The following is a 223,584-nucleotide window of genomic DNA, read 5'->3' on the forward strand; positions in this document are numbered from 1 at the left end:
GACGGAAAAGACCCTTGCGATCAATTGGGATGACGAACTTGTTAAGGCCACCGTGCTGACGCGGGATGGCGCAGTGGTGCATCCTAGCTTCGCTGGTGCTACCCCGGCGACGGCAAGCGCTCCCGCTGCCGTACCCAAACCGGCTGATACGACGCCAGCCGCAGGTTTGGTGGCAAAGGAAGCGCCCGCCAAGGCCGGTGCGGCTCAAGCCACGCCGCGCAAGCGACAGCCGCGCAAGAAGGCCGAACCACCTGCCATGGCCGCTGTCCCCCAGCAGCCTGATCAGCCTGACACGGACGATAAACCCAAACCCACCGCGCGTCGGCGCGCTGCAACCAAAAAGGCGGCCGCCGTCATCGATGCGGCTGCGGAAGCCAAAACCGTCGACAAGACGGATGGCCAGAATGCGAAGCAATCTGTCGACAAGGCTCGACAAAAGGCAGCTCGCAAGCGGGCTCCACGCAAGGGAGACGCATAATGCAAGCCACTGCAGAGCAAAGCGCCGATGTGGTCGCCGTTGCGGTACATACCGTGAGCGGCGGAGTGATCGACCCGTTCACCTTCCGACTGGCCATTTTCGTGCTGGCGATCTTTGTGGGCTACTTCGTGGTCTGGAGCGTCACCCCCGCGCTGCATACGCCGCTCATGAGCGTCACCAACGCCATCTCGTCGGTCATCGTGGTCGGCGCGATCCTGGCTGTTGGTGTGCACCTGACGGCTGACTCGAGCTGGGTCAGCAAGCTCTTTGGGTTTATCGCGCTGGTCTTTGCCAGCGTGAATATCTTCGGTGGCTTCCTGGTCACCCAGCGCATGCTGGCCATGTACAAGAAGAAGGGCTGATGCCGATGATCTCTGCAGATTTTGCGGCGCTGCTCTACCTTCTCTCTGGCGTGCTGTTCATCCTGGCACTTCGTGGCCTTTCCAGCCCCCGCACCGCCCGGCAGGGCAATACTTTCGGCATGGTCGGCATGGGCATTGCCATCGCCACCACGCTCCTCGTGGCGGCGCCAAGCGACTGGGTCAGCTGGCTGTTGATCATTGGCGGCCTGGGGCTGGGCGGCGGCATCGGCGCCTACATGGCGCGCACCGTCAAAATGACGGACATGCCGCAATTGGTGGCGGCCTTCCACTCGCTGGTGGGCCTCGCCGCGGTCTTCGTGGCCGCAGCGGCGCTCTATGCGCCCTCAGCTTTCGGCATCGGCGTGCCGGGCGCGATCCACGCCCAGGCGCTCGTCGAGATGAGCATTGGCGTTGCCATCGGCGCCTTCACCTTCACCGGCTCGGTCATCGCCTTCGCCAAGCTCAACGGCAATATGAGTGGCAAGCCGATCATCTTGCCGGCGCGGCACCTGATCCACATCGCCATTGGCGTGCTCATCATTCTTTTGGTCTGGGCCTTTACGACCACGGCCAATCCCTGGCTGTTCTGGATCATCACGCTCTTGGCTCTCCTGCTCGGCGGCTTAATGATCATCCCTATCGGGGGCGCCGACATGCCTGTCGTGGTCTCGATGCTCAATTCCTATTCCGGTTGGGCTGCGGCGGGCATCGGCTTCACGTTGGGCAATACGGCGCTGATAATCACCGGTGCGCTGGTGGGGTCGTCGGGCGCCATTCTCTCCTACATCATGTGCAAGGCGATGAACCGCAGCTTCGTCTCGGTCATCCTAGGCGGCTTTGGCGGCGACAGCGCTGCTGCTGGAAGTGGCGCGGAGGATGATCGGCCGGTCAAGCAGGGGGCCGCTGACGACGCGGCCTTCCTCATGAAGAACGCTGGCAAGGTCATCATCGTGCCGGGCTACGGCATGGCGGTCGCCCAAGCCCAGCATGCGCTGCGGGAGATGGCTGACATGCTCAAGGCCGAAGGCGTCGAGGTCAAATACGCCATTCACCCAGTTGCCGGCCGCATGCCGGGCCACATGAACGTGCTGCTTGCCGAAGCCAATGTGCCCTACGACGAGGTGTTCGAGCTGGACGACATCAACTCCGAATTCGCTCAGTCCGACGTGGCTTTTGTGATCGGCGCCAATGACGTGACCAATCCATCGGCCAAGACCGACAAGACCTCTCCCATCTACGGCATGCCCGTGCTCAATGTGGAGGATGCCGGGACGGTACTCTTTATCAAGCGAGGCATGGCGGCGGGCTATGCTGGCGTGCAGAACGAGTTGTTCTTCCGTGACAATACCATGATGCTGTTCGGGGACGCCAAGAAGGTGACCGAAGAGATCGTCAAGGCGCTGGGGCACTAAGGTCCCGGTCTCAGTAGTGCGGGGGCGGCGCTTCGGTGCTCGGGTCGGCGATGTAGCTGCCCGAGCGCACCTGCTCTTCCAGTAGCTCCAGCTTGCGCGTCAGCAGGTCGATTTGCCGCCACTGTGCTGTGATTGTGCTGTTCAATTCCTCAATGGTCTGATCCTGGAAGGCGATGCGGGTTTCCAGGGTTTCGAGGCGCTCTGAGAGCTCATTCTGGCTGCTCATTTTACGGTTTCCGTGACTATATCTGTCGGGTGCGGATGCCGCTCACGCGGGGTGTGGTCGATCACAACTTCAGGCGCTGCGTTGACGTTTGCGGAACCCTTACGGTGGTCGCACCATTGGTTCGGCACTGCAAACAAGACAGCAAGGTGCCGACCATGGCCACCGTTAAAGCCATCGCCATCACTCACAAAACCGCCGTTGATACGGGTCGCCATGACCTGCTGACGCTGGTCTTAAGCGCATCGCTCCCGCTTGCGGTTTTTGTTCTAGCGAATGGCGTTGCTGAACTCAATGGTACTTTGCCACTTTTCTTTTCGCCTTTCGGTCTCCCCGGCTGGGTCGGTGCTGCCCTCTATATCGGTAGCTTGCCGCTCTTTGGCATTGCCCGCTGGATGATCGCGCGCGAAGGCCACGCTGGCCGGGTTGCCGCCCGCTGGATCGTCGCCCTAATGGCTGGCGCTATTGTCTTCCCCTTTATTGTGGCTCCGCTCGACTCGCTGATGCTGAGCATCGCGTCCATGGCGCTCGTTATTGTTGGCCTAGCGGCCCTCGCCCGGGTGGCGCAGATTTCCGTTAAAGCAGCGCTGGTCATGGCTCCGGGCCTCTCCTGGTTGGGCCTCAGCGCTCTGGTTGGTCTCAGCTTCATCGCCGGCTGGTCGCCCCCCTTCGGTCTTACCAACGCCAACAACTCGCTCTAGGCGACAGTTACCTCTAGGTGCGTTCTTGCAGCATCGGTTGATCCGCGCCATGTGAGGGCCACCTCCTCACCCAGTCGCTAAAGGGATCATCATGTCGAAAACGCTCAAGATCGATGTCTTCACCGACGTGGTCTGCCCCTGGTGCCTGGTGGGCGTGGCGCGCCTCGACAAGGCAATCGGCGGCCTGTCTGATGACGTCGACGTGGTGATCGAAAGCCACCCGTTCTATCTCGATCCCACTGTGCCGCCTGAAGGCGTCGATGTTGGCGAAATGCTGCGGACCAAATACGGCAAGGACCCGCAGGAGATGTGGGCGCGGGTGGAGAGCGAAGCCAGAAACACCGGTGTTGATCTTGACCTCTCCCGGCAGCCGCGGATGTTCAACACGGCTAAGGCCCATACCATCACCCGCCTCGCCAAGCCCAATGGCAACCAGTATGAACTGGCCAAAGCTATCGCCGAGGCTTATTTCCTGGAGCATCGTCAGATCAACGATGACAATGTGCTTGCCGATATCGCTGTCGAATACGGCTTCGATCGCGGCGACGCCTTGGACGCCATGAGCGATGAAAACGAGCTCGCAATGACCGAGCAGCTGGCCACTGCGGCCGCCGCCCAAGGTATCCGTGGCGTGCCCTTCTTCGTCTTCGGCGAGAAATACGCTCTCTCTGGCGCCCAGCCGCAGGAGGTGTTCGAACAGGCGCTAGCGCGAACGATCTCAGAGCTTTAGATATCGGACACGCGCAAGGCGCGGTGGCTGTCTCCCTGTCTGGGTTTCCTCATGAAGATCGTTCGCGGCGTTTTCCTCGGTATCATCGTCCTCGTGGCCGTCGCCTACTTCGGGGCCGTGGCTTATATGTATTTCAACCAGCGCGCCTTGCAGTATTCCCCGACGGGGGAGTTGACGGCGCTTGACGCAACGAGACTGACCCAAGCCGAGGAAGTGATCGTTCCCTCCGGGGACGAGCAGGTGACGGCCTGGTATCATCCTCCTGCCGCGAACATGCCGGTCATCGTTTACTACAAGGGCAATGCGGGCAGTTTCACGTCCGAATACGAGCGGTTCGAGCAGTGGGTCGCCGACGGCTACGGCTTCGTGGCTTTTGACTATCGCGGCTTTCCGGCATCCCCTGGCGTAATCTCGGAAGTTGCCATTCTCAAGGACGCCATCGCCGTCTACGACTTTGCCGCGGCTAAAGGCTTTCCGCTGGTCATCTGGGGGTGGTCGCTTGGCACGGGCCCGGCCACTTATGTAGCCAGCCAGCGCGAGGCCGAAGCCCTTTTGCTGGAGACTCCGTTCCTTTCAGCCGTTTCGGTGGCCCATGAGCGGTATCCCATCCTGCCGACGCGCTGGGTCATGCAGGACCAGTTCCGGTCCAATGAGTGGATCCAGGAGGTCGAGGAGCCTGTCCTGGTTGCCCATGGCACGGGTGACCGGACCATCGATGTCAGCAATGGCGAGCGCCTCTACGATTTGGCGCCAAATCCCGACGAACTCTGGATCGTGCCGGGCGCTGGGCACAATCAGCTATGGGATAGCGGCATCTGGGCCAAGGCTGACGCATTTTTCCAGCGGTCACTGGCGGCGAACTGATATTCGCCACGCTCTCCCCGGAAACAAACAAAAACGCCGTCCCGAAGGACGGCGTTTGAACAATTCTCTAGGTCGTCTTAGCGCGCAGCGCTTGCACTCGCGCCGGGACGCGGAGCCGCCGTCGGACGCGCCGCCGGAGCGGGCAGACCGCCCTCGCGCTGAGCACGCTTGCGAGCCAGCTTGCGGGCACGACGAACGGCCTCAGCCTTCTGGCGTGCCTTCTTCTCAGAGGGCTTCTCGTAATAATTGCGCAGCTTCATCTCGCGGAAGACGCCTTCGCGCTGCAGCTTTTTCTTCAGCGCGCGCAGCGCCTGGTCAACATTGTTATCGCGAACGACTACTTGCAAAGGTCAACCGCCCTTTCGAAGCTTAGACTATGGGTTTGGATACAAGCGGCGGGGCAATAGAACCCGTCGCCGACCAGCCGAGCCGGTCACCGTGGCGGGGTCTATAGCTCAAGCTGGGGGGCTTGTCCACTGCCGAAGGGCAGAAAAACCGCCGTTTGGCTGGACAGAGTTGCGCTTTGCGGTCACTCAGATGAACAGTAGGTGAACAGTTTTGTGGGCTTGGAGGTGCGCTTTGGCGACTGATCTGGTGCTGCTGCCGGGGCTGGAATGCGATGCGCGGCTCTGGCGAGATGTCATCATAGGGCTTGGCGATGCCGTCCGGCCGATGGTTGCCGACCTGACGCAGGACGATTCGATCACCGCCATGGCCGCGCGGACGCTCGCCAGTGCACCGGTGCGCTTTGCCATGGCAGGGCTCTCCATGGGCGGCTATGTGGCGCTCGAGATCATGCGACAGGCGCCCGAGCGGGTGAGCCATCTGGCGCTGCTCGATACCACTGCGCGCCCGGATGATGAGGCCCGCAAGGAGGTCAGGCGGGCGGGTATGGACGCAGTGCGGCAGGGCAAACATTTGCTGATCGCACGGGCCAAGCTGCCCGGTCTTCTCGCGCCGCAAAATCTCGACACGGCGCTGGCGGAGGAGATTGTCGCGATGGCGCAACGCACCGGCCCCGAATCTTATCTCCGCCAGCAAACTGCCATCATGGCTCGCATCGACAGCCGGCCGTTTCTCGCCGAGATCACTGTGCCCACGCTGGTCGGAGTGGGGGCGCTCGATACTTTAACTTCGCCCGAACTGGCGCAGGAAATGGCCGCCGCGATGCCGGGGAGCAGGCTGGTGGAGTTTCCGGCGGCGGGCCATATGGCCACCATGGAAGCGCCAGAAGCGGTGGTGGCAGCGATGCGGGAGTGGCTAGCGCGGTAGCTCGCTAGGCCGCACGATCCGGTTGATGTGCCCCATCTTGCGGCCCAGTCGGGCCTCGGCCTTTCCATAAAGATGGGCTTGGCTGGTGCCGCCCAATTGCTTGGGGACGCCGAACACCTCCTCGCCAATGAGATTTTCCATCACCACGTCGGCCATCCGTGTCGGGTCGCCGAGCGGCCAGCCGAGCACCGCGCGGATGTGCTGCTCGAATTGATCGGTCAGGCAGACAGCTTCGGTCCAATGACCCGAATTGTGCACGCGAGGCGCGATCTCGTTGACGAGCAGGGTTGACCGGCTGTCGCCGGCTACCACGAAGAATTCAACGCCCAGCACGCCGACATAGTCGAGCGCGATGACAATCGCCTTGGCGATCATGCCGGCGTGCTTTTCGATTGCCGGAGGAAGGGCGGCCGGCACGGTGCTGGTATGAAGGATATGATGCTTGTGGACGTTTTCGGCGGCGTCGAAGGCTCGCACTTCGCCCGCAAGGTTGCGCGCGACAACGACCGAGATTTCCTTTTCGAAAGCGACAAAGGCTTCCAACACCAGGGGCTTGGGTTGGAGTTCCGCGAAGGCTGCCTCTGCCTCGCTGCGCTCTCTGATGATGCGTTGGCCCTTGCCGTCATAGCCGAGCCGCGTCGTCTTGAGCACCGCAGGCAGGCCGAGGTCGTCGAGTGCAGCTTCCAAATCCGACAGCGTCTCTATGGGGCGGTGTGCGGCTACGGGAATATTCTTGGACGCCAGAAAGCTCTTCTCAAGGAGCCGGTCCTGCGAGATCGCCAGGGCCTTGGCGCCGGGGCGGAGTGGCCTGCGAGCGGCGAGGAACTCAGCAGTTGCTGCCGGCACGTTCTCGAACTCGTAGGTGATAACATCCACCGCGCCTGCGAAGCTCGCCAGGGCCGCTTCGTCCTCATATGCCGCAACTGTCTTGTGGGGCGTCACTTCGAAGGCAGGGCTTGCCGGATCGGGGCAGAAGATGTGCGTGCGCATGCCAATCCGGCTCGCGGCTAGGGACAACATGCGGCCTAATTGGCCGCCACCAAGAATGCCGATGGTGCTGCCCTGCGGCAGTGGCGAGAGATCTTGAGCCAAGGGATTACTCGGTGTCGGTGGGAAACTGCGGAACTGCCGCGCTCTGCCGCGCCCGATAGGCGTCGAGGCGATCAGCAAGATCATCATCGGAGAGGGCTAGGACGGCCACAGCCAACAGCGCCGCGTTGATCGCGCCGGGCTCACCAATCGCCAGCGTGCCCACCGGAATGCCGCCGGGCATCTGCACGATCGAGAGCAGGCTGTCCTGGCCGCTCAGCGCCTTGGAGCGGACGGGAACGCCGAAGACGGGCAGCGGTGTCATTGCAGCGATCATGCCCGGCAGGTGTGCGGCCCCACCTGCACCCGCGATGATGATCTTGAAACCCTCGTACCGGGCGTTGGCTGCGAAATCGACCAGCCTGTCGGGGGTGCGATGCGCTGAAACGATGCGCGCCTCATACTCGACTTCCAGCGCCTCCAGCGTTTCAGCGGCAAGCCGCATAGTAGGCCAGTCGGATTGGCTGCCCATAACGATGGCAACAGGCGGTTTGGTCAGCATAGAGCCACTCCCTCAAGCTCCACAAAGCGCGGATTTAGCCCGCTTTGGTTCATGGCACAAGCGCATGCACCCTAGGCGATGATGTCAGGGAGGAGGATGTTTTCGAGCTGGACGATACGATCCTTGAGCGAGAGCTTTCGTTTTTTGAGGCGCTGGATCAGCATGCGGTCGGCTACATGCGAATGCGTCAACGTCTCGATAGCAGCGTCGAGATCGGCATGTTCCTGGCGCTTGGTTGCCAGCTCAAGCCCCAGGCTCGCTTCCTGTTCCTTGCTCAGCGGATACATCGGCAGACCGCCCCTCAACGCCCCGGATCTGCTCCTACAGATAACGCAAAACCGTTGGATTTGCACCTGTTTTCCGATGTGATCGGAAAGGCGTCGACAAATGACGAAAGTTTTGTGACGATCGGTTCGTCCAAATATCTTCTAGGAGTTGTTATGACGACTGAAGGCCACGTTGCGGCGCTCGAACGCCGCCATCAGGAGTTGGACCGGCAGATCCTGTCCGCGACACAGAACTCGCAGACCAACGATCTTCAGGTCAGCGCTCTCAAGCGCAAGAAGCTCGAGGTGAAGGACGAACTCTACCGATTGAGGCAATCTGCACAGTGATTTAGCGGCGTAGTTTCCCTGCTGGGGGAAGAAGGGTCACAGCCAATGCTGCGGCCCTTTTTTGTGCCCTGCTAGATGCCGAATACGCCGCGAGCGCCGTCCCAGACCAGCTTGAGGGCAAGCAGGAAAACCAGCCAGTAGGCGATTCGATAGAACAGCTTCATCGAAACGCGGCGGACCAGCCAGATGCCGGCGAAGACGCCGATCAGCCCCACCGGAGCTAAAGCCGCGGAAAGCTGGAGATTGTGCACGTTCAACTGCCCAAGGAAAAAATAGGGGATCAGCTTGGCGGAGTTGACGATCGCAAAGAAGACCGCGGAGGTGCCAGCGTAGATTGCCGGTGGCAGACGCTGCGGCAAGACATAGATCTGGAATGGGGGGCCGCCGGTATGGCTGATGAAGCTGGTAAAGCCGGCAAACCCACCCCAGAACGTGCCCCACGGCTTGGACGGTGGCAGACCCTCGAGCTTCTTGCGAATCGGCAGGATGGCATCGAGCACAAAGAGCAAGGTGACAACGCCAACAAACAGCAGCACCGCCGCCTCTGAAACCACTGCCCACAAAGCCCAGCCGATCAAGGTGCCGACGGCAGCGCCTGGCAGCATGATCCAGATGATCTGCCAGTTGAACTCCTTGCGATAGGCATAGACCGCCACCGCGTCCATTACCAGAAGCACTGGCAGCATCATGCCCGCAGCATCACGCGGCGGCATCACGAGGCTGAGCAGCGGCACGCCGACCATGCCCAGGCTACCCAAAAGTCCCGCCTTGGAGAGGCCAACAATCAGAACGGCAGTGATAGCGACGGCGACGAAATAGATATCGAAAGGAGGCATGGAGAATCCGGTGAGGCAGGCGCCTCACTCGGTACGCTTCAGATCGTCAGTGTCAATCGGCTTGGCCATTGCATCGGAGCGCATGGCGTCGTCGAGCAGGTTCATGGAGTTGCGGAGCATGCCGATGTAAGCCAACTCGTCGCTGCGCACCTCGAAGCTGTCGACCAGCAATTGATTGTCGTGTCGCTCGAAGGCGCGTGCCAGCCGGTCGGCCTCTTCGGGAGGGCGGCCAAGCTTGACCAGAACCTGCGCGCCAAGGCTGAGCGCGGACAGGAAAGTTTCCCGCTCGAAGACTTCCACGCCCAGCGCCATCAGGTCGTGGGCGTGGCCACGGTCAACGGCGCGAGCGGCAATGGCGACGTGCGGGAAATGCCGCCGCAGATTGCGAGCGATGGCAAGGATACGGTCGCGGCCGGCCACGGCAATCACGACCAGTTCCGCATCGGCGACGCCGGCAGAGTGTAACAGGTCCACCCGCGCACCATCGCCGTAAAACACCTTGACCCCGAACCGCCGCACCAATTCGATCTGGGCCGGATCGTCGTCGATCAGGGTCATGTCGAACCCTTGCGCCCGCAGCATGCGGGTGACGATCTGGCCGAACCGTCCATAGCCGAGGACGACGATCTTGCGATGTTCGTCAAACGTGTCTCCGGTGCGGCGATCGCCGCGCGCGTCGAGGCGCGGCGCCACCAGCCGGTCAAAGAGGAGCAGCAGGACCGGTGTCGTCATCATCGTCAGCGCCACCGCGACCACCAGGAGGTCATAGTCACCCTGAGGGAGAGCGTTGGCGCTCTGGGCGAACTGCAGCACGACAAACGCGAACTCGCCAGCCTGACTAAGCAGAATGGCGACCAAGAGCCGATCACCCAGATGCATGCGGAAGAGCGAGGCCAAAACGAAGAGGATGACAATCTTGATGCTGACGATGGCAAGGACTGTCGCCAGCAGCCGCAGCGGCTCCGCCCAAAGCACCGAGAAGGCAATGGACATGCCCACGGAGATGAAGAATAGGCCAAGCAGCAATCCCTTGAAGGGCTCAATATTGCTTTCGAGTTCGTGGCGGTACTCGCTATCGGCGAGCAACACGCCGCCAATGAAAGCGCCCAGAGCAGGCGACAGACCCGCATATTGCGTGAGGAGGGCTGCACCCACGACGAGCGCCAGGCCAAGCGCGGTGAAAGCTTCGCGCACGCCCGTACGCGCCACCCAACGGAGAAGAGGCCGTACCAGGAAGCGGCCGGCGGTCATGGCGGCGACAAAGGTACCAATGAGGATAAGGGGTGTCACCCAGGCTGCCGGGTTCTCCAGTACGGCGACGGCCGCTCCCACCTCCGCATCAACCGCTGCACTTGTTGAACTGAGCGCCAGGAGCGGGACGGCGGCAAGGATCGGAATGACTGCGACATCCTGGACAAGCAGGATGGCAAGGCTGCCGCGTCCGGCGTCAGTGCGGGTGATATCGCGCTGCTGGGCGGTCTGCATCGCAATAGCGGTGGAGCTCATGGCGAGCGCCAGGCCGATGATGATCGACGTGTTGAGCGCAAAGTCCAATGCGGTGAACACGAAAGCAAGTGCGGCGGCAGTAAGCAGGAGTTGCGTGACGCCGAGACCCATGACCTTGTTGCGCATGCGCCAGATTTCGCTGGGCTGCAGGTCCAGGCCGATCAGGAACAGCATCATGACGATGCCAAATTCGGCTATATGCCGGATGGTATCGCTGTCGGATACGAGCCCCAGGCCGTAGGGGCCAATCAGAACGCCGGCGGCGAGATAGCCTAGAACGGTGCCAAGCCCTAGGGCCTTGGCGAGCGGCACCAGGGCCACCGTGGCCGCAAGCAAGACGAAAATGGCAAGCAGGAGGTTGTTTTCCAAACTGTCCCCCTACTTGCCTGGCGGTTAGTCGTCCGAGTTGTTCTTGAGCGACTTGAGCTTGGAGAACACTGAGTCGGCGTCGAAATCGTCCTGCGCCTCGGCAGGACGGCGGTCATGCTCGCCGAACTCGCCTGCACCCGCTTCGGCGTGAGCGCGTCCACCAGCCCGAGCCAGCGCTTCCTCGGCGGTCATCAGCATGGTGCCTTCGTCAGCTTCGTCCGGTCCCGCCGTGCCCTTGGAGGCGCGCTTGACTTCGAGATCAAGGTCGATCTGGCTGCAGAGACCAAGGGTGACTGGATCCATCGCCGTCAAGTTCGGCGCGTTCCAGTGGGTCGATTCACGCACTGATTCGATCGTAGACTTGGTGGTGCCCACGAGTCGCATGATTTGCGCATCCTTGAGCTCGGGGTGGTTGCGCACCAGCCACTTGATGGCGTTTGGACGCTCATTGCGCCGGGAAATCGGTGTGTAGCGAGGGCCTTTGCGCTTGGCGGCGGCAACGCGAACCTTAGGGTCGCTCAGCTTCATGCGGTAGCTCGGATCGGCTTCGGCCTTCTCGATCTCTTCGCGCGTCAGCTGACCGTTCTGAATGGGGTTCGCACCCATGATACCGCCAGCGACATCACCATCGGCAATGCCCTGGACCTCCAGCGGGTGCAGCGTGCAGAAGGCGGCGATCTGCTCGAACGACAGCGCAGTGTTGTCGACCAACCAGACGGCCGTCGCCTTGGGCATCAACAGGGGCTGGGTCATCATAAATCACTCCACGTGGCGCGGCGGGTCTTCCTCCCGGCCGCTCCGCCTCTTTGCTTCATGCTGAGGGGAACATCGGCAATATAGGCGTTCGGCCGCGAAATCGCAATGATGTTGTCCTAGAACTGGGTGCCAAACTGCGTGGTGAGAACGACTTTCCCCAAATGAGCGCGCGATTCCATCAATTGGTGGGCCGCGGCCGCGTCGGCAAGCGGAAAGCAGGTGATGGCGGGCTTGGGAATGTTGGGCTGTTCGAGTGCCGGCAGCAGATCACGGCGGATGCGGGCGGCGATCTCCGCCTTGGTAGCGCTGCTCTGCGGGCGCAGGGTGGAACCGGAGAGGGTGAGTTGCTTGGCCATGATCGTGCGCAGGGACAGCGTGGCCTTGGCGCCATCAAGGGTTGAGACCTGAACGACATGGGCGCCGCGAGCGCAAGCTGCGAGGTTAACCTCCGCCATGGGGCCGCCAACGACGTCAATGATGCGGTCCACGCCGCGCCCCTCGGTCAGCTCCAGCGCGCGGGCGGCAATATCCTCGCTGGTGTAGTCGATCGTGGCGATGGCACCCAAGGTGCGCGCATAGCGGGCCTTTTGTGGGCTCGACACCACTCCGATAGCGCGCGCCCCTAGAATGGTGGCGATCTGGATGGTGGCTCCCCCGATGCCGCCGGAGGCGCCGTGCGCAAGAACGGTCATCCCGCTCGTGAGGCCGGCCCGCATCACTAGGGATTGGGTGATGGTGAACCAGGTCTCGGGCAAGGCGGCTGCCTCGGCGACGGCCCAGCCATCGGGCGTGGGAAGTACCTGGCCAGCGGGTACTGCAGCATATTCGGCGTAGCCTCCGCCATTGGTGAGCGCCATCACCCGGTCACCCACTCGCCAGGCAGTGACGTTTTTCCCAACAGCGGCGATCTCGCCGGCGATCTCGAGCCCGGGAAGCGGGGAGGCGCCGGGCGGTGGATCATAATGGCCGCGGCGTTGCGCTAGGTCAGGGCCGTTCACACCGGCTGCCGCAACGCGGATCAGCACGTCGTCTGGCCCCGTTGAGGGGAGAGGTTCGCTCCTGGCTTGCAGTGCTTGGGGGCCGCCGGGTTGAACAATTGCAACGGCAGTCATCTGTGAGGGGATGTTCATGGTGCGATGCTGGCCCGAACAGGCTTGCGGGGCAAGTCCCACCCGCTAATCTGAAGGCAGCAATTGAGGAGTTCGTCATGGACGAGGAAATCAGAAAACCGACCAGCCATCAGGTCGGCATGCACATTGAAACAATGTCGGTGGAGGAACTGGCCGAACGCATCAAATTGCTCGAAGCGGAGATCGAGCGGCTGCGCGCCGCGATCGGCGCCCGCAACGCCAGCCGGCGCGCTGCAGATGCCGCCTTCAACCTTTAGGCTCGATCACGTCCAAAGCGTTGTAAAACAAACAGAACCTACGTCACATATGCAACCAGAAAGGTATGTTCATCGTTCTCTCGTCCGACTGTTAGCATTAACGGGACCTTTCGATTGTCCCGCAAAGGCGCTAGCATCGTAGATTGAAGGTCCTTGGAGTAGGAGTGTGGATCATGCTGGAAGGACGAGATGCAATTCTGGAAGGCGTCATGCCAATGGACGTTGACCAGCTTCGGCGCCTGGAGCAGGGCGGTTTAGACGGCCAGTCTGCTGATGGTCTGGCCCGGCTCCAAGCAAAAGGCTGGATCGACAGCATCGGTGGCGTGCATCTGATCACCTTGACGGGACGGACCTTGCTCGAGCGTTCGCCATACGGCCTGAGTTGATCCTGCTACTGGTAGGCTGCGATCAGGGTTAAGAAATCGACTCCTGTTAACGCGCAATTAACTTCTGTGCGGTAACTTGGCATTATTCAGATTGTTCTGGATTTTGCAGAGTGATTTCTCCCTCTGTTTGACGCCTCCCTGTTAACTTTGAGAGCCGTTTTTACGGCTCTTTTTTCTTTTGGCGCTACGCTCTGCCGAAGAGATCTAGCAACCGCCAAAACTTGCCTCCGCCGGGATGACCTTGTGGTCATCTGCGCATAGGATGGGCCAGTGACGAGGAGAGCCAAGTGAGCGAGCCGAACGAAAAGGGCGCCATTGCCATCGGGCCGCGCATCGTAGCCTCTGGCGGGTTTGAACTGCTGTACCGGGAAGGCATGGCACTTATTGAAGAGGTAGCCACCTATCTTGACGGCGAAGGGCGTGCGGACAGCCGTATCCTCAGTCGCGAGGCCTCGTTCCTTTACGCAACAGAGTCCATGCGTCTAACCACTCGCCTCATGCAACTTGCCTCCTGGCTCTTGTTGCAGCGCGCGGTGAACGAGGGCGAGATCAGCAAGGAAAACGCCCGCTCGGAAAAGGAGAAGGTCAAGTTCTCGGCGACGCCCTCAGGGCGTGGTGGCCCGGGTTACGACCAACTGCCACAGGCTCTGCGCGATTACATCGATCAAGGTGACCGGCTGTTTGATCGGGTCATGCAACTGGATACGCTGGAGCGCGGAAAGCTCCCGGAACTGGATCCGGGCGTGGCCAACGGCATCGCCGATCAACTAGCTCGGTTGAAAGCCGCCTTCGGTCGCAGCTAAGCGCCGCAAGAAAAACCCGGCCCTAAGGCCGGGTTTTCGTAATTAAACCGATTTGGCTTAGATGCCGAGGCCCTTGAAGCGCTCCTTGAAGCGCGACACGCGACCACCACGGTCCATCAGCTGGCCCGTGCCGCCTGTCCAGGCGGGATGGGTCTTGGAATCGATGTCGAGCTGCAGCGTGTCGCCTTCCTTGCCGTAGGTCGAACGCGTCTCGTACTTGGTGCCGTCGGTCATTACCACGGTGATGGTGTGGTAGTCCGGATGGATGTCAGCTTTCATCGGTGTCGCCTCAAATCAAACGGGCGCCGTAGCGCCCGGAGAGCCATTGAACAGGTGTTGGCTTGCTCCATACAGAATGGGCGCACAAACCGCAAGGGCAGGGGCGCGGCAATTTGCGAGCCGCGATCGCGGTTGCGGGTGCTGGTAGCAGAGCCTATATCGAGCCGCAGCGCAGCTCCCTGGCTGCATGGCAGTTTTTCAGTGAAGCGGCACCCCTGAGCAATGACAGATCAAACCGTCGCGGTCCGCACCAGTCCTGAGACCATTGTCGACCAAGCTGCCGCTGCTCCACGTAAGTTGCGGCCGCTTAGGCGCATCCTGCCCTTCGTTCTACGCTATCCGGTACGGCTATCCCTAACCGTGCTGTTCCTCCTTATCTCGGCCACCGCTTCACTTTCCATTCCGGCCGCTCTCGGTGGGGCAATCGATCAGGGCTTCGTGGAGCAGAACCTTGAAAATGTCGGGCGCTACGGTTGGCTCATCGTGGGTATAGCGGTGATCATGGGCATCGCTAGTGGCGCGCGCTTCTATTTCATCTCCGTGATCGGCGAGCGCGTCTTGGCCGATCTGCGGCAGGCCGTCTTTACTCATCTTCTGAGCCTTGATGCCCGATACTTTGATACGCACCGCGTCGGTGAGTTGACCAGCCGCCTCAATGGCGACGTGGCAATGATCCGCGGTGCCGTTGGCTCGAGCTTTTCGTTGGCCCTCCGCTCACTGGTGACAATCATCGGTGCGCTCATCATGATGCTGCTGACCAGCCCGGTGCTGACGCTGGCGGTGATCGTCGCGGCGCCCGCAATCCTGCTCCCCATCATCGCCTTCTCGCGACGCTTGCGCCGTATGTCGCGCAAAACGCAGGACGCGCTGGCCGATCTTTCGGCCATGGCGACAGAAGTGCTGGGCTCGATGCGGACGGTAAAGGCCTTTACCCAGGAACCGATCCAGGAGCGCCTTTACGAGCAGGGTAGCGAGGCTAGCTATCTGGCCGAAACGCGTCGGCTGGGTGCGCGCTCGGTGCTGGTGGCCATGGTCATTTTTCTTGGCACCGCCGCCATTGTCTTCCTCGTCTGGTGGGGGGCTCGTTCGGTCTTCGAGGGGACCGTGACAGCCGGCCAACTCGCGCAGTTCCTAGTCTATGCGCTTATGGCATCGGGTGCCCTCACCAATGTCAGCGAAGTGTTGGGAAGCCTGCAGGCAGTAGCTGGCGCTACCGAGAAATTGACCGAAATCCTCGACACCACCCCAGAGATCCGGGACCCCGCCCACCCCAAGGCTATGCCCCAGCCGCCACTTGGCACCATCGCATTTGAGGGTGTGAACTTCTCCTACAGCAGAGACGCCCACGAGATGGTGCTGCAGGACCTGACCTTTACGGTCAACAAGGGCGAAACGGTTGCGCTGGTGGGGCCGTCGGGGTCGGGCAAATCAACGACGCTCTCACTGCTGCAGCGTTTTTACGACATAACCAGCGGCTCCATTCGCGTGGATGGCATCGACCTTCGGGATGTGCGGCTCTCCGATCTTCGGCAGCGCTTTGCCTATGTCGAGCAGGAGCCGACGATCTTCGCAGGGACCATTGCCGAGAACATTCGCTTCGGTAAGCCGGACGCCACCGACGCCGAAGTGGAAGCGGCCGCCCGGGCCGCGCTGGTTCATGAGTTTGTCAGCGATTTGCCGCTCGGCTACCACACTGTCGTTGGCGAGCGGGGGGTGACCTTGTCGGGCGGGCAGAAGCAGCGGTTGGCAATCGCCCGCGCCATTCTCAAGAATGCGCCGATCCTCTTGCTGGATGAAGCGACCAGTGCCCTAGACGCCCAAAGCGAGCGCTTGGTGCAGGTGGCACTGGAGCACTTGATGGAGGGGCGCACGACGCTGGTCATCGCGCACCGGCTGGCCACCATTCGTGATGCCGACAAGATACTGGTGCTCGAAGCGGGGCGCATCATCGACCAAGGCACGCATGACGAGCTGGTCGCAAAGGGCGGGCGCTATGCCGAACTTGCCAAACTCCAGTTCCGCCTGCAAGAGCCGGCCCACTAGCCTTCTGTCAGCTTGAACTCGATGCGGCGGTTGCGGCGGAACGCTTCGTCGCTATCGCCTGGATCAATGGGTGTAAACTCACCAAAGCCGGCGGCCACGAGGCGGTTGGGGGACACGCCCTGGGACACCAGATATTGCGCGACCGAGATGGCGCGTGCAGCCGAGAGTTCCCAGTTTGAAGGGAAGCGTGCATTGGAAATTGGGCGACGGTCCGTGTGACCGTCTATGCGTAGCACCCAGTTTATGTCGCTGGGTATTTCTTCTTCGAGCTGGAGGATGGCGTCGGCCAACGCATCGAGTTCGGGCAGACCGCCGGCGTCCAGATCGGCTTCGCCGGCGTCGAAAAGCACTTCGGACTGAAACACAAAGCGGTCGCCGACGACGCGCACATCGGCCCGGCCCTCCAGGATTTCGCGCAGGCGGCCGAAGAAATCTGAACGATATCTGCTGAGATCCTGAACCCGTTGTGCGAGGGCCAGATTAAGCCGGCGTCCGAGATCGGCGATTTGGGTGCGCGATTGCGCGTCGCGGGCCTCGGATGCCCCAAGGGCGTTCTCGAGTGCCGCGATTTGTGTCCGCAGGGCGGCAAGTTGTTGGTTGAGGAGAGCGACCTGAGCGTTAGCTTCGTCCGAGAGCTCCTGGGCGGCACTGAGTTCGCTCTGGAGCCCGGCAATAGTGTCTTCCTGGTCATCTATACCGGCACCGATGCCCGCCAGCTGATCGGCCAGTTGCGTATTCTCGGCTTCCGCTCCCGCCAGCGTGGCGGTCAATGCCGCAATTTGCGAATCCAGGTCGTCGGCATTGGCTCGTTCGAGCTGCAGGAGCTCGGTCAGCTCGGCGATCTGGCTGTTTAGCCGGGCAAGGGCGGTGTCGCGGCCCTGGATTTCTTGCCCCAGGAAAAACTGAGTCAGCATAAACAGCGAGAGCATAAAGATGATGACGAGCAGCAAGCTCGACAGGGCATCCACGAAGCCGGGCCAATAGTTGGCCTCGGGCCGCCGACGAGAGCGGGCGAACGCCATGCGGCTAGTTCCGCCGCTCGTTGTCGGCTTGAGACAGCACGGCCTCTATCAGTTCGCGCAACCGCTGATTGGTCTCGGCCTGATCGCTGATGTGGCGCCGCAGGTCTTCCTGTTCGGTGCGGATGTGCTTGACCAAGCCATCGATACCACGGGCTAGCTCAGCCATGGCGCGGATGGCGTTCTGCGAAGAGCCCTGGTTCTGCATGGAACTGCCGAGCTTGTCGAACATGGCCTGCATGTCGGGACCACCAGCATTGACCTGCATGGCGGTAACCGGGTGATCCAGCTCAGTCATCGAGGTCATCCAGTCCTCAAGGTCCGTATAGAAGGCGTTCTGCGCCTGACTGGTCTGGAGATCGAGAAAGCCTAGCACAAGCGAGCCAGCAAGACCGAAGAGAGAGGAGGAGAACGCCGTGCCCATGCCGCCCAAGGGTGCCGCCAGACCTTGCTGGAGGTTGGAGAAGAGGGCGCTGGTATCGGCCGAGGTCACGTCCAGGGCGTTGATGACACCGGCCACGCTGGAAACGGTTTCAAGCAGGCCGTAGAACGTGCCCATGAGGCCAAGAAAGACCAGCAGACCGGTTAAATAGCGTGAGGTGTCTTTGGCTTCGTCCAGGCGGTTGCCAACGCTGTCGAGGATGGAGCGCATGGATGCAGGCGTGATGATGGCTTCGCCAATGCGTTCGCGCAGTATGCCCGCCACAGGCGCCAGGAGAATGGGCTGGCGCGTGTTGGAGGCAGTACCATCCTGCAGCGAGTTCACCCACTTCACTTCGGGGAAGAGGCGGATAATCTGGCGGAAGCTGAGGAAAATACCCACCAGCAGCGCCAGGAAGATCATCGCGTTGATGAAAGGGTTGGCCCAAAAGAAGGCTATGATGGTGGGAAAGAGTATTGCCCCCACCAGCGCAACGAGTACCAGGAAGATAATGATCTTGATGAGGTAAACGGTCGGGCTGGCGAGGTGATAGGGATCGTAGCCTTGCGTCATCTCTGCCTTACCTTGCCTCATACGCGCAAATCACACTGCCCCTAAGACTAGACAGTGGCGTCCAGTGGGGCAATCGGAAAGGTTAACGAAACTCGGCACTTTGCCCCTCCGATAGCCCGTCCGGTCTATTGGATGCCCTTGAGCTCTTTGAGCAGCAGGGGTTGCAAATATTCGTTGCCGGCAACGATTTGGCCGTTCCAGACCGACCCGGGGGAGCCGGCGAGATCGCTGACAAAGCCGCCGGCTTCCTTCACCAGCAACAAGCCCGGGGCCACGTCCCAGGGTGCTAGGCCCGCCTCGTAGAGCGCGTCGAACCGACCCGATGCGAGCCAGGCCATGTCCACCGAGATCGAGCCCGAACGACGAATTCCGGCCACTGCCGGATTGATCGAGGCCAATTGCCGAATCTGGAGGGCGTCATTGCTGGTGCCCTGGGTCTTGATCCCGGTGGAAACCACCGCATCGGCCAGATGACGGCGGCTGGCCACTCGCAGGCGTTTACGATCGTTCAGCCAAGTGCCGCCACCCTTTTCGGCTGTATAAAGCTCGTCGAGGACGGGGTTATAGACCACCGAGGCGACAATCTCATTGGCGCGCTCAAGGGCAATGGCGCAGGCAAACAGCGGGATAGAATGGAGGAAGTTGGTGGTGCCATCGAGCGGGTCAATGATCCAGCGGTGCTGGCCATCGGTTCCTTCCACCTCTCCGCCCTCTTCCATCAGGAAGGCGTAGGTGGGGCGGGCCTTGCGCAGTTCGTCGTAGACGATCTGCTCGGCGCGCGTATCGGCCTTGGAGACGAAATCCGCCGGTCCCTTGCGGGAAACCTGCAGGTTTTCGACTTCCGAGAAGTCCTTGGTAAGAGAGCGGCCGGCCTTGATGGCGGCCGAAACCATGACGTTGAGGATAGCTGAACGGGCCATAGGACTACTCCGCGCGGCGCAGATAGGTGGCTTCGGTGGTGTCGACGACTATTCTCTCGCCGACTGCGACAAAGGGGGGCACCATGACCTTGAGGCCATTGGCAACCCGGGCGGACTTGAAGCTGCTGGCAGCCGTTTGTCCCTTGATGACGGGATCGGCTTCGATCACTTCGAGCACGACGTTAGGCGGAAAACGGACGCCGAGCGGGGTCGTTTCGTGCATCTCGAGGGTAATCTTCATGCCGTCCTGGAGGAAGGCCGCGCGCTCGCCAACGAAGTCCTTGTCGAGTTCAACCTGCTCATAGCTTTCCTGGTCCATGAAGACGAGCTGGTCGCCTTGCTCGTAAAGGAAAGTGAAATCCCGGAACTCGAGTTCCACCTGCTCGACCGTCTCAGCGGAGCGGAAGCGTTCGTTGAGCTTTGTGCCGCCTAAAATTGCTCTCAGCTCCACCTGCGCGTAGGCGCCGCCCTTGCCAGGCTTGACGTGGTCGACCTTGACCGCCACCCACAGGCGATCCTGATGGTTGAGAACGAAGCCAGGACGGATTTCATTGCCATTGATCTTGGCCATGCGGGTGCTTTCAAGCAAATCAGCGCTGTGGCCAGGCGCTGAACATGCGCGTGGCCGACAAGGAAGAGGGTTGTGGGCGTGCCGGCTTATTGCCTGAGAACGCGGGGTGGTTCAAGGGTCTTGCGTCGCGTCGGGCTCGTCGGCAGCCGGTGCTGCCTCGCCCGCTGGCTCCTCACCGGCGTCAGTGGGTGCCGGGAGCGCTTGCCCGGTTGACTCGGGCGCAGATGCCGGGGCAGGGGCGGAGGGTTGTGCTGCAGGTGGCGCGGAGGGCCAGAACAGCGCCCGTTCTTCCGCCCGATCCAGGTCAGCCTTGGGGATAGAGACCAGGAGACGGTCGAGTTCAGGGTCGGACAGTCCCTGGCGCCGCGCCAAAGCCCGCCACATGGCCGCTTCCTCTAGGTCGAGCGTTACGCCTTCCCCGACCGCCAAGAGCTTGGCGTAGCGGTTTTGCGCCACCGCATTGCCGGCCTCAGCCGCCCGCTCGTACCACCCCGCGGCCGCTTCGACGTCCCGCTCAATACCCTGGCCAAGATAGAGCAGCGTGGCATAGTCGATCTGGGCGGGAACGAGGCCCTGCTCGGCGGCCATGCCGATATAGCGCACAGCCTCCTCTGGATTGGGGGCAACACCGGCGCCTTCGATCAGCATGGTACCGTAGTCATACTGCGCCTCGGGCAGTTCGGCGTCCGCAGCCTCCTTCATCAGCTCCGCGGCCGTCGAGAGACTGGGCGATGCGTAGATGCCTTCGACGTGGAGGAGCGCCATGTTGTATTTAGCCGGAATATAGCCAGCCTCAGCGGCCTTCTTGAAGAGTTCGGCCGCACGCGTCCGGTTCTTGGGCACGCCGATGCCGTCCTGATAATAGGTCGCCAACTCGAAGGTGGCGAGCATATCGCCATTGTTGGACGCGAGTTGGTACCACCCGGCGGCGCGCTGTCCGTTCTGGGCGATGCCAAGCCCCTTGGCATAGATCTCGGCGATGAGTGTCTGGGCGGCGGCATCGCCTTGCTCCGCACGCGGCAATGCCAATTCCAGCGCAGTGAGAAAATAGCCGCGCTGGAAGGCGCCAAAGGCATAGTCGGTCGGCACGCGAGGGCCAAAGATCTGGTTGGAAATGGCCTCTGCAGGTGTATCGTTTTCCGCTTCCTCCTGCGCAAGCGCTGGGATGGAGAGACCAAGAACGATCGGCAGCAGGAGCAGGCTCTTGTGCATTACGCCGTCTCCTCCAGCGCCTCGATGATCGTCCGCACGGCGTGCTTGGGATCGGGTGCCGACCAGATGCTGGTCGAGAGCGCCAGGAACTCGGCGCCATGTGCAGTTGCGGTCTGGGGAGGGGCCTCGGGGTCGCTCAAGACTGCTGGCACCTCGAAGGTCTCGGACCACCACTGGGCGAGCTCGACCGCCTGGGGATCGATCTTGCCGTCAAGGGAGCCGAAGAATACGTAATCCACGTCGCTTTCGCCTGCAGTCATGGCGTCATGACGGGAGCCGAGATTGCCAGCGCCCACGATCATGGATGGTTTGAGCGCCTTGGCTGCTTCCTGAACCGCCTTGGCGCCACCGCTGACATGAACCCCGTCCGCCCCCAGGCGCTTGGCCAGGGCCGTGTCGTCTTCAACCAGCACAGCACAGCCGGCACCTTGGCCGACATTGATGATCTCGGCGGCGAACCGCGCATAGGCAGCGTCATCCATGCTCCCTCGCCGAACCAAGAGTGCGGAAAAGTCGGCAGCATTGAGCACCGCCATCAGCGTTTTGGGGAAACTCGTCAGATCGGGAGTGCTGGGGGTAATCAGATAGAGCTGGGGGACCATGGATTTCCGGGTAGTTACGCGTGACAGCTCTATGTCGAGCCATTTTGGCGACATGTAGACGGCTTGTTGCAATAGCTGGTGAGAGCCGGCCCCTGCAATGGGCAACAAAAAAGCGCTCCCCGGAGGGAGCGCCAGCGTGACGTTGGGACGTCGGAAGCGTTAAGCGGCCTGGTCGATCTCGCCCGACCACTGCCCGAGGGCTGCAAGCGAGTTCATGCGGGCACGGTGGGTAAAGGCAGCCTGCCCCTGCGGGAAGTTCTCGCGACGTCCCGCCCAGGTGCGCAGCGCCACATTCTGCAGCGCGCGGCCATAGGAGAAGGTCAGCGGCCAGGGCTTGTTGGGGATCTGGTTCATGGCCGAAAGGTGCGCGGTTGCCTCCTCGTCGGTCTGGCCACCCGACAGGAAAGCAATACCGGGTACGGCGGCCGGAACATGCTCGCGCAGCACAGCAACCGTACGCTTGGCGATGTCCTCGACGCTGGGACGATCGCGCGAGTTGATGCCGGGCAGGACCATGTTCGGCTTGAGCAGCATGCCGGCAAGATCGACTCCCGCCAGGCGCAGTTCCTTGAACACGTTTTCGAGCACGTCGCCGGTGATGATTGCGCAGCGCTCCATGGAGTGATTGCCCGGCTCGCCATCGCCGACCACCTCTGGTTCAACGACCGGCACGATGCCGGCTTCCTGGCAAAGAATGGCGTAGCGCGCCAGGGCGTGAGCATTGGCACGGATATTGTTGCGGGTGGGGGCGATGTCATTGATGGTGATGACGGCGCGCCACTTGGCAAAACCGGCGCCCAATTCAGCGTAGTGCTCCAGTCGCTGACGCAATCCGTCCAGGCCTTCGGTGATTTTCTCACCCGCCTCACCGGGCATGGGGAAAGCGCCACGATCGACCTTGATGCCGGGAATGCAATCGGCGTCCGCCAGAATGGAGCGAAACGGGGTGCCGTCTTCGGCCTGCTGCTTGAGCGTCTCCTCGGTGAGGATAACGCCGGAAATGTACTTGTTCATCGCCTCGGTGGAGCGGAACAGCATCTCGCGATAATCGCGGCGCAGATCGAGCGTGTTGGGCAAGTTGATTTTGGCAAACCGCTTGGCAATGGTGCCTTCGGACTCGTCGGCTGCAAGGATACCCTTTCCCGGCTCCATGAGCTTTTGGGCAACAGCGTTGAGCGACTTCGTCATGACGGTCTAACCTCAGAAAACAAGAATGGTCTTGCCGTCAGATTAGACTTTGGTTTGGCCCATTTCGATTAGACGTGTGGTTATGAGACGAAAGGTTGAGGAACCCTACCAATAGCGCAGCACCAGGCATGGGTCGCCGTTGAGTGTCGCCGCGGCGAGGTCGCGCTGGGCGCCAAGGCGGTGCGCCAGACGGAGTGACGATGCGTTCTCGGGGTCGATATAGGACACCAGGGTCGGAGGTCGGGCGGTGTCTCTGGCGTAGCGCAGCGCGGCTTGTGCGGCTTCCGTGGCGAAGCCTAGACCTTCGAAACCGTCAAAGAGCAGCCAGCCGAGTTCAGTTTCGGGGAAACTGACGGGGTGGGTCACGGCGACTTCCCCAATGTTTGCACCGGTCGCGGCAAGATCGATTGCCCAGCCACCGTAATTTCGCACGGCCCAGTGGCCCACCGAATTCATGAAGCCGCGCCAGACATCGGCGGGCGGCAGCGGTCCCCCGATAAAGCGCGACCGCTCTGTAGTGTAGAGGGCGGCCAGCCGGTCGAAATCGTCCAGCCGCTGCCCGCGGAGCACGAGGCGTTCAGTGGTAAGGACCGGCGCCTGCACCTGCTATTTCTTCAGAGCTTGCACGCCGGGCAGTGGCTTGCCTTCCATCCACTCGAGGAACGCACCGCCCGCTGTCGAGACATAGGTGAAATCGTCCTTTACGCCGGCATGAGCAAGGGCCGAGACCGTATCCCCGCCGCCGGCAACCGAGACCAGCTTGCCGTCATGCGTGCGCTTGGCGACGTATTTGGCGACCGCGACCGTGCCGGCGTCGAAGGGGTTCATCTCGAAGGCCCCGAGTGGGCCATTCCAGACGACGGTGTGAGCGTCATCGATGGCGCCCTGAATGCGCTCGATGGAGGAGGGGCCCACATCGAGGATCATGCCATCGGGATCGATGGCATCCACGCCATAGAGGCGGGTCGGGGAATCGGCCTTGAAGTGCCAGGCTACGACAGCGTCGATGGGCAGGATGATGGCGCAGCCGGACTTAGCCGCCTTGTCCATGATACGGCGAGCGGTGTCAGCGAGGTCCTTTTCGGCGAGCGACTTGCCCACGCTACGGCCTTGGGCATGGAGGAAGGTGTTGGCCATGCCCCCGCCGATCACCAGCGCGTCCACCTTGGCCACGAGGTTCTCGAGCAGGTCGATTTTTGAAGAGACCTTGGCTCCGCCCACGACCGCTAGTACGGGCCGCTTCGGTTTGCCGAGGCCGGCTTCCAGCGCCTCGAGTTCTGCCTGCATGGCGAGACCGGCGGCGGCGGGTAGCAAATGCGCGAGGCCCTCCGTCGAGGCGTGGGCACGATGCGCGGCGGAGAAGGCGTCGTTGACGAAGACATCGCCCAGGCTCGCCATGCGCTTGGCGAGCTCAGGATCGTTGCTTTCTTCGCCCGGATGAAAGCGCGTGTTCTCGATCACAAAGATGCCGCCTGCCGGGCCGGTATCGATGCCCTTTTGGGCATTGGTCAAATCGTTCCAGTCGGTTGCGATGAAGCCGACGGGCTTGCCGAGCGCCTCCACGATCGCAGGCACTACCTGTTCGAGCGAGAATTCATGGTCTACCTTGCCCTTTGGGCGACCGAAATGGCTGAGCAGCACAACTTTGGCATCGTGCCGCGCCAGTTCACGAATGGTTGGCACGAGCCGTTCGATGCGGGTGGCATCGGTCACCTTGCCGTCGGCCACGGGCACGTTGAGATCGGCGCGGAGCAGGACGCGCTTTCCCTTGAGATCGAGTTCATCGAGGGTCTTGAAGGTTGCGCTCATGGCTTTGCTCCGGGCTTGAACTGTAGCGGTGGCGTAGCAGACAGCGCCGATGCCGAAAAGGGGCTAGTCGGCCGGGGTGAAGAGGCCGGGATAGTCAGTCACAAGACCGTCCTCATCCACTGTGAGCATGGCCTCGAAGCCATCGGCGCCTTGGAAGCGGAAGTGCGTGTCGTCGCGCTTGGTATAGATCTGCTCATCGCGGCGAACCGTCAGCGCGTCGCCATCAATCCAGGCCATGGCGAGGCGCTGTGGCACGCCCTCCGTCCATTCGCTGCGCCAAAGGGGCAGGGAATTGGTCAGTGGACTGGGCCAAAGGTCGATGTCGATGCAGCCGCGGAGAGCCGAGACCGGTTCGGCGCGGCCGTCCGACCAGGAGCCGGCGCCGTCGGAAAAAAGTTCAAGGACTTTGCCGTCTGTCCGCTCAATGCGGGCCGTGCGCAGATGGGCGGCCTCGTCGAGCTTCAGTCGGTAGAATAGCCCATAGTCGGGAGTGATAATGACGCCCCGGATGCGAATGTCCCGCCCGTTGGCGATCACGTGGCAATGCTCAAGTGTTTGGGGGGCGAGCCCGCGCCAGCGCACCATGCGGTTGAGGATCATTTGAGCCCCCAAACAAGAAAGGCTGCGGTTTCCCGCAGCCCTGTCTCTAAAGCGTCTTGCCCAGCGCGACCGCTGTATCGGCCATGCGGTTGGAGAAGCCCCATTCATTGTCGTACCACGCCAGGACCGACACGAAGTTGCCATCCATCACCTTGGTCTGATCGAGCGCCATGGTGGAGGAGTGCGGATCGTGGTTGAAGTCGATCGAGACGTTGGGGAATTCAGTGTAGTTGAGCACGCCCTTGAGCTCGCCATCGGCATACTTCTTGACCGCAGCATTGATCTCTTCGGAAGTGACATCGCGCTTGGCGATGAACTTGAAGTCTACGCAGGAGACGTTCGGGGTCGGCACACGGATGGAGATACCGTCAAGCTTGCCCTTGAGTTCAGGCAGGACGAGACCGATCGCCTTGGCGGCACCGGTCGAGGTCGGGATCTGCGAGAGGGCTGCGGCGCGGGCGCGATACATGTCCTTATGCATGGTGTCGAGCGTAGGCTGGTCACCGGTATAGGAATGGATAGTGGTCATCATTCCCTTTTCGATACCGAACTCCTTGTGCAGCACATAGGCGAGCGGCGCCAGGCAGTTGGTGGTGCAGGAGGCGTTGGAGATCACGACGTGATCCTTGGTCAACTGCTGGTGGTTGATGCCATAGACCACCGTCAGGTCAGCGCCTTCGGCGGGAGCCGAAACGATGACCTTCTTGGCGCCAGCCTGCAGATGCGCCGAGGCCTTCTCCTTGGAGGTGAAGATGCCGGTGCATTCGAGCGCAATGTCGATGCCCATAGCCGCGTGCGGCAACTCGGCCGGGTTCTTGACGGCGGTAACCTTGATGGGGCCACGGCCCACGTCGATGGTGTCACCCTCGACGGTAACGGTGCCGTTGAAACGGCCATGTACGCTGTCGAACCGGAACAGGTGAGCATTGGTCTCGACCGGGCCGAGGTCATTGATTGCAACGACTTCGATGTCGGTGCGGCCAGACTCGATTATGGCACGCAGGATATTGCGGCCAATGCGGCCAAACCCGTTGATGGCGACGCGAACTGCCATGGAAAGCTCCTGAGGAGAAAGGGAGGAAAGAAGGAGGCGGGCTCTCTTACAACTGTGCGGTTACGGCTTCAACAATACCCTGCGGGGTAATGCCGAAGTGCTCGTAGAGCTTGTCGATCGGACCCGAAGCGCCGAAAGTTGACAGGCCGATGAACTTGCCGCGATTGCCCACCAGGTGCATCCAGGAGAGCGAGATGCCAGCTTCCACCGCCACGCGCGCCTTGGCCGATCCGATGACCTCTTCACGGTAGGCGTCGGACTGCTTGAAGAAGAGCTCAAGGCAAGGAACAGAAACGAGTCGCGCCTTGATGCCCTGCTGCTGCAGAAGCTTCATGCCCTCAAGCGCAATCCACACTTCCGAGCCGGTGGCGAAGATCACTGCATCGGCGTCGGCATCGCCGGCGAGCGTATAGGCGCCCTTGGCCGATAGGTTTTCGGCAGTGTAGGTCTCACGAACGGTCGGCAGGTTCTGGCGAGACAGGGCGAGAAGCGAAGGCGCATCCTTCTTCTCGATGGCCATCTGCCAGCATTCCAGCGTCTCCACGGCATCGGCCGGGCGGTAGACGTTGAGGTTGGGGATGGCACGCAGGGCGGCCAGGTGTTCGATCGGCTGGTGGGTCGGCCCGTCTTCACCCAGGCCAATGGAATCGTGGGTCATGACGTAGATCACGCGCTGCTCCATCAAAGCGGAGAGGCGGATGGCGGGGCGAGCATAGTCGGTGAAGACCATGAAGGTGCCGCCATAGGGGATCAGCCCGCCATGGAGCGCCACACCGTTCATCGCGGCGGCCATGCCGTGCTCGCGAATGCCGTACATCATGTAGCGCCCGGAGCGGTTGTCGGCCTGGAACGGCACCATTTCCTTGGTGTTGGTCAGGTTCGAGTGGGTGAGGTCTGCCGAACCGCCGAGCGTCTCGGGAATGGCGGCATTGATGACCTCAAGCGCCATCTGGCTCGACTTGCGGCTGGCAACCTTCGGCTTGTCTTCGCTGAGCTTCTTTTTGTAGGCGTCGATGGCTTCGGTATAGCCAGCCGGCAGATCGCCAGCCATGCGGCGCTCGAACTCGGCCCGATGCGGGGAGGCTGCCAGACGCGACTGCCACTCGCCACGAATGTTGCCGCAGCGCTGGCCAGCGGCGCGCCAGGCTTCCAGTACATCACCGGGGATTTCGAAAGCGGGGTAGTCTATGCCCAGGTTCTGCTTGGCGCCGGCAAGTTCCTCGGCCCCCAAGGGAGCACCATGGACCTTCTCGGTGCCAGCCTTCTTGGGAGCACCAAAACCAATGGTGGTCTTTGCTGCGATCATCGTGGGGCGGTCGGATTGCTTGGATGCGAGCAGTGCCTTTTCGATGGCGTCCTGGTCGTGACCGTCGATTTCAATCGTGTTCCAGCCCGAGGCCTTGAAGCGGGCGATTTGGTCGGTCGAGTCCGAGTTCGAAACGGCACCATCAATGGTAATGCTGTTGTTGTCCCAGATCAGTGTCAGCTTGTTGAGCTTGAGGTGACCGGCAAGGGCGATTGCCTCCTGGGAGATGCCTTCCATCAGGCAGCCGTCGCCGGCCAGCACCCAGGTATGGTGGTCAACGAGATCGGAGCCGAACTCGGCTGCAAGCTTAGCTTCGGCGATGGCCATGCCGACGCTATTGCCCACGCCCTGGCCAAGCGGGCCGGTGGTGGTCTCGATGCCTTGGGCGAAGTGATATTCGGGATGGCCGGCCGACTTGGAACCGAGCTGGCGGAAATTCTTGATGTCCTCGATGTCCATGTCCGGATAGCCGGTCAGGTAGAGCACTGAATAAAGCAGCATCGAACCGTGTCCTGCCGAGAGCACGAAGCGGTCGCGATCAGGCCATTTGTGATCGGCGGGATCGTACTTCATCACCTTGGTGAACAGGACGGTCGCTATGTCAGCACAGCCCATGGGCAGACCGGGGTGTCCGGAGTTGGCTTTCTCGACCGCGTCCATCGAGAGGGACCGGATCGCATTGGCCAGAGCATTCTGCTGGGCTGTATTGGGCATGGGGTGTGCGCTTTCTTTGGGAACGGATCTGGAGAGAAGAGGCACCTGAAGCCTCCTCCCAAAGGCGGTTTCGAGGCATAACAGGTTCGGATTGCCTGTCAATGACAAGGGGCAAGCCAGCTTGTCTGGTTGCATTGGAATCCCCGGTGAGGCACGGTGTGACAAGACTCGCCTCCCGTTTCTGGAACCGTCCCGGCCATGAGTGACACCAAACGCGAAGACGGATTGCAGGATGCCAATGCGCAATTTGAACGTGCCTTGGCTCGGCTCGACCAGAGCGTGCGCAATCTCTCTTCCCGACTGCGGCAGCAGCAGCGCATCGAAGTGGATACGCAGCGGCTGATTCATGAGCGGGCGCGCCTCGCCACTGAACTCGACAAAGCATCGGCGCGCGCCAAGCGGCTCGATGACAGCGCGCATGAAGTGTCCCGCCGGTTGGTTGAGGCGATGGAGACGGTCCGCGAAGTTCTAGCCAAGGCGGAGTGACCGAGTGCCCGAAGTCAATGTCGAGATTAATGGCCGCAAATACCGCATGGCTTGCGAAGAAGGGCAGCAGCCGCACCTGATCGGCCTTGCACAACGCTTCAATGGCCAAGTGGAAGCACTCAAGGGTGCAGTTGGCGAGATCGGCGACACTCGGTTGACGGTGATGGCAGGAATAGCCGTCCTCGATGAACTGAGCGAGGCCGAGCGGCGGATCAAGGCCTTGGAGGACGAGGTCGCCATGTTGACCGAAGCTGGCCAGGAGGTCGCAGCGGAATATGAGGCGCTCGAGAGCCAATACGCGCAAAAGCTCACCGATGCTGCCCAGGCGCTCGAAGGGGTCGCCACGGTCCTGGACGAAACCGCTCCGCTGCAAACGAGCTAAACAAGTTCTTGCGGATACCCTTTGCACCCGGGGTGCAAAGGCCTATATCTGATGTCGCTGCCCGGTGCGTGCGGATGACAATATCCCCGGGGCCTTAATCGATTCTGAGGGAGCTGTCCCTGACCGGGCTCGTGGGCTCGGACATACGGCGCCCACCTACGTAAGTAGGTTCCCGGGATCGACTATCCCACGGCCAGGGCGGCACCTAGTTTTGTTGACGCGAGCACCGTGCCGTATGGCGGATGACACCATCGAGCAGACCAAGGCCGAGCTTCGTGCCAAGGCGCATGCCATCCGGGCCAGCCTGTCTGCCGATCTTCGCGCGGAAGCCGCAGACGCCGTTGCCCTTCATTTCTTCGCCAGCTTTCCGCCCGCGCCCGACTGCGTAGTGGCCGCCTATTGGAGCATCCGAGACGAAGTCGATACTAATGCGCTGTTGCTAAGACTTATGGATGCCGGCACCACCGTGGTGCTGCCAGCCGTGACGAGCCCCGACGGTCCTCTGGACTTCCGGGTGTGGGAGCCTGGCGAGGCGCTCTACGAAGCGGGCTTTGGAACGCTGGCGCCGGCTCCGAGCGCCCCGCGTGCAGACCCCGATTGTGTTCTGATGCCGCTCCTGGGTTTTGATGCGCAGGGCACGCGGCTGGGATATGGCGGCGGCTACTACGACCGCACCATTGCCGATCTCGATCAAAAGCCGACCTTGGTCGGCATCGCCTTTTCCGCCCAGGAGTTTTCGTCCATTCCCCGCCAAGACCATGATGTGCCGCTCGATGCGGTGATAACCGAAACCGGCGTCCACCAGTTCGGTGGCGCTGCATGAGGCTCTTGTTTCTGGGTGATGTGGTCGGGCGCTCCGGCCGGGAAGCTGTGGCCGAGCGGCTGCCGGGGATTGTCGAGCAGTACGGCTTCGACTTCGTGGTCATCAATGGCGAGAATGCAAGCCATGGACGTGGCCTGACCGAGGCGCATTACCAGAACCTTCGCGATGCCGGGGCCGACGTGGTGACGCTGGGTGATCACGCCTTCGACCAGCGTGACACGCTGAGCTTTATCGAGCGCGAGCCGAACCTGCTGCGGCCGATCAACATGCCGCCCGGCACTCCGGGGCGTGGCGCCATGTTCGTTGAAAGCCGCAAGGGGCACCGCGTTCTCGTGGTCAATGCGTTGGGGAGGGTGTTCATGGGGCCGGTGGACGACCCGTTCCGCGCGGTTGAAGCGGCGATCGCCGCTTGCCCGCTGGGAGAGCAGGCCGATTCGATCATTGTGGATTTCCACACCGAGGCCACCTCAGAAATTCAGGGTATGGGACATTTCCTCGATGGGCGCGCCAGCCTTGTCGTAGGCACGCATACCCATATCCCTACCTCCGACCATCGCATCCTCCGCGGCGGTACGGCATTGATGGCCGATGCCGGCATGTGCGGTGATTTCGACTCCGTCATCGGCGTGGACACCGAAGAGCCGATCAATCGGTTTCTCACCGGTATCGCCAATGGTCGTTTCAGCCCCGCTGAGGGGGAGGCTACCTTGTGCGGGGTTGCTGTTGAAACAGATACTCGCTCGGGCCTCGCCACCAAGGTCCTGCCCGTTCGCATTGGCGGTTCGCTGTCGCAGGCGCTGCCGGAGTTTTAGGCAGCGAACGTATCGGCAAAATCAACACCGAATGCGGACGCGGGATCGCTGAGGGGGCGGGCGCCGCGAGACTTTCCTTTTGGCAGTTCGGCCACTATAAGGCGGCCAATTCATCAGTAGCGACGATCCGAGGTTACCGAATGGCCGGCCATTCACACGCCAAAAACATCATGCACCGCAAGGGCAAGTCCGACGCTGTGCGGTCCAAGGTTTTCTCCAAGCTGGCTCGCGAAATCACCGTAGCCGCCAAGATGGGCATGCCCGACCCCGCCTTTAACGCGCGCCTGCGCCTTGCCGTGGCCAATGCCCGCGCCCAGTCCATGCCCAAGGACAATATCGATCGTGCAATCAAGAAAGCGCAGGGTTCCGATGGCGAGAACTACGACGAAATTCGTTACGAAGGTTATGGTCCTGGTGGCGTCGCCATCATTGTCGAGGCGCTGACGGATAATCGCAATCGCACCGCCTCCAATGTGCGCTCCTATTTTTCCAAGAACGGCGGCGCCATGGGCGAAACCAATTCGGTCGGCTTTATGTTCGACCGCGTTGGCCAGATCACCTATCCGGCCGCGGTCGGCTCGGAAGACAAGGTGATGGAAGCGGCCATCGAGGCGGGCGCCGACGACGTCGAGAGCGACGACGAAAACCACTATATCTATACTAGCTTCGAAAGCATGGCCGAGGTGTCCTCCGCGGTCGAGAGCACGCTAGGGGAAGCCGAATCCGTCAAGGCCATCTGGCGCCCCCAGACCAACACGGCAATCGATGCCGAAAAGGGTGCAACGCTGATGAAGCTCATCAATACGCTTGAAGAAGATGACGACGTCCAGAACGTCTATACTAACTTCGAGATGAGCGACGAGGATGCGGCCAAGCTGGCCAGCTGATTCCCAGCCGCAGAGATTTCGGCACAGGGCGGCTTCGGGCCGCCCCTTTTTATGCCGTCTGGCGCAGTTCAGCGGTGGGCTCGCCCTGGATGTGAATGACCGCAGTGCGGTTGCGGCCGGTCTGCTTGGCATCATAGAGACGCTGGTCGGCAATGCGGAAAAGCTCGGCGAAGCTCGAGCGGCCGCGGAATACCGCGCCACCAATGCTGACTGAAAGCGGCCGTTGCCGCTCATCGGGGGTGAAAACCGCGAGATTGACCGACCGCCGGATGCGTTCAGCAATCGCCTCGGCCTCCCGCTGGTCCACCTTGGGTAGGAACACGCCGAACTCCTCGCCACCCATTCGACCGACAAGGTCGCCGGCCCGCAGCACGGTGCGGATGGAACGCGCGATGATCGTCAGCGCTTCGTCGCCGGCGTCATGGCCGTAGGCATCGTTGATGGTCTTGAAGTTGTCCGCGTCGATCATCAACAGGGCGCCGCCTGCGTCCCTGTCCTGCTGGTCCAGGATCGTGGAGGCCTTTGCGGTGAAGGCACCGCGGTTGAGACAAGCGGTTAGGCTGTCGGTTCGAGCCACCATGCCAAGACGCAGATTGGTGATGGCTAGACCGCGCACCCGCATGCTTAAGTAGAAAAAGAGCGGCAATCCCAACACTGTGGGTAGGATCGTCGCGCTGAGCATGGCGCGTTGGTGCGCGACGGGGCCGAGACCCGCGAATAGCAGGGCGTTAAACCCCACGGCAACGGCAACACAGGCAAGCGTTCCGAGCACGGTCCAGCGGCCCACGCTTGACCAACTCTGAAGGGCAACCAAAGTCTTCGACGATACCATTGGATAGTCTCACTGCAAAAAAGCGGAAAGCGCCATGGCGCGAGTTCGGCAGACTTTTGGGCAGTATCGTCAGGGCGGAGAGTTGCAGGACCATCGTCGCGCTGTGCCACGGTTTCCTGCTGTTGCGGCAGAGCGGTGCTGCCGCTGAACATTGTTGACCGACATTGGTTTGATTTCCTGCGTTCCCGAAGCGGCACGTTAGGCCTCTGGCCATGAATGTACCCTTCTGCAGATCGGTAAAATTTGAAGCGTTGCTGATGCTGCCAAGCTGGCGTTTCTGATTTGTTCACTTGGGGCTTGGTAGGTGTCGGTCAGTTCATTAAGGATGGCGTCATGAGCCTAGCGACACGAATCATTGGCATCGACCCGGGCCTGCGCCGTTGCGGGTGGGGGGTCATCGATAGCCTGGGCAATCGGCTAAGCTTTGTTGGCGCAGGCACCATCAAGCCTCCAGTCGAAGGCTCGCTTGCCGAACGGCTGACAGCACTCTTTTCTTCGCTGGGGGAGGTGCTGGACCGCTTCGAACCGGAAGAGGCGGCCGTCGAAGAGACGTTCGTCAACGCGGGCGCCCGCTCGGCGCTGATCCTTGGCCAGGCGCGCGGCGTGGCGCTCCTATCCCCGGCCGCGCGTGGGCTGCCGGTAGCCGAATATGCTGCCAATCTCGTCAAGAAGTCGGTGGTCGGCACCGGCCATGCGGACAAGGGGCAGATCGATCTGATGGTGCGCACTTTGCTGCCCACCGCGGACTTCAAGGGAGCCGACGCGGCGGATGCCCTGGCGATTGCGATCTGCCACGCCCATCACCGCGTCTCGGCGCAGCGTATGAGAGCACTGGCATGATTGGCAAACTAAAGGGTCTTGTCGACAGCTTCGGCGATGATTGGGTGCTGATCGACTGTGGCGGCGTCGGCTACGAGGCGTTCTGCTCCACGCGGACCCTGCAGAGCCTGCCGCGCGTGGGAGAGGCGACAGTTCTCTTCATCGAGACGATCGTGCGCGAAGATATGATCCGGCTCTATGGCTTTGCCAACGACGTTGAAAAATCCTGGTTCAACCTCCTCATGACCGTTCAGGGCGTAGGGGCTCGGGTGGCCCTCGCCATCCTTTCCGTGTTGACGCCTTCGGACCTTTCCAGCGCCATTGCGCTGCAAGACAAAGCCATGATCGGCCGCGCCAGTGGGGTTGGACCCAAGCTTGCCGTTCGCGTTGTCACCGAACTCAAGGGCAAGGTCCCCGCCTTCGGTGGCATGGATGCAGGCACGCTGGGCCTGCAATCTGCCCTGGGCGAGGGCATAGCTGCCAGCAATGTCGCCGATGCCGTTTCGGCGCTGACTAATCTCGGCTATTCCAGCGCTCAGGCTTCAGCCGCGCTGAGCCGAATCGTTGCGCGGGAAGGCGATGACACACCGACCGAAAAGCTGATCCGCCTTGGCCTCAGGGAGTTGAGCAGTTGAGCGACTTCACCTCTCCCGCAGCCGGCCGCGATGAACCGCTTGATGTCTCCCTCCGGCCCTCCGGCTTTTCCGAGTTCGTCGGCCAGGCCGCCGCGCGGGCAAATCTCGAAGTATTCATTCAAGCCGCTAAGCAGCGCGGCGCAGCGCTTGATCACGTCCTATTCGTTGGTCCGCCGGGACTGGGAAAAACCACCCTGGCGCAGATCATCTCCAAAGAGCTTGGGGTGGGTTTTCGTGCTACGTCCGGCCCGGTGATCGCCAAGGCCGGTGATCTTGCGGCGCTGCTGACCAATCTCGAAGATCGGGACGTCCTCTTTATCGACGAGATCCATCGGCTCAATCCCGCCATCGAAGAAGTGCTCTATCCGGCCATGGAGGATTTCCAGCTCGATCTTATTATCGGGGAGGGTCCGGCAGCCCGCTCGGTGCGGATCGATCTGGCGAAGTTTACGCTGGTTGGCGCCACCACCCGTGCCGGATTGTTGACGACGCCCCTGCGGGATCGTTTTGGTATTCCGGTGCGGCTCAACTTCTACACGCCCGAAGAACTTGTGCAGATCGTAACGCGCGGTGCGCGGCTCCTCGGCATGCCCATGGCCCCCGATGGCGCCATGGAGATTGCACGGCGCTCGCGCGGCACTCCGCGCATCGCCGGTCGGCTGCTCCGCCGCGTGACCGATTTTGCGCTGGTGGATGGCGCGGCAGAAATTACCCGTACGCTAGCGGACAAGGCGCTGCTGCGTCTCGACGTGGACGCGCGCGGGCTCGACCAGTTGGACCGGCGCTACCTTTCTACCATCGCCGACTTCTACAATGGCGGCCCTGTCGGCATCGAAACTATTGCCGCCGCGCTCAGCGAACCGCGCGACGCCATCGAGGAAATCGTCGAGCCGTACCTCATTCAGCAGGGTTTCATCCAGCGCACGCCTCGAGGCCGCATGCTGACAGGAACTGCGTTCCAGCATATGAACCGCGCGGTGCCGCAAGGATTCGTGGGCATGCAGACCATCCTTTTTGACGACGCGGAGAGCGAGGACTGATGGATGGGCAGCGGGGCAGATGGGTGCGTGTCGCGAGTTACGCGCCGCACCTGCCGCAATGGCCGGCTGACTTTCCGCTGCGCATCGTCGCACTGAGCGACTTTCATCTGTGCACCCCTTGGATGAATGCGCGGCGCCTCGCTGCCATCTGCGCTCAAGCGAACGCGCTCAAGCCGGACATCATCCTGCTCCTGGGCGATTATCTCGACGGGCCGCGGTTCAGCCGCCCGGCAGCTAGTGATTGGGCTGAGCCTCTGGCGGCGCTCTCTGCTCCACTCGGCGTGCATGCCATTCTAGGCAATCACGATTACAAGCTGGGAAGCGGCAGTGCGGCTGAAGCTGCGGCTGTCACATCTGCGTTGTACGCGGTGAACCTACCCGTCTACATCAACCAAGCCGCTCGTCTTGAGACACAGGGGCGCGGCTTCTGGTTAGCCGGTCTCGGCGATCAATACGCACTTCTGCCAAAGCGTGAGAAGGTCAGGCTCGGCTTTGGCCTCGACGACCTCCCGGCGACGCTGGCTCAGGTTACCACGGACGAGCCCATCCTCCTCATGGCGCATGAGCCGGACATCTTCCCTGACGTTCCAGAACGCGTGGCGCTGACCCTCAGCGGTCATACCCATGCCGGGCAGGTCACCCTCTTCGGCTACGCGCCCGTTGTGCCCTCCCGCTTCGGGCAGCGCTTTCTCCATGGCCACGTGATTGAAGGCGACCGCCACCTCATCGTTTCGGGTGGCCTTGGCTATTCCGGGCTGCCGATCCGCTTGGGTGCTCCCGCCGAGATGCTGCTGATCGAACTGGGCCAGCAGGCAAAGGAATGATCGGGCTGCGCTGGCCATGGCTGACCCTTGTCGTCGCTGCGATCATGCTGCTTTTTGTCACCGCTCAGACAATCTGGCCGGAGCTGGTTGGCCATCTGCGCTGGGAAGCAGAGCGGGTCCTTGCCGGCGAGCTCTGGCGCATGGCGAGCGGCGCCTTTATCCACACCAACGGCCCGCTTCAGATCATCTTCAACCTTGTCGGGCTGCTGTTCATCGGCTGGTTTGTCGAACAGCACTGGTCCCGTCTCGCCTGGGTTGTGGCATTTGTCGGCGGCGTGCTGGCGGCCGAGCTTTTCGCCGTCCTCTGGTATCCCGTCGGCGGTGGGCTTTCCGTGGGCTTGGGGGGACTGGTCGGATTGACGCTGGCGGGCTGGGCACGCTATCGCGAGGTGCGCTGGATCGTGCGCGTGCCCCTGGTGCTGCTCTATCTCGCCGGAACGGCCTATGTGGTCTATCTCCAGGACATTCATGGGCCCCCAATCATTGCCGGTGCGCTGGTCGGCATCGTCATGGCTCGATCGCGCCGCGCCTTTACGTTATTGCGTGAGCATGGCTGAGCCGCACACTTTCCCCGTCCGCATCTACTACGAAGACACCGATTTCTCCGGCAATGTCTACCACGCCGCCTATCTTAAGTTCTTCGAGCGCGGGCGTACCGAGTTCCTGCGGGTACAGGGCGTGCATCATGTGGAGCTGGCGGAGCAGGGTGTCGCCTTCGCCGTTCGATCGATGCAGATCGAGTTCGATGGAGCTGCCCGCATCGACGATCTGCTGACCGTTTCAACCACCATCGAGAAGGTCACCGGCGCCCGCCTCACCCTCAGCCAGGCAATTTTGCGTGACGAGCAGGTGCTGACGCGGGCCACAGTCGTGGTTGCGGCCATCAAAACCAGCGGCGGTCCGGCGCGGATGCCGCGCCTGCTGCTGGAGCGACTGGCAGCTAGAAGTTAGTCCGGCCCGCTCCGCAGAATCTCTTTCTTAACCTCTCATTGACCATACTTGGCACAAAGGGAAGCTGCGCCCGCGCGCCGGCCGGCAAAGGCCTGCGATGCACAGCATTTCTCTTAATTTTGACAGATTTCGACCTCATCGCCATGCGTCATGGGGCCGGGGTGTGTGGAACCGGGCCGAAAAAGGATCACTGCATGGAAGCCGTGGAGACTGTGGGAGCTGTTGCGCCCCACGCAGACTTGTCCATGTGGGGCTTGTTCTGGGCCGCTGACTGGATCGTGAAATCCGTCATGTTGGGCCTGCTGGCAGCCTCTGTCTGGTGCTGGGCGATCATCATCGACAAGACCATCGCCTACCGCCGCATGCAATCGGATATGAATCGGTTTGAGCGCACCTTCTGGTCGGGCCAGTCGCTGGAAGAGCTCTACCAGAGCGAAGCCGAGAAGCCCTCGGGCGGTCTGGGTTCGGTCTTTGTTGCTGCCATGAAAGAATGGAAGCGCAGCCACGAGCAGAACGCAGCCAGTTTCGTCGGCATGCAGCAGCGCCTCGACAAGGTGCTCGACGTGGCGATCTCCCGCGAAAGCGAGCAGCTCGAAAAACGCCTTGGCTTCCTGGCGACGGTCGGTTCGGCCGGTCCATTTATCGGCCTCTTCGGCACCGTCTGGGGCATCATGAACGCCTTTACCGCCATTGCGGCCTCGTCCAACACCAATCTGGCGGTTGTCGCCGGCCCGATCGCCGAAGCGCTCTTTGCCACCGCCATTGGCCTCGTGGCGGCTATCCCCGCCGTTATTGCCTACAACAAGTTGTCGTCCGACGCCGGCAAGATCATCGGGCGGCTCGAGGGCTTTGCCGACGAGTTCTCCACCATCCTCTCCCGCCAGCTCGAAGCACGGAACCGCTAGCATGGGTATGGGTGCAACCGCAGGCGGCGGCGGAGGTGGGGGTCGCCGCCGTCGTCGCAAGAGCCGGGGCGTGATGAGCGAGATCAACGTCACCCCAATGGTGGACGTGATGCTCGTGTTGCTCATCATCTTCATGGTGGCGGCGCCGATGATGACGGCTGGCGTGCCGCTCGACCTGCCACGTACCGCGGCCAATGCACTCGAAAGCCAGGCGCAGCCCGTAACGGTGTCGGTCAGCCCCGATGGCGCGATCTTTGTAGGGGAAAGCCCGGTAACCGAAGCCAGTCTCGTGGAAACGGTGAGCGGCCTCACCACCAATGGTACCGAGGACCGCATTTTCCTGCGCGGGGACACCACGGCGAATTACGGTTCGGTCATGCGCGTTATGGGTCTGCTCTCGGCTGCCGGTTTCACCAAGATCGGGTTGATCACCCAGCAGGAGCAATAGGCCAGTCCGATGCGCTTCGGCCTCACCGCTTCCGTTGTTGCCCACCTTGCGGTGCTCGGGATTGGCCTTGTCAATCTGGGCCTCGCCGAGCCGTTGGAGACGGTGGAGCAGGCCATCGCGGTGGACCTTGTGCCAATGAGCGACTTCAACAACATTCGTTTAGGTTCGCTGGACAGCGAAGTGGTCGAAACCGATGCCCCTGCGGTGGTCGAAGACGATCAGCCAGCCGAGGTCGCTCAACCCACCGGCAACACCGAGCAAGATCAGCCGACGCCAAGCGAGGCTGATATCCCCACGCCTATGCCGGTCACTAGTTCGGCGCCTGAACCGCAGACCGCGCCCGAGCCAGAGCCTGAGCCCGAGCCGGTACCTCCGCCGCCGCCAGCACCTGAGCCCGAGCCTGAGCCAGAGCCGGTCCCTGAGCCACTTCCCGAGCCCACACCGCCAACACCGGTGACGCGTCCCACGCCGCCGGAGCCTGCGCCCGAGCCGGAACCTGAGCCAGAGCCCCAACCGGAGCCAGAGCCGATTCCAGAACCTGTGCCAGAGCCGGAGCCGATGCCAGAACCCGTGGCGGAGCCCGAGCCTGTGACAGAGCCGCTGCCCGAAGAGCCGACGGTGCAAGCGCCAGCCCCTGCGGCGCGGCCGTCCAACCTTGCCCAATTGCGGGAACGCTTCGCCGAGGCCGAGGCCGAACGTCGTCGTCGCGAAGAAGAAGAACGGGAACGGCAGCGCACCGCCGAGGCTGAAGCCGCCGCCGAGCGGGAGCAGGAGCGCGAACGCGAGCGCGCCGCTGCGGCAGAGCAGGCAGAAGAGACGCGCCAGAGCGAACAACTCGACGCGGCCTTGGCCGACGATATTTCTGCCATCATCAACCGCGATAACTCCACCGGTGCTACGACCGGGCAGGGCGGCAGTCCTACCCTGGGTGATACGACCGGAACATCAGCGACGCTTAGCCAGACCGAGATCGGTGCTTTGGTTGCTCAGATAAAGCAATGCTGGAACTTGCTACCAAACGAGCAGGCGAGTGGCGCGGAAGTGGTGGTGAACATGCGCCTCAACCAGGATGGCTCTCTGCAGGATGTGCCGCGCATTGTGTCGGTCAGCCAGCAAGCTGAGGCCGTTATCATTGCGCAGAAGGCTGTTAGCGCGGTCGCCGGATGCGGCCCTTACAGCATGCTGTCGGCAAATACCTACGACCAATGGTCGAACATCAACGTCACGTTGCGTCCGTGACTTCTTGGCAGGAATGGAGACTGAAATGACCCTTTTCACCCGGCGCAGCGCCTTGATGCTTGGTTTGGCGAGCGGTGTGGCTCTCGCAGCTGCTCCCCAAGCTTTGGCGCAGCTCAACATCACTGTCGAAGGCGCCAATTTCCGGGCACTACCGATCGCCATTCCCGACTTTGCATCATCCGATCCCACGTTCGGCCGTGAGATCGCGAGCATTGTCCGGGCAAACCTGCAGCGCTCCGGCCTGTTCCTGCCGCTCGATCCGGCCGCCTTGCCGGTTCAGGTGGGTGATGTGAACGCCACCCCCGATTTCCCGACTTGGCTAACCGTCAATGTCGACGCGGTGGTCATGGGCACGGTGGAACGCGGTGGCCAGATCTCATCCTCGGTTCGCGTTTGGGACGTTCGGCAGGGCACCCAGGTCGTGGGCCAGAGCTACAACACCGATCCGAACTCATCGCGTCGCATCGCGCACATTATTTCGGACGCGATCTATACCGCCCTGACCGGCGGCAGCGGCTATTTCGATACTCGCGTCATCTATGTCGCTGAAAGTGGCCCCAAGGCCAATCGCGTGCGGCGCTTGGCGATCATGGACCAGGATGGCGCCAACTCGCAGTACCTGACCGATGGTTCGGCCATGGCGCTGACCCCGCGCTTCTCGCCCAATGGCGACATGGTCACCTATATGAATTTTGCCGAGGGGAATCCGCAGGTTTACCTGCTCCAGCTTTCGACAGGGCAGCAGCGGCGCCTGGCTTCGGTCGGTGCCATGACCTTCGCACCCCGCTTTTCGCCGGACGGCAGCACAGTGGCTTTCTCGGTCGAGCAGGGTGGCGCCACCAACATCTACGCGGTGGGCACGGGAGGCGGGCAGCCTCTACAGTTGACCTCGGGCGCCGCGATCGACACCGGTCCGTCCTATTCTCCAGATGGGTCGCGGATTGTTTTTGAAAGCGATCGCGGCGGGTCACCGCAGATTTACATGATGAGTTCGGGCGGCGGCAATCCGCAGCGCGTCAGCTTCGGCCAGGGCAGCTATTCAACACCTGTCTGGTCACCCCAGGGCGATTTGATTGCCTTCACCCGACAATCGGGCGGTCAGTTCAGCATTGGCGTGATGAACCCTGATGGCTCAGGTGAGCGTCTGCTCTATTCGGGCTTCCATGCCGAAGGTCCGACCTGGGCTCCAAATGGTCGCGTCATCATGTTCTTCCAAGATCCGGGTGGCAATGACGGTCCGCGCCTGATGAGCGTCGATATTTGGGGTCGCAGCCCGGTGAACATTCCGACCGAGACCTACGCTTCCGACCCGGCCTGGTCAGGTCTGCGCAGCTAGTCAGACACCTATTCAAAAGCCCTCCCGCAGCACAGCGGGAGGGCTTTTTGCAGCCTTTCCCACCTCCGGCTTAACCTTAACGTGGTCGTGGCTGAGTACTGTGGCCGATCTGCACCGCCACAGAAAAGCCAGGTTTCCGGCCACATTCAGGCCGCGATAGGCAAAGATTAACCAAGCCGGCAAACCCCGCCTTAACACTAAGCGCGGTAAATGCCGTGCTTAAGATTGTTGCCCTTCAGGAGCCCGACCCGTGGTCATCCCCGCCCCCCTTAATACCGCGTTGCGTGCTGTAGCGATGCTCTTCTTCGTCGCCGTCGTGGCGGCCTGTTCCCGTACGCCCAACACCATGCCGACGGGAGTTGGCAATCTAGGCCCGGGCGGCGGCGCTCCCGGCAGCCAGCAGGAATTCCTTGTATCGGTTGGCGATCGCGTGTTCTTCGAAACCGATTCCAGCTCGCTCACCAGTGAAGCCATGGCCACGCTGGACAAGCAGGCAGCCTGGCTTAACCAGTACGGCAACTACCGTGTTCTTATCGAAGGCCATGCCGACGAACGCGGGACCCGTGAATATAATATCGCTCTTGGCGCCCGCCGCTCCTCGGTGGTCGTGAACTACCTGGTCTCGCGTGGCGTCAATGCGCAGCGGATCACCTCCCAGTCCTTCGGCAAGGAACGTCCGGTAGCGATTTGTAACGATATCTCCTGCTGGAGCCAGAATCGTCGCGCCGTGACGGTCGTCCAGTAAGCGTTAGCTGACTCCAAAGCCGCCCCTCATCACAGCGCCCGTGCCAGATTATGGTACGGGCGCTTTGTTTTGACCAAAATTGGCCTTCATTTTCCCGCTCGTGCTCACCATGTTCCCGCAACTGGCGACAGCGAACCGGAGGCCTCTTTGACTTTTCCGAAACTCTCCCTCAAGAGCCGTATGCCCATGGCTGTGGCGGCCCTTTGTACTCTGCTCGGCGCTGGACCAGCGCAAGCCGCCGCTCGCGATCTGCCGGGAGAGCTGGCGGGATTGAGCTACACCAATTCCAGCCCCGCCCGCATTCATGTGGCCCAGGCCGATCCAGCTCAGTTGATGGTGCGCATCCAGCAATTGGAAGAACAGGTTCGCGTGCTCAACGGGCAGGTGGAGGGTTTGACCTTCCAGATGACCCAGATGCAGACGATCATCGAGCGGCTGGAGAGTTCGTCCGGGGCAGGGCAGGCTGTGCCGGACACGGCGCCAGCTGCTGAAGCAGCCCCCGAAGCGGATGTGCCGATGACTGATATACCCGAGCAGGGGGTCCAGCCTCTACCGGGCGAGGTCGAATTCGATCCTACCTTCGATGACGGTACCGGTGCCGAAGGCGAAGTTGGCGCATCGGGTGATCCATTGCTGGGCACGGGTTCAGAGGGCGGCATTGATCTAGCAACCGGCCAGCCGATCGATCTCAACTACGATCCCGCCACCGCAGAGAGCGGCAATGCGGATGCCGACGCGCAGTTTGCCGCTGGATATGAAGCCATGGTGCGCGGGGACTACGTCTTTGCCGAAGAGCAGTTCAGCCAATTCCTCGAACTCTATCCGGATAATCCGCAGGCAACCGAGGCTGCCAACTGGCTGGGCGACGCTATGCTCCAGCGCGGCGCCTATAGCGAGGCGGCGGACGTGCTGCTCACCGCTTTTCAGGAAGCTCCCGATAGCCCGCGCGCGCCTGACCTGCTGCTCAAGTTGGGCATCTCATTGGCCGGTGCGGGCGAGCGGGAAACGGCCTGCCGCACCTTTGGTGAAGTTGAGCGGCGGTTCCCCGATCAGCCTGCGGCGTTCGAGGCCCGTTTAGCCGAGGTCAAGGCCAACGCTGAATGCCCGCCCGCTTGAGCCCTGATCTGGGCGACCCCAAGGAACTGCAACGCCTCTTCGATGGTCTTGATGGCGAGCCCGCGATCGGCCTTGCCGTTTCTGGCGGGGCCGACAGCCTGGCGTTGATGCTCCTAGCGCAACGCTGGGCGGCAGGCCTTAAGGCATCGCCAAGGTTTCACGTCTATTCGGTCGACCATGGGATCCGCCCTGAAGCCGCCGGCGAAGTTGCCATAGTGATGGGAGTGGCCGAGCAGCTGGGCCTACGCGCCACAGGCCTCACCTGGACTGCGCCTAAGCCACGTTCCGGTCTCCAGGAAGCGGCCCGCGTTGCTCGGTATCGTTTGATCGGTGCCGCCATGGCACAGGATGGCGTTTCAGTTCTCCTTACGGCGCACCATCGCACGGACCAAGCGGAGACGGTGTTGATGCGGCTCGCCCATGGCAGCGGCATCGAAGGTCTGCGTGGGATAACGCCGGTGGCGATGGTGGAGGGCGTGCGGGTGCATCGTCCCTTGCTCGACGTCGACCCTGCCTCTCTTCGCGCATTGGTAGCAGAGGCTGGCCTCACGCCCGTCTCGGACCCGTCTAATAACGATCCGCATTACGAGCGGGTGCGCTGGCGCCAGGCCATGCCGCGCTTGTCAGAACTTGGACTTGATCCGGCGACCATCGCGACCTTCGCCTCCCGGATGGCCGAAGCCGACGAAGCCATCGCACAGATGGCCGATGCCTGCTTCAGTGAACTGGTTCGCCTCGATGGCTTCGGTGCTGCCCGCCTCGAGCAGGCTGCCTTTGTTGGCTTGCCAGCTGCCGTTTCGACCCGCCTCTTGGGCCGCGTTCTCAATATAGTTGGGGGTCGGCAAAAGCCACGCGCCCTCGGCCAAGTCGAGCGGTTGCGAGAGGATCTCGTGAACGGCACCATCGTTAAAGGTAGCACGGTTCTCGGTTGCGTTGTCCGGACCAAAGGCGATGCTGTGGTGGTCGCCCGGGAGCCGGGCCGCGCCGTGCCGCCCGACACCATTCTGGTGCCGCGGGGAGAGCTGGTCTGGGACGAGCGCTTTCTCATCACCAATGGATCAGACGAGACAGGCCTTACCGCTAGTGTCACCGACTATCTGCCGCGGCATCGTCTGGAGGATTTTCTGGGCTTCAAGGTAACCGCGCCAGTCGAAGCCATTCGCACTGCTCCGATCGTGCGTGACCCGCAAGGCGACGTACTCTCGCTGGGCGGTTGGTCCTTCGATGAGCGCATTAAGGTGCAACTGCTGATCGACTGAGGAACCTTCGACTCGGCACGGCGTATTAACCCAGTCGCGACATTATGACTGGACGAGACACGAAAAGGGCCGCAGGTCCTGCCCTTGTAACGCCCTAATGCCGGACATACATTCGGCGCAGCGCCAGAGCCCCTTCTGCTGGCATCTCCGGGACAGGATTGATGAACGGAAACTTCCGAAACTTCGCCATCTGGCTGGTCATACTTTTCATGCTGATGGGCCTGTTCCAGGTCTTTCAGTCTTCCACCCGATCGATTTCGGTTTCCGACAAAAGCTACAGCGAATTCGTCTCCGACGTGAACGCCGGCAGCGTCACGAGCGTGACCATCACCGATAATGTGGTGACGGGTACGCTGCGCGACGGCACGCGTTTCGAGACCATCGTTCCGCAAGGCGCTGATGTCATCACGCGCCTTGAAGACGGCGGCGTCAACATCACCGCTCAGGAACCCGAAGCCAGCCCGTTCTGGTCGATCCTGCTGTCGAGCTGGTTGCCCTTCCTTGTCATCATCGGTGTGTGGTTCTTCTTCATTCGGCAGATGCAGGGTGGCGGTCGCGGCGGCGCGATGGGCTTTGGCAAGTCGCGCGCCAAGCTCCTTACCGAAACGCATGGCAAGGTGACGTTTGAAGACGTTGCCGGCGTGGATGAAGCCAAGCAGGATCTCGAAGAGATCGTGGAATTTTTGCGCGATCCCGGCAAGTTCCAGCGCCTGGGCGGCCGCATCCCACGCGGCGTGCTGCTTGTGGGCCCTCCGGGTACCGGTAAGACGCTACTCGCGCGCTCCGTGGCGGGCGAAGCCAATGTGCCCTTCTTCACCATTTCGGGTTCGGACTTCGTTGAAATGTTCGTCGGTGTCGGCGCCAGCCGCGTCCGCGATATGTTTGAGCAGGCCAAGAAGAACGCGCCCTGTATTATCTTCATCGACGAAATCGACGCGGTCGGTCGCCAGCGCGGCGCCGGTCTTGGTGGTGGTAACGATGAGCGTGAGCAGACCCTTAACCAGTTGCTAGTCGAGATGGACGGCTTTGAGGCCAATGAGGGGATTATCCTCATCGCCGCCACCAACCGTCCCGACGTGCTTGATCCGGCTCTCCTGCGGCCCGGCCGCTTTGACCGTCAGGTCGTGGTGCCGAACCCCGATGTGGCTGGTCGCGAAAAGGTGCTGAAAGTTCACGTCCGCAAGGTGCCGCTGGCGCCCGACGTTGATCTCAAGGTTCTGGCCCGTGGTACTCCTGGCTTTTCGGGTGCAGACCTCATGAATCTCGTCAACGAGGCAGCCCTGATGGCGGCCCGACGCAACAAGCGCTTCGTCACCCACCAGGAGTTCGAAGACGCCAAGGACAAGATCATGATGGGCGCCGAGCGCCGCACCATGGCCATGACGGACGACGAGAAAAAGCTGACCGCCTATCACGAAGCCGGTCACGCCATCATCGCCCTCAAGGTTGCCGGCATCGATCCCATCCACAAGGCGACGATCATTCCACGCGGCCGGGCTCTTGGTATGGTCATGACCTTGCCCGAGACCGACAGCTATTCGTTCTCTCGCGAAAAGGCACTGGCCCGCCTCACCATGCTGTTTGGTGGCCGGGAAGCCGAGATCATCAAGTTTGGCGCTGAGAAGGTCACGTCCGGCGCTTCTGGCGATATCCAGATGGCGACCAATCTTGCCCGCTCCATGGTCATGGAATGGGGCATGAGCGAAAAGCTTGGCCGCGTCCGCTATAAGAGCAATGACCAGGAAGTTTTTCTTGGCCACTCGGTCACGCAGTCCAACAATATGTCGGACGAGACCGCCAAGATCATCGACGAAGAAGTCCGTCGCCTGATCGAGGATGGCGAACGCAGTGCCCGCGAGATTCTCGCTACCTATGAGGAGCAGTGGGAAGCCGTTGCTCAGGCGCTGCTGGAGTACGAGACCCTTACGGGCGACGAACTGCGCGACCTGATGGACGGCAAGCAGCCTGTCCGTCCCGATGATACGGGCGGCCCGACTGCTCCCAAGGCCAGCGGCGTCCCCGCTGCCGGAAAGCCCGGCCGGCGCCGCCCAGACGCTCCACCCGAGGGTGGACTGGAGCCGCAGCCCGGTTCCTGATCCGTAGCGAACAGGTCACACTGTTAAGGGTCGCCACAGGCGGCCCTTTTGTTTGTGCTGCTTGTCCGCTATTGCGCTCACAAAAGTGGTATTATGGAATCGAGCCCAGTTCGGGGCTGTAGGGGACTGAGATCATGGCCAGGAAGTATTTTGGTACGGACGGCATTCGCGGGCTCGCCAACGGCACCAAGCTAACACCCGAACTCGCGCTCAAGGTCGGAATGGCCGCTGGCACGAAATTCGTGCGGGGCGACCACCGCAACCGCGTGGTGATCGGCAAGGATACTCGCCGCTCCGGCTACATGCTCGAACAGGCGCTGACCGCCGGCTTCACGGCCGTCGGCATGGATGTTTATCTGCTGGGACCCATGCCCACGCCCGCCGTGGCCATGCTGACGCGCTCGCTCCGCGCTGATCTCGGCGTCATGATCTCCGCTTCGCACAACCCATACGATGACAACGGCATCAAGCTCTTCCGTCCCGATGGCTACAAGCTCAGCGACGAGATCGAGCTCGAGATTGAAAAGCTGATCGACAGCGACATGACGCACTATCTCGCGCATGGGCGCGAGATCGGTCGGGCGCACCGCGATGAGGAAGCCCGCACGCGCTATATCGAATACGCCAAGCGCACCATGCCGCGGAACATTGATCTGTCCGGCCTCCGCGTGGTGCTCGATTGCGCCAATGGTGCCGCCTACAAGGTGGCGCCAATCGCCCTTTGGGAACTTGGGGCCGAGGTCATCACCATCGGCGTGGAGCCTGACGGTTACAACATCAACCACAAGGTGGGCTCGACCGCTCCCGAAGCAGTCGCCGCCAAGGTCAAGGAAGTACGTGCCGATATCGGCATCGCACTCGACGGTGACGCTGACCGCGTTATCATTGTCGATGAAAAGGGCAATGTGATCGACGGCGATCAGCTGATGGCGGTCATTGCTGAAAGCTGGCTCAAGCGCGAAATGCTGATCGGCGGCGGTATTGTTGCCACCATCATGAGCAATCTTGGGCTGGAACGCCACCTGACCTCCCTAGGCCTCACTCTTGAACGCACGCAGGTTGGTGATCGCTACGTCCTCGAAGCGATGCGTGCCAAAGGCTTCAATGTTGGGGGCGAGCAGTCGGGCCACATCATTCTCTCCGATTTTACCACCACCGGTGATGGCCTCGTCGCGGCGCTGCAACTACTCGCTGTCCTCAAGCAGGAAGAGCGCTCGATCTCGGAGATCTGCGCGCGATTTACCAAGGTCCCGCAATTGTTGCGCAGTGTGAAGTTCAAAACCGGCAAGCCGCTCGAGCACAAGCAGGTCATCCAGGCCATTGCCGATGGCCAGGCGATGCTGGGCACCGGCGGCCGCCTTGTCGTGCGCGCTTCGGGTACCGAGCCGGTGATCCGGGTCATGGGGGAGGCGGATGATGCCGCCGTAGTGTCCAAGGTCGTTGCCCAAGTCGAGCAGGCGATCCTCGCGGTAGCGTAAGTCATCGTGCCTCAGCCGAGGCAAAATCGGACCTCGGCAGGGCACCGTTAGGGTTAAGCCTTAGGGTTAAGTCACCTTTAAGACTATTGGCCGATATTGGGCGCATTCGACTGGTGTCGTGGCAACCCAAGGACCAATTTTCCATGCGCAAGCTCATCGCTGCGGCGATGGTGGCAGGAGCCGCCGCAATTGCTGCCCCGGCACTGGCTGCCGATCTGCCCTACTATCCGCCCGTCATCGACATTCCCGATGTCGACTACGGTTATGAAGGCTCTTTCTATCTACGTGGTTCGGTGGCCGGTAACTGGCTCTGGGCTCGTGACTATACCCCTGGCTGCCCCACCACTTGTGTGGGCACTGGTACCGAGCTGGACTTCACCGAGGCGGGCTTCGGCTATTCCTTCGGTGCCGGCGTAGGCTACGAGACTGGCACGGGTTTCCGCGCAGATGTGACGCTTGACCACCTCCGCAACAAGGGGCTCACTGACGACACCTATGAGCTGGAACTCCGCTCCACCATACTGCTCGCCAACGCCTACTACGACTTCCCAATCTCGGGCGGTGGTGCGGCTGGCGGCTTTGGCGCCTATGTCGGTGCCGGTATCGGTGGCGCCTACAACCAGACCTCCATCACTGGCGGTGTACCTACGCCCGATGGCGAGTCCTGGGCTCCCACGGCTGCTGTTATGGCTGGCGTAACCTACGATATGGGTTCAATCGTTGCCGACCTCGGCTATCGCGGTCTCTATATGCCTGAGATCACCAATGCTCAGCGCGGTCCGAGCACTTCGTACTACATCAACGACCCGCTGATCCACGAAGTGCGCGGCTCGCTCCGCTATCGCTTCAACTAATCCTCAGTTACCACCAGATCGAAAGTCGGCGCTCCTCGTGGGCGCCGACTTCTTTTTGCCCGCCCCTCGCGGCACCAAGCTAGGCCTCCTATCGTTGCGTTGAAAAGGAGGAACTAATGGCCGATCTCTCGTTCATACCGCCCATGGAGGCCAAGCTCGTTTCCGAGCTGCCGGATGGCGCGGGCTGGCAGTTCGAGCCCAAATGGGATGGTTTCCGCTGCCTCGCGATCAGACAAGGCACCCAAGTCGATCTCTGGGCCAAGTCCGGCAAGCCGCTCGGCCGTTACTTCCCCGAGATTGTGGATCTTATTGCGGGGTTGCCCCAGCAGCGCTTCATGCTCGACGGCGAACTCGTCGTGCCGATTGGCGGCATGGCGTCCTTTGATGCTCTGCAACAGCGCCTCCACCCGGCCGAAAGTCGCGTACGCAGGCTTTCGGCTGAGACGCCGGCCCTCCTGATAGTCTTTGATCTCTTGGAGGAGGGGAGCCGCGCCTGGCGGGATGCGCCGCTCCAGGAGCGCCGTGCGGCGCTCGAGACCTTCGTTGCTGGAGTGGACGCGCCCGCGCTTCGGCTCTCGCCGAGCACACGGGAACGGAAAACTGCTGCTGCCTGGTTCGGTAATCTCAGCACTGAACTTGACGGCGTTATCGCCAAGCGGCTCGATGGCGCTTATGCCAGTGGCGAGCGCGCCATGCTCAAGGCCAAGCGCATTCGCTCTGCAGACTGCGTCGTTGGTGGGTTCCGCTATGGCACGCACAGCACCGAAGTCGGCTCGCTGCTCCTGGGGCTATATAATGCGCAAGGCATGCTCGACCATGTGGGCTTCACCTCTGGCATAGCCGCTAAGGACAAGCCGGACCTAACGAGAAGGCTGGAAAAGCTCAAGGGCGGCTCCGGCTTCACCGGCAAGGCACCAGGGGGGCCCAGCCGCTGGTCGACCGAACGCTCGGCTGAATGGGTGCCGCTCAAGCCTGAGCTGGTGGTTGAAGTGCTCTACGACCAGATCACCGGAGACCGCTTTCGCCATGGCACCCGCCTGCACCGGTGGCGCCCCGACACGGCGGCCGAGCAATGCACTTTCGACCAACTCGCCCAGCCCGCTGCCCCCGATAGTGTCATCCAGGCGATCGTCGCGGATGCGCCGCGCTAAGGCGGTGAGCGGGACCGTGGCGCCTTCGTACCGTGATGAGTGCTTCTCCGAAGCTCTTACATGGTCGGCGTGGCCTCTTCCCGCTTAGAAGAACTGCGTCTGGTGCCGCTGGGACATCACACAGAGATCGTCTTGGTCATGCGAGGCGTGTCGGATGATCCATGGTAGCCCGCACTTTCATAAAAGCGCCGGGCGGCATTCGTGCTTTCCACGACGCACTCTCGCAGGCCCCAATCGAAAGCCTGTCGCTCCATGCGTGCCAGTAGCGCCTTGCTCACTCCACGCCAGCGGTGGTCGGGAGAGACGTAGTTCAGCATGATTGTGCCGGCGTGATCCAGCATGCCAACTCCAGCAATTTGGTCACTTGCAACGGCCACGAAGAGCTCTGTCTCGTTCTGATCGATCCAGATCTTCCAGTTGCGCGGTGTCTTGTTCGCAGTCCAGGCTGCCAGAACAGTGTCATTGTCGTTGTGATCAGCGCGGCACAGTTCGGCGATCGAGCGCTGCAGGACCTGCGCGCCCGCCTCGGCGTCAGCGTAAGTTGCCGCTCGAATTTTCATGGTCCGTCACCACGAAGCTGTCTCAGACTTGCACTTGACCTTGCTCAACGGCCGCGTTCAAGGCCAGCCTTTTGTGTCGGAGTAAAGCAAAGAGACGTGGAGAGAGGAAGGGAGCTGGTGCCCCCTTCCACATGCTCGGTCTACTGGTTCAAGCTGAAGGTCCAGAAGAAGGTTTCGCCCGAGGAGTCGTCCACCCCGTCATTGTCAGTGATGACATAAGCGGTGCCAACTGTGTCGATCGCCAGGCTTTCGACCTTGTCGACCACATAGCCGTTGTTGGCTTCGAGGTCCGGAATGAGGTCGCGTACGACTTCCTTGCTGACAGTGGGAAGCTCGCTGCCCAGGGCTGCCGGCTGGAGTTCGCTGGTGGCGACGCGTGTCACCTGCTTGAGACTGGCTTTGTCCGCAAGCTGATTGTCCCGCTCGATGAGGTAGACATGGTCACCATTGGCGGTGATTTCGGACAGGCCCACCCAGGCGCCTTCGGCTGGAGCTTGGAGTGGATAGAGCACGGCGCCCCATTCCTCGCTTTCGGGATTGTAGGAGACGAGCTTGACGGTGCCCTTTTCGTCATCCTTCCATTCGCGCTGGATGGCCACCCAGAGGGTACCATCGACCATGGCTACGCCTTCGGCTCCCGAGCGCGTTTCTACTGCGAGCAATTCAGCTGGGAACGCGACTTCCCGCTGGATTTCACCCTCGGCGTCGACATGGAACAGTGCGTGCGGGGTGAGGTCTTGCGTGTCGCCTTCCGAAGCGAGCCAGAAGCCGCCTTCGCCATCAAGGGTGATGCCTTCGAGATCGAGCTTCTGCGCCGGGGCCCCCTGGCGGGTAACTAGCGTCTTGGCAGTGATCCGGGCTGGCTGCTGGGTAGCGTCGATGGTGTAGATCGCCGGAGCAGAATAAAGGGCGCTGTCGGAAACGGCATAGAGAATCCCCGTCTGTTCGGGATCGGCCACGGCACCCGAGATTGCTGCCCAGCCGAACGGCACGCCGTGCTCATCATCTTGGGCGATGAGCTGGGGGTAGCCGGGTTCGCCTTCGGCTCGCTCGAAGATCATGACATGGGAGCCAGCCAGGCCGTCCTCGCGGAGGTCATTTTCATTGGCAGTGATGAAGAGGTTGCGCTTGGGAATGGCAACAGAACCTTCTGGCCCAATACCCGAAGCGATGGTCTGGAGGTATTCAGGCTCAGCGCCGGTGTCCTTGTAGATGGCGACAAGCGAGGAGCGCTCCTGGGAGACGAACATCAAGGTTTCATCGTCAAAGCTGGCGATCTCCAGGCCTTCTGGCTCCACGCCCTTCTTGTCGCGGTCATCGGGGTAATGGCCGAGGCGGGCTGCCTCCAGTTCCATTGCCGAACCGCTTTCAAACAGCACGTTGCCAGTCTTGTCGAAGATGGTGAAGCCGCGGGCTCCGCCCCTCCAGTCGCCTTCGTTGACGGTGACGATGCGCTCGTCGTCGAGCCACTTAATGGCATCAGGCTCACGCAGCACCCCCGATCTGTTCTCGGTGAAGGTGAGGGCGCCATCATCGGCAACGTCGATATTCTCGAGATCGGCCCCACCGGCCGAGAAATGCCCGGTGACGCTGCCGGTCTGGCCGTCGATGATGAAGATCTCGTTGTTTTCCTGCAGGGATACAGCCACTTCGTCGCGGCTGTTGATGGTGACATATTCCGGTTCGGGGTCTTCGCCAGCAGTGGCGGCAAGGCCGGTCAGATCAACCGTCTTGAGCGAAGCGGTGTCGAGTTGGCCATCGGCGATGGTCAGGAGGACGACCGAACCCGCAGGAGCCTGCGGCAGCGCGCCATCGTTGAGATCTTCGTCGCGCTCGTTTTCGATAGCAATGGCCAACAGGGTGCCCTCAGCATTGCGGGCGATCGAGTCTGGCTGGCCACCAAGTTCGACAGTCTCTTCGATCTGCTTGCTCGCAAGGTCTATGACCAACAGCTGGCCCGAGACATTGATGAAATCTTCGCTGGTGTTGACGGCAGCGTAGAGCTTGTCGCCAATAATTGTGACCGAGGTTGGCTCGCCCTCGACTTCGACGTAGCCGGCAGGCGCGGGCTTCTCGAAATCTGTGATGTCGATGAAGCCGATGCCGCCACCGGGGCTATCGGAATAGGCGAGCGTCATCCCGTCTTCGGACGCGGTGATGATCTCGGATGAGGTTTCTTCCGCATCGGGGTGGTTGAGCGCGACCGGGAAGCTGGCAACGCGATTGAAAACGGGTGCGGCCGCGGCGCTTGCCGCAGTGGCAGCTAAAAGCGCGGCGGTCAGGCCGGCGAGAACAGAATGACGCTTCATTGTGTGCCCCAATGGGTGTGACGGATGGCCTGCCCTAGGCCTGCTGGGACACGGTCACATGACAGTTCTGCAAAGATTATGCGACAGGATCATCTCGCCCCCGTGATGCCGCGCCTTGCAAAAGTTAGGGCGCTCCAAAAGACCCATTGACGCGCCCTAGGCGGTAGGCGTATCTCCCGCCTCAGGACACCTTGCCCTAACGCAAGGCGATAGACCTGGGAGGGTCGCTGAGAATGGCTGATACGCCCCAAACCGCACCGGCGGTAAAACCGGCTAATCCGAATTTTTCGTCGGGCCCCTGTGCCAAGCGTCCTGGCTGGACGGTGGATGTGCTGTCCGACGCCTTGGTCGGCCGTTCGCACCGGGCCAAGCCCGCCAAGGCGCGCATCCAGGAAGCCATCGACCTGACGCGCGAGCTGCTCGCCGTCCCTGCCGACTACCGCATCGGCATCGTTCCCGCCTCGGACACGGGCGCGGTGGAGATGGCGCTCTGGTCCATGCTTGGCGCGCGAGGCGTCGACATGCTCGCCTGGGAATCCTTTGGGGAAGGCTGGGTCACCGACGTCCAAAAGCAACTCAAGCTCGATGATGTGCGCGTGCTCAAGGCACCCTATGGCGAGCTGCCCGATTTGGCACAGGTGGATTTCTCCCGCGACGTTGTCTTTACCTGGAACGGCACCACCTCGGGCGCTCGCGTGCCCAATGGCGATTGGATTCCGGCCGATCGGCAGGGCCTCACCATTTGCGACGCCACCTCGGCCGCCTTTGCGCAGGACCTCGACTTTTCCAAGCTCGATGTGGTCACCTTCTCCTGGCAGAAGGCGCTGGGCGGCGAAGCGGCCCATGGCGTCCTCATCCTGTCGCCGCGCGCTGTCGAGCGGCTGGAGACCTTCAAGCCCGAGCGCCCGCTGCCCAAGATCTTCCGCCTCACCAAGGGCGGCAAGCTGATCGAGGGGATCTTCAAGGCCGAGACCATCAATACCGTCTCCATGATCTGCATCGAGGATGCGGTCGACGCCATGAAGTGGGGCAAGCAGATCGGCGGGCTCAAGGCCATGCAGGCCCGCGCCGACGCCAACTACCAGGTGCTCGCCGATTGGGTCGCCCGAACCGATTGGGTCGGCTTCCTCGCCAAGGAAGAAGCCACGCGCTCCAATACCTCCGTCTGTTTCGTCATCACCGATCCTGCGGTCACGGCACTGGACGAGGAGGCGCAGTCCGCCTTTGTTAAGGCCATCGTTGCCCGACTCGACAAGCTCGGCGTGGCCTATGACATCGGCGGCTATCGCGACGCGCCGACGGGGCTGCGCATCTGGGCCGGCTCCACCATCGACGCTGCCAATCTCGAAGCGCTGACGCCTTGGCTCGATTGGGCCTTCGCCGAAGAAAAGGCTGTGCTCCAGGCTGCTGCCTGATTAGCCCTGCGAACAATCCGGTGACGCCCTTCGGCGTCGCCTTTTCCCCGTTCATTTTCATTCATGCACCGTCCATCGGTGTGGCGAAAACAAGGAGGGCGCTATGCCCAAGGTTCTCGTTTCCGACAAGCTCAGCCCCACGGCCGTTCAGATCTTCAAGGACAATGGCGTGGAGGTCGACTATCTGCCCGATCTGGGCAAAGACAAGGACAAGCTCTTCGAAGTTATTGGCCAGTATGATGGTTTGGCCATCCGCTCGGCCACCAAGGTCACCGAAAAGATCCTGTCGGCGGCCACCAATCTCAAGGTGATCGGCCGGGCCGGCATCGGTGTCGACAATGTCGATATTCCCGCTGCCACGAAAAAGGGCATCATCGTGATGAACACGCCCTTCGGCAATTCCATCACCACGGCCGAGCACGCCATCGCCATGATGTTTGCCCTGGCGCGCCAGCTGCCGGAGGCTGATGCCTCCACCCGCGCCGGCAAGTGGGAAAAGAACCGCTTCATGGGCGTCGAGGTCACCAACAAGACCCTCGGGCTCATCGGCGCTGGCAATATCGGCTCGATCGTCGCCGACCGGGCGCTGGGTCTCAAGATGAAGGTTATCGCCTTTGACCCGTTCCTGACGCCCGAACGTGCCCAGACGCTGGGTGTCGAGAAGGTCGAGCTTAACGATCTCCTTGCCCGTGCCGACTTCATCACCCTCCATACGCCATTGATCGATGCCACCCGCAACATCATCAATGCCGAGGCGCTCAACAAGACCAAGAAGGGCGTCCGCATCATCAACTGCGCTCGGGGCGGTCTCATCGACGAAGCCGCGCTCTACGATGCACTGAAGTCCGGCCAGGTCGCCGGGGCCGCGCTCGACGTCTTCCTTGAGGAGCCGGCGACAAGCAATCCCCTCTTCGAGCTTCCCAACGTCATCTGCACGCCGCATCTGGGCGCCTCGACCACCGAAGCGCAGGAGAACGTCGCGTTGCAGGTCGCCGAGCAGATCTCCGCCTATCTGATGACCGGCGAGATCACCAACGCGCTCAACTTCCCCTCGATCTCGGCCGAAGAAGCCCCGATCATCACCCCTTGGGTTAAGCTGGCCGAAACGCTTGGCTCCTTTGCCGGCCAACTGACCGAAACCGCCATCAAGGGCATTCGCATCGAGTTCGAGGGTACGCCCGCCGGGCTCAACACGCGTCCGATGATCGCTGCGGCGATCAATGGCGTGCTCAAGCCGTCGCTGGGTGACATCAACATGGTGTCGGCGCCGCAGATCGCCAAGGATCGCGGCATTACCGTCGAGACCACGACGCGCGACCAGCAGGGCGCCTACGAGGGCTATATCCGCCTGACCGTCACCACCGAGCGGCAGGAGCGGAGCCTTGCCGGCACGCTCTTTGCCAACGGCAAGCCGCGTGTCATCCAGGTCAAGTCCATCAACATGGAAGCCGAGCTCACCGAGTCCATGCTCTACGTCACCAATGAGGATAAGCCGGGCCATATTGGCCGTCTCGGGACAATCCTGGGGACCCTCGGTATCAACATCGCCAACTTCAATCTGGGTCGCCAGGATGTAGGGGGTGACGCCATCGCGCTCATCTCCATCGACGGCACGCTGACCGAGGAGCAGTTGACCGAGATCACCGCGCTCGATGGTGTCAAGCAGGCCAAGGCGCTGCGGTTTTAGCCTTTAAGCGCTGGGAAGACATGAAGGGCTGGCGCCACGGCGCCGGCCCTTTTATGCGCGACGCCGGGCCGACCATTCCGCCAGGACGATGCCGCTGATGATCAGTGCCGCGGCCGCGAGATGGTAGAGTTCGAGGTGCTCGCCCAAGACCAGCAGCGAGCCCAGCGTGCCGAAGACTGGAATGAGATTGTGGCTGGGAGCTGCCCGATTGGGGCCAACCAGTTCAACGCCGCGGGCATAGGCGATCTGGCTGAACATGGACGGAAAGATCATCACGTAGATCAGCACGGCCCAGACCGTGGGTGACTTGTCCACCAGGGTCGCGAACTGCCCGATGCCGCCGCCGAACAGCGCCAGCATGACAAGTCCGGTGATTGCCGCGCCGGTGAAGGCCACAGCCATGAAGCTCATCATGTGCACTTGAGGCCGGAAGCGCAGCGCCAGCGTGTAGACGGTATAGGCGAGGCAGGCGAGCAGCACGAAGGCATCGCCTAAATTGACATCGAGCGTCAGAATACGGCTCAAGTCACCATGGGTCGCGGTCAGGCCCACACCGGTTATAGCGATCAGCACCCCGATGATCTGCGCCAGCCGCGCCCGGACGCGAAACACGATGAAGTTCGCCGCCAGGATCAGCATCGGGAGCGCGCCGGTCTCGATGGAGGAATTGACCGCGGTGGTCATGGTCAGCCCGATATAGAGCAGCACATTGTAGAGCGCATAGCCAATGGCGCCGTAGCTCATCAGCAGCCACCATTGGCGCCGGATCATCGGCCAGTCGTTGACTACGGCGCGCCAGGCAAAGGGCATGATGAAGAGTGTTGCGCCCACGCAGCGGGCCGCGAGCAACAGGAACGGGTCGATCTCGCCCACCACCAGCTTGGCGGCCACGACATTGCCCCCCCAAAATAGGGGCGCCAGCACCAGTAGCAGGTAAGGCTGGTCCAAAAGTCGAGCCGAAATGCCGCGATTTTCAGAACTTAGCGGCTTTCTCATCGTGGCTCGAGTGATGTAAGGACAATCGGACTTAACACTTATTCGGCCACGATCAAGTTCTAACCAAAGCGGCCGGGGGGACAGACGTCCAAGCAGGAGAAGGGGACGGCAAAAGGCGCCGGACCCTTCAGGTCGTGCCTATTTTTGGGAAGAAAACTCTATGGCTAATGTGGTTGTCGTCGGTTCGCAGTGGGGCGACGAGGGCAAGGGCAAGATCGTCGACTGGCTCAGCGAACGCGCCGATGTGGTGGTGCGCTATCATGGCGGTCACAATGCTGGTCATACCTTGGTCATCGATGGGGTGAGCTACAAGCTGGCGCTGCTGCCTTCGGGCCTTGTGCAGGGCAAGCTCAGCGTCATTGGCAACGGCGTCGTCGTGGATCCCCATCACTTCGTTGCCGAGATGGAAAAGCTGCGCGGGCAGGGAGTGACGATCACGCCCGAAATATTGCGCGTCGCCGATAATGCACCTCTGATCCTGTCGCTCCATCGCGAGCTCGACGGCATTCGCGAAGACGCCAATTCAGGTCTCAAGATTGGCACCACCCGCCGCGGCATCGGTCCAGCCTATGAGGACAAGGTCGGTCGCCGCGCCATCCGCCTAGTCGATCTTTCCGAGCCCGATACGCTGATGCCCAAAATCGAGCGGCTCCTCACACACCACAACGCCCTGCGCCGCGGCATGGGACTTGTGGAGGTCGAGGCGAGCACGATCTACCAAGAGCTGACCTCAATCGCCGACCAGATCCTGCCCTTCATGGACCAGGTCTGGCGCGTGCTTGAAGAAAAGCGCCGCGCTGGTGCCCGCATACTTTTCGAAGGGGCGCAGGGTGCGCTGCTCGACAATGATCACGGCACCTATCCCTTTGTTACCTCGTCCAACACGGTGGCGGGTCAGGCGGCTGCCGGTTCGGGTCTCGGTCCCACTGCCATTGGCTATGTGCTTGGCATCACCAAGGCCTACACGACCCGCGTCGGTGAAGGACCGTTCCCCTGCGAGCTCGATGACGAGATAGGTCGTCATCTGGCAACCGTAGGTCGCGAAGTGGGCGTCAACACTGGCCGTCCGCGCCGCTGCGGCTGGTTCGACGCCGTGCTGGTGCGCCAGACGGTCCGGACCTCCGGTATCTCCGGCATTGCCCTGACCAAGCTCGACGTTCTCGACGGCCTCAAGGAGATCAAGGTCTGTGTCGCCTACGAACTCGACGGATCACGCATAGATTATCTTCCTGCCTCAATGGGAGCACAGGCCCGCGTTAAGCCCATCTACGAAACGCTGGAAGGGTGGTCCGAGACCACTGCCGGTGCGCGGAGTTGGGCTGAGCTGCCGGCGCAGGCGGTGAAGTATGTTCGCTATATCGAGGAACTGATCGGCGCACCGGTGGCCATGCTTTCCACAAGTCCGGAGCGCGCAGACACGATCCTCGTCGTTGACCCATTCCAAGATTGAGTGTTTTTGTTACAACACGTCGCTGAAATGTGAGTACCAAGTAACCAATGGCGGACTACAAAGAGCTGTTGCGCCGGGCGATCTCGGCGCTGCCGGAGAATAACGGAGCCGCTCGTCGCGCGGTCTACGAAAAGGCGCGTTCGGCTCTGGTCGGTCAGCTCCGCTCGATCACGCCCCCTTTGCCGGCCCGAGAGATCACGCAGCACCGCTTGCAGCTCGAGGATTGTATCCGCCAAGTCGAGCAGGAAGCCAGCGAAGCCATTATCAGCCTGGGCCGGGAGAACACCGAGCTGACGCGTGCGCTCGAGCCGCAGCGCGCGCCAGAGGCAGCGGCCCCGCCACCGCCCGCGCGCGCAGTCGAACAGCCAGTTGCAGAGCCGGTAATGGCGTCCGAACCGCCTCCGGCCGAAGTATCCGTGCCGGACGAATCCGAGCCGGAGGTGATGCCCGGCGTGCGCGAAGTGCTGCAGCAGCCGCCTAGCTCACCACGGAGGCCCAATCCTCCCGAACGAAAGACTGCGGTTCAGCCGACTGAGCAAGCCGCCGCCGAGCCGCCGGCAGCGGCTTCCGCCATGTCGATCGAGGACATTATCGCTCAGGCGGCCGCGAGCACCGGCACCTCGGTCGAAGCGGTAGAGCCGACCCAACCCACAGAACCTTCTACTGCCGAAACGCGGAAGCCCGAAGTTCGGGCCATGCCCTCGATCGTGACCCGGGCGGATCCCAATCGTTCAGGCCCGAGTTCGTCGATTCCAGTGCCGCTGCGGCCTATCAGCGGCAGCATGAAGCCGGTCAGCATCGAGCCGCGACAGGGTAATGCCCCCATCGGGCCGCGTCCCGGAACAGAAGCGCCACGGACCGCCGCGCGCGCTGAGCCGAGCCTGGGCAACCGGGCGCTGGCACGCCAGGCGGATAGCACTCCGGTAGCCATAGCGCCGGTTGAAACGGCGCTGTCCACCGTGCGCGAGGTCGAGGTCGAGGCGGCCGAACCCGATGCGCACGAAGCGCAGGGCGCGATTGAACGCGCCATCGAGACTCTGGACCGTGAGGCGCGCGGTGAGTATGGCCCCTCGCTCCCCGAACAATCACCTGCCGAATCGGGCTCGTCGATGTTCGCCGTGCCTCCAGAGCAGCCGACCGAAGCGGGCGAGGAGCCTGGTCCCGCAGTCTCGCCTGAGGAAGCTCGTTCCGGCGCCGGCCTCACTATCTTTTTGGTGGTGTTCGCCGTGCTCTTGGCCGGTGCTGGTGGTGCCGGGTTCTGGGCTTGGCGCGAAGGCTATGTCGACCTCGACCAGATGTTTGGACAGGCGCAACCGGTGGTGACCGACACAGCTGCGATTGAGCCGGACCCGCAGACCCCAACCATGGACCCGGCCCCTTCCACGCCGGTCGAGCCGGTGACCGATGTCACAACCGGTCCCGGCAATACTGCAACGACCCCTCTCGCCGAGCCGGCTAACACGATCGAAAACCTCGAAGGCGAGGACCGTCTGGTGCCCGAACCGGTCGTACCCGATGGCACCGAGACAGCCTTGCCCTCAGCCGATGGCGAGACCAAGACCGAAGAGCGCCTCCCCAATAGTGAAACGGCGATTGCTCAGGCCGATGATCCGGCAGCTTCGGCTGATCCGGCGGTACTCGCCGGGAGCCAGTCGCTGCTGTTGGAAGCCAGCGCTAATGGCCAGAGCGGCGCGGTTCCGTTCTCCGGGACGGTGGAATGGAGCCAGGGCACCGACGAACTGGGACTGCCGACACTGGTCGGCAGTGCGAGCATTCCGGCCCGAAATCTCGGCGTCAACATCACCATCCGCAAGAACTCGGACCCGAGCCTTCCCGCCAGCCACCTCATGGAAGTCGATTTCGACGTCAGCGATAGCTTCATCGGCGGCACGATTGCCAATCTGCCGGGGGTCTTGCTCAAGGATCAGGAACTGGTCCCGGGCACGCCGCTCGTGGGCGCTTCGGCGCGCGTCGTAGGGAACTCCTTCCTCTTTGCCCTCAGCGCTTCACCCGACGACGCCGCGACGAACACCCAATTGCTCGAAGATCGACGTTGGCTGGATCTGGCGGTGGTCTATGGGACCGGCCGCAATGCCATCCTCACCCTGGAAAAGGATGAAGATGCGCAGGAGCTGTTCCAAGAAGTGTTTGCTAGCTGGGAGAGCTAAGCCAGCTCCACCAACCGGCCCCCATTGAGGTGATACTGACGATTGGCAATCGCAGCGATGTCATCGCTGTGATGGCTGACGAGAATGGTGTGCCAGCCATGCCTTACCGTGAGGTCGCGCACCAGCTCCCGGATGACGCCTCGGGTATCGTCATCAAGTGCGGAGAAGGGCTCGTCGAGCAGCAGCACCGGTCGTTCGCGCAGCAAGGTCCGCGCCAACGCCACCCGCTGTTTCTGGCCTCCTGAAAGCGTCGCTGCCGGTTGGGCGCCGATCCCCTTTAGCCCCACCTCGCTCAGCGCTGAGGCAATGGCCCTCTGTGCTTCTGCCCTTGGGGTGCTACGCGGCAAGCCCAAAACGACGTTCTTGGCGGCCGAGAGGTGATCGAACAAGCTCTCGGACTGCAGGAGTAGTGAGACGGGTCGCTGCTCCGGCTCAAGGGGAAGCAGGTCACGCCCGTCCAGCGCCAACTCGCCAGATATTGGGCGCTGAAATCCGGCGATTAGATCGAGCAATGTCGACTTGCCCGAACCGCTGGCGCCCGAGACTGCGGTCACCGCGCCAGGTTCGGCAGAGAAGCTGAACTGGTATGGACGTGCCTGCCCTAGATAGGCGAAGGTGAGCGAATTAGCGCGCAGCATTGGCGAGCCTTTCGAAGAGTTTGGGCAGGCCGATGAAGGCTACGATGGTGCCCACGAGGAGAATGGCGGCGATCCCACCCGCGTCATTGCTGCGATAGGCCCCCAAGGCGCGGAACATCATCAGAGGCAAGGTCTGGAAGTCTTGTGTGCCGAAGAGCGCGATCACGCCCAGATCGCCCAGCGAGAAGCAGAAGGCAAGTGCCAGCATGATGCCCAGATCACGGCCGATCAGGGGGTACTCGATGGCCCGGAACTGCTGCCATCCGGTCAGGCCCAGCGAACGGATGAGCTTGCCCCGGGTCCGGTTTATCGCTTCGAGCGGCGGCCCCAGGGTTGCCATGGCGAAGGGCAGGGCAAGCAGGCTGTTGCCCAGGATCACCACTGCAGGCGCCGCATGCGCCGGAGCGATCCCAAAGGCTCGCACCAGGAGGAAGAAGCCAAGCGCCAATACCACCGCGGGAACGGCCAGATAGGCAAAGGCCGGAGTTCCCAGCGCGGTCCGCAGTCCGCCATTGCTGGTGCCTGCGCGGCCCAGAGCCAACGCCAAAGCCAGGGCAAGCGTCAGGAGGGCGGAGGCCGTGCCGATGCCCAAGCTGCTCAACGCGGCCCACCAGAAGGTGGGTCGTGAAAGCAGCGAGATCATGTCAGGTCCGATGCCGTCGACGAGAACAGCGATGAGCGGGAGCAGGAAGGCAAGAAGACAGAGCGTCAGCACAATGGCCTGCAGCAGGCGGGCCAAGCCGGCATCGCGCCAGCGCGGTAGTGTGGAGGAACCAAGACTCGTGGTGATCGGCGCCATGGCCGAGGCCGCCAGAATAACTGCCGAGCAGATGGCGATCTGCGTCGCCGCCAGCCGCACGGCACCGGTCAGATCGAAATCTTGTCGGACGGCGGCATAGATCGCCACTTCCAGCGTCTGGTTGGCGGGACCACCGCCCAGCATCAAGACAATTGGAAAGCTGGTAAAGGCAAGGAGAAAGATGATGGCCGCGAGGCCCGGCACCGTGCCGCGCAACGCCGGCCAGTCAATGATGCGGAAGCGCGCCCAGGCCGATAGCCCCAGCGATTGGCCGGTCTTAAGCCGCGCGTCGGGTATGGCGTCGAGACGCGCGAGCATGATGCGTGCGGTAAAGGCCGCATCGAGAATGACATGGGCAAAGAGAATGCCCGAGAGCCCAAATGCCGGGTTACCGATCGGCGCCCCGAACAAGGCTTCGCTGAGCTGATTGATCCAGCCATTCCGGCCCCAGATGGAGAGGAGCCCGAACGCCACCACCATGCCCGGCGTAACGATGGCCGAGGCAAACAGCGCCACCACCAGCTCGCGGCCAAAAAAGCGCAGTCGGTTCAGCGCCCAGGCCAAGCCCATGCCCACAACCAGCGAGATGATCGTGGTCAGCCCCGCCTGGATGGCGGTCATCCGCACCAGATGGGCGATGTCGAGCCTGGAAGATCCGGAGCCTTGGTCCGTTGCCGCGGCGAGGATCGACCAGAGCAGCAGCCCGATCAGCGCGCCGATGGCAAGCGCCAGCCCGGTGGCCACCGCGACCCGCAGGGGGCGTCGCGGCAGCGTTCCGGCCAGTGGGGAAACGGCCATGGGATGCCTACTGGATGGCGGTCAGCATCTCGTCGATCCAGGCCTGCCGGTTGGATTCGATTTCCGCGTCGGAGAGGTTCAGCGTCTCTTCTGGCTGCGGCAGCTCGGCAAAAGCCTGATCGATTTCTGCATCGCTTTCCACCGGGAACATCCAATTGTTCATGGCGATGATTACCTGCGCGTCAGGCGACACGAGATAGTCAAGGAATTCGCGCGCGAGCTCCTGATTGTCCGACGACTTGAGAATGCCGGCGACTTCCACCTGGGCGAAGTGCCCTTCCTCGAACAGCGCCGCTGCGATGCTCGCATCGTCCTCGGCGATGATGTGGTAGGCCGGCGATGTGGTATAGCTCAGCGCCATGTCCGCTTCCCCGCTGAGGAAGAGGTCATAGCTTTCGCTCCATTCGCGGGTGACAGTGAGGATATGGGGCGCCAGGCCCTCCCAGATCTCCGCCGCGCGATCGCCGTAAGCGGCCTTGATCCAGAGTACGAGCCCGAGGCCCGGCGTCGCCGAACGGGGATCCTGCACGACGATCTTGAAGTCCTCGGGCAGCGCAATCAGTTCCTCGAAGGAGCTGGGTGGATTATCGACGCTGTCGGTGTCGTAGACAAAGGCGAAGTGGGAATAGTCGAACGGCACGAACTGCTCGTCCGACCACGCCTGCGGCAGGTCGAGGCCACTGAGGTCCAGGCCATGATCGGCAAAAAGGCCGGTCGAACGCGCCTCCCCGGCAATGGCGGTATCGAGCCCCACGAGGACGTCGGCTTCGGTGGTCTCGCCTTCCAGCTGCACGCGCCGCAGCGTGCCAATGGAGCTGTCGGCCGCCACCCAGTTCACCGTGCAGCCATCGCACACCGCCTCGAAGCCTTCCTTGAGCTTGGGGCCGGGGCCCCATTCGGCGGCAAAGCCATCATAGGTGTAGACAGTGAGCGTCGGCGCGTCCTGGGCAAGGGCGGGCGCTGCAAGCAGTCCGGAAAGGACCGCAGCAATGAGGTGGGCAGATTTGACCATGGGTCATCCCTTCATCGTTTGCGGCCATGAAGAAGGGGATGCGTCAATGGCGAGGACGAAAACGAGACGCCCTTGCCATCTCGAACTTCCTCCGCCAGCATGACCTGGTTCAGGTTCAATGGGTAACTCTCAGCTCCGGAAAATCCGGAACACCCCAGCGAGACGCCCCAGACTTAATGAGACTTCCGTGACAGCACAAGGGACTATCGTCGAACAGGCCCTCGAGGTCCTTGCCTTCGCGTCGCCGCTGGCGATTGTGGGTGGCGGTGTCGTCGACCCAGCGCTCTTACGCGAATTGGCAGAGCGTGGCATTGCGCTGGTAGGAGCCGATGGTGGCGGCAACGCGATCGGTGCGGCCGGACTTACTCCGGCAGCGATCATCGGGGATCTCGATTCCCTCGTGGACCGGGCAGGGTGGGAACAGCGCACGCGCGTCATCCATATTCCCGAGCAGATCACCACCGACTTTCAAAAGGCGCTCTATTGTACCAAGGCTCCCGTGACCCTGGCGCTGGGCACCACGGGCAAGCGGCTCGATCACACGCTTGCTGCGCTCAGCGCCGTCCTGCAATTCGCCCCCAGCCGCCGCCTGCTCCTCGTCGATGAGGTTGATGTGGCGCTGGCAGTCACGGGCACCATCACCTTCGAGGCCAGGGCCGGCGAACGGGTGTCGGTCCACCCCCTTGTCCCCATCAGCTTCACCCGCTCCACCGGCTTGCTCTATCCGGTGGATGGACTGACGCTCGCAGCAGGCGGCCTTATCGGCACGTCGAACCAGGGGCTGGGCGGGCGCGTCGAGATTGTGCCGGCTTCCGATCTCCCCTGGTTATTGATCCTGGGCAAGGAACGGCTTTGGGATCTTGTCGAGATGCCAGTCGGCGCCTGAAACGAAGCAACAAAAAAGGGGGGCCGGAGCCCGCCTTCGCTAATTGAGATAGTGATCGTTACGCGTCGGCGCGCGCCGCAACCTTGACCGCGTCCTGCACCTTTTCAAAGGCGCGGACCTCGATCTGCCGGATACGCTCCCGGCTCACGTCATATTGCTGCGCCAGCTCCTCGAGCGTGGACGGATTTTCCTGCAGGCGACGCGCCTGGAAGATGGCTCGCTCACGATCGTTCAGCACGTCCATGGCGTTGTTCAGCAGACCCATGCGCTCGCGATATTCCTCGCTCTCGCCCAGCGATGTTTCCTGGTCGGGTGTGTCGTCCACCAGCCAGTCCTGCCACTCCGACGAGCCCTCATCCGCCCGCATGGGCGAATTGAGCGAAGCGTCGCCGGAAAGCCGCGCATTCATCGAGACGACGTCGTCTTCGGTGACCTTGAGCGTCGTGGCGATCTGCTTGATCTGGTCGGGGTGTAGGGCACCGTCTTCGAGCGCAGCGATCTGCCCCTTCACCTTGCGCAGGTTGAAGAACAGGCGCTTCTGCGCGGCAGTGGTGCCGATCTTGACCAGGCTCCATGAGCGCAGCACATATTCCTGGATAGCGGCGCGGATCCACCACATCGCGTAGGTCGCAAGGCGGAAGCCCTTTTCTGGCTCGAAGCGCTTCACCGCATGCATCAGTCCAACATTACCTTCCGAGATCACCTCGGAGATGGGCAGGCCATAGCCGCGATAGCCCATGGCGATCTTAGCGACGAGGCGCAAATGGCTGGTGATCAGCTTCTGGGCGGCGCCGGGGTCGGCGTGCTCCTTGTAGCGCTTGGCCAGCATGTATTCTTCATCCGGCTCCAGCATTGGGAACTTCCGGATTTCCTGAAGATAGCGGCTTAAGCCCCCTTCGGATGAGAGGACGGGAAGATTGGTTTGGGCCATATGAACGCACCCCCTTTTTGATTTCCCCCGCTGACGCGGGCGGAAGACAGTCCTATGATGTCCGTTGTCGGCCCATCGTCAGACTACGATGGATATAAGGACGCACTTGGGCGATTGTAAGAGCGAGAATCGCTACAAATGTATGACGCGGTGATCAGTTCCCGCTAACGGGCGAAAGCCTTGTTGAATGGTTCCAATGCGTCCTCCAGCTTCTGCAGGTCCTCGGGCAAAGGCGCCTCGAAGAACATCTCTTCTCCGGTTGCCGGATGCTCGAAACCGAGCTCGGCGGCATGCAGAGCTTGGCGGCCCAGCGCCTGAATGGGCGTCGCTAGCTCGGCAGGCAGACGATTGATCTTGGTGGCGTATCCAGATGCATAAACGCTGTCGGCGACCAGCGGATGCCCGATATGAGCCATGTGAACGCGGATTTGATGCGTCCGGCCGGTTTCGAGGTGGCACTCGACACGGGTGATGTCCCAGCCGGGGTCGCCAAATCTTGCCTGCACGAAGTAGTGGGTGATCGCTTCGCGTCCATCCTTGCGCACTGACTGCTTCAGGCGATTGTTGGCGTCCCGGCCCAATGGCGCGTCGACACTACCTTTAGCCGTCTCCGTCATACCCCACACAAAGGCGATATAGGCGCGATGCAGCGGTCCGGTCCTGCCATGGTCAGCGAACTGGTCGGAAAGATGCTTGTGTGCCTTTTCGGTCTTGGCGGCCACCATGACACCTGAGGTGTCGCGGTCGAGCCGATGGACGATGCCGGGCCGGCGAACGCCCCCGATCCCCTGCAAGGATGCGCCGCAATGATGGATTAGCGCATTCACCAGCGTCCCTGAGGGTGAACCCGGGGCAGGGTGGACCACCATGCCTACGGGCTTGTTGATGACGATGAGATGGTCGTCCTCGAACAGGATGTCGAGTGGGATGTCTTCGGGTTGCGGCTCGGGATCTTCAGGCGGTGGCGCGACAAGGGTGATTGTCTCGCCGGTCTTTAGCCGGTATTTGGGCTCGCTAACGACCGCGCCGTCGATGGTGACGGCGCCGGTCAGGATCAGATCCTTGATCCGGTTGCGGCTCAGGACGTCGTGCGCCTTGGCCAATACAGCGTCGAGCCGCCCGCCCGCCAGCGCCTCGTCGACGACGAGTTCGACCTCGTCGCCCTCAAACTCTAGATCGGTATTTTCGGCCATGAACGATCCTGAAATTGCCAACGAGCCGCTCTCTCCAGAGGCGGAGGCCGCGCTGCGCAAGGCGCGCCGCGCGTTCCTAATTGCGATTGGCACAATGGTTCTGGGCTTTATGGCGATTGCGTTCGCGCTTGTCTATCGGATCACGCGTGACGCGCCGCCGCCCAGCGTCGCGGAAAGAGTGGTTTTGCCCCCGGCGGCCGAAGTTGCTGCCGCGGTTGTGAGCGATGGGACGATCAATGTCACCTATCGGCTGGACGGCATCACCCATCTCGCCCTGTTCGACCGGGCTACCGGGGAATTGGTCCGCACGATCGTCATAGCCACCGAGTAGCCTAACGACTCTGGATTTCCCGCAGCGCGGTCATGCGATCCGATACGGCACCCGAGCGATCGGGGGCAGGCAGGTCGTCTTGTTTCGCTTCCGTCTGGTTTTCTGGCCCGTCATCGGCAAAGCGCTGGATGCGATCGAAAAGGCTCTCATCGCTCGGTGCGCTGGTGGGCTGGACGTCGGCGGAATAGACGATGCGGGTGACGCCCGCCGCAATGTCCCTTAACTGGTCCCGCAGCTGGTCTTCCGAAATTTTCTCCGTGCCCCAATCCGCCAAGATGCTGGCCTCCACCGTGGCCACCTTTTGGCGCACAGCGTCCAGATCGTCTTCTGCACTCAGCTCATCTGCGAGTAACCCCGGCTGGGTTTCCGTTTCTCCGGCGTCAGAGACGGGCCGGCTTTCGTCCAGCAGGGCATTTAGCCGGCTTTCGGCGCTGGCAATGCGGGCTTCGGCCGCGGCAAGCTCATCGGCATCGATGTCGTTGCCGTCGCTGCGCTTGGCAAGGGCGGCGCGCATCTGGGCAATGGCCGCGGTCGCTTCGGCACTACGCCGGTCGGAGGTTTCCAGCCGCGCGAGGAGACTATTGGCCTGTTCTTCAAGGAAGGCGGCGCGCTTGCGTTCAATCGCCAGCGTCGTTGTCAGCCGGTCGACATCCTCGTCATAGTCTCCCGACAGCACCGTTCCACCAGGCTCGGTGCCTTGCGGCAGGTCACCCCGCAGGGCTTCCCGCAAGGACTGCAACTCCGCAGTCCGCGTTTCCAGGTCGCGTTCGCGCATGCGCAGGCGCTGAGCAAAATCGGTGTTTTCGCGTTCGAGCTCCTGCACCCGGATGCGCAGATCTTCCCCGCGCGCTTCCAGGTCGGCCACGATCGAGACCAGCCGCTGGTTCTCGGCCTTGAACATGCCGGCTTCGGCACGCTTTTGATTGTAGTCGCTCAGTTCTTCGGCGAGCCGCTTGCGCAGCCCGTCAATTGTCATCTCAAGACGGCGCGTGGTCAGCGCGAACTCGGCCCGCAACTGGTCCTTGTCGGCGCGGAATTCGGCCATGGTGATGGGCGTTGCCGCCTCGATGCGACGCTTGGTCAGGCGCACGGCGCGCTTCCACACCGCCGGCATGATGATCAGGGCCATCAGCGCCGCGGCAAACAACCCCAGCGCGAAATACATGATGTTCTCGATGACCATCGCAACTCCGGACCCGCGCGGGTTCGTTACCGCAGGAATATCCCCAATGGCAACTCCGCTGGCCCAGCCACCGTGCCCCGCGCCCACCCTACTGGGTTTGCGCATGGGCGTCACCTTGGCCCTCGAACGGCTGCAGGTCAGAAGGGGTTCCAGGTAGGCTGGTTGGTGAAGTTGAGATAGCCGACATTGACGCCCAGGCGAGCGCCAACGCCAGAGCGGATCGGGATCATCACGACATTGCCGCGCTTCAGCACCGTCATGGCAAAGCCGCCCACGACATAGGCCGAGCCGTTGAGGCCGGCAAAGCGTCCCAGGGCGTCGGGAACCTGAGAGAGGTTGTAGACCAGCACCATGACCTTGGAGCCGTCGCCACCGATGTCGAAGCCGATCGATGGCCCTTGCCAGAAGATCATGTATTCACCCGCATTGCGGGTATAAAGCGTGCCCTCGCCATAGCGGGCGCCGGCAAACAGTGCCCCGCCGGCGTCCTCGCCTAGGATATAGCCATTTGGTAGCCCGAATTCGCTGACGGCGCGCTCCACCAGCGAGGCCAGACCTTGCGCCGCCGACCCGAAAAAGGCGCTGCCCTTGTCGACCAGCTCATTCCCCGAATAGGTGTCGCTGAGCGAACCCTGCGCCAGGACGGCTGGTGCCGGCGCGAGAAACCCAAGAATGGCGAACAGCAGGACGAGGCGCTTGAGCATGGTGATCTCCCAGGCGATCGGCATGGGGTTGGTAAGACCTTAAGGTCTGCTGCTGCAGACTGCCGCTACCAGCACGCCGATCAATTTGGGTCGATGATGAAGCAAACCTCTAAACAAATCTTAACCATGCTTGCCTTTGTTTTGCCGCTATTGGCCGTGCTCACGGCGGGCAGTGCCCCGGTGCGAGCCCAGTCGGTGGTGACCCTTATCGTCACGGACCCGCTCACCGGCATCGCCATTGGTGGCATGGACCCGGTGAGCTACTTCACCGAACCGTCACCGGCGCTGGGCCTCCCGGATTACGAGTTCGTCTGGCAGAACGTCCCTTGGTATTTCTCGACCCCAGCCAATCGCGACGTCTTCAGTCAGGCTCCCGAGATCTACGCGCCGCAGTTCGGTGGTCATGGCGCCATGAGCATGGCGCGCGGCTTTGTGTCGGACAGCGATCCTCGCCTCTACACCGTCTTCAAGCAGCGGCTCTATCTCTTCTACTCGGCCTCGGGCCGCGAGGCGTTCTTGCTGGCGCCGGATGCTGCCGCCATCAAAGCAGAAGAAAACTGGGCGCAGCTCTCCAAAACCCTGTCGATCAACTGATCGCGCCCGGCGCAATTTGGTGTCCCTGTTAACCGCTGAGGCTCTAATGTCGGCAAAAGTGATTCTTGCCGACACGGAGACCTTCTCATGGCCGACATCATCGAGCTCAAGGCGACGGACCTCGCCGCCATGCTGTGCAGCCGCGTCTGCCACGATCTGATCAATCCGATCGGCGCTATTGGCAACGGGCTTGAAGTGCTTGCTGACCCGGCGCAGTCTGAGATGGCCGAAGGCGCCCGCGACCTTATCGCTTCGGCTGCCAAGCAGAGCCGCGGGAAGCTTGAATTTGCCCGCCTTGCTTATGGCGCCTCTTCCACCACCGGCACCGACATCGACACGCGGGAATGCGAGCGCGTGGCGCGCATCCTCTTTGATATCGAAAAGGCCGATCTCGAGTGGAACGCGCCGCTGATCCTTTTGCCCAAGCACAAAGCCAAACTCTTCATGAACATGCTGTTGATTGCAGCCGGTTCGGTGCCGCGTGGTGGCGTGGTAACCGCTAGCATCACCGGCGAAGCCGGGCAGGAGAAATTTGAGTTCACCTCGCGTAGCGATCCGGAAAAGCGACAGAAGACGCTCGTGCCGTCCGGTGCCGCCGGTCTGCTCTCGGGCATGCCCGAAGAGGGATCAGTCGACGCGCGAGGCATTCAGCCGTTCTACACGGGCCTGCTTGCCCGCATGACCGACATGGAGATCGAGATCGGGCTCGAAGATGCGCAGTTCTATTTCCGCGCAACGCCCAAGGCCCCCGCGAGCACCGAAACCGTTCCTGAAAGTGCACCGGCTGCTACGGAATAGCGGTACAGTCCGCTAACCAATCCGTAGCATGTGCCGTTCATAATCGATTGGTGCGTCAGTCTCTGCGGAGCCCGTTTTCCGATGAAGTCCTGCCTGATTGTCGATGACTCGAGTGTGGTGCGCAAAGTGGCGCGCCGCATTCTCGAGGACATGGACTATGTGGTCGACGAGGCGGAAGACGGGCAGGAAGCCTATGATAAATGCCGGCAGCAAATGCCCGACGCCATTCTCCTGGACTGGAGCATGCCGATTATGGGCGGGCTGGAATTCCTCAAGCTACTAAGGGGCTATGTCGGTGGTGAGAAGCCCTATGTGGTGTACTGCACCATCGAAAACGACATCGGCCACATCGCCATGGCCCGCAAGGCCGGCGCCAGCGCCCATATCCTCAAGCCCTTTGACCGGCCCCTGCTCGAAGCCAAGTTCGACATGGATCTGGTGGCCTAGCTCGCCACCGCCGCGCGGCCGAGCAGATAGCGCCGCTCCCGGTCATTCCGCGTGAGGTCGGCTGCCCGGCGAAACTCCAGCATGGCTTCGGTATGCCGGCCCAGCCTACTCAGCAAATCGCCCCTGATGCCGAACAGCAGATGGTATTTTTGCAGTGCCGGGTCGTCCTTTATGCGGTCGACCAGAGCGAGCCCGGCCGCTGGCCCCTCGGCCATGGAAACCGCAACCGCCCGGTTGAGCTCGACCACCGGTGAGGGGGCCCGGGCAGCAAGGCGGCCATAGAGTTCGGCGATCTTCCTCCAGTTCGTATCTTCGTGTTTGCTCGCCTGGGCGTGACAGGCGCCGATCGCGGCTTGCAAGGCGTAGGGCTGGTCTGCGCCACCTAGCGCGGTCGCTCGCTCCAGCGCCGCCAGCCCTTCCTCGATCCTGCCTTTGTCCCAAAGAGAACGGTCCTGGTCGCTCAGGAGGACTGGCTCACCTTGGGTATCCGTACGGGCGGTGGCGCGCGAATGTTGCAGCAACATAAGCGCCAGAAGACTATGAACTTCCGGCTCAGCTGGCATCAGCCGCGTGAGAACCCTGCCAAGTTGAATGGCTGTATCGCAGAGCTGGGGCCGGATCCAATCATCGCCCGTGCTGGACGAATAGCCTTCGTTGAAGATCAGGTAGACCACCCCGAGAACAGAGGCGAGCCGTTCCTGCCGATCGGCACCTCGCGGCACCTCGAAGGGAACTGCAGCTTCCGCGATGGTGCGCTTGGCTCGAACGATGCGCTGCCCAATCGTCGGCTCCGCGGTCAGGAACGCCCGCGCAATTTCCTCGGTTGTCAGCCCGCCCAGCAGCCGCAGTGTCAAGGCGACCCGAGACTCGGCAGACAGGACGGGGTGGCAAGAGGTGAAGATGAGGCGCAGCAGGTCGTCCCCTACATCATCATCCAACGACTCATGAAGTTGCTCAATGTGATCTTGTGCGCCATCGTCGATGCTACGGCCAATTTCCTCCAGTTTGGCCGCAGCCATTTTCTTGTGCCGGAAATAGTCGATCGCCCGGCGTTTGGCAGTTTGAGTGAGCCAGGCTGCTGGATTGCCTGGAATGCCGCTCCGGGGCCAGGCATTTAGCGCCACCACAAGGGCGTCTTGAGCCAGTTCTTCGGCCAACGCCAAATCGCGCGTCATGCGCATCAGCCCGGCAACAAGCCGTGGCCGCTCATTGCGGACCACGGCTTCGATCGCGCGATTAATTGCTGCTGCGTCGCTCATGGCAGAATGACATCATTCCCTCAGGATTGAGGCAAGAGCGGCCGTTGGGCAGGGGTTTCACGAGTGAACTGCATTCCCGACAGAATGCACTCATCGGCAGGTCCGATCACCAAAGTGCCATCCTGCCGTGTTGCGGGGCATGTCATCGGGAAGGATGCGTCGCCGATGTCGCCAGATCCATCCTCGAGAACCAACTGGTCGTCGCTCAGAACGAACGCTCCGCTCACTGTGCGGCCACGGGGATCGGTCAGGAGGAACGTGTCGTCCTCGTTGAGTTCCAGTACGAGACCTTGGACTGCGCTGTCGCCGCCCGAAACATAGTTCCCGTAGCCGCTGTCGGTGGTCTGGTTTCCAGTTGCCTGAGCATCAGGTGCGCGGGCAGCTGCTGTCGCCTCGGCTATGCGTCGCTCGACTGCTGCCAGCTCTTCACTGCGCGAGGCTAGTGTTTGCGCCAAATCGGTCACTTGCGGCTGGAGCTGCTGACGTTGCGTGGCGTAGTTCTCAACCTCCGCGCGCAGTTGCGCGCGTTGCGCCTCCAACTCATCGATGTTGGAGCGCAGCGTCGTCAGTTCAGCTCCCGCAGCCTCGGTCTGTGTGGCAATATCAGCCAATTGCACCTGTGCCGATGCAATCTGCTCGCGGGCCGCCTGCAGCTCCGCTTGGGTGGTCGCCAGTTCCTCGGTCGTTGTGGCTGCTTCTTCGCTGACCTGCGCGACATTGGCGGTGATGGTGGCCTCCTGCCGGCGGGCCTGCTCCAGCCGCGCTCCGACGTCGGTCAGTTGCTGCTCCATCTCGGCCAGTTGCGCTTCGCCAGCTTCCAGCTGCGCCGTCAACTGCTCGGCTTCTTCGCGGAGCGGCGTGACCTGGTCGGTGAGTCCGGCGAGTTCCTGACGGCGTGCTTCGAGTTCAGCGGCCGTGGTGGAGAGGTTCTGCTGCGCCGTTTGCAACTCCGCTTGGGCGGTTTCGAGCGCGGCATTGCTTTGCGCCAATTCCTGCTGAGCGGCGGTGATCTGGGCTTCTATCTCGGCAAGGCTCCCTTCGGCAGCTTCGCGCTCTGCCACAGCTGCGGCGAGCGTATCGCGCTCGGTGGTCAGGAGAACCAGCGCCTCTTGCTGCTCTTGATATTGCGAATTGGAATTGATCCACATGGCCAGAAAGGCCAACCAGCCGGCTACCGCCAGCACGAGGATCACGAGGACGAGTGGGTCGCGAAGGCGTTTGGAGGCGCTTGCCATATCGAGAGGGCTCCGGAGCTGATGCGATGCTAACGTGCCCTCAGGATGGGGGTTCCACCTGCGGCCCGTGCTTGCATGTCAGCACAAGAGCGGCGCAAAGCAAAGGCCCCGCGCATTGCTGCACGGGGCCCTGGAAACACGATGGCGCTGATGCGGTCAGGCCACGTTTTCTGAGTAGCCTTCGCCTTCATCGGGCTCGCGCAGCACATAGCCGCGGCCCCAGACGGTTTCGATGTAGTTCTTGCCGGCCGTTGCGACGGAGAGCTTCTTGCGCAGCTTGCAGATGAACACGTCGATGATCTTGAGTTCGGGCTCGTCCATGCCACCATAGAGGTGGTTGAGGAACATTTCCTTGGTGAGGGTCGTGCCCTTCCGGAGCGAAAGCAGCTCCAGCATCTGGTATTCCTTGCCCGTGAGGTGAACGCGCTGGCCCTGGACTTCGACGGTCTTGGTGTCGAGATTCACGGTGAGCTCGCCGGTCTGGATGACCGACTGGGCGTGGCCTTTGGAGCGACGGACGATGGCGTGGATGCGGGCCACGAGCTCGTCCTTGTGGAACGGCTTGGTCATGTAGTCGTCGGCACCAAAGCCGAGGCCACGGACCTTGTCCTCAATGCCGGCCAGACCCGAAAGGATCAGGATCGGCGTCTGCACCTTGGCGACGCGCAGGGTGCGGAGCACCTCATAGCCGCTCATGTCGGGCAGATTGAGATCCAGCAAAATGATGTCGTAATCATAGAGTTTGCCGAGATCTACGCCTTCCTCGCCGAGGTCGGTGGTGTAGACGTTGAAGCTCTCGGACTTGAGCATCAGTTCGATGCTCTGCGCGGTGGCGCTGTCGTCCTCAATAAGGAGTACCCGCATTATATTCCCCTTGTCATTCGTTCCTGCTGGAACATCATGAGGCCTAGCGAACAGGACGCGCCTCATGTCCGTACTGGATATGACTGAACCCTAAGCCCAAATAGTTAACAAAGTTTAATTCGCTTCGGCAATACGCAAAAGCCGTTAGGGTGAATTAAGTTTAACACATTGAAAAATATGGGTTAATTAGATTCAATTTTCTTAAGAAAATGGTTTAAGTAGCCACGCCAACCGACTCTGTGGACTCAAGCAATTGTGGCGATTTGCGGGGGTTCGGGCAGACGGGCGCCAAGGGCGCAGCCGTGAGGCTCCAGCAGTCTGGATAGCAGTTTTTGCGTTAACGTGTGGTTACTGCTTGATTCGATCCGCAAGGATGCTGGACAAAGACTTGCCACAGTTCCGCCACGCAGATGAACGGACCCTGAACGATGAAACCGCTGATTTCAGCGATCGAAGCAATTGATGATGTGGAAGTCTATGGACGGGTGAAATCCGTCCAGGGCCTGCTCATCGAAATCGTGGGGCCAGTCCGCGAATTGCGGGTCGGGGGGCGTGTGCAGATCGAAGGCGCCGATGGTGGGCAGCTGGCCGCCGAGATCATCGGCTTCAAGGATGGTCATGCGTTGTGTCTCCCCTTCGGACAGTTGAGTGGCGTGCGGCTGGGCTGCAAGGCAGTGTTCCAGCGCCATGACGGCGCGGCGTTCCCTTCCGAAAGCTGGTTGGGCCGGGTGATCAATGCCAATGGCGAACCCATCGACGGCAAGGGCGAGCTGCCGCGCGGCGCACTGGCTTATCCCCTGCAGCAGTCTCCCTTGGCCGCGCATGATCGCGTACGCGTGGGCGAGCCGCTGGATCTCGGGGTACGGTGCCTCAACACCTTCACCACCATCTGCGAAGGGCAGCGGCTGGGCATCTTCGCCGGCTCGGGTGTGGGCAAGTCGGTGCTTATGTCCATGCTGGCGCGCAACACCAATGTGGATGTGGCGGTGATCGGCCTGATCGGCGAGCGCGGCCGCGAGGTGCACGAGTTCATCCAGGAATATCTGGGCGAAGAGGGACTTGCCAACGCGGTGGTCGTCGTCGCCACCTCCGACGAGGCGGCGCTGATGCGCCGGCAGGCCGCCTTTATGAGCCTGGCGCTCAGCGAATTTTTCCGCGACCAGGGCAAGCGCGTGCTCTGCATGATGGACAGTCTCACCCGCTTTGCGATGGCGCAGCGCGAGATCGGGCTGGCCATCGGTGAACCCCCGACTGCCAAGGGTTACCCCCCGACGGTTTTCACCGAATTGCCGCGGCTGCTCGAGCGCGCCGGACCCGGAACGCCTTCTACCGGTTCTGTTACCGGACTTTTTACCGTTTTGGTGGAAGGTGACGATCACAATGAGCCTATTGCGGACGCCGTACGCGGCATTCTGGACGGGCACATCGTAATGGAGCGCGGTATTGCCGAACGGGGTCGCTACCCGGCGGTGAACGTGCTTCGGTCCATCTCGCGCACCATGCCAGGGTGTGTGCCGGCCGATGTTCGGCCGGTCCTGGCCAAGGCGCGGGAACTCATGTCCATCTATTCGGACATGGAGGAACTGATCCGGCTGGGGGCTTACCGGAAAGGGTCAGATCCGAAAGTGGACCGCGCCATAGCCATCTATCCGGCACTTGAGGCTTTTTTGGGCCAGAGCCGGGAAGAAACGACCAGTATTGCCGAGGGCTATGATCAGCTCGCGGCTATCGTGGCCGAGGCCGGCGTGGCAGGCTGACGGGGCGTGGTAACAGGCTCCGGAACTGACTTGGTGTGTAGGGAGTACAGGTCGTGAAATCGCGCAGCGAGAGCCTTATTCGGCTCAAAAAGTTCCAGGTGGACGAGAAGCGTCGTCAGGTCAGCCAGATCGAGATGATGGTTGCCGACTTCGAGCGCATGGCCGCCGAGCTCGACCAGCAGATCGAGATCGAACATACCAAAACCGGCATTTCCGATGTGGCGCACTTTGCCTATTCGACCTTTGCCAAGGCCGCTTCGGTGCGGCGGGACAATCTTCTTGCTTCAGCCAACGACATGAGGGGCAAACTCGAAGCCGCGCAGGATGCGCTCGCCGAAGCGCTTGAAGACCTCAAGAAAGTCGAACTGCTCGACCAGCGCGAACATCAGCGCGAACGTGACGAGCAACTCAAGGTCGAGCAGTCTGAATATGACGAAATGGGCCGGCTGCGCTTCCGCAGCCGCTAGACCCAATCGCACACCAGGAAGGCGCCCGCTTAGGGCGTCGTCCGCATCCGCTGCACATCCCGCTGCTGATTGTAGGTGATGGGATCATAGGCGGGCTGCTGCTCGAGCTGCTCGCTCGTGGCGTTGACGAACACATAGCCATAACCAGCATTGTCGGTCGCAAAGGTCAGGTTCTCGAATCCAACAGCGACGGGCTTGGATCCCAGGCCGAGGAAGCCGCCTACATCCACGATGAGCGCATCGATGCCCTGATCAAGCGAAACTATGACGTCGCTGACGGTGCCGATCAACTCATCATTGACCCCATAGACACCCAACCCACGCAACTGATCGGCCGTTAGCGCGGTGCTGTCGAGCTGTGAGAGGCTGGTGCGATCCAGTCGACTGGCCTGTTCTACCTGAACGGGCTGATCGGTGGTGAGGTCGGGATCGACCGGGACCGCATTCGGGTCGCCCGGTAACATTTGCTGCTGTTCCTGTTCGGGGGTCATCGAGGGACCACGAGCGGCTTCACTGTCTTCCCAAATAAAGGGTGGCGCCGCGGCCAGCGCATCGGCGGTGGTGGCCAAAACGAAAATCTGTGTGCCGTCCGCCTGCGGCACCGGCTGCAACTGCTCGAAATCGACCGCTACGTCTCTCTCGCCGACGCCCAGAAAGCCACCCACGCCGATGATTGCGGCGGTTACTTGCCCACCGGGAGACATCAGGAGATCGCTAATTGTGCCAATAGTCTCCGCGTCCGCCGCGGTGCTGGAGATCACCGGGGCGCCGAGAACCCGCCGGACCAAGGTCTGGTCGGCGGAAACACTCACGCCTTCCGACAGGACCGGTGGCGGCGTCAGACCGACGGCGTCCAACTGACGGCTACCCGGCCGCTCCAGGGTAATTGGCTGGGCAAGGACAGCCGTGCTCATCAGGCCCATGGCCAAAGTGGCAAGAAGTTTGGAGTGCATGGTCGTTCCCCCGTTCTATCCAGGTGTTCAAAAGAAAAGGGGCGGCGCGGATGCGCTGCCCCCCATCGTTCTCAGCCGGCAAGGCTGATTACATGTCGGTGACGAGCATGCTGTTGGGATCCTGGCGGTAGAGCTCTTCGTCGAACTCTGGCTGGGCTTCCAGCTGCTCCTGGGTGAAGTCGGTGTAGACCAGCAGGTCGCCGCCTTCATTGGCTGCAAACTGGAGGTTCTCCATGCCAACGGCGACGCGCTTCTGGCCGATGCCGAGGAAGCCGCCAAAGTCGATCAGCATGGCTTCCACCCGGCCGTCCTGGCTGAGCAGGATGTCGCCGACTTCGGCGATATCTTCGCCTGTCGGGCCAACAACGGTGGCGCCGGTCAGGTTGTCAGCGGTCAGGGCATCAACCTCGACGGCTGCGTATCCTTCACGCTCCATGCCGAGACCCATCTCGGTACCCATGGTCTCGGTTTCGACAAGAGCAGGATCGGTAGCAGGTGCCATCGAGCCGGTGGTGCCGGCAGCGGGGGCAGGAGCCACGACCACAGCATTGGGGTCATTGGCGCCAATGGTCTCGGAGTCGGTCAGCAAGTTCTCATCGGCTGCCGGGTCCATTGCGCCACCGATGCCTTCAGCGCCTATTGCGTTGTCGTCGCGGGTGATGAAGTCAGGTGCCTGCTCAAGTTCTTCAGCAGTGGTCTCGACCACCCAACGCTCGGTATTGTCTTCAGCGACGACGAACTGCAGCTGATCGAACGGAACCGAAACGGATTTCTCGCCGATGCCGAGGAAGCCACCCACACCCACGATCACGGCCTGAATCTGGCCCTGCTCGTTGAAGACCATGTCGGTGATATTGCCGATTTCATCGGCATCATCCATGGCGGACGAATAGACTGGCATATCCATGAGTTCGGTGGCGAGATTGTCGGTGTCCGCCATCGTATAGCCCTGGTTCATTTCCCAGGGTTCCATGGCCATGCCGGTGGTCGCAATGGCGTTGGTATCGGCAGGCTCGGCTTCGACGGTCTCGACTTCAACAGTCTCGACCTCGACAGCCTCAACTTCAGCGCCAGGGGCCATTTCATTGGCCGGAGCCAGTTCGGTTACCACAGCATCCTGTGCGACGGCGCCAGCCGTCATCAACATTGCGACAGCCGTACTAGTCAGCAGAGTGCGGATCATTTAACGCTCCAAGGGTTCATTGTCGTGATGGACGGGCCACGTGGCGGTAAACTTGCCGGTTGAACGCTGCGTGGCCCTTGATGCTTCCGACAACGCCCCATCATCGTTCTTGTTCCCAATTCCGTGAGCATCAACGTCACCTGAATTGAAAAGACCGGCTCTCGTGAAACGAGGCCGGCCTTCTCCGCCTCCCTGGCGGTCTTTGGTTGGGAGCAGCGCCGGTCGCGTAGCGCAGCACTTCCCGCCTCCCAAAGTTATGGGCAAGCATCAGGGCAGGGAAGCACCTGCCTTGCGACAGCGTTAATCCCTTATGAACTGGTTAACACGGCAGCGCCGCGAGATCATAGGTGCGCATCGCCAGATGTGGCATGCCGCCGTCCTGAAACTCTTCGCCAAAGGCCACAAACCCCAGCTTTTCATACATGCCGATCTTGTCAGTCTGGGCGGTGAGATAGAACCGGTTCTGGCCCTGGGCACGACCATGCTCCATTGCTGCCAGCATCATCAGCCGCGCTATGCCGCGGCCGCGGAAGAGTGACCGCACGGCAACCCGGCCGATCTTGAGGTGCTCGGGCTTGTCGATCATGCGCAGCGTGCCCACCACTTCGCCCTCCAGCACAGCGACGAAGTGGGTCGCCGTCATGTCATCGGCATCGTGCTCCTCTTCTTCAGGCACCTTCTGTTCCCAAACAAAGACCTCGCGGCGGAGCGCGAAGGCGGCATTGCAGAGGGTGGAAAAAGGCGGGGCGACGAGGATGGTGGGCTGGGTCATGGCCCGCCTTTTAGCGTGAGGCGCAGCCGGGCTCAATCGCCGCCTAGCGAAGAGCTTGTGCCACGTGTAAGCATCATCCGCACACCCAGGGGAAGACCAAGATGAGCATCGAATTCCTGATCACAACTCTGGTTGTCGTGATCTCCCCCGGCACGGGCGCGCTCTATACCATCGCAGCCGGACTTTCGCGCGGCAGCCGCGCCAGTGTCTGGGCGGCCTTCGGCTGCACCCTGGGTATCGTGCCGCATATGCTCGCGGCAATCACTGGGCTGGCGGCGGTGCTTCATGCCAGCGCACTCGCTTTCGAGATCATCAAATATGCGGGGGTTGCCTACCTGCTCTACATGGCCTGGGCGACGTTGCGCGATACCGGCTCGTTGAGCGTCGAGGCCGATCGGACCCCTAAATCGGCGGGCAAGGTGATCGTCGAGAGCATCCTGATCAACATTCTCAACCCCAAGCTCTCGATCTTCTTTTTTGCTTTCCTGCCGCAATTCGTTCCGGCCGCGACGCCAAACGCCGTTCTCCGCATGCTGGAATTGAGCGGGGTGTTCATGGTGGTGAGCTTCGTGGTCTTTGCGATCTATGGTCTGTTTGCCGCCGCTATTCGCGGACAGGTGATCAGCCGCCCATCCATCATGGCCTGGACGCGCCGAACCTTCGCCGCATCCTTCGTGCTCCTGAGTGTCCGGCTGGCGCTGACTGACCGCTAGATGCTGCCGACAGTCTTGAGGCGGATCCGGGGATGAACCTCGTTCTGGCTCATGACCACGGTCTGGGGACGGAAGCGCTCGATGATGGCGCGGACATGGGGCCGGATCGAGGGCGAGGTGATCAGCACCGGGATCTCGCCGGCCTGAGCGGCGCGCTCAAAGCCCTGCTGGGTGGCCGAGATGAATTGCTGCAGGCGCGACGGCGCCATAGCAAGGTGCCGGTTGTCGCCTTCGCCCACCATGGCTTCGGCGAAGTCGCGCTCCCATTGATGCGAGAGCGTGAGGAGCGGCAGATTGCCGTCACCGTTAAGATTGGCGGCGCAGAGCTGGCGGGCCAGACGCGAGCGCACATGCTCGGCGATCATCTGGGTCGAGCGACCGGGACCGGCAATCTCGGCAATGCCCTCAAGAATGGTCGAGAGATCGCGGATGGAGATGCGCTCGGTGAGGAGCGTCTGCAGCACGCGCTGCACCCCCGAAACCGAGATTAGGCCGGGAACGATATCCTCGACGAGCTTTTGCTGATCCTTGGGCAGGCCCGAAAGGAGCGACTGCACGTTGGCATAGCTAAGGAGGTCAGCGACATTGGCCTTGAGCACTTCGGTGAGGTGGGTTGAGATCACCGTCGAGGGATCGATGATTGAGAGACCGCGCAATTCGGCCTCGTCGCGCAAGGCGGGTTCGATCCAGGTCGCGGGTAGGCCGAACGTGGGCTCGGTGGTGTGGTGGCCCGGCAGGTCGATCTGGTTGCCATAGGGATCCATAACCATGAGCTGGCTGGCGTAGATCTCGCCGGCGCCGGCCTCCACTTCCTTGATGCGGACCTTGTAGACATTTGGCTCGAGCTGCATGTTGTCGAGGATGCGCACGGGCGGCATGACGAAACCCAGCTCAATTGCCAGCTGGCGGCGCAGGGCCTTGATCTGCTCGGTGAGGCGATCCGAGCCGGTCTCGTCTTCCTTGACGAGGCTAAGCAGACCATAGCCCAGTTCGAGCTTGAGTTCGTCGATCTTGAGCGAGTCGGTGATGGGCGGCTCGGCCGATGGCGCGCCGGGGGCACCGGGCTGCTCAGCGGCCTTTTTGAGGTCGGCCATGGCTTCGGTGGCTTCTCGCTGGTCCTTGGTTCCGGCTGCCCGCCAGGCCATATAGCCGACCCCGCCCGCCAGCGCCAGGAAGGGAATAATGGGCATGCCGGGCAGGAATGCCAGGGCCGCCATTACCGCCGAGGACATGCCCAAGGCGCGGGGATAGCCGGTGAACTGGGCCGAAAGCGCCTTGTCGGCCGAGCCGACCACGCCGGACTTAGACACGAGAATACCCGCGGCGGTGGAGACGATCAGCGCGGGGATTTGCGAGACAAGGCCGTCACCAATAGTCAGCAGCGTATAGACATTGCCGGCCTCCTGGATGGAGAGGCCTTCCTGCATCATGCCGATCACCATGCCGGCAATGACGTTGATGAAGGTGATGATGAGGCCGGCGATAGCGTCGCCGCGCACGAATTTGCTGGCACCGTCCATGTTGCCGAAAAAGGCGCTTTCGCCTTCAAGGTCGGCGCGGCGCTTCTTGGCGGTGTCTTCATCGATAAGGCCGGCCGAGAGGTCGGCGTCGATCGCCATCTGCTTGCCCGGCATGGCGTCGAGGCTGAAGCGGGCGGCGACTTCGGCGATACGGCCCGAGCCCTTGGTGATGACGATGAAGTTGACGATGACAAGGATCGCGAACACCACCACGCCGATGATGAAATTGCCGCGCATCACGAAATTGCCGAAGGCTTCGATCACGTGGCCGGCGGCATCGGTTCCGGTGTGGCCCTCCGCGAGGATGAGGCGGGTGGTGGCGAGATTGAGGCCCAGCCGCAGCATGGTCGCGATCAGGAGCACCGTTGGAAAGCTCGAGAATTCCAGCGGCTTCTGGATAAACAGCGAGGTCATGAGGATCATGACCGAAAAGACGATCGATACCGCGAGCAAGCCGTCCAGCAGCAGCGGCGGCAGCGGCACGATGAGGATGACGATGAGCCCCATGACGCCCGTGGCGAGCGCGATGTCGCCCGAGCGCAGCATGTCGACAACGCTGCGCGCAGAGGGGATCTTAAAGCCCGGCCGGGGCGACGTGGGGAGATCGGTCATCGGGTGGCGCCGCCGCTGGAGCTAGCCAATTACGCCACGCTCCGCCGCTCGCCGGGCTCGGGAACATGGGTTCCTTCGTCGGCATATTGGTTGAGCTTGTTGCGCAGCGTGCGGATCGAGATGCCCAGGATGTTGGCGGCGTGCGTGCGGTTGCCCAGCGTGTGGTCGAGGGTGTCGAGGATAAGATCGCGTTCCACATCGGCCACGGTGCGGCCCACGAGGGCACGGCTCATGGTCTCGGCGGTCTGCGCCAGTTGCGCGGAGAGCGAGCTCGCCTGCGCCGCCTCGGCCAGACCCATGCCGTCGGGCAGCACGATCGCGTCGGCGTCGATGATATCGCCCGATGAAAGCAGCACCGCGCGATGGAGCGTGTTTTCCAGTTCGCGGACATTGCCCGGCCATGGCGCTTTCAGCAGGGCGGCGCGCGCATCGGGGGCGAGTTCGCGCGGCGGCAGCCCGTTGGCCTTGGCATATTTGGCAACGAAGTGCTCGGAGAGGGCAACGATGTCGCCCGGCCGGTCGCGCAGGGCGGGGAGCTTGAGGTTCACCACGTTGAGGCGGAACAGCAGGTCCTCCCGGAAGCTGCCCTCGCGCACGGCCTCATTGAGATTGCGGTTGGAAGTGGCGAGGATGCGGATATCAACCGGCACGGGCTTGGTGCCACCGACACGGTCGATCACGCGCTCCTGGATGGCGCGCAAGAGCTTGGCCTGGAGGCGCACATCCATCTCGGAGATTTCATCGAGCAGCAGCGTGCCACCCGAGGCTTCCTCGAACTTGCCGATGCGGCGCGCGACGGCGCCGGTAAAGGCGCCCTTCTCATGCCCGAACAGCTCAGATTCGAGCAGCGCTTCGGGAATGGCCGCGCAGTTGACCGAGATAAACGGTTTGCTCGCCCGCTTGGAGCGCGCATGCACATATTTGGCGATGACTTCCTTGCCCGTACCGCTTTCGCCGGTGATGAGGATCGAGGCATCGGAGCCCGCGATCTGGTCGGCCATCTTGACCACCCGCTCCATTGCAGGGTCGCGGAACAGGAATTCGCTGGAGTCCCGAGCCACGGCCGCGATCACGGCGGCGATCAGCTCGGCGTCGGGGGGTAGGGGAATGTACTCCTTGGCCCCGGCGCGGATGGCGTTGACCGCCGCTGCGGCATTGGCCTCGACGCCACAAGCTACCACCGGAATGGCGATGCGCTCGGCTTCCAGGCCCGCGATCAGCCCGGCAATGTTCATGGCCACGTCGACCAGCAGCAGGTCGGCGCCCTTGCCGGCGCGGAGCGAGGCGAGTGCGATTTCCACCGAAGGGGCGTGGGCAACCTTGGCGCCACCCTCCATGGCCATCTTGGTGGCGGTAGTGAGTTGGCCTTCGAGCGGTCCGACGATGAGGAGACGCATGGTTTCCGAGCTCCTTACTGCGGCTTGATAATTTCGGTCATGGTGACGCCCAGGCGTCCATCGACCAGCACGATTTCGCCACGAGCGACGAGGCGTTCATTGATGAAGATTTCGACGGCTTCGCCGACCTGGCGGTCCAGTTCGATGACGGTGCCAACGTCCATCTTGAGGAGCTCGCTGACGGCCATCTTGGTGCGGCCGAGAACCACCGAGACCCGCACGGGCACGTCGAACACCGCCTCGAGATCGGCGGCGCTGCGCTCCACATGGGCCTCAGGGCCACCGGCCCGGCGGGGCGCGGCCATTTCCTCGAGGTCGAAGTCCTCGCGGGCGGTGGTGTCGCTATCGGAATCGGAAGCGCTCAATGGCCGCTCTCCTCTGTCGTCGGGTTGCCGCTGCGGGCGGCGAGATAGGATGCAATTTTGCGGTCGATCTCCTTGGAGACCGCGCCGATGTCGCGGACCAGCCCGCCATCAACCCATTCGAGCTTACCGTCGCCCAGGCGCTGTTCGGGGTCGCCCATGACGATGAGCCGGCCCGAAAAGCCCGAGGTGTGCATGTGGCCCGTCGCGATTTCGCGAATGCCGTCGGCTAGGTCGGGATGGCAGCGGATGACCAGATGCGGCACCCCGCCCAGGCTCTGCATGCATTCCCCGATCAGAGCATCGAGCTCGACCGTGGGGTAGCGAGCCAGCAGATGAAGGGCCAGCTTGCGGCCGATGCTGGCGGCGAGATCGATGGCTTCGCGCTGCGCCTCCAGCCTGGCATCGTCCAGGGCTGCCGTCATCTCGATGCTACGGGTCGCCAGCGTGCCGGCGGCAGCGGCAAGGGTCTGCGCGGCCTGGGCGCTGGCATTGCGCTCCCCTTGAGCGAGGCCTTCGGCATAGGCGTCCTCGCGGGCCTGCGCGACCAATTGCGCCACCAGTTCCTCGGGCACGGTGGGCACCGGCGGCGGCGCCGGTTTGTTGGTCGGCCGGTTGCCCAGGTCGAGATCGAAGGTGAAGCGTGCCGGTTGTCCCACTTACGCCACCATCTGGTCGTCGGCTTTGGTCTTGAGGATGACGATCTCGCCCTTGGCCGCGAGATCCTTGGCGGTGGAGACCATGCGGCCTTGTGCCTCGTCCACGTCCTTGAGCCGGACCGGGCCCATGGCCTCCATGTCGTCGCGCAGGAGCTTGGCGGCGCGGCCCGACATATTGGCGAAGAAGTACTCCTTGACCGCCTCGTTGGCGCCCTTGAGCGACATCGCCAGCTCCTTCTTGTCAATGCGCGTGAGCAGTGTCTGCACGGCCGAGGCCTCGAGCTTGGCCAAATCTTCGAAGGTAAACATTAGCGACTTGATGCGCTCGGCGTCGTCGCGATTATTCTCTTCAAGCGTGGTGATGAAGCGTGCTTCGGTCTGGCGGTCGAAACTGTTGAAGATCTCCGCCATCTGCTCGTGGCTGTCGCGACGCTTGGAGTGGTTGAGCGTCGACATGAACTCGGTGCGTAGGGTGGTCTCGATTTTTTCGAGGATTTCCTTTTGCACCGGGTCGAGCCCCAGCATGCGCTGCACCACGTCCATGGCCAATTCCTCGGGCAGCACCGCGAGGACCTTGGAGGCGTGGTCGGTGGCGATCTTGGAGAGCACCACAGCGATGGTCTGGGGATATTCGTTCTTGAGATAGGCGGCGAGTACGTCCGCCTGCACGTTGGAGAGCTTCTCCCACATGTTGCGACCAGCCGGGCCACGGATCTCCTCCATGATGGAATCCACCCGGTCCTGCGAGAGGAAGCTCAGCAGGAGGCGCTCGGTGGAGTCGGTATTGCCGGACAGCGAGCCGTTGGAAGAAATGGTGGTGACGAACTCGATCATGAGGTCGTCCAGCATTTCCTGGGTGATCGGGCCCAGACGCACCATGGCGCGCGAGAGCTGCTTGATTTCGAGTTCGTCGAGTTCGCTGAAGATCGGCCGGCCATAGTCGGGCCCTAGGGCCAGCAGCAAGGCCGCGGCCTTCTCGTCGCCCTTGAGCACGCGTTGCGTTGCATCGGACCCAATAGTCAGCTGCTTGCTGGCAGAGGACTGAGCGTCGGGGAGGTCGGTGGATTGGGAAACAAGAGCCATGATGTCTATGCCGCGCTACCCAGCCAGTCGCGCACGATCAGCGCGGCTTGCTTGGGGTTTTCCTCAACCAGCGTGCCGACGGTCTTAAGCGTCTGCAGCTGGGTCTCGCCCATCGACTTGGCATTGGCCACCCAGGCCGGCGTCTTGTCTTTGGGTTCTTCGATCAGTTCAGGTACCACCTGGCCATTTGGCCCCAGGGTCGCGTGATGGCTCAGTTCAGCCGCTTCGGGCAGCGCCAGTGGCTGCGTCTCGGGTGTCAGCACCTTTTTGAGCAGCGGGCGCATCACGAAGAAGACGAGTGCCAAGGCGATGAGGAGGGTAACGGCCATCTCGGCGGCGTTCATCAGGTCGTCGCGGGTGAAGTCGAGCAGACCGCCGGTGCCGTCCGTGCCCGGCACGGCGAGTTCAGGCCGCTCGGCGAACTGCATGTTGACCACTTCGACGCTGTCGCCGCGGGTTTCGGAGAAGCCCACGGCCGAGCGGACCAGGGTCAGGATCTGCGCGATCTCGTCGGCCGTGCGCGGGGTGTAGGTGGTATTGCCCTCGGCATCAGTCGCATAGGTCCCATCTACCACCACGGCAACCGAGAGGCGCTTGACCGAACCAGCTTCGGTGGCGGTGGTCTGGGTGGTCTTGGAAATCTCGTAATTGGTGATTTCTTCGGTGGTGCTGCCCTGCTCGGTGGTGCCTTCGGCGCCATTGTTCTGGGACGCGCCGGGCAACTCGTTGGCAACGGTGACCTGGCCTTCGGTGCCGCCCGACAGGCTTTCGCTCTCGCGCACCTGACTGGAGCGGACGACCTGCGACTCGGGGTCGAAGGTTTCCTGGGTGACCGTGGAGCGATTGAAGTCGATCTCGGCGGCAACTTCGACGCGCGCCCGGCCGGCGCCCACGATATTGGCCAGCATGTCCTCGACGCGGGTGCGGAGGCGGTTTTCAAAGCCTAGCGTCCGCTCGGCAGCTTCGCCGGACATGGCGCCTTCGATTTCCTCGCCGGTGCCCGAGGCCAGGAGGTTGCCGCGGTCATCAACGATGGAGACGCGGCTGGGGGTGAGACCCTCGATGGCGGAAGCGACCATGTGCTGGATGGCGCGAATTTCGCTGGTGCCCAATTCGCCCCGCACCGACAGCACGATCGAGGCGGAAGGGTCCTTGCGCTCGCGACGGAAGAGTTCGCGCTCGGGCAGCACCAGATGAACGCGAGCCGACTTGATGCGGGCAAGTGAGGTGATGGTGCGGGCCAGTTCGCCTTCGAGCGCGCGTACATTATTGATGTTCTGGACGAAGCTGGTGGCTCCCAGGGTCGATTGCTCGTCGAAGATCTCGTAGCCAACCTGGCCACGCTGGGGCAGGCCCGAGCCGGCCAGATTCATGCGCAGCGTCGTGATCTGCTCGCGCGGCACGAGGATGGTGTCGCCTTCGCCGCGCAGCTCATAGGGCACGTTGAGGGTCTGCAACTCGGTCACGATGGCCGAGGAGTCCTCGAGGCTGAGGCCGGTATAGAGCGGGGCGAAGTTCGGCGCCTGCGAACGCAGGATCAGGAAGCCAAAGAAACCCAGCATGAGCACTGCCACGGTTGCCATGGCCGCGATGCGCGGCAGGCCTATCCGGTTGATCAGCTGGGTGAAGTTGTCCACGCGGGTACTCGAATCGAAGGGAATCTCTGCGGCCGCAAAGGGGTATGCGACCGCTGGGCAAAAATTACCTAGTGGATGGTAAACATTGTCTTAACCTCTCGTTTCAGAATGCGAATTAGGGCAGAACTTGCCGGGTTCGGTTAAGGAGGGATGAATGTTGAAGGTGCTCGGACGGGTCACGTCCATCAATGTGCGCAAAGTGCTGTGGGCGCTCGACGAGCTGGGGCTCGAATACGAGCAGGAGGATTGGGGCCTGCCGCTGCGGGACCCCAAGGTCCCCGAGTTCCTCGCGCTCAACCCCAACGGGCAGGTGCCCGTGCTGGTGGAGAACAACTTCGCCCTGTGGGAGAGCAACGCCATCCTGATCTATCTGGCCGAGCGCGAAAGCATCCTCTTGCCCGACCAGCTCGAGGAGCGGGCGGTGGCGCTGCAATGGCTGGGCTGGCAGGCAAGCGAGCTCAACGTGCCATGGGGCTATGCGGTGATGGCACTGATCCGCAAGGCACCCGGCTTTGATGATCCGGCTAAGATCACCGAATCCATGGGCAAGTGGTCGGCTAAGATGGAAATCCTCGAAGCCCAACTCGCCCGGGGGGAAGGCTTCATTGCCGGCAGCGAGTTTACCATTGCCGATATCGTGCTTGGCCTGTCTATCCATCGCTGGATGGAAATTCCGGCCGAGAAACAGGAATTCCCCGCGATCCGCCGTTACTACGAGGTACTTAAAGCTCGCCCGGCGGCAGCCAGGTGGATGACGGCGCAAACGCCATAGGTCGAGCAAACAGAAGGGGCCCGCCAGTGGTAACCGGCGGGCCCTAGATCTTGTGACGCTTAGTGGCCTGGATCAGCCTTCACGATAGTGCTGGATCCAGGTGGTGCGCAAACCGGCGAGGCCATGCTTGTCGATGGCGGCTTGCCAGTTCAGGAATTCGTCGACGCTAAGGGTATAGCGTTCGCAGGCCTCTTCGAGGCTGAGCAGACCACCGCGAACGGCAGCAACGACTTCAGCTTTACGGCGGATGACCCAACGCCTGGTATTAGCGGGCGGGAGGTCTGCGATCGTGAGCGGACTACCGTCCGGTCCGATTACGTACTTAACGCGAGGACGCATTTGTACGGTCATTTTACTCTCTACTCAACCTGACCATATGAGTACAAAGAGTAGGGCAGTGCCCTTAAAATACCCCTAAGGGGAAACTTACAACCGGTTAAGATTAGTGTTGCTTTTCAAGCAATTGAAAAGCCCGGACCGGGGTCGGGCCGAGCTCTGCAATAGGGCTGTGAAAGCGAGTGTTAGACGCTGATCGTCCGTCAGTTCGACGTCGGTGTTCCAGTCCCGCTTTGGGTCGGCACGCGCACGTCGGTGACATCGGTGATGGCAACCTTGGCGTTGCCCACGGTCAGCATGGGAATGTCCGTGGTGAAGTCGACGGCGGTCACGATGCCCACCGATGAGGTGGAAACCGCGATGGCGTTGCCGGACAGATTGGTACCCTTGATGTCGATCGAATAGGTGCCGTTGGGCTGCATATTGCCATTGCTGCCCATGCCATCCCAGCGGAAGGTGCCCGGGCCGGCATTGAGCGATCCGGTCTCCTGGTAAACCACCGTGCCGTTGGCATTCTTGACCGTAACCGTGGCATTGGGCACGGCAGCCTCGGCGTCATAAGCCCAGAACACGGCCTCGCTGTCGGTCAGCGTGCCGGTCTTGCCCGAAGCGGTCACCTGCTTGCCGATATAGGACACGGCCTCGGACTTGGCCGTGTTCTGCGTCGACAGCATCAGCGTTTCGAGGAACTCATTGGTCTTGAGCTGCTGTTCGACGCCGGTGAACTGCACCAATTGCTGGGTGAATTGGTTGGTGTCGAGCGGCTCGAGCGGGTTCTGGTTCTTGAGCTGGGTGGTGAGGATGTTCAGGAAGGTGTCGAAGTTCTCCGCGATCGTGGAGCGGGAGTTCGCCATCTGGCTGGTGCCGGTACCCGAAACGCCGTTTACGGCCATGATCCCTACTCCTTACGCGATGATGTTGACGCCGCTGGCGCTGAGGCTGCCGCGGTAAAGGCTGATAATGGGCGCTGGCTCTTCACTATCGTTGGCGGCAAGCCCGCCAAACCCAGGCTGGCGGCCGTTGCCACCCTGGCCCTGGCCCTGGCCCTGTTCCTGTCCGCTCCCGCTGAACGGGTTCTGCTTAAGCGAGAATTCCAGGTTGGTCTTGGCCCCGTCGAGCCCAGCCTGCTGCAATGCCCGCTCCAGGGCGCGCTGGTCGCGCTGAATGAGGTCGAGCGTTTCGGCCCGCTCGACGGTCAGATGGGCGTTGATCTGGCCGGATTGACCGATATCGAGCTTGACTTCGATCTTGCCCAGTTCGGGCGGATCGAGCCGGATCTGGAAGCGGCTGTTGCCGTCTTGGACCTGGCGCACCAGTTCGAAGGCGATCTGGGGCAGGTTGAGTTGCTGTTGGCTGGTCTGATAGCCGGCCTGGATGACCCGGGGGGCCGCCACTGCATCGACGCGCGCCTGCTGCTGGTTGGGCACCGCGACTGCGCTGGGGTCCTCGGCCTCGGCTTGAGCTGCTGCGGCAACCGCGGCCGGCTTGATCTCAGCGCCTTTATTATCGTGCGGCTTACCTTCGCCACCGGCATTGCCGTCCGGCGTTCCGTTGGCGTTGGCCTCGCCCCCTTCGACGCCCTTGCCGGTCAGCACCGGTTCGGTAAGTTCGAGTTCGGCCTCGCCTAGTTCCACCGCGTTGGCGCTGGCGTCGACCGAGGCAGGCGCACCGGAGAGCTTGGCGAGCGCGGCTTCCAGCGCTGCGTCGGCGGGGCTCGCCGGGTCCAGCCCCAGCTGGGCCAGCTTCTCGGCGTCGAGCTTGTCGCCGATGGATTTCAGCAGGTCCGCCTCGGCCGTTTCGCCTGATCCGGTCGTCAGTTGCTGGGCGAGCGGCGCGAGTGCCGCGGTCAGCTTGGCGCCAAGGCCGGCCTCGTCGGGGAGCACACCCTTGGCGATGGCGGCGAGTTCATCTGGGGAAGGGAGTGCCGAGAGGTCAAGCCCAAGTGCACCGGCGAGGTCGCCCAGCGCAGCATCGAGGGTCTGCAGCAATTCGGGCGAGGGTGCCTCGCCGGCGTCGAGCTGGGCCTTGAGTGCGCCGAGGCCCTCGATCAAGGCGTTGAACGCGTCGCGAGCTTCGGCCTGGAACGGCAGTTGCGCGTCGATCGCGGCTGCCAGCGCCTCGGGGTTCTCCGCCGCCTCCCCCTCGCCGAAGCCCAGCGATAGGTCGACGAGCCCGCCCAGGCTCATGTCGAGATTGCTCTTGGAGGATGAACTGGTGGTCGTGCCCTGGCCGGCGGCGTTCGATCCGCCCAAGAGGGCCGCGAAGACGCCTCGGCCATTGCTGTCGCCGCTGGCGGCCTGCTGACCAAAGCCCCTGGCGGCGCCGGCGCTGGACGATGAGGTAACGGTCAAGTGTGATGCCACGGCAGGCGATCCCGAACGAAAGACTAATCCAGCCCTATCGATGCAAGCGCCTTGCCAATTCGCGCCTCGGGCGAAAACCCTACTGTTTTCAACGTTGTTTTGCCGTCTCAACCAGCGGCAACGACAACGAACCCACCCGATCCCGGCAGATCCGGTCGGCGTGCCCGGCAAATCTTGCCGCCGGTCCGCTCGATTGCCAGCAACCGCGATCCATCGTAGAACCCAGCGACATTCGTCCGCTGGCCCTTGACCCCAACCGGATACCAAAGATGCTGAACTCGCTTGATATCGCCAAGCGCCCCCAAGACACGCGCGTCGTCGTCGCCATGTCGGGTGGCGTGGATTCCTCGGTCGTTGCTGGCCTGCTTGCCCGCGAGGGCTATGAAGTGGTGGGCGTCACCCTCCAGCTTTACGACCATGGCGAGGCCACCCATCGCAAGGGCGCGTGCTGCGCCGGGCAGGACATCCATGATGCCCGCCGGGTCGCGGCCAAGCTGGGCATCCCCCATTACGTGCTCGACTATGAGGAGCGCTTCAAGAAAAGCGTCATCGCGCCCTTCGCCAATGCCTACCAGCAGGGCGAGACGCCGGTGCCCTGCATCGCCTGCAACCAGTCGGTCAAGTTCGTCGACCTCATGACGGTGGCGCAGGATCTGGGCGCCGACGCCCTGGCAACGGGGCATTACGTGCAGAGCCGGCTTGGCGCTAATGGCCGCCGCCAGCTCTTTCGCCCCGTCGATGCCGAGCGCGACCAGAGCTATTTCCTGTTCGCCACCACCCAGGATCAGCTCGATTACCTGCGCTTCCCCTTGGGCGGCATGGGCAAGGCCGAAGTGCGCGAGCTCGCCCGCGACATGGGCCTTGAGATCGCCGACAAGCACGACAGCCAGGACATCTGCTTTGTGCCGCAGGGCAAATATGCCGATATCATCCGCAAGATGCATCCCGAAGCAGTGGCCGAAGGCGAGATCGTCCATCTCGACGGCCGCGTGCTGGGCAAGCATGAGGGCATCGTTCACTATACCATCGGCCAGCGGAAAGGTCTTGGCGTGGCCGCAGGCGAGCCGCTCTACGTGGTCAAGCTCGAGCACAAGACTGGCCGAGTGATCGTGGGCCCGCGCGAGGCGCTCAAGACCCATACCGTGCGCCTGCGCAACGTCAACTGGCTGGGTGCCCGGCCATTAGCCGAAGCCAGCGCCGGCAATGGGGCGCCGGTCGAGGTCAAGGTGCGCTCCACCCGCGGCCCGCAGCCGGCGGTCATCCAGATGCGCGGCGAGGATGTCTATGTGACGCTGGTCAGCGGCGAATACGGCATCTCGCCGGGGCAGGCTTGCGTCTTTTACGCCGATGACACCGGCACTTCGGAAGTGTTGGGCGGTGGTTTCATCGCCGAAGCCGTGCCGCAGGCGCTGGTCGCCTAGGACCTACTGGGCATCCACCGATTCCTGCGCCGCTTCTTCGGCGGCGTCGTTCTGCCGCCAGATGTTGAGATTGCTGTTGAGCGATGCGATGATGAAGATCAGCGCCACCACGCCAAAGGCAATCAGGACGAGCCGGCCCCGGCGCTGGTTCTTTTCGCTCATCGGTGGTCCCCTGTCTGTTTGCCATGGCCTTAGCATGGAACGGACAAGAGGCGTAATACGGTAGCCAGAGAATGCGCCCGGCCGTGCGGCCGAGCGCATGGATCTGCGAAAAGGCGCCTAGTGGGCGAGCATTTCGGCGACCACGTCCTCAGCACTGAGCGCGGTCGGGTAGTAGGTCGGCCAGTTGGTCAGTTCCTCCAGCAGTGCCGCACGGTCGTTCCCCCAATACAGGTGGTAGTGACCTGCATCCTGTGGCGCGATGGCATGGTCGCTGAACTGGATAAAACCAGGGGCAGCTGAGTGGCCATCGACCTTCTTGAAGATGAAGCGGACGCCACGATTGCCGTTTTCGTAGGTCAGAACTTCGTAGCCGTCGCTCTCGTAACGCGCTGCTGCCGGCTCGCCATTCTCGTAGAACGTGACGGTTTCACCTTTGATAGTGATCCGATCCACTTCGGTCTGGTAGCCGACATCGTAATAGGCGCGGTACTCTTCAGCGGTCATCTCCCCGCCCTCGGCCTTGTGCGCCATCACCGGGTCAAGCGTGCCGTCCTGGAGCAGGGGATAGACCGACTGCCAATCGCCCTCCCAGTCGGTCAGCGCGCGGCTGGCGATCTGGTCATCCTCGAAATAGCCCTGGTAAACCTTGCTGTCCTGATCGTGCGCATGACCATGATCATGTGCATCACTGTCATGGCTATGCCCATGCTCTTGGTCCGTGGCGTCGTGATCGACCCCGCTGCCGCCCACAGCAACAAGGTTGAATGGCTTGCCTTCAATTGTGATCGCTTCGTTCTCTTGGAAGGTTTCAGCGTCAACGACGTGGATCTTGCCCGCGAGAGGATCGCTGACGAAGATGTTGTCTCCAGCCACGGCAATCCGCGGGCGCGGGTCGCTCCAATGGCCGTCCATCGAATAGAGATCGGTCAGCTCAAGGGCATCAGTGAGTTCGCCCCGGATGACGTCGAGCTTATGCAATGTACCGTCTTCGGTGAACACGTAGGCGAACCGGGGCCGAACCGGATCGACAGCGAAGTGGACGCGGCGCGTGGGTAGATCGACAAGGCGGTAAGGCGCCTCAGCACCTGGCTCGACCAGCGAGACGGTGTCCGCGTCGAAATTGCCCAGGAAATACTGGAGACCACGTCCACCAACAAGGGTGGAAACTCGACCTTCGCCCCGCCCGTCTTGGAATGCCAGCACCTCGACCTTCGGCTGCCCGCCTGCGGAGCTGATCAGCAGAATACCGTCCTGGCAGCCGCCAATGGCACCAAGATCGCCAGACAGGGCTTCACCGTGTAGACCGACGCATTCAACGACAGCCCCGATCGGCGCGCCGTCGGCTCCGACGACCTGCACCCCCACCACCGAGCCATCACCGGCTGGATCGTAGACCGACACAATCGAATGGTCGCCAAAGGGGACGACAACGCCATGATGCGGCGCGTTGGCCTTGACCTCGCTGATCTCTCCTTCGCCAGCGAGTGCTTCGCTCTCGCTGAACACGCGCGCGACGCCTTCGCCATCGAAAAAGGCAGCGAAATGGCCGCCATGTTCAACGAAGTGCGACGGGCCATCGCCCTCGATCGAGAAACCTGTCAGCCCTGGTTCAGTAACTTCGAGGTCGGCGTGATCGCCGTGATCGTCCAGGGCGATTCCGGTGCCTATCGCTGTCACGGCCCCAGCGGCACCCTGAACAGCAAAGACCGTTTCACCGCTCTGGCTGCGGTGCAGGCTGGCTGGGCCTGCCAGGTCAATCTGGGTGATTTGCTTGCCGGTCAGTGCATCGACAACGCGGACCACCGGCTCCTCATGGTCGGAAACAAACAGGCGCCAAGCCTCGTCTGCCGCCGCAACATGAGCCGAGCCCATCATCAGGGCCAGTGCAAGAAGTGAGAGACGCAAGATCAACCTCCGGAATGTTATAACATGCGTCTTTCTAATGTTATATCATTACGATGGTCAAGCCATCTGGGTCTCCTGAGTGGACACGCGGGACTTCTTTCCAGGAAGACCCCCACTTAGCCTCCCCCTACAAGACCCCCACCTAACCTCCCCCTGCAAGGGGGAGGGACCGACCGAGTGTGTCGTGCCGTTCACCCCTCTTCACCTCCCCCTCTCAGGGGGGGCCGGGTGGGGGTAACTCCCCAGGCGCGGAACTCCTGGCCTCAGCCAACCTCGATCAGCACACTTCATCGGCAGCGCTATTGTGGTATTGTGACGCGCGCTTGCACGCCCGGCGGCGTCGGGGCTCTTCGCCTCGCTCGCACTGTCGCTGAACATTCATCTGCATAGGATAGCCCAGCGAGATGGAATCCTACACGCTCAGCCTTTTGGGTTTGCTCACACTCTGTCTCGTGTCCGTGGGTTTGGCCATCTATTCGGGGGCTTCGAAGGGCCGTGCCGGAGTGCTCTCCGGGCCCGTCATCCCGGCCAGCGACGAAAACCCTCTCTACCGCATCGACCGCGTCCACATGAATTCGGTAGAGGCGCTCGCCCCGTTTGTCGTGCCTGTGATCGTTGCAATTATGGTGGGCGTCGAACCCACCATCTTGGCCATTCTGGTTTGGGCCCACATTGCAATACGGCTGCTCCACCTGACCATCTATTTGCAGGGCGGCAAGGCGGCCAAAGGGGGAAGCCTCAGGACCATCCTCTATGTTTCTGGCGCGCTGGTGACAGTGCTTGTCGTGCTCCTCACGGGCTGGACGATCCTCGCCTGATGCACACCCCCACCTAACCTCCCCCTGGAGGGGGAGGAACCAATCGCGCGTGCTGCCGCCTCTTCACCTCCCCCTCGTGAGGGGTAGGATGGGTAGGGGTTACCCTTGCAAACCCTAAACCAGGGGCTTCAGGTTGGCCTCGATCTGGGCCCGGCGCGGTTCCAGGAAGGGGGGCAGGGCGAGGCTTTCGCCCAGCGTTTCCATCGGTTCGTCGGCGGCAAAGCCCGGCACGTCGGTGGCAAGTTCAAACAGAATGCCATTGGGTTCGCGGAAGTAGAGCGAGGTGAAATAGAACCGCTCGACCTCGCCACTGGAGCGGATGCCAAAGGAGTTCACCCGCTCGATCCACTCACGCAGCGTGTCCTCGTTGGGCGTGCGGAAGGCCACATGGTGCACGCCGCCGGCACCCGGCCGGGCGGGCGGCAGGTTCGGATCAACCGCGACATGCAGTTCGGCACCCGGGCCGCCGGGACCCATTTCATAGACATGGGTTTCGGGCGTATGGCTGGTCATGGGGTATTCGCGCACCTTGCGCATGTTCATGACCTTGAGCAGCACCGGCTCGGTGCGGTCCAGCCGCGGCACCGAGAGGGTGATCGGCCCCAATCCGATGATCTGCCGCTCCGCCGGCACGGGCGACTTGGCCCAGGGCACGACCTTGTTGACGGCGTCGATCACCATGCGGAAGCGCTGGCCCTCGAAATCCTCGAAGTCGAGCGAGAGGTGGCCGTTGCGTTCCTTTATGCCGCTGGTGCCGACATTGTGGGACTGCAAATGCTCCTTCCACCACAGGAGGCTCTCTTCGCTATCGACCCGCAGGCCGGTGCGCCCAACCGTGTGGTTGCCGCGCTGCTCGCGTGCCGCTGGAAAATCAAAAAAGGTCAGGTCGGCGCCAGGCGAGGCAACGCCATCACCGTAAAAAAGGTGGTAGGCGGTGGTGTCGTCCTGGTTCACCGTTTTCTTGATGAGCCGCATGCCCAAGGTCTGGGTGTAGAAATGAAGGTTCTTCTTCGCCTCGGCGGTAACTGCCGTGAGGTGATGGATGCCTCCCAGTTCGAGTGCCATTTGCTGTCTCCTGCTGCGGCGAGATCTGTTCCCGCGTCCTGTTGTGACCAAGATGTAATCCAGAGCGCTCGCCTCTGGCAGATGTCCAATCCCGACAGACTGGTGCGATTTCTTGAACAAGGGCGGTTGCTCGTTCGATCACAACTTAGCGTCTCATGTCTTTTTAGCATGATCTGCGACCGGCATCTGGCGTATCACTTGTGTGAACATAAGAAGAACGCCATGCCCCCCCTTACGCTCCGCCGCAAGCTTGCCATTCTGTCCGATGCTGCCAAATACGATGCCTCCTGTGCCTCCAGCGGAACCGAAAAGCGCAACAGCGCCGGCAAGGGCGGCATCGGCTCAACCGAGGGCAGCGGCATTTGCCACTCCTATGCTCCGGATGGTCGCTGCATCAGTCTGCTCAAAATCCTCCTGACCAATTTCTGCGTCTATGACTGCATCTATTGCGTCAACCGCTCCTCCTCCAATGTGCAGCGCGCGCGCTTCAGCGTCGAGGAAGTTGTCGGGCTGACGCTAGACTTCTACAAGCGCAACTACATTGAGGGGCTGTTCCTGTCCTCGGGCATCATCCGCTCGCCGGACTACACTATGGAAGAACTGGTGCGGGTGGCGCGCTCGCTGCGGGAAGATCACCAGTTCGCCGGCTACATTCATCTCAAGGTTATTCCCAATGCCGCGCCCGAGCTGCTCGCCGAAGCCGGGCGATGGGCGGATCGGCTGTCGACCAATATTGAGATGCCGACCGACATCGCGCTTGAAACCCTCGCACCCGAAAAGCGGCCGAGCGAAATCCGCACCGCCATGGCCCGGGTGCGCGGCAAGCTTGATGAAGCCGCACCAGAAGCCAAAACCAAGACCAGGACCGCCAAGCCAAAGTGGGCGCCCGCCGGGCAGTCGACGCAGATGATCATCGGTGCCGATGGCGCCAATGACGGGGCCATCCTCAATCGGGCGGCAGGGCTCTATTCCGGCTATAAGCTGCGCCGCGTCTACTACTCGGCCTTTTCGCCCATCCCCGACGCCAGTTCGCGCCTGCCGCTCAGGCCGCCGCCGCTGATGCGCGAGCACCGGCTTTACCAGGCCGATTGGCTGATCCGCTTTTATGGCTTCGACGTGCCGGAGATCGTGGCGGGTGGGGAGGATGGACTGCTTGATCTGGCTATCGACCCCAAGCTCGCTTGGGCGCTCAAGCATCGCGAGCGCTTCCCCGTGGACGTCAACCGTGCGGACCGCGACATGCTCCTGCGCGTGCCGGGTCTGGGAACGCGCAGCGTCGACCGTATCATCGCTACGCGCCGTCACCATTCGCTCCGGCTTGACGATGTGGCGCGGATTGCCGGATCGATCGACAAGGTGCGACCCTTTATCGAGGCTCTCGACTGGACGCCGGGCGGGTTGACCGACCATCAGCGCCTGCGGGCAAAGCTCACGCCCGCGCCAGAGCAATTGGCGCTGTTCTAGAATGATCGCGGTACGCCTCCAATCGCTCAACGATTTCGACGAGTGGCGCGGCAAGGCCCGCCAATTGCTCGCGGCTGGTTTATCCCCCGAGAACGTGGCCTGGCGTATACCAGGAGAAGCCAACGGGCTCTTTGAAGGCGGCGACGCCATGCTGCCCGAAGCGGCTGGACCGATCGGTTCGGTGCCGCGCCAGTTCATCGAACTTGCGCAAACTGCCATCAACCACGCCGATCCGGCGCGGTTCGACCTTCTTTATCGAGTGCTCTGGCGGCTACAGGAAGTGCCCCAACTGCTGCTGAATGCTGCTGATAAGGACAACAGTACGCTAACACTAATGGCCTCTGCGGTGCGGCGCGACAGCCATAAGATGAAGGCCTTTGTGCGCTTCAAGGCGATCACCGATGACACTGGCTTCGAGCGCTTCGCCGCCTGGTTCGAGCCCGAACATTACTCGCTCGAGCTCACCGCCCCCTTCTTTGCCCGGCGCTTCGATGGCATGGTTTGGGCCATCGTTACGCCCTATCGCTCGGTCTATTGGGACACCCAAACCCTTGTTTTTGCTGAGGGCGGTCGCCGCACCGACGTACCGGAGGTCGATGCGGTGGAGGAGGACTGGCGGACTTACTTCTCCTCCATCTTCAATCCCGCGCGCCTTAAGATCTCGGCCATGAAATCGGAGATGCCGGTGAAATACTGGCGCAACCTGCCCGAAGCCGAACTCATTGCTCCCTTGGTGCGAGGCGCCAGACAAGCGGAGCAGCAGATGATCGAGCGCGCAGCCAGCCAGCCTCCCTCGCGGCATGTCAAGCAAACGGAAAAGTACGCGCAAGCCGCTGAAGCGCAAAGCGAAATTACTTCGCTTGCCGATGCGCGCGCCGCCGTCCAGGGGTGCCGTCGCTGCCCGCTTTACGAGCACGCCACGCAGGCCGTTTTCGGTGAAGGGCCCGAGCACGCGCAGGTGATGTTCGTCGGCGAACAGCCTGGGGACCAGGAGGACCTCGCCGGTCAGCCCTTCATTGGTCCGGCTGGCAAAGTCCTTGATGCAGCAGTGGAAAAGGTCGGTATCGACCGCAGTCGCGTCTATGTCACCAATGCCGTCAAGCACTTCAAGTTCGAGCCGCGCGGCAAGCGCCGCATCCACAACAAGCCCGATGCCGGCGAGATCCAGGCTTGCAAGTTCTGGCTCAACCTCGAGATCGGATTCGTAAAACCCAAGGTCATCGTCGCCCTTGGCGCCACCGCAGCGCACAGCCTGCTTGGCCGTACCGCCACCATCAGCAAGCTGCGGGGCGCGCCGATTACCATGGAGGACGGCACAGTGCTCTTCGTCACCAATCACCCCTCCTACCTGCTGCGCATCCCCGATCCTGAGCGCAAAGCGCTGGAGCGCGAAAAGTTCGAGCAGGATCTGGTGCTGGTGCGTGATGCCATCGCGGCTTTGGAGGCCTGCCACTAAGCCCCTGCGAAGCGCTTGACAGGAGGAAGCGGCAAACCTAGTAAAGCGCGTCGCCGGGGCAACCCCGCGCGCCCTTTGGGGCGGAGTAGCTCAGTTGGTTAGAGCAGTGGAATCATAATCCATGTGTCGGGGGTTCAAATCCCTCCTCCGCTACCATTTTTCTCTTGTAGATCAGTGCTTTAGCTTTTGGTTGCGAGCCAACTGTGCTGGCATTATGCCTAGCACAGTCCAGCACAGCGGCTGATCCTGCTCCTTGAAAGCATTGACGGATTGCCTGCGCGTGCGTCGCGGGGTAGCACATTTTCAACACAGCTGAGCTACCTCCATAACCGGAGGTGCGCGATGATCGAGGCAGAAACAAAGCCTTACAAATTGTTCCAGCGCCCCGGCACCAGCAAGTGGTGGGTGCGGTTTTCCATCAAGGGCCACGGGCAGGTTCGCAAGTCGCTGGAGACCAGTGATCCTGTGTCGCTGAACGCAAGGCTCATGAAGTCTGGTTCGAAGCATCCTACCGAGCGCGAAACGGTTTGAAGGTGGAGGCTGCCTCGTTCGCGAAAGTTGCTGAAGACTACATCAAGCTTCTCGAGAATGAGGTCGAGCGCGGCGAGCGCGCTGCCTATCACGGCAAGTCCGTGCCAGCCTTCATCCGGCGATACCTGATCGCCTTCTTCGGCGACAAGGACATCGACGCAATCTCAGGGCGGGATATCCAGGCTTACCTCGAGTGGCGCAAGGCATACTGGTTGACGGGGTCCGGTAAAGACATCACCGAAATCCGCTACGAGCGTAACGGCCGTTCGATCCGCCGACCACTGGCAGAAAAGCGCATGCCTACGGTCAGCCGCCAACGTGGTGAACTGGTGGTGCTGCGGCAGATATTCCGCCAAGGAGTTAAGTGGGGCTATTTGAACTGCGGTCAGGTGCCTGAGATTTCTTTGGACCGCGCGAAAGCACCGAACAACCGCCCGAGCTTCTCGCCAGAAGAGTTTCAGCGGTTGGTAAGCGCAAGTCTTCAGCGGCTTTCCGATGCTGATATCCACGAGCACCTCAGATGGGATCGCACCATCTTGCATGCGCAGCTGATGATCGCGGCTTATTCCGGTATGCGACCCACAGAACTCAAGAACCTCAACTGGGGCGATGTGCTCGATTATCGGCTGGGTCGGAACAAGCCGCTCGGACAGCGTGACATCAAGCTGCGAGTACACGGCAAAGCCAAGAGCCGGACGTTTGTGGCTCAAGAAGCTGCACTCACTTGGTTCGACATTTTATGGCAGTTCTGGACGGAACAGATCGGACGGGAATCTGCAGACAGCGATCCGGTCTTTGCGACGCGTTCCGGCCAGCGTCTAGGCTCGACGCGGAATGCCCTCTCACAGCTGCTCAAGTGCTGCGACCTGGTCGCGGACTACCGTGGTGTGCGACGCACTTTGTACTCGTTCCGGCACTTCTACATCAGCCAGCAGCTTGCACATGGGGTCGACGTTTTCGCGCTTGCTCGGAATACCGGCACCAGCTCTTCAATGATCGACAAGTTCTACGGTCAGGTCAGCAATGAACGGATGAAGGATCACCTGCGGCCGGTCTGGAGCGAGCACTGACCATAGCAGGCGGGATGTTGCAACTGGTTGGTGGCAGCTACCGACCCCATTCCTGCCATCAGAAGGAGACGGGCAGGCTCCTGAAAGCTGCCACTTTGGCTTGGTCTGCCCCCACAGGAGTGGTCCTTTTTGAAGTATGGGAATGGTCCCATTTGAAAGGATACGCAGACGCCCAGGAAACGGCCTACGGGATCGTGTCCTTCGGCGTGGTGTAACTGAGGCAGGGCCTCCACGCATATCCGGCTTGGCCGGGTTGGTCAGCGTGCGGGGACTGCCGGCAGGCTGACGAGGGGATCATCGCTCAAATGGGCAACGGATTCCAGCGACATGTATCTGGCGCGCTGCACAGCCCACTCATCGTTTTGCTCGAGCAGGATGGCGCCCACGAGCCGGACGATGGCATCCTCGTTGGGGAAGATGCCCACCACCTCGGTCCGGCGCTTCACCTCGCCATTGACCCGTTCTATCGGGTTGTTCGAGTGAAGCTTGGCCCGATGCTCCTTGGGGAAGCTCATATAGGCGAGGACGTCGTGCTCGGCCTCATCCATGATGGTGGCGAGCTTGGGCACGCGAGTGCGGATCTGGTCGGCAACGGCGCGCCATTGGATACTTGCGGCCTCAGGGGTCTCCTGGGCGAAGGCTGTAGCGATAAAGGCGCTGGCCACCCGGCGACCGCTCTTGCCAGCATGAGCAAGGACGTTGCGCATGAAGTGAACCCGGCAGCGTTGCCAGGTTGCACAAAGGACCTTGGTGACAGCCGCCTTGATGCCTTCATGAGCATCGGAGATGACCAGCTTCACGCCTCGTAGGCCGCGGCGGGTCAGCTTGCGCAGGAACTCGGTCCAGATCGCCTCGGCTTCCGAGGTGCCGATCTCCATGCCCAGCACCTCGCGTCTACCATCGGCGTTGACGCCGATAGCCATGATGGCAGCCACCGAGACAATGCGGCCACCCCGGCGCACCTTGAGGTAGGTGGCGTCGATCCACAGATAGGGCCAATCGCCCTCGATCGGTCGGTCCAGGAACGCTTTAACCTTACCGTCGATCTCCTCGCATAGCCGGCTCACCTGGCTTTTGGAGATGCCGCTCATGCCCATGGCCTTGACCAGGTCATCTACCGAGCGGGTGGAAATGCCTTGGATGTAGGCTTCTTGGATCACTGCCGTCAGCGCCTTCTCCGCCATCCGGCGCGGCTCAAGAAAGCCAGGGAAGTAGCTGCCCTTGCGCAGCTTGGGGATGCGCAGCTCGACTGTGCCGGCTCGTGTCTCCCAGTCCCGTTCGCGGTAGCCATTGCGCTGGACCCGCCGCTCAGTGCTCTTCTCGCCATAAGCGGCGCCGGTGGCAGCGCTAACCTCCAGCTCCATCAACCGTTCAGCAGCAAAGCCAATCATCTCGCGCAGAATATCGGCGTCGGGGGTCTTCTCTACCAGCGTGCGCAGGTTCATCATCGAGTCGGTCATCGGTGGTCCTTCAGGTGCAGGGTTGGGGTAAGCAACCAGACCTTACCGGAAATCCGTCGATGACCACCCAGCCGCTCGCTCGCTACGGCGCTCGTAATGGCGCGCTCGCGAGCGGCTTGACCAGCTCAGTTACACCACGTCCCGGGACACGACCGCCTACGGCTGAAGAGATAGTCGCCAAGCTTCGTCAGATTGACGTGCTAACCGCGCAGGGGAAGACGGTTGCGGAGGCGGTGCGGGCGATAGCTGTGACGGAGGTGACGTACTACCGCTGGCGCAAGGAATATGGTGGGCTCAAGGGCGATCAGGTGAAGCGGCTCAAGGAGCTGGAGGCTGAGAATGCCCGCTTGCGACGAGCCGTATCGGACCTGACGCTGGACAAGATGATATTGGCAGAGGCCGCCCGGGGAAACTACTGAGCCCCGCTCGTCGCCGTGCGTGCGTGGAGCACGTTGTCACCCAGTTCGGCATCTCGCAGCGACGCGCATGCCGGGTTCTGGGACAACATCGATCCACTCAGCGCAAGCTCCCAAAGACCCGCGAGGATGAAGCGGCACTGACTGCCGATATCATTGCTCTCGCTACCGAATATGGCCGCTATGGCTATCGCCGGATCACGGCGATGCTGCATCGGTCCGGCTGGGCGGTGAACCACAAGCGAGTGGAGCGGATCTGGCGACGAGAGGGGCTCAAGGTTCCACAAAAGCAACCCAAGCGCGGGCGACTCTGGCTCAACGACGGATCCTGTATCCGGCTGCGGCCTGAGCATCCCAACCATGTTTGGTCCTACGACTTCGTCGAGGACAGAACCCACAGTGGCAGAAAGTTCCGCATGCTCAACGTGATCGACGAGTTTACCAGGGAGTGCCTGGCCATCCGGGTTAATCGCAGGCTCAAGGCGGTCGACGTCATAGACGTGCTCACGGACCTCTTTATCCTGCGCGGAGCCCCGGCACATGTTCGTTCAGATAACGGCCCCGAGTTCGTCGCCAAGGCCGTGCGGGAATGGATCGCTGCCATAGGCGCCAAGACCGCCTACATCCTGCCAGGTAGCCCTTGGGAGAACGGCTATTGCGAGAGCTTCAACTCCAAGCTCCGTGATGAACTGCTCAATGGCGAAATCTTCTACACCCTCAAGGAAGCCAAGATCGTCATCGAAGCATGGCGGTGCCACTACAACGTGGCCAGACCGCACTCTTCGCTTGGCTACAGACCGCCGGCGCCAGAGGTCATCTCATGGCCGCCAACCCAGAGCGGATCAACTCCGCCTGTGGTGACATCAAGTCCAACTATGCACTAACAATAACCTTGGACCGCTAATGCGGGGCAGACCAACTATGCTCCGACCCACATGGTGTGGCGCAAGACTGATGAGGGTCAGCGGGTGCAGGTGGAAGCGCCCAAACGGTTGCGTGCAGGCTGGTTTATTGACGCCAGCGGCGGTCGTGTCCCGGGACGTGGTGTAACTGAGCTGGTCAAGCCGCTCGCGAGCGCGCCATTACGAGCGCCGTAGCGAGCGAGCGGCTGGGTGGTCATCGACGGATTTCCGGTAAGGTCTGGTTGCTTACCCCAACCCTGCACCTGAAGGACCACCGATGACCGACTCGATGATGAACCTGCGCACGCTGGTAGAGAAGACCCCCGACGCCGATATTCTGCGCGAGATGATTGGCTTTGCTGCTGAACGGTTGATGGAGCTGGAGGTTAGCGCTGCCACCGGCGCCGCTTATGGCGAGAAGAGCACTGAGCGGCGGGTCCAGCGCAATGGCTACCGCGAACGGGACTGGGAGACACGAGCCGGCACAGTCGAGCTGCGCATCCCCAAGCTGCGCAAGGGCAGCTACTTCCCTGGCTTTCTTGAGCCGCGCCGGATGGCGGAGAAGGCGCTGACGGCAGTGATCCAAGAAGCCTACATCCAAGGCATTTCCACCCGCTCGGTAGATGACCTGGTCAAGGCCATGGGCATGAGCGGCATCTCCAAAAGCCAGGTGAGCCGGCTATGCGAGGAGATCGACGGTAAGGTTAAAGCGTTCCTGGACCGACCGATCGAGGGCGATTGGCCCTATCTGTGGATCGACGCCACCTACCTCAAGGTGCGCCGGGGTGGCCGCATTGTCTCGGTGGCTGCCATCATGGCTATCGGCGTCAACGCCGATGGTAGACGCGAGGTGCTGGGCATGGAGATCGGCACCTCGGAAGCCGAGGCGATCTGGACCGAGTTCCTGCGCAAGCTGACCCGCCGCGGCCTACGAGGCGTGAAGCTGGTCATCTCCGATGCTCATGAAGGCATCAAGGCGGCTGTCACCAAGGTCCTTTGTGCAACCTGGCAACGCTGCCGGGTTCACTTCATGCGCAACGTCCTTGCTCATGCTGGCAAGAGCGGTCGCCGGGTGGCCAGCGCCTTTATCGCTACAGCCTTCGCCCAGGAGACCCCTGAGGCCGCAAGTATCCAATGGCGCGCCGTTGCCGACCAGATCCGCACTCGCGTGCCCAAGCTCGCCACCATCATGGATGAGGCCGAGCACGACGTCCTCGCCTATATGAGCTTCCCCAAGGAGCATCGGGCCAAGCTTCACTCGAACAACCCGATAGAACGGGTCAATGGCGAGGTGAAGCGCCGGACCGAGGTGGTGGGCATCTTCCCCAACGAGGATGCCATCGTCCGGCTCGTGGGCGCCATCCTGCTCGAGCAAAACGATGAGTGGGCTGTGCAGCGCGCCAGATACATGTCGCTGGAATCCGTTGCCCATTTGAGCGATGATCCCCTCGTCAGCCTGCCGGCAGTCCCCGCACGCTGACCAACCCGGCCAAGCCGGATATGCGTGGAGGCCCTGCCTCAGTTACACCACGCCGAAGGACACGATCCCAGCGGCCAGACCTTCTTTGGCCTGCGCTACGCGGGCAAGCCAATAGAATTCGCTAAAGACAAGAACGCAATCGCTGTCGGGGAGCTTGCCGCATTGCCGCAAATTCTCGACACCCTGACCGAAGCTGTACGTGCCGGCGAACTCGACACCCAGCTTCCGGCTGCTGCCGCAGAACGCGGCCACATGCTGCGCAAGACCGGTTGATCCCGGTACTCACCAGATACCTCCGGGTGCCGGGGACGGCCATTGTGCTGTTCCTGGCATTTCTGTCTTTGATCGGTCCTGCCCATGCCAATGAACAACAAGGGCAACGCGATTGTGCCAATCTTCGGCTGGCAGTCATGCAGTTCGTGGGTGAGTGGTCCAAGGCCATGCTGTTCGCTAGCCGCGACATGGATCGCAACGGCTGGCTTGATGCAAATGTGGCGAACTCCGCCTTCAAGGATATGCAGATCGCGGTTATGCAGTTCGACTACGCCTATGAGGATGTGCCGAAGGCCCGCCTAGCTTGCCGTGATCTGGCTTTACGGTCCGGCATGGATGTCGCCATCTACATCGACGATGTGACGGCCACCGGTAAGCGCCCAGCGAGGGGCATAACGGGCTGGTAGCCAGCCCCGCCAGTGAGGGCCGTAGGAGCAGCGCGGGTGCAGGCAGAGTGGATCAGCGGGCGCGAATGCGCACCGGTCCACCAGCAGCTTGCTCGACATCGAACTTGTTGGTGCCGCGCACCAAATCGCTGAGCTTTCGAAACCCGAACGTTCGTGGATCAAAGTCCGGTGCCATGATCGCAAGCCGACTGCCGCGAGCGAGGTGAACTGTACCTCGGCGGCACTTAATCGGCGCTTAAGCATGCTTTCGCCTTGCTGCACCCATCAACCGTGGCTATTGAGCACCTAAGCAAGAGGACAAGCCTAAGCGCTGCCGCGCACTTGAACTCTCGAGCGCGGCAATGCCCGCAAGCCACAAAGTACAACGTCTGCTATCCCGAACGGTGATCCGTAAGCTGCCGGTCGGCGGCGCAGCAGTATTCCAACAGCACTCAGCTTGTCGCGCGGGCACGGCTGCATCAGGAGTTCAGCGTTAGCGGGGTGCCCTGGTTACCTGTGTCATGTCCAGCTGCCGCTAAGCTCGGACGGCCGGGTTCTAGATTTCGGCTGCGGACCAGGCTGGTCCGGGCGCACGATCCATTCTGCTCTGCGAATTGCGTGAAGGAGCTGCTCGCGAGAGCACGCCGGCGGTTTTCGGTTCTGTCCTGCACCTGGGTGGCGAGCTGTTTGTAGTCGTCCATCACTTCCAGCAATTCGGCGGCGTGGTCAGCGTATTCGTATGCGAGTTCGCCGATTTTGCGGACGTCGATGTTGAGAAGCCGCACGACTTCGTCGGGATCTTCCGAAAGCTCCGACATCCATTGCCATGCCGATAGGACGCGTCTGAAGCGCTCTATTTCTGCGTCGATTCTAGACCGGGCCATGGCTGTCTCCCTTGGGCGGCTTGACGGCGACCAACGGTGCTGGCGTTCGGCGGTTTCTTTGCAGCTGGAGGTTAGGTGAACGGTGGATTAACGCTCGAAACTGGGGCCCTCAGGCGACACGGGGCACATCCTCCGGGGAAGGCATCACACTTCTCCCATGAGGTGCAACAGGTGCTCTAGGGACGGAAAACGCTCCGCTCCTGAAGGCAACATCTGGCGCCCAACCGAGCGGGAACAAACCCTGTGGGAACCCCTGGTCCACTGCAACATTGGCGAACAGAGCCGCGCATATTGCGGCGGGCAGGGCAGTGAGTGACCACGTCACCATTCTTCTGCAGAACTAGGACTGGACAAAGCTCAATGGAATCGGGACCCGCCGCTAGCTTCTCTTCTGTGCACGCTGTCTCTCGGGCAAGCCTCGCCGACACTATTGCATTCCTCAAGGATGTGTTGGTTCCGACCCTGGCAAAAGGTCCGTTGATCCGACGCAGGAAGGTAGTGGGTTTCGCGGAACGGGAAAACATCGACGATAAGGCGGTCCTGCGGATGCAAGAGCTACGGCGCAAATATGGGCCGGGTCCATTGCTGCTCAAGATCCCGTTTCGCGCGCAGGCGGTGCTGCTGTCGCGCGAGGACGTAACGGCAGTGCTCGAGAGGTCACCGGAGCCCTTCAAAGCCGCGAGCATGGAGAAAGTCGCAGCATTGGGGCACTTCGAGCCTTTCGTGGTGCTGGCCTCGCACGGTCCGGCACGGAGCATCAGGCGTCAGCTCAACGAGCAGACGCTTGAAACCGGATGCCAAATGCACTCGTTGGCCGCGCATTTGTCAGTCGTCATCACCGAGGAGATGGATGCGGTAGCTAACGAGGCCACCAGCAAAGGGACGTTGGACTGGGACACTTTCTTTATCGGCTGGTTCCGCATGGTCCGGCGGATAGTGCTTGGCGACGCGGCGCGGGAGGATGCCGAGCTCACCGACATGCTCCAGGATTTGCGCTATAGAGGGAACTACGCTTTTCTCCGTCCCAAGGATCGCGCCAAGCGGAAAACGGTGCTGAAGCGGCTCCACGGCTATGTCGAACGCGCCCAGCCTGGCAGCCTCGCTGCGCGAATGGCTGCAGCCTGTGCGAACCCCGAGCAGAAGCCGCACCATCAACTCCCGCAGTATCTCTTTGCCTTCGATCCAGGCGCCATGGCCAGCTTCAGGACCTTGGCGTTGCTTTCGGCCCACCCTGACGCTGAAGCCCAGGTGCGCCAGGAGCTGGTAGCGACGAAGGACGAGAGCGCCCCTCGGCTCCCCCTCCTCAAAGCCTGCTACTTTGAAGCACTGCGGCTGTGGCCGACAACGCCCGCCATATTGCGGGAAACAACACAGCGGGTTGACTGGGCCGAGGGCCATCTCGACCCTGCCACCCACGTCATCATCTTCGCGCCATTCTTTCATCGAGATGACGAAATGCTGACCGATGCCCATACCTTCAATCCCAGCCTGTGGGCCGACGGCATCTCTCGTCCGGACCTCGCCTTTTTCCCGTTCAGCCATGGAACGGTCGTTTGCCCCGCTGCGGACTTCGTTCCCATGGTGGCGACTTTGGCCTTGCGCCGGCTCGTCACCCAAATGAGCCTGCGCTTCGAGCAGATCGACCGGTTGAGGCCGGAACGGCTGCCGGGCACACTCGACAATTACACGCTTAGCTTTTCGGCGGCCAAGGGCCAATCAGCACCATGAGCACCGGAAAGCGCTATCCCGCCTTGTACGCCTCACCTTCCCCGTAACACGGCCCTGCTAGATATCGCGTGCCAACTGGTCGGCGGAGCCCAAAGCCAAGGTGAAGCCTAGGGCGCCATGCCCCACATTGAGGCGGAGATTATCGATACCGCATTCGCCAATGATCGGCTGCCCCGTTGGCGTGGCGGGGCGAAGGCCAGCCCAGAGCACAGCATCATCCCAGTTTGCCGCAGCAGGGAAATCGGCTTTGGCGTCCGCTATTAGCTGCCCGGTGCGCCTTGTGTCGATCTTGAGGTCGGTGCCGACTAGGTCAGCGGCGCCTGCCAACCTGAGAGTGGACCCGAGCCGAGCCAGCACGACCTTGCGGGCAATGTCGGTTACGCTCACACTCGGCGCGGCGGCGCTCGACGCGATCGGAACCGAAAGGCTATAGCCCTTTATCGGGTAGATCGGCAGGTTGATCCCGGCGGTTCGGCCCAAGGCGCGGGATTGAACTCCGGCTGCCAGCACATAAAGGTCCGCCTCCATCTTGCCGCGGCTGGTTTCGAGGCCTGCGATCTTGCGCCCTTCGCGGCGGATCCGCTCGACGCGGGTATCGTAGAGCATCGTTGCGGGTTTGTCGGGGCTGGTGATCAGGCGCTCCAGCTCGCGGCAGAGCAGTAGTGCGTCGGCCGTCTCGTCACCGGGCGAGAAGAGGCCGCCCACTAGGCGGTGCGCAATGGATGCGAGTGCCGGCTCTAGGGTGAGGCACTCGTCGGTGGTCAGGGCGCGCTTGTCGGTTCCACTGGCGATCTGGTGGTCGGCCTGTCGGCGGGCAGCGGCCAAACCTGGCTCGGCGCTATAGACGACGAGCTTGCCCGTTTGCGACCAGTTGAACTCTGCCGTTCGCAGGTCCTCGCTCTCATGCAGCAGTTGCCGGCTTCGGCTAGCGAGGTCACCAAGGCGTTCAATCGTCTCGTAGGCCTGGCGCTGGTTGCAAGCGGCAAGAAAGCTGAGGAGCCAACGATACTGAAAGTAGTCGGCGCCCGGCCGAAACTGGACCGGGGACGCAGGATCGGTGAGAAGCTTGGGCAGTTGGCGCCACACCGACGGATCTGCAAGCGGCGCAACATAGGAGTAGCTGAGTTGCGCCCCATTGGCGAAACTCGAGCCTTGCCCGGTCGAGGAGGCGCTATCAAGAACGGTGACCTCGTGACCGTCCTGCAGCAGCCGCCAGGCGGTGCTCATGCCGATGATCCCAGCACCAATGACGATGATCTTCACGATTCACATAGCCTTATCGATTGTGCGTCTCAGAGAAGATCCTACTCTGTTGCAGCGCCAAAAACATCTCCTCCTAATCCAAAAGGGTTGCTTAGGAGATTGATTTTCCTCTTAATGCACTCCGGCTACGGCGTTTGCCGTTACCAAGAACAAGGTCGGCCACTTCCGGGCGACTGCGATGTAAGACGGAAGGAAGACGAAATGAAGTACAAGCTCCTGGGGCTGCTCACCGCTTCGCTGCTCGCCGGTACCGGCGCTGCGCAGGCACAGCAACAGTTTATCACCATTGGTACGGGCGGCGTCACGGGTGTCTACTATGCTGCCGGTGGTGCCATCTGCCGCCTGATGAACCAGACACGTGACGAGCACGGCTTCCGGTGCTCGGTGGAATCAACTGCGGCCTCGGTCTACAACCTCAATGCAATTCGGCAGGGCGAACTTGATTTCGGCGTCACGCAGTCGGACGTGATGTACTACGCGGTTGAGGGTGAGGAAGATTTCGCCGACGCCGGCGCGTGGGGCGACCTGCGCGCTGTGTTCTCGCTTCATCCAGAGCCCTTTACGCTGGTCGCTCGTGCTGACGCTGAGATCGAGGAGTTCGCAGATCTCGCGGGCAAGCGCGTCAATGTCGGTGCACCTGGTTCGGGCACGCAGACTTCCATGGACATCATCCTCGACGCCATGGAAATGTCGCGCGATGATTTCAGCCTGGCTTCGGAACTGCGCCCCGACGAGCATGGTCCCGCACTCTGCGACAACCAGATCGACGCGTTCTTCTATGGCGTTGGTCATCCTTCCGCCAACATCGCCGACCCGACCACGACCTGCGAAGCGCAACTGGTGCCGATCACGGGTGATGCAATCGATCAGCTGATCGAAGACAACCCTTACTACGCCTCGGCGACCATTCCGGGCGGCACCTATGCTAACAACGAAGACGACGTGGAGACCTTCGGTGTGCTGGCCACTCTTGCCGCATCCACCGAAACACCTGAAGACGCCGTTTATGCGCTGGTCAGCGCGGTGTTCGAGAACTTCGACACCTTCAAGAGCTTGCATCCCGCGCTAGCGAATCTCAGTGAAGAAGACATGGTTGTTGACGGGCTATCGGCTCCGTTGCATGCGGGCGCCGAGCGGTATTACCGCGAGCGTGGCTGGCTGTCCGAATAATCGGATAGCATTACCCTGAACTTGATGGCGGCTCCTGAGCCGCCATCGTCTTTTGCGATAGGATTGCCATGAGCAACGAGACTGGCGCTGGTGGACCAACTGCGGTTGAGCCGGGTGCATCGGGCACGGCCAACCGGGAGGAACTCGACCGGCTGGTGGCCGAAACGGACACCGGCGGTCGCGACCCCCAGAGCCGCTGGGCCCGTATCATCCTGTTCGTCGTTCCACTGGCCTGGGCGCTGTTTCAGCTCTGGTACGCATCGCCGCTGCCATTCCAGTTGCGCATTGGCGTGTTCAACGCCACCGAAGCCCGCGCAATCCATCTCGCCTTTGCGCTGATCCTGGTCTTTGCGGCTTTCCCGGCCTTCCGCCGGTCGCCACGCGATCATGTGCCGTGGGTCGATTGGGGGCTCGGCATTGTCGCGGCGGGCTGCTCGCTTTATCTCTTCTTCTTCCAGTCTGAGCTGGCCGCTAGGCCGGGGCTGCCGACTACCACCGACTTAGTTGTGGGCGTGCTCGGCGTCATTCTCTTGCTTGAGGTGGCTCGGCGCTCGCTGGGCATCGCCCTGCCGATCGTCGCCATGCTGTTTCTTGCCTACGCTTTCTTCGGCCCCTACCTCCCTGATCTCTTTGCCCACCGGGGCGCCTCGATCGGCCGTGCAGCAACGCAATATTGGCTGACGACCGAGGGCGTTTTCGGTGTTGCCCTGGGTGTGTCTACGGCATTCGTGTTCCTCTTCGTGCTGTTCGGGTCGTTGCTGGAGCGTGCCGGAGCCGGCAATTACTTCATCAAGGTCGCTTTTGCGCTGCTCGGGCACTTTCGCGGCGGCCCAGCGAAGGCGGCTGTCCTGGGTTCCGGCGCCACCGGCATGATCTCTGGTTCGTCGGTGGCCAATGTGGTCACAACGGGTACCTTCACCATTCCGCTGATGAAGCGGGTTGGCTATTCGCCGGTAAAGGCGGGGGCAATCGAAGTGTCGGCCTCGGTTAACGGGCAGATCATGCCGCCGGTCATGGGAGCGGCGGCCTTCCTGATCGCCGAGTATGTCGGCATCTCTTATGCCGAGGTGGTGCGGCACGCGATTATTCCGGCTCTCCTTACCTATATCTCGCTCTTTTATGTGGTGGATATCGAGGCGCGGAAGGCAAACCTTACGGGACTGCCGCGCCAGCGCCATCGCTCGGCGCTGATGAGCCTGGCGCTGTTCGGCATGACCGTTGCCGGATTTATCCTCTTCTGCGCCTTAGTCTATTATGGCCTGGGTTGGACTCGTGAGCTCTTCGGCGAGACTGCAACCTGGGCCGCCATGATCGGCGCCTTGGTCCTCTATGTAGCTCTCGTCGCGGTACGGGCCCGCTTTCCCGATCTGGAGGTGGATGACCCAAACGCGGACGTGCAGCTGCCCGACACCCTACAGGTGGCGCCCACGGGCATTCACTTCCTGCTGCCGGTCTTCATTCTCGTCTGGTGCCTGATGGTGGAGGAACTGTCACCAGGGCTGTCGGCGTTTTACGGCACCTGTGCGCTGATCTTCCTGCTGCTGACGCAGCGGCCCCTCACTACGCTGTTCCGCGGGCAAAGCGATCTTCTTGCTTCCACGATCGCGGGTGGTCGCGACGTGATCGAAGGGATGGTCACAGGCTCGCGCAACATGATCGGCATTGCCATCGCTACGGCTGCCGCTGGCATCATCGTGGGCACGGTGTCCCTGACCGGCATCGGTCTGGTGCTAACCGAAATAGTCATCAGCCTCTCCGCGGGCAATCTGATCATCATGCTCTTGATGACGGCGCTGATCTGCATGGTGCTTGGTCTGGGCATGCCGACGACTGCCAACTACGTCGTCGTTGCCACGCTGATCGCGCCGGTGATCGTGGAAGTGGCCAGCCTGAACGACTTGGCTGTCGCGCTCGTCGCCGTGCACCTTTACGTCTTCTACTTCGGCCTGATGGCCGACGTGACACCGCCGGTGGGGCTCGCGTCCTTCGCGGCTTCGGCGATATCGAGGGCAGACCCGGTACGCACGGGTGTGCAGGCGTTCCGATATGAGATGCGGACGGCCATCCTGCCGCTGATCTTTATCTACAACCATCAGCTGCTGCTTATTGGCGTCTCCAATTGGATGCACCTCATCCTCATCGTGGTGAGCGCACTGGTGGGCATGCTCGCCTTCGTTTCGGTAACACAGCAGATCTTCATCAGCCGCAGCCGGATCTACGAGACGGGGCTACTGCTGCTTGCCTGTGGCATGCTGTTCCTGCCCGGCTACTTCATGGACCGGATCGTCTCGCCTACGGTGGATGCCCCGGCCGAGAACATCGTTGAACTCGCCGAAGTGGCACCGCCAGGAGCGTTCCTGCGCGTGGAGGTGGCAGGCGTCAATCTGTCGGGCGAGGATTACACCCGAGTCGTCCGGCTGCCGCTGGGAGAGGCGGGACTGGGTGCCGAGCGCCTCTCGAGCGCTGGCCTGCAGGTGACGAGCTTTGCCGGACAAACGCAAGTGGTCAATGTACGCTTCCGGAGCCAAGCCGAACGGCTGGGGCTGCAGGTCGGCGAGAACGTCAACCGCGTGATCCTGCCCAATCCGGATCGTCCTGCGCCCGAGTGGATATATATCGGTGGCTACCTGCTCATCGGTCTGGTCGCTGCATTACAGTGGCGACGGCGCAAATGGGATCAGCCGGGGAGCACCGCGCAGCCAGCCTGAGAGCTGGCTGCGGCCCAATTGGTGCTTAGAGGCGCTGCTGCAGCCACTCCAGCCGAACCATCTCGTGCAGGGCGCCGCCGCCCTCATGATCGTTGAACTCGTAGTCACGAATGGTCTTCTCGCCAGCGTAGGCATTGTAGGCAGCATAAACGGTTGAGGGCGGGCAAACAGTGTCCATGAGGCCTGCAGATAACAGCGCCGGCGCCGTTGCGCGTGCTGCAAAGCACACTCCGTCGAAGTAGGAGAGCGTGGCAAACACCTGCTCCACCTTGTCCCGGTGCATGGCCAGGAAACGAGCGATCTCGCCATAGGGATCGCGCGCGGCGATCCGCACTGCTCGCGGAAAGTCGCAGAGAAATGGCACGTCAGGCGCGGCCAACTGCACCCTCCGGTCGAGACCGGCTACGGCAAGAGCAATGCCACCGCCTTGGCTGCCACCGATCACGGCCAGCCGCTCAGGATCGACCGCCTCGTGCACCAGGAGGGAGTCGATGGCGCGGACGGCATCGGTGAAGACGCGTCGGTAGTAGTAATCGTGCTTGTCGAGGATGCCCTTGGTCATCACGCCGGGAACTTGCGGAGCACTGCCCACCGGGTCGGCGGTGTCGCCAAGGCTCCAGCCGCTTCCTTGCCCACGGGTGTCCATGCGGAAGTAGGCAAAACCAGAAACAGCATAGTGCAGCATTTCATGAGCCATGCCGCGTCCGCCGCCATAGCCGACATATTGTACCACTAGCGGCAGACGACCCTGACGCTGGCGCGGCAGTTGCAGCCAACCCTTTATTGGGTGTCCACCAAACCCGGGGAAGGTTACATCGAAGACTTCTACAAGATGGAGGGGAGAGGGAACGGCCCGGAAGACCGCTGTTCCGCTGTGTGCACGAGCCTCGCTCAGGGTTGCGTCCCAGAACGCGTCGAAGTCTTGCGGCGTCTCGACCGTGCTGCGGTAACTTCCGAGGGCGGGATGGGTAAGGTCGTTGAAGGGCATGAATACAGTCGATCAGGATGAAAACAAAGGCGCTGCCCCAAAAGGAGCAGCGCCCTGACGCTAAGGTTCTTTGCCGCCGAAGTCACGGCTATGTTCGGTGCGTCGGCACGTTCCCGGAGACGCTAGTGCCCGAGACCGACCTCGACGCCCATCGTTGCGTCACTACGCGTCGGACGAGCGGGCGCTTTGGCCTTTTCCCGTAGCGCGGACGCGAAGGAGGGAATGGTTCGCGCGAGGCCTTCAGCCAAGGGGATCTGTGGCTGCCAACCGAGCAGGGCCTTGGCGCGGCTGATGTCGGGACGGCGGCGCTGTGGATCGTCCACTGGAAGTGGCTTGTGAACGATTTCCGAGGAGGTGGTGATCATCGAAAGGACCATCTCGGCCAGTTCATTGATGGTAAACTCACCAGGGTTGCCGATGTTGACCGGGACGCCAGGATTGGGGTCCACATTCATGAGCTTTATAAGGCCGTCCACGAGGTCTGCCACATAGCAGAAGGAGCGTGTCTGGTCGCCCGTGCCATAGATGGTGAGGGCATCGTTGCGGAGTGCTTGCACGATCAAATTGGAGACGATCCGACCGTCATCCGGGCTCATGCGCGGGCCGTAGGTATTGAAGATGCGCACCACCCGGGCATCCACGCGTCCGGCCCGCAGCATATCAAAGCACAAGGCTTCGGCAGCGCGCTTGCCTTCGTCATAACAGGCGCGCGGACCCGTGCAGTTGACGTGTCCCCAATAGTCTTCCTGCTGGGGATGCTGCTCGGGATCGCCATAAACCTCGCTGGTGGAGGCTTGGAGGAACGCCGCCTCGTTGCGCTGCGCCAGCCGCAGCAGATTGGTGGTGCCCAGCACACTCGTCAACATGGTGTGCACCGGATCTGCCTGATATTGCGGCGGTGAGGCGGGGCAGGCGAGATTATAAATCTGATCCAGCGGTTCATCCACGCTCAGCGGCTGGCAGATATCTGCCTCGATCAACTCGAAATTGGGATGGTTGCGCAGGGGCATCACATTACGGATCGATCCGGTCTGGAAGTTGTCCACACAGATCACGCGGTGACCCTGCTCCAAGAGAGTGTCGCAGAGGTGAGAGCCAACGAAGCCTGCGCCTCCCGCCACGAGGATCGTTTTGTTTGGGACTGCGGCGAAGTGTATTGTCATTGTTATCCTCGCTTCTGTTCAAACGGCCGTGCGCAGCCGTTGGCGGTGTTGGTCCAGCGCTAGGAGGAGGTCGCGAGCACGCTCAGTGCCGGTGTGGCCCTCCATCACGCGTTGGTACGCAGCGCCCGCCAGCGCCGCGCGTTTTTCCTTTGAGGTTGAGCACAGCGCTGCGACGACATCGTCGCTGCTCTGGGCAATCGTGATCGCCTCACCCTCTGGGAAAAAGTCGGTGAGCCCGTCCCAGTGATCGCTGATCACCGGAGTGCGGCATGCCGCGGCTTCGAACAGGCGTACGCTGGGTGACCAGCCCGCCGCGATCATGTCGGCGCGGGTGACGTTGAGGGTGAAGCGTTGGCGGCTGTAGAAGGAGGCATGCTCGGCCGGCGGCAGGTGCTCGATGCGTTCTACGTTTTCCGGCCAGTCGATCTCGGCGGGATATTGTGGTCCCGCAACCACGAACCGCATCTGCGGCAGGCGCCGGGCAGGCTCGATCAGGAGCCTTTCCAGAACCGGCTGCCGATCTGGACTATAGGTGCCGAGATAGCCCAGGTCCCAATGCTCCAGCTCCCCAGTGTTCTGGTAACGTTTGGCGTCTACCGAGCAATAGAGCGGCAGGGCGGCACGCGCGCCGTATTGCTGCTCCAGGCGATCAAGCACCGGACCGCCGGAGAAGGAGAAGTAGATGTCAAAAATCGGGATCTGCCGCCGAGCCAGATATTCTTCATCGCCACGTTCGAGCTTGGCCAAGGTGACCGGTGTGTCGATGTCGTAGAAGCAGAGCACTTGGGGCTCCAATGCCGCTACGGCGTCAATCGTCGCCACCCCTTCAGGGACGTAAGAGCCGATCATTACCGCATCGGCAGCCTGCAAAGTCGGGCCGAAGCGCTCCGCCAAATCTTCAAGGCTCGTGAAGTATTCCAGCTCGCAGAAATCGGGATCTGGCAGGTCGCGATTGCTGGCGTACCAAGGCACGTCGCGCTCGAGAAAGAGCACACGGCTACCTTGCGCCTTGAGGCCACGCAGGAGCGCCCGAAAGGTCGTGGCGTGCCCGTTGCCCCAGGATGATGAAAGGCTGAGGCCGATGACGACGAGGTCATAGGACTGGTTCATTCAGCGGCCTCCATCGACGAGCGCACCCGATCGCGGAAGATGCGGTCCGCCTCCTCGGCCCGATGGGTATAGGTGTGTTCCCGTAAGACCCGGTCGAGCGCTGCCTTGCCGATAGTCTGTGCACGCTCTGGCGTGAGTGCAGCGAGATGATCGGCGACGTCCTGACCATCGCGGGCGACAAGCACTTCTGTGTTCGGTTCAAGGAACAGCTCAATGCCTTCCCAGTAGTCGGTGATGAGGCAGGCGCCAGCCCCGGCAGCCTCGAACACACGCGTGGCGGGGGAGAAGCCATTCTCCGCCATGCTCTCGCGCGAAATGTTTAGCACCGCCTTGGGCGTAACATTGAAGGCATTGTGGTCGCCCGTGCCGACATGGCCAACATAGGAGACGTTGGCTGGCATGGATTTATCGCCCCAGCCGGAACCACCCAGCAGAAAACGCTGCAGCGGAGTACGGGTAGCCGGCTCAAGAAAGAAGTGTTCAACGCGCGCTTCGCGATCGGGCAGGCGATTGCCTAGGAAGCCCAAGTCGCCGCGGAACCGAATATTGGGCGCCACGGGATGGTGGGTCTCTGGATCAAGGGCGTTGTAAATAGGAATGCACTCGCTTGCGCCCAGTTCACGATAGGCATGGACGACCGGATCTCCGCCACCATAGGTGAGAACCAGATCGATGCCTTGCAATGCCCGGCGCAGTGGGTGTTCAGGGGCGGCGCGCAGCTCAGCCAGGGTCGCTGGCGCGTCGACGTCCCAGAAAATCTTCAACGCTCCAGGTCGGCAGGCGCGCAGCACCTCTTCGAGCAACAGATCATCCTCGAAGCCGACGCCGCTAGCTTTGACCACAATGTCCGCTTCGACGGCGTGGGCTGCCACTTCCTTGAGCGTCTGGACGGTGCCCTTGTAGACCACCACCTTGCACCAGCCTGGTGGATCGATGTCACGGTTCTTCTGCCGATCATAGACGTCAGGCTCATAGAAGGTGATGTCGTATCCCTTGGCGCTTAGGGCCCGCAGCATGCCGCGATAGTAGGTTGCGGCTCCATTCCAATAGGCGGAGAGCAGGCTCGATCCATAAAAGGCGATCTTCATTTCGCGGCCTCCGCATTTGCGAGTTGATCTGTGACTTGGGTGGTGCCGACCTGCTTAAGAACCGTCAGCAGTTCATCGACCCTGTGCCGGCAGGTGTGCCGGGCCCTGATGGTCTCGAGGCCGGCGGCGATCAGCGCGTCAGCGCGACCATGATCTGAGAGCAACTCCTGGAGAAGCGCCTGCATCTCCAAGCCATTCCTGGCGAAGAGAAAGTCCTGTCCCGGGCGGAAGAGGCTTTCGGCATCATCCCAGGGCGCTGAGATCAACGGAATGCCGCTCGCCAGTGCCTCAAACATTCGAATTGTGGGGATGCCGGGGAGCGACTCCACATAGGGTCGACGAGGGATGTGCATGGTGACGCGATGCTGGGCGAAAGCCTTGGGCGCGTCGGCGTTGGCGATCCAGCCCTGGTAGTCGAGTCCGGCGGTTCCAAGCGCGTCGATTGCGGCGTCTGGATAGCGCACGCCGCGCACCGTGCCGATGAGCTGCAGCGCGGCCGCCGGCTCAATCAGGAACTCGGCAATTTCAGCAGTGCGCTCGTCGTCGCCCCAATTGCCGATCCAGATCAGGTCCTTCTCGCGTGCAATTTCTGGATGAGGCTGGAAGAGGATGTCGTCGGCAGCTTCATGCCAGGTGAATACCTGCTTGCCCCACCCGGCGCGGAGATAGCGCTGCCGCAGCGTTTCGCCGAACGCGAGCACGCCATCATAGTCACTGAGGTCCATCCCGCCGATGTCCTGCTCGGCGGAAACCGCACGATGGTGGGTGTCGTGGAAGAGGAGGGTGAAGCGAGCGCCGTCGCGGCGCATACGCCCGATGCGGGCAATCAGTGCGGGGTCGGTCCACTCGTGCACCAACACCACATCGGCGTCGGCTAGCGCTGCCTCGTGGTCGAAATCGGCCCCATAGCGCTGCGAGCAAAGCTCGGGAAAGTCATTGCGAAAGCGCTCAACGGCGGCGGGACCTTGCGTCTGGAGGAGGTTCTCTCGGCTCCAGGCGTCGATTGGCTCAAGTGCGGTGGCCTTGTACCCGCGTCGCAGCAGGTCGCGCATGACGCCACGCAGGAAATGGGCGTTGCCGTGGTTCCAGTCCGACACGAGAGAATGGGTGTAAAAGACAAATCGCATCGCCAGACCTCAGGCCGTTCGTACTACTGGATTGGGCTGCAGCAGGTGGTCATAGACGTCCTGCATGGCCTGGGACTGGGCGGCGAGAGTGTAGCGGCCAGCGCGATGCTGCGCTTTGGCGGCGAGGTCTGCCCTGAGGGTCGCATCATTGGCCAGCGTGTTGATGGCTGCCGCGAACGCCTCAGGATCATTGCAGGCCGCGAACAATGCGGCACCCTCCCAAAGCTCTCGGTAGGTGGGATTGTCGGCGAGCACCAAGGCCGCGCCGGCGCCCGCTGCCTCCAGGGGCGCCAAGCCGAAGGGCTCATAAAGCGAGGGTGACGCCACAATGGCGGCTTTGCCCATCCACTCCATCACCTCACCATGCGGGAGTTCCCCGAGGAGGTCGGCGTGGTGAAACTCTCGAGATTGCCCGTTTGGCCCCCTGGTGGCGCCAGCCATGGTTATGGGCCAAGTCGCGTGCTCTGCTGCTTGGTCCAGAACGGCGCCATTCTTGCCGTCATCCCACCAGCGGCCTGCAGCGAAGACCACAGGATCTTTGTTTGAAGAGCCTGATGCGAGGGTCGCACCATTGTAGACAACGTTGAGTGCAGGGATTGCGCCGTAGCTCTTCCGCAACATCGCGGCATGGGCATTGCTCGGCGCGATCACGGCATCAGCGGCATCGAAGCCCGCTTGATTGCGGCGTTGCTGCCACTGCCAGTCCGCTGGAACTCCGCTCTGCCGCACCGCAGCAAACCATGTGACCACGCAGGAATGCGACACGACCAGTACGGGAACACTGAGGCTCAGCCCTGCCGCCTGGGACGGCAGGTTAAGATGGACCAGATCGATGTCGCGTTGGTCAACCAGTTGCTCGAGGAGAGCGGGAATGCGGTCGAGTTCGGCTTCGTGCTGCGTCGTCCAATCGAGTGGCGCATCGAACCAGGCAAGTTCTCCCAACCCTTTCGCCTCTGCCTTCTGGGCAGGGGAGGGCGCAGGGCCGAAACCGGCGAACACGAACTCATAGCCATGCGGTCGCATCGCTCCTGCCAAATCCATGGCATAGCGCCACACGCCCCCCACCGCGTCGACTGTCATGAGAATGCGCGGGGTGTGCGTTAGGGCCAATGTCGAAGAGGTATGCGGGCTGGGGAGCGGGACGGACAGTCCAATCATGCGCTTACCCTTTGGGCAGCATCACGCCGGCCGAACCGTTCCGCTGCCAGCCAGTCGGCAAGGTCACGAAGCCCATCGCGCCAGCTGATTTTGGCTTTCCAACCCAAATCGGTTTCAAGGCGCCCGGTGTCGGCGACGAAGTAGAGTTGGTCGCCCTCGCGCCAATCAGCGTGCGTGACTGGCACGGCATGGCCAACAATCTGCTCGATCTCCGCCAGCACCATGTTGAGGCTGACAGCATTGCGTGGTCCGCCTCCGAGATTGAAGGCACGGCCCTTGAGCCAATCGATGTTGTCGAGCACCGCAAGATAAGCCGCGATTGCATCACTGACATGCAGCACATCGCGCACCTGCTTGCCGTCACCATAGAGGGTCACTGGCTGGTTTTGCAGCGCCCGGATCAGGAAATGGGCCACCCAACCCTGGTCCTCTGTCCCGAACTGGCGGGGCCCATAGATGCAGCTCATCCGCAGCACAGCCGTAGGAATGCCATAGGAGTTCGAATAATCGAGCACATACTGATCGGCCACGCCCTTGGAGCAGCCATAGGGGGTGCAGAAGTCGAGCTTGCGTTCCTCGCTCACGCCCCGCGCGCGCATCAAGTCATCGGCGGGCATGTGCCGACCGTCTCGATCGACGAGCCGCATATCGGCCAGGCCGCCATAGACTTTGTTGGTGCTCGAAAAGATCACTGGTGCGTTGGTGCGAGCCTTGCGCACGGCTTCCAGAACATTGAGCGTGCCCCGGCCATTCACCTCGAAATCGTCCAAGGGGTCGACAAGGCTTGTGGTGACGGCGGTCTGGGCGGCGAGGTGAAAGACCGCACTTGCTTGGGCGATCACCGGGTCAATGCTGGCGGCATCGCGAATGTCGGCAGCGACTTCGCGCACCTTGCTCCCATGCTTGGCTTGCAACCACTCAAGGTTCTGCTTCACGCCCGGGCGGCTGAAATTGTCGAGGATGACCACATCATTCCCGGAACTCAGCAGAGCATCCGCGAGATTGGAGCCGATGAACCCGGAGCCACCGGTTATGACGACGGGCCCGCCCCTGGCCGGTCGGGAAGTCGTTGAGGTCATGATACCAGACCCCGCTCCTCCAGCTGGCGCTTCATCTCGGCACCTCGGTCCACCGCCTGGGCTTGGCGAACCCAATCGGCCAGTTCGCCGAGCGAATCCTCGAGGCGGTGCTTGGGCTCAAAGCCCAAAAGATCGCGCGCCTTGGAGATGTCGGCATAGCAGTTACGGATGTCGCCAGAACGGGCCTTGTTCATGATGTCCGGCGATACTTCGGGCATGCCCATGGCCGCGGCCAACATGGTGGCCACTTCGGTGATGGTATAAGCGTTGCCGCTACCCACATTGATGACATGGCCGGCGGCCGATTTCTGTTCCAGTGCAAGGCGGAAAGCCCGGGCGACATCGCGAACATGGACGAAGTCGCGCCGTTGCTGGCCGTCTTCGAAGATCATCGGCGGCTGACCGTTGATCAGGCGCGAGGCGAAATTGGCCAGCACACCGGTATAGGGATTGGAGAGCGCTTGACCCGGACCGAAGACGTTGAAAAGTCGCAGGGCGACCGCATCCACGCCATAGGCATCGCCGTAGATCAGCACCGACTTTTCTTGTGCATATTTGGTCAGAGCGTAGATGGATGCGAGGTCGACAGGCTTCTGCTCGTCGGTGGGAATTGGCGATAATTGCTCTTCGTTGGGGCCGGTCGGGTCCCACTGCCCGGCCTTGATACTCGTCTGCCGCCGGCGAACGGCGCTGAAGCGCTCACCATTATCGCCTTGGTAGAGCCCTTCACCATAGACGCTCATGGAGGAGGCCACCACGATGCGCTTGATCGGTTGACCGATCATGGCTTCTAAGAGAACAGCGGTGCCGAGATCATTGCCTCCCACATAGCGAGCAATCTCGTACATCGACTGGCCAACACCGACTTCAGCTGCCAGGTGGATGACGCCGTCGATGTCCTTAAGGGCATCGGATACGACTGCCTTGTCGCGGACATCAGCGCGGATGAGTTCTACGCCCTCGGCAATGCTGGGGGCTGTATCACCATGGACCTGATCGACAAGGCTATCGAGAACACGAACCTTGTAGCCTTGGGAGAGCAGTTCCTCAGTGACATAGCGGCCGATAAAACCGCAGCCACCCGTGACGAGAACATGTTTCATTCTGCACCTGACGCTAGGATGTAAGTACCTGCATCAGGAAGTCTGGAGTAAACGCACAGTTCCCTGTTCTGTGCTGCTGCCACGAAAGCAGTTGTGATCGAACCTTCCGCGCAAACTACCTTGGGAGCGGCGAAACTCAAGGAATCTGCATGGCTTGCGCTGTTGAGACCGCCTGAACGCTGCAAGGGCATGGGCACAACGGTCTGCCGCAAACTTATCATGAGTTAACCCCATCGCCCCCCTGGTCCCCCACATGAATGAGTCCAAGGTTGAGCGGGTGCCCTAAACTGCCGGCTACCGACGAGACGCTGGGCGCCATGCTCTTCTGGCTCACGGAGGTCTGTCAGCAGGAACCCCGAAGGCGATATGCAAGTTGCAGAGGGAGAAGATGGTTGCCGGTTTCGGCAGATCAGCTGAAGCGTCCAAGCAGGAGATCGTTATGAGCAGTGCGCAAACCACCACCAATCACGAGGAGATCCGGAGTTGGGCGGAGGCGCGCGACGGTCACCCGGCAATGGTTGACACCAAGGGAGACGGCGGCATTCTGCGCATCGACTTCGGTGAACCCGAGGAAAACCTGACCAAAATTTCCTGGGGCCAGTTCTTCGAGATTTTCGACAGTAACAATCTTGCCTTTCTCTATCAGGACAAAACCAGCGATGGTGGGACCAGCCGGTTCAACAAGTTCGTTGAGCGGGAATAGAGAAAGGCTGCCATAATGAATGTTGCCGTTGTCAAACCCGCTGTCATGCAGGCAGCGGTAGTCACCGGGCCTGGGGCAGTGGTGGTGGAAAGCCGTCCACTACCGGAGCCGGGCGCAGGCCAGGTGCGGGTGCGTCTGGAAGGTTGCGGGGTCTGCGCCTCCAACCTTACCCCCTGGGCTGGCCCGGAATGGATGAAGTTTCCCACCGAACCTGGCGGGCTCGGGCACGAAGGCTGGGGCATCATTGATGCAGTAGGGGAGGACGTTGCGGAGTTCGCCATCGGTGACCGCGTCGCGGCACTTTCCTATCACAGCTATGCCACCCACGACATTGCCGAAGCCGATGCCGTGGTGAAGCTGCCAGACGAACTTGCAGGCATGCCTTTTCCCGGTGAGCCGCTCGGCTGCGCCATGAACATATTCAAGCGGGCCGACATCCAAGCTGGCCAGACTGTCGCAATCGTCGGCATCGGCTTCCTGGGCGCATTGCTGACACAACTCGCCGTCAAGGCGGGTGCGCGGGTGATTGCCGTCGCTCGGCGCCCCTTCGCGCTGGAACTCGCAAAGAAAGCGGGCGCCGCCGAGGTGATTGCGATGAACGATCAATGGGAGATCATAGAGCAGGTAAAGCAACTGACCGGTGGCCGCTTCTGTGACCGCGTCATCGAAGCCGTTGGCAAGCAGTGGCCGCTCGACCTGGCCGCGGAACTGACCATGGAGCGCGGCAAATTGATCATTGCTGGGTATCATCAGGACGGACCGCGGCAGATCAACATGCAGATGTGGAACTGGCGTGGCCTTGACGTGATCAACGCCCATGAGCGCGATCCGAAGATTTACATCCAGGGGATCCGGGATGCCATTGAAGCCGTGCAGGAGGGGCGCCTTGATGCCAGTGCACTCTACACGCACACCTACCGGCTCGATCAGCTCGATGAGGCACTCAATGCCACACGCGACCGGCCCGACGGGTTCATGAAGGCGCTGGTCCTCTACCCCTGAGCCTGGCTTGGCGCATTGCAGACCGCGTCAGCCAGCGTCTTCCGCCACATCAGAGGCGGGGCCCCTCTTTCTTCTACGAGTATGCGTTTGTCCAAGATTGGCGTTCTGACCTTCCACCGCTGCATCAACTATGGTTCCTACTGGCAGGCCAGGTGCTTGGTGGAAGGGTTACAGGCGCGCGGGCACGATGCAGTCTTGCTGGATCATCATTCGGCTGCGGTAAACAGGGATGAGTGGCGGGTCGCGCTGTGGCCGGACCGCTTCCAGGCCAATACAGGTGATCAGCGGCAGATCTACGCTATTAAGGCCCGCAAGTTTTTCGCCGCATTTGACGGGCTGCCACTGTCCAAGCCGTTCCCCCTAGATGGCACGCCGGAGGAGCCGTTCGACTATGTGGTCGTCGGTAGCGATGAGGTGTGGAACCTGCAGCACCCCTGGTATGGTGGCGAGCCGCTGTTCTGGGGCGAAGGACTTGCCGCTCGTCGCGTCTCCTATGCCGCCAGTTTCGGTAGCCAGTCCGCGGAAGCGGGGCTGAGTAGCGTCTGGGCAGAGCGGTTGCAGCACTTCGACGCCATCTCCGTGCGCGATGAGAATTCGCGGCGGCTGGTGACGGGGGCCACAGGGGAAGATCCGCCGTTGGTGCTTGATCCGTGTCTAAAATTTCCCGAGCTTATCGTCTCTTCAGCCAATCTGCCGGAGCGGGAAAGCTATGTTGCCGTTTACGGGCACGGCTTTCCAGATTGGTTTACAGATGCAGTTCGGCGCTGGGCCAGCGACGTGGGGCATAGTCTGGTCAGCATCGGTTATCGCAACGACTGGGCAGACGAACAGTGGATCGACGCGGGGCCCGACGAGTTCGCCGCGTTCATGGCGGCGTCGAGCGCCGTCGTGACTAACTTCTTTCATGGCTGCGTGTTCGCGCTGTTGAACGGCAAGCCCTTGGCCACCGCCCCGTCCAACTACCGGTTCAACAAGGTTCGCGATCTGACAACGGCGCTCGGAGCGCAGCGGCACATGGTGTCAGCTGAAACTCCCGACGAGACCTATGCGGCCATTCTGGGCGATGCCCCTGACCCCGCAATTGCGCGTAACATTTCCCGCCTCAGGGCGCAGTCTAACAGTTTCCTTGATGCCGTCCTCTCCTGAAGCGATCAGCCCCAAGCAGGTTATTTCCAGCGGCCTCTGCATCGGCTGCGGCAGTTGCGTAGGGCAGTTGGCTGGCGGCGACGCGAAGATGGCGCTCAACCGCTATGGGCAGTTCGAGCCGAGTGGGTCTGAGGCTTGGCTCAACGGCAAAAGCCAAGCCATGGCGCAAATCTGCCCATTCTCCCCCCGGGCTACCGATGAAGACCACTTGGCTGAGGTTCGCTTTCCAACAGCTCCGTCATTGGACGCCCGGTTAGGGCGCTTTGAAGGGAACTACGTCGGAGCGGTGGCTGAGGAAGACTACCGCGCCAATGGCAGTTCAGGAGGGATGGTCACCTGGGTAGCAGCCGAATTGTTGCGACAGGGGTTGGTCGATGGGGTCGCGCATGTTGGGCCGACCCCCGACAGTGACGGCTTTTTTGGGTACCGGATTTCCCGAACGCTGGACGAGCTGTGCTCGGGTGCCAAGTCGCGCTACTATCCGGTCGAACTCTCGGGCGTGATCGAAACGATCCGCAACGAGCCGGGTCGCTACGCCGTTGTTGGCATTCCCTGCTTCATCAAGGCCATCAGCCTGCTGCGCCAGACCGATCCCGTTCTGCAGGAGCGGATCACCCACACGCTGGGACTCTTTTGCGGACACATGAAGAGCGCCCGGCTGGTGGAGAGTTTTGCCTGGCAGCTAGGCGTCGATATCGATGCGGTTGCCCAGCCTGAATATCGGCTGAAAAACCCAGAGCGACCAGCGAACTGGTATACAGCCCATCTGGCTCTCAAGGACGGCACAACGCGCCAGCAGGATTGGTGGCATCTTTGTGACGGCGACTGGGGAGCGGGATTCTTCATGAGCTCGGCATGCAATTTCTGCGACGACGTCATGGCGGAAACGGCCGATATTGCCTTCGGTGATGCATGGGTGGAGCCCTATTCCTCGGATGGCAGGGGCACCAACGTGGTGATCGTTCGTTCGCCTGAACTCCATGGGCTGGTGGAGAGCGCCATGGCGCATGGCCGGCTCGAGCTCGAGGCGGTGGATGCGGAGTTCATTGCCCACACCCAGGCAGCCGGTTTGCGGCAGCGTCGCGAAGGCCTCGCCTATCGCCTGACATGGTTGCGGGCCGGCTTGCGTCCACGCAAGCGGGTGAAGCCGAGCAACGCGCTTCCGCTGCGACGTAAAGCGATCTATCGCATGCGTTACGGGATCAGCGCCTGGAGCCATCGCGTGTTCTGGGCGGCGCGAAAGCTGCAGAAGCCCAATATCTATATCCGCTGGGGTCATCAGGCGCTCAGCGCCTATCAGGGGCTTACTTATGGTCGCGGCTGGATCGGCAAATTGGTGAGCCGCCTCGGCCTGTCGGGCCGAGACGGCTGAAGGATCAGACTACCAATCGCTGGGGGGAGGCGTTCGCCGCCGACGAATTGGTCGTCGCCGGAGCGTAGCGCTCGATCATCTGGGCGCAGAATGCTGCGAACTCCTCAGGCACCTGAGGCGCACTGGTGTGGTGTGGAGCGATGCCACGATGTTCCGGCGTGAAGCAGAAGGTCACCGTAACGTCGAAATCTTCGAGCGCTTCCATCTGCCGGTCGAACCAGTCCAGCGCGTTCGGACGGAAGCTGTCCGCCCAGGAAAGCCCGGTGCGTAGATAGGTTACTCCCAGGCGTTTCAACCATGCGACGGCATTGTCTAGCCGGTGATCCTCGTAGTGGAACCACTGCACCAGCCCCATGTCGGGCGTATGCTTCCGGAACTCCTCCAGAGCTGGCTTGGGCGAGCCGTCCTCACGCAAGAGGCCCATATAGAAGTGCCGATAATAGCTCGACCCCTCGGCCTCCCGGTGGCGGGTGGTCGCCTCCCAGGAGCTTGGTAGGTCGTAAAGGCTGTACCATTGAATGCGCTCGACCTTGCCCTTGAGCAGTTCGGCGGTGCGCTGCAGACCCCAGAGTTGGACCTCCTCGGCACCAAATGTCGAAACGCCGACTTCGCTGACCCAGATCGGCAGGTCGGTCACCGCACGGATTTCATCGATCTTGTTGGGCCAATCGTGGATTTGCCACAGGTTCCAATCGAGTGGGAAACCGTGCACGGCTACGGCATCGACCCGGTCGAGAACCCCATAGGCCTTCATCTTGTCCATGAAGCCGGCGTCGATCGGCGATATGCCTCCGAGCACCCTTTTGATCTCAGGGTTGGCAGACTTGATCGCATCGGTCGCAAGGCAGGCCATCTCACCAAACCGGACCCATTCAGGGTCGATCTCGGGATCCCAATGTGACTTGTTGTTGGGTTCGTTCCAGATCATGGCCGATTTGATCACGAGGCGGCTCCCTTGCTTGGATAGATGGGGGTGGCATAGTCCGAGCGCTGTGCGGCTCGGCAGATGTAAACTTCGGCTTCAGGGTGCGAGACGATCTCGAAACCCGAACTGCGCAGCATGGCTTCAACGCAGGCTGCATTGGGCACCCACCAATTGGTGGGATCGTCGGCATAGCGGTGCTCTATAAAGTGCATCTTCGGATAGCTGGGTTCGTCGAACAGCTCGACATCGGTGAAGGGGTAGTTTTCGGCTACTGGCTTCACCTCGCTGTTGCCCCGCTGCATGGATTGGAAAACCAGCAGATCTTTGGCCACGTGTTCACGGATGAGGTCTAGCGCAAGGAGGGGATGCCGCAGGTGATAGAGAACCCCCATGAAGATCACCACGTCGAACTGCTCTTGAAGCGAGCCAACGTCGTAAACTGACAGCTTGCGAAACTCGATATCAGCTTGCGCCACCTCTGCCGCAAATTTGGCCTGGTTGAGATAGACGTCGTCGAAATCGACGCCTAGCACCCGGTCGGCGCCGCGCTTCTTCATCTCGATCGAATAGAAACCGGCGTTGCAGCCAATATCGAGCACGGTCTTGCCCGTGAGGTCTGCCGGAATTGCGTCGGCAAACTTCCGCCATTTCATGTGCGGGTAGTCGCCCAGGAAATGGTTGGGTGCGGTGCGGACTCCTCCCAGATCGATATTGTGGAACCATGGGCCGAGAGCATCGACCTGCTTTTGTATCTCAGTGGTGGATAGACCCATTCGGCTGTCCTCTGCCTGTATGCTCATCAGTCGATGACCTCGTTGAGCTTGAGAAGCTTGGCGCCCCAATCGCCAAGTACGAGGGTGGTGATCGAAGCTGGTCCGACATCGAAGCGCGGCCACGCATCGATTGGGAGACCCAGAACGAAGCCTGCCGCCGTTTTGATGACATCGGCATGGCTGACCAGCACCAGGCGGCTATCCGGGTTGCTCCGGGCGAGTTCGAGCATGAAGTCGATCACCCGCTTCTGCACGTCCAGCATAGTCTCGCCGCCGGCTGCACGGGCGAGGCTCCGCGTGCTGTTCCAGGCGAGCCAAGCGGGATCTTTGTTCAGCACGTCAAATGTGTTGCCCGACCAAGGGCCGAAATCGACTTCGTCGAGCGCCTCACTGGTTTGGGCTGACGGGGTGCCGCAGGCCGAGGTGATGGCTGCTGCGGTTTGCTGCGTCCGCTCGCGCGGGCTGGCGTACACTGCGCTGAAACTCTCGCGCTTCATGCGCTGGCCGAGCCGCTCGGCTTGCGCCAGGCCATCCTTGCCCAGAACCACGCCCGGCTTGCGGCCAGCAAGGAAGCCGCCGACATTGTCATGTGCGGCGTGACGGACCAGATAGAACGTCGTGGTCACTCCGCCGCTTCTCCCAGCACTGGTTCGTCCAGCCCGGCGATGAAGTCCTCCGTGCGGCGACGGGCTTCGGCATCAGTGAATTGGCGCGGCGGTGACTTCATAAAGTAGCTGGAGGGGCCCACCAGCGCACCGCCGATACCGCGGTCTAGCGCCAGCTTGGCGCACCGCACCGCATCGATGACAACGCCCGCTGAGTTTGGCGAGTCCCAGACTTCGAGCTTGAGTTCGGCGCTGAGCGGCACGCCGCCGAAAGTGGTGCCCTCCAAACGGATATAGGCCCACTTGCGGTCGGTCAGCCATGGCACATGATCGCTCGGCCCGACATGGATGTTATCGGCTGCGAGAGGAACGTCGATCTGACTGGTCACTGCCTGGGTCTTGCTGATCTTTTTGGATTCCAGCCGATCCCGCTCCAGCATGTTGAGGAAGTCGGTGTTGCCGCCAAAATTGAGCTGATAGGTGCGGTCAATCTTGACCCCACGGTCGCGGAATAGATTGGCCAGCATGCGGTGCACGATGGTGGCGCCCACTTGGCTCTTGATGTCATCGCCAACGATCGGCAGGCCTGCATCGGCGAAACGCTGCTCCCATTCGGGCTTGGAGGCGATGAAGGCGGGAATACAGTTCACAAATCCACAACCGGCCTTGAGGGCCTGTTCGGCATAAAACTGCGTTGCCTCTTCCGACCCTACGGGGAGATAGGAGATCAGCACATCGGTGCCGCTGCGCCGCAATTCCTCGGCGACATCGGCTTCGGGTGCGTCCGACTCTAGCACCGCCTCTTGGAGGTAGCGCCCGATACCGTCCAGCGTTTTGCCGCGTGTTACTTTCACGCCAGTCTCTGCAACGTCCGCGAAGCGATGAGTATTGTTAGGCTGAGCATAGATCGCCTCGGCGACGTCCTTGCCCACCTTGTTGCCAGCAACGTCGAACGCCGAAGCGACCACGATATCGGAGACATGGTAGCCGCCCAAATTAACATGCATTAATCCTGGCACTGGCTCATTGCCGTCGGCATCACGGTAGTACGTCAGTCCTTGCACCAGCGAGGAGGCGCAGTTCCCCACGCCCACGATCCCGATCCGTACCTTCCGCTCTGCCATTGGTGACGCTCCATAGTTTCAATCTTGAGGGAGCAACGGAACCCACCGAGCTTTGTTCCTCCCGGGGCCGGAGCAAAGGGGAGGTGGCGAGTTGCTGGTGTATGGGGATTTGGAGTGCGTCGAAGATCGTGCCGGTGTCGCATCCGATGTCGAATGCCGCCTTGAGCGTATTGCCCACCTAGAGCTCGGCATTGACCGGCATGCCGCACTTGTGGCCGCTTACATCCGCCTAGGCGAGCTCGTGCAAGGTATCGCAGATGCCGAGTTCGAGAAGGCCGGAGCGGATGAGCACACCTCTTTGCAGCAAACAGGGAGCGAGCTGCTGCTGCTCTTGGCTCATGTGCTCAAATCCTCCTGGGAAAGCGGCGTTCGCGAGCAGGTTCTGCCACCGTGCCAGGACCAGTTGAGGATCCTTGCGCAGCCCGGTCAGATCCGGACGAAGCAGGCCGAAGGCTTTGCCTTTTACGCCCTATATCCGGAAAGCTACCTCCTGGCTGCGGCCCAGTCCGGCCTTCCCCCCAGCACTGTCGTTATTGGTATTCGGAGCATCGGCACCAGCCTCGCGGCTATGGTGGCCGCAGGCCTCAATGCCGGTCCAGCACTGACGGTCCGTCCCTCCGGACATCCGTTTGACCGCCAACTTTCGATTGCCCCCGACCTTGAGGAACGGATCCTGCGTGACAGGAACGCTCCATTCGCAATTGTTGATGAAGGCCCGGGCTATTCCGGCAGTTCCTTGAACTGCGTTGCCGACTGGCTTGTGGAGCGCGGCATGGGTGAGCACCAGGTTCACTTTTTCCCTAGCCATGGAGGGGAGCTGGGCGGCGCCGCGCAAGAGGCGCATCTTCGGCGCTGGGCGAATGCCAACCGGCACTTTGTCGGTTTCGACGAAATCGTTTTCAACGATGGGCTGCTGAGTTCCTGGGTCTCTGCTGCGGTCGGAAACCTGACGGCACCGATGGAGAACCTCTCTGGTGGTGCCTGGCGCCGCTTTCAGGATCGTCCCTCTACCATCCCGGTGGACACAGCCCTTGAGAAGCGCAAGTTCCTGGCCCGGACCACCGGTGGTGACTATCTGGTCAAGTTTTCTGGACTGGGCGCCTTCGGTGAGCGCAAGTTGGCCTTGGGCCAACAACTGGGCCAGAAGGGGCTGACCTCAGAGCCCGTGGCGCTTTGTCACGGTTTTCTGGTGGAGCCGTGGGTCGCTGGTGATGAGCTGCAGCTGCCGCTGAAGCCGGATCAGGTGCAGCAAGTTGGCCGCTACCTTGCGGTCCGCGCACGCCAAATGGCGCCCTATGCTGGTGCCTCTCTCCCAACTCTTTTCGGAATGGCCGCATACAATGCGGGTCAATGTCTTGGTGGTGGTGCCGAAGAGCGGGTTCGCAACGCCCTTGGTGATCCTGCACGATTTCACCCGCAGCCCTGCTGCACCGATAATCGACTGCATCGGTGGGAGTGGGTTGTCACCGAGGACAACTCGCTCCTGAAGACGGATGCGCTTGACCATCATGCCGCGCATGACCTGATCGGAAGTCAGGACATCACCTGGGACATCGCCGGCGCGAAGGTGGAGCTGGCGCTGACTCACGGGCACTTGGCTCAGTTGGTGGAGATAGTTCGAGAAAGTGCCACTGCTGATCTCGCGCTGCTGCAGGCGATGGAGATCTGCTACCTCGCCTTCCAGATAGGACTTTGGACACAGGCCGCTGGCCGGTGCGGCGCTGCTGAGCAGGCTGGTATCGCTGCCCTGATTCAATCCTATTCCCACCGGCTCGAAAGCTGTGTTGCCGGGCAGCACGACACAGCCGAGGGCTCCGCGACGGCAGCGGCAGCGTCCTAGTTCTCGACCCGTATTCGTACGGGGAGGAGAGCCCTTCGCTCAACATTTATCTAGCCAGATTGCGGCGGCTTCGCGGCGGCAAAAGTTCATCGGAATGCGCCTCGGGTTGATCTCCGAGGCGGAATAGCCTAGGTTGCATTCAAAGCACGTGAACATTGATGGATGTTGCGCTGGATTCTGTATGGGAATTCGGCGGCCTTCTTGTGTTTGTGCAAATGTAAAAGGAGATATTGCTTAGCTGGCTGTGAATACAGTCGCGGCGATGCAACATCAGCTACATGCCACCTAAGTTAAAAGTTCAAAACATCTTTAAGATCTTTGGAGACCAGCCGCAGATCGCACTGGAGCGGTTGCAGCAAGGACAGAGCAAAGAAGTCATTTTCGAAGCAACGGGCCAGACGGTCGGCGTCCAAGACGCCAGCTTCGACGTCGAAGAGGGGCACATCTTCGTCGTCATGGGGCTGTCCGGTTCGGGGAAATCCACCTTGGTCCGCATGCTCAACGGGCTGATCCGCCCCACCAGCGGCGAAATATTGATCGACGGGGAGGATGTAGCCTCCTGTTCAGCCGAAACACTGCGTCGGATTCGTCGGGAGAAAATCTCGATGGTCTTCCAGCACTTTGCGCTGTTTCCCCATATGAGCGTGCTTGAAAACGCTGCCTACGGGCTGCGGGTGAAGGGCGTTGGCGTGGCCGAGCGCCGCCGCCGTGCGCTTCACGCTCTGGAGCAGGTGGGCCTTGCCGCCTATGCCGAGAGCAAGCCGGGAGATCTCTCGGGTGGTATGCAACAGCGTGTGGGGCTTGCCCGAGGCCTAGCGACTGATCCTCAGGTGCTGCTGATGGACGAGCCGTTTGGTGCACTCGATCCGCTCATCCGCCGGGAAGTGCAGGACGAGCTGCTGCGCCTGCAGAAGACGCTCAAAAAGACCATCGTCTTCATCACGCACGACCTCAACGAGGCGCTGCTGTTGGGAGACCGCATCGCCATCATGAAGGATGGCGAGCTCGTCCAGATCGGCTCTGCCCAGGAGATCGTCGACAGTCCAGCGAACGAGTATGTGGCAGCCTTCGTCGCTGACATCGATCGCGGCAAGGTCTTCACAGCCGATACGATCGCGCAGGAGCCGGTGTCATTGCAGTTGCATACCGACACGGCCGAAACCGCCCTTCAGAACATGGAGGATCTCAATCGCAACGCGCTTTATGTCCTCGATGGCGAAGATATTGCCGGCGTCATCACCTATCAGGATGCGGTCGTCGCCGCCCGTGACGACAACACCACGCTGGCCGAGGCCATGACATCGGGCTTTTCTTCCGTCGAGGCCGGTGCATCCCTGCACGAGCTCTATGGCCCCGCCAGTGCTGGCCTGCCGATTGCAGTTACAGACGAAGACAACAAGCTGGTCGGCGTCGTCGAACCCGAGGCGGTTCTGGCGCAATTGTCAGGCGAAGCCGTGACGCCGCCGTTAGCTGAAGATGAGGCGAAAGGAGCGACACATGCCTAGTCCATCCGATCTCCTGATGATTCCGTTCGACGACTGGGTCAACGTGCTCGTCCGCGAATGGATCGTGCCGAACTTCCGACCCTTCTTCAGGGCAATGCAGGTGCCGGTCAGTTCCGTACTTGCCTGGCTCGATACCTTCTTCAATGCTGTGCCGATGCTGGCCTTCACCGCGGTGCTCGCCTTCATCGCCTGGCGCACCGCTGGTCGTGGCGTAGCAATTTTCACCGTCATTGCCCTCGTTTTCATCGACATGATCGGGCTCTGGCCCGAGACAATGACCACGCTCTCGATGATCATCACTTCGGTGCTGTTCTGCGTGGTGCTCGGCATCCCCTTGGGTATCCTGGCGGCCCGCAGCGACAAGGTTCTCGCGGTGGTCCGGCCGGTGCTCGACATTATGCAGACCATCCCGTCCTTTGTGTATCTTGTGCCCATCGTCATGCTTTTCGGCGTCGGCATGGCTCCGGGGATCATCGCCACCATCATCTTCGCTCTGCCCCCGATTGTGCGCCTCACCAATCTTGGCATCCGCAATGTCCGCGCCGACCTGATTGAGGCCGCGGAAGCATTCGGTTCCACCTCCTGGCAGATGCTCAAGGACGTGCAGTTTCCGCTCGCCCTGCGCACCATCATGGCAGGCCTAAACCAGACCCTAATGCTGGCGCTCTCGATGGTGGTGATCACTTCCATGATTGGTGCCGGAGGCTTGGGCCTCACGGTTTACACCGGTCTCGGGCGCCTCGATGTTGGCGGCGCCACAGCAGGCGGTGTCGGTATCGTTCTGCTCGCCATTATTCTGGATCGCATTACGCAGGCTCTAGGCGAAAACAGCGGATTCCGCACCGTTTCGCTCCGCCATACCCTGCTCACCTTCTTCCGCCGTGGCCGCCCTGTGGTCACCGGGGAAACGCGAAAGGCAAACTAGCCTTTCTCAACGCGGCGCAAGTCTGCGCCACTTCGAGCGGACCCTAAGGTCCGCAACAACAAGAACCAACAAAGGGAGACAAAAACCTATGTTCCGTCTCACGAAGTCCCTCGCCGTCCTCTCCGCTGCAGCCATGCTGTCGGCGGCTCCAGCAGCCGTGCTCGCTCAAGAAGAGCCGGGTGCCGGCACCACGATCAATATGGCACAGGCCACTTGGGATACCGGCTGGTTCCATGCCGAGATCTACAAGCAACTGTTTGAAGAACTGGGTTATGACGTGCAGGGCCCGACCACGCTCGACAACCCGCCCTTCTATCAGGCGGTTGCTCAGGGCGACGTTGACCTCTGGGTCAATGGCTGGTTCCCGCTGCACAACACCTATCAGAGCACTTTCGAAGGTCAGGCCGAGATCATCGGTGCCGTCGCCGAAGGCGGCGCTTTGGAGGGCTATCTCGTCGACAAGGCGTCGGTCGAAGAGTTCGACATCCAGTCTCTTGAGGACTTCAAGCGTCCTGAAGTGAAGGAAGCCTTCGACCGGGACGGTGACGGCCGTGCCGACCTCGTCGCTTGCCCTCCGGGCTGGGGCTGCGAGATCAATATCGAGCATCATCTGGACGCCTATGAACTGCGCGACCACGTGAACCCCATCAAGGCCAGCTATTCGGCTTCGATGGCCGACGCGGTTGCCGCCTATGAAGCAGGCGAGCCGATCTTCTTCTACACCTGGACGCCAAACTGGACCGTCAACGAGCTGGTGCCGGGCGAAGACGTGATGTGGATCGAGGTCCCCGAGGTCAATCTGCCTGAAGATATGGCCGATCTCGCCGATGCGGCTGTGCTCGAGGGCGTCGAAGGCTGCGTCGCCGATCCGTGCAAGCTCGGCTTCCCTGCCAACGACATCGTGCCGGTGGCCAATTCGGCCTTCCTTGAAGACAACCCGGCCGCTGCAAAGCTGCTCGAGGTCACTTCCATCCCGCTGCAGGCCATCTTCGCCCAGAACGCTGAGATGAATGCGGGTGCCGGTAGCTCCGAAGACATCCAGAACCAGGCATCCACCTGGATCGAAGAGAACCGCGACATGGTTGACGGCTGGCTTGAAGAAGCTCGTGCCGCCGCGCAGTCGTAAAAAGACGCCGGCTGCCTAAGCGCAGCCATGGTGGACTGAGGGCTCCCGCGCAATTGCGCGGGAGCCCTTTTTACGCGACATACCAGAGAGTCTTCGGGGTGTTCCGGAACCACTAAGGGGCCGGCTCGTTTTTGACGCAGCGTCAAGCTACCCAATTTCCGGAGATGACAATGGCTAACGAAAAGACTCTCGACGATCTGTTCCTTGAGACACTCAAGGACATCTATTACGCCGAAAAGCAGATCCTGAAGAACTTGCCGAAGATGGCCAAGGCAGCTCAGTCCGACAAGCTCAAAGCCGGCTTCGAGCAGCATGCCGAAGAGACCGAAGGTCAGATCGAGCGCCTCGAGCAGATCTTCGAGATGATCGGCAAGGCCCCGCGCGGCAAGACCTGCGATGCGATCCTCGGCATTCTCGAGGAAGGCAAGGAAATCATGTCCGACTTCAAGGGCGCGCCCGCACTTGACGCTGGCCTGACCGCCGCGGCACAGGCTGTCGAGCACTACGAAATCGCTCGCTACGGCACGCTCAAGACCTGGGCTCAGCAGCTGGGCATGAACGATGCCGTCAAGCTGCTCGACCAGACCCTGTCGGAAGAAATCGCCACCGACAAGAAGCTCACGCAGGTTGCTGAAGCCAGCGTGAACCAGAAGGCCGCTTAAGTCTTCTAAAGGCACGGACCTTGGGTCCGTGCCTTTCTTCTGGCGCCTGGGGTGGGGATGCGCAAGAACACAGATCTGGCCGAAGCTGTTCGGAACACTGCATATTTCTTGTGGGAGCAGGACGGCAGGCCGGAAGATCGGGCATTCCACTACTGGCTCAAGGCCAAGGAGATGCATCAGCGCCAGCTAGCCTATGATAAATGGCTGGCCGAAGGCACACCGCAGGAGCGCGCCGAGGATAATTGGCGGGCTGCGGCCGGTGAAATTGAAGAGAAATGAAAACGGGCCCCGCAGGGCCCGCTTTTGTATTCGCCTCCAGAACAATCAGTCCTTGGCGCGTTCCACGTAGGAATTGTCTTCCGTGAGGATGACGATGCGGGTGCCGGTATCGATGTGCGGCGGCACCATGACGCGCAAGCCATTGTTGAGCACGGCGGGCTTGTAGGACGACGACGCTGTCTGACCCTTAACCACTGGTTCCGTTTCGACGATCTCGAAGGTCAGGCGCTGCGGCAGTTCCATCGAGAGCGCCACACCCTCATGGGTCATCAGGTGCACCTTCATGCCATCGGTGAGATAGGCCTTTTGGTCGCCGATGACGTCGTCGGGAACTGTGATCTGCTCATAGGTCTGGGGCTCCATGAAGTGGTGCCCTTCGCCGTCGGAATAGAGATAGTCATAGACACGATCGTCGACGTCTGCCTTCTCGACCATTTCCACGGTGCGCCAGCGCCCGATCACCTTCACTCCGTCGGAGATGCGACGCATGTTGACGTTGGTGACCGAATTACCCTTGCCGGGGTGGACGTTCTCGGCGGTGAGGATGACATGCAGATTGCCGTCCTGCTCGACGACGTTGCCCTTGCGGAGCGACGAGGCGATGACCTTGACCATATTTCTTCCTTGTTAGAACTCGTGGCGCGGCGTAGAGCCGTTTTGTCCAGCGCGCCGTCAATAAACTCTGTCGGTGCGCCAACTACCCTATCTCTTGGGAAATCTCTAGTCCGAACGGCCAAGAGCGCGTGAGCAATTCTTCTGACATGCCCGAAAGCTCCTGGTGGTCGCCGCATAGGCATGCCGACCGACGACCAATTCTGCTGGCGCGGAACCGGATCGATGCTGCACTGCGGCAGTACCTTGTCGAGCGGGATTTCCTGCTGGTGGACCCGCCTGGGTTGCAGCGTTCGCCCGGCAACGAGACGCATCTGCACGCTTTCGGCACGACGATGATCGGCAATGACGGGGAGGGCAAGGCTATGTATTTGCACACCTCTCCCGAATTCACCATGAAGAAGTTGCTGGCGGCCGGCGAGCGGCGGATTGCCAGCTTCCAGCATGTCTGGCGCAATCGCGAGCGGAGTGCGCTGCATCATCCTGAGTTCACTATGCTCGAGTGGTATCGCGCGGGCGAGGACTATGGCGTTATAATCGAGGACTGCCTTGCCATGCTGCGCCTTGCGGCGGAGACTACAGGGGCGAAAAAGCTGCAGTTTCGCGGGCGAGAGGCCGACCCATTGGCGGAAGCCGAGCGGATCAGCGTTGTTGAAGCCTTCGCAAGATATGCGGGAATCGATCTTCTCGCGACCATCGATGCCGATGGTATTGCCGATGGCGATGCCTTTGCCGAGCAGATGACGGAGCGCGGGCTGAGCGTGCCCGAGGATCGCAGTTGGAGTTATCTCTTCAGTCGCGTCCTGGTCGAGAAGGTCGAGCCAAATCTAGGCCTTGGGCGGATCACAGTGCTTGATCGCTATCCCGCCTGCGAGGCGGCGCTGGCCCGGCGGGCGGCGGATGATCGGCGGGTGAGCGAGCGTTTCGAGCTCTATGCCTGTGGCGTGGAACTGGCCAATGGCTTCGGCGAACTGACCGATCCGGAGGAGCAGCGCCGCAGATTTGCCGCCGAGATGAACGAAAAACACCGACTTTATGGGGAGCAATACCCCATCGATGAGGAGTTTCTGGCAGCTTTGGCGATCATGCCCGAGGCAAGTGGAGTGGCAATGGGCTTTGACCGTCTGGTGATGCTTGCCACGGCGGCGCCGCGGATCGAGATGGTGCTGTGGGCGCCGGTTGCCGAATGAAGCCCGCTCGCGCCATTAAAACCGTAGACGAACTGGTCGGGGCCGGCCTTGCTCGCGATGCCGCCGTCTTAGCGGCAGTGGCGTCGCGCTACGCCATTGCGATCACCCCAAGTGTTGTCGAACTGATGGACAGTTCTGCACCAGATGACCCCATAGCGCGACAATTCGTGCCCTCGGACGCTGAACTGGTGACGACGCCCGAGGAGCGGGCCGATCCGATCGGGGATCTGGCGCATTCTCCGGTCGAGGGTATCGTGCATCGGTATCCCGACCGGGTGCTGCTCAAGGCTGTGCATGTGTGTCCGGTTTATTGCCGCTTCTGCTTTCGCCGGGAGATGGTAGGTCCCTCTGGCTTGGGGACGCTCACGGCTGAAGCGCTGGACCGCGCCATCAACTATATCGCGGCGCATGAGGAGATTTGGGAGGTTATCCTCACCGGCGGCGACCCCCTGGTCCTCTCGCCGCGACGGCTGCGGGAGATCACCGCGCGGCTGGCCGGGATCGAACACGTTAGAATTGTGCGCTTTCACACGCGGGTGCCTGTGGTGGAGCCCGAGCGGGTGGATGGCGCGCTGATCGATGCACTCAAGGCCAGCGGCAAGACCACTTACCTGGCGCTGCATGCCAATCACCCGCGGGAGTTTTCACCGGCTGCGCGTGAGGCTGTCAGGCGGCTGGCGGATGGTGGCGTGGTGCTGGTCAGCCAATCGGTGCTGTTGCGGGGGGTGAATGATGATGTCGAGACGCTCGCAACCCTGATGCGGACCTTCGTCGAAAACCGCATCAAGCCCTATTATTTGCATCACCCCGACCTGGCGCCGGGGACCAGCCATTTTCGTCTGTCGATCGAGGAAGGCCAACGGCTCGTCTCGGCACTGCGGGGGCGAATCTCGGGGCTATGCCAGCCGACCTATATCCTCGACATTCCCGGGGGGTACGGCAAGGCCGATATCGGCACGAGCGCAATCACGGGCACCGATGGTTGCTTCACCGTTCGCGACCATCGCGGGCAGGAGCACCTCTATCCGCCGGCGGAATAGAGCTTGAAGCAAAGCGGGCGCTGCTGCACCTTGCTTCCTGGGAAGCAGATGTGGTGCGCCATCCGGATTTGATGGACACGAAGTATGAGTGACATGGGTCACAATGGCGGGCCGCCGCTCGAGGAGCCGCACGAATGGGGTGCGGGGCCGGTGGGCAAGTATTTCGACTGGAAGCATGCTCATCGCGAGGCCTTCGAGGTGCCCTACGAAATTGCGCTGATGCGGGCACGGCGGGCGGCGGCACTGGGGCTGACTTACGAGGAATATACGCTTGAGCTGATGGAGCGCGGGCGTTTCCTCCAGGCCAGTGACACCGAACGCATCATGCAGATCAAGCTCAAGCGGCCGGTGGAGTGGTGAAGCGGTGGTAGTAGGCACCCTCACCCTTTCTTCCTCTCGAGGGGGAAGGGTGAAGAAAGGGAGCGCTTACGCGGTCTCCAACGCCTTGCCGGCCGGGAAGATGCCGGACATGACCACAAAGCCAGGGATGCGGCGGACGCGGTCTGTCCAGCGCCGGAGGGCAGGGTAGTCCTGCCGGCTGATGCCGCCTTCCTCGGAAAGCATCACATAGGGAAAGCAGGCGATGTCGGCGGTGGTGGGGTGTGCGGGTGAACAGAGCCAGTCGCGGCCGTCGCGCTCGCCGAACCAGAGATGCTCGTCCATGATGCGGAAAATGCGGTGTGCGCCCTTTTGCGTGGCTTCCACGTCGAAATTGTAGTCATAGCCGAGAGCGAGCCGAGCCGCCGAAGAGGTGCTGGTGATGTCATCGGCCACTGCATGCCAGCGCAGGATTTCGGCGGTGACTGACGGGTCATCAGGGAACCACTGCCCTGTGGGATCATACTTTTTCGCGAGATAGGCAAGGATTGCGCCGCTGTCAGACAGGACGAGGTCGCCGTCCGTGAGCACCGGCAATTGGCCGAACGGGTTGAGGCACAGGAACCAATCGGACTTGTGCTCGCGGCCGGGGAAGAAGTCGACCGGCACGATGTCGTAGCTGACGCCCAAAATGCTCATCAACAGGCGGAGCTTGTAGCAATTTCCAGAAAGTTCAAAGTCGTAAAGAGTGATCATGGGCAGTCACGGAGCGATGGGCTGGGGGAGGCGGGAGCGGGGTGCATGATCAGATATCCAGAACTAGCCGGTCGCCCTTGGCGCGGCTGACGCAGGTGAGGATGGCGGTATTGGCCCGCTTCTCGCTCTCGTTGAGGTAGACGTCTTGGTGGTCGACCTCGCCCTCGATCACCCCGCAGAGGCAGGTGCCGCAGGCACCCTGCTCGCAGGAGGAGGGGACCGACAGGCCCGCTTGGCGCATGGCTTCGAGGATGGTCTTGCCGGCCGGTACATGCAGCGTCATCGCCGAGCGCGCCAGTTCCACGTCGAAGGCGGTGGAGTTGTCGATGATCTTGTCGTTCTTGAAGTACTCGAAATGGACGGCCTCGTCGGGCCAGTTCCGGGCCGCCGCCGTGGCGCGCACAGTTTCCAGCATGGACGCTGGCCCGCAGACATAGACGTGCTGGGCAAAGCTGTACTCGCCCAGGATCTCGGCAATGCGAGCACTACTCGCTTCGCGCGGCAGCCCGGTGTGGAACTCGACGCGGCCATGCAGCACTTCGAGTTCGGAGCGGAAGGCGACCTGCTCGCCCAAACGTGTGAAATAATGCAGCTCATAGGGCAGGCCGGACTTGTCGAGAAAGCGAGCCATGGAGAGGAGCGGCGTAATGCCGATGCCGCCGGCGATCAGCACGGTGCGGGTGGCGTCGCGGCGGAGCGGGAAATTGTTGCGGGGCTCGGAAATGGCGAGCACGTCGCCCTCGCGCACACGCTCCACCAACACCTGGGAGCCACCGGTGCTGGTGCTCTCCTGCTTGACGCCGATGACGTAGCTGAGGAGTTCGCCTGGACCATTGGTGATGGAATATTGCCTTGTCATGCCGTTGGGCAGGTGCACGTCGATGTGGGCGCCGGGTTGGAAGGTTGGGAGGTGGCCGTCGCGCGCCGCCAGCTCGAAGCCCATAATGGCGTCAGCCGACTGCCATTTGCGCTTGACCACAACGGGGATCGTGTTGCCGCGCGGCACGGCGATGTCGGGCATGGTCGCAAGATCGACCGAGACCTGCTCGAAGACCGGCTGCAGGGGCGCCGGCTGCGGCTTGCGAGCGGCGGCTCGCTCCAGCCGATCGCGCAGCCGGGTCAGCATCTCGTTGTAATGCCGCAGCACCGTCAACGGAGCTTCCGGACGGCCGGCGTGGAGGCCGCGAATGACAGCGCGGGTGGAATCGACCGGCTGTACGAACCAGGTGACGGGCGCCAACCGCACGACCAGTTCGGAGAGCATCTCGGCCGGCTGGTCGTCGGGTGCGAGCCGCGCCAGGGCTGCGGCGACGTCTTCCGGCGCGGCGTTGACGGGCATGGGCCGGAGCGCAATCCAGTCAGCTGCTTCCGCGCCTGGGAAGGGGGCGAAGGGCAGCTCGGCATTGGCGGCGGACCAGACAAGGCCGAAGGCCTCCCGCACTGGGTACTTGCGGTTTTCGATGCGGCGAGCCGGTGCGTCAGCGGGGTGGGCGGGAATATAGGTGCAGCCAGCGGAGCGATTGGCATAGCGCCAGCCGTGATACTGGCATTTGAGCTCCTGGCCCTCATTGATACCAATGGAGAGGCGCACGCCCCGATGGAGGCATCGGTTTTCCCAGACATTCACATTGCCGTCGTCGGCGCGCCAGACGGCCAATTCCCGGCCCAGTAGCTGCCCCTGATAGACATGGCGGAAGGGCAGATCGTCCGAACTGGCGATGGGGTACCAATGGGGATCGGTGAGGGAAAGGGGCATGGTCGATCAGATCCGAAGTCTGTTGGATCGCGCCACGATCGAAATTCGTGTTTGGCGTGGCCCTGGCGTACGGGGCAACGTCTCTACTCTATGTCATCCCTGCGAGAGCGGGGACCTCTGCTGGGTTGGCAGCATCTTCAACAGGGATTCCCGCTCGCGCGGGAATGACCCTGCGGGTGGGCTGCGCCGGTCACCCCGCCTGCGGGATGACCCCATAGGTGATGCCCTTTTGGCTCAGCCACCGGCGGTAAGCGATGGCGCTTTTGTCGGCGCGGATCGGGGTTTCGGCGCGCGGATCGAGCGGCAGCTTCTTGGGGTATTGGTTTTCGAGAATGGGCTTGTCCTGGCCGAAGATGGTCTGCTGAAATCGGCGCAGCTCGGTGATCGAATTGGTGGAATCGATCATCGACTGGAGCAGATGAGCGCGGCAGCGTTCTTCCGTCATGGGCTGGAGGAAAATGCCGATGACATCGCGGCGCGTTTCGTCCTCGGGGCAGGATTTATAAAGCACCGAGCAGAAAGGATGGGGGACACGATAGACATACTCGACTTCGATGCTGCCGCTGGCCGAGAGAGCCGCTCTGGGCTGCATGAAGCGGCATTTGGTGGCCAGCACCTCGTCCCGCTCCTCGGAGACTTCGACGTCGTATTCCTTGACCTCGGTATGGGGCTCGGATCCCAGGATATCGGTGTGCACATAGGGGAAGTGCCCCATGTCGAGGAAGTTCTCGACGGCACGCGGGGCCGAGACGTGGATGCCGATGGACCCGCAGCTCATGTTGACCCGGTCCGGCTCGGCAAATTCGGGAATGGGAAAGAGCTCGCTCTGCGGAGTGCCCAGGCTGGTCCAGACATAGCCGTAGGCGGTCTTAACCGGCAGGCGCTCGAGGATGGTCTCGGGGTCGATCTCATCGCCCGCTTCTTCATCGCTGCGCAACCAGACGACAGGCGCGCCATCACTGCCGCGCGTCAGTGCGAGGCGCGTGTCGAGCAGCAGGGTGGTTTCCACCATCCCAACGGGCAGTTCGTCAGTGGCGGCAATGACGTGCCAAAGATCGCGCGTGACGGGGTCGAGTGATGAAGGCATGACAGGTCTCAACTTTGCTCTTCAGCATAGCGCGGTCGAACGCCCGTGCCACCCGAAAAGTTCGTCCTGGATCATGCGCCGGATGGTTCGCTTCGATCCGGCGCCGTGGCATAAGGCTGAGGAAAGGGAGAAGCAGATGGCAAGCACGGAACAGGGGGCACGGTTTCCCGAGGCGCTGCTCGAGGAACGCGTGGCCGGTGCGTTGCGGGCGGCAGGCGCCAGCGAGGCTTCGCTCGGCGCCGCCACCACGGCTATGCTGCATGCGAGCCAGGTAGGCGTGGACAGCCATGGCGTGCGGCTGACGGAACATTATTGCCGCATGCTGGGCGGTGGACGGCTCAACAAGAACCCACAACTCCAGGTGGAGCGTCGCGCGGCGGGCAGCGCCATTGTGCATGGCGATGACGGGCTTGGGCACTACGCCATGTACCACGCTGTTGAGGTAGGCATGGAGCTGGCGCGCGAAAGCGGCGTAGCCGGGGTGGGCGTTAGCCACTCCTCCCATCTTGGTGCCGCCGGGGCCTATGCCTTGGCGGGGGCGGAACTGGGCTTTGTCACCTTTGCCACCACCAACACCGATTCCATGGTGGCGCTGTTCGATGGCGCCGAGCGATTCCACGGCACCAACCCGCTCGCCTTTGGCGCGCCGGTGCCGGGGCAGAAGCCGTGGCTGCTCGACATGGCGACCTCGTCGATCCCGATGAACCGGGTGCTGCTGCACCGGTCACTGGGGCTGCCGCTACCCGAGGGTGTCGCAGCTGACGCGGACGGGCAGACGACCACCGATGCAGATGCGGCCGAGATGCTGCTGCCGCTGGGCGGCGCGGATTATGGCCACAAAGGCGCTGGGCTGGCGGGCGTCGCCACGCTGTTCTCGGCGCTGCTCACCGGGACGACACTCGATACCGATTTCATCCCCATGTATGGCGGGGACGATATCGCGACCCCGCGGAACATGGGCCACTTCGTGCTGGTCATCGACCCCGACAAGTTCGTTGGGCGCGAGCTCTTCGGGCTGATGATCACGCGCTATCTCGCGAGCCTGCGGGGGGCGCGGGTGCGGCCCGGCGCTGAGCGCGTCCTGGCGCCGGGCGATCGGGAGTGGGAGGAGGCCGCAAGTCGGGCCGAAAAGGGCATCCCCATCGACCCGGATACGGCGCGGTTCCTCGGGCTCTAGCCTTCGCGGTAGATGTCGAAGGGGCCGAAGGCCTGGGTCGTTGCCATGAGCTGCAGGCGATTGACGTTGACATGGGCGGGCAGCGTGGTGGTCCAGAAAATGGACTCCGCGATATCATCGGCATTCATGGCCTTGGTGCCCGCATACGGCTTGGCGGCCTTGTCCTCATCGCCCTTGAAGCGGACCAACGAGAATTCCGTCTCGGTCAGGCCCGGCTCGATATTGGTGACGCGGATGTTCTTGCCCTGCACGTCGGACCGGAGGTTGAGCGCGAACTGCTTGGCGAAGGCCTTGGTGGCGCCATAGACCGAGCCTCCGGGATAGGGGTAGTCGCCGGCCACCGAGCCCAACGTCACCACATGCCCCCCGCCGCGGTCGATCATGCCCGGCAGGAGGAGCCGCACGGTATAGACGAGGCCGGTGATGTTGGTGGCGATCATGGTCTCCCAATCGCCGAGATCGGTCTCATGCGCCGGCTGGAGACCCAAGGCGAGACCGGCATTGGCGAGGACGATGTTGACGCCGGCAAAGGGCGGCGGCAGGTCGGCGATGGCCTGCTCCATGGCCGCGCGGTCCTGCACGTCGAGCGGGATGATGTGGCAGTTTTTGGCGCCGAGTTCGAGCTGCAGCTCCACCAGGCGCTCCTCGCGCCGGCCGGTGGCGATCACTTTGGCGCCCGCTTCGGCATAGCGGCGGGCGGCGGCGGCGCCGAAGCCGGAGGTGGCGCCAGTGATGAAGACCACGAAGGTGCTGGGATCGAGCAGCTGATACATCGATTGTGTCCGTGAGGCTTGGGTCAGAGGAGGCGAGGACGTTGTACCGGCAGGGCCGCTCCCGTCAACCGCCGCCCCTAGTAGTCGCGCTCGTAATAGACGCCGACGCTCGACTCCCCGTTTTGCGCGGCGGCCCCCTTAACGGTCAGATCATCGGTGACATCGAGATTGATGGTGACCCGCGAGGTTCCGCCCGCGCCGGCCTGCACACCCAGATAGATATTGTCCTGGATATAGGTGCCGGCGGCGACGCCGACATTGCCCGCGTCATCGGTGACGATGTCGAGATCGGCAAGTCCAGCCGCGCCACGGAGGCTGTCGGTAAGGCCGCCACCGCCGCCACCCACAAGGCTCGCGGCTGCGCCGGCCAGACGGGCCAGTTGGAGCGGGGAAAGCTCGCCCATGGAGCGGTTGAAGATGAGGCGCGACAGCACCTCGTCCTGCGGCAAAGCGGGGTCGGAGGTGAAGGTGACATCGATATCGGAGGCGCGACCCGACACGGTGATGAAAACCGTGATGTCGTCGCCCTCGGTGCTGGCCACCAGATTGATGAAGGGATCGAGATCGCCCACCAGTGTCACGGTGCCAGAGTCAAAGACGATGCGCTGGCCCAGGATATCGAGTCGGCCGCGGATCAACGACAAGCCACCAACGGGCTGGATATCGCCGATGGGGCCGATCAGGCGGACCGAGCCGCCGACTTCGGCGTCCAAGCCACGACCACGGATGAACACCTGGTTGGGTGCGTTAAGCCTCACGTCGAGCAGGAGGCCGCGCGGGCGGTCCTGCGGGACGGGTGCTCCCGATTCATCGATGCGGGCGCGCTCAAGCGTCCGTTCGACGGCGGGGGGCGTGTTGACGTGCTCGACATCGATCAGTTCAGCGGCGCCGCCGAAGAGCTCGGGCACGGTAATGTTGCCTTCCTCGACGAAGAGGTCACCCGAAAGCAGTGGCGTGCCGGTGAGGTTGCCAGTGAGGCTTAACCCCCCGGTGACAGTGGCAACGAAGATATTGCCATCGGCATAGCGCGCCGAATTGAGCGCGATCCGGATGTCGGCCGGGAAACCACCGCTGAGGCCAATCGAACCCGAGGCGCTGACCGTGCCGCCGGAGGCGAGGCTGGCGCCCAGATTGTTGATGACGAGCCGGTCGCCACTAAGGCTTGCCGAACCGGTGATCCCCACGAGGCGCAGATTGAGCTCGGGGTCGACATAGCCGGCATTGCTGGTGGCAACGGTGCCGCTGAATTGCGGATTGGCGAGGCTGCCGGTGACATTGGCGTCGAGGGTAACGGTGCCGCTCAGTTGGGCGCCACGCTCCGCCACGAAGCGGTTGGCGAAGGCGAGGGGCGCCGAACCGGTCAGCGAAAGATCAAGGCCGCTGCCATCGAGCGGGACAGTGCCGGAGCCCGACAGGGTCAGCCCGCCCGAACCAGTGGCCGAGAGCGAAGCCAGTCGCACCGTGCCGTCAGCATAGCTGCCGCTTGCCGATGCGGTCAGCGGTGCAATACCGAGATCGCCGATGGCGGCGGCATCGACGCCTGCGGCCTGGGCCTGGAAGCTGACTTCCGGATCGGTGGCGCTGCCGCTGATCTGGGCCGTGCCGGTCAGGGTGCCGGAGAGCCCTAGATCGGGAGCCACCGTGTTGGCGATCGAGAGGGGCAGGGCATTGACGTCGAGGGAGACATCGAGGTTTTCGCCAGCAGTGCCCGTGGCGGTGATGGAGCCTGAACCCACATCAAAGCGGATGCCGTTCAGCCCGACACTGGAGCCGGCTACTTCGAGAACCGTCGGCTGCGCGAGGCGGGCGGAGAGATCTCCCTGGGCCAGTTGGGCGCGATCTATGGCGAGGCGGTAGCCGTCCTCGATCGAGGTCAGCGTCCCCGCCAGATCGACATCGGTGCCGGTGGCAAGGCGTGCCTGGGCATCGAAGCTGGTCGACCCGCCGCTCTGGTTGGCGGTGGCTGTGAGCGTCTCAATGTCGACGCCGGCAGCGGCAATGTCCGACCCGTTTATCGAGCCATCTATCATGGGTACGCCGAAGAGATCGGCAATGCTGGCACTGATGTCAGCCGATCCGATGGTTATACCCTCGGCGCTGAAGTCGCGCAGGGTGCCTTCGACGGTTGCATCCTGCCGCCCACCGGTGGCGCCCAGTTCCACAACGGCATCGACACCGCCACTGGCTTCCTGCAGCGCCAGGGCTGCTGCAAGGGAAATGTCGCTGGCGTCGACGCGCAAGGTGCCATCGATGAGCCCGGTGTCGGCCGCGCGGGTAAAGGCCCCCTCGATATCGGTACCCGCAACGGCGAAGTCGAGATTTTGCAGGCTCTGAGCTTCATCGGTGACGGAAACGTCGGCGGAGAGTTGGGCGAGGTGGCCCTCGAGCATGGCCGAGCCATCGATCGTGCCGCCCAGATTGCTGCCATCAAGGGCGCCATCAAATCCGATCGTCGCGTCGCGCACCGAGCGGCCAGCCAGGGTGCCAGAGGGAACAGTGCCATCAAGGCGCAGAATGAGCGGTTCGCCTTCTTGCGATTGGGCGGTACCGACAACCGACAGCGCGCCAGTCGCCTGATCAGTCAGGAGGGCCAGCTCGGCCAGATCGAGATTGAAGGCGAAGTCGGCCTGCTGGCTTGAGAAGGTGCCGTCCGCCGCAATCTGCACCTGCTGGTTGGCAATGCGGAATTCGTCGGCCATGAACCCGGCTTCGGTGCGAGCGATCTGGCCCGACAGGGTGACTGTGCCTGCGAGAAGATCGTCGGCCACGGCGTCGTCGATCGAGAGATCGGTGCCGGTGCCATCGAGCGTCAGGCTGAACCCGCCGGTCAGCGGCATCAGCGAGCCGGTGGCGGCAAGCGACAGGGAGCCGTCAAGGTCACGGCCCGCAAGGCCGGAGAATGGCGCAATGCTGGATGTCTCGAGCGCGATGTCGCCGTGGAAATCGGTGCCATCAACAATGCCATTGAGGACGGCGGTCAGCGCGTCGCCGACTACCCGGAACTCGGCCAGTTGCACCGGTTCGCCGGCATTCCAGAGCCCGGCAATGCCGATATCGATGGAGTTGCCCAGGGCGGCCTCCACTTCCTCCGATGCGGTGATGCCTGAAATGGTGCCATCACCGTTGAAGGTCAGTCGCCGTGTCTCTGGATCGGAGAGGTTGGCGGCGACGCCACCCAGATTGAGGGCGACGCGATCGGCTGCAAAGCCATCGGTCTGGTAGTCCTCGACCGAGAGAACCGAGGTCCACTCCTCTTCGGTTTCGCCGCCAAAGGCGATGACCAGTTGAGCGGACTCCACCTGCGTTGATGCACCGGGCACCGGCAGGGTGACGGGCCCGCCATTGGGGTCGGCAATGCTGGCGTTGAGCGCCAGCGTGCGTAGGAAATTATCTGCCGTCGTTTCAGCCGCCGCTTCGAGGTTGAGCTGGCCGCCTGAAAGCTGGAGGTTGCTGATGGAGAAGCCACCTTCGTCCCGGACGAGAGCATCCACGGACAAAGCCGTCTCTGGACCGAAGAACGGCCGGTATGGTTCGGCGACCAGGGTCGAAAGGGGGCCGCCCACATCGGCGTCCACCTGAAAGCCCTCAGCGACCTGCGAAATGGTGGCAACGCCGCTCAGCGCTGTCTGCCCGTTGGCCGCGAGGGTGAGCTGGGTCTCAAGATCGGAAACGGGACCACTGCCAGCCAGGGTCAGCGTGACAGCCGGGCGGCCCTCGATATTGAGCAGGTTGGCGATGACGCCGTTTTCGGGCTCCACCAGGGCAAGGCTGAGGTCGAGAACGTTGGTCTCGTTGGTATAGGCGACGTCGAGATCAAGCGTGCCGCCCGGTCCGTCCAGACGCACGATGTCAAGGCTGGTGTCGAGATTGCCGTCCTCCAGTGTCAGGCCTCCGGTCAGGGAGATCTCGGAGCCCAGACCGAAAACGTCCTCGCCAAAGGTGACGCGGGGAACCGTCACTTCCTCGATGTTAACAGCGACAGGAAACTCGGGCACCTGGAAGGTACCTGCTTCGGGTGCTGGCAGGTCGACGGCTTCGCTGGGGTTCGGATTGCGCAGATACTCGATGGAATCGGCTGCAAGCGTCTCGACTTCCAGCCGGCCCAACAGCAGGGCGGCCTGGTTCCAGTCGAGCCGCGCATTGTTGACGCGCAGCCAGACACCCTCGTCGTCGGCGATGGTGATTTCGTCGATCTGCACATTGGAGCCGAGAACGCCGTCGATATTGGAGAGCCTGATCTGACGTTCGGGCGTCGAGAGACGATCCTGCACCAGTGTGGTCAGCCAGTCCTTCTGCTCCTCATTGTCCATTTCCAGCGGGTTGTCCTGAGCGACCGCAATGACGGGCACCGCAACAGGGCTGGAGAGGGCAATGCAGAGCGCCAGGGTGCGCGAAGTGGAGCGGATCATGGTCATCAGAAAGCCTGCCCTATGCCGGCATAGATGGCGTAGTCAGGATCGCCGGACCGCTTGTTGAGCGGGATGGCGATGTCGAGCCGGAGTGGGCCGAGGCCGGTATAGTAGCGCACACCGACACCCGCGCCGAGGCGAAGATCCTCCAGGCCGGGGAAGGTATCGGCAGCCACATAGCCGCCATCGAGGAAGCCGACCACGCCGAAGGTCTCGTTGATCCTGGCGCGCGCTTCCACCGACGCTTCCAAGAGATAGCGGCCGCCGGTGACGTCGCCCGAGCCATCCTCAACGCCGATCGAGCGATAGCCATAGCCGCGGACCGATCCGCCACCGCCGGCGAAAAACAGCTTGTCGGGTGGTATTTGACTGAGGTCGGGGCCAAGCAGGGCACCACCGCGCAGCTTGCCGGCGATCACGAACGGATCCTCATCGCCAAAACCGAAATAGGTGCGGCCCTCCAGGATCACCCGCGCCTGCGGATTGTCGTAGTTGAACTCGTAATAGGGCTCGACATCGGCCTGGACATACCAGCCCGAGGTGGGATCAACCGTATCATCGCGGAAATCGAGCGTGGCACCGGCATAGACGCCGGCAATCGAAAAGTCGCGCGTGCCGAAAACATCCTCGAACCGGCTGCGCTCATATTCGGCGCCGCCCGAAACGGTGATCTGGTCGGACAGGAAGTGGGTGAGGCCCAACCGGGCACTGCCGGAAATTTCGGTATAGCGTGGATAGACGTTGCGCTCAGCGGCGATGGACGCCACCAAATCGGTGTCGGGGTGCAGAAAGCCGGGCTTGGTGAACGTGCCACCAAAGAAATAGTCGAATTCGGCGGTGTCGACGGGATAGCCGATGCCGGCGACCCGGGCATCGAGTCGCAGCCGTTCCGCCTGGCCGAACAGATTGCGCCAGAGGTGGAAAGCCTCGGCACCCAGACCATCCACGGTGGAATAGCTGGCGCCCACGCCGAAGCGGCGGCCCCGACGCTCCTGCACAATCAAATCATAGGGGAGCAGCCCATCGGCGCCCACATCCTCGGCAGCTTCAAACCGCGCCGAGCGGAAGACCTGCAGGCGATCAATTCGGGCTTGAGCCCGGTCGATCTCGTCGGGATCGTATTCCTCCCCGACGACGAGGCCCGTCTGCTGGCGCACGAACGCAGGGTTCATGCGCTCGGTGCCGACGACACTGACCGGACCGAAAGCGGCATAGGGGCCAGGATTGATCTCAAGTGCGACATCGACCGTGCCGGTCGCATGGTCAGCCACCACATCGCGGCCGGCGATGCTGGCCTTGGGATATCCCAATTCACGCCATGCCTCGAGAGCGAGCTGCTCGGCACGAAGAATGGCGCTGGAGCTGGCGATCTCGGCAGCGGCGAGCCCGACGCTCGACGGCGGCTCGACATAGTCATAAGGGTCGGTGGTAGGTGGGGCCGTGTTAGTCAGCACCACGCGGTTGAAGCGGAAGAGCGGACCGGGTTCGACGAACAGCGTCACCGGAACCGGGTCGGGCAGATTGGTGTCAGGGGGCAGGGTGGCAGCCTCCACCCCGTTGACACGGATGCTGACCACGCCACCATAATAGCCCTCGTCATAAAGGGCGGCGATGATGCGGCGATAGTCGCCTCGGGCTGTGGCCAGTAGGCCGGCGGCGCCTGAGGCGGGCTCATCCTGCCCGGCCACGAGTGACGAGGCATTGCGGACGGCATCCACCACGTCGCCCACACCATTTACCGAGACATCGAGCACATAGGGTTGCGGGTCGGCGATAACTGCGTCGACCGCGCTCTCGTCCTCGAAGAATTTGATGCCAAAAAGCTCAAACGCAGTTGCCGGTGCCGCCGTCATCAGTGTGGCGGCAACGCACAGGGCGCTCATACTCGATACCAAACGCGCGATATGCAGTGGACCAGTTCCCGCCCGTTACGCCTCTGCCGCAGCAGACGCTCAGTTTGCCCCTGGGGCCATAAGATAGGGTTAAGTGTCTTCACCCCGGCTGCCGAGTGCGCCAGCCGGCGTCACATCGATGGCGAGTTTAAGGCTGCAGCGGGATGATAGACACCCCTAAAGTTGTGCAGCGCCCTAAGAAGCGGCTGAATCGTGGCGCCGATGGCACAGTCCAAATGAACCAATGGAACAAAGTGCCCGTAAGAGATTTGTCAGGTAACAGTTTGCACTTGGGAAGGTCCTTAGAATGAAAGCTCTAAATCTTATTACGCTTCTGCTGATCATCATCGGCGGTATCAACTGGCTGCTGGTGGGTGCATTCCAGTTCGATCTGGTTGCTGGCCTGTTTGGCGGGGTGGATTCACCGCTCGCTCGCATCGTTTACGTCCTTGTTGGCCTCTCTGCTCTCTACCAGCTGGTGCCGTTCTTCAAGGCAATGTCCAGCGACGAAGTGCACGCCGAGCGCGGCCGCCACTAAAAAACTAAAAGGCTGTCGGTCCGGGTGCGGAGCGACAGCCCTGCCCTGAGAATGGATGCGGACCGCGGCGCTATCGAGCGCCGCCGGTCCGCTCTGCCTTTGCCTCGTCCCACCACCAGATGGTAGGAAAACCGTTGGAGAATTCCGGCAGGTTTTCGGGATGGCTGAAGCGGTCCCACCGGGCGACGCGGGAGGCGCGTAGCGTGTAGCTGGGGACGACGTAGTGGTTGGCGAGCAGCACCCGATCAATCGCCTTGGTGATCGCCTCCTGGCTCTCCCGGTCATCGGCCACCACCAGTTGCTCGATCAGCGCATCGATCGCCGGATTGGCGATGCCGGCATAGTTCTGCGAACCTTCCTCATTGGCTGCCGCTGAGCCGAAAAAGAAGCGCTGCTCATTTCCCGGCGACCAGGATTGCGCCCAGCCGGTATAGATGACGTCGAAGTCGAACGAGCGGGTGCGGTTGATATATTGCGGGCTGTCAACGGTTCGCAGCGAGACGTCCACGCCGATCTGGCGGAGATTGGTCGCTAGGTTCTGGGCGACCGGTTCAATCGTGGGTCCATTGAGCAGGATCTCGAAACCGAACTGCTCCCCGTTTCCATTCACAAGACGGTTGCCTTCCAGCGTGTAACCAGCCTCGTTAAATAATTGCAGCGCCTGCCGGAGGTTTGCTCGCAGCTTGCCGGGATCGCCGCTGACGGGGTTGGTGTAGGGCTCGGTAAAGACGCTCTCTGGCACTTGGTCGCGTACGGTTTCGAGCGCCTCCAGTTCCTCGCCTTCAGGCAAGCCGCTGGATTTGAAGGGCAGGCCGAAGAAATAGCTGTCGATGCGATCATATTGATTGAAGAAGAGCGTGTTGCTCAGTTCCTCGAAATCGAAGGCATAGTTGAGAGCTTCGCGCACTAGCGGATCCTGAAACTTGTCGCGCCGCAGATTGGGAACGAAGCCCATCATCAGGCCAGAATTGGCGTAGTCCTGCGGGAAAACCTCCTTGATGACCCGTCCCTGTTCCACGGCGGGAAAGTCATAGGCGTTGGCCCAACGGGCGGCTTGATTTTCATACCACCAGTCGAACTGATCAGCCTTGAAGGCCTCGAACATAACCGTCATGTCGAGGAAGTATTCGATTTGGTAGGTGCCGAAATTGTTGTGGCCCACCTCGGTCGGCTCATTGATACCCCAGTAGTCCTCCACCCGTTCATAGGTGATGGTGCGGCCCGCATCAAAGCTGTCCAACCGGTAGGGTCCCGAGCCAAGCGGCGGCTCCAGGGTGGACTGGGCAATGTCGCGGGCGTTGCCTTGCGCGTCCGTGCCCTCCCACCAATGCTGCGGCAGAACCATGAGCTGACCCAAGATCAGAGGCAGTTCGCGATTGCCGGTCTGGTTGAAGGTGAACGTGACTTCCCCGGGAGAGGTTACCTCGGCAGATTCGATATTGGCATAGTATTGCTGCCGGTCGGGGTTGACCTCGAGCAGCTTCTCGAAGGTCCAGACCACGTCCTCGGCGGTCACTGGCTCACCATCGTGCCAATATGCGTCGGGATCGATACGGAACGTCACCGAGCCATAATCGGGCGCGATCATCAACGCCTCGGCGAGGTGGCCGTAATAGGTGTTCACCTCGTCCAACGAGGGGGTCATAAGTGTCTCGTAGAGGAGGCCGATACCGCCTGCAGGCTCGCCCTTGGGGAGGATCGGGTTGAAGGTATCGAAGCCGCCCATATCCCCCATCCGGACGGTGCCGCCCTTGGGTGCATCGGGATTGACGTAGTCGAAGTGCTCGAAGTCCGCGGGATATTTGGGTTCACCTTCCAGCGTGAAGGCATGGGTCCAAACGCCGGTAGGCGTCTGGGCTATTGCGGGAGCAGCCAGGCTGGTGAACACCATGCCGGTAGCGAGAAGGGCGGCGGCGAACTTCATGAGCGGGCTCCAGGCGAGATGTCAGTTCTATGACGGCAGACTAGGGGTATTTACTGCGGCGTCAAAGTGGGGGAGCGATCAGTTTCCAGTGTGCTGATGTCGAAGGCTGCGGCCATCAGGGCACGGGTGTAGTCGGACCGGGGAGAGGTGAAGATGTCGTGCGCGGCGCCTGCTTCCACGACCTTGCCGTTGCGCATGACGATCAGCCTGTTGGCGAGGGCGCGCACAACCTTGAGGTCGTGCGAAATGAACAGGTAGGTGAGGCCATGCCGCTCCTGCACGGCGCGGAGGAGATCGACCACCTGCGCCTGGATGGAGACGTCGAGCGCCGAGGTCGGCTCGTCCAGCACGAGGAATTTGGGCTCGAGCACGAGTGCCCGCGCGATGGCAATGCGCTGGCGCTGGCCACCGGAGAACTCATGCGGATAGCGGAAGCGGGCCTCTGCCGGCAGGCCGACTTCTTCGAGCACGCGCACCACACGCTGCTCGCGCTCGGCGGCGCTCAATCGCTTGGCATGCACCTTGAGGCCTTCGCCGATGATCTCGCTGATCGACAGGCGGGGGCTGAGCGAGCCGAACGGGTCCTGGAAAACGATCTGCATGTCGGACCGGAGCGGCCGCATGGCACGCCAGGAGCGGGACTGCACTTGCTTGCCAAGGACAATGATGCGCCCCTCGGACGCAATGAGACGCAAAAGCGCATAGCCCAGTGTCGACTTGCCGGAACCGCTTTCGCCGACCACGCCGAGCGTTTCGCCACGGCGAATGGAAAGGTCCACGCCATCCACGGCACGGATATGTCCCACCGTGCGGCGCAGCAGGCCGCGCTTGATGGGAAACCAGACCTTGAGATCGGCGACGTTGACAATTGTGGGCGCGTCGGGGATCGACACCGGCGGGCTGCCCTTGGGCTCAGCGGCCAGCAGATGACGGGTATAGGCGTGCTGCGGCTGGGTGAAGATGGTCTCGACCGGACCCGCCTCGACTATTTCCCCGTTGGTCATGACGCAGACCCGATCCGCGATACGCCGGACGATCCCCAGGTCGTGGGTGATAAAGAGCATGGCCATGCCGAGCCGCTGCTGCAAATCCTTGAGGAGCATGAGGATCTGCGCCTGCACGGTCACGTCGAGCGCCGTCGTGGGCTCGTCGGCGATCAAGAGGTCCGGCTCATTGGCCAGCGCCATGGCGATCATCACGCGCTGGCGCTGCCCGCCCGAAAGCTGGTGCGGATAGGCGGCGAGGCGGGTGGCCGGGTCGGGGATGCCCACCGCCTCGAGCAGTTCGAGCGTGCGCTCTCGGGCTGCACTGGCGCGCAGCCCACGATGGATGGCCAGCACTTCGCCGATCTGGCGCTCGACCGTATGCACCGGATTGAGCGAACTCATCGGCTCCTGAAAGATCATCGAGATGCGGTCGCCGCGAATGGCGCGCAGCTCGGCATCGGGTGCCGTGACTAGGTCCGTGCCCTTGAAGGCGATCTGCCCTTCGAGCGTCGCTACGCGCGGCTGCAGCTTGAGCACCGAGAGAGCCGTCACCGATTTCCCCGAACCACTTTCGCCGACGAGGGCGAGCGTTTCCCCAGGTGCGATGTCAAAGGACACATTGCGCACGGCCCCATGTGCGCCAAAGCGGATGTTGAGATCGCGGATGGAGAGCAGGGGCGCCGTCATGCCAACGTCTTTCGCGGATCGAAGGCATCGCGCACCGCCTCGCCGATGAAAACCAGCAGCGTCATCATGATGGCGATGGTGAAAAAGCCGGTGAGCCCCAGCCACGGCGCCTGGAGGTTGTTCTTGCCCTGGGCGAGAAGCTCGCCCAGCGACGGTGATCCCGGCGGGAGGCCAAAGCCGAGCAGGTCGAGCGAGGTCAGCGTCACCACCGATCCCGAGAGAATAAACGGCATGAAGGTCAGGGTCGCCACCATCGCATTGGGCAGCAGGTGCCGCCACATAATGGTGCCGTTGGAGACGCCCAGCGCGCGTGCGGCCGTCACATACTCGAAATTGCGGGCGCGCAGGAATTCGGCCCGAACAATCCCCACCAGCGACACCCAAGAGAACAGCAGCAGAATGCCCAGCAGCACCCAGAAGCTGGGCGCGATGACGCTGGAGATGATGAGCAACAGGTAAAGGGCGGGGACGGACGTCCAGATCTCAATGAAGCGCTGGCCCAGCAGGTCCACCCAGCCGCCGAAAAAGCCCTGTGCCGCGCCGGCGGCAACGCCGATGACCGATGAGAGGATGGTGAGCGTCAGGCCGAAGAGTATGGAGATGCGGAAGCCGTAGAGAAGACGCGCCAGCACATCCCGACCACGCTCGTCAGTGCCCAGCCAATGGTAATTGCCCCAGTGGCAGTTCGGGTCAGCGGCGCCTTGCGGATAGCGGACACAGTATTGTTCCTGGGTCATCGTCCAGGTTGGGGCAACTGCGCCCGAATGGGGCAGAAAGCCGTCAACCGTGGCGTAGCTGAAGCGCACGGGCGGCCAGATAGCCCAGCCATTGGCGTCGATCTCGTCGGCGATGAACTCGTCACGATAATTGGTGATGGCGAGAAAGCCGCCAAAGCGGGATTCGGGGTAGTCAACGAAAGCGGGTAATAGCAGCTCGCCCTTGTAGGACACGACAATCGGCTTGTCGTTGGCGATGAATTCGCTGCCCAGTGTCGCCAGGAACAGCGCGAGAAAGATCCAAAGCGACCACCACCCACGGCGGTTGCGGCGGAAATTGTCCCAGCGGCGCTGATTGAGGGGCGAGACAAAGCGGTTGCGGGGCGCTTCCAACACGGCGGCCTGACGGGTCATGACCTCACTCATACTTCGCGGCTTTCGAAGTCGAGGCGCGGATCGACCCACATATAGGCGAGGTCGGAAATCAACGAGATCACGAGGCCCAGAAGGCTGAAGATATAGAGCGTGGCAAACACCACCGGATAGTCGCGGGTCGTCACCGATTGCAGGCCCAGAAGGCCCAGCCCATCGAGCGAGAAGATGGTTTCGATCAGCAGCGAGCCGCTGAAGAAGGCGCCGATAAAGGCGGCCGGAAAGCTCGCGATGATCAGCATCATGGCATTGCGGAACACATGGCCATAGAGCACCTGCCGCTCGGTCAGGCCCTTGGCGCGGGCGGTGGTGACATATTGTTTGCCGATTTCATCGATGAACGAGTTCTTGGTGAGAAGCGTGGTGGTGGCAAAGGCGCCCAGGCCCATCGCTATGATGGGCAGGACCAGGTGCCAGAAATAATCGAGCACCTGCCGCCACCAGGGGAAGCTCTCCCAACCGGGCGAAGTCAGCCCGCGCAGGGGGAAAATCGACCAGAAGCTGCCCCCAGCAAAGAGAACAATCAGCATGATGCCGATCAGAAAGCCGGGAATGGCGTAGCCGATGATGACAATGGTGGAGGTCCAGACATCGAAGCGCGAGCCATCGCTGACCGCCTTCTTGATGCCCAGTGGAATGGAGATGCCATAGGCGATCAGCGTCATCCAGAGCCCGAGCGAAATCGAGACGGGCATCTTTTCGAGGATGAGGTCGATGACGGAGATGTCGCGGTAGTAGCTCTCGCCGAAGTCGAAGCGCAGGTAATTCCAGAGCATGTTGACAAAGCGCTCCAGCGGCGGCTTGTCGAAGCCGAATTGCCGCTCGATCCGCTCCACCAGCTCAGGTGGCAGGCCCTGGCTGCCGCGATAGCCCGACTCGTTGCCTTGCCCCGGCTGACCGGCGAAATCTCCAGCCGAACTGCCGGTGATGCGTTCGGCGATGGAGTTGTTCTGGCCCGAAAGATTGGCGAGCGCCTGTTCGACCGGGCCACCCGGAGCGAATTGGGTGATCAGAAACGAAATCGCCATGATCCCCAACACGGTCGGGATCATCAGCAGCAGGCGGCGGAGGATATAAGCGCCCATCAAGTCTCCGGCAGGTGCATTCTGCCTAAGCTAACCCCGCCAGTAGTTGCGGCAGCAAATCACCATAGGGTGAAACGACTTGTCGGCAAGTGCAACAGTTTGGTGAAGGCAAGAGGCCGCAGCAGCGCCGTTTCCGCTTGCCCTCGGGGCGGGGGGAGGCCACCATCGGCGTCAAAGGAGCCGACCATGTCCTATGAAACCATTGCCCTAGCCGACTCCTTGTCCACCGCCCGCGTTCTGGTCGCCGCCTTGCGGGCGCACGGCTTTCATCCCCTGGAAGGCCCCGAGGGCGGACTGCCCGGTATCAGCGGTCTGTTTGGACCGGACGGCGTGCCTGTGCAGGTGCCCGAGGAGGAGGCGCGCGACGCCGGATTGCTCGCCCGCGATCTGTTGCGGGAGATGAGCGGATCGTAAGCGCCCCCTATGCGTTGCCCCTCAAATCGGCCACAATGGTGAGCCTTACGTGCCGGGCGGGCGGCAGTTGAACGACTTCAGGGCTTTGGCTATAAGCCGGCCACACAGTAACCTTTTGTTAAGCCTTAGGGCAGGAGCAGACCGATGATGGTTTGGATGCGCGGATCGTTTTCCGCGGCAGGACTTGCGGCAATCGCGCTTCTCGTGGCCGGGTGTCAGTCCACTGGCTCGAATACCGCCAATCTCAACACGATCGGCGCGCCGCAGCAGCAGATCGCGCCCGTGCAGCAGTCAAGCGTGCAGCAAAGCACGCTCCCCGTTCTTGGTGGTGCCACCGGTGTTCCGGCCCCAGGCCTTTCGGGTCAGCCGGTGATGGGCGGGGTTCCCGCAATCCCGCCGACCACGACCACGACCATGCCTGGCCCCGGTGGCACCAGCACGCAGGTGGCTTCCAACGGCTCCTTCGTGACACTTGGGCCGACCGGGCAGCCGACCTCGCTTGGCGTCAGCTCGGGCATGGGTGCCGGCGTCGGTACCGGACCTGAAGGCGTGTGGAACGTCACAGCGGGTGCTGCAACCTGCCGGCTGAACCTGCCGATGACCACCAAGACCGGCACGAACCACTATCGTGCCTCGGCCCCAGGCTGCGCGGTTCCGGCGCTGGCCGGCGTCAGTGGTTGGCAGCAGGTCGGCTCGCAGCTGCAGCTTTATGATGAAAACGGCAATATCGCCGCGTTCCTGGCCCCCAATTCCGGCCGCTATATCGGTACGCTCAGCGGTGGCCAGGCTATCTCCATGTCGCGCTAAGCTGGACAGGTATTCGTTCAGCCCGGTTTGAGCTCCCAACAGACATCACCTAGCCATGGTCCCGTCAGCACTGCCTATGCAGAGCTGGCGGGCCGTGGTGTTTTGGTGGCTGACGCGGCGCAGCAGCAGGCGGCGGGTCTGCTCGACCAGGTGCTTGCGGGGCTGGCGGCGGACCAACCGCGCGGTTTTTTCGCCAAGCTGTTCGACAAGCCGGCTGAGCCAGTCGCTGGGCTTTACCTCCATGGCGAGGTGGGGCGCGGCAAGACCATGCTTATGGACCTGTTCTTTGCAGCGGTGCCGATTGCCGAAAAGCGCCGGGTGCACTTTCACGAGTTCATGGACGAGATGCATGCCGGCATGGCCGCCTTTCGCAAGAGCGAGAAAGGGCGGGATGCCGATCCGGTCGAGGCAGTGGTGCGGCCGCTCGTCAAATCCAGGCTGCGCCTCCTGTGCCTGGACGAATTCCATGTGCATGACATCACCAATGCCATGCTGCTCTACCGGCTCTTCGACAAGCTCTTTGCGCATGGAGTGACGCTGGTCGCGACCTCCAATGTGGTGCCCGACGAGCTCTACAAGGATGGGCTCAATCGCCAGCTCTTCCTGCCCTTTATCGACTTGCTCAAGCAGCATGTGCGCGTAGCGAGCCTCGAGGCCGAGCGCGATTATCGGCGCATGAAGTTCGCCGGGCAGGACGTTTATGCGTTCGGAACCGGCCCTGAGGTGAAGGCCGCCATGGACCGGCTCTGGCAGCGGATCACGGGAGGCGCGGAGGCGGGTCCCGCCGTGGTCGAGAGTATCGGGCGCAAGATCCCTGTGCCGGCGGCAGCCATGGGCGCGGCGCGCTTCGACTTCGCCGATCTCTGCGACAGGCCGCTGGGGTCCCGTGATTTCGTGCGGCTCGCGCATCAGTTCGATTCGATCGTCATCGACGGCGTGCCGCAAATGGACCGGACCAAGTCCGATGCAGCCAAGCGGTTCATCCTCCTGATCGACAATCTCTATGACCGCGGCGTCAAATTGGGCGCCAGCTTTGCGGTGCCGTTGGAGCAGCTGGGCAAGGATGAGCGGACGGCTTTCGAGTTCCAGCGCACCGTGTCGCGCCTCATCGAGATGCAGTCGGAAGAGTATCTGGGAAAAGGCCTGCGCGACGCGCCGGCCGGGAGTTCGTAAGCCCCCCACCTAGCCTCCCCCTGGGAGGGGGAGGGACGGACCGCGCTTGTGACTAGATCTTCCCACCGCCACTGCCCGGTTCCTCCCCCTCCCAGGGGGAGGCTAGGTGGGGGTAACTCCCCAAATCCTCACCTTGCCCGTTCGGCATTGCCCCTTCGCCCATCAGCAAGAGCGAAACTGCGGCTTTAGACGAAGGGTTCACTTGCCCCCCATGACCGACAGGGTTAAGACGTGCGCCAATTCAACGCAGTCGGGGAAGTCAGCATGGCGCGCAAGAAGATAGCTCTCATCGGTTCTGGTCAGATCGGGGGCACCTTGGCCCACCTGGCAGCACTGAAAGACCTCGGGGACATCGTCTTGTTCGACATCGTGGATGGGGTACCGCAGGGCAAGGCCCTCGATATCTCCCAGTCCGCTCCGGTTGAAGGCTATGATGCCAAGATCACCGGCACTTCCGAATACAAGGACCTTGCCGGCGCCGATGTGGTGATCGTCACCGCCGGCGTGCCGCGCAAGCCCGGCATGAGCCGCGATGACCTGCTCGAAATCAATCTCAAGGTGATGGAGCAGGTGGGCGCGGGCATTGCAAAATATGCCAAGGATGCGCTGGTCATCTGCATTACCAACCCGCTGGACGCGATGGTGTGGGCGCTGCAGAAGTTCTCCGGCCTGCCCACCAACAAGGTGATCGGCATGGCTGGCGTGCTGGATTCCTCGCGCTTCTGCCACTTTATCGCCGAAGAGCTGAACGTCTCGATCGAAGACGTGAACGCCTTCGTGCTGGGCGGCCATGGCGACACCATGGTGCCGCTGGCGCGCTATTCGACCGTTGCCGGCATTCCGCTCACCGACCTCATCAAGATGGGCTGGATGACCAAGGAGCGTCTTGAAGAGATCATCCAGCGCACCCGCGACGGTGGCGCCGAGATCGTCGGGCTGCTCAAGACCGGTTCGGCCTTCTATGCGCCGGCCACTTCCGCCATTGCCATGGCCGAGAGCTATCTCAAGGACAAAAAGCGCGTTCTGCCTGCTGCCGCCTATCTCAATGGCGAATATGGCGTGAAGGGCACCTATGTCGGCGTGCCGGTGGTGATCGGTGCCGGTGGCGCCGAAAAGATCGTCGAGATCGACCTCAACTCTGCCGAGCAAAAGGCGTTCGACAAATCGGTCGGCGCGGTCGAGGGCCTGATCGAGGCCTGTAAGAAAATCGCTCCCAAGTTGGCCTAACCAGACATTCAGCCGCCGTCCACCAGGGCGGCGGTTCGGCTTTATCGGCGTGTCGCAACGCCGTGACACTATCCCGAGCATCCAAGGGGAAATAAATGAACATTCATGAACACCAGGCCAAGGCGCTGCTGAAGACGTACGGCGCCCCGGTCGCCGAGGGCGTCGCGATATTTTCGGCTGATGAAGCTGAGGCTGCGGCCAAGCAGCTTCCCGGTCCGCTCTATGTCGTCAAGTCGCAGATCCACGCCGGGGGCCGCGGCAAGGGCAAGTTCAAAGAGCTGGGGCCGGACTCCAAGGGCGGCGTGCGTCTCGCCAAGTCAATCGAGGAAGTCGTCACCAACGCCAAGGAAATGCTGGGCAACACGCTGGTCACCAAGCAGACCAGCGACGCCGGCAAGCAGGTCAATCGCCTCTATATCGAAGATGGCGCCGACATCGCGTGCGAGCTCTACTGCTCGCTGCTGGTCGATCGTGAGACCGGCCGGGTTTCCTTTGTCGTCTCCACCGAGGGCGGCATGGACATCGAGGCGGTAGCCGAGCACACGCCCGAAAAGATCATCACCGTTGCGGTTGATCCCACTGCGGGCGTCACTGACGCCGATGTGGCCAAGATCGCCGATGCCCTCCAGCTTGAAGGCGTGGCCCGCACCGATGCGGCCAAGCTCTTCCCGATCCTCTACAAGGCCTTTGTCGAGACTGACATGAGCCTGCTCGAGGTCAACCCGCTGATCGTCATGCAAAACGGCCGCCTCCGCGTGCTCGACGCCAAGGTCAGCTTCGACAACAACGCCGCTTTCCGTCACGAGGAGCTCAAGGAGCTTCGGGACCTCTCCGAAGAGGATGAGAAGGAAATCGAGGCGTCCAAATACGACCTCGCCTATGTGGCGCTCGACGGCAATATCGGCTGCATGGTCAACGGTGCGGGCCTGGCCATGTCCACCATGGACATCATCAAGCTCTACGGTGCCGAGCCGGCCAACTTCCTCGACGTGGGCGGTGGCGCCTCCAAGGAGAAGGTGACCGCGGCGTTCAAGATCATCACGGCCGATCCGGCAGTGAAAGGCATCCTGGTCAACATCTTCGGCGGCATCATGCGCTGCGACGTGATCGCTGAAGGCGTCATTGCCGCAGTCAAGGAAGTTGGCCTCCAGGTGCCGCTGGTGGTCCGCCTCGAAGGCACCAATGTCAAGGAAGGCAAGGCCATTCTCGACCAGTCCGGCCTCAACGTCATTTCGGCCGACGATTTGGACGATGCGGCCCAGAAGATCGTCAAGGCGGTGCAGGGCTAGCGCGATGCGCGCCGCTCTGGCTTCCATGCTTGTGCTTGCCCTGCTCGCGCCCGCCGCGGCCCAGGGCAAGACCAAAACACCCGCAGTGCCTTTTGGCGTGCAGGTGGTGGAAGTCTGCGAGCGGTTCGCCAGTGGCGACAAGCGCGCGCTCGACGATGCTGGCCAGTCCGGCTGGGATGCCGAGGGGCAGGACAGCGACACGCCGTTTGTCGAAGTGTTCGCCGGGTCGCGCACCCTCCAGGGGTTCGGCATTGGGCAGCTCTTTGCCTTTGTCGAGACCTATCCCAACACCCTCCTGGGCTATTGCCGGGTCGAAGTGCCCACGCCCACGGGCGATGGTGCCCAGCAGATCGCGGCCATCGAAGGCCTCGACCGCTACGCGGGGACGTCGCAGACAACGGGTGAGGGGATCTTTGCAAGTCTCGCCAGCACTGAGAGCTCCGCAGAAACCATGCTGCTTACCCATTGGACCGACGAAAGCTTCGTCGTTCAGATGACAACTATCACGCCACAACCTGTGGCAGCCAACTAACCGGGACTGCTGCCGCCCCTAGGGCAGCGACAGACGGCGCCCAGCGCCAAGAGACGAAAGAGAAATAGATGTCGATCCTCGTCAACAAAGACACCAAGGTTCTCGTGCAGGGCCTCACCGGCAAGACCGGCACCTTCCATACCGAGCAGGCCCTGGCCTATTTCGGCACCAAGATGGTCGGGGGCACGCACCCCAAAAAGGGCGGCGAGACTTGGTCCTCGGGTGTCGACGGCACCGAATTGCCGATCTTTACCTCCGTTGCCGAAGGCAAGGAAAAGACCGGCGCGAATGCCTCGGTGATCTATGTGCCGCCCGCTGGCGCTGCCGCCGCCATCGAGGAAGCGATCGACGCTGAAATTCCCTTGATCGTGTGCATCACCGAGGGTGTTCCGGTGCTCGACATGGTGCGGGTGAAGGCCAAGCTCGAAAAGAGCAAGTCGCGCCTGATCGGCCCTAACTGCCCGGGCGTGCTGACGCCCGAAGAATGCAAGATCGGCATCATGCCCGGCTCGATCTTCTCCAAGGGGTCGGTGGGCATTGTCTCGCGCTCGGGAACGCTTACCTATGAAGCAGTGTTCCAGACGACAAATGAAGGCCTGGGCCAAACTACGGCAGTGGGTATCGGCGGCGACCCGGTGAAGGGTACCGAGTTTATCGACGTGCTGGAGATGTTCCTGGCTGACGAGGCGACCAAGTCGATCATCATGATCGGTGAAATCGGCGGCTCGGCTGAGGAAGACGCGGCGCAGTTCCTGATCGACGAAGCCAAGCGCGGCCGCAAGAAGCCGATGGCCGGTTTCATCGCTGGACGCACGGCACCAAAGGGCCGCACCATGGGTCATGCTGGCGCCGTAATTTCAGGCGGTAAGGGCGGTGCCGAAGAAAAGATCGCGGCGATGGAAGCTGCCGGGATTCGCGTCTCGCAGTCGCCAGCCCGCATCGGATCCACCCTTGCTGAAGTGCTCAAGGGCTAACCCTTAAAAAGGGCGGATTGAACTAAGGTCTGTCGCGCTTTCGCCACCCGGTGATGGTACGGCAATCACAATCGGATGAGACGCGGCGCCAACGGGGGCGCCGCAAGTCTTAACAAGATACAAAGGAAAAGCGGTCAATATCCGTGCACTCTGCAGACCGCATGTGAAACCGGCCCTGCTGGCCGGTTCGTTGAGAAGGATGGCGGGGCGTGGGCCTCGCGACAAAAAGCGATGACACGACAGGAAAAGAACGACACGTTCTTGCTGACCTCGTTCCTCTATGGGGGGAACGCCGACTACATCGAACAACTCTATTCCCGCTACAAGAGCGATCCGGCCAGCGTCGATGAGACCTGGCAGAGCTTCTTCGGCCGGCTCGACGATGGCGAGGGCGTGGCGCAGAAGAACGCCGAGGGTCCCAGTTGGGAGCGCAAGGACTGGCCGCAGAGCCCCAATGGGGATCTGGTCAACGCGCTGGACGGCAATTGGGGTGAGATCGCGGTCAAGACCGAGAAGGCTGTCGCCAAAAAGGCCCAGGCCGCCGGCGCACCCCAGGCCAGCACCACCGACGTGCTCCAGGCCACCCGCGATTCCATTCGCGCTATCATGATGATTCGCGCCTATCGCATGCGGGGTCATCTGCATGCCGACCTCGATCCGCTGCAGATGAAGGAAAAGGATCCGGCGCCCGAGCTCGATCCGGCTAATTACGGCTTCACCGAAGCTGACTACGGCCGCAAGATCTTCATCGACAACTATCTGGGCATTGAATACGCGACGATCCCCGAGATGCTGGCTATCTTGCGCCGCACCTATTGCGGCACCGTCGGCATCGAGTTCATGCACATCTCGGATCCTGAGGCCAAGCAGTGGATCCAGGAGCGCATCGAGGGTCCGGACAAGGAAATCACCTTCACCGCCGAAGGCAAGAAGGCGATCCTCAATAAGCTGATCGAGGCCGAAGGCTTCGAGAAGTTCATCGATGTCAAATATACCGGCACCAAGCGTTTTGGTCTTGATGGCGCGGAAGCCACCATTCCCGCTCTCGAGCAGATCATCAAGCGCGGCGGTGCCTTGGGCATCAAGGACATCGTCTTGGGTATGGCCCACCGCGGGCGCCTCAACGTTCTGACCCAGGTCCTGGGCAAGCCGCATCGTGCGCTGTTCCATGAGTTCAAGGGCGGCGCCTTTTATCCCGACGATGTCGAGGGTTCGGGCGACGTGAAGTACCATTTGGGTGCTTCGTCCGACCGTGAGTTCGACGGCAACAAGGTCCACCTGTCGCTGACCGCCAATCCGTCTCACCTTGAGATCGTCGATCCGGTGGTGCTGGGCAAGGCCCGCGCCAAGCAGGACCAGCACATCGCACCCGATGGCAAGCTGGTGAACATCGCGACGGACGGCAAGCCCGACCGCTCCATGGTGCTGCCGCTGCTGATCCATGGCGACGCGGCCTTTGCCGGGCAGGGCGTCGTGGCCGAGTGCCTCGGCCTGTCTGGCCTCAAGGGGCACCGGACCGGTGGCTCGATCCACTTCGTCATCAACAACCAGATCGGCTTCACCACGGCGCCGATGTATTCGCGCTCCTCGCCCTATCCGACCGACGTCGCCAAGATGATCGAGGCGCCGGTCTTGCACGTGAATGGCGATGATCCCGAAGCCGTCGTGTTCGCGGCCAAGGTCGCTGTCGAGTACCGGCAGAAGTTTGGCCGCCCGGTCGTAATCGATATGATCTGCTACCGTCGCTTCGGCCACAACGAAGGCGATGAGCCCAGCTTCACCCAGCCGCTGATGTATTCCAAGATCCGCGCGCACAAGTCGACGCTCGAGCTCTATTCCAGCAAACTCGTCAGCGAAGGCCTCGTGACGAACGACGAGGTGGATCAGCTCAAGGCGGAATGGCGCAGCAAGCTCGAAGGCGAGTTCGACGCTGGGCAGGACTATCGCCCCAACAAGGCCGACTGGCTCGACGGCGTCTGGAAGGATTTCAAGCCCGCCGAGCAGGAAGGTCCACGCCGCGGTGATACCGGCGTCGAGCTTGATCGCCTCAAGTCCATCGGGCAGTCGCTGACACGCGTGCCCGAAGGCTTCAATGTCCACAAGACCGTCAAGCGCTTCCTCGACAATCGCCTTTCCGCGATCGAGAGCGGCGAAGGGATCGACTGGGCCACTGCCGAAGCGCTCGCTTTCGGCTCGCTCGTGACCGAAGGTCACCCGGTCCGGCTTTCAGGCCAGGACGTGGAACGCGGGACGTTCAGCCAGCGCCACTCGGTGCTGAACGACCAGCAGGTGGACAACAAGACCTATACGCCGCTTAACAATCTGGCGGACGACCAGTGCCGCTACGAGGTCATCAACTCGATGCTCTCGGAAGAGGCGGTGCTGGGCTTCGAATATGGCTACTCGCTGGCTGAGCCCAAGGCGCTGACCATCTGGGAAGCCCAGTTCGGCGACTTCGTCAACGGCGCCCAGGTGGTGATCGATCAGTTCATCTCCTCTGGCGAGCGCAAGTGGTTCCGCATGTCGGGCCTCGTGATGCTGTTGCCGCATGGCTACGAGGGCCAGGGGCCGGAGCACTCTTCGGCACGTCCCGAGCGGTTCCTCCAGCTGTGCGCCGAGGACAACATGCAGGTCGCCAACTGCACGACACCGGCAAACTACTTCCACGCTCTGCGCCGCCAGGTGAACCGCGACTTCCGCAAGCCGCTGGTGCTGATGACGCCCAAGAGCCTCTTGCGCCACAAGCGGGCGGTTTCCGGTCTCGATGAGATGGGCCCCGATTCCTGCTTCCATCGCCTGTTGTGGGACGATGCCGAGGCGCCCGGCGTACCCAAGACGACGATCAAGCTCGCCGCCGACGACAAGATCCGCCGCGTGGTCCTGTGCACCGGCAAGGTCTACTACGACCTGTTAGAAGATCGCGAGAAGCGGGGCATCGACGACGTCTATCTCCTGCGCGTCGAACAGCTCTACCCGTTCCCCGCCAAGGCCGTCCTTGATGAGCTCAACCGCTTCAAGAATGCGGATATCATCTGGTGCCAGGAAGAGCCCAAGAACATGGGCGCCTGGGCCTTCATCCAGCCTTATGTGGAGTGGGTGCTCGACCAGATGGGCCGCACCAATGAGCGCGTTCGCTATGTCGGCCGCCCAGCCTCTGCTTCCACAGCCACGGGTCTGATGCGGACCCATCTCGCCCAACTGCAAGCCTTCCTCGACGAAGCCTTCGCTCAATAAAGGACAAAGCCAATGTCGACAGAAATCCGGGTACCCACGCTGGGCGAAAGCGTCACCGAAGCAACCATCGGGCAGTGGTTCAAGAAGGTGGGCGACAGCGTTGCCGCCGATGAGCCAATCGTCGAGCTCGAGACCGATAAGGTCACGATCGAAGTGCCGGCGCCTGCCGCTGGCGTGCTAGAGGCCATTTCCGCCGAAGCCGGTTCCACCGTTGACGTGGGCGCTCTTTTGGGCGCCATCGGCGCGGCTGGTGCCGGGGCGGGGTCGTCCGCACCTGCGGCCGCAGCCAAGAATGGCGGTGGCGATCAGGCTGCGAGCCAGACTTCGGCCGAAGCGGTGCGCGGCACCCAGCCGCCTCCGGGCTCGTATAGCCAGTCCACCGACATCAACGGCGTGCCGGGACAATCGGGTGGCGCCGCAAAGTCGGGCACCGACATGCCGCCAGCGCCATCGGCGCAAAAGCTGATGAACGAAAAGGGCATCGACGGCTCGACTGTCGAAGGTTCGGGCAAGCGTGGCCAGGTGCTCAAGGAAGACGTGCTGGCGGCCCTCGGTCGTCCCGCTGCTGCCAAGGCGCCCGAGCAGTCGGCGCCTGCCGCCAAGCCGGCCGAGGCCAAGGCTCCCGCCGCGCCGCGCGCCCCCGTTGCTGCCGATGACGCTGGCCGTGAAGAGCGCGTGAAGATGACGCGTCTGCGCCAGACCATCGCGCGCCGCCTCAAGGACGCGCAGAACACCGCTGCCATGCTCACCACCTTCAACGAGGTGGACATGAAGCCGGTGATGGACCTGCGCAACTCCTACAAGGAGCTCTTTGAGAAGAAGCACGGCGTCAAGCTGGGCTTTATGGGCTTTTTCACCAAGGCCGTGGTCCATGCGCTCAAGGAAATCCCGGCCGTCAATGCCGAGATCGATGGCGACGACCTGATCTACAAGAAGTATGCCCATATCGGGGTGGCCGTGGGCACCGACAAGGGTCTCGTCGTTCCGGTTGTCCGCAATGCCGACCAGATGAGCATTGCCGAGATCGAAAAGGAAATCGGCAATCTGGGCAAGAAGGCCCGCGACGGCCAGCTCTCCATGGCCGACATGCAGGGCGGCACCTTCACCATCTCCAATGGTGGTGTTTATGGCTCGCTGATGTCGACCCCGATCCTCAACGCCCCGCAGTCGGGTATCTTGGGCATGCACAAGATCCAGGAGCGGCCGGTGGTCGTAGGCGGGCAGGTTGTCGTGCGCCCGATGATGTATCTGGCGCTCAGCTATGACCACCGGATCGTCGACGGCAAGGAAGCGGTGACGTTCCTGGTCCGCGTCAAGGAAAGCCTTGAGGCTCCCGAGCGTCTCGTGCTCGACCTCTAGCGGCAAAGGGGCGCAAGATCGCCCCATTCCAATGGTTCAAGAAGGCCCGCCTCGTGCGGGCCTTCGTGCGTTGGCGCGTTCGTGATGCGCGTTACCGCCGATGCTAACAGTCTGTTAACGCGTCTGCCCCAGATGCGGGGTGTTGTTTTCAGTTCTTTCATGGAGGAGAGCGCGTTTTGCGTCCCTTGGTTTTCGCCGCCCTCGCTTGCCTCACCGCCTCATTTCCTGCCGCTGCCCAGGAGCAGTCCAATCCGCAACTGATCGGCGAACTCATGGCCTTCCATGGCTCGGAAGCAATCGTTTCGGTGATGACCACCCATTGCTACGAAACAACCGGGCTGGACGCGACCTACAAGGATGCCGCAGAAAATTGGCATCTGCGCAATATCGGCTTTCTCGATCTCGCCGACCGCGTCATCGAGCGCCTCGGCGGCGCCGCCGAAGGCCAGCAGAAAGCCGCCGAGACCTATGGTGGCAGCCAGATCATGTCGGCTTACAATCAGGCTGCGGACAAGAACACCTTCTGCCGCGCCTTCCTTGAACGGGTGAACGAAGGCGAGCTCGACATTGACAAGCAACTCCCCGAGCCGCTCGCTCGGGCGCAGGAAGTCGCATCGGAGTAGGGTGCAGTAACCCCCTCCCGGCCTCCCCCTGAGAGGGGGAGGAGCAGAGGGGCTCAGCACCCGCAACAGAGTGGAGCCATCCCTCCCCCTCCCAGGGGGAGGCTAGGTGGGGGTTGCTACCCCAATCTATCACCTTATCCACTTATCCCCCTCCCCAAAACCTCAGCTACACTCCTCCCTATTCCCCCGCAGGAGCGGCGCTGCAGCGACCAGACAGGCGGGTGGAACCACGGGACTTCGGGGAGATCGCCCCCGGAGTGGGTCCGAGCGGTGTTGGTCGGATATACGCCTCTCCCTGCCTGCTTTGGGGAGACGCAACACCAGCTGGTCCGGCAAATCCCGGATAACCTCGAGGCGAAGTCGTCTCACCTACTACCAATCCCAAGAGGCGGTTCGCCTCGGGGTCCGCTCCACTTCGCGCAACCGACGGATCACGCCCGGCGGGCGTAGGCGCATGCGCCGGCTCAGACGAAGGGATGGTGATTTTTGCCGCCTAGCCGGTGGCCTTAACAGTCGAGCGGGGTTACATAGGAAGCAACCGGCGGCGTGTCCGGCACCGACAACTTCTTCAGGGCTCCTCAAAATGGCAGACGTTTTCGACCTCACCATCATCGGCTCGGGTCCGGGCGGCTATGTATGCGCTATCCGCGCCGCACAGCTGGGGATGAAGGTTGCAGTGGTGGAGAAGTGGCCAACGCTTGGCGGCACCTGCCTCAATATTGGCTGCATCCCGTCCAAGGCGCTGCTGCATGCCTCCGAGCTCTTCGAAGAAGCCACCCATAGCTTCAAGGGGCTCGGCATCGACATTCCGCGGCCACAGCTTAACCTGCCGCAAATGATGAACCACAAGTCCGACACCGTTGCGGCCAATGTCGGCGGCGTCGACTATCTCTTCAAGAAGAACAAAATCACCGTGTTCCGCGGCATTGGCTCGATAGCTGCTCCCGGCAAGGTGCTGGTGACCCCCCAGAGCGGCAGCCAGACCGAGATCGAAACCAAGAACATCGTGGTTGCGACCGGTTCGGTTTCGGCCCCGCTCCCCGGCATCGAGATCGACGAAAAGACGATCGTGACCTCGACTGGCGCGCTTAACCTCGAGAAAGTTCCTGGCAAGCTGCTGGTCATCGGCGCCGGCGTGATCGGGCTCGAACTGGGCTCAGTCTGGCAGCGCCTCGGCGCACAGGTGACGGTCGTCGAGTATCTCGATCGCATTCTTCCGGGCATGGATAGCGAAGTTGCTCGCCAGTTCCAGCGCATGCTGCAAAAGCAGGGCATGGAATTCAAGCTGTCGAGCAAGGTTGCGGGCGTTGAGAAGCAGGACGATGGTTCGCTCAAAGCTCGCGTGGAGCCTGCCAAGGGCGGCGACATGGAAATGCTCGACGCCGACGTGGTGCTCGTTGCGATCGGCCGCAAGCCCTACACCGAAGGGCTGGGTCTCGATCTGGTTGGCGTTGCCCTGGACGAGCGCGGCCGCGTTCGCGTCGACGGACACTACAAAAGCTCCGTCGATGGTATCTACGCCATTGGCGACGTGATCGCGGGCCCCATGCTGGCGCACAAGGCCGAGGACGAGGGCATTGCTGTCGCCGAGATCCTGAACGGGCAGGCGGGCCATGTGAACTATGGCGCTATTCCCGCCGTGGTTTACACCAATCCGGAGATCGCCTCGGTCGGCAAGACCGAAGACGAGCTCAAGGCCGAAGGCATCGAGTACAAGATCGGCAAGTTCCCCTTCACCGCCAATGGTCGTGCCAAGGCGATGCAGGCCACCCAAGGCTTCGTGAAGATCCTCAGCGACGTCACCACCGACCGCGTCCTGGGCGCCCACATCGTCGCGAAAAATGCCGGCGAGATGATCCACGAGCTTGTGGTGCTGATGGAATTCTCCGGCTCCTCGGAGGACCTTGCGCGCTCGACCCACGCCCATCCAACGCTTTCTGAAGCCGTCCGCGAGGCTGCGCTCTCACTGGGTGATGGGGCGATCCACATCTAAGCCGGCCACAGGTTCACCGCACCGCTTCTCCCGAAGCGGTGTGCGCTCGCCGGCATTCATCATACAACATCCCCTTGTTTGTATGTTGACATACCAGGGTGTCTTCCATACCAGTTTCAGCTAGCAAGCGGGCTTAAGTCTATTCAAGCTCGGCGTGCATTGTTGGCGAGCAGAACGCGCTCGCTGCAGAGGAGGAGGCCCATCGCGAGGAGCTTTGGGTTTCCGTGAAAACCTTGGGAGGAACCATGTTTCATCTGCCTAAATTGGCAGCGACTTCGCTCGTCGCTGCAACTCTGATGGTGTCGACCGTCAGCGCCCAGACCGTGCTGCGTTCGTCCGATACTCACCCCGATGGGTACCCCACCGTTGAAGCCGTGGAGCGCTTCGGCGAACTGCTCGAGGAAAAGACTGACGGCCGCTATACGGTTGAAGTCTTTCACTCTGCTCAGCTGGGCCAGGAAGCCGATACGATCGAACAGACCCAGTTCGGCGTGATCGATCTCAACCGCATTTCCATCGGCGCATTCGGCACCCAGGTGCCTGAAGCAACTGTGACGCAATTGCCGTTCATCTTCCGCTCGACCGAGCATTTCCACAATGTGCTTGATGGCCCGGTCGGCGAAGAGATCCTGGCTGCTTTCGATGCCGTGGATGTCGTGGCGCTTGCCTTCTACGATGGCGGTGCCCGCTCTTTTTACAACAGCCAGAAGCCTATCGAGACACCGGCCGACATGGAGGGTCTCAAGATCCGCGTCATGCAGTCCGACATCTTCGTGGACATGGTTGGTGCGCTGGGCGGCAATGCCACACCGATGCCTTATGGTGAAGTCTACTCAGGCATCCAGACCGGCGTTATCGATGGCGCGGAAAACAACTATCCGAGCTACGACACTGCCGGGCACGCCGAAGTTGCCAAGTACTACTCGCTCGACGAGCACCTGATGGTGCCCGAAGTTCTGGTGGTCTCCAAGGTGCTCTGGGATGGTCTGAGCCCTGAAGATCAGGCAGCGTTCCGCGAAGCTGCTGAAGAGTCCGTTGCTTACCAGCGTGAGCTCTGGGCCGCACAGGAAGAAGAATCCCGCGCAGCGGTCGAGGCGCTTGGTGCGACGATCAACGAAGTCGACAAGCAGCCGTTCATCGACGCCATGGCGCCGGTCTACGAAAAGTATGTCACCGATCCGGCTCTGCAGGATCTGGTCGCGCGCATCCAGGCCACCGAAGGCTGATGCAAGACACCGGGTCGGCAACCAGCCGGCCCGGGCTTTCTTAGGAGTGTGAGCTGATGAGAAGCGGGTTGCGCGCCGCAAGCCGTGTGCTGGGCGCTGTGTCCACTGTGGCGCTGTGGCTGTCGGGTATCGGTCTGGTCGCCATGACTATGATCGTGGCCTATCAGGTCTATATGCGCTACATCGCGAACGCCTCTCCTCCGTGGACGGAAGCCGGATCGATCCAGATCATGAGCTGGTTCATCTTTCTGGGTGCCGCTGTGGGCGTGCGCGAGCGGTTTCACATGGGGTTCGACGTTCTGCTTTACGTTATGCCCGCTGCAGCCAAGCCGTGGCTGCGCAGCATCAGCGATATTGCCATTTTCGGCTTCGGCTTTGGCATGGTTTGGTATGGCGGCGAACTCGCCCTCCGCGGTTTGAGCGTCCGCATCCCGGTATTAGGGCTGCCGCAGACCTTCACCTATCTTCCAATCGTCGTCTCAGGCGTCCTCATTTGCTTGTTCGTGCTTGAGCGCATGACCTTTCGGTTGGCAGGGGAGCCCGTAGACGCCGATATCATTGAACCGACTGTGACTGAGGCCTGATCGCCATGGAATACTGGATTCTCTTCGGCGTTTTCGGCGTGCTCATGGTGGTTGGTACCCCCATCGCTTTCTCGCTTGGGATCGCCAGCTTCGCCACCATCGTCTATCTCGGTCGCCCACCCATTGTGGTGTTTCAGCAGCTCAATTCGGGCGTCTCCGCATTCACGCTAATGGCGATCCCCTTCTTCATCTTTGCCGGTGACCTGATGATGCGCGGCGGCATCGCTGCCCGGATCATTGCCTTTGCCGGGGCGCTCATCGGGCATGTTCGCGGCGGCCTGGGGCAGGTCAACGTGGTTGCCTCCGTGTTGTTCGGCGGCATTTCTGGTTCGGCAGTCGCCGAGGCTGCAGCCGTTGGCGGCATCATGATCCCGCAAATGAAAGAGCGCGGTTACGGCGCCGATTACGCGGTCAACGTGACCTCCATGTCGGCCCTGATCGCGTTGTTGCTGCCGCCCAGCCACAACATGATCATCTATTCGCTTTCGGGCGGCGGGCGCATTTCCATCGCCGATCTCTTTACGGCCGGCATTATCCCGGGGCTGCTGCTGGCGGTGGCCCTGATGATCACCGCATACGTCGTAGCCCGCCAGCGTGGCTATCCCACGGAGCCGTTCCCAGGCTTTGCCAGAGCGTTCCAGTATTTTCTGGTGTCCATTCCAGGGCTGATGCTGATCGCCATCATCTTTGGCGGCGTGCGTTCGGGTATCTTCACAGCCACCGAGAGCTCGTGCATCGCGGTGCTCTACGCCTTCCTCGTCACGCTTCTGGTTTATCGGACTATGAGCTGGTCCAACTTCGTCCATTGCGTCAACGGGGCCGTGCGGACGACCGCCATGGTGCTGTTCATCATCGGCGCAGCTGCGTCCTTTGGCTGGCTGATGGCTTATCTGCGCGTCGCACCGATGCTGACTGAGGCGGTCGGTCAATTGACTAGCGATCCACTGATGGTCCTGTTGCTGATCAATGTCCTGCTGCTGCTGCTCGGCACCTTCATGGACATGGGGCCGCTGATCATCATCACCACGCCGATCTTCCTGCCAATGGTCTCGTCCTTCGGCGTCGATCCTGTGCATTTCGGCGTCATCATGATCCTCAACCTGGGCATCGGGCTCAATACGCCACCATTGGGACCAGTGCAGTTCGTGGCCGCGGCTGTCGGCAAGATCTCGATCTGGACGGCCATGCGTAGCGTCTGGCCGTTCTATATCGCAGGTCTCATCGTGCTTGGACTGGTGACCTACATTCCTGCGCTCTCCCTATGGCTGCCAGCATTGTTCCGGGGATAGACGATGAGCCTTTCCGACACCGCTACTCTGCCCACGCGCCGGCCTAAGCTCGCCGATATGGTGGTTGGTACGCTACGCAAGCGGATCAGCGCAGGGGAGTATGGTGCCGGAACCAAGCTGCCCACGGAAAACCAGCTCACCACGATCTTTGGCGTAAGCCGGACAGTGATCCGCGAGGCTATCGCCGCCTTGGCGGCGGATGGACTGGTGCAGTCGCGGCAGGGGGCGGGCGTATTCGTCATTGCCAATGCGGCCGCGACATTCACCTCCATTGGCGGAGAAAGCTCCAACAAGATCTCCGTGGCACTCAACGTTCTTGAAGTCCGCATGGGGATCGAGATCGAATCTGCTGGGTTGGCCGCGGTGCGGCGCAGCGCCAGTCAGGAAGCCGCGATCCAGGAGGCTTTTAACGAGTTCGATCGGCTCCTCAAGCTGGGCACGCCGACGGGGCGCACCGATTTTGCCTTCCATCGCGCCATAGCGGCCGCGACCAACAATCCCTTCTACATCGAGGTTCTTGATGCATTGGGGAGCCGGACCATTCCCTGCGACGTGGCGTCCCCCTGGGGCACCGAAAGCGTCCTCACCTACGAGTACCAGGCGGGGTTGCAGCGGGAGCACTTGGCCATCCTCAAGGCCATTTCCGCTCAGGATGCGGGCGGTGCGCGGGAGGCCATGCGGCGGCATCTGTCCTTGAGCCAGGACCGGTATCGGGCTCGCCTGCACGAATAGGCATTTTGCCCCACCCGACTGAACGACAATTACACAACAAGGATTTCAGCATGAGCACCGATTTCGAGATTCGCTTTGCCATCGACCCGGTCACCACGGCAACGATGAACACCGAGGAGCTGCGCGAGCACTTTCTGATCGAATCCTTGTTCGTGCCTGATACCGTGAACTGGACCTATACTCATTACGACCGCATGGCCGTTGGCGCGGCGGTGCCGACCGAGAGTGCGCTGTCGCTCGATGCCATCAAGCCAACCGGAACGGCGAGCTTCCTGGAGCGTCGCGAACTGATTGCTGCCAATGTGGGCGGCCCAGGTACCATCACCGTGGATGGGACTGAGCACAAACTCGAGCAGCGCGACATGCTCTATGTCGGCATGGGCGCAACTGACGTGCAGTTTGCGTCCGATAGTGCCGATAAACCTGCCAAGTTCTATCTCATCAGTGCACCGGCCCACACGACCTACCCGACCACTCTCGTGCGCCAGGGAGATGCGAACCGGTTGGATTTGGGCAGCCAGGAAACAGCCAACGAACGCTCGATCTTCCAGTATGTGCACCCCAAAGGCATCAAGACCTGCCAGCTCGTGATGGGCTTGACGAGCTTTGCTCCGGGTTCGGTCTGGAACACCATGCCAGCGCACTATCATGACCGCCGCATGGAGGCTTACCTCTATTTTGACCTGCAGCCCGATGCCTTTGTGGTGCACCTTATGGGCGAGCCCGACGAAACCCGGCACCTAATCGTGCGCAACGAGGAAGCGGTACTTTCCCCGCCCTGGTCGATTCACTCGGGCGCGGGCACAGGTTCCTACACCTTCATCTGGGCCATGGCCGGCGACAATGTCGACTATACCGATGTCGAGAAGGTGGCCATGGAAGATCTCCGCTGATGGATCTTTCGGCTTTCAGCCTCGAGGGCAAAACCGTGATGGTGACCGGTGCCAATACGGGCATCGGTCAAGGTATTGCGCTATCGATCGGTCGGGCAGGGGGGCGCGTCATCGGGGTCGGTCGGTCCAGCATGGAAGACACGGCCGAAAAGATGAAGGAGGCGGGCGCCACTTTCGTGCCGATCTCTGCCGATCTCGGCTCTGCAGGCGCTGCCCAGGCGATGTTCGACGATGTTTGGGCAGCGCATGGGCCGATCGATGGCCTGGTCAACAATGCCGGTATTATCAAGCGGGTGGATGCGGTCGACTTCACCGAAGCCGACTGGGATAGCGTGATGGACATCAATCTCAAAACGATGTTCTTCCTGTGCCAGTCGCTTGGTCGGAAGACCATGGCGGAGGGCCGGCAGGCGCAAATCGTCAATATCGCGTCGATGTTGAGCTTTCAGGGCGGCATTCGCGTCGCGAGCTACACCGCCTCCAAGAGCGGTGTCCTAGGGATCACCCGCCTCCTGGCCAATGAGTGGTCGGCGAAGGGCGTGAACGTCAACGCCATCGCTCCGGGCTATATCGAAACCAACAATACCGAAGCCCTACGCGCGGACACCGACCGTTCCAGTGCAATCCTGGGACGCATTCCTGCAGGCCGCTGGGGTGTTCCTTCCGACATCGGTGACGCGGCGGTGTTCCTGCTGTCCCGCGCCGCCAACTACATGCATGGCGCTGTCATCCCGGTGGATGGTGGCTGGTTAGCAAGGTGAGGTCATGACCGAACAGAAACTGTTTGCCCAGGCTGAAGAAACGCCGTGGATCGAACTGGGGCCGGGCAATACGCGGCGCGTGCTGATCCACACACCGGAACTCATGCAGGTGGAATTCGGGTTCGAAAAGGGTGCCGTCGGTGCCCTGCACTCCCATCCGCATATCCAGGTGAGCTATGTCGCCGAGGGCAGCTTTGAGGTGACCATCGCTGGCGTCACCCAGGTCGTCGGCAAGGGTGGTAGCTTTATCGTACCTAGTGGCCTCGAACACGGTGTCGTGGCACTGGAGGCGGGCCGTCTGGTGGACGTGTTCACCCCCCATCGGGCGGACTTTCTCTAGGAAGAAGCGGGGCGCGGCTTTGCGGTGATCACGAGATGCGCCAATCTCGGGTGGGAGCGGGACTCAATCCCTCCCATAAGGATCGTGCTATGCTGAACGTGATCTTCTTCGTTGCAATCACTGCAGAAGCGATGACAGCAGCATTGGCGGCGGGTCGGCGCAAGATGGACTGGTTCGGCGTGTGCCTGATTGCCTGCGTAACCGCTCTAGGTGGTGGAACGACGCGAGACATTTTTCTCGACCACTATCCGCTCTACTGGGTGGGTAATCCCTTAATCCTTCTGCTGGTGTGTGGAGCGGCGCTCTTCACCATCGCCATTGCCCGCGTTGCCTATCATCTGCGCTGGCTGTTCCTCCTGCTCGACGCCCTTGGTCTGGTCGTCTTCACGATTATCGGCTGCAATGTGGCCATCGAGATCGGCGCCCATCCACTGATCGTGATTGTTTCAGGCATGGTCACCGGCATCGTGGGGGGTATCTTGCGGGATGTGCTGTGCAACGACATTCCACTGGTGTTCCGTGGGGAACTCTACGCCACGGTGTCAATCGTCACTGCCGTAATCTACTTCTTTGGGCTTACTGCAGGGTTTCATCCTGACCTCGTCATTCCGGTTGCTATTGCCGTGGGTTTCCCCCTGCGCGTGCTAGCACTCGTCAAGAAATGGCAGATGCCCAAGTTCGTCTATGAGAAGGATCTGTGATGCGGCCTCAGCGCATAGTTCTCTCGCGACGTTCCGGTTTTGACCTGCAGGCGATGTCACGGGGCTTGAACGGACTGCCGGCGCAGTCGGTGGCGCGTCCCGGCCCCTGGGGCAACCCCTTCTCGATCGATGCAGTCGCCGCCGAACTGAGCGTCAACAGGGCGGAGGCTCAAGCGCAGGCCGTGGCGCGGCACAGAAGCTGGATCACGGGAACGCTGATGACCGAACTGGCTCCGCCCAGTCGAGAGAAGATAAAGGCGGATCTCGGTGGCAAGAACCTTGCCTGCTGGTGCCCTCAAGGTACGCCTTGCCACGTCGAGACGTTACTCGAACTGGCCAACGACTAACATCATGCGCGGCAACTTTGGCCCGTGCCGAAACAAACGAATGGGAGACTATAGTGCGACAGACTTGGCGGTGGTTCGGCCCACATGACCTGACCAGCATCGATGACATCACGCAAGTTGGGGCACAGGGTGTGGTCAGCGCCCTTCACCACATTGCCAATGGCGTCGTCTGGTCTCCCGAGGAGATCGCCAAACGGCACCAGGAGATCCAGACGCGCAAGGACGGTTCACCCTCCGGTCTTACCTGGGATGTGGTGGAAAGCCTGCCGGTCAGCGAGGACATCAAGAAGCAGAAGAACGACTGGCGCCAGCATATCGAGAACTACAAAGTCTCGATGAAGAACCTCGCCGACAGCGGTATGGAGGTTATCTGCTACAACTTCATGCCGGTGCTGGACTGGACGCGGACGGATCTGCGCTGGACAGTGGGCAACGGCGCCTCCTGCATGCGCTTCGATATTGCGGACTTCGCAGCCTTCGACATCCACGTACTGGAGCGACCTGGCGCTGGCGCCGACTATACCAATGCCATCGCAGATGCCGCTGCCGAGCGGTTTGCAGGTATGGACGATGCTACTAAGAAGCAACTGGCCCGGAACGTAACCATGGGCCTGCCGGGATCGACCGAGTCCATGACCCTTGAAGATGTTCGCGCCCATCTCGCGGAGTATGGCGCAATCAGCCGCGAGCGGCTGCGGGCGAACTTTGTCGATTTTCTCGAGGCGGTGATGCCGACCGCTGAGGATCTCGGCCTGCGGCTTTGCTGCCATCCCGATGATCCGCCGTTCGCTCTTCTGGGATTGCCCCGCGTGATGTCCACGGAGGAGGACTATCGGTATATTCTGGGCGCAGTCGATAGCCCAGCCAACGGCATGACGCTGTGCTCAGGTTCCCTTGGCGCGCGGCCGGACAATGATTTGCCTGGCATGATGGAGCGGCTGGGAGATCGAGTGCATTTCCTACACTTGCGCAATGTGAAGCGCGATACGGCCGACGTAGTGGGCTCCTTCTATGAGAGCGAGCATCTCGGCGGTGATGTGGACATGGTGAAGCTGATCGCCGCCATTGTGCGCGAGGAGCGGCGGCGCCGCGACGCCGGTCGCGCCGACCACACGATCCCTATGCGTCCCGACCACGGGCAAGACATTCTCGATGATCTCAACCGGCGCTCGCAGCCAGGTTATCCAACCATCGGGCGCATGAAGGGCCTCGCCGAATTGCGCGGTGTGATGACAGCTTTTGAGCATGCCGAACTGGGTCTTGCGGCGCTAGCTCGATAGCTGGGGATTGGCTCCACCTTGAAGGCCGTATTTCACGACTTCTAAAAGAGTAGGGGGCAAGGGTGGCCGCTTCGCATACCAGCGCGAGGCGGCACCTTGAGACCTTTGGCGACATTCCGGCATATCGTAGGCCAACTGGTCGACAGCGGTCAAAAACGAGAGCACGCCACCTCGGAAACGACGGTGCAAGGCAATCCCGGTGCAGATTCCGGAGGGACGCGGCCCCGGCTGCTGATCGTGGATGACGACCGGCAGTTTCTGGAAATTGCCGAGCGGCTTTTTTCCGGAGAAGATTACCTGCCAATCTGCACGGATGCACCGCGATCCGCCATGCAGATTGCCCGGACGGTTCAGCCCGTGGCGATATTCCTCGATATCCTGATGCCCGACTTCGACGGGTGGGATGTTTTGGCAGCGCTTAAGGCGGATCCGGTGACAGCCGGCATTCCCGTGTTCATGACGTCCGTCCTTTCCGAACGCCGGAGGGCAATGGCTGCGGGTGCAGAGGGGATTGTCCTCAAACCGCTTGATCCCGCCAAAGTCAAAGCGGCTATGCTGGAGGCTCATGCAGCCCAGTGCTCCAGCATAGCTAGGGCAGTAAACGCCTAGGCGGCGTTGGAGCAGGTATCCGGATTAGTCTTCGAGAAGATAGGCTCCGGCCCTAGAGGGCAGAACTTCAGTTCCCACGATCTTGGCGATCCCAGTGCCGCGCTTCACGAACTTGGCCGTTGCCCGCGACAGGATGAATCCATCGGTTCCGGCAAGGATCGGGTGCCGTTCGATGAATGCTTGCGGACCATCCATGGCAATGAGATCGGCTACGGGTTGCCCCTTGGATACGCGCTCGCCTAGTTCAACGCGATAGGCGAGTAGCCCTGGGCGGTCGACGCGCAAGACTTCAGTAGCTTCAAGTGAGTTTGGCGCCGGAGCGGGTTTCGGCTTTGGTCGGGGGTCGGTAGCGATGAGGCCGCGTCCTACAAAAAAACCCACGAGAGCCGCGGCGTCTTCACGACCGAGCGTGTCGAAACTATCGGCACGCCCACGATATTCCAGCGTTGCGGTTTCGGGGCTCGGCGGCAGCGGACGGTCAGGATGGGCTTGCCTCACCTTGCGGAAAAGACTCGGCAAGACTTCATCGAACGAGCCACCCCCGCTGTCCTCGGCGGTCAGGGTTGCCGCTACGCCCATCCAGTCGGCGAGGTCCTGCAGCCCCGGCATAAGTTCGGGCGAGGTGAAGATGTGCTTGAGGCTCTCGTCGTCGCAATGAAGATCGAGCACGATGTCCGATACTGCTGCGGACCTGAGGACGAACAGCCTCAGTTCCTGCAGCGCAGAATTGGGCTGCTGGGCATCGATCCACTGCCCGATTGCAGCACGAATGGTGGCGAGGTTCGAGGTTACGTCATCTATCAACTGGTCGGCGATGCTCTCCGCCACAGCATCGTAAAGGTCCGGCCAGCGGCGGTTGTAGTTGATGCCGGTTTCGACGTCATAGCGGCCGATGTGGTGGCGCAGCGATCGGTTGGCCAGGCCAAGGGGATTGACTGATGGGAAGACCGTGAAGCGGGCGTTCGACTTCCCAGCCTCTTCGAAGTCGCGCAGCATTGGCAGGAGGTGGTGCAGGGCCATTGTCCCTGGCTGCTCGTCGGCGTGGAGCGCCGCCTGCATATGCACCTTTACCGGCGCGTCCTCTGGGCCGGCTGTGTACCAAAAGAGATCGGTCGAACTGCCTGGCGCATCACCGGCCAGCGTCTTGCTGTGGAGTTGGAAGGTCATTCAGATACTCAGCGAATCCATTTGGGTGCGTAGCGGAGGCGCGCCCGGCCTGGCATGTGCCGCGTCAGACGCTGGTACACCAAGCCAAAGACAAAGAAGACGAGGAGCGAGACGGCCAGGAAGTAGAGCGCGGCTACCGGGAAATGGAGGAAAGCGTTGAAATCGCGCTCGAAGAGCTCCTTGGCGGTCGCCATGAGATCGAGCTGGCGTCCAACCACGGGCAAGGCCAGGTAAACCACGGCCGTCGCGTGGAACAGGAAGACCACCTCATTGGTATAGGCCGGCCATGCAAGGCGGATGAGGTTTGGCCAGACAACGCGCCGGAATTGTTGCGCGCGAGACATGCCGTAAGCCCGCGCTGCCTCCACCTCGCCGCGCGGCACCGCCCGCAGTGCGCCATAGAAGATCTCAGCCGTGTATGCCGCCGTATTGAGAACGAGCACCAGCGGGCCCATGAAGAGGGGATGGAGCACGTAGGCCGAGAGGCCGAGCGGTCGCCACACTGTCAGGTTCAGCGATAGCGCCAGCGAATAGAACATGAAGAACTGAATGAAGAGCGGCGAGCCACGGAAGGCATAGACGTAGATGCGGCTGGGCGCCGAAATCAGCGGGTTCTTGGAGGCTTTGCCGAGCGCGAGGAAGATCGCGAGTACAAAGCCGATCGGGATCGAGGCCGCGGCGAAGTAGATGTTGAACACTACGGCCGGGGCGAAGATCGCCAGCTCCTGAAGAAAGCGCTCCATCACTGCGCCTCGCTCAGAATGCCACGTCCGGCTCGGCGGATGATGGCGTTGAAGGCCTTCTCGGAGAGGAGCGTGACGAGGATGTAGAAGACGAAAAGCACGAGATAATAGCGCCAACGCCAGTCGCCGTGCACGAGGCCAACCGTGGGCAGGAAGTTGGGTGCGCCTAAGCGGTCGGCCCAGAGCACGATGTCGGCAATCTGCAGCAGCGAGAGCAGGGATGTCGCCTTGACGACCAGCATCCACACATTGGAGAGCCCTGGAAGGGCATAGACCCACATCTGTCGGATATGAACGCGCCACAGCACCTGCGCGGCGCTCATGCCGTAAGCGCGTGCCGCCTCGAGTTGCCCGTGCGGTACGGCCCGCATCGCCCCGTGAATGACGTTGGTCGCGAAGGCTCCATAGACAAGGCCAAGCGATACCGAAGCCAGCATTAGATATTCGGTGGTGCCCAGCAGCCAATTCGCTTCCCGGCAAGGTGGCCAATTGGCAGTTTGCGCCGCCAGCGCCTCGGGCGAGCAGATCTGCGTTGCTGCCAGCCATTCGACTGCCTGCTCGAAGGCAAGAGGAAAGAACAGGAAGAACAGCACGTCGGGAACGCCGCGGACAATCGACGAATAGAAGGTGCCGACAAGCCGAAGGGGAAGGAACCGCGAGTTCTTGAGCGTTGCGCCGAGCAAGCCGAACACGACCGCCAGCACCCCGCCGACTACGGCGGCGAAGATGGTGAACTGAAAGCTTGCATACCAGGTAAGATGCTTACCATTGGTGATGTAGCCGAGCCAGAAGGTGAGGTCTTCGATCATTGAGCCGAACCGCAGGGGCGAGACGTCGGAGGAGGTGACACTCTACGGCGGTTCCTAGGTGCCCCGCCGATTGATCGCGAGGGCAATAAGCGCCGGTTGCGCAAAGCAACGCCCCCACCCGGTAAACGGGTGAGGGCAGGGATGGACTTACTCAGTGAAGTAGGGGCCGCGACCTTCGAACCACTTGGCGATGAGTTCATCGACTGTGCCATCGGCCTTGAGTGCGCTCAGCGCCTCATCAACGGTCGCCTTGAGCTCGGCATCTTCCTGGCGGAGGCCGGCACCCACGCCCTCGCCGATCATGACGTCTTCGCCAACGAATTCGAGCGAACCGCTGGACGCAGCAACGACCGGTTCCAGATAGGCACCATCAGCGAGGATGGTGTCCAGATTGCCGGCGGCAAGATCAGCCATCGCCTGGTCAGCAGTGGTGAAAGTCACAACCGTATTGTCGTCCCCCAGGTTCTCTTCCGCGTAAGCTGCCTGGATCGTGCCGCCCTGAACACCCACGCGGGCGCCGGAAAGAGAGGAGGGATCGACATTGGCACCACCCGCAGCGACATAGCGGGAAGGATCGGGCGGGAAGTAGTTCTGGGTGAAGTCGATGGTCTCACGACGCTCATCGGTGATCGACATGCCGGCCATGATCAGGTCGTAGTTGCCAGCCAAAAGGTTCGGAATAATGGAGTCCCAGTCGTTCAGGATCCACTCACATGTCAGGCCGGCGTGCTCGCATACGGCATTACCAAGCTCGATTTCATAGCCAGCGGGATTGCCGCTGTCGTCGAGGAAATTCCACGGCGCATAAGCGCCTTCGGTAGCGATGCGGACGGTCTCCTGCGCCTGTACGGCAGAACCGAGGGCCAGAACAGCCGCGGCGGTGAGTATGAGCTTCTTCATCTGTCGTCTCCTTGTTTGATGGTCTTGTTCTTTTAAGTGTGCGCCGGCCTAATGGTGAGCGCCGGCGTTCAGGAATTGCTTGAGGCGCTCCGATTTGGTGCTGTTGAAGACCGTTTCGGGTGTGCCTTCTTCCTCTACCAGTCCTTGATGGAGAAAGATGACCCGATCCGAGACCGAGCGGGCGAACTCCATGTCGTGCGTGACCAGCACCATGGTACGACCCTCGTCCGCCAATATCTTGATCACGCGGAGAACCTCGACCTCGAGTTCGGGATCCAGAGCCGAGGTTGGTTCATCGAACAACATCAGGCGCGGATTGATGCAAAGTGCACGCGCAATGGCCGCGCGCTGCTGCTGGCCACCCGAGAGCTGGCTGGGATAGCTGTCTGCTTTGTCCCGGATGCCAACCTTGCCCAGCATCTCGAGTGCTTCCTCCTCAACTTCAGCGCGATCACGTTTCTGAACGACAAGCGGCGCTTCCATCACGTTCTGCAGGATCGTCATATGAGCCCATAGATTGAAGCTCTGGAAGACCATGCCTAGCTCGGAGCGGATGCGTCGGATCTGGTTCTCGTCGGCGATTTGCCGGTGCGGCGTTGCCCCCCACAGCTTGATTTCTTCGCCATCGATCAAGACGCTGCCCCCATCGGGTACTTCCAGCATGTTGATACAGCGCAGCAAAGTGGATTTGCCGGAACCGGAGGATCCGATGAGAGAGATGACCTCGCCTTCGAACGCGCAGAAGGAAATGCCTTTTAGCACTTCCAGCGCGCCAAAAGACTTGTGGAGGTTGCGGATCTCCACAACCGGACGTTTCTCCGCAGCAGCGGCCGCTTGCGCCATACCATACTAGTCCGCCGCGGCGGACGCCTTCCTGACCGGTGATTGCCTTTTTATGAGGCTGGCAATCTTGACCGCTGCCTAGAAAAGCAAAAGCGGTCCAGATAGCAAGCGGAAATGCATGCTAGCGAGCCTTTGTGAGGTGCTGTATCGGCTGGTGCCACCTTCATCCCTCGGACCCGCCATGTTCTTTATCGCTTCAAAGATATTCTGGACACTGGTGCAGCCCTTGAGTCTAGTCTTCCTGCTCGGCCTGGCCGCGTGGGTCGCTGGGCTCCTCCGGCGTCAGGTGCTCGGTTTGATGCTCGGCGCTCTGGCTTTGATCGTCCTAGGTCTTAGCGCATTCACAACCCTCGGCTTCAACCTAATTGGTCCTTTGGAGCAGCGGTTCACTCGGCTCATTGAAATGCCCCGCAACGTCGAGACTATCGTCATGCTCGGTGGTGCCACAGCAGGACGGGTCAGTGCTGCTCGCAACGTGGCAGAACTTACCGAGGCCGGTGACCGTCTCGCCGAAACACTCCGGCTGGCACAACTCTTCCCAGAGGCGCAGATTGTGCTGAGTGGTGGTGTTGGCCTGCTTATCGCAGGTGGCGAGCCGGAGGCGGAGACCGCCCGCCGGTTTTTTACCGGCTTGGGGATAGCGGAGGATCGGCTGGTGCTTGAGGGGGCGTCGCGGAATACCGCAGAAAACGCCGCCCTTACTGCTGAACTGCTGGGGAGGGGAGCGGGCGAAACGGTGCTCGTTACTTCCGCATTCCACATGCCGCGATCGGTGGGGTTGTTCCGCAAGCAGGGACTGGATGTGATCGCCTGGCCAGTCGACTATCGCAGCGCCGGAACTGAGGGTGTCGGCTTCGACCTGGCCAATCCTGCGCTGAACATCACAACAACGGGCGTGGCGATCCGGGAATGGATTGGGCTCCTGGCCTATTACTGGACCGGCCGCATCGATGATCTAGTCCCATCTCAGGCGTCCAAATGATCCGCGGGCACCATGAGGCTGTAGGTGATTGCGTCAGCGCTTACGCTATAGCTGGCCTTGCCGCCAACCGACAGCGGCACGATCCGCTCCAACACAAGCGTGCCAAAGTGTGGCGTGGAGACGGTCTTCTCTTTGCCCGAGCTGGTTTCCTGCCAATCGATAACGATGTGGGCCAGCTGGTCGGGAAGACATATTGTTTGCGTTGCAATGCGGATGGTGCCTGCACGTCCTTCCGAAAGTGCCCCATGAAAGGCAGCATTGGCCGCAAGTTCATGAATGGCAAGACCAACGTGCAAGGCAGCGTTGGGTCCGAGTAGCGGATCCTCCCCGACAACTTGAATAGCCGCTTTTGCTGCGCCCACCCGAGAAAGCTGCGACTGGATCAAGGCGCGGAGCTTGGTGCCCCGCCAATCGTTTTCGGTCACCAAGTCCTGGGTGCTCGACAGGGCGTGCAAACGACCACGAAACTTGTCGAGAAAGTCCTGCACGCCACCGCTGTGATGTGCTGTCTGCATGGCGACGGACTGCACGATCGCCAGGAGGTTCTTTGAGCGGTGACTGACTTCGCGCAACAGCGAAGTGACAGCCGCCTCTCCAGCACGAACTTCGGTGACGTCCGAAATTATGATGGTTACGCCATCCTCGTCGGGATGAAAGCATGCGTCATAATGCCGAACACAGTCCTCTTCCATGAGCTTGAAGGAGAGTGACTGCTCGCTGCCGGTGGACAAGCACTTCGTTGCAGTCGCGGTGAACAGTTCGGTGAATTCGGGCGCGAGCCCCTCTTCCGCGGTGAGGCCTACCAGGTGTGAGAGAGCCAGGCCGGGCGGGATACCCTCTGCGAGGTCGAAACGATTGTCATGCCCCTGGTGCAGAACGGAAATGCCACGGCTGGTAAGTCCGGTGCTCAGGACCTTGAGTCTCATCTGCAACTGACGATCTGGAGCACTGGCCGACATTGTTGAATGCTCACACAAAGGCCGGGGCCGGAACAAAAGCGGCTTCGCGGAGGCGAAGCCTTGCGACAAGAGAAGCGGTACGAGGAAGCGCTATCTCGCCCGTCGGAAGAACCCGATAACGAGTGACATGACGAGAAAAGCCAGAAACAGGAAGAACATAAGCTGAGCCGCGCCTGCGGAAGCAAAGGCAACGTCGCCAAACCCGAGAACGCCGGCAATCATGGCAATGACAATGAAGACCAGAGCATAATAAAGCATCAAGCCGCACTCCGCTTACGTGGAATGACAACGGGATGTCAGAGTGGCGGTTCCTACAAGCAGCAAAAAAGGCCGGGGAAACCCCGGCCTTTTTCAAACGACGCCAAAGCGATGGCTATGCTGCCGCGCGTGAGCCTTCATCGAAGAATAGAGCTTGGCTGATAAGAGCCTTCACCATATCGGGGTTGAATGGCTTAGTGACAAGGAATGTGGGTTCGGGACGTTCACCGGTCAGCAGCCGCTCGGGGAATGCGGTGATGAAGATCACCGGCACCGAATGGGTGTTGAGAATGTCGTTGACTGCGTCGATGCCCGAGCTGCCGTCGGCGAGCTGAATGTCGGCGAGAATCATGCGCGGCTGTGTCTTGGCAAAGAGGCTGACTGCCTCCTTGTGGGTCCGAGCGACACTAACCACTTTGTGGCCGAGGCTCTCGACGAGCTGCTCGATATCCATAGCGATTAGGGGTTCATCTTCGATAATCATGATCTCGGTCGCTACCTGACGCGAGATCTCAATCGAAGCTTGATCGAGCAAGGACGCGAACTCCTGATCTGACACAGACAGGATCTCAGCGGCTTGGGCGTGCGTGAACCCCTCCACCGCAACCAGAAGGAAAGCCTGCCGTGGTCGTGCCGGCAAATTGGCGAGATTGCTTGCTGCGCGCTGTTCCCAAGCGAACGTCGAGACTGGTTCAGGTACGCTTACCGCAGACGACGAGAAGAGAGCTGAAAACAGCTTATAAAGCGCGATGCGATCTGTGCTGGCTTCGGGGAACAGCGAGATATCAGCGATGAGAGCTTCCAAGGTAGCGGCAACATAGGCGTCGCCGGAGGTCTGGGACCCGGTAACGGCCCGGGAAAACCGCCGCAGGTACGGCAGGTGCGGAGCGATCCGCGTGGACAATGTCATGTAGAAAACTCCCAGTGACGCTTTAAGCTCATGCTAACACGAAAGCTTGAAACGGACATGAAGCCAGAAAGTTCCTTGAGCTTGGAACTTTTTTGAAACTGGCGCATTGCTGGTCTCAAGTATGGGGCGGTGAAAATCGGCGGTCTAGATAAAAATATGATGAAGGACAAATTGGTGACCCAGCAACGTATGCGTACGCAGACGGGGCGGGCAGATGACGGCCTCGGTCCGAATTCGGACATCGGGGCTCGTCTGCGTGCGCTGTATGGCGCTGTTCAGGACGAAGGCGTACCCGGGCAGTTGCTTGATTTACTCGAGAAGCTCGATAGCGCCGAGAGCGCGCAGCAGAGCAAGAAATCCGCTCGCGATGGGGAGTGACGGCATGCAGGCCGAAACAACTTCGTTTAAGCGCGAAATGCTTGCGACCCTGCCCAGCTTGCGCGCGTTTGCCGTGTCGCTGACCGGTAAACACGACAAGGCGGACGACCTTGTTCAGGATACCGTCATGAAAGCCTGGGCCAAGCAGTCCAGCTTTGAGATGGGCACCAACATCAAGGCTTGGCTTTTCACCATCCTGCGCAATGAGTTCTATAGCCAGATGCGCAAGCGTGGCCGCGAAGTGCAGGACAGCGATGGCGCGTTCACCGAGCGGCTGTCTGTACATCCTGCCCAGTACGGCTCGATGGACATGCAGGACTTCAAAAAGGCCTTGTCGCAATTGCCCGATGATCAGCGCGAAGCTGTCATTCTCATTGGCGCGTCCGGCTTTTCCTATGAAGAGGCAGCTGAGATTTGCGATTGTGCTGTTGGTACGATGAAGAGCCGGGTGAGCCGGGCGCGCACTCGTTTACAAGACATCCTCAAGATTAGCGGAGAGGCGGACTACGGTCCTGATGCCGTTGCCGCGCAGGTGACCACGCACAATCACTCGTTCTGAGCTGCAAGAACCTGTTCTATGGCGGCCGACAGTTCGGCCTCCGATAGCGGCTTGACGAGAACGGGAAGGCCAGGAAGCTCTGGTACACCGTTCTGCAGGGCAATGTCGGCGGTGGTGATCACCACCGCCACTCCGCTGTTCCGTAGGTGTCGGGCGTACGTGCTTGCGCCATCTCGGTTCAGCCCCAGTTCAATGAGCGCAAGTCGAAAGCTGTTGCCATCGGCTGAGACCAATTTTGCCTCGTCGGCATTTCGGGCCAGCAGCGTCTGCTTGACGCCAAGCGACTCCAGCACACGCTGAAGATCAAGAGCAATGAGAAACTCGTCCTCGAGAATGAGGGCGGTATGGCCATGGAGCATGAAGGATTCCGCAGGTTGGGAAACCTTCATCAAGAAGAGTGCGGACCGCGTCATTTAACTTTGTTATAGACCACCGCAGGAAAGTGGCGTGGCGATGCCGATAAGAGTCGGTCAGCTAGATGGTGTGAATTGAACGTTGTGCTTCCCAAGCCGAGCAGTCGGGTGCCCTGTAACCGCTGCCCTCTTCATCTTATGCCGAGCTTCCGAGAATTTACGGGCGAAGAGCTGCGATTTGTCTCGAGCTTCAAGACCGGTGAGCGTGTAGCTCAGCCGGGGGAAACCCTAATGTCCGAGGGCGCGCATAGCGCCCACCTATACACAGTTCTCTCCGGCTGGGCCTTCCGATACAAAACCTTGGCCGACGGCCGACGGCAGATTCTGAACTACCTCCTGCCCGGCGACCTCGTAGGACTGCAGGCGGTTCTTTCTGGCGAGATGCAGCATTCGGTAGAGGCGCTGTCGCCTTTGGTGCTCTGCGTATTTCGGCGGGACCGACTGCCAGAGTTGTTCCAGAACTATCCCGGACTGAGCTTCGACGTGACTTGGTTGGCGGCTAGTGAAGAACGCATGCTCGATGAACACCTTCTAAGCCTCGGACGGCGGAGTGCGCTAACACGCGCAGCCTATCTGCTAGCCTTCCTCTATCACCGGGCTACGGCGGTTGGTTTAGCCGCGGGGCAAAACCTTCACATCCCCCTCACTCAGGTCCATGTTGCCGACACGCTAGGACTCTCGATCGTTCACACCAACAAGACTCTCCGTAAGCTGGCCGAACGCGGCCTAATCCGGTGGTTGGATCGGTCCTGTGAGGTGCGTGACCCGGAAGGCCTTATGCAACTGGCCGAATGGGATGGACCCGAGGAACGCCGCCGACCTTTGATATGATGGGCTGACGTTCGATAGAGGTTAAGCGTTGTGGTGGAAGACTCCAGTTCGGCGCGGCTGAGAAGGAACCGGGAGTTGCCGGGTTTGGTTTATTTGCTCACGCAGCCGGTCGCGACCGAGCCTGGGTGCAAAGGCATCTTTGGCTAGTTGTGAATGGCTAAGGGCACACCCGATCCAGAGCAATAGACCGAGGCAATCAGGAGATTCATGTGTACGTGATCGCCGTACTGAATCGTGACAGCGGAACGTTACGCACAATGGATCTCGAGGCGTTCTGCACCCAAACAAAGCGAGTCTTTAGAAAGCGGGGTCATTCAATCGATTGCCGCATCATTGGCGGGGCAGGCGTTGAGGCCGCACTGCGTGAGGCGGCCGCAACCCAGGGGGTGGATGCGATCATTGCGGCGGGGGGGGATGGTACGATTTCCACCGCAGCGACGATCGCTTTTGAGACCGGCGTTGCCTTGGGCGTTCTGCCCGCCGGCACTATGAATCTCTTCGCGCGCACATTGAAAATGCCCCTGACGTTGGATGAGGCGCTAGAGAGTCTAGCTGACGCATCTTTAGCCAAGGTAGACATCGCTACTGCGAATAACCGTCCCTTCGTTCATCAGTGCAGCGTCGGCATACATGCTCGACTGGTAAGCATACGCAACGGGATGAACTACCGTAGTCGGCTTGGCAAACTCTTCGCGAGCTCTCGCGCGGTGCTTGCAGCGGTGGCGAGCCCGCCGAACTTCGTGGTCGAGATTGTAACGGCTCGTAGGACACAGCCGCGTCGAGTCACCGGAGTATCGGTGTCCAACAATCCCTTGGGAGACGGGCACATCCCGCACGCGGACCGCTTGGACGGGGGAGTACTCGGCCTGTATCTGGCCGACCCGATCTCCTCGGCAGCACTCGCGCGGTTGATTGTGGATGTGTTCAGGGGAACGTGGCGGGGTAGCCCGGCAGTTCAGGAGCGGGAAACACCAGATCTCGTCCTACGTTTTCCCAGAAGCAAGCGAGGGGCTAAGGCCGTCATTGATGGTGAACTGATCCGGCTTGAACCTGAGATCAGGTTTCAAATTCACCCTGGCGCGCTTAACGTGCTGCTGCCCGTTGCCGACATGGAACGAACCTCGTGAATGTCGCAACGTTAGGAACTCAACAGCGTCGGCATGGGTTACCTGCCCTTGAGGATAGCAACAGCAGGATGATCCTGAGCTTTTTCGCGTCGCACCAGGATAGTAAGTGGTAGTTTTGGGGACACACCTTCCAGAGAGTGTTCGGGAGGTCCTGAATGATCCGGTGCGGCTGCGTGCGCTGGCTGCACTGGACGAGTTCGACGGGGCTCCCGACAGCGATTTCGACCGGCTTAGCCGGATGGCTGCGCATATTTTTGGCGCAGAGATCGCGCTTGTTTCCCTGGTTGGCGAACAGCGCCAGTGGGTGCGCTCAAGCTTCGGCACGACAGCTGCGGAGATTGGAGGTGAGTTCTCCTTTGCGGCACAGACCCTGACGGCCTCCAAGGCGCTGGTGGTTCTCGACGCGAGCCTTGACGAGCGCTTCAAGTCTCATCCTCAGGTTATAGGTTCCCCGAACATTCGCTTCTACGCGGGAGCTCCAATTGTGGTTGGCGGTGAGCGGCTCGGCAGCTTCTGTGTCATTAGTGCCCAGCCAAGAGCTGATGTGGATGACCAAGCCATCGAGCAACTTGGGGATATTGCTGCGCTGGCCTCGTCTCTTTTCTCGCTGAAGGATGAAGCCCGGGTGCGGGCCAGAACCGCAGCTGCATTGATGCGCGAAGAGTGGCGCCACGCGCTGACGCTTGAAGCGGGAAAAGTTGGTAGCTGGGTGTGGGACATCGGAACAGGCGAGGTGGCGTGCAACGACACATTTCGTCGGATGTACGATCTTCCCGAAACCGGCACTATTCGTCTCGAGCAGATACTAGACGCCACTCACGCGAGCGAGCGAGCTCGCGTGGAGGAGGCGCTGCAAGAGAGCCTGACGCACGGTACCGACTATAGCAGCGAGGCACGCGTTGCCACCTCTGCGCGGTGGCTCGCCATGCGTGGCCGTGTGTACCAGCGGGACGCTGAGGGGCGTCCCCTGGTGATGATGGGCGCCAGCATCGATACGACCGAAAGCAAGCAGAATGCCGAACAGATGCGCATGCTGCTCCGCGAACTCAACCATCGCGTCAAGAACACTTTGGCGATGATCCAGTCGGTCGCGCGTCAGACTATCAGGCAAAATCCCAATCCACGTGCATTTTTGGAGGCATTCACGGGCCGCCTGCGAACTATTTCGGAGGCTCACGTGCTGCTAGCGGACAGGGATTGGTCTGGTGTACAGCTCTATGAGGTGGTGGCTTCGCAGCTTGGCCCCAACTTCCTCACACGCCCGGACAGAGCGAAGGTGCAGGGAGAAGACGTGATGCTTCCGCCCGATCATGCGCTAGGGTTAGGCCTTATCCTCCACGAACTCACGACAAACGCGCACCGGCACGGTGCGTGGGCCAGTTCGATGGGCGTTGTAGAGATAGATTGGGAGATCGCGGAAACTCCCGAACGTGGGCTTAAACTGCACTGGCGGGAGAAGGGTGGTCCTGCCGTCAGCAAGCCCGAAGAATACGGCCTTGGCGCGCGTCTAATCGAGAGGAGCTTGGCCAAGGTGCTCGACAGCGAGGTGGAACTTAGCTTCGATCCAGACGGCGTGAGTGCCACAATCTGGCTGCCGCTGCCGAGTTAGCAGGAGAGGGCGGTCATGCGATCGCGTCGATAGCTTGGCGCTGGCGCAGCATCTCAAGGAAGATGCGGTAGTCGCGATCGAACTGGGGGCGTGCTGCCGGGTCGGGAGCCTGGGCCTCTCCCCCTTGCTGCATGGCGACGCAGGCCGCTTCGAGGCTCGGGTAAACGCCGGCGGCAGTGGCAGCGACCATCGCCATGCCGAGAAGGGTGGCATCCTCTGCTGCAGGCCGCACCACAGTGCAGCCGGTTGCATCGGCATAAAGCTCCATCAGCAGCGGGTTCTTGGTATGGCCTCCCGTAACGTGGAGTGTGTCGATGGCATAACCGCGGGTGTTAAGCGTTTCGAGAATATGGCGGACGCCCAGTGCGATGGCGACGCAGGTGCGCCAATAGAGCCGGCAGAGCGAGTCGAAGTCACTGTCTAGCGTAAGGCCGGAGATTACGCCTAGGGCAGAGGGATCGCCTAGAGGCGAGCGGTTGCCGTGAAAGTCGGGCAAGACGTGGAGGCGACTGGCGAGTGCAATGCCCTCGAACTGCCGCAACTGCGTGATCCGCTCGGCAACGGCCTGGTGGCGCTCAGACGTCGGCTCGCCACCGGCGCCGTGCCAGCAGATGATATGATCAAGCAGGGCGCCAGTTGCCGACTGGCCGCCTTCATTGAGCCAGACGCCCGGCAGCACGGCGCCGAAATATGGCCCCCAAACACCATTCGTCGGGCGCGCTTCGGCGGAGAGAGCCATCACGCAGCTTGAGGTGCCCGCTATCAGCGCAAGATGGCGGTCGATGGTCGTCACATCTGGCGTAAAGGCCCCCAGAACGCCCAGTGCGCCGGCATGGGCATCGATGAGCCCGACCCCGACGCGGCAGTTTTGGGTGAGGCCTAGTTCGTCTGCCGCCGCAAAGCTAAGGCAGCCTAAATCCTCACCAACCGGGCTGGCACGCTGGGGCAATGCGGCTTTCGCGAGGAGGTCTTCAAGGCCTATCGCCTCTAGAAAATCCTGGCGCCAGGCGGGAGTGGTGTGGGCGAGATAGGTCCATTTGCAAGTGAGCGTCGACTGTGAACGCGCCAGCGATCCGGTAGCCTTCCACGACAGGAAATCTGCCAAGTCAAACATCATGCCAGCGCGAGACCAGCTTTGTGGCAGATGGCGCTTGAGCCACATGAGCTTGGGCGCTTCCATCTCGGGCGACATGACGCCGCCGATGAAGTTCAGCACCTCATGGCCGGTTCTCGTGCACTCTTCGGCTTCGGCGAGGGCCCGATGGTCCAGCCAGACAATGGTATCCCAGCGGTCTTCCCCGCCTACGGAGACCGTGACGGGCTGTCCGCTTGCATCGCGAACCACAAGGGAACATGTCGCGTCGAAAGCAATGCCGACGACGGTGGAGGGTTCGACGCCCGCGGCAGCGAGAGCTGCCCGCACGGCGGTACAGACCGCCTGCCAGATCTGTTCGCTGTCATGCTCGGCGAAATTGGCGCTGGTCCGATTCATGGCGATGGGTGCCTCGGCCCGGCCGAGCAAAGCGCCTGCGGGGGTTAAAACGCCAGCCCGCGCGCTGCCAGTGCCGACATCCACTCCAACCAAGAGGTTTTGCGACAAGTCAGACCGCCCCCTGCTCCCCCAACGGGCGGACCGTAGCGGAAGGCGAGGAGGCGGGCTAGGGGGAGAACTGGGTCAAAGGTGGCCAGTGAGGTAAGTGTTGAGCGTCGCCGTAGTGCCGTTTTTCCAAAGGTGTTCAAGAGCTTGGCTGAAGGCGGTGGTGAAACCGGGATGTTGGGCGAGTTCGCCATAGATGTCGGTCATTTCCAGCCAAGCGGCAGGGTTTTCCTTGGCGCGGCGGGCTTGAGCGGTGAGGCGATCCCAGCTGGGATCGTTGGGTTCTATAGGCTTTCCGCTCTCGGTGGTGCCGTAGCAATAGCGGCACCAAAGTGCCGAAACGAGTGCCAAACCGGTAACGGACTGTTGCCCTTGAACACGGTCAAGTGCGGACGGAATGATGAATTTCGGTTGTCGATTGGAGCCATCGAGAGCGAGGCGCCGCGTGGTGTCGCCGATCTTGGGATTGGCGAACCGGCGCTGGCAGAGCGCAAAGTAGTCGTGGAGATCGGTATCCGGAACTGGAGGGACAACCGGGATGATCTCTTCGCGTTCGACCTTGGCGAGAAAGTCACTCACCATTGGGTCCGCCATCGCATCATGCACGAAATGGATATCAAGAAGTGCCGCCGGATAGGCGATGGTGGCATGGCCGCCATTGAGGATGCGGATCTTCATGTGCTCGTAGGGCGCAACATCGTCGACGAACTGCACGCCCACTTTTTCGAGGGCAGGGCGACCGGCGGGGAAGTTATCCTCGAGAACCCATTGCTTGAAGGCTTCGCAGAAGACCGGCCAATTGTCATCGATGCCGAACTGGTCGAGGAGGAGCTGGCGTTCGCGGTCGGAAGTCGCGGGGGTGATGCGGTCGACCATGCCGTTGGGGAAGGCGATAGCGGTGCGCACCCATTCGGCGAACGCGGGGTCGACAAGATCGGCTAGGCCGGCGACCGCGTTCTGGGTGACGTGGCCGTTGCCAGGAATGTTGTCGCAACTCATTACGGTGAAGGGCTGGACCCCTGCCTTGCGGCGGCGGATAAGGCCGGCGAGGATCAGGCCGAAGGCAGTTTTGGGCGCCTCCATGTGGGCGGCGTCATGAGCGATGTCGGGATGGGTGGGGTCGAAGCGCTGCGAGGCCGGGTCGATATAGTACCCGCCCTCGGTGATGGTCAGCGAAACGATGCGCGTGTCTGGATCGGCAAGATGAGCGATAACAGACGCACTGTCGCCGGGCTCAATATAGTCGATCATGGCGCCGGCGATGCGGGCGCTGGAGTGCTCCGCCTCCTGCTCGACCACGGTGGTCAGCCAATCCTGCTCCTCAAGCTTTTGCCGCATGGCCGCGTCGGCTTCGCGCACGCCCGCGCCGACAATGGCCCAATCATGGTCCACGCCGAGATTAAACAGGGCGTCGAGATAGACCGCCTGGTGAGCGCGATGAAAGTTGCCGACGCCGAAATGGACGATCCCGGGGGAAAGGTCGGTGCGGGTGTAGCGCGGGGCCGCGGCGGTCGCGATGGTGGGAAGGGTGGCGGTGGAAAGCTTGGTCATGGCGTTCTTAGTTCCGGAGCCGTTCCCGAGGGAAACAGGGGGTCCCGCGTACGCGGGAATGACGTGATGGATGGGCTGCAACCCTCATGAACATGGCTAGATCGCCTGGCCCGCTGCGTCGAAGCGATAGATCCGGGTCGGGTCGGGCGTGAGATAGACCGCGTCACCGTGTTTGAAGGTCTGATCGCCATCGGTCCGGATAGTCATCAGGTCATGCCCCTCGACATGGACGTGGAGGAAGGTGTCGGAGCCGAGCTGTTCGGCAACGCCGACCGTGCCCTTCCAAGTGCCGGGAGCGGGATCGCGCGCGAGAGTGAAATGCTCGGGGCGGACGCCGATGGAGTGGGCGTTGTGCTTGGCCGCTTCGGGCCCATCGAGGAAGTTCATCTTGGGCGAGCCAATGAACCCGGCGACGAAGCGGTTAGCGGGGCGCTTGTAGAGTTCGAGCGGCGAGCCGAACTGCTCGACATTGCCGGCATTGAGCACAACGATGCGGTCGGCCATGGTCATGGCCTCGACCTGGTCGTGAGTGACGTAGATCATGGTGGTCTTGAGCTGCTGATGCAGTTCGGTGATCTCAAGACGCATGTTGACGCGCAGAGCGGCGTCGAGATTGGACAGGGGCTCGTCGAAAAGGAAGGCCTTGGGCTCGCGCACGATGGCCCGGCCAATGGCGACGCGCTGGCGCTGACCACCGGACAGCGCTCTGGGACGACGGTCAAGATAGCTGGTGAGATTGAGGGTGCGGGCGGCATACTCAACCTTTTGGTCGATAACCTCCTTGGAGGTCTTGGCCATCTTGAGCGGGAACGCGATGTTGTCGCGCACGCTCATGTGGGGGTAGAGCGCGTAGGACTGAAACACCATGGCAAGGCCGCGCCGGGCGGGCGGGGCTTTGGTCATGTCCTGCCCGTCGAGCAGAATACGGCCCGAGCTCGTGTCCTCTAGGCCGGCGATAAGGCGCAGGAGGGTGGACTTGCCGCAGCCCGATGGCCCGACAAAGACGACGAATTCACCATCCTTGATGTCGAGCGAGATGTCCGGAATGACTTGGACGTCGCCGAAGGACTTGTTGACGTGTTCGAGCGTGATGGAGCCCATTCTAGTGTCCTTCCCTGGACGGCATTTGCGGCAGGAGGGTCTGTACGAACCCCCACCTGACCTCCCCCTGGGAGAGGGAGAGACGTATCGAGGCTGGCATGATGCCGATGAACCACTGCGCTGCGCCTCCCCTTCTGAGGGGGAGGTCGGGTGGGGGTAAGTGGCGCATCATTTCACCGCTCCGAAGGTAAGGCCGCGGACGAGCTGCTTCTGACTGAACCAGCCCAACAGGAGGATGGGCGCGATGGCGAGGAGCGAGGCAGCGGAGAGTTTCGCCAGAAACAGGCCTTGGGGTGACGAGAAGGAAGAGATGAACGCGGTGAGGGTGCCGGCGCGGCCTGAGGTCAACGTTATTGTCCAGAAAGCCTCGTTCCAGGCGAGGATGACGTTGAGCAGGACTGTGGAGGCGATGCCGGGCACGGCCATGGGGACCAGAACGTGGGTGATCTCGTTCCAGAGCTCGGCGCCATCCATGCGGGCCGCTTCGAGGATGTCGACCGGAATTTCCTTGAAATAGGTGTAGAGCATCCAGACGATGATCGGCAGGTTGATCAGCGTCATGATGATCGTCAGCCCGTGCACGGTATCGAGCAAGCGCAAGTCGCGGAAGATCAGGTAGATCGGGATGAGGACACCGACCGCTGGCATCATCTTGGTCGAAAGCATCCACATCAGCACGTCCTTGGTGCGCTTGGTGGGCGCGAACGCCATGGCCCAGGCGGCAGGAATGGCAATGATGAGACCAAGCAAGGTGGAGCCGAGGGACACGATGACCGAATTGGTGGCGTGCTTGACGTAGTCGGAGCGCTGCTGGACCGCGGCGAAGTTTTCGAGCGTGAAGGTCTCGGGAAAGAACGTCGGTCGGGTGGCGATAGCCTCGGCTTCGGTCTTAAACGCCGTGAGAATGGTCCAGAGGATGGGCGAGAACAGCAAGAGCGCGATGGCCCAGGCGAGGGCGGTATAGCCAATCTTGGTTGGGGTGGAGGCGCTGCGGGCCATTAGTGCGTCTCCGATATGTGTGGACGGAGGGATGCCCCGCTCCCGGCCGCCCCCACAAGGGAGGAGGTGCTGCACCGAGTGGGCGACGCCATTGTGCGTCCTACGCTGCGGACCAACTCAAGCATCGAGGTTCTTCCCCACGGCACGCATCAGGAAGATGGCGACGATATTGGCGAGGATGACGGCAACGACCCCGCCAGCGGAGCCGGCACCGATATCGTTGGAGAGAATGCCGGTGCGGAAGACGAGGAACGTCAAATTGGTCGAGGCGTAGCCGGGGCCGCCGCCAGTGGTAACGCGGATTTCGGCAAAGATCCCGAGCAGGAAGATGGTCTGGATCAGGATTACGATGGTGATCGCCCGGGCCATGTGCGGCATGATGATGTACCAGAACCGGTTGATCGCGTTGGCGCCATCCATCTCGGCGGCCTCGCGCTGCTCCTCGGAGAGCGACTGGAGAGCCGTCAGGAGAATCAGGGTTGCGAAGGGTAGCCACTGCCAGGCAACAATGACGATGATGGAAAGGAGCGGGTATTGGTTGAACCAATCAACCGGCTCGAGTCCGAAGAACTCCCAGAGGTGCGCCAGCATGCCGTAGCCGGGATGCATGAAGCCGTTCTTCCAGATCAGGGCGGCCACAGGCGGCATGACGAAGAAAGGCGAGATAACAAGGATGCGGAGGATGCCCTGGCCCCAGATCGGCTGATCGAGCAGCAGGGCGAGCAGGGTGCCCCCAATGATGGTGATGAGGAGCACACCGCCCACAAGGAGCAGCGTATTGATGAGCGCCTGCGTGAAGCTGGGATCGCCGATGACGTAGAGGTAGTTCCCCCAGCCGGCGAAGCCCGTCATCATCGGGTTGAGCAAATTGTAGTTCTGGAAAGAGAACCAGATGGTCATGGTAAGCGGCACAGCCATCCAGACCAGGAGCACCAGCACGGCCGGCGCCATCATGATCCTGGAGAGGGTGCGGGTTTGAGCGGTGGCCAATTGAAAGATCTCCTTTGTGGAGAGAACCCCCACCCAGTCTCCCCCTGGCCGGGGGAGGGGTGGCTCCACTCATGGGCAGCATACTGCCACAGGCAGGATCGGCTCCTCCCCCTCCCAGGGGGAGGATAGGTGGGGGTGCCGAAGCATCCCCACCCTACGGACTAGCTCTACTGGATGTAGCCGGCGCGGGTCATATCGCGGGTGGCGGCGTCCTGGGCCTGGGCCAGAGCGTCGTCAGCTGACATCTGCCCGGCAAGTGCCGCTGAGAAGAGCTGGCCAACATTGGTGGCAAGGCCTGCGAACTCGGGGATGGCCACGAATTGCACCCCGGTATAGGGCACCGGATCAACCGTTGGACTAGCCGGGTCGGCCGCATTGATGGAGTCCAGCGTCATTTGCGCGAATGGGGCTGCCGCCTGGTAGTCAGGGTTCTCGTAGAGCGAGGTGCGGGTGCCCGGAGGCACGTTCGCCCAGCCTTCCTGTTCAGCGACAAGCTCGAGATATTCCTTGCTGGTCGCCCATTTGATGAACTCGGCTGCCGCATCCTGCTGCTGGGAGCTATTGGGAATGGCGAGTGACCAAGCCCAAAGCCAGTTGCCGCGCTTGCCCAAACCGGTATCGGGGGCCAGGGCAAAGCCAACCTGGTCCGCGACGGTGGAGTCGTCGGGATTGGTGACGAAGGAGGCTGCAACCGTGGCGTCGATCCACATGCCGCACTTGCCCTGCTGGAACAGCGTCAGGTTTTCGTTGAAGCCGTTGGATGACGCCCCGGAGGGGCCTGCATCGGCCATCAGGGTGAGATAGGTATCGAGGGTCTCCTTCCACTCGGGACTATCGAACTGGGGCTGCCAGTTTTCGTCGAACCAGCGGGCCCCGAAGCTGTTGGCCATTGCTGTCAGGAACGCCATGTTCTCGCCCCAGCCAGCCTTGCCGCGCAGGCAGATGCCGTTGATGTCGTTGTCGCGGTCCGTCATGGCACGTGCGGCTTCGGCGATGAATTCCCAGGTGGGTGCATCGGGCATTTCCAGGCCCGCTTCCTCCATCAGGTCCTTGCGGTACATGATAAAGGAGCTCTCGCCATAGAAGGGCGCGGCATAGAGCTCGCCTTCATGCGAGAGACCGCTGCGGATGGCGGGCAGCAGATCATCAACGTCGTATTCGGGGTCCTCGGAGAGGGCGGTCAGCGGTGCCAGCCAACCTTGGGCGGCCCAGATCGGGGCCTCGTAGGTGCCGATGGTCATCACGTCGTACTGCCCACCATTGGTGGCAATATCGGTGGTGACATTCTGGCGAAGAGTGTTTTCCTCCAGCACGACCCAGTTGAGATCGATGCCGGTTGCTTCGGTGAACTGATCCGACAGCCCCTGCATGCGGATCATGTCGCCGTTGTTCACCGTGGCAATCGTGAGGGTCTGCGCAGAGGCGGAAGTGGCGAGCGCAAGGGTGAAGGCGCCCATGAGAATGGGTGTGAGTTTCATTGATGTCCTCCCTGGATCGGTGCGGGCATTTGTCCCGTCGATGGGCAAATACTCACTTATTGATCACCGATGTCAAGTGCCCTGAACGCCGTCGGCGGTGAGGTACGTTGCGCAAAAGAAGGAGGGTCAGGTGGCGAGCAAGCCTTCGGCGGTGCGCTCGTCGGTCATAATGCCGTTGACCAGACGCCTGCTGAGTGTGGCGCGAATGCCGGGCAGTTTGCGCTTGCCCATGGCAATTGCCACGACGAGGCCGCGTTCGCGCGATGGCAGAGGAGCCGAGGCGACACGGTCATTGGTCTGGCCTTCGATCAGCCGCCCATCATCGTCGAAGGCCCAACCGCAAATTTCGCCAACCGCGCCTGCCTTTTGCAGGGCCTTGAGCTCGGGAGCGGTGACGAAGCCATCCAGAAAGAGCGGGGCGTCGGGGCCGATATCGCCAACGCCGACAAAGGTGATGTCCGCTTGGGCGGCGAGCGACAGGGTTTCCTGAATCATGGGCTGGGCATGAAGCAGTTCGCGCTCGCGGGCCGAGGAGGCGATGACGGGCAGGGGCATGGGAAAGCTGCGGGCCTTGACCGTGTCGGCCATGTTGAAAATGACGTTGTAGAACGCCGCTGAGCCATCCGGCGCGATATTGCCGGTGAGCGAGACCACACGGTGATGCTGCGCGTCCATCGGCGCCAGCTGTTCGACCGCGGCCTTGAGCGTGCGGCCGGTGCCGATGGCCATGATGATGGGGTCGGGCCGCTTGAGCCAGCGCTCCATTTCTGCGGCAGCGGCTTGAGCGATGCCAATTGTGGTGGATTGGCTCGCAGGGTCGGACGGGACGACCTCCACGAAATCGAGGGCGAAGCGGAATTTGAGCCGCGTCGCCAAATCCATGCAGCGGCCGATGGGGTGGTCCAGCCGCACCTTGATGAGGCCTTCGGTGACCGACAACGAGACAAGGCGCTGCGCCGACTGGCGGGAAATGCCGAGCTGTGCGGCAATCTCTTCCTGGGTGTTGCCGGCGACATAGTAGAGCCAACCGGCGCGTGCGGCATCGTCCAGCCTGGTGCTGGAATTGTCGATTCTAGGCGCCATAGGTGCTTCCGATCATTTCGGAGGCAGATTATTCAAGCATGGGCGGCGAAGCTGCAAGGGGGCGACTGCCTTATCTCACGATTTGCTCGAGCGGGGTGGGCGCACCGAGAGCTGGCTCACGGCCGCGCGGATATCGCGCTCAGTGTCCTTGAGGTGCAGGCGCATGGCATCGGCGGCGGCGCGGCCACTGCCCGCCTTGATGCAGTCGAGGATCTGCTGGTGGGCCGCCAGCACGTCCTGGAGCGTGTGGCCGCGCTGTTCATGGCCACGGCGGCTGATGAAGAAACCCTCGCGGAGAGGCTGGGCCATGGCCTCGAAGAGATAGCCGAGGACGCGGTTGCCGCTGGCCAGCGCAATGGCCTCGTGAAAGCCGACGTCGAAGGTGTGGAACCGGAACTCCTGGTCCTCAGTCAGTTCGCCGTCGGCCTGGTCAAGGATTTCCGTCATGCCGTCGAGGGCGCTCTCGATGGCTGCGACGCCGGCCCGGGTGGCGCGCTTGGCGGCCAGTGTGGCGGACTGGACCTCCAGTGACAGACGTACCTCAACAAGGTCGTAGAGACCTTTGGGGTCGTAGCGCACAATGGAGGTGAGGAAATCGGTAAAGGCGGCGCCGTCGGGTTCGCGCACTAGGGCCTTGCGGCCGCGCGCGAGCTCGACGAGGCCGCGCCCAGCCAGAAGCTTCACTGCTTCCCGGATGGTGAGGCGGCTCACATCGTAACGCTCGGCCAGATGAGCCTCGCTGGGTAGGCTCGATCCGGGTGCCAATTCGTCCAGGATCATCTTGGCGAGATCCTCCGCCACCGCACCGGCAGCGGTAGGCTGCTCGGCGCGCGTTTCGCCATCCGAAATGCTCATCAGTCCTCCCGAGATATCTGATACCTCGTCCAATTGCCCGCGCCGCTTGATGGTCTTTCGGGCATTGCCTCTTCAGGGGCGTAAGTACGATAGCGGGAGCGCTGGAGCTGCGCAATCGCCCGCGACAGGCTGTTATCCTTAATGATGAGAGATGGGAGAAAGTGCCGAGAAGATGCTGCGCCCACTTTACAGCAGGTGTCTGACTATCTTAGGTTCCGCCCCGTGGGCTTGGGAGGGCCCCGGCGGCCGATGCCGTCCCGCAGGAGGATCTCATGCAGCACAGACTGGTCCAGCGCCCACGGGGTGCCGGTTCGGCTGATCCTGATGCCGGTTTCCGGGCGCAGCGCGCCTGTGAGCTCGTTCCAGGCGCTGCACGACACAACCTGCGACACTCTCCCCTGAAGACCAATCAAAGCTTCTGAACACGAAAGACAAAAGGGAGTCGAGACGTGACAATTATGAAGACGCTTGCCACCGTGCTGGCAGTCAGCACCGTTGCTATGACCGCATCGGCAACGGCATTTGCTCAGGACAAGGGCCTGATCGGTATCGCCATGCCGACGCAGTCTTCGCTGCGCTGGATCTCGGACGGCAACGAGCTCAAGGCCGCGCTGGAAGAAAAAGGCTACACCGTCGACCTGCAGTACGCAGAAGACGACATCCCGAACCAGCTTTCGCAGGTCGAGAACATGGTGACCAAGGGTGCTGAAGCCCTGGTGATCGCTTCTATTGACGGCACCACGCTGTCCGCCGTGCTGGACCAGGCTGCTGCCCAGGACATTCCGGTCATTGCCTATGACCGCCTGATCCGGGAAAGCGGGAACGTCAACTACTACACCACTTTCGACAATTTCCAGGTCGGCGTGCTGCAGGCAAACTCACTGGTGAAGGGTCTCGAAGAGCGCTTCCCCGACCAGAAGCCCTGGAATGTCGAGCTGTTCGGTGGTTCGCCGGACGACAACAACGCGTTCTTCTTCTATGACGGCGCCATGTCGGTCCTCCAGCCGCTGATCGACAGCGGCGACATCGTGGTCAAGTCCGGCCAGCAGGGCATGGACACTGTCGGTACCCTGCGTTGGGACGGTGCGGTCGCCCAGGCTCGCATGGACAACATCCTGTCGGCCAACTACTCGGATGGCAGCGTCGTCCACGGCGTGCTGGCCCCCTATGATGGTCTATCCCGCGGCATCATCTCGTCGCTCCGCGGCGTTGGCTACGGCTCGGGCGACCAGCAGTGGCCAGTGATCACCGGCCAGGACGCCGAGGCACCGTCCGTCAAGGCGATCATCGCCGGCGAGCAGTACTCGACCGTTTACAAGGACACTCGCGAACTGGCCCGCGTCACCGCTGACCTGGTCGACACCGTGGTCCAGGGCGGCGAGCCGGAAGGCCTCGACACCACCACCTATGACAATGGTGTCAAGGTCGTGCCGTCAATCCTGCTGACCCCGTACGAGGTCAATGCCGAGAACTACAAGGAACTGGTTATCGACTCCGGCTACCTGACCGAAGCCGAAATCCAGTAAACTGACGATCAAGGGCCCCGCGGCAACGTGGGGCCCATTTCCTGCGGGTGGGAGACGGCGAGATACTCGCAGCAGAGTGGCAAGTCGATGCACGTACCTCAAACCGCTTGCGCAAGTTTTTGCATTCTCTTAGTCTCAAGCCGTTGGCTTGGGAGGGCCAGGGCGCTCAGGCGCCGATTGGAGGAATACAGTAGATCATTGCTCGGCCAGGTATTGGCTCCGCCTCTGGCGTCGCTTAGCGGCGGGTGGCGGGCTCTGCATCTACTTACCCATCCCAGGACCAGCTAACCTCTACGGGAGATGAGTATGACTGTAATGAAATCACTTGCCGCGATCACCGCCGTCAGTGCCGTTGCGCTGATGTCGTCGGGCGTGGCTTTCGCGCAGGATAAGGGTCTGATCGGCGTCGCGATGCCCGAGCAGACCACGCTGCGCTGGAACTCGGATGGTGCCGAGCTGAAGGCTGCGCTGGAAGAGATGGGCTACACCGTCGACCTGCAATATGCGGGTGACGACATTCCCAATCAGCTGGCCCAGATCGAGAACATGGTGACCAAGGGCGCCGATGCTCTGATCATCGCAGCGCTCGACGGCACGACCCTCAGCGCCGTGCTGGAGCAGGCTGGCGCCGCAGGCACCGAAGTGGTCGCCTATGACCGCCTGATCCGTGACACCGAGAACGTCGACTACTACACCACCTTCGACAACTACCAGGTGGGCGTGCTGCAGGCCAATTCGCTGGTGCGTGGCCTCGAAGAGCGCTTCCCCGACCAGAAGCCCTGGAATGTCGAACTGTTCGGCGGTTCGCCGGATGACAACAACGCGTTCTTCTTCTACGATGGCGCCATGAGCGTCCTCCAGCCGCTGATCGACTCGGGCGATGTCGTCGTCAAGTCGGGCCAGCAGGGCATGGAGCAGGTCGGCACGCTGCGTTGGGACGGTGCTGCCGCCCAGTCGCGCATGGATAATCTTCTGTCGGCCAACTACTCCGATGGGACCGTGGTCCATGGCGTGCTGGCACCGAACGACAATCTCGCCCGCGGCGTGATTTCGTCGCTCCGTGGCATCGGCTATGGTTCGGGTGATCTGCAGTGGCCGGTGATTACCGGTCAGGACGCCGAAGTTCCCTCGATCAAGGCGATCATCGATGGCGAGCAGTATTCGACCGTCTACAAGGACACCCGCGAACTCGCGCGTGTAACAGCCGGTCTGGTGGACACAGTGCTGTCGGGTGAAACGCCCGAAGGGCTGGACACGACCACCTATGACAACGGCGTCAAAGTTGTTCCGTCGATCCTTTTGACCCCTTACGAGGTCAATGCCGAAAATTATCAGGAACTTGTTGTAGACTCAGGCTACATCAGCGAATCCGACCTGCAGTAGCAGGGTAAACCAGGGTCCCGCGGCAACGCGGGACCCATTCTAGCTTTGACCGGGCTGCAAGCCCGCCGAACAGTAGAGCCAGTATGACGAAGACGATCCTGGAGATGCGCGGCATCACCAAGACTTTCCCCGGCGTAAAGGCGCTCTCCGATGTCAATCTCGACATTAGAGAGGCCGAGATTCATGCCATCGTGGGTGAGAATGGTGCCGGCAAATCAACGCTGATGAAGGTGTTGAGCGGTGTTTATCCGCACGGCTCCTATGACGGGCAAATCATCTACAAGGGTGAAGAGCAGCACTTCCGCTCGATTGCCGACAGCGAGCACAAAGGCATCGTCATCATCCACCAGGAGCTAGCGCTCGTGCCGATGCTCTCGATCGCCGAGAACATCTTCCTGGGCAATGAGCAGGCCACCGGCGGCGTCATCGACTGGGACGAGACGCGCGAGGGCGCGCGCAAGCTGCTGCGCATGGTCGGGCTGACCGAAGACCCCGATACGCTGGTGACCAATATTGGCGTGGGCAAGCAGCAATTGGTGGAAATCGCCAAGGCGCTCAGCAAATCCGTGCAATTGCTCATTCTGGACGAGCCGACCGCTTCCCTGTCCGAAAAGGACAGCCAGGCGCTGCTGGACCTGCTGTTGGAATTCAAGGCGCAGGGTATCACCTCGATCCTGATCAGCCACAAGCTGAACGAAGTTAGCCGTGTCTCCGACCGGATCACCGTTATCCGCGACGGCCGCGCCATCGAGACGATGAACAAGGAAGAGATCACCGAGGACCGGATCGTCACCTCCATGGTCGGCCGCTCGCTGGACGATCGCTATCCCGCCCGCACGCCGAACGTCGGCGAAGTCGTGTTCGAGGTGAAGAACTGGTCGGTCTACCACCCGCAGCACCGCGAGCGGCAGATCATTCGCAACATCGACATTGCCGTTCGCAAGGGCGAAGTGGTGGGCATTGCCGGGCTGATGGGCTCGGGCCGCACTGAATTCGCCATGAGCGTCTTCGGCAAGTCCTACGGTCAACGCATCTCGGGCGAGGTCTATCTCCGGGGCCAGAAGATCGACACCTCGACCGTGCAGCGGGCAGTCTCGCACGGCATCGCCTATGCGACCGAGGACCGCAAGACCTTCGGCCTCAACCTTATCGACCACATCAAGCACAACACGACGCTAGCCAATCTTAACGGCATCTCGCGCTGGGGCGTGATCGACGACCTGGCTGAGCTCGATGCTGCCAATGACTACCGGCGCAAGACCAATATCCGTTCATCAAGCGTCTATCAGGTCACCGGCAACCTGTCCGGTGGCAACCAGCAAAAGGTCGTGCTCTCCAAGTGGCTTTTCGCCAATCCCGAGGTGCTGATCCTGGACGAGCCGACGCGCGGCATCGACGTTGGCGCCAAGTATGAGATCTACACGATCATCAACCAGCTGGCAGCGCAGGGCAAAGCCGTCATCGTCATCTCTTCGGAAATGCCGGAACTGCTTGGTATTACCGACCGCCTCTATGTAATGAACGAAGGCCGCATCGTAGGCGAAATGCCGACCAACGAAGCGAGCCAGGAGAAGATCATGCGCGCTATCGTTCGCGCTGAAGGAAAAGCATCATGACCACGGAAACCGCACCAACGGGCCTCACCGCCGGAGCTGAAAAGGCCCAGATGAAAGAGCTCACCATGTGGGGGGCGCTCAAGTCCAACATGCGCGATTACGGGCTATTGCTGGCCCTGATCCTGATCATGCTGTTCTTCCAGTATTTCACCAATGGCGTGCTGTTCAAGCCGGTGAACCTGACCAACATCATCCTGCAGAACAGCTACATCATTGTGATGGCGCTGGGCATGCTGCTGGTCATCGTGGCTGGCCATATCGACCTTTCCGTTGGCTCGGTTTCGGGCTTCATCGGGGCTCTCGCGGCCATGCTGATGGTGGGCTGGGACCTGCCGCCGGCGCTGGCTTTCATGGCTAATCCGCTGATCGCGGGCGCACTGTGTCTGCTTGTGGGGGCGGCCATCGGGGCGGGGCAGGGTTATCTCATTGCCTATTACCGGATTCCGGCGTTCATCGTGACGCTAGCGGGTATGCTGATCTTCAAGGGTCTGTCGCTGGCGATCCTGTCGGGACGCTCTGTCGGTCCGTTCCCTACCGAATTCCAGCTTCTCTCGGCAGGCTTCATTCCCGATGTGTTTGGTCCCATCACGCTGATCGAGGCTGGTGAAGGCGTGCAGGCGCTGACGCTGCACACCACCACCATGGTGATTGCCATTGTGGCTATCGTGGCGATGGTGTTCTTCTCCATCCGGGGGCGCAACCGTCGCAAGGCGCGCGGCTATGAAACCGAGCCCTTTAGCCTGTTTGTGGTCAAGAACATCGTGATCGCCGGCCTGGTGCTGTTCTTCAGCTACATGCTGGCCTCCTATCGCGGTCTGCCCAACGTGCTAGTCGTGATGGGTCTGCTGATTGCGCTTTTTGTGTTCGTGACCAAGCGCATGACCTTTGGCCGTCGCATCTACGCACTGGGTGGTAACGTCAAGGCCGCGGCGCTGTCGGGCATCAAGACCGAGCGGATGACCTTCTATGTCTTCGCCATCATGGGCGCGCTGGCAGCGCTTGCTGGCATGATCTATGCCGCGCGTCTCAACTCGGCGACGCCGAAGGCCGGGCAGGGGCTTGAACTCGACGTGATCGCAGCCGTGTTCATCGGTGGTGCCTCGGCGCTGGGCGGGGTCGGCCAGGTGGCTGGCGCGGTGATCGGTGCGTTTATTATGGGCGTGATGAACAACGGTATGTCGATCATGGGCGTCAACATCGATTGGCAGCAGATGATCAAGGGCGTCGTGCTGCTCGCCGCGGTGTTCTTCGACCTCTACAACAAGAACCGCGCCGCCTAAACTGCGGACCCGAAATAAGAAAGGCCGCCGGTGAGAGCCGGCGGCCTTTTTGTGTTCTGTCCCTGGCGTCTTCTCAGGGCTCGATGTCGGTGTCCTTGCGGCCGCCCCATTCCGCCCAGGAGCCGTCATAGACCGCCACTTCTTCGGCGCCTGCCAATTGCAGAGCGAGAGCGAGGGTGGAGGCGGTCACGCCCGAGCCACAAGTGGTGATGATGGGGCGGTCGAGATGCACCTTGCGTTCGGCGAAGAGGGTGCGGAGGTCCTCGACGGAGCGCATCTGGCCTTTCTCGGTAAGGAGGCCAACGGGGATGTTGGTGCTGCCCGGAATGTGACCGCCCCGCAGATGCGGCCGCGGCTCGGGAATCTCGGCATTGAAGCGGGGGGCGGGCCGCGCATCAACGATCTGTGCGTCGCGGGTGCGGCTGGCGCGCTGCACCTCGGCAAACTCGGCCACGGCGTCATCATCGACGTGCACCTCGAAATGGCGGGGCTCGCGCTCAACTTGGCCCGTCTCGAGCGGACGGCCTTCGGCGCGCCATTTGGGACCACCTCCGGCAAGGATGAAAACCCGCTCCGCGCCCATGGTGGTAAAGGACCACCAGGCGCGGGGCGCGCTGAACAGTCCAAGCTCGTCATAGATGACAATGACGTCGGTGTCGGCAATCCCCAGTTCCCCCACCTGCCGCGCAAACTGCGAGGGTGCTGGCAGCATGTGGGGGAGGTCGGTTGTCTCGTCGGAGATGGCGTCGATGTCGAAGAACACAGCGCCAGGAATATGCCCTGCCAGATATTCGGCATGGGCGTTGCGCTCGGCGCCGGGCAGATGCCAGCTGGCGTCGAGCACGACAAGATGCGGATCGTGGAGATGGGCGGCTAGCCAGTCGGTGGAAACAAAGGGATTGTGCATGATGGCCAGTTTAGCAGTTCTGAGGATGAGCGGCGAGGACTAGGCCGCCGAAACGGAGGCCGGAGCAGGCGCAGGTCCGGAACTTTCGCGCAGCACCAGTTCGACCGGCAAGAGCTCGTGGATGTCTTCGGCGCGCTTCCCTGCCAGCAATTGCAGGATGAGTTCGGCGACCCGCACGCCCGCCTGGCGGATGGAGGAGCGCGTGGTGGACATGGTGGGATACATGTTGTCGGCGTTGAGGTAGGGGAAGACATCGTCGTGCGCGATCATCGAAACCTCCTTGCCCAAGGTGAGCCCTGCCTGCCGGATGGCGCGGAAAATGCCTAAAGCCGTCATCATCGAGCCTGCAAGGAAAGCCGTGGGACGCTGAGGCCGTTCCAACATGGCCTGTGCCATCCGGAAGGCGATCTCGTCGGTGAACACCGAATTGCCTATCAAGGTTCGGTCGAACGGCACGCCGCGAGCGGAAAGGGCGGCGAGATAGCCGATCTCGCGGTGTTCAGCAAAGGTCAGGCCCTTGGCGCCGTTCAGCAGTGCGATGCGGCGGTGGCCGAGGTCGACCAAGTGGCTCGTGGCGCGTTCCATCGCTCCCGTATTGTCGATGTCCAGCCATGCTACGGGATGGGCGATGTTGGTGCGGCCATGCAGGACAAAGGGGATGCCGAGCTCGATCAGGAGTTCGGCGCGTTCGTCGAGCAGCTTGGGTGAATGCAGGATAAAAGCATCAACCTTCTGGCTGGCGGCGGCCCGGCGATAGGCGGCGACCTCGTCCTGGTAGCTTTCGACCGTGGTGACGAGAATATCGACTTCCTCGTGTGCGAGCCGACTGCCGAGACCGCCCAGGAACTCGCTGGTGTGCGGACCAAATTCAGCCGACCCGCGCAGCACCATGCCGATTGTGCCGGAGCGACCAGTTGCCAGGCGCAGGGCACTGGCGTTCGGCCGATAGCCGAGGCGCGCAGCGGCTTCTGCCACGCGGCGGCGGGTCGCCTCCTTGACTTCGGGATAGCCATTGAGCGCGCGGCTGACAGTGGTTTGCGACAGGCCGAGATGCTCGGCCAGATCCTTCAGTCTCATCCTCAAACGGCTCGCAAGGCGGGTCCGGCTATGCGCCTGTTGATCGGCGTGTGAAGAACCACTTGCGAGCAGGCGGAGCGCCCCGACGGCATTCCGCACCTCCTCCATCGCGCATTCAAAGCGATATCAAATTGAAGTGCAAGTATGCAAAACGGCTGGTGCTCGTTTGAGGTGCGTACATCAGCTTTGGATGGTCAAAAATTAACGGCGAGGAGAAAGTCCATGAACTAAGCTATTGGTCCAGAACGAGTTTCTTTCTCCATTGCCGGCTTCTTTTTAAGATTCTCGAGGAGTGGCGCTTGACAGACTGGGGCTGCTCTGTTTCCTTTTCAGCCAAAGCGCTTTGGATTGCGGGGCAAAAAGCACCTGCGGCAAAGTGTTTCGAGGGAGGAGCTGTTCTGGTCATCTCAGGCCGGGACTCATTGCGCCTCCCACCATTTTGGTTCATTCGGGAGGATATCTAATGAAAATCAACAAGAAGCTCGTTGGGCTGCTGACCAGCGTCACGCTGGTGTCCGCGGGCGCAGCGCAGGCTGCCGAGTTGTCGATCGTGTCGGGTGACACCGGCAATGGCTTGGCTTTTCTGGAAGAGCAGCTCGACAAGTTTGAGGAGCGTACCGGGCACACTGTGACCGTGGTGCCAATGCCATCGTCCACCACTGACCAGTTCGGCCAGTATCGCCTGTGGCTCGCCGCTGGAAATCAGGACATCGACGTTTATACCACGGACGTGATCTGGGCTCCCCAACTTGCCGATCAGTTCCTCGACCTCAGCGAAGCTGCCGCCGATGTGGTGGACGAACACTTCCCCTCGATTATCGAGTCGCAGACGGTGGACGGCAAGCTCGTCGCCATTCCTGCCTACACGGATGCGCCGGCGCTGTTCTACCGCACCGACCTGCTCGAGAAGTACGACAAGGAAGTGCCGACCACCTGGCCTGAGCTCCGCGAAACCGCCCAGGAAATCATGGACGGTGAGCGGGCTGACGGTAATGCCGACATGTGGGGCTTTGTGTTCCAGGGCAATGCCTATGAAGGCCTGACCTGCAACGCCCTGGAATGGGTGAAGTCCTATGGCGGTGGCCAGATCGTGGAAGCCGATGGCACCATCTCCATCAACAACGAACAGGCTGTAGCAGCGCTCGAGGAAGCCAAGAGCTGGATCGGTACGATCTCGCCAGAGGGCGTGCTGGGCTACATGGAAGAGGAAAGCCGCGGCGTTTGGCAGGTCGGCAATGCCGTCTTCATGCGCAACTGGCCCTATGCCTACGCCCTCGGTGAAAGCGAGGATTCGGCTATTCAGGGGCAGTTCGACGTGGCCCCGCTTCCAGCAGGAGAAGGCCCGGACGCCCGTTCGGCCGCTACGCTGGGTGGCTGGAACTATGCCGTGTCCAGGTACTCGCAGAACCCCGACGCAGCAACCGAGTTGGCCCTCTTCCTAACTTCGGCGGAGATCCAGAAGGAACGCGCGATCAAGCAGACCAATCTGCCAACAATCGAAGCGCTCTATGATGACGAGGAGATTGCCGAAGCCGCTCCGATCATCCCGAACTGGAAGGAAATCTTCCAGAACGCAGTGCCGCGTCCGTCTGCCCCGACGCAGTCCGACTATAACGAGGTTTCCTCGCTGTTCTGGTCGGCAGTTCACAATACGCTCTCGGGCAATGGCTCGGCTGCAGAGAACCTCGAGGTTCTCGAACTCGATCTCGAAGAACTGCTGAACTAAGCCGTTCTCAAGTCAAGCGGAGCGGGCGACAGGTCCACCTGGCGTCCGCTCCGCACCGATAAGTGGGTACTGGGAGGAGACCTACCGCATGGCCACTGAAGCAATGACGTCACCGGTGACGTCGGGCAGGCCAAGGGCCAGATCGGAATTGATGCAGCAGCGGGTGCGTGCTGCGCGACTGTTCCTCCTTCCCATGCTGATCGCCCTGTTCATCGTGGCCGGCTGGCCACTGCTGCGCTCGATCTGGTTCTCCTTCACGGATGCCTCGCTCAACGACCTCTATGGCGCTGAGTGGGTTGGCTTTGCCAATTACCTCAACTGGCGGACGCTCGAGAGTGGGCGGACCATCTATCGCGGCCTCCTGGTGGACGCCAGCTGGTGGAACGCGGTCTGGAACACGGTGCGCTTCGCCTTCTGGTCGGTGCTGTGGGAAACAGTCCTCGGCATGATCGTGGCTTTGGTGCTCAATGCCGAATTCCGCGGACGCGGCTTGGTTCGTGCGGCAATCCTGATCCCTTGGGCCATCCCCACCATCGTTTCGGCCCGCATGTGGGGCTGGATGCTGAACGACCAGTTTGGCATCCTCAATGATATTGGCTTGCGCCTTGGGCTTCTCAGCCAGAAGGTTGCCTGGACTGCATCATCCGACACGGCGATGACCGCAGTGCTGATCGTCGATATCTGGAAGACCACGCCCTTTATGGCGTTGCTTATCCTTGCGGGCCTGCAGATGATCCCCAGGGACATCTACGAGGCTGCCGAGATCGATGGGGTTCATCCGGTCAAGCAGTTCTTCAAGATCACCCTGCCGCTGGTGCGCCCGGCGCTGATGGTGGCGATCATCTTCCGCGTGCTCGATGCGCTGCGCATCTTCGATCTAATCTATGTGCTGACGCCCAATTCAGACACCACCAAGACCATGTCTGTGCTGGCGCGCGAGAACCTCTTTGAGTTCGACAATTTTGCCTATGGATCAGCGCAGTCAACGCTGCTGTTCCTGATCATCGCCCTGTTTACCATCCTCTACATCTGGTTGGGCAAGGTGAACTTTGACGGAGGGCAGCGCTGATGAGTGCCACCATGAATCCGCGGAAGCTCATCAAGACGGTGCTCTTCTACCTCCTGGTCACTGTCATCGTCGTGGTCAGCGTGTTCCCGTTCTACTACGCGATCCTGACCAGCTTTAAATCGGGTACCGATCTGTTCCGCATCACCTATTGGCCGACGTCGTTTAGCCTGCAGAACTATCAGCAGGTTCTCAACACCGGCAGCTTCCCGCGCAATCTGCTGAACTCGGTCTTTATCGCCAGCGTCACGGTTCTGCTGGCGCTATTCCTCGCGATCACGGCGTCGTTTGCCCTTAGCCGGGTGCGATTCCGCGGGCGAAGCTTGTTGCTGATGACAATTCTGGCGGTGTCGATGTTCCCCCAGATTGCCGTGCTGGCGGGCCTGTTCGAGCTGATCCGGTTTCTGGGGATCTACAACACCCCATGGGCCCTGATTTTCTCCTACACGATCTTCACGCTGCCCTTCACTGTCTGGGTGCTGACCACCTTCATGCGTGACCTGCCCATCGAGATCGAGGAGGCGGCAATCGTTGATGGTGCCACCCCCTGGGTCATCATCACCCGCGTGTTCATGCCGCTGATGTGGCCGGCGTTGGTGACCACTGGCCTGCTTGCGTTCATCGGGGCCTGGAACGAGTTCCTATTCGCCTTGACCTTCACCTCTTCGAACATGACCCGCACGGTGCCGGTGGCCATCGCGCTACTCTCGGGCGGTTCGCAGTTTGAAATCCCCTGGGGCGCCATCATGGCCGCCTCGGTCATCGTCACCGTGCCGCTTGTGGCCCTGGTGCTCATCTTCCAGCGCAAGATCGTCAGTGGACTCACCGCCGGCGGCGTCAAGGGCTAAGGAGCTTATCTGAAATGGCAAGTATCGAGCTTCGCAACATCCGCAAAGCCTTCGGCGTGGTCGAGGTGATCAAGGGCGTAGACCTGGAGGTCAAGTCTGGTGAGTTCATGGTCTTCGTTGGTCCCTCTGGCTGCGGCAAGTCCACCTTGCTGCGACTAATCTCGGGGCTGGAGGACATTACCTCGGGCGACATGCTGTTTGACGGCAAGGTGGTCAATGACCTCGCACCGTCCAAGCGCGGCATCGCCATGGTGTTTCAAAGCTATGCGCTTTATCCGCATATGACGGTCTACGATAACATGGCCTTCGGTCTGACGCTCGAGAAGGGGCAGAGCAAGGACGAGATCCGCCGCCGGGTGGAGAAGGCCGCCGACATGCTGCAAATCCGGCAATATCTCGATCGCCTTCCCAAGCAGCTTTCGGGCGGACAGCGGCAGCGCGTCGCCATTGGGCGCGCCATTACTCGCGATCCCAAGGTGTTCCTGTTTGATGAACCGCTCTCCAACCTCGATGCGGCGCTGCGCGTCGCTACCCGCATCGAAATTGCCAAGCTCCACGAGGAGATGGCCAACACCACCATGATCTATGTGACTCATGACCAAGTGGAGGCGATGACCCTCGCCGATCGAATCTGCGTGCTGCGCGACGGGCTGATCGAGCAGGTGGGCACGCCAATGGAGCTTTATGAAAAGCCGAACTCTGTGTTCGTGGCGGGTTTTATCGGTTCGCCGAAGATGAACTTCATCTCCGGAGCACTGGCAGAACCGTTTGGTGCCCATACCGTGGGCATCCGCGGCGAGCACATCATCATCAAGCCGAGCGATGGGCTTTGGAGCGGCAAGGTGATCCACACCGAAAATCTAGGCGCGGACTCCTATGTCTATCTCGAGATGGGCACCGAAGAGCCGGTTGTGGTGCGGCTGGATGGTCCGAACACATACCACTCCGGCGACACGGTCCATATCTCGCCCATGGACGATCGGGTGCACCGTTTCGACGCAGCCGGCAAGCCCATCTCGTAAAGAAATGGCGACGCTATGTCGCGCTTGCCCTCGCCAGCACGGTACTGGCGGGCATGCGGAATGCGGACGTAAGCTCGCCGCCGATAGAACAATCGAGCCGCTCGGGCGTTGGACCCGCGTGTAGCGTCATGATGGCACAGGAAGTTTGGAGCGGCGCAGCCGCACGCCAAGTATCTGGGTAGACGCGGCCTCCCTCCGCCGAGCCCGAAACAACATCGCACAGGAGCACACCGATGCCGATCCGTACCCTCGTCTGGGGCGAAAATGTTCACGAGCAGAAGAACAAAATCGTCGCCGACAATTACCCCGAGGGCATGCACAACCAAATTGCCAAGCTGCTTGCCAGCGACAGCAATCTGGTCGTCAAGACTACAACCCTGCAGGAACCCGAGCATGGCTGCACCGAGGAGGCGCTCGCGGAAACCGACGTGCTGCTCTGGTGGGGTCATGCCGCCCATGGCGCAGTGGAAGACGAGATCGTCGAGCGCATTGCCAAGCGGGTCTGGGAGGGAATGGGCCTGATTGTCCTTCACTCCGGTCACTTCTCCAAGATCTTCAAGCGGTTGATGGGGGCGCCTTGTGGACTCCACTGGCGCGAGGCGGGGGAGCGCGAACGGCTGTGGGTCACCAATCCAGGCCACCCGATTGCCAAGGGGCTGCCCGCCTATTTCGAGCTAGAAATGGAAGAGATGTATGGCGAGCCCTTCGGCGTGCCTGAGCCGCTGGAGACAGTTTTTGTCTCCTGGTTCCAGGGCGGCGAGGTGTTCCGATCGGGCCTGACCTATCGCCGTGGCGCGGGCAATATCTTCTACTTCCGCCCCGGCCACGAGACCTATCCCACCTATCACGACGAGACGGTGGGTCTGGTGCTGCGGAATGCGGTCAATTGGGCCTACAACGCCAATCAGTACCCCGAACTGCTCGAGGCGCCGAACACGCCGGTAGAGAAGGCGATCGAAAAAATCGAGGAGCGCGGGCCCAAGCTGCACCATGGTCGACAGGAAGGCTTCAAGTAAGCCTCTCAGCTTTTTGCTGACCATACACTCTCCCCCGGCACGGCTGGGGATTTTCTCAATCTGAATTGTCGCGCCGCCTCCAGCCGGGTTGAACCCCGCTGGGGGTTGGAGCAATGCGGCGGGGCGCCGCAAGGGAAGAAAACGAATGCGTATCCTCATCCTGGGTACTGGCGGCATGGCCAATCAGCATGCCAAGCACTTTGCTGCCATTGAGGGCGTGACGCTCGCCGGTGGCGTGGACGTCGACCCGGCACGTGTCGAGGCGTTTTGCAGCACGCACGCTATCGAGCGGGGCTTCGGGTCGCTGGATGCAGCATTGGCCTGGGGTGAATTCGACGCGGTGGCCAATGTGACGCCCGACAGCGTGCACCATCCAACCACCATGGCGGCGCTGGCTGCGGGCAAGCATGTGTTCTGCGAGAAGCCCTTGGCGACCGATCATACCAAGGCCATGGAGATGACCCAAGCGGCCGAGACGCTGGGGCTCGTCAACATGGTCAACCTCACCTATCGCAATGTCGCGCAATTGCAGAAGGCGCGGGAACTGGTGCAATCGGGGCGGCTTGGCAGCGTCAAGCATTTCGAGGCGAGCTATCTCCAGAGTTGGCTCGTCTCCAAGGCCTGGGGCGACTGGCGCACCGAAAGCCAGTGGCTTTGGCGGCTTTCGAAAAAGCACGGCTCGAACGGCGTGCTGGGCGACATTGGCGTGCACATCCTGGACTTTGCGGCCTATGGGGCCGGGAGTGATTTTTCCAAGGTGTTCTGCCGCCTCGAGACCTTCGACAAGGCCGAGAACGACCGCATCGGGGAGTATGACCTCGACGCCAATGACAGCTTTGCCATGACGGCACAGCTGGAGAACGGGGCACTGGGCGTGATCCATGCCACGCGCTGGGCCACCGGGCATTTCAACGAGCTGCGCCTGCGCGTTTATGGGGAACTCGGGTCAATCGAAGTGCAGCACCGACATGACTGGAGCAAGCTCTTCACCTGTCTTGGCCCCGATGCCCAGACCGGCACCTGGACGGAGCTTGCGGTGGATCCGGTGCCGACGAACTATCAGCGCTTCGTTGAGGCCGTGCGCAACGGAATAACGCTCGAGCCAAGCTTCCGGCATGCCACCAATATCCAGAAGGTGCTGGACCTAGCCACCACGACCGATCGAGATCGGGCCGAGCACCGGGTCTGACACGGCATCAGCCAAGTAGATGCAACCGCTCGCGTTGTCGTGACTTATTCGAGCAATGCAAACGGAGCGTCACCATGGGAATTATCTGGGCCATCATCGTTGGCTTTTTCGCCGGTCTCATCGCCAAGTTCATTGTGCCGGGAGACAAGGAGCCGAAAGGATTCATCCTCACTACGGTGCTGGGCATTGTCGGCTCGCTGTTAGCCACTTTCCTGGGTCAGGCCTTGGGCTGGTATGGACCCAATGACGGCGCCGGCTTCATCGGCGCCATTGTCGGTGCGATTATCATCTTGCTGATCTGGGGTGCCGTCAGTCGCCGGCGTGCCTGAGGCCTGGCAAAAGCCGGAGCAAAAAAGGGCGCCGCGAGGCGCCCTTCGTGTTTGTGGCTTGGCGAGTCGCTTACTCGGCGACGGTGATGCGGCCGTCGGTGTAGGGCTCGTATTCACCACCCTGCGCTTCGATGTAGTCGGCGAGAACCTGCTCTAGCGGTGGGCCGAAATCATAGGGATTGTCGCCTTCGGCGAAGGTGGCATAGCCGTCGCCGCCGGTGCGCATGTAGTTGTTGGTTGCCACGGTATAGGTGGCTTCCTCATCGATCGGCTGCCAATTATCGCCCGAGCCGACCATCACGTCGCTGATGCGGTCGCCAGCAGGATTGGCCAGGGTGTAGGTGTATTGGAGGCCAGACACCTGCGGGAACCGGCCGGCACCACCTTCGATGTCGCTGACGCCGTTCTCCAGCGCTTCGATGACGTCGGCACCCGTGATGTCCACAGTCGCCAGCGTATTGGAGAAGGGCAGCACGGTCAGCGCCTCGCCCATGGTGATCTCGCCTTCATCAATGGAGGCGCGCAGACCACCACCGTTCTGAATGGCGATGGTTGCACCGCGACCGCTAGCCGCATCGAGCATGGCATCGGCGACGAGGTTGCCCATGGAGCATTCCTCAACACGGCACACTTCGCGCGAACCTTCGATGGGAGCAGTTGCCGTGCCGATGACCTCTTCCATGAGCTGGTTGATTGGCTCCTGGAGTTCGGCCAAGCGCTCGACATAGCCTTCATCGGGGGTGACCGAAGCGTCAAGCAAGATCGGCTCGCCCTCAGCCGAGATCACATTTCCTTCGTCGTCCCAGGTCACCTGGAGGTCGCCCAAATATTTGGCATAGGAATAGGCGGTAACAACGGGTACTTCGTTGCCGCGCGGACCAGTTACCATGGTGGGGTAGGGGCCAGCGGCGTCTTCAGCCGTATTGGAGAGGAGGGTATGGGAGTGACCGCCCACGATCACGTCGATGCCGGGCACATTGGCGGCAATCTGCTGGTCGGTAGTGTAGCCTACATGGGTCAGGGCGACGATCTTGTTGACGCCGGCAGCTTCAAGACCGGCAACTTGGCCGCGGAGGCTGACGAGCACGTCCTCGAACTCCACGCCCTCGCCCGGGGAAGAAGTTTCATCGGTATCTTCCGCAAGAGCCGAGACGAAGCCGACGCGTTCACCGTCAAACTCCATAACGTGGGCGCCAGCCAGATTACCGGCTAGCGAGGCTTCATTTTCAACATTGGTGTTGCCCGAGATGACCGGGAACTCGGCGGCTTCGAGGAACTCTGCCAGCTCAGCGGGACCGTCGTCGAATTCGTGGTTGCCTACGGCCATCAGCTCGATGCCAAGATCGTTGGCGAACTCGGCGATGATGTCGCTGCGGTACTGCGTGTAAAAGAGGGAGCCCTGGAACTGGTCGCCAGCGTCGATCAGAACAACGTTCTCGCCCTCGAGCTCGGCGCGCTGGTTGTCCACAGCAGTCTTGAGGCGGGCGATGCCACCAAAGCACTCGCCGGCTGCGTCCGCTTCTGCTTCGCAGTTGGAGTCCGAACTGGTGATCGGCTGATATCGCGAGTGAAAGTCGTTGATGTGGAGGATGTTGAGCGTGAATTCGGCGTAAGCCGCACTGGAGAAACCAGTGCAGAGGGTGAGCGCGGTAGCGCCGAGAAGAAGTCTTTTCATCCCTGTAGTCCTTTATCTTGCTTTGACAGCAGTTCGGCTCCGCAGCCACTCGACCCAGCTTGCAGGGACGTTCGTCCGGCCGCGGTGCGGAGGGAGTTAAGCAGGCTTTTATGACAGTGGAAAGCAAACGAATGCAGAAACATAGACGTCAGGTGGGAAGTCCGGGTCACACAGCCTCAACCTGCTGCAAAACTCTGCACACCCGGGTGAGCCGCTAAATCGCGTGGCAAGCCTAACGGCTCAGAGTGGCGCGCTTCCACCAATGCGGGAGTCGATCACCTGATGGGGTTTCATTAGAGGCGAACTCAGGTAATCTCCGCGCCGTTTGTTTCTTGCGGGGAGTTGCCGAATGAAGAGCGCGTTGATCGTTTATGGTGGTTGGAGCGGCCACGACCCCGAAGAGTGCGCAGCAATCTATCGCCGCTGGTTGCACGAGGATGGGTTCACAGTTCGCACGGCAACCGACACGAGCGCTTTCGCGGACCCATCAATCCATGACCTCTCGTTGATCATTCCGATCTACACGATGAGCAAGATCGAAAAGGAAGAGGTGCAGAACCTCACCAAGGCGGTCGAGAATGGTGTGGGTCTGGCCGGCCATCATGGCGGCATGAGCGATGCCTTCCGCGAGGCGGTCGATTACCAGTTCATGGTGGGGGGGCAGTGGGTTGCCCATCCCGGCAACATCATCGACTACACGGTCGACGTGACCAAGCCCGACGATCCGATCATGGCCGGGATTAAGTCGTTTCCATATACCTCCGAGCAGTACTACATGCATGTCGATCCCTCGATTGAGGTATTGGCGACCACCACATTCACCGGCGAGCACGCGTCCTGGATCGATGGCGTCGTGATGCCGGTGGTTTGGAAGCACCGCTATGGCAAGGGCCGCGTGTTCCACATGACGCTGGGGCACCAGGCCAAGGAGTTCGACAATGCGAACATGGCCACCATTATGCGGCGCGGGCTCAACTGGGCTGCGCGAGACGAACAGTAGCAAGCGGCATCTCCCGCCAAGGTGAGTTGAAACCAAGCGCGCTTTGGCTTCGTATCTCCAGAACGCATAAGTGGGGAGCGCGCGATGAGTGAACGGGCAGATGAAGGCCTGCCGGCGGCTAAGGGGCCGCTGATCTACCGGCAGTCGATCTGGACGCGGGTGACCCATTGGTTGTGGGCCATCTGCCTGTTCTTCCTCCTGCTCTCGGGTTTGCAGATCTTCAATGCGCACCCGGCGCTCTATATTGGCCAGCAGTCTGGCTTCGAGTTCGACAACGCCGTTCTCGAGATCGGCGCCATAAACACCCCGGAAGGTCCGCGCGGGCAGACCACGATCTTCGGGCAAACCTACGACACCACGGGTTGGCTGGGCATGAGCGGCCCGGCCGCGCAACCGAGCTTCACGGCTTTCCCGGGTGCAGTGACCATTCCCTCCTTCCGTGATCTCGCCACTGGGCGGGTGGTGCACTTCTTCTTTGGCTGGATCTTCGTCGGGACCATGTTGGTGTGGTTCGTGGTCAGCTTCATCAACGGGCATCTGCGGCGGGACATCATCCCCATGGGGCACGACATCAAAGGCCTGCCAGAGGATATCGGCAACCATCTTCGCTTTCAGCTCCGGCACGGGCGGAGTTACAAGCCGCTACAGAAGCTCAGCTACTTCACTGTATTCTTTATTCTCTTTCCTCTCGTGGTGTTGACCGGGCTTACGATGAGCCCCTCTTTGAACGCCGCCTGGCCGTTCCTACTTGATCTGTTCGGCGGACGGCAGACAGCGCGAACCATCCATTTCGGTGCGATGGTCCTGTTGGTGCTGTTCTTCGTGGTCCACGTGGTCATGGTGGTGCTCGCCGGACCGTTCAATGAACTGCGCTCCATGATCACTGGCTGGTACCGCGCCGCCCGGGATACGCCGCGCCTTAAAGGAGACAAGCCATGAGCGGGTTGATCCTCAATCGCCGCCGCTTTCTCGCCGGCTCGGCCGCGGCAGGCTCTAGCGTCATACTAGCCGGTTGCGACCAGTTCGACTTCCTGGGACAGCGCGACAACCCCGTGCGCAACTTCATGGAGCAGGCCAATGTGCTGACCTATGAGGCGCAAAAGCCGCTGATCGGGCAGCAGTCGCTGGCGCGAGAGTTTTCTTCCAGCGAAATCCGGCAGGGCATGAAGCCCAACGGCTCAACTAATCCCACCACGCCCGAGTACATGTTCCTGCAGGCGCAGAACTTCGAGCCTTACCGGTTGACCATCAAGGGCATGGTGGACCGCGAAGTGAGTTTCTCGCTCGATGAGTTGCGCAACATGCCCGCGCGCAGCCAGATCACCCGCCACGACTGCGTCGAGGGATGGAGCTGCATCGCCAAATGGACGGGCACGCAGTTGGGCGCCGTGCTCGACCAAGCCGGCGTGCGGCCGGAGGCGCGCTTTTGCGTCTATCATTGCTACGACAACATTCAGCGGACGCTCGCCGGCGACATCTTCTACTATGAAAGCTCCGACCTGATCGACGCCTACCACCCGCAGACCATCCTCGCCTATGGGCTCAACGACCAGGTCCTGCCAGTCGCTAACGGCGCTCCGGTGCGCCTGCGGATCGAGCGGGCGCTGGGCTACAAACAGCCCAAGTTCCTGCACACCATCGAACTGGTGGATAGCCTTGCCCGGTTCGGGCAGGGCAAGGGCGGCTATTGGGAAGACAATGGCTATGACTGGTATGGCGGCATCTGAGTGATCGCCCCCGCGCATCGCAGCCTTGCGCACCAAAATGCCGAATGTCCTTGCTATTTGCAGCTGGCTCCCCCACATAGGCTGCATCGTCGCGGCTGAAAGAGCCGGCAGACGGACTTCTCTTCTTATCGATATGCGGTGAGCGGCGAAGTCAGCCCGGAAACAATTTGTCCGGGTTTGAGCCAGCACCCGCGCGATAGCTTTATCCTTATCGCCCGATTGCATCCGATCCATTCGTCATCCGCAATGTGCGGTTGGCGCGCGCCCTCTGTTGTGGCGCATTTCGAAAGTCACACATTGACCGATTTTATTTCCCTCGGCTTGCCGACCGTCATCACTGACAGCCTGACCGCTGCCGGCTTTACCGAACCTACCAAGATCCAGTCCCAGGCCATTCCCAAGCTGCTCGACGGCAAGGACATGCTGGGCATCGCCCAGACCGGCTCGGGCAAGACGGCCGCCTTCGGGTTGCCGATCCTAGCGGGCATTCTCAACCTCACCGGCCGTCCGCGGCCGATGACCACCCGCGCGCTTATTTTGGCGCCAACCCGTGAGCTAGCTGTCCAAATCGACGAGAACATCCGCAAGTTTGCTGGCACCAAGATGGGCCTTTCCACCGTGCTCGTCCTTGGTGGCGTCTCGCGCTACCATCAGGTGCAGAAGATCGCCAAGGGCGTGGACGTCGTTGTCGCTACCCCGGGTCGGCTCAAGGACTTGCTGGATGACGGCAAGATCCGCCTAAACGAAACGCGCTGGCTGGTGCTCGACGAAGCCGACCGCATGCTCGACATGGGCTTTATCGCACCGGTCAAGCACATCGCCAAGGCTATCGGCCCGCGGCGCCAGACCATGCTGTTCTCGGCCACCATGGCGCCAGAAATCGCCGATTTGGCCAAGGGTCTCTTGAACGACCCGGTTCGGGTCGAAGCAACGCCGCAGGGCTCCACCGTGGTCAAGATCGACCAGCGGGTGATCCTCTCGGGCGCTAAGGCCAAGAGGGGCGTGCTCAACGAGCTGCTGGGCAGCGAAACCGAAAATATGGAACGCGTGATCATCTTCTCGCGCACCAAGCATGGCGCAGACCGCGTTGCTAAGAATTTGGAACTGGACGGCCACAAGGCCGCGGCCATTCACGGCAACAAGAGCCAGAATGCGCGCCAGGCGGCGCTCAAGGGCTTCTCGTCGGGTGACGTGCGCATCCTCGTGGCGACCGATATCGCGGCGCGCGGCATCGACGTGCCCGGCATCACCCATGTGGTGAACTATGAGCTGCCGGACGATCCCGAGAACTACGTGCACCGCATCGGCCGCACTGGTCGTAACGGCGCATCTGGGATTGCCATCACGCTGTGCGATGGCACTGAACGCGGTAAGCTGCGCGATGTGGAGCGGCTGATCCGCCGCACATTGCCCTATACGGGCGACCTCAGCCTCGCCAACAATACGGGCGTCGTGGAAGCACCGCGTTCCGCCTACAAGCCAGCCGGCAACCGCCCGGGGCCTCGCTCTTCGCGTAATCCCAAGCAGCCTCCGGTGGATCGCCGGGCCCCTGCCGAGCGTCGGCCCTTCGCCGATTTTGCCAAGCAGGTAGGCGAGCGTGGCGCGAGTGCGGAAGCTCCGCGCCGGCCCGATGGTCAGGTGAACCGCGTCCGCCGCGATGTCGAAAGCGGCAAGCCGATCGCCGCCAAGCCGGCAAAGGGTAAGCAGCGCTGGGGCAAGCCTCAGAAGGACGCTGGACGCGTCCGCCGCGCCAACGGCTAAAAGCTAGAAAATACCGAAGACGAATAGGGCGACCCGCGGGTCGCCCTTTTTGCATGTCGGGGTTAGGCTACAGACGCGAGATAAAGAATATCGCGGGTGCTGGTCCGCTGTTGCTCGGCCGGGGAGAGCCGTTCGAGAAAGCTGCGCGACCAATCGTCCACGTTGTGCTTCTGCGCGCTGGCCATCAGCGTTTGCCAGCGATGCTTGCGCTCGTCGAGCGGCATATCGAGCGCCATGCGCAACGCCTCGGCCGTCTCGTCGGTGTCGAACGGATTGACGAGGATAGCGTCTTCGAAAATTTCGGCGGCGCCGGCAAAGCGGGAGAGAACGAGAACGCCGGGGTCATTGGGGTCCTGGGAGCCGACATATTCATGCGCCACCAAATTCATGCCGTCGCGGAGCGGCGTCACCAAGCCGACGCGGCCAAGGCGATAGAGCCCGGCGAGGCTTGGTTGGCCATAAGCGCGCTTCACATAGGTCAGCGGTGACCAATCAGGCTCGGCGAAGCGGCCCATGACACGCCCGCACATGGCATCGAGCGTATCGCTGGTTTCCTGATATTCCTTGATGGTGTCGCGCGAGGGGGGCGCCACCTGCAGCAT

General features: G+C 61.6%; 215 protein-coding genes, 1 tRNA gene, 1 other RNA gene, 2 pseudogenes and 1 riboswitch (2 of these 220 cut by a window edge). Of the genes and pseudogenes, 120 read left to right on the top strand and 99 right to left on the bottom strand.

The features are described from left to right. The 3 genes in view from QOV41_RS04415 to QOV41_RS04425 are tightly spaced (at most 5 nt apart) and all read left to right on the top strand, a layout consistent with a single transcriptional unit that may run on beyond the window. Positions 1-478: the 3' end of a Re/Si-specific NAD(P)(+) transhydrogenase subunit alpha gene (locus tag QOV41_RS04415; RefSeq protein ID WP_284579796.1), read on the top strand. 1,031 nt of this gene lie to the left of the window's left edge; only the last 478 of its 1,509 coding nucleotides appear in the window; its start codon lies off the left edge, out of view; the stop codon is at positions 476-478. Beyond that, the gene (locus QOV41_RS04420) at positions 415-840 is read left to right on the top strand and encodes an NAD(P) transhydrogenase subunit alpha part 2 (RefSeq protein ID WP_415926766.1); all 426 of its coding nucleotides are present in this window, start codon (positions 415-417) and stop codon (positions 838-840) included. The genes QOV41_RS04415 and QOV41_RS04420 overlap by 64 nt, the downstream gene beginning before the upstream one ends. Positions 841-845: 5 nt before the next feature. Further along, positions 846-2,252: an NAD(P)(+) transhydrogenase (Re/Si-specific) subunit beta gene (locus QOV41_RS04425; protein ID WP_415926767.1), complete on the top strand. Its 1,407-nt coding sequence runs from the start codon at positions 846-848 to the stop codon at positions 2,250-2,252. A gap of 10 nt (positions 2,253-2,262) precedes the next feature. On the opposite strand, the gene QOV41_RS04430 is transcribed toward QOV41_RS04425, so the two are convergent. Continuing rightward, positions 2,263-2,478, bottom strand: a complete 216-nt coding sequence (locus QOV41_RS04430; protein WP_284579798.1) for a SlyX family protein — start codon at positions 2,476-2,478, stop codon at positions 2,263-2,265. A 155-nt stretch (positions 2,479-2,633) separates the two neighbouring features. On the opposite strand from QOV41_RS04430, the gene QOV41_RS04435 reads away from it, so the two are divergent. The 3 genes from QOV41_RS04435 to QOV41_RS04445 all read left to right on the top strand — a co-directional run bounded on the left by QOV41_RS04435 (position 2,634) and on the right by QOV41_RS04445 (position 4,770). Next, positions 2,634-3,176 carry a hypothetical protein gene (locus QOV41_RS04435; protein ID WP_284579799.1) on the top strand — a complete coding sequence of 181 codons (543 nt, stop codon included), beginning with the start codon at positions 2,634-2,636 and terminating at the stop codon, positions 3,174-3,176. Between the two features lie 91 nt (positions 3,177-3,267). Further along, positions 3,268-3,906, top strand: coding sequence for a DsbA family oxidoreductase (locus tag QOV41_RS04440; protein ID WP_284579801.1), 639 nt, complete (start codon positions 3,268-3,270; stop codon positions 3,904-3,906). A 51-nt stretch (positions 3,907-3,957) separates the two neighbouring features. Next, positions 3,958-4,770, top strand: coding sequence for an alpha/beta hydrolase (locus QOV41_RS04445; RefSeq protein WP_284579802.1), 813 nt, complete (start codon positions 3,958-3,960; stop codon positions 4,768-4,770). A 77-nt stretch (positions 4,771-4,847) separates the two neighbouring features. Here the strand turns inward: QOV41_RS04445 and rpsU are convergent, their stop codons facing one another. Continuing rightward, positions 4,848-5,117 carry a 30S ribosomal protein S21 gene (rpsU, locus tag QOV41_RS04450; protein WP_284579803.1) on the bottom strand — a complete coding sequence of 90 codons (270 nt, stop codon included), beginning with the start codon at positions 5,115-5,117 and terminating at the stop codon, positions 4,848-4,850. Between the two features lie 232 nt (positions 5,118-5,349). On the opposite strand from rpsU, the gene QOV41_RS04455 reads away from it, so the two are divergent. After that, complete coding sequence (locus QOV41_RS04455) at positions 5,350-6,042, top strand: alpha/beta fold hydrolase (RefSeq protein WP_284579804.1); 693 nt, start codon at positions 5,350-5,352, stop codon at positions 6,040-6,042. Here QOV41_RS04455 and QOV41_RS04460 read toward each other — a convergent pair. From QOV41_RS04460 to QOV41_RS04470, 3 genes are all read right to left on the bottom strand, one after another. Then, entirely contained in the window at positions 6,031-7,134 is a 1,104-nt protein-coding gene (locus QOV41_RS04460) for a 5-(carboxyamino)imidazole ribonucleotide synthase (protein ID WP_284579806.1), read from the bottom strand. The two genes, QOV41_RS04455 and QOV41_RS04460, sit on opposite strands and share 12 nt — an antisense overlap. 4 nt (positions 7,135-7,138) lie before the next feature. Then, entirely contained in the window at positions 7,139-7,633 is a 495-nt protein-coding gene (gene purE, locus QOV41_RS04465) for a 5-(carboxyamino)imidazole ribonucleotide mutase (RefSeq protein WP_284579807.1), read from the bottom strand. A 71-nt stretch (positions 7,634-7,704) separates the two neighbouring features. Next, on the bottom strand, positions 7,705-7,920 hold the full coding sequence (locus QOV41_RS04470) for a YdcH family protein (protein ID WP_284579808.1): 216 nt from the start codon (positions 7,918-7,920) through the stop codon (positions 7,705-7,707). Between the two features lie 153 nt (positions 7,921-8,073). Here QOV41_RS04470 and QOV41_RS04475 point away from each other — a divergent pair, with 153 nt between their 5' ends. Next, the gene (locus QOV41_RS04475) at positions 8,074-8,247 is read left to right on the top strand and encodes a YdcH family protein (protein ID WP_284579809.1); all 174 of its coding nucleotides are present in this window, start codon (positions 8,074-8,076) and stop codon (positions 8,245-8,247) included. A 71-nt stretch (positions 8,248-8,318) separates the two neighbouring features. Here QOV41_RS04475 and QOV41_RS04480 read toward each other — a convergent pair whose 3' ends face one another. The 4 genes from QOV41_RS04480 to QOV41_RS04495 all read right to left on the bottom strand — a co-directional run bounded on the left by QOV41_RS04480 (position 8,319) and on the right by QOV41_RS04495 (position 12,844). Further along, complete coding sequence (locus tag QOV41_RS04480; protein WP_284579811.1) at positions 8,319-9,083, bottom strand: sulfite exporter TauE/SafE family protein; 765 nt, start codon at positions 9,081-9,083, stop codon at positions 8,319-8,321. Between the two features lie 24 nt (positions 9,084-9,107). Continuing rightward, complete coding sequence (locus tag QOV41_RS04485; RefSeq protein ID WP_284579813.1) at positions 9,108-10,958, bottom strand: monovalent cation:proton antiporter-2 (CPA2) family protein; 1,851 nt, start codon at positions 10,956-10,958, stop codon at positions 9,108-9,110. A gap of 24 nt (positions 10,959-10,982) precedes the next feature. Beyond that, the gene (locus tag QOV41_RS04490) at positions 10,983-11,711 is read right to left on the bottom strand and encodes a DUF1013 domain-containing protein (protein WP_284581174.1); all 729 of its coding nucleotides are present in this window, start codon (positions 11,709-11,711) and stop codon (positions 10,983-10,985) included. A gap of 119 nt (positions 11,712-11,830) precedes the next feature. Then, complete coding sequence (locus QOV41_RS04495) at positions 11,831-12,844, bottom strand: NAD(P)H-quinone oxidoreductase (protein WP_284579815.1); 1,014 nt, start codon at positions 12,842-12,844, stop codon at positions 11,831-11,833. 77 nt (positions 12,845-12,921) lie between these two features. On the opposite strand from QOV41_RS04495, the gene QOV41_RS04500 reads away from it, so the two are divergent. The 3 genes from QOV41_RS04500 to rcdA all read left to right on the top strand — a co-directional run bounded on the left by QOV41_RS04500 (position 12,922) and on the right by rcdA (position 14,290). Further along, complete coding sequence (locus QOV41_RS04500; RefSeq protein ID WP_284579817.1) at positions 12,922-13,101, top strand: DUF1192 domain-containing protein; 180 nt, start codon at positions 12,922-12,924, stop codon at positions 13,099-13,101. A gap of 173 nt (positions 13,102-13,274) precedes the next feature. Continuing rightward, complete coding sequence (locus QOV41_RS04505; RefSeq protein ID WP_284579818.1) at positions 13,275-13,487, top strand: hypothetical protein; 213 nt, start codon at positions 13,275-13,277, stop codon at positions 13,485-13,487. 287 nt (positions 13,488-13,774) lie between these two features. Next, positions 13,775-14,290, top strand: coding sequence for a protease adaptor protein RcdA (gene rcdA, locus QOV41_RS04510; RefSeq protein ID WP_284579820.1), 516 nt, complete (start codon positions 13,775-13,777; stop codon positions 14,288-14,290). A 57-nt stretch (positions 14,291-14,347) separates the two neighbouring features. On the opposite strand, the gene rpmE is transcribed toward rcdA, so the two are convergent. Further along, a complete protein-coding gene (rpmE, locus tag QOV41_RS04515; protein WP_284579822.1) occupies positions 14,348-14,569 on the bottom strand; it encodes a 50S ribosomal protein L31 in 222 nt (73 codons plus the stop codon). 222 nt (positions 14,570-14,791) lie between these two features. Here rpmE and QOV41_RS04520 point away from each other — a divergent pair, with 222 nt between their 5' ends. After that, positions 14,792-16,612, top strand: coding sequence for an ABC transporter transmembrane domain-containing protein (locus QOV41_RS04520; protein ID WP_284579823.1), 1,821 nt, complete (start codon positions 14,792-14,794; stop codon positions 16,610-16,612). Here the strand turns inward: QOV41_RS04520 and QOV41_RS04525 are convergent. The 12 genes from QOV41_RS04525 to tkt form a co-directional block, all read right to left on the bottom strand. Then, a complete protein-coding gene (locus QOV41_RS04525; RefSeq protein ID WP_284579824.1) occupies positions 16,609-17,634 on the bottom strand; it encodes a peptidoglycan -binding protein in 1,026 nt (341 codons plus the stop codon). The two genes, QOV41_RS04520 and QOV41_RS04525, sit on opposite strands and share 4 nt — an antisense overlap. Positions 17,635-17,638: 4 nt before the next feature. After that, positions 17,639-18,625 (bottom strand): flagellar motor protein MotA, encoded by a 987-nt coding sequence (locus QOV41_RS04530; RefSeq protein WP_284579826.1) that lies wholly within the window; start codon positions 18,623-18,625, stop codon positions 17,639-17,641. A gap of 125 nt (positions 18,626-18,750) precedes the next feature. Beyond that, positions 18,751-19,545 carry an inositol monophosphatase family protein gene (locus QOV41_RS04535; RefSeq protein ID WP_284579827.1) on the bottom strand — a complete coding sequence of 265 codons (795 nt, stop codon included), beginning with the start codon at positions 19,543-19,545 and terminating at the stop codon, positions 18,751-18,753. Between the two features lie 4 nt (positions 19,546-19,549). Next, positions 19,550-20,116, bottom strand: coding sequence for an elongation factor P (gene efp / locus QOV41_RS04540; RefSeq protein ID WP_284579828.1), 567 nt, complete (start codon positions 20,114-20,116; stop codon positions 19,550-19,552). A gap of 111 nt (positions 20,117-20,227) precedes the next feature. Continuing rightward, on the bottom strand, positions 20,228-21,328 hold the full coding sequence (locus QOV41_RS04545) for a tetratricopeptide repeat protein (RefSeq protein ID WP_284579829.1): 1,101 nt from the start codon (positions 21,326-21,328) through the stop codon (positions 20,228-20,230). Continuing rightward, positions 21,328-21,930, bottom strand: a complete 603-nt coding sequence (locus tag QOV41_RS04550) for a thiamine phosphate synthase (RefSeq protein WP_284579831.1) — start codon at positions 21,928-21,930, stop codon at positions 21,328-21,330. The genes QOV41_RS04545 and QOV41_RS04550 overlap by 1 nt, the downstream gene beginning before the upstream one ends. 159 nt (positions 21,931-22,089) lie before the next feature. Then, complete coding sequence (locus tag QOV41_RS04555) at positions 22,090-23,118, bottom strand: class I fructose-bisphosphate aldolase (protein ID WP_284579832.1); 1,029 nt, start codon at positions 23,116-23,118, stop codon at positions 22,090-22,092. Between the two features lie 105 nt (positions 23,119-23,223). Beyond that, the gene (locus tag QOV41_RS04560; protein ID WP_284579834.1) at positions 23,224-23,721 is read right to left on the bottom strand and encodes a GNAT family N-acetyltransferase; all 498 of its coding nucleotides are present in this window, start codon (positions 23,719-23,721) and stop codon (positions 23,224-23,226) included. Between the two features lie 3 nt (positions 23,722-23,724). Continuing rightward, positions 23,725-24,927, bottom strand: a complete 1,203-nt coding sequence (locus QOV41_RS04565; RefSeq protein ID WP_284579835.1) for a phosphoglycerate kinase — start codon at positions 24,925-24,927, stop codon at positions 23,725-23,727. A 63-nt stretch (positions 24,928-24,990) separates the two neighbouring features. After that, positions 24,991-25,527 (bottom strand): putative glycolipid-binding domain-containing protein, encoded by a 537-nt coding sequence (locus QOV41_RS04570; RefSeq protein ID WP_284579837.1) that lies wholly within the window; start codon positions 25,525-25,527, stop codon positions 24,991-24,993. Between the two features lie 46 nt (positions 25,528-25,573). Next, positions 25,574-26,581 (bottom strand): type I glyceraldehyde-3-phosphate dehydrogenase, encoded by a 1,008-nt coding sequence (gene gap, locus QOV41_RS04575; RefSeq protein ID WP_284579838.1) that lies wholly within the window; start codon positions 26,579-26,581, stop codon positions 25,574-25,576. Positions 26,582-26,627: 46 nt separating this feature from the next. Then, positions 26,628-28,601 carry a transketolase gene (gene tkt / locus QOV41_RS04580; RefSeq protein WP_284579840.1) on the bottom strand — a complete coding sequence of 658 codons (1,974 nt, stop codon included), beginning with the start codon at positions 28,599-28,601 and terminating at the stop codon, positions 26,628-26,630. Positions 28,602-28,799: 198 nt separating this feature from the next. Here tkt and QOV41_RS04585 point away from each other — a divergent pair, with 198 nt between their 5' ends. The 6 genes from QOV41_RS04585 (at position 28,800) to QOV41_RS04610 (ending at position 31,991) form a co-directional block, all read left to right on the top strand. Further along, positions 28,800-29,087 (top strand): DUF4164 family protein, encoded by a 288-nt coding sequence (locus QOV41_RS04585; protein WP_284579842.1) that lies wholly within the window; start codon positions 28,800-28,802, stop codon positions 29,085-29,087. Between the two features lie 4 nt (positions 29,088-29,091). Further along, positions 29,092-29,469, top strand: coding sequence for a cell division protein ZapA (locus QOV41_RS04590; RefSeq protein WP_284579843.1), 378 nt, complete (start codon positions 29,092-29,094; stop codon positions 29,467-29,469). 51 nt (positions 29,470-29,520) lie between these two features. Continuing rightward, positions 29,521-29,678, top strand: a non-coding RNA gene (gene ssrS / locus QOV41_RS04595) — 6S RNA. Positions 29,679-29,704: 26 nt separating this feature from the next. After that, positions 29,705-30,292 (top strand): 5-formyltetrahydrofolate cyclo-ligase, encoded by a 588-nt coding sequence (locus QOV41_RS04600; protein ID WP_284579845.1) that lies wholly within the window; start codon positions 29,705-29,707, stop codon positions 30,290-30,292. Continuing rightward, positions 30,289-31,104, top strand: coding sequence for a TIGR00282 family metallophosphoesterase (locus tag QOV41_RS04605; protein WP_284579846.1), 816 nt, complete (start codon positions 30,289-30,291; stop codon positions 31,102-31,104). The genes QOV41_RS04600 and QOV41_RS04605 overlap by 4 nt, the downstream gene beginning before the upstream one ends. 140 nt (positions 31,105-31,244) lie before the next feature. After that, positions 31,245-31,991 (top strand): YebC/PmpR family DNA-binding transcriptional regulator, encoded by a 747-nt coding sequence (locus tag QOV41_RS04610; RefSeq protein WP_284579847.1) that lies wholly within the window; start codon positions 31,245-31,247, stop codon positions 31,989-31,991. Between the two features lie 49 nt (positions 31,992-32,040). Here QOV41_RS04610 and QOV41_RS04615 read toward each other — a convergent pair whose 3' ends face one another. After that, a complete protein-coding gene (locus QOV41_RS04615; RefSeq protein WP_284579849.1) occupies positions 32,041-32,778 on the bottom strand; it encodes a GGDEF domain-containing protein in 738 nt (245 codons plus the stop codon). A gap of 378 nt (positions 32,779-33,156) precedes the next feature. Here QOV41_RS04615 and ruvC point away from each other — a divergent pair, with 378 nt between their 5' ends. The 17 genes from ruvC (at position 33,157) to QOV41_RS04700 (ending at position 49,719) form a co-directional block, all read left to right on the top strand. Beyond that, a complete protein-coding gene (gene ruvC, locus QOV41_RS04620; RefSeq protein WP_284579850.1) occupies positions 33,157-33,663 on the top strand; it encodes a crossover junction endodeoxyribonuclease RuvC in 507 nt (168 codons plus the stop codon). After that, positions 33,660-34,277, top strand: a complete 618-nt coding sequence (gene ruvA, locus QOV41_RS04625) for a Holliday junction branch migration protein RuvA (RefSeq protein WP_284579851.1) — start codon at positions 33,660-33,662, stop codon at positions 34,275-34,277. The genes ruvC and ruvA overlap by 4 nt, the downstream gene beginning before the upstream one ends. Continuing rightward, a complete protein-coding gene (gene ruvB, locus QOV41_RS04630; protein WP_284579853.1) occupies positions 34,274-35,317 on the top strand; it encodes a Holliday junction branch migration DNA helicase RuvB in 1,044 nt (347 codons plus the stop codon). Before ruvA ends, ruvB begins: the two co-directional genes overlap by 4 nt. Before the next feature lie 23 nt (positions 35,318-35,340). Beyond that, a complete protein-coding gene (locus tag QOV41_RS04635; RefSeq protein ID WP_284579854.1) occupies positions 35,341-36,141 on the top strand; it encodes a metallophosphoesterase in 801 nt (266 codons plus the stop codon). Then, positions 36,138-36,698, top strand: coding sequence for a rhomboid family intramembrane serine protease (locus QOV41_RS04640; RefSeq protein ID WP_284579855.1), 561 nt, complete (start codon positions 36,138-36,140; stop codon positions 36,696-36,698). Before QOV41_RS04635 ends, QOV41_RS04640 begins: the two co-directional genes overlap by 4 nt. Beyond that, complete coding sequence (gene ybgC / locus QOV41_RS04645) at positions 36,691-37,092, top strand: tol-pal system-associated acyl-CoA thioesterase (protein ID WP_284579856.1); 402 nt, start codon at positions 36,691-36,693, stop codon at positions 37,090-37,092. Before QOV41_RS04640 ends, ybgC begins: the two co-directional genes overlap by 8 nt. Positions 37,093-37,286: 194 nt before the next feature. Further along, on the top strand, positions 37,287-37,997 hold the full coding sequence (tolQ, locus tag QOV41_RS04650) for a protein TolQ (RefSeq protein WP_284579857.1): 711 nt from the start codon (positions 37,287-37,289) through the stop codon (positions 37,995-37,997). Position 37,998: 1 nt separating this feature from the next. Next, the gene (gene tolR / locus QOV41_RS04655) at positions 37,999-38,445 is read left to right on the top strand and encodes a protein TolR (protein WP_284579859.1); all 447 of its coding nucleotides are present in this window, start codon (positions 37,999-38,001) and stop codon (positions 38,443-38,445) included. Between the two features lie 9 nt (positions 38,446-38,454). Beyond that, positions 38,455-39,684, top strand: a complete 1,230-nt coding sequence (locus QOV41_RS04660; protein WP_284579860.1) for a hypothetical protein — start codon at positions 38,455-38,457, stop codon at positions 39,682-39,684. A 25-nt stretch (positions 39,685-39,709) separates the two neighbouring features. Next, positions 39,710-41,020: a Tol-Pal system beta propeller repeat protein TolB gene (gene tolB, locus QOV41_RS04665; RefSeq protein ID WP_284579861.1), complete on the top strand. Its 1,311-nt coding sequence runs from the start codon at positions 39,710-39,712 to the stop codon at positions 41,018-41,020. Positions 41,021-41,315: 295 nt separating this feature from the next. Next, on the top strand, positions 41,316-41,765 hold the full coding sequence (gene pal, locus QOV41_RS04670; protein WP_284581175.1) for a peptidoglycan-associated lipoprotein Pal: 450 nt from the start codon (positions 41,316-41,318) through the stop codon (positions 41,763-41,765). Positions 41,766-41,912: 147 nt separating this feature from the next. After that, entirely contained in the window at positions 41,913-42,881 is a 969-nt protein-coding gene (ybgF, locus tag QOV41_RS04675) for a tol-pal system protein YbgF (protein ID WP_284579862.1), read from the top strand. Next, positions 42,866-44,140 carry a tRNA lysidine(34) synthetase TilS gene (tilS, locus tag QOV41_RS04680; RefSeq protein ID WP_284579863.1) on the top strand — a complete coding sequence of 425 codons (1,275 nt, stop codon included), beginning with the start codon at positions 42,866-42,868 and terminating at the stop codon, positions 44,138-44,140. Before ybgF ends, tilS begins: the two co-directional genes overlap by 16 nt. 161 nt (positions 44,141-44,301) lie before the next feature. After that, entirely contained in the window at positions 44,302-46,236 is a 1,935-nt protein-coding gene (gene ftsH, locus QOV41_RS04685) for an ATP-dependent zinc metalloprotease FtsH (RefSeq protein WP_284579865.1), read from the top strand. Between the two features lie 134 nt (positions 46,237-46,370). Next, entirely contained in the window at positions 46,371-47,714 is a 1,344-nt protein-coding gene (gene glmM, locus QOV41_RS04690) for a phosphoglucosamine mutase (protein WP_284579866.1), read from the top strand. Between the two features lie 143 nt (positions 47,715-47,857). After that, positions 47,858-48,568: an outer membrane protein gene (locus tag QOV41_RS04695; RefSeq protein WP_284579867.1), complete on the top strand. Its 711-nt coding sequence runs from the start codon at positions 47,858-47,860 to the stop codon at positions 48,566-48,568. A 116-nt stretch (positions 48,569-48,684) separates the two neighbouring features. Then, a complete protein-coding gene (locus QOV41_RS04700; RefSeq protein ID WP_284579868.1) occupies positions 48,685-49,719 on the top strand; it encodes an ATP-dependent DNA ligase in 1,035 nt (344 codons plus the stop codon). A gap of 116 nt (positions 49,720-49,835) precedes the next feature. Here QOV41_RS04700 and QOV41_RS04705 read toward each other — a convergent pair whose 3' ends face one another. Then, on the bottom strand, positions 49,836-50,279 hold the full coding sequence (locus QOV41_RS04705) for a GNAT family N-acetyltransferase (protein ID WP_284579870.1): 444 nt from the start codon (positions 50,277-50,279) through the stop codon (positions 49,836-49,838). Positions 50,280-50,419: 140 nt separating this feature from the next. Continuing rightward, on the bottom strand, positions 50,420-52,588 hold the full coding sequence (locus QOV41_RS04710) for an esterase-like activity of phytase family protein (protein WP_284579872.1): 2,169 nt from the start codon (positions 52,586-52,588) through the stop codon (positions 50,420-50,422). Positions 52,589-52,821: 233 nt separating this feature from the next. Between QOV41_RS04710 and QOV41_RS04715 the strand changes: the two genes are divergently transcribed. Together QOV41_RS04715 and serA are read left to right on the top strand one after the other, a co-directional pair. After that, positions 52,822-54,003 (top strand): phosphoserine transaminase, encoded by a 1,182-nt coding sequence (locus QOV41_RS04715; RefSeq protein WP_284579873.1) that lies wholly within the window; start codon positions 52,822-52,824, stop codon positions 54,001-54,003. Between the two features lie 103 nt (positions 54,004-54,106). After that, positions 54,107-55,690, top strand: a complete 1,584-nt coding sequence (gene serA / locus QOV41_RS04720; RefSeq protein ID WP_284579874.1) for a phosphoglycerate dehydrogenase — start codon at positions 54,107-54,109, stop codon at positions 55,688-55,690. A 51-nt stretch (positions 55,691-55,741) separates the two neighbouring features. Here the strand turns inward: serA and QOV41_RS04725 are convergent, their stop codons facing one another. After that, positions 55,742-56,686: a DMT family transporter gene (locus QOV41_RS04725; protein ID WP_284579875.1), complete on the bottom strand. Its 945-nt coding sequence runs from the start codon at positions 56,684-56,686 to the stop codon at positions 55,742-55,744. Between the two features lie 160 nt (positions 56,687-56,846). Here QOV41_RS04725 and QOV41_RS04730 point away from each other — a divergent pair, with 160 nt between their 5' ends. Both QOV41_RS04730 and QOV41_RS04735 read left to right on the top strand, forming a co-directional pair. Continuing rightward, positions 56,847-58,136, top strand: coding sequence for an adenylosuccinate synthase (locus tag QOV41_RS04730; protein WP_284579876.1), 1,290 nt, complete (start codon positions 56,847-56,849; stop codon positions 58,134-58,136). Between the two features lie 47 nt (positions 58,137-58,183). Continuing rightward, the gene (locus tag QOV41_RS04735; RefSeq protein WP_284579877.1) at positions 58,184-60,304 is read left to right on the top strand and encodes a hypothetical protein; all 2,121 of its coding nucleotides are present in this window, start codon (positions 58,184-58,186) and stop codon (positions 60,302-60,304) included. Here QOV41_RS04735 and QOV41_RS04740 read toward each other — a convergent pair. Genes QOV41_RS04740 through thiB form a run of 3 tightly spaced genes read right to left on the bottom strand, consistent with a single transcriptional unit; the run spans position 60,301 to position 63,551 of the window. Further along, entirely contained in the window at positions 60,301-60,942 is a 642-nt protein-coding gene (locus QOV41_RS04740; protein WP_284579878.1) for an ATP-binding cassette domain-containing protein, read from the bottom strand. The two genes, QOV41_RS04735 and QOV41_RS04740, sit on opposite strands and share 4 nt — an antisense overlap. Beyond that, entirely contained in the window at positions 60,929-62,539 is a 1,611-nt protein-coding gene (locus tag QOV41_RS04745; RefSeq protein WP_284579879.1) for an ABC transporter permease family protein, read from the bottom strand. Before QOV41_RS04745 ends, QOV41_RS04740 begins: the two co-directional genes overlap by 14 nt. A 7-nt stretch (positions 62,540-62,546) precedes the next feature. Continuing rightward, positions 62,547-63,551 (bottom strand): thiamine ABC transporter substrate binding subunit, encoded by a 1,005-nt coding sequence (gene thiB / locus QOV41_RS04750; RefSeq protein ID WP_284579880.1) that lies wholly within the window; start codon positions 63,549-63,551, stop codon positions 62,547-62,549. A 69-nt stretch (positions 63,552-63,620) separates the two neighbouring features. Next, positions 63,621-63,718: riboswitch (TPP riboswitch) on the bottom strand. Positions 63,719-63,738: 20 nt separating this feature from the next. On the opposite strand from thiB, the gene QOV41_RS04755 reads away from it, so the two are divergent. Then, positions 63,739-64,437: a thiamine diphosphokinase gene (locus tag QOV41_RS04755; protein ID WP_284579882.1), complete on the top strand. Its 699-nt coding sequence runs from the start codon at positions 63,739-63,741 to the stop codon at positions 64,435-64,437. Positions 64,438-64,495: 58 nt separating this feature from the next. Here QOV41_RS04755 and rpoH read toward each other — a convergent pair whose 3' ends face one another. Together rpoH and QOV41_RS04765 are read right to left on the bottom strand one after the other, a co-directional pair. Beyond that, positions 64,496-65,368, bottom strand: a complete 873-nt coding sequence (gene rpoH, locus QOV41_RS04760) for an RNA polymerase sigma factor RpoH (RefSeq protein ID WP_284579884.1) — start codon at positions 65,366-65,368, stop codon at positions 64,496-64,498. A 164-nt stretch (positions 65,369-65,532) separates the two neighbouring features. Then, a complete protein-coding gene (locus QOV41_RS04765) occupies positions 65,533-66,561 on the bottom strand; it encodes an RluA family pseudouridine synthase (protein ID WP_284579886.1) in 1,029 nt (342 codons plus the stop codon). On the opposite strand from QOV41_RS04765, the gene QOV41_RS04770 reads away from it, so the two are divergent. Further along, positions 66,560-66,892, top strand: a complete 333-nt coding sequence (locus QOV41_RS04770; RefSeq protein WP_284579887.1) for a DUF6476 family protein — start codon at positions 66,560-66,562, stop codon at positions 66,890-66,892. The genes QOV41_RS04765 and QOV41_RS04770 overlap by 2 nt on opposite strands. Position 66,893: 1 nt before the next feature. On the opposite strand, the gene QOV41_RS04775 is transcribed toward QOV41_RS04770, so the two are convergent. Then, entirely contained in the window at positions 66,894-68,180 is a 1,287-nt protein-coding gene (locus tag QOV41_RS04775; protein ID WP_284579888.1) for a coiled-coil domain-containing protein, read from the bottom strand. A gap of 32 nt (positions 68,181-68,212) precedes the next feature. After that, positions 68,213-68,779, bottom strand: a complete 567-nt coding sequence (locus QOV41_RS04780) for a DUF1134 domain-containing protein (RefSeq protein ID WP_415926743.1) — start codon at positions 68,777-68,779, stop codon at positions 68,213-68,215. A gap of 126 nt (positions 68,780-68,905) precedes the next feature. Here QOV41_RS04780 and QOV41_RS04785 point away from each other — a divergent pair, with 126 nt between their 5' ends. The 3 genes from QOV41_RS04785 to QOV41_RS04795 all read left to right on the top strand — a co-directional run bounded on the left by QOV41_RS04785 (position 68,906) and on the right by QOV41_RS04795 (position 70,618). Beyond that, a complete protein-coding gene (locus QOV41_RS04785; protein WP_284579889.1) occupies positions 68,906-69,373 on the top strand; it encodes a YHS domain-containing (seleno)protein in 468 nt (155 codons plus the stop codon). Positions 69,374-69,460: 87 nt separating this feature from the next. Then, entirely contained in the window at positions 69,461-70,171 is a 711-nt protein-coding gene (locus QOV41_RS04790; protein ID WP_284579891.1) for a histidine phosphotransferase family protein, read from the top strand. Positions 70,172-70,252: 81 nt separating this feature from the next. Further along, the gene (locus tag QOV41_RS04795) at positions 70,253-70,618 is read left to right on the top strand and encodes a response regulator (RefSeq protein ID WP_284579892.1); all 366 of its coding nucleotides are present in this window, start codon (positions 70,253-70,255) and stop codon (positions 70,616-70,618) included. Here the strand turns inward: QOV41_RS04795 and QOV41_RS04800 are convergent. From QOV41_RS04800 to ctrA, 3 genes are all read right to left on the bottom strand, one after another. Beyond that, positions 70,615-71,877: an RNA polymerase sigma factor gene (locus QOV41_RS04800; RefSeq protein ID WP_284579894.1), complete on the bottom strand. Its 1,263-nt coding sequence runs from the start codon at positions 71,875-71,877 to the stop codon at positions 70,615-70,617. The genes QOV41_RS04795 and QOV41_RS04800 overlap by 4 nt on opposite strands. A 20-nt stretch (positions 71,878-71,897) precedes the next feature. Next, positions 71,898-73,112, bottom strand: coding sequence for a coiled-coil domain-containing protein (locus QOV41_RS04805; RefSeq protein WP_284579896.1), 1,215 nt, complete (start codon positions 73,110-73,112; stop codon positions 71,898-71,900). A 156-nt stretch (positions 73,113-73,268) separates the two neighbouring features. Further along, the gene (gene ctrA / locus QOV41_RS04810) at positions 73,269-73,976 is read right to left on the bottom strand and encodes a response regulator transcription factor CtrA (RefSeq protein WP_284579898.1); all 708 of its coding nucleotides are present in this window, start codon (positions 73,974-73,976) and stop codon (positions 73,269-73,271) included. A 428-nt stretch (positions 73,977-74,404) separates the two neighbouring features. Between ctrA and fliI the strand changes: the two genes are divergently transcribed. Both fliI and fliJ read left to right on the top strand, forming a co-directional pair. Continuing rightward, positions 74,405-75,733, top strand: coding sequence for a flagellar protein export ATPase FliI (gene fliI, locus QOV41_RS04815; protein ID WP_284579900.1), 1,329 nt, complete (start codon positions 74,405-74,407; stop codon positions 75,731-75,733). 53 nt (positions 75,734-75,786) lie between these two features. Beyond that, on the top strand, positions 75,787-76,200 hold the full coding sequence (gene fliJ, locus QOV41_RS04820; protein WP_284579901.1) for a flagellar export protein FliJ: 414 nt from the start codon (positions 75,787-75,789) through the stop codon (positions 76,198-76,200). Positions 76,201-76,229: 29 nt separating this feature from the next. Here the strand turns inward: fliJ and QOV41_RS04825 are convergent, their stop codons facing one another. The 3 genes from QOV41_RS04825 to QOV41_RS04835 form a co-directional block, all read right to left on the bottom strand. Beyond that, positions 76,230-77,153: a PRC-barrel domain-containing protein gene (locus QOV41_RS04825; RefSeq protein WP_284579903.1), complete on the bottom strand. Its 924-nt coding sequence runs from the start codon at positions 77,151-77,153 to the stop codon at positions 76,230-76,232. Between the two features lie 88 nt (positions 77,154-77,241). Then, positions 77,242-78,336: a PRC-barrel domain-containing protein gene (locus QOV41_RS04830; RefSeq protein ID WP_284579904.1), complete on the bottom strand. Its 1,095-nt coding sequence runs from the start codon at positions 78,334-78,336 to the stop codon at positions 77,242-77,244. 319 nt (positions 78,337-78,655) lie between these two features. Continuing rightward, on the bottom strand, positions 78,656-79,108 hold the full coding sequence (locus tag QOV41_RS04835; RefSeq protein WP_284579905.1) for a GNAT family N-acetyltransferase: 453 nt from the start codon (positions 79,106-79,108) through the stop codon (positions 78,656-78,658). A 101-nt stretch (positions 79,109-79,209) separates the two neighbouring features. Here QOV41_RS04835 and QOV41_RS04840 point away from each other — a divergent pair, with 101 nt between their 5' ends. Continuing rightward, positions 79,210-79,821 (top strand): LysE family translocator, encoded by a 612-nt coding sequence (locus tag QOV41_RS04840; protein ID WP_284579907.1) that lies wholly within the window; start codon positions 79,210-79,212, stop codon positions 79,819-79,821. On the opposite strand, the gene flhA is transcribed toward QOV41_RS04840, so the two are convergent. The 6 genes from flhA to fliF are packed head-to-tail and all read right to left on the bottom strand — an operon-like array spanning position 79,818 to position 87,091. After that, positions 79,818-81,953, bottom strand: a complete 2,136-nt coding sequence (gene flhA / locus QOV41_RS04845; protein ID WP_284579908.1) for a flagellar biosynthesis protein FlhA — start codon at positions 81,951-81,953, stop codon at positions 79,818-79,820. The two genes, QOV41_RS04840 and flhA, sit on opposite strands and share 4 nt — an antisense overlap. Positions 81,954-81,982: 29 nt before the next feature. Further along, positions 81,983-83,350: a sigma-54-dependent transcriptional regulator FlbD gene (gene flbD, locus QOV41_RS04850; protein WP_284579909.1), complete on the bottom strand. Its 1,368-nt coding sequence runs from the start codon at positions 83,348-83,350 to the stop codon at positions 81,983-81,985. Positions 83,351-83,364: 14 nt separating this feature from the next. Next, a complete protein-coding gene (gene fliN / locus QOV41_RS04855) occupies positions 83,365-83,655 on the bottom strand; it encodes a flagellar motor switch protein FliN (protein WP_284581179.1) in 291 nt (96 codons plus the stop codon). Positions 83,656-83,711: 56 nt separating this feature from the next. After that, positions 83,712-84,371: a FliH/SctL family protein gene (locus tag QOV41_RS04860; protein ID WP_284579910.1), complete on the bottom strand. Its 660-nt coding sequence runs from the start codon at positions 84,369-84,371 to the stop codon at positions 83,712-83,714. Beyond that, on the bottom strand, positions 84,372-85,454 hold the full coding sequence (gene fliG, locus QOV41_RS04865; RefSeq protein ID WP_284579911.1) for a flagellar motor switch protein FliG: 1,083 nt from the start codon (positions 85,452-85,454) through the stop codon (positions 84,372-84,374). It lies immediately after the preceding gene. A gap of 5 nt (positions 85,455-85,459) precedes the next feature. Continuing rightward, positions 85,460-87,091: a flagellar basal-body MS-ring/collar protein FliF gene (gene fliF, locus QOV41_RS04870; RefSeq protein ID WP_284579912.1), complete on the bottom strand. Its 1,632-nt coding sequence runs from the start codon at positions 87,089-87,091 to the stop codon at positions 85,460-85,462. 154 nt (positions 87,092-87,245) lie between these two features. Between fliF and QOV41_RS04875 the strand changes: the two genes are divergently transcribed. Beyond that, positions 87,246-87,863 carry a glutathione S-transferase family protein gene (locus QOV41_RS04875; protein WP_284579913.1) on the top strand — a complete coding sequence of 206 codons (618 nt, stop codon included), beginning with the start codon at positions 87,246-87,248 and terminating at the stop codon, positions 87,861-87,863. Positions 87,864-87,935: 72 nt separating this feature from the next. Here the strand turns inward: QOV41_RS04875 and sciP are convergent, their stop codons facing one another. The 3 genes from sciP to QOV41_RS04890 all read right to left on the bottom strand — a co-directional run bounded on the left by sciP (position 87,936) and on the right by QOV41_RS04890 (position 90,562). Then, a complete protein-coding gene (gene sciP, locus QOV41_RS04880) occupies positions 87,936-88,214 on the bottom strand; it encodes a CtrA inhibitor SciP (RefSeq protein ID WP_035085775.1) in 279 nt (92 codons plus the stop codon). A gap of 188 nt (positions 88,215-88,402) precedes the next feature. Beyond that, on the bottom strand, positions 88,403-89,092 hold the full coding sequence (locus tag QOV41_RS04885; protein WP_284579919.1) for a flagellar hook assembly protein FlgD: 690 nt from the start codon (positions 89,090-89,092) through the stop codon (positions 88,403-88,405). Between the two features lie 12 nt (positions 89,093-89,104). Continuing rightward, positions 89,105-90,562 (bottom strand): flagellar hook-length control protein FliK, encoded by a 1,458-nt coding sequence (locus QOV41_RS04890; protein WP_284579921.1) that lies wholly within the window; start codon positions 90,560-90,562, stop codon positions 89,105-89,107. Positions 90,563-90,831: 269 nt separating this feature from the next. Here QOV41_RS04890 and mnmA point away from each other — a divergent pair, with 269 nt between their 5' ends. After that, complete coding sequence (gene mnmA, locus QOV41_RS04895; RefSeq protein WP_284579922.1) at positions 90,832-91,983, top strand: tRNA 2-thiouridine(34) synthase MnmA; 1,152 nt, start codon at positions 90,832-90,834, stop codon at positions 91,981-91,983. Between the two features lie 3 nt (positions 91,984-91,986). Here the strand turns inward: mnmA and QOV41_RS04900 are convergent, their stop codons facing one another. Together QOV41_RS04900 and QOV41_RS04905 are read right to left on the bottom strand one after the other, a co-directional pair. After that, on the bottom strand, positions 91,987-92,145 hold the full coding sequence (locus tag QOV41_RS04900) for a hypothetical protein (RefSeq protein ID WP_284579923.1): 159 nt from the start codon (positions 92,143-92,145) through the stop codon (positions 91,987-91,989). 117 nt (positions 92,146-92,262) lie between these two features. Further along, a complete protein-coding gene (locus QOV41_RS04905) occupies positions 92,263-92,895 on the bottom strand; it encodes a ZinT family metal-binding protein (RefSeq protein WP_415926768.1) in 633 nt (210 codons plus the stop codon). A gap of 1,559 nt (positions 92,896-94,454) precedes the next feature. Between QOV41_RS04905 and QOV41_RS04910 the strand changes: the two genes are divergently transcribed. After that, positions 94,455-94,868 (top strand): MAPEG family protein, encoded by a 414-nt coding sequence (locus QOV41_RS04910; RefSeq protein WP_284579924.1) that lies wholly within the window; start codon positions 94,455-94,457, stop codon positions 94,866-94,868. A gap of 114 nt (positions 94,869-94,982) precedes the next feature. Here QOV41_RS04910 and QOV41_RS04915 read toward each other — a convergent pair whose 3' ends face one another. After that, the gene (locus tag QOV41_RS04915) at positions 94,983-95,933 is read right to left on the bottom strand and encodes a ring-cleaving dioxygenase (protein ID WP_284579925.1); all 951 of its coding nucleotides are present in this window, start codon (positions 95,931-95,933) and stop codon (positions 94,983-94,985) included. A 222-nt stretch (positions 95,934-96,155) separates the two neighbouring features. Here QOV41_RS04915 and QOV41_RS04920 point away from each other — a divergent pair, with 222 nt between their 5' ends. From QOV41_RS04920 to QOV41_RS04940, 5 genes are all read left to right on the top strand, one after another. Further along, the gene (locus QOV41_RS04920) at positions 96,156-97,397 is read left to right on the top strand and encodes a putative DNA modification/repair radical SAM protein (RefSeq protein WP_284579926.1); all 1,242 of its coding nucleotides are present in this window, start codon (positions 96,156-96,158) and stop codon (positions 97,395-97,397) included. 1 nt (position 97,398) lies between these two features. After that, positions 97,399-98,853 carry a UdgX family uracil-DNA binding protein gene (locus QOV41_RS04925; RefSeq protein WP_284579927.1) on the top strand — a complete coding sequence of 485 codons (1,455 nt, stop codon included), beginning with the start codon at positions 97,399-97,401 and terminating at the stop codon, positions 98,851-98,853. A gap of 79 nt (positions 98,854-98,932) precedes the next feature. Then, a tRNA-Met gene (locus QOV41_RS04930) sits at positions 98,933-99,009 on the top strand. A gap of 186 nt (positions 99,010-99,195) precedes the next feature. Next, positions 99,196-99,384 carry a hypothetical protein gene (locus QOV41_RS04935; RefSeq protein ID WP_284579928.1) on the top strand — a complete coding sequence of 63 codons (189 nt, stop codon included), beginning with the start codon at positions 99,196-99,198 and terminating at the stop codon, positions 99,382-99,384. Beyond that, positions 99,381-100,454 carry a tyrosine-type recombinase/integrase gene (locus tag QOV41_RS04940; protein WP_284579929.1) on the top strand — a complete coding sequence of 358 codons (1,074 nt, stop codon included), beginning with the start codon at positions 99,381-99,383 and terminating at the stop codon, positions 100,452-100,454. The genes QOV41_RS04935 and QOV41_RS04940 overlap by 4 nt, the downstream gene beginning before the upstream one ends. A gap of 257 nt (positions 100,455-100,711) precedes the next feature. On the opposite strand, the gene QOV41_RS04945 is transcribed toward QOV41_RS04940, so the two are convergent. Then, positions 100,712-101,914: an IS256 family transposase gene (locus QOV41_RS04945; protein ID WP_284577339.1), complete on the bottom strand. Its 1,203-nt coding sequence runs from the start codon at positions 101,912-101,914 to the stop codon at positions 100,712-100,714. Positions 101,915-102,030: 116 nt separating this feature from the next. Here QOV41_RS04945 and QOV41_RS04950 point away from each other — a divergent pair. From QOV41_RS04950 to QOV41_RS04965, 4 genes are all read left to right on the top strand, one after another. Next, positions 102,031-103,214, top strand: a protein-coding gene (locus tag QOV41_RS04950) for an IS3 family transposase (protein WP_284581181.1) whose coding sequence is annotated in 2 segments (ribosomal slippage) — positions 102,031-102,319 and positions 102,319-103,214 — 1,185 coding nt in all. Because the reading frame shifts where the segments join, the coding sequence is not laid out codon by codon here. 295 nt (positions 103,215-103,509) lie between these two features. Next, positions 103,510-104,712 carry an IS256 family transposase gene (locus QOV41_RS04955; RefSeq protein ID WP_284577339.1) on the top strand — a complete coding sequence of 401 codons (1,203 nt, stop codon included), beginning with the start codon at positions 103,510-103,512 and terminating at the stop codon, positions 104,710-104,712. 24 nt (positions 104,713-104,736) lie between these two features. Then, positions 104,737-104,985 (top strand): hypothetical protein, encoded by a 249-nt coding sequence (locus QOV41_RS04960; protein ID WP_284579930.1) that lies wholly within the window; start codon positions 104,737-104,739, stop codon positions 104,983-104,985. Continuing rightward, a complete protein-coding gene (locus QOV41_RS04965; RefSeq protein WP_284579931.1) occupies positions 104,982-105,392 on the top strand; it encodes a hypothetical protein in 411 nt (136 codons plus the stop codon). The genes QOV41_RS04960 and QOV41_RS04965 overlap by 4 nt, the downstream gene beginning before the upstream one ends. Positions 105,393-105,444: 52 nt before the next feature. Here the strand turns inward: QOV41_RS04965 and QOV41_RS04970 are convergent. Together QOV41_RS04970 and QOV41_RS04975 are read right to left on the bottom strand one after the other, a co-directional pair. Next, positions 105,445-105,585 (bottom strand): annotated as a pseudogene (locus QOV41_RS04970) (OST-HTH/LOTUS domain-containing protein); the annotation flags it as partial. Positions 105,586-105,850: 265 nt separating this feature from the next. Then, on the bottom strand, positions 105,851-106,255 hold the full coding sequence (locus tag QOV41_RS04975) for a hypothetical protein (RefSeq protein WP_284579932.1): 405 nt from the start codon (positions 106,253-106,255) through the stop codon (positions 105,851-105,853). A gap of 360 nt (positions 106,256-106,615) precedes the next feature. Between QOV41_RS04975 and QOV41_RS04980 the strand changes: the two genes are divergently transcribed. Next, positions 106,616-107,983 carry a cytochrome P450 gene (locus QOV41_RS04980; RefSeq protein WP_284579934.1) on the top strand — a complete coding sequence of 456 codons (1,368 nt, stop codon included), beginning with the start codon at positions 106,616-106,618 and terminating at the stop codon, positions 107,981-107,983. A 57-nt stretch (positions 107,984-108,040) separates the two neighbouring features. Here the strand turns inward: QOV41_RS04980 and QOV41_RS04985 are convergent, their stop codons facing one another. Further along, positions 108,041-109,246 (bottom strand): D-amino acid dehydrogenase, encoded by a 1,206-nt coding sequence (locus QOV41_RS04985; protein WP_284579935.1) that lies wholly within the window; start codon positions 109,244-109,246, stop codon positions 108,041-108,043. 201 nt (positions 109,247-109,447) lie between these two features. Here QOV41_RS04985 and QOV41_RS04990 point away from each other — a divergent pair, with 201 nt between their 5' ends. Both QOV41_RS04990 and QOV41_RS04995 read left to right on the top strand, forming a co-directional pair. Then, the gene (locus QOV41_RS04990; RefSeq protein ID WP_284579936.1) at positions 109,448-110,416 is read left to right on the top strand and encodes a TAXI family TRAP transporter solute-binding subunit; all 969 of its coding nucleotides are present in this window, start codon (positions 109,448-109,450) and stop codon (positions 110,414-110,416) included. Between the two features lie 68 nt (positions 110,417-110,484). Further along, positions 110,485-113,124 carry a TRAP transporter permease gene (locus QOV41_RS04995; protein WP_284579937.1) on the top strand — a complete coding sequence of 880 codons (2,640 nt, stop codon included), beginning with the start codon at positions 110,485-110,487 and terminating at the stop codon, positions 113,122-113,124. Positions 113,125-113,149: 25 nt separating this feature from the next. On the opposite strand, the gene QOV41_RS05000 is transcribed toward QOV41_RS04995, so the two are convergent. From QOV41_RS05000 to QOV41_RS05035, 8 genes and pseudogenes are all read right to left on the bottom strand, one after another. Beyond that, a complete protein-coding gene (locus QOV41_RS05000) occupies positions 113,150-114,112 on the bottom strand; it encodes an acetylxylan esterase (protein ID WP_284579939.1) in 963 nt (320 codons plus the stop codon). 122 nt (positions 114,113-114,234) lie between these two features. Further along, positions 114,235-115,275, bottom strand: coding sequence for a UDP-glucuronic acid decarboxylase family protein (locus QOV41_RS05005; RefSeq protein ID WP_284579940.1), 1,041 nt, complete (start codon positions 115,273-115,275; stop codon positions 114,235-114,237). A gap of 18 nt (positions 115,276-115,293) precedes the next feature. Then, positions 115,294-116,385, bottom strand: a complete 1,092-nt coding sequence (locus tag QOV41_RS05010; protein ID WP_284579941.1) for a CgeB family protein — start codon at positions 116,383-116,385, stop codon at positions 115,294-115,296. After that, positions 116,382-117,473 carry a CgeB family protein gene (locus QOV41_RS05015; protein ID WP_284579943.1) on the bottom strand — a complete coding sequence of 364 codons (1,092 nt, stop codon included), beginning with the start codon at positions 117,471-117,473 and terminating at the stop codon, positions 116,382-116,384. Before QOV41_RS05015 ends, QOV41_RS05010 begins: the two co-directional genes overlap by 4 nt. After that, positions 117,470-118,600, bottom strand: coding sequence for a CgeB family protein (locus QOV41_RS05020; protein WP_284579945.1), 1,131 nt, complete (start codon positions 118,598-118,600; stop codon positions 117,470-117,472). Before QOV41_RS05020 ends, QOV41_RS05015 begins: the two co-directional genes overlap by 4 nt. A gap of 9 nt (positions 118,601-118,609) precedes the next feature. Beyond that, positions 118,610-119,758 carry a glycosyltransferase family 4 protein gene (locus tag QOV41_RS05025; RefSeq protein WP_350150633.1) on the bottom strand — a complete coding sequence of 383 codons (1,149 nt, stop codon included), beginning with the start codon at positions 119,756-119,758 and terminating at the stop codon, positions 118,610-118,612. Further along, positions 119,755-120,825: pseudogene (locus QOV41_RS05030) on the bottom strand (SDR family NAD(P)-dependent oxidoreductase); the annotation flags it as partial. The gene QOV41_RS05025 and the pseudogene QOV41_RS05030, both read right to left, overlap by 4 nt. 8 nt (positions 120,826-120,833) lie before the next feature. Next, positions 120,834-121,940: an NAD-dependent epimerase/dehydratase family protein gene (locus tag QOV41_RS05035; protein ID WP_284579947.1), complete on the bottom strand. Its 1,107-nt coding sequence runs from the start codon at positions 121,938-121,940 to the stop codon at positions 120,834-120,836. 439 nt (positions 121,941-122,379) lie between these two features. Between QOV41_RS05035 and QOV41_RS05040 the strand changes: the two genes are divergently transcribed. The 4 genes from QOV41_RS05040 to QOV41_RS05055 all read left to right on the top strand — a co-directional run bounded on the left by QOV41_RS05040 (position 122,380) and on the right by QOV41_RS05055 (position 126,163). Continuing rightward, positions 122,380-122,643 carry a hypothetical protein gene (locus tag QOV41_RS05040; RefSeq protein WP_284579948.1) on the top strand — a complete coding sequence of 88 codons (264 nt, stop codon included), beginning with the start codon at positions 122,380-122,382 and terminating at the stop codon, positions 122,641-122,643. Positions 122,644-122,658: 15 nt separating this feature from the next. After that, a complete protein-coding gene (locus QOV41_RS05045; protein WP_284579949.1) occupies positions 122,659-123,645 on the top strand; it encodes an MDR/zinc-dependent alcohol dehydrogenase-like family protein in 987 nt (328 codons plus the stop codon). A gap of 87 nt (positions 123,646-123,732) precedes the next feature. Beyond that, the gene (locus QOV41_RS05050; protein ID WP_284579950.1) at positions 123,733-124,791 is read left to right on the top strand and encodes a polysaccharide pyruvyl transferase family protein; all 1,059 of its coding nucleotides are present in this window, start codon (positions 123,733-123,735) and stop codon (positions 124,789-124,791) included. After that, complete coding sequence (locus QOV41_RS05055) at positions 124,775-126,163, top strand: Coenzyme F420 hydrogenase/dehydrogenase, beta subunit C-terminal domain (protein WP_284579951.1); 1,389 nt, start codon at positions 124,775-124,777, stop codon at positions 126,161-126,163. Before QOV41_RS05050 ends, QOV41_RS05055 begins: the two co-directional genes overlap by 17 nt. A gap of 4 nt (positions 126,164-126,167) precedes the next feature. Here QOV41_RS05055 and QOV41_RS05060 read toward each other — a convergent pair whose 3' ends face one another. The 4 genes from QOV41_RS05060 to QOV41_RS05075 are packed head-to-tail and all read right to left on the bottom strand — an operon-like array spanning position 126,168 to position 129,590. Beyond that, on the bottom strand, positions 126,168-127,106 hold the full coding sequence (locus QOV41_RS05060; protein ID WP_284579952.1) for a glycoside hydrolase 5 family protein: 939 nt from the start codon (positions 127,104-127,106) through the stop codon (positions 126,168-126,170). Beyond that, positions 127,103-127,888 (bottom strand): TIGR04290 family methyltransferase, encoded by a 786-nt coding sequence (locus tag QOV41_RS05065; protein ID WP_284579953.1) that lies wholly within the window; start codon positions 127,886-127,888, stop codon positions 127,103-127,105. The genes QOV41_RS05060 and QOV41_RS05065 overlap by 4 nt, the downstream gene beginning before the upstream one ends. After that, complete coding sequence (locus QOV41_RS05070; RefSeq protein ID WP_284579954.1) at positions 127,888-128,487, bottom strand: histidine phosphatase family protein; 600 nt, start codon at positions 128,485-128,487, stop codon at positions 127,888-127,890. The genes QOV41_RS05065 and QOV41_RS05070 overlap by 1 nt, the downstream gene beginning before the upstream one ends. Continuing rightward, positions 128,484-129,590: an inositol-3-phosphate synthase gene (locus tag QOV41_RS05075; protein ID WP_284579956.1), complete on the bottom strand. Its 1,107-nt coding sequence runs from the start codon at positions 129,588-129,590 to the stop codon at positions 128,484-128,486. Before QOV41_RS05075 ends, QOV41_RS05070 begins: the two co-directional genes overlap by 4 nt. Positions 129,591-129,687: 97 nt before the next feature. On the opposite strand from QOV41_RS05075, the gene QOV41_RS05080 reads away from it, so the two are divergent. The 6 genes from QOV41_RS05080 to QOV41_RS05105 all read left to right on the top strand — a co-directional run bounded on the left by QOV41_RS05080 (position 129,688) and on the right by QOV41_RS05105 (position 135,927). Continuing rightward, positions 129,688-131,430, top strand: a complete 1,743-nt coding sequence (locus tag QOV41_RS05080) for an adenine nucleotide alpha hydrolase family protein (protein ID WP_284579957.1) — start codon at positions 129,688-129,690, stop codon at positions 131,428-131,430. A gap of 278 nt (positions 131,431-131,708) precedes the next feature. Continuing rightward, a complete protein-coding gene (locus QOV41_RS05085; RefSeq protein ID WP_284579958.1) occupies positions 131,709-132,935 on the top strand; it encodes a quaternary amine ABC transporter ATP-binding protein in 1,227 nt (408 codons plus the stop codon). Further along, on the top strand, positions 132,928-133,860 hold the full coding sequence (locus QOV41_RS05090) for an ABC transporter permease (RefSeq protein ID WP_284579959.1): 933 nt from the start codon (positions 132,928-132,930) through the stop codon (positions 133,858-133,860). The genes QOV41_RS05085 and QOV41_RS05090 overlap by 8 nt, the downstream gene beginning before the upstream one ends. An 88-nt stretch (positions 133,861-133,948) precedes the next feature. Then, positions 133,949-134,986 (top strand): glycine betaine/L-proline ABC transporter substrate-binding protein ProX, encoded by a 1,038-nt coding sequence (proX, locus tag QOV41_RS05095; protein WP_284579961.1) that lies wholly within the window; start codon positions 133,949-133,951, stop codon positions 134,984-134,986. A 170-nt stretch (positions 134,987-135,156) separates the two neighbouring features. Continuing rightward, entirely contained in the window at positions 135,157-135,648 is a 492-nt protein-coding gene (locus QOV41_RS05100) for a YciE/YciF ferroxidase family protein (RefSeq protein ID WP_284579962.1), read from the top strand. Positions 135,649-135,705: 57 nt separating this feature from the next. Further along, on the top strand, positions 135,706-135,927 hold the full coding sequence (locus QOV41_RS05105) for a DUF2934 domain-containing protein (protein WP_284579964.1): 222 nt from the start codon (positions 135,706-135,708) through the stop codon (positions 135,925-135,927). Between the two features lie 45 nt (positions 135,928-135,972). On the opposite strand, the gene efp (QOV41_RS05110) is transcribed toward QOV41_RS05105, so the two are convergent. Further along, positions 135,973-136,542 carry an elongation factor P gene (gene efp, locus QOV41_RS05110; protein WP_284579965.1) on the bottom strand — a complete coding sequence of 190 codons (570 nt, stop codon included), beginning with the start codon at positions 136,540-136,542 and terminating at the stop codon, positions 135,973-135,975. Between the two features lie 146 nt (positions 136,543-136,688). Between efp (QOV41_RS05110) and epmA the strand changes: the two genes are divergently transcribed. The 3 genes from epmA (at position 136,689) to QOV41_RS05125 (ending at position 139,129) form a co-directional block, all read left to right on the top strand. Further along, positions 136,689-137,729, top strand: coding sequence for an EF-P lysine aminoacylase EpmA (gene epmA, locus QOV41_RS05115; RefSeq protein WP_284581184.1), 1,041 nt, complete (start codon positions 136,689-136,691; stop codon positions 137,727-137,729). Further along, on the top strand, positions 137,726-138,769 hold the full coding sequence (locus QOV41_RS05120) for a lysine-2,3-aminomutase-like protein (protein ID WP_284579966.1): 1,044 nt from the start codon (positions 137,726-137,728) through the stop codon (positions 138,767-138,769). The genes epmA and QOV41_RS05120 overlap by 4 nt, the downstream gene beginning before the upstream one ends. An 84-nt stretch (positions 138,770-138,853) precedes the next feature. Next, on the top strand, positions 138,854-139,129 hold the full coding sequence (locus tag QOV41_RS05125) for a hypothetical protein (protein ID WP_284579968.1): 276 nt from the start codon (positions 138,854-138,856) through the stop codon (positions 139,127-139,129). Positions 139,130-139,195: 66 nt separating this feature from the next. Here the strand turns inward: QOV41_RS05125 and QOV41_RS05130 are convergent, their stop codons facing one another. The 3 genes from QOV41_RS05130 to QOV41_RS05140 form a co-directional block, all read right to left on the bottom strand. Beyond that, positions 139,196-139,843, bottom strand: coding sequence for a glutathione S-transferase family protein (locus tag QOV41_RS05130; RefSeq protein ID WP_284579969.1), 648 nt, complete (start codon positions 139,841-139,843; stop codon positions 139,196-139,198). Between the two features lie 49 nt (positions 139,844-139,892). Then, positions 139,893-141,599, bottom strand: coding sequence for a Rieske 2Fe-2S domain-containing protein (locus QOV41_RS05135; protein ID WP_284579970.1), 1,707 nt, complete (start codon positions 141,597-141,599; stop codon positions 139,893-139,895). A gap of 190 nt (positions 141,600-141,789) precedes the next feature. Beyond that, a complete protein-coding gene (locus QOV41_RS05140) occupies positions 141,790-142,686 on the bottom strand; it encodes an aromatic ring-hydroxylating oxygenase subunit alpha (RefSeq protein WP_284579971.1) in 897 nt (298 codons plus the stop codon). 136 nt (positions 142,687-142,822) lie between these two features. Between QOV41_RS05140 and QOV41_RS05145 the strand changes: the two genes are divergently transcribed. Beyond that, the gene (locus QOV41_RS05145) at positions 142,823-143,863 is read left to right on the top strand and encodes an Ldh family oxidoreductase (RefSeq protein WP_284579973.1); all 1,041 of its coding nucleotides are present in this window, start codon (positions 142,823-142,825) and stop codon (positions 143,861-143,863) included. Here the strand turns inward: QOV41_RS05145 and QOV41_RS05150 are convergent. The 3 genes from QOV41_RS05150 to QOV41_RS05160 all read right to left on the bottom strand — a co-directional run bounded on the left by QOV41_RS05150 (position 143,860) and on the right by QOV41_RS05160 (position 150,928). Beyond that, the gene (locus tag QOV41_RS05150) at positions 143,860-144,636 is read right to left on the bottom strand and encodes an SDR family NAD(P)-dependent oxidoreductase (RefSeq protein ID WP_284579974.1); all 777 of its coding nucleotides are present in this window, start codon (positions 144,634-144,636) and stop codon (positions 143,860-143,862) included. The genes QOV41_RS05145 and QOV41_RS05150 overlap by 4 nt on opposite strands. Before the next feature lie 77 nt (positions 144,637-144,713). Continuing rightward, the gene (locus tag QOV41_RS05155) at positions 144,714-149,051 is read right to left on the bottom strand and encodes a translocation/assembly module TamB domain-containing protein (protein ID WP_284579976.1); all 4,338 of its coding nucleotides are present in this window, start codon (positions 149,049-149,051) and stop codon (positions 144,714-144,716) included. Then, on the bottom strand, positions 149,051-150,928 hold the full coding sequence (locus QOV41_RS05160; protein ID WP_284579977.1) for an autotransporter assembly complex protein TamA: 1,878 nt from the start codon (positions 150,926-150,928) through the stop codon (positions 149,051-149,053). Before QOV41_RS05160 ends, QOV41_RS05155 begins: the two co-directional genes overlap by 1 nt. Before the next feature lie 316 nt (positions 150,929-151,244). Between QOV41_RS05160 and QOV41_RS05165 the strand changes: the two genes are divergently transcribed. Continuing rightward, a complete protein-coding gene (locus tag QOV41_RS05165; RefSeq protein WP_284579978.1) occupies positions 151,245-151,475 on the top strand; it encodes a DUF378 domain-containing protein in 231 nt (76 codons plus the stop codon). Positions 151,476-151,545: 70 nt separating this feature from the next. On the opposite strand, the gene QOV41_RS05170 is transcribed toward QOV41_RS05165, so the two are convergent. Genes QOV41_RS05170 through QOV41_RS05185 form a run of 4 tightly spaced genes read right to left on the bottom strand, consistent with a single transcriptional unit; the run spans position 151,546 to position 157,305 of the window. After that, positions 151,546-153,399 carry an extracellular solute-binding protein gene (locus QOV41_RS05170; RefSeq protein WP_284579979.1) on the bottom strand — a complete coding sequence of 618 codons (1,854 nt, stop codon included), beginning with the start codon at positions 153,397-153,399 and terminating at the stop codon, positions 151,546-151,548. Between the two features lie 50 nt (positions 153,400-153,449). Beyond that, positions 153,450-155,072, bottom strand: a complete 1,623-nt coding sequence (locus QOV41_RS05175; protein ID WP_284579980.1) for an ABC transporter ATP-binding protein — start codon at positions 155,070-155,072, stop codon at positions 153,450-153,452. After that, the gene (locus tag QOV41_RS05180) at positions 155,069-156,202 is read right to left on the bottom strand and encodes an ABC transporter permease (RefSeq protein ID WP_415926744.1); all 1,134 of its coding nucleotides are present in this window, start codon (positions 156,200-156,202) and stop codon (positions 155,069-155,071) included. The genes QOV41_RS05175 and QOV41_RS05180 overlap by 4 nt, the downstream gene beginning before the upstream one ends. A gap of 8 nt (positions 156,203-156,210) precedes the next feature. Beyond that, a complete protein-coding gene (locus QOV41_RS05185; protein ID WP_284579983.1) occupies positions 156,211-157,305 on the bottom strand; it encodes a microcin C ABC transporter permease YejB in 1,095 nt (364 codons plus the stop codon). Between the two features lie 186 nt (positions 157,306-157,491). Here QOV41_RS05185 and QOV41_RS05190 point away from each other — a divergent pair, with 186 nt between their 5' ends. The 22 genes from QOV41_RS05190 to QOV41_RS05295 all read left to right on the top strand — a co-directional run bounded on the left by QOV41_RS05190 (position 157,492) and on the right by QOV41_RS05295 (position 179,692). Then, positions 157,492-157,719 carry a hypothetical protein gene (locus QOV41_RS05190; protein WP_284579984.1) on the top strand — a complete coding sequence of 76 codons (228 nt, stop codon included), beginning with the start codon at positions 157,492-157,494 and terminating at the stop codon, positions 157,717-157,719. Between the two features lie 144 nt (positions 157,720-157,863). Next, positions 157,864-158,526: an AprI/Inh family metalloprotease inhibitor gene (locus QOV41_RS05195; protein WP_284579985.1), complete on the top strand. Its 663-nt coding sequence runs from the start codon at positions 157,864-157,866 to the stop codon at positions 158,524-158,526. A gap of 27 nt (positions 158,527-158,553) precedes the next feature. Beyond that, positions 158,554-159,699 carry a cell division protein ZapE gene (gene zapE / locus QOV41_RS05200; RefSeq protein ID WP_284579986.1) on the top strand — a complete coding sequence of 382 codons (1,146 nt, stop codon included), beginning with the start codon at positions 158,554-158,556 and terminating at the stop codon, positions 159,697-159,699. Between the two features lie 264 nt (positions 159,700-159,963). Continuing rightward, complete coding sequence (gene mdh / locus QOV41_RS05205; protein ID WP_284579987.1) at positions 159,964-160,926, top strand: malate dehydrogenase; 963 nt, start codon at positions 159,964-159,966, stop codon at positions 160,924-160,926. A 95-nt stretch (positions 160,927-161,021) separates the two neighbouring features. Beyond that, positions 161,022-162,215, top strand: coding sequence for an ADP-forming succinate--CoA ligase subunit beta (sucC, locus tag QOV41_RS05210; protein ID WP_284579988.1), 1,194 nt, complete (start codon positions 161,022-161,024; stop codon positions 162,213-162,215). A gap of 4 nt (positions 162,216-162,219) precedes the next feature. After that, a complete protein-coding gene (locus QOV41_RS05215; RefSeq protein ID WP_284579989.1) occupies positions 162,220-162,747 on the top strand; it encodes a hypothetical protein in 528 nt (175 codons plus the stop codon). Between the two features lie 68 nt (positions 162,748-162,815). Then, complete coding sequence (gene sucD, locus QOV41_RS05220) at positions 162,816-163,721, top strand: succinate--CoA ligase subunit alpha (protein WP_284579990.1); 906 nt, start codon at positions 162,816-162,818, stop codon at positions 163,719-163,721. A 231-nt stretch (positions 163,722-163,952) separates the two neighbouring features. Beyond that, a complete protein-coding gene (locus QOV41_RS05225) occupies positions 163,953-166,955 on the top strand; it encodes a 2-oxoglutarate dehydrogenase E1 component (RefSeq protein ID WP_284579991.1) in 3,003 nt (1,000 codons plus the stop codon). A gap of 12 nt (positions 166,956-166,967) precedes the next feature. Continuing rightward, a complete protein-coding gene (gene odhB / locus QOV41_RS05230) occupies positions 166,968-168,314 on the top strand; it encodes a 2-oxoglutarate dehydrogenase complex dihydrolipoyllysine-residue succinyltransferase (RefSeq protein WP_284579992.1) in 1,347 nt (448 codons plus the stop codon). A gap of 176 nt (positions 168,315-168,490) precedes the next feature. Then, entirely contained in the window at positions 168,491-168,937 is a 447-nt protein-coding gene (locus tag QOV41_RS05235) for a hypothetical protein (protein WP_284579994.1), read from the top strand. Positions 168,938-169,520: 583 nt separating this feature from the next. Next, a complete protein-coding gene (lpdA, locus tag QOV41_RS05240; protein WP_284579995.1) occupies positions 169,521-170,930 on the top strand; it encodes a dihydrolipoyl dehydrogenase in 1,410 nt (469 codons plus the stop codon). A gap of 245 nt (positions 170,931-171,175) precedes the next feature. After that, positions 171,176-172,156, top strand: coding sequence for a TRAP transporter substrate-binding protein (locus QOV41_RS05245; RefSeq protein ID WP_284579996.1), 981 nt, complete (start codon positions 171,176-171,178; stop codon positions 172,154-172,156). Between the two features lie 56 nt (positions 172,157-172,212). After that, a complete protein-coding gene (locus tag QOV41_RS05250; protein WP_284579997.1) occupies positions 172,213-172,740 on the top strand; it encodes a TRAP transporter small permease in 528 nt (175 codons plus the stop codon). A gap of 5 nt (positions 172,741-172,745) precedes the next feature. Beyond that, positions 172,746-174,029, top strand: coding sequence for a TRAP transporter large permease (locus QOV41_RS05255; protein ID WP_284579999.1), 1,284 nt, complete (start codon positions 172,746-172,748; stop codon positions 174,027-174,029). A 3-nt stretch (positions 174,030-174,032) separates the two neighbouring features. After that, positions 174,033-174,761, top strand: coding sequence for a FadR/GntR family transcriptional regulator (locus QOV41_RS05260; RefSeq protein WP_284580000.1), 729 nt, complete (start codon positions 174,033-174,035; stop codon positions 174,759-174,761). Positions 174,762-174,811: 50 nt separating this feature from the next. Continuing rightward, a complete protein-coding gene (kduI, locus tag QOV41_RS05265) occupies positions 174,812-175,654 on the top strand; it encodes a 5-dehydro-4-deoxy-D-glucuronate isomerase (RefSeq protein ID WP_284580002.1) in 843 nt (280 codons plus the stop codon). Beyond that, positions 175,654-176,415: a 2-dehydro-3-deoxy-D-gluconate 5-dehydrogenase KduD gene (kduD, locus tag QOV41_RS05270; RefSeq protein ID WP_415926745.1), complete on the top strand. Its 762-nt coding sequence runs from the start codon at positions 175,654-175,656 to the stop codon at positions 176,413-176,415. The genes kduI and kduD overlap by 1 nt, the downstream gene beginning before the upstream one ends. Positions 176,416-176,419: 4 nt before the next feature. Next, the gene (locus QOV41_RS05275) at positions 176,420-176,755 is read left to right on the top strand and encodes a cupin domain-containing protein (protein WP_284580004.1); all 336 of its coding nucleotides are present in this window, start codon (positions 176,420-176,422) and stop codon (positions 176,753-176,755) included. Between the two features lie 89 nt (positions 176,756-176,844). Further along, positions 176,845-177,456 (top strand): trimeric intracellular cation channel family protein, encoded by a 612-nt coding sequence (locus tag QOV41_RS05280; RefSeq protein WP_284580005.1) that lies wholly within the window; start codon positions 176,845-176,847, stop codon positions 177,454-177,456. Beyond that, positions 177,456-177,803: a DUF4326 domain-containing protein gene (locus tag QOV41_RS05285; RefSeq protein ID WP_284580006.1), complete on the top strand. Its 348-nt coding sequence runs from the start codon at positions 177,456-177,458 to the stop codon at positions 177,801-177,803. Before QOV41_RS05280 ends, QOV41_RS05285 begins: the two co-directional genes overlap by 1 nt. Before the next feature lie 53 nt (positions 177,804-177,856). Beyond that, a complete protein-coding gene (uxuA, locus tag QOV41_RS05290; RefSeq protein ID WP_284580007.1) occupies positions 177,857-179,083 on the top strand; it encodes a mannonate dehydratase in 1,227 nt (408 codons plus the stop codon). A 96-nt stretch (positions 179,084-179,179) separates the two neighbouring features. Beyond that, positions 179,180-179,692, top strand: a complete 513-nt coding sequence (locus tag QOV41_RS05295) for a response regulator (protein ID WP_284580009.1) — start codon at positions 179,180-179,182, stop codon at positions 179,690-179,692. A 24-nt stretch (positions 179,693-179,716) separates the two neighbouring features. On the opposite strand, the gene QOV41_RS05300 is transcribed toward QOV41_RS05295, so the two are convergent. The 5 genes from QOV41_RS05300 to QOV41_RS05320 all read right to left on the bottom strand — a co-directional run bounded on the left by QOV41_RS05300 (position 179,717) and on the right by QOV41_RS05320 (position 184,154). Further along, the gene (locus QOV41_RS05300) at positions 179,717-180,859 is read right to left on the bottom strand and encodes a succinylglutamate desuccinylase/aspartoacylase family protein (RefSeq protein WP_284580010.1); all 1,143 of its coding nucleotides are present in this window, start codon (positions 180,857-180,859) and stop codon (positions 179,717-179,719) included. Between the two features lie 8 nt (positions 180,860-180,867). Then, the gene (locus QOV41_RS05305; RefSeq protein ID WP_284580011.1) at positions 180,868-181,602 is read right to left on the bottom strand and encodes an ABC transporter permease; all 735 of its coding nucleotides are present in this window, start codon (positions 181,600-181,602) and stop codon (positions 180,868-180,870) included. Continuing rightward, positions 181,602-182,411, bottom strand: coding sequence for an ABC transporter permease subunit (locus tag QOV41_RS05310; protein ID WP_284580013.1), 810 nt, complete (start codon positions 182,409-182,411; stop codon positions 181,602-181,604). The genes QOV41_RS05305 and QOV41_RS05310 overlap by 1 nt, the downstream gene beginning before the upstream one ends. A gap of 147 nt (positions 182,412-182,558) precedes the next feature. Continuing rightward, complete coding sequence (locus tag QOV41_RS05315; protein ID WP_284580015.1) at positions 182,559-183,311, bottom strand: transporter substrate-binding domain-containing protein; 753 nt, start codon at positions 183,309-183,311, stop codon at positions 182,559-182,561. A gap of 48 nt (positions 183,312-183,359) precedes the next feature. After that, a complete protein-coding gene (locus tag QOV41_RS05320; RefSeq protein WP_284580016.1) occupies positions 183,360-184,154 on the bottom strand; it encodes an ABC transporter ATP-binding protein in 795 nt (264 codons plus the stop codon). A 217-nt stretch (positions 184,155-184,371) separates the two neighbouring features. Between QOV41_RS05320 and QOV41_RS05325 the strand changes: the two genes are divergently transcribed. Further along, on the top strand, positions 184,372-185,136 hold the full coding sequence (locus QOV41_RS05325) for a YdcF family protein (protein ID WP_284581186.1): 765 nt from the start codon (positions 184,372-184,374) through the stop codon (positions 185,134-185,136). On the opposite strand, the gene QOV41_RS05330 is transcribed toward QOV41_RS05325, so the two are convergent. From QOV41_RS05330 to QOV41_RS05340, 3 genes are all read right to left on the bottom strand, one after another. Continuing rightward, positions 185,121-186,062, bottom strand: a complete 942-nt coding sequence (locus QOV41_RS05330) for a sensor histidine kinase (protein WP_284580017.1) — start codon at positions 186,060-186,062, stop codon at positions 185,121-185,123. The two genes, QOV41_RS05325 and QOV41_RS05330, sit on opposite strands and share 16 nt — an antisense overlap. Before the next feature lie 123 nt (positions 186,063-186,185). Continuing rightward, entirely contained in the window at positions 186,186-186,353 is a 168-nt protein-coding gene (locus QOV41_RS05335) for a DUF1328 domain-containing protein (RefSeq protein ID WP_284581188.1), read from the bottom strand. Between the two features lie 115 nt (positions 186,354-186,468). Beyond that, entirely contained in the window at positions 186,469-187,263 is a 795-nt protein-coding gene (locus QOV41_RS05340; RefSeq protein WP_284580018.1) for a response regulator, read from the bottom strand. A 156-nt stretch (positions 187,264-187,419) separates the two neighbouring features. Here QOV41_RS05340 and QOV41_RS05345 point away from each other — a divergent pair, with 156 nt between their 5' ends. Continuing rightward, a complete protein-coding gene (locus tag QOV41_RS05345) occupies positions 187,420-187,641 on the top strand; it encodes a NepR family anti-sigma factor (RefSeq protein ID WP_415926746.1) in 222 nt (73 codons plus the stop codon). 4 nt (positions 187,642-187,645) lie between these two features. Then, positions 187,646-188,200 (top strand): RNA polymerase sigma factor, encoded by a 555-nt coding sequence (locus tag QOV41_RS05350; RefSeq protein ID WP_284580020.1) that lies wholly within the window; start codon positions 187,646-187,648, stop codon positions 188,198-188,200. Here QOV41_RS05350 and QOV41_RS05355 read toward each other — a convergent pair. After that, positions 188,188-188,559 (bottom strand): response regulator, encoded by a 372-nt coding sequence (locus QOV41_RS05355; RefSeq protein WP_284580022.1) that lies wholly within the window; start codon positions 188,557-188,559, stop codon positions 188,188-188,190. The genes QOV41_RS05350 and QOV41_RS05355 overlap by 13 nt on opposite strands. Before the next feature lie 192 nt (positions 188,560-188,751). Between QOV41_RS05355 and QOV41_RS05360 the strand changes: the two genes are divergently transcribed. The 3 genes from QOV41_RS05360 to QOV41_RS05370 all read left to right on the top strand — a co-directional run bounded on the left by QOV41_RS05360 (position 188,752) and on the right by QOV41_RS05370 (position 192,180). After that, a complete protein-coding gene (locus tag QOV41_RS05360; RefSeq protein WP_284580024.1) occupies positions 188,752-189,444 on the top strand; it encodes a Crp/Fnr family transcriptional regulator in 693 nt (230 codons plus the stop codon). Between the two features lie 209 nt (positions 189,445-189,653). Beyond that, positions 189,654-190,571: a diacylglycerol/lipid kinase family protein gene (locus tag QOV41_RS05365; protein WP_284580026.1), complete on the top strand. Its 918-nt coding sequence runs from the start codon at positions 189,654-189,656 to the stop codon at positions 190,569-190,571. A gap of 106 nt (positions 190,572-190,677) precedes the next feature. Next, positions 190,678-192,180 carry a sensor histidine kinase gene (locus QOV41_RS05370; protein WP_284580027.1) on the top strand — a complete coding sequence of 501 codons (1,503 nt, stop codon included), beginning with the start codon at positions 190,678-190,680 and terminating at the stop codon, positions 192,178-192,180. A 13-nt stretch (positions 192,181-192,193) separates the two neighbouring features. Here QOV41_RS05370 and QOV41_RS05375 read toward each other — a convergent pair whose 3' ends face one another. The 8 genes from QOV41_RS05375 to QOV41_RS05410 form a co-directional block, all read right to left on the bottom strand. Then, positions 192,194-193,780, bottom strand: coding sequence for an FGGY-family carbohydrate kinase (locus QOV41_RS05375; protein WP_284580028.1), 1,587 nt, complete (start codon positions 193,778-193,780; stop codon positions 192,194-192,196). 75 nt (positions 193,781-193,855) lie between these two features. Beyond that, complete coding sequence (locus QOV41_RS05380; RefSeq protein ID WP_284580029.1) at positions 193,856-195,328, bottom strand: mannitol dehydrogenase family protein; 1,473 nt, start codon at positions 195,326-195,328, stop codon at positions 193,856-193,858. A 96-nt stretch (positions 195,329-195,424) separates the two neighbouring features. Continuing rightward, positions 195,425-196,429: an ABC transporter ATP-binding protein gene (locus tag QOV41_RS05385; RefSeq protein WP_284580030.1), complete on the bottom strand. Its 1,005-nt coding sequence runs from the start codon at positions 196,427-196,429 to the stop codon at positions 195,425-195,427. A 168-nt stretch (positions 196,430-196,597) separates the two neighbouring features. Beyond that, complete coding sequence (locus QOV41_RS05390; RefSeq protein ID WP_284580031.1) at positions 196,598-197,428, bottom strand: carbohydrate ABC transporter permease; 831 nt, start codon at positions 197,426-197,428, stop codon at positions 196,598-196,600. Between the two features lie 117 nt (positions 197,429-197,545). Continuing rightward, the gene (locus QOV41_RS05395) at positions 197,546-198,418 is read right to left on the bottom strand and encodes a carbohydrate ABC transporter permease (RefSeq protein ID WP_284580033.1); all 873 of its coding nucleotides are present in this window, start codon (positions 198,416-198,418) and stop codon (positions 197,546-197,548) included. Positions 198,419-198,585: 167 nt separating this feature from the next. After that, the gene (locus QOV41_RS05400; RefSeq protein WP_284580034.1) at positions 198,586-199,896 is read right to left on the bottom strand and encodes an ABC transporter substrate-binding protein; all 1,311 of its coding nucleotides are present in this window, start codon (positions 199,894-199,896) and stop codon (positions 198,586-198,588) included. A 126-nt stretch (positions 199,897-200,022) separates the two neighbouring features. Further along, positions 200,023-200,979, bottom strand: a complete 957-nt coding sequence (locus QOV41_RS05405; protein ID WP_284580035.1) for a sugar-binding transcriptional regulator — start codon at positions 200,977-200,979, stop codon at positions 200,023-200,025. A 75-nt stretch (positions 200,980-201,054) separates the two neighbouring features. Further along, a complete protein-coding gene (locus QOV41_RS05410; protein WP_284580037.1) occupies positions 201,055-201,834 on the bottom strand; it encodes a FadR/GntR family transcriptional regulator in 780 nt (259 codons plus the stop codon). A 449-nt stretch (positions 201,835-202,283) separates the two neighbouring features. Here QOV41_RS05410 and chvE (QOV41_RS05415) point away from each other — a divergent pair, with 449 nt between their 5' ends. The 4 genes from chvE (QOV41_RS05415) (at position 202,284) to mmsB (ending at position 207,639) form a co-directional block, all read left to right on the top strand. Next, complete coding sequence (gene chvE / locus QOV41_RS05415; RefSeq protein ID WP_284580039.1) at positions 202,284-203,360, top strand: multiple monosaccharide ABC transporter substrate-binding protein; 1,077 nt, start codon at positions 202,284-202,286, stop codon at positions 203,358-203,360. Between the two features lie 306 nt (positions 203,361-203,666). Further along, a complete protein-coding gene (chvE, locus tag QOV41_RS05420) occupies positions 203,667-204,743 on the top strand; it encodes a multiple monosaccharide ABC transporter substrate-binding protein (protein ID WP_284580040.1) in 1,077 nt (358 codons plus the stop codon). Positions 204,744-204,826: 83 nt separating this feature from the next. Next, positions 204,827-206,359: a multiple monosaccharide ABC transporter ATP-binding protein gene (gene mmsA, locus QOV41_RS05425; protein ID WP_284580042.1), complete on the top strand. Its 1,533-nt coding sequence runs from the start codon at positions 204,827-204,829 to the stop codon at positions 206,357-206,359. After that, positions 206,356-207,639, top strand: a complete 1,284-nt coding sequence (gene mmsB / locus QOV41_RS05430; RefSeq protein ID WP_284580044.1) for a multiple monosaccharide ABC transporter permease — start codon at positions 206,356-206,358, stop codon at positions 207,637-207,639. Before mmsA ends, mmsB begins: the two co-directional genes overlap by 4 nt. Before the next feature lie 73 nt (positions 207,640-207,712). Here the strand turns inward: mmsB and sseA are convergent, their stop codons facing one another. Together sseA and QOV41_RS05440 are read right to left on the bottom strand one after the other, a co-directional pair. Continuing rightward, a complete protein-coding gene (gene sseA / locus QOV41_RS05435) occupies positions 207,713-208,546 on the bottom strand; it encodes a 3-mercaptopyruvate sulfurtransferase (RefSeq protein ID WP_284580045.1) in 834 nt (277 codons plus the stop codon). Between the two features lie 39 nt (positions 208,547-208,585). After that, on the bottom strand, positions 208,586-209,623 hold the full coding sequence (locus tag QOV41_RS05440) for a substrate-binding domain-containing protein (protein ID WP_284580046.1): 1,038 nt from the start codon (positions 209,621-209,623) through the stop codon (positions 208,586-208,588). A 463-nt stretch (positions 209,624-210,086) separates the two neighbouring features. Between QOV41_RS05440 and QOV41_RS05445 the strand changes: the two genes are divergently transcribed. The 7 genes from QOV41_RS05445 to QOV41_RS05475 all read left to right on the top strand — a co-directional run bounded on the left by QOV41_RS05445 (position 210,087) and on the right by QOV41_RS05475 (position 216,819). Continuing rightward, complete coding sequence (locus QOV41_RS05445) at positions 210,087-211,349, top strand: ABC transporter substrate-binding protein (RefSeq protein ID WP_284580048.1); 1,263 nt, start codon at positions 210,087-210,089, stop codon at positions 211,347-211,349. Between the two features lie 103 nt (positions 211,350-211,452). Next, entirely contained in the window at positions 211,453-212,418 is a 966-nt protein-coding gene (locus QOV41_RS05450; RefSeq protein WP_415926769.1) for a carbohydrate ABC transporter permease, read from the top strand. Beyond that, positions 212,418-213,263 (top strand): carbohydrate ABC transporter permease, encoded by an 846-nt coding sequence (locus QOV41_RS05455; RefSeq protein WP_284580051.1) that lies wholly within the window; start codon positions 212,418-212,420, stop codon positions 213,261-213,263. The genes QOV41_RS05450 and QOV41_RS05455 overlap by 1 nt, the downstream gene beginning before the upstream one ends. Positions 213,264-213,277: 14 nt before the next feature. Next, positions 213,278-214,285: an ABC transporter ATP-binding protein gene (locus tag QOV41_RS05460; RefSeq protein WP_284580052.1), complete on the top strand. Its 1,008-nt coding sequence runs from the start codon at positions 213,278-213,280 to the stop codon at positions 214,283-214,285. 233 nt (positions 214,286-214,518) lie between these two features. Further along, positions 214,519-215,301 carry a ThuA domain-containing protein gene (locus QOV41_RS05465; protein WP_284580053.1) on the top strand — a complete coding sequence of 261 codons (783 nt, stop codon included), beginning with the start codon at positions 214,519-214,521 and terminating at the stop codon, positions 215,299-215,301. Between the two features lie 145 nt (positions 215,302-215,446). After that, positions 215,447-216,490: a Gfo/Idh/MocA family protein gene (locus QOV41_RS05470; RefSeq protein WP_284580054.1), complete on the top strand. Its 1,044-nt coding sequence runs from the start codon at positions 215,447-215,449 to the stop codon at positions 216,488-216,490. Positions 216,491-216,564: 74 nt separating this feature from the next. Continuing rightward, the gene (locus tag QOV41_RS05475) at positions 216,565-216,819 is read left to right on the top strand and encodes a GlsB/YeaQ/YmgE family stress response membrane protein (protein ID WP_284580055.1); all 255 of its coding nucleotides are present in this window, start codon (positions 216,565-216,567) and stop codon (positions 216,817-216,819) included. A gap of 70 nt (positions 216,820-216,889) precedes the next feature. Here the strand turns inward: QOV41_RS05475 and QOV41_RS05480 are convergent, their stop codons facing one another. Next, positions 216,890-218,494 (bottom strand): bifunctional metallophosphatase/5'-nucleotidase, encoded by a 1,605-nt coding sequence (locus QOV41_RS05480; RefSeq protein ID WP_284580057.1) that lies wholly within the window; start codon positions 218,492-218,494, stop codon positions 216,890-216,892. Positions 218,495-218,843: 349 nt separating this feature from the next. Here QOV41_RS05480 and QOV41_RS05485 point away from each other — a divergent pair, with 349 nt between their 5' ends. The 4 genes from QOV41_RS05485 to QOV41_RS05500 all read left to right on the top strand — a co-directional run bounded on the left by QOV41_RS05485 (position 218,844) and on the right by QOV41_RS05500 (position 222,982). Continuing rightward, complete coding sequence (locus QOV41_RS05485; protein ID WP_284580059.1) at positions 218,844-219,494, top strand: ThuA domain-containing protein; 651 nt, start codon at positions 218,844-218,846, stop codon at positions 219,492-219,494. Positions 219,495-219,578: 84 nt separating this feature from the next. Continuing rightward, the gene (locus QOV41_RS05490; protein ID WP_284580060.1) at positions 219,579-220,433 is read left to right on the top strand and encodes a cytochrome b/b6 domain-containing protein; all 855 of its coding nucleotides are present in this window, start codon (positions 219,579-219,581) and stop codon (positions 220,431-220,433) included. Beyond that, the gene (locus tag QOV41_RS05495) at positions 220,430-221,221 is read left to right on the top strand and encodes a molybdopterin-dependent oxidoreductase (protein ID WP_284580062.1); all 792 of its coding nucleotides are present in this window, start codon (positions 220,430-220,432) and stop codon (positions 221,219-221,221) included. The genes QOV41_RS05490 and QOV41_RS05495 overlap by 4 nt, the downstream gene beginning before the upstream one ends. 297 nt (positions 221,222-221,518) lie before the next feature. Then, complete coding sequence (locus QOV41_RS05500; RefSeq protein ID WP_284580063.1) at positions 221,519-222,982, top strand: DEAD/DEAH box helicase; 1,464 nt, start codon at positions 221,519-221,521, stop codon at positions 222,980-222,982. 62 nt (positions 222,983-223,044) lie between these two features. On the opposite strand, the gene QOV41_RS05505 is transcribed toward QOV41_RS05500, so the two are convergent. Next, positions 223,045-223,584, bottom strand: the 3' end of a protein-coding gene (locus tag QOV41_RS05505; RefSeq protein ID WP_284580065.1) for an alpha,alpha-trehalose-phosphate synthase (UDP-forming). It continues 873 nt past the right edge of the window; the window shows 540 of its 1,413 coding nt (coding positions 874-1,413); its start codon lies beyond the right edge, outside the window; its stop codon occupies positions 223,045-223,047.

The organism is Devosia sp. RR2S18, from assembly GCF_030177755.1.
Classification (GTDB): domain Bacteria; phylum Pseudomonadota; class Alphaproteobacteria; order Rhizobiales; family Devosiaceae; genus Devosia; species Devosia rhizosphaerae.

What these genes read in the sequence shown, in the direction of transcription:
- QOV41_RS04425 (WP_415926767.1), top strand. Translation starts at nt 846, where the DNA reads ATGATCTCTGCAGATTTTGCGGCGCTGCTCTACCTTCTCTCTGGCGTG.
- QOV41_RS04430 (WP_284579798.1), bottom strand. Translation starts at nt 2,478, where the DNA reads ATGAGCAGCCAGAATGAGCTCTCAGAGCGCCTCGAAACCCTGGAAACC.
- QOV41_RS04435 (WP_284579799.1), top strand. Translation starts at nt 2,634, where the DNA reads ATGGCCACCGTTAAAGCCATCGCCATCACTCACAAAACCGCCGTTGAT.
- QOV41_RS04440 (WP_284579801.1), top strand. Translation starts at nt 3,268, where the DNA reads ATGTCGAAAACGCTCAAGATCGATGTCTTCACCGACGTGGTCTGCCCC.
- QOV41_RS04445 (WP_284579802.1), top strand. Translation starts at nt 3,958, where the DNA reads ATGAAGATCGTTCGCGGCGTTTTCCTCGGTATCATCGTCCTCGTGGCC.
- purE (WP_284579807.1), bottom strand. Translation starts at nt 7,633, where the DNA reads ATGCTGACCAAACCGCCTGTTGCCATCGTTATGGGCAGCCAATCCGAC.
- QOV41_RS04470 (WP_284579808.1), bottom strand. Translation starts at nt 7,920, where the DNA reads ATGTATCCGCTGAGCAAGGAACAGGAAGCGAGCCTGGGGCTTGAGCTG.
- QOV41_RS04475 (WP_284579809.1), top strand. Translation starts at nt 8,074, where the DNA reads ATGACGACTGAAGGCCACGTTGCGGCGCTCGAACGCCGCCATCAGGAG.
- QOV41_RS04480 (WP_284579811.1), bottom strand. Translation starts at nt 9,083, where the DNA reads ATGCCTCCTTTCGATATCTATTTCGTCGCCGTCGCTATCACTGCCGTT.
- QOV41_RS04490 (WP_284581174.1), bottom strand. Translation starts at nt 11,711, where the DNA reads ATGACCCAGCCCCTGTTGATGCCCAAGGCGACGGCCGTCTGGTTGGTC.
- QOV41_RS04495 (WP_284579815.1), bottom strand. Translation starts at nt 12,844, where the DNA reads ATGAACATCCCCTCACAGATGACTGCCGTTGCAATTGTTCAACCCGGC.
- QOV41_RS04500 (WP_284579817.1), top strand. Translation starts at nt 12,922, where the DNA reads ATGGACGAGGAAATCAGAAAACCGACCAGCCATCAGGTCGGCATGCAC.
- QOV41_RS04505 (WP_284579818.1), top strand. Translation starts at nt 13,275, where the DNA reads ATGCTGGAAGGACGAGATGCAATTCTGGAAGGCGTCATGCCAATGGAC.
- rpmE (WP_284579822.1), bottom strand. Translation starts at nt 14,569, where the DNA reads ATGAAAGCTGACATCCATCCGGACTACCACACCATCACCGTGGTAATG.
- QOV41_RS04520 (WP_284579823.1), top strand. Translation starts at nt 14,792, where the DNA reads ATGACAGATCAAACCGTCGCGGTCCGCACCAGTCCTGAGACCATTGTC.
- QOV41_RS04525 (WP_284579824.1), bottom strand. Translation starts at nt 17,634, where the DNA reads ATGGCGTTCGCCCGCTCTCGTCGGCGGCCCGAGGCCAACTATTGGCCC.
- QOV41_RS04530 (WP_284579826.1), bottom strand. Translation starts at nt 18,625, where the DNA reads ATGACGCAAGGCTACGATCCCTATCACCTCGCCAGCCCGACCGTTTAC.
- QOV41_RS04535 (WP_284579827.1), bottom strand. Translation starts at nt 19,545, where the DNA reads ATGGCCCGTTCAGCTATCCTCAACGTCATGGTTTCGGCCGCCATCAAG.
- efp (WP_284579828.1), bottom strand. Translation starts at nt 20,116, where the DNA reads ATGGCCAAGATCAATGGCAATGAAATCCGTCCTGGCTTCGTTCTCAAC.
- QOV41_RS04545 (WP_284579829.1), bottom strand. Translation starts at nt 21,328, where the DNA reads ATGCACAAGAGCCTGCTCCTGCTGCCGATCGTTCTTGGTCTCTCCATC.
- QOV41_RS04550 (WP_284579831.1), bottom strand. Translation starts at nt 21,930, where the DNA reads ATGGTCCCCCAGCTCTATCTGATTACCCCCAGCACTCCCGATCTGACG.
- QOV41_RS04555 (WP_284579832.1), bottom strand. Translation starts at nt 23,118, where the DNA reads ATGACGAAGTCGCTCAACGCTGTTGCCCAAAAGCTCATGGAGCCGGGA.
- QOV41_RS04565 (WP_284579835.1), bottom strand. Translation starts at nt 24,927, where the DNA reads ATGAGCGCAACCTTCAAGACCCTCGATGAACTCGATCTCAAGGGAAAG.
- QOV41_RS04570 (WP_284579837.1), bottom strand. Translation starts at nt 25,527, where the DNA reads ATGATCCTCAACCGCATGGTGCGCTGGCGCGGGCTCGCCCCCCAAACA.
- gap (WP_284579838.1), bottom strand. Translation starts at nt 26,581, where the DNA reads ATGGCAGTTCGCGTCGCCATCAACGGGTTTGGCCGCATTGGCCGCAAT.
- tkt (WP_284579840.1), bottom strand. Translation starts at nt 28,601, where the DNA reads ATGCCCAATACAGCCCAGCAGAATGCTCTGGCCAATGCGATCCGGTCC.
- QOV41_RS04585 (WP_284579842.1), top strand. Translation starts at nt 28,800, where the DNA reads ATGAGTGACACCAAACGCGAAGACGGATTGCAGGATGCCAATGCGCAA.
- QOV41_RS04600 (WP_284579845.1), top strand. Translation starts at nt 29,705, where the DNA reads ATGGCGGATGACACCATCGAGCAGACCAAGGCCGAGCTTCGTGCCAAG.
- QOV41_RS04605 (WP_284579846.1), top strand. Translation starts at nt 30,289, where the DNA reads ATGAGGCTCTTGTTTCTGGGTGATGTGGTCGGGCGCTCCGGCCGGGAA.
- QOV41_RS04610 (WP_284579847.1), top strand. Translation starts at nt 31,245, where the DNA reads ATGGCCGGCCATTCACACGCCAAAAACATCATGCACCGCAAGGGCAAG.
- ruvC (WP_284579850.1), top strand. Translation starts at nt 33,157, where the DNA reads ATGAGCCTAGCGACACGAATCATTGGCATCGACCCGGGCCTGCGCCGT.
- ruvA (WP_284579851.1), top strand. Translation starts at nt 33,660, where the DNA reads ATGATTGGCAAACTAAAGGGTCTTGTCGACAGCTTCGGCGATGATTGG.
- QOV41_RS04640 (WP_284579855.1), top strand. Translation starts at nt 36,138, where the DNA reads ATGATCGGGCTGCGCTGGCCATGGCTGACCCTTGTCGTCGCTGCGATC.
- ybgC (WP_284579856.1), top strand. Translation starts at nt 36,691, where the DNA reads ATGGCTGAGCCGCACACTTTCCCCGTCCGCATCTACTACGAAGACACC.
- tolQ (WP_284579857.1), top strand. Translation starts at nt 37,287, where the DNA reads ATGGAAGCCGTGGAGACTGTGGGAGCTGTTGCGCCCCACGCAGACTTG.
- tolR (WP_284579859.1), top strand. Translation starts at nt 37,999, where the DNA reads ATGGGTATGGGTGCAACCGCAGGCGGCGGCGGAGGTGGGGGTCGCCGC.
- QOV41_RS04660 (WP_284579860.1), top strand. Translation starts at nt 38,455, where the DNA reads ATGCGCTTCGGCCTCACCGCTTCCGTTGTTGCCCACCTTGCGGTGCTC.
- tolB (WP_284579861.1), top strand. Translation starts at nt 39,710, where the DNA reads ATGACCCTTTTCACCCGGCGCAGCGCCTTGATGCTTGGTTTGGCGAGC.
- pal (WP_284581175.1), top strand. Translation starts at nt 41,316, where the DNA reads ATGCTCTTCTTCGTCGCCGTCGTGGCGGCCTGTTCCCGTACGCCCAAC.
- tilS (WP_284579863.1), top strand. Translation starts at nt 42,866, where the DNA reads ATGCCCGCCCGCTTGAGCCCTGATCTGGGCGACCCCAAGGAACTGCAA.
- ftsH (WP_284579865.1), top strand. Translation starts at nt 44,302, where the DNA reads ATGAACGGAAACTTCCGAAACTTCGCCATCTGGCTGGTCATACTTTTC.
- glmM (WP_284579866.1), top strand. Translation starts at nt 46,371, where the DNA reads ATGGCCAGGAAGTATTTTGGTACGGACGGCATTCGCGGGCTCGCCAAC.
- QOV41_RS04695 (WP_284579867.1), top strand. Translation starts at nt 47,858, where the DNA reads ATGCGCAAGCTCATCGCTGCGGCGATGGTGGCAGGAGCCGCCGCAATT.
- QOV41_RS04700 (WP_284579868.1), top strand. Translation starts at nt 48,685, where the DNA reads ATGGCCGATCTCTCGTTCATACCGCCCATGGAGGCCAAGCTCGTTTCC.
- QOV41_RS04705 (WP_284579870.1), bottom strand. Translation starts at nt 50,279, where the DNA reads ATGAAAATTCGAGCGGCAACTTACGCTGACGCCGAGGCGGGCGCGCAG.
- QOV41_RS04710 (WP_284579872.1), bottom strand. Translation starts at nt 52,588, where the DNA reads ATGAAGCGTCATTCTGTTCTCGCCGGCCTGACCGCCGCGCTTTTAGCT.
- QOV41_RS04715 (WP_284579873.1), top strand. Translation starts at nt 52,822, where the DNA reads ATGGCTGATACGCCCCAAACCGCACCGGCGGTAAAACCGGCTAATCCG.
- serA (WP_284579874.1), top strand. Translation starts at nt 54,107, where the DNA reads ATGCCCAAGGTTCTCGTTTCCGACAAGCTCAGCCCCACGGCCGTTCAG.
- QOV41_RS04725 (WP_284579875.1), bottom strand. Translation starts at nt 56,686, where the DNA reads ATGAGAAAGCCGCTAAGTTCTGAAAATCGCGGCATTTCGGCTCGACTT.
- QOV41_RS04730 (WP_284579876.1), top strand. Translation starts at nt 56,847, where the DNA reads ATGGCTAATGTGGTTGTCGTCGGTTCGCAGTGGGGCGACGAGGGCAAG.
- QOV41_RS04735 (WP_284579877.1), top strand. Translation starts at nt 58,184, where the DNA reads ATGGCGGACTACAAAGAGCTGTTGCGCCGGGCGATCTCGGCGCTGCCG.
- QOV41_RS04740 (WP_284579878.1), bottom strand. Translation starts at nt 60,942, where the DNA reads ATGCTGCGCGCTAATTCGCTCACCTTCGCCTATCTAGGGCAGGCACGT.
- QOV41_RS04745 (WP_284579879.1), bottom strand. Translation starts at nt 62,539, where the DNA reads ATGGCCGTTTCCCCACTGGCCGGAACGCTGCCGCGACGCCCCCTGCGG.
- thiB (WP_284579880.1), bottom strand. Translation starts at nt 63,551, where the DNA reads ATGGTCAAATCTGCCCACCTCATTGCTGCGGTCCTTTCCGGACTGCTT.
- rpoH (WP_284579884.1), bottom strand. Translation starts at nt 65,368, where the DNA reads ATGGCCCAAACCAATCTTCCCGTCCTCTCATCCGAAGGGGGCTTAAGC.
- QOV41_RS04770 (WP_284579887.1), top strand. Translation starts at nt 66,560, where the DNA reads ATGAACGATCCTGAAATTGCCAACGAGCCGCTCTCTCCAGAGGCGGAG.
- QOV41_RS04765 (WP_284579886.1), bottom strand. Translation starts at nt 66,561, where the DNA reads ATGGCCGAAAATACCGATCTAGAGTTTGAGGGCGACGAGGTCGAACTC.
- QOV41_RS04775 (WP_284579888.1), bottom strand. Translation starts at nt 68,180, where the DNA reads ATGCGCAAACCCAGTAGGGTGGGCGCGGGGCACGGTGGCTGGGCCAGC.
- QOV41_RS04780 (WP_415926743.1), bottom strand. Translation starts at nt 68,779, where the DNA reads ATGCTCAAGCGCCTCGTCCTGCTGTTCGCCATTCTTGGGTTTCTCGCG.
- QOV41_RS04785 (WP_284579889.1), top strand. Translation starts at nt 68,906, where the DNA reads ATGCTTGCCTTTGTTTTGCCGCTATTGGCCGTGCTCACGGCGGGCAGT.
- QOV41_RS04790 (WP_284579891.1), top strand. Translation starts at nt 69,461, where the DNA reads ATGGCCGACATCATCGAGCTCAAGGCGACGGACCTCGCCGCCATGCTG.
- QOV41_RS04795 (WP_284579892.1), top strand. Translation starts at nt 70,253, where the DNA reads ATGAAGTCCTGCCTGATTGTCGATGACTCGAGTGTGGTGCGCAAAGTG.
- QOV41_RS04800 (WP_284579894.1), bottom strand. Translation starts at nt 71,877, where the DNA reads ATGAGCGACGCAGCAGCAATTAATCGCGCGATCGAAGCCGTGGTCCGC.
- QOV41_RS04805 (WP_284579896.1), bottom strand. Translation starts at nt 73,112, where the DNA reads ATGGCAAGCGCCTCCAAACGCCTTCGCGACCCACTCGTCCTCGTGATC.
- ctrA (WP_284579898.1), bottom strand. Translation starts at nt 73,976, where the DNA reads ATGCGGGTACTCCTTATTGAGGACGACAGCGCCACCGCGCAGAGCATC.
- fliI (WP_284579900.1), top strand. Translation starts at nt 74,405, where the DNA reads ATGAAACCGCTGATTTCAGCGATCGAAGCAATTGATGATGTGGAAGTC.
- QOV41_RS04825 (WP_284579903.1), bottom strand. Translation starts at nt 77,153, where the DNA reads ATGCACTCCAAACTTCTTGCCACTTTGGCCATGGGCCTGATGAGCACG.
- QOV41_RS04830 (WP_284579904.1), bottom strand. Translation starts at nt 78,336, where the DNA reads ATGATCCGCACTCTGCTGACTAGTACGGCTGTCGCAATGTTGATGACG.
- QOV41_RS04835 (WP_284579905.1), bottom strand. Translation starts at nt 79,108, where the DNA reads ATGACCCAGCCCACCATCCTCGTCGCCCCGCCTTTTTCCACCCTCTGC.
- QOV41_RS04840 (WP_284579907.1), top strand. Translation starts at nt 79,210, where the DNA reads ATGAGCATCGAATTCCTGATCACAACTCTGGTTGTCGTGATCTCCCCC.
- flhA (WP_284579908.1), bottom strand. Translation starts at nt 81,953, where the DNA reads ATGACCGATCTCCCCACGTCGCCCCGGCCGGGCTTTAAGATCCCCTCT.
- flbD (WP_284579909.1), bottom strand. Translation starts at nt 83,350, where the DNA reads ATGCGTCTCCTCATCGTCGGACCGCTCGAAGGCCAACTCACTACCGCC.
- fliN (WP_284581179.1), bottom strand. Translation starts at nt 83,655, where the DNA reads ATGGCCGCGCCCCGCCGGGCCGGTGGCCCTGAGGCCCATGTGGAGCGC.
- fliG (WP_284579911.1), bottom strand. Translation starts at nt 85,454, where the DNA reads ATGGCTCTTGTTTCCCAATCCACCGACCTCCCCGACGCTCAGTCCTCT.
- QOV41_RS04875 (WP_284579913.1), top strand. Translation starts at nt 87,246, where the DNA reads ATGTTGAAGGTGCTCGGACGGGTCACGTCCATCAATGTGCGCAAAGTG.
- sciP (WP_035085775.1), bottom strand. Translation starts at nt 88,214, where the DNA reads ATGACCGTACAAATGCGTCCTCGCGTTAAGTACGTAATCGGACCGGAC.
- QOV41_RS04885 (WP_284579919.1), bottom strand. Translation starts at nt 89,092, where the DNA reads ATGGCCGTAAACGGCGTTTCGGGTACCGGCACCAGCCAGATGGCGAAC.
- mnmA (WP_284579922.1), top strand. Translation starts at nt 90,832, where the DNA reads ATGCTGAACTCGCTTGATATCGCCAAGCGCCCCCAAGACACGCGCGTC.
- QOV41_RS04900 (WP_284579923.1), bottom strand. Translation starts at nt 92,145, where the DNA reads ATGAGCGAAAAGAACCAGCGCCGGGGCCGGCTCGTCCTGATTGCCTTT.
- QOV41_RS04910 (WP_284579924.1), top strand. Translation starts at nt 94,455, where the DNA reads ATGGAATCCTACACGCTCAGCCTTTTGGGTTTGCTCACACTCTGTCTC.
- QOV41_RS04915 (WP_284579925.1), bottom strand. Translation starts at nt 95,933, where the DNA reads ATGGCACTCGAACTGGGAGGCATCCATCACCTCACGGCAGTTACCGCC.
- QOV41_RS04920 (WP_284579926.1), top strand. Translation starts at nt 96,156, where the DNA reads ATGCCCCCCCTTACGCTCCGCCGCAAGCTTGCCATTCTGTCCGATGCT.
- QOV41_RS04925 (WP_284579927.1), top strand. Translation starts at nt 97,399, where the DNA reads ATGATCGCGGTACGCCTCCAATCGCTCAACGATTTCGACGAGTGGCGC.
- QOV41_RS04935 (WP_284579928.1), top strand. Translation starts at nt 99,196, where the DNA reads ATGATCGAGGCAGAAACAAAGCCTTACAAATTGTTCCAGCGCCCCGGC.
- QOV41_RS04945 (WP_284577339.1), bottom strand. Translation starts at nt 101,914, where the DNA reads ATGACCGACTCGATGATGAACCTGCGCACGCTGGTAGAGAAGACCCCC.
- QOV41_RS04955 (WP_284577339.1), top strand. Translation starts at nt 103,510, where the DNA reads ATGACCGACTCGATGATGAACCTGCGCACGCTGGTAGAGAAGACCCCC.
- QOV41_RS04975 (WP_284579932.1), bottom strand. Translation starts at nt 106,255, where the DNA reads ATGGCCCGGTCTAGAATCGACGCAGAAATAGAGCGCTTCAGACGCGTC.
- QOV41_RS04980 (WP_284579934.1), top strand. Translation starts at nt 106,616, where the DNA reads ATGGAATCGGGACCCGCCGCTAGCTTCTCTTCTGTGCACGCTGTCTCT.
- QOV41_RS04990 (WP_284579936.1), top strand. Translation starts at nt 109,448, where the DNA reads ATGAAGTACAAGCTCCTGGGGCTGCTCACCGCTTCGCTGCTCGCCGGT.
- QOV41_RS04995 (WP_284579937.1), top strand. Translation starts at nt 110,485, where the DNA reads ATGAGCAACGAGACTGGCGCTGGTGGACCAACTGCGGTTGAGCCGGGT.
- QOV41_RS05000 (WP_284579939.1), bottom strand. Translation starts at nt 114,112, where the DNA reads ATGCCCTTCAACGACCTTACCCATCCCGCCCTCGGAAGTTACCGCAGC.
- QOV41_RS05005 (WP_284579940.1), bottom strand. Translation starts at nt 115,275, where the DNA reads ATGACAATACACTTCGCCGCAGTCCCAAACAAAACGATCCTCGTGGCG.
- QOV41_RS05010 (WP_284579941.1), bottom strand. Translation starts at nt 116,385, where the DNA reads ATGAACCAGTCCTATGACCTCGTCGTCATCGGCCTCAGCCTTTCATCA.
- QOV41_RS05015 (WP_284579943.1), bottom strand. Translation starts at nt 117,473, where the DNA reads ATGAAGATCGCCTTTTATGGATCGAGCCTGCTCTCCGCCTATTGGAAT.
- QOV41_RS05020 (WP_284579945.1), bottom strand. Translation starts at nt 118,600, where the DNA reads ATGCGATTTGTCTTTTACACCCATTCTCTCGTGTCGGACTGGAACCAC.
- QOV41_RS05025 (WP_350150633.1), bottom strand. Translation starts at nt 119,758, where the DNA reads ATGATTGGACTGTCCGTCCCGCTCCCCAGCCCGCATACCTCTTCGACA.
- QOV41_RS05035 (WP_284579947.1), bottom strand. Translation starts at nt 121,940, where the DNA reads ATGAAACATGTTCTCGTCACGGGTGGCTGCGGTTTTATCGGCCGCTAT.
- QOV41_RS05040 (WP_284579948.1), top strand. Translation starts at nt 122,380, where the DNA reads ATGAGCAGTGCGCAAACCACCACCAATCACGAGGAGATCCGGAGTTGG.
- QOV41_RS05045 (WP_284579949.1), top strand. Translation starts at nt 122,659, where the DNA reads ATGAATGTTGCCGTTGTCAAACCCGCTGTCATGCAGGCAGCGGTAGTC.
- QOV41_RS05055 (WP_284579951.1), top strand. Translation starts at nt 124,775, where the DNA reads ATGCCGTCCTCTCCTGAAGCGATCAGCCCCAAGCAGGTTATTTCCAGC.
- QOV41_RS05065 (WP_284579953.1), bottom strand. Translation starts at nt 127,888, where the DNA reads ATGAGCATACAGGCAGAGGACAGCCGAATGGGTCTATCCACCACTGAG.
- QOV41_RS05075 (WP_284579956.1), bottom strand. Translation starts at nt 129,590, where the DNA reads ATGGCAGAGCGGAAGGTACGGATCGGGATCGTGGGCGTGGGGAACTGC.
- QOV41_RS05085 (WP_284579958.1), top strand. Translation starts at nt 131,709, where the DNA reads ATGCCACCTAAGTTAAAAGTTCAAAACATCTTTAAGATCTTTGGAGAC.
- QOV41_RS05090 (WP_284579959.1), top strand. Translation starts at nt 132,928, where the DNA reads ATGCCTAGTCCATCCGATCTCCTGATGATTCCGTTCGACGACTGGGTC.
- proX (WP_284579961.1), top strand. Translation starts at nt 133,949, where the DNA reads ATGTTCCGTCTCACGAAGTCCCTCGCCGTCCTCTCCGCTGCAGCCATG.
- QOV41_RS05100 (WP_284579962.1), top strand. Translation starts at nt 135,157, where the DNA reads ATGGCTAACGAAAAGACTCTCGACGATCTGTTCCTTGAGACACTCAAG.
- QOV41_RS05105 (WP_284579964.1), top strand. Translation starts at nt 135,706, where the DNA reads ATGCGCAAGAACACAGATCTGGCCGAAGCTGTTCGGAACACTGCATAT.
- efp (WP_284579965.1), bottom strand. Translation starts at nt 136,542, where the DNA reads ATGGTCAAGGTCATCGCCTCGTCGCTCCGCAAGGGCAACGTCGTCGAG.
- epmA (WP_284581184.1), top strand. Translation starts at nt 136,689, where the DNA reads ATGCCCGAAAGCTCCTGGTGGTCGCCGCATAGGCATGCCGACCGACGA.
- QOV41_RS05120 (WP_284579966.1), top strand. Translation starts at nt 137,726, where the DNA reads ATGAAGCCCGCTCGCGCCATTAAAACCGTAGACGAACTGGTCGGGGCC.
- QOV41_RS05125 (WP_284579968.1), top strand. Translation starts at nt 138,854, where the DNA reads ATGAGTGACATGGGTCACAATGGCGGGCCGCCGCTCGAGGAGCCGCAC.
- QOV41_RS05130 (WP_284579969.1), bottom strand. Translation starts at nt 139,843, where the DNA reads ATGATCACTCTTTACGACTTTGAACTTTCTGGAAATTGCTACAAGCTC.
- QOV41_RS05135 (WP_284579970.1), bottom strand. Translation starts at nt 141,599, where the DNA reads ATGCCCCTTTCCCTCACCGATCCCCATTGGTACCCCATCGCCAGTTCG.
- QOV41_RS05140 (WP_284579971.1), bottom strand. Translation starts at nt 142,686, where the DNA reads ATGCCTTCATCACTCGACCCCGTCACGCGCGATCTTTGGCACGTCATT.
- QOV41_RS05145 (WP_284579973.1), top strand. Translation starts at nt 142,823, where the DNA reads ATGGCAAGCACGGAACAGGGGGCACGGTTTCCCGAGGCGCTGCTCGAG.
- QOV41_RS05150 (WP_284579974.1), bottom strand. Translation starts at nt 144,636, where the DNA reads ATGTATCAGCTGCTCGATCCCAGCACCTTCGTGGTCTTCATCACTGGC.
- QOV41_RS05155 (WP_284579976.1), bottom strand. Translation starts at nt 149,051, where the DNA reads ATGACCATGATCCGCTCCACTTCGCGCACCCTGGCGCTCTGCATTGCC.
- QOV41_RS05160 (WP_284579977.1), bottom strand. Translation starts at nt 150,928, where the DNA reads ATGAGCGCCCTGTGCGTTGCCGCCACACTGATGACGGCGGCACCGGCA.
- QOV41_RS05165 (WP_284579978.1), top strand. Translation starts at nt 151,245, where the DNA reads ATGAAAGCTCTAAATCTTATTACGCTTCTGCTGATCATCATCGGCGGT.
- QOV41_RS05170 (WP_284579979.1), bottom strand. Translation starts at nt 153,399, where the DNA reads ATGAAGTTCGCCGCCGCCCTTCTCGCTACCGGCATGGTGTTCACCAGC.
- QOV41_RS05175 (WP_284579980.1), bottom strand. Translation starts at nt 155,072, where the DNA reads ATGACGGCGCCCCTGCTCTCCATCCGCGATCTCAACATCCGCTTTGGC.
- QOV41_RS05180 (WP_415926744.1), bottom strand. Translation starts at nt 156,202, where the DNA reads ATGACCCGTCAGGCCGCCGTGTTGGAAGCGCCCCGCAACCGCTTTGTC.
- QOV41_RS05185 (WP_284579983.1), bottom strand. Translation starts at nt 157,305, where the DNA reads ATGGGCGCTTATATCCTCCGCCGCCTGCTGCTGATGATCCCGACCGTG.
- QOV41_RS05190 (WP_284579984.1), top strand. Translation starts at nt 157,492, where the DNA reads ATGTCCTATGAAACCATTGCCCTAGCCGACTCCTTGTCCACCGCCCGC.
- QOV41_RS05195 (WP_284579985.1), top strand. Translation starts at nt 157,864, where the DNA reads ATGATGGTTTGGATGCGCGGATCGTTTTCCGCGGCAGGACTTGCGGCA.
- mdh (WP_284579987.1), top strand. Translation starts at nt 159,964, where the DNA reads ATGGCGCGCAAGAAGATAGCTCTCATCGGTTCTGGTCAGATCGGGGGC.
- sucC (WP_284579988.1), top strand. Translation starts at nt 161,022, where the DNA reads ATGAACATTCATGAACACCAGGCCAAGGCGCTGCTGAAGACGTACGGC.
- QOV41_RS05215 (WP_284579989.1), top strand. Translation starts at nt 162,220, where the DNA reads ATGCGCGCCGCTCTGGCTTCCATGCTTGTGCTTGCCCTGCTCGCGCCC.
- sucD (WP_284579990.1), top strand. Translation starts at nt 162,816, where the DNA reads ATGTCGATCCTCGTCAACAAAGACACCAAGGTTCTCGTGCAGGGCCTC.
- QOV41_RS05225 (WP_284579991.1), top strand. Translation starts at nt 163,953, where the DNA reads ATGACACGACAGGAAAAGAACGACACGTTCTTGCTGACCTCGTTCCTC.
- odhB (WP_284579992.1), top strand. Translation starts at nt 166,968, where the DNA reads ATGTCGACAGAAATCCGGGTACCCACGCTGGGCGAAAGCGTCACCGAA.
- lpdA (WP_284579995.1), top strand. Translation starts at nt 169,521, where the DNA reads ATGGCAGACGTTTTCGACCTCACCATCATCGGCTCGGGTCCGGGCGGC.
- QOV41_RS05245 (WP_284579996.1), top strand. Translation starts at nt 171,176, where the DNA reads ATGTTTCATCTGCCTAAATTGGCAGCGACTTCGCTCGTCGCTGCAACT.
- QOV41_RS05250 (WP_284579997.1), top strand. Translation starts at nt 172,213, where the DNA reads ATGAGAAGCGGGTTGCGCGCCGCAAGCCGTGTGCTGGGCGCTGTGTCC.
- QOV41_RS05255 (WP_284579999.1), top strand. Translation starts at nt 172,746, where the DNA reads ATGGAATACTGGATTCTCTTCGGCGTTTTCGGCGTGCTCATGGTGGTT.
- QOV41_RS05260 (WP_284580000.1), top strand. Translation starts at nt 174,033, where the DNA reads ATGAGCCTTTCCGACACCGCTACTCTGCCCACGCGCCGGCCTAAGCTC.
- kduI (WP_284580002.1), top strand. Translation starts at nt 174,812, where the DNA reads ATGAGCACCGATTTCGAGATTCGCTTTGCCATCGACCCGGTCACCACG.
- kduD (WP_415926745.1), top strand. Translation starts at nt 175,654, where the DNA reads ATGGATCTTTCGGCTTTCAGCCTCGAGGGCAAAACCGTGATGGTGACC.
- QOV41_RS05275 (WP_284580004.1), top strand. Translation starts at nt 176,420, where the DNA reads ATGACCGAACAGAAACTGTTTGCCCAGGCTGAAGAAACGCCGTGGATC.
- QOV41_RS05280 (WP_284580005.1), top strand. Translation starts at nt 176,845, where the DNA reads ATGCTGAACGTGATCTTCTTCGTTGCAATCACTGCAGAAGCGATGACA.
- QOV41_RS05285 (WP_284580006.1), top strand. Translation starts at nt 177,456, where the DNA reads ATGCGGCCTCAGCGCATAGTTCTCTCGCGACGTTCCGGTTTTGACCTG.
- QOV41_RS05300 (WP_284580010.1), bottom strand. Translation starts at nt 180,859, where the DNA reads ATGACCTTCCAACTCCACAGCAAGACGCTGGCCGGTGATGCGCCAGGC.
- QOV41_RS05305 (WP_284580011.1), bottom strand. Translation starts at nt 181,602, where the DNA reads ATGGAGCGCTTTCTTCAGGAGCTGGCGATCTTCGCCCCGGCCGTAGTG.
- QOV41_RS05310 (WP_284580013.1), bottom strand. Translation starts at nt 182,411, where the DNA reads ATGATCGAAGACCTCACCTTCTGGCTCGGCTACATCACCAATGGTAAG.
- QOV41_RS05315 (WP_284580015.1), bottom strand. Translation starts at nt 183,311, where the DNA reads ATGAAGAAGCTCATACTCACCGCCGCGGCTGTTCTGGCCCTCGGTTCT.
- QOV41_RS05320 (WP_284580016.1), bottom strand. Translation starts at nt 184,154, where the DNA reads ATGGCGCAAGCGGCCGCTGCTGCGGAGAAACGTCCGGTTGTGGAGATC.
- QOV41_RS05330 (WP_284580017.1), bottom strand. Translation starts at nt 186,062, where the DNA reads ATGAGACTCAAGGTCCTGAGCACCGGACTTACCAGCCGTGGCATTTCC.
- QOV41_RS05335 (WP_284581188.1), bottom strand. Translation starts at nt 186,353, where the DNA reads ATGCTTTATTATGCTCTGGTCTTCATTGTCATTGCCATGATTGCCGGC.
- QOV41_RS05340 (WP_284580018.1), bottom strand. Translation starts at nt 187,263, where the DNA reads ATGACATTGTCCACGCGGATCGCTCCGCACCTGCCGTACCTGCGGCGG.
- QOV41_RS05345 (WP_415926746.1), top strand. Translation starts at nt 187,420, where the DNA reads ATGATGAAGGACAAATTGGTGACCCAGCAACGTATGCGTACGCAGACG.
- QOV41_RS05350 (WP_284580020.1), top strand. Translation starts at nt 187,646, where the DNA reads ATGCAGGCCGAAACAACTTCGTTTAAGCGCGAAATGCTTGCGACCCTG.
- QOV41_RS05355 (WP_284580022.1), bottom strand. Translation starts at nt 188,559, where the DNA reads ATGCTCCATGGCCATACCGCCCTCATTCTCGAGGACGAGTTTCTCATT.
- QOV41_RS05360 (WP_284580024.1), top strand. Translation starts at nt 188,752, where the DNA reads ATGCCGAGCTTCCGAGAATTTACGGGCGAAGAGCTGCGATTTGTCTCG.
- QOV41_RS05380 (WP_284580029.1), bottom strand. Translation starts at nt 195,328, where the DNA reads ATGACCAAGCTTTCCACCGCCACCCTTCCCACCATCGCGACCGCCGCG.
- QOV41_RS05385 (WP_284580030.1), bottom strand. Translation starts at nt 196,429, where the DNA reads ATGGGCTCCATCACGCTCGAACACGTCAACAAGTCCTTCGGCGACGTC.
- QOV41_RS05390 (WP_284580031.1), bottom strand. Translation starts at nt 197,428, where the DNA reads ATGGCCCGCAGCGCCTCCACCCCAACCAAGATTGGCTATACCGCCCTC.
- QOV41_RS05400 (WP_284580034.1), bottom strand. Translation starts at nt 199,896, where the DNA reads ATGAAACTCACACCCATTCTCATGGGCGCCTTCACCCTTGCGCTCGCC.
- QOV41_RS05405 (WP_284580035.1), bottom strand. Translation starts at nt 200,979, where the DNA reads ATGGCGCCTAGAATCGACAATTCCAGCACCAGGCTGGACGATGCCGCA.
- QOV41_RS05410 (WP_284580037.1), bottom strand. Translation starts at nt 201,834, where the DNA reads ATGAGCATTTCGGATGGCGAAACGCGCGCCGAGCAGCCTACCGCTGCC.
- chvE (WP_284580040.1), top strand. Translation starts at nt 203,667, where the DNA reads ATGACTGTAATGAAATCACTTGCCGCGATCACCGCCGTCAGTGCCGTT.
- mmsA (WP_284580042.1), top strand. Translation starts at nt 204,827, where the DNA reads ATGACGAAGACGATCCTGGAGATGCGCGGCATCACCAAGACTTTCCCC.
- mmsB (WP_284580044.1), top strand. Translation starts at nt 206,356, where the DNA reads ATGACCACGGAAACCGCACCAACGGGCCTCACCGCCGGAGCTGAAAAG.
- sseA (WP_284580045.1), bottom strand. Translation starts at nt 208,546, where the DNA reads ATGCACAATCCCTTTGTTTCCACCGACTGGCTAGCCGCCCATCTCCAC.
- QOV41_RS05440 (WP_284580046.1), bottom strand. Translation starts at nt 209,623, where the DNA reads ATGAGACTGAAGGATCTGGCCGAGCATCTCGGCCTGTCGCAAACCACT.
- QOV41_RS05445 (WP_284580048.1), top strand. Translation starts at nt 210,087, where the DNA reads ATGAAAATCAACAAGAAGCTCGTTGGGCTGCTGACCAGCGTCACGCTG.
- QOV41_RS05450 (WP_415926769.1), top strand. Translation starts at nt 211,453, where the DNA reads ATGACGTCACCGGTGACGTCGGGCAGGCCAAGGGCCAGATCGGAATTG.
- QOV41_RS05455 (WP_284580051.1), top strand. Translation starts at nt 212,418, where the DNA reads ATGAGTGCCACCATGAATCCGCGGAAGCTCATCAAGACGGTGCTCTTC.
- QOV41_RS05460 (WP_284580052.1), top strand. Translation starts at nt 213,278, where the DNA reads ATGGCAAGTATCGAGCTTCGCAACATCCGCAAAGCCTTCGGCGTGGTC.
- QOV41_RS05465 (WP_284580053.1), top strand. Translation starts at nt 214,519, where the DNA reads ATGCCGATCCGTACCCTCGTCTGGGGCGAAAATGTTCACGAGCAGAAG.
- QOV41_RS05470 (WP_284580054.1), top strand. Translation starts at nt 215,447, where the DNA reads ATGCGTATCCTCATCCTGGGTACTGGCGGCATGGCCAATCAGCATGCC.
- QOV41_RS05475 (WP_284580055.1), top strand. Translation starts at nt 216,565, where the DNA reads ATGGGAATTATCTGGGCCATCATCGTTGGCTTTTTCGCCGGTCTCATC.
- QOV41_RS05480 (WP_284580057.1), bottom strand. Translation starts at nt 218,494, where the DNA reads ATGAAAAGACTTCTTCTCGGCGCTACCGCGCTCACCCTCTGCACTGGT.
- QOV41_RS05485 (WP_284580059.1), top strand. Translation starts at nt 218,844, where the DNA reads ATGAAGAGCGCGTTGATCGTTTATGGTGGTTGGAGCGGCCACGACCCC.
- QOV41_RS05490 (WP_284580060.1), top strand. Translation starts at nt 219,579, where the DNA reads ATGAGTGAACGGGCAGATGAAGGCCTGCCGGCGGCTAAGGGGCCGCTG.
- QOV41_RS05495 (WP_284580062.1), top strand. Translation starts at nt 220,430, where the DNA reads ATGAGCGGGTTGATCCTCAATCGCCGCCGCTTTCTCGCCGGCTCGGCC.